The sequence below is a fragment of the Prauserella rugosa genome (assembly GCF_000719975.1).
Taxonomy (GTDB): domain Bacteria; phylum Actinomycetota; class Actinomycetes; order Mycobacteriales; family Pseudonocardiaceae; genus Prauserella; species Prauserella rugosa.
This window is the reverse complement of the sequence record NZ_JOIJ01000001.1, coordinates 1-226,236: the sequence shown is the minus strand read 5'-3', so window position 1 is coordinate 226,236 and position 226,236 is coordinate 1. Positions and strand designations below refer to the sequence as shown.

General features: G+C 70.4%; 217 protein-coding genes, 4 tRNA genes, 3 pseudogenes and 1 riboswitch (1 of these 225 only partly in view). Of the genes and pseudogenes, 132 read left to right on the top strand and 92 right to left on the bottom strand.

Translation table 11 applies throughout. The features are described from left to right. A protein-coding gene (locus tag IF64_RS0101145; protein WP_030530078.1) for a CaiB/BaiF CoA transferase family protein crosses the window boundary here: on the bottom strand, positions 1-740 show its 5' portion. It extends 466 nt beyond the left edge of the window; the window shows 740 of its 1,206 coding nt (coding positions 1-740); it begins with the start codon at positions 738-740; the stop codon falls past the left edge of the window. Next, positions 737-1,513 (bottom strand): IclR family transcriptional regulator, encoded by a 777-nt coding sequence (locus IF64_RS0101140; protein WP_036875499.1) that lies wholly within the window; start codon positions 1,511-1,513, stop codon positions 737-739. Before IF64_RS0101140 ends, IF64_RS0101145 begins: the two co-directional genes overlap by 4 nt. A gap of 257 nt (positions 1,514-1,770) precedes the next feature. Between IF64_RS0101140 and IF64_RS0101135 the strand changes: the two genes are divergently transcribed. From IF64_RS0101135 to IF64_RS0101125, 3 genes are read left to right on the top strand one after another with little or no spacing between them, the layout of a single operon-like run. Further along, positions 1,771-2,754 carry a Bug family tripartite tricarboxylate transporter substrate binding protein gene (locus tag IF64_RS0101135; RefSeq protein WP_030530076.1) on the top strand — a complete coding sequence of 328 codons (984 nt, stop codon included), beginning with the start codon at positions 1,771-1,773 and terminating at the stop codon, positions 2,752-2,754. After that, positions 2,751-3,323, top strand: coding sequence for a tripartite tricarboxylate transporter TctB family protein (locus tag IF64_RS0101130; RefSeq protein ID WP_169741912.1), 573 nt, complete (start codon positions 2,751-2,753; stop codon positions 3,321-3,323). Before IF64_RS0101135 ends, IF64_RS0101130 begins: the two co-directional genes overlap by 4 nt. After that, positions 3,324-4,829 (top strand): tripartite tricarboxylate transporter permease, encoded by a 1,506-nt coding sequence (locus tag IF64_RS0101125; protein WP_030530074.1) that lies wholly within the window; start codon positions 3,324-3,326, stop codon positions 4,827-4,829. A gap of 48 nt (positions 4,830-4,877) precedes the next feature. Here IF64_RS0101125 and IF64_RS0101120 read toward each other — a convergent pair whose 3' ends face one another. Both IF64_RS0101120 and IF64_RS0101115 read right to left on the bottom strand, forming a co-directional pair. Further along, positions 4,878-5,477 carry an AAA family ATPase gene (locus tag IF64_RS0101120; protein ID WP_246134817.1) on the bottom strand — a complete coding sequence of 200 codons (600 nt, stop codon included), beginning with the start codon at positions 5,475-5,477 and terminating at the stop codon, positions 4,878-4,880. Positions 5,478-5,551: 74 nt separating this feature from the next. Then, on the bottom strand, positions 5,552-6,094 hold the full coding sequence (locus IF64_RS0101115; protein WP_030530072.1) for a hypothetical protein: 543 nt from the start codon (positions 6,092-6,094) through the stop codon (positions 5,552-5,554). Positions 6,095-6,236: 142 nt separating this feature from the next. Here IF64_RS0101115 and IF64_RS0101110 point away from each other — a divergent pair, with 142 nt between their 5' ends. Next, a complete protein-coding gene (locus IF64_RS0101110) occupies positions 6,237-6,827 on the top strand; it encodes a dihydrofolate reductase family protein (protein ID WP_030530071.1) in 591 nt (196 codons plus the stop codon). Further along, positions 6,824-7,381 (top strand): HD domain-containing protein, encoded by a 558-nt coding sequence (locus tag IF64_RS0101105; RefSeq protein WP_030530070.1) that lies wholly within the window; start codon positions 6,824-6,826, stop codon positions 7,379-7,381. Before IF64_RS0101110 ends, IF64_RS0101105 begins: the two co-directional genes overlap by 4 nt. A gap of 197 nt (positions 7,382-7,578) precedes the next feature. On the opposite strand, the gene IF64_RS0101100 is transcribed toward IF64_RS0101105, so the two are convergent. Together IF64_RS0101100 and IF64_RS0101095 are read right to left on the bottom strand one after the other, a co-directional pair. Beyond that, entirely contained in the window at positions 7,579-8,289 is a 711-nt protein-coding gene (locus tag IF64_RS0101100) for a lytic polysaccharide monooxygenase auxiliary activity family 9 protein (RefSeq protein WP_048808636.1), read from the bottom strand. 142 nt (positions 8,290-8,431) lie between these two features. Further along, positions 8,432-8,507, bottom strand: a tRNA-Gly gene (locus tag IF64_RS0101095). 178 nt (positions 8,508-8,685) lie between these two features. On the opposite strand from IF64_RS0101095, the gene IF64_RS25855 reads away from it, so the two are divergent. The 11 genes and pseudogenes from IF64_RS25855 to IF64_RS0101040 all read left to right on the top strand — a co-directional run bounded on the left by IF64_RS25855 (position 8,686) and on the right by IF64_RS0101040 (position 20,558). Beyond that, positions 8,686-10,875: a sigma-70 family RNA polymerase sigma factor gene (locus tag IF64_RS25855; protein WP_051757358.1), complete on the top strand. Its 2,190-nt coding sequence runs from the start codon at positions 8,686-8,688 to the stop codon at positions 10,873-10,875. Positions 10,876-10,930: 55 nt separating this feature from the next. Beyond that, positions 10,931-11,371 carry a hypothetical protein gene (locus IF64_RS0101085; RefSeq protein WP_030530067.1) on the top strand — a complete coding sequence of 147 codons (441 nt, stop codon included), beginning with the start codon at positions 10,931-10,933 and terminating at the stop codon, positions 11,369-11,371. Between the two features lie 5 nt (positions 11,372-11,376). Next, positions 11,377-12,234, top strand: a complete 858-nt coding sequence (locus IF64_RS0101080) for an Fpg/Nei family DNA glycosylase (RefSeq protein WP_030530066.1) — start codon at positions 11,377-11,379, stop codon at positions 12,232-12,234. Positions 12,235-12,271: 37 nt separating this feature from the next. Continuing rightward, positions 12,272-12,940 carry a hypothetical protein gene (locus IF64_RS26950; protein ID WP_030530065.1) on the top strand — a complete coding sequence of 223 codons (669 nt, stop codon included), beginning with the start codon at positions 12,272-12,274 and terminating at the stop codon, positions 12,938-12,940. A gap of 111 nt (positions 12,941-13,051) precedes the next feature. Beyond that, a pseudogene (locus tag IF64_RS0101070) lies at positions 13,052-14,260 on the top strand (sensor histidine kinase); the annotation flags it as partial. Positions 14,261-15,032: 772 nt separating this feature from the next. Beyond that, positions 15,033-15,875, top strand: coding sequence for a S49 family peptidase (locus tag IF64_RS0101065; protein WP_030530063.1), 843 nt, complete (start codon positions 15,033-15,035; stop codon positions 15,873-15,875). Positions 15,876-15,927: 52 nt separating this feature from the next. Then, complete coding sequence (locus IF64_RS0101060) at positions 15,928-16,767, top strand: LytR/AlgR family response regulator transcription factor (RefSeq protein ID WP_145600560.1); 840 nt, start codon at positions 15,928-15,930, stop codon at positions 16,765-16,767. A gap of 6 nt (positions 16,768-16,773) precedes the next feature. Then, positions 16,774-17,262: a hypothetical protein gene (locus IF64_RS0101055; protein WP_030530061.1), complete on the top strand. Its 489-nt coding sequence runs from the start codon at positions 16,774-16,776 to the stop codon at positions 17,260-17,262. Between the two features lie 39 nt (positions 17,263-17,301). Continuing rightward, complete coding sequence (locus IF64_RS0101050; RefSeq protein ID WP_084705571.1) at positions 17,302-19,176, top strand: sodium/solute symporter; 1,875 nt, start codon at positions 17,302-17,304, stop codon at positions 19,174-19,176. A 78-nt stretch (positions 19,177-19,254) separates the two neighbouring features. Then, positions 19,255-19,617 (top strand): rhodanese-like domain-containing protein, encoded by a 363-nt coding sequence (locus tag IF64_RS0101045; RefSeq protein ID WP_030530059.1) that lies wholly within the window; start codon positions 19,255-19,257, stop codon positions 19,615-19,617. A gap of 5 nt (positions 19,618-19,622) precedes the next feature. Further along, entirely contained in the window at positions 19,623-20,558 is a 936-nt protein-coding gene (locus tag IF64_RS0101040) for a DUF4328 domain-containing protein (protein ID WP_030530058.1), read from the top strand. Positions 20,559-20,573: 15 nt separating this feature from the next. Here the strand turns inward: IF64_RS0101040 and IF64_RS0101035 are convergent, their stop codons facing one another. Then, the gene (locus tag IF64_RS0101035; protein ID WP_030530057.1) at positions 20,574-21,743 is read right to left on the bottom strand and encodes a cytochrome P450; all 1,170 of its coding nucleotides are present in this window, start codon (positions 21,741-21,743) and stop codon (positions 20,574-20,576) included. A 73-nt stretch (positions 21,744-21,816) separates the two neighbouring features. On the opposite strand from IF64_RS0101035, the gene IF64_RS0101030 reads away from it, so the two are divergent. The 4 genes from IF64_RS0101030 (at position 21,817) to IF64_RS0101015 (ending at position 24,589) form a co-directional block, all read left to right on the top strand. Further along, positions 21,817-22,686: a DUF5926 family protein gene (locus IF64_RS0101030; RefSeq protein WP_030530056.1), complete on the top strand. Its 870-nt coding sequence runs from the start codon at positions 21,817-21,819 to the stop codon at positions 22,684-22,686. After that, positions 22,686-23,045 (top strand): DUF952 domain-containing protein, encoded by a 360-nt coding sequence (locus IF64_RS0101025; RefSeq protein ID WP_030530055.1) that lies wholly within the window; start codon positions 22,686-22,688, stop codon positions 23,043-23,045. Before IF64_RS0101030 ends, IF64_RS0101025 begins: the two co-directional genes overlap by 1 nt. Before the next feature lie 144 nt (positions 23,046-23,189). Further along, positions 23,190-23,699: a SigE family RNA polymerase sigma factor gene (locus IF64_RS0101020; protein WP_036875484.1), complete on the top strand. Its 510-nt coding sequence runs from the start codon at positions 23,190-23,192 to the stop codon at positions 23,697-23,699. Further along, on the top strand, positions 23,696-24,589 hold the full coding sequence (locus IF64_RS0101015) for a hypothetical protein (RefSeq protein WP_051757357.1): 894 nt from the start codon (positions 23,696-23,698) through the stop codon (positions 24,587-24,589). Before IF64_RS0101020 ends, IF64_RS0101015 begins: the two co-directional genes overlap by 4 nt. A gap of 185 nt (positions 24,590-24,774) precedes the next feature. Here the strand turns inward: IF64_RS0101015 and IF64_RS0101010 are convergent, their stop codons facing one another. From IF64_RS0101010 to IF64_RS0100995, 4 genes are all read right to left on the bottom strand, one after another. Next, positions 24,775-25,323, bottom strand: a complete 549-nt coding sequence (locus IF64_RS0101010) for a ferritin (RefSeq protein WP_030530052.1) — start codon at positions 25,321-25,323, stop codon at positions 24,775-24,777. 206 nt (positions 25,324-25,529) lie between these two features. Continuing rightward, positions 25,530-26,726, bottom strand: coding sequence for an arginine deiminase (locus IF64_RS0101005; protein WP_425468485.1), 1,197 nt, complete (start codon positions 26,724-26,726; stop codon positions 25,530-25,532). 85 nt (positions 26,727-26,811) lie between these two features. Further along, positions 26,812-27,018 carry a hypothetical protein gene (locus IF64_RS25060; RefSeq protein ID WP_051757405.1) on the bottom strand — a complete coding sequence of 69 codons (207 nt, stop codon included), beginning with the start codon at positions 27,016-27,018 and terminating at the stop codon, positions 26,812-26,814. Between the two features lie 249 nt (positions 27,019-27,267). Next, entirely contained in the window at positions 27,268-28,113 is an 846-nt protein-coding gene (locus IF64_RS0100995; RefSeq protein WP_211252499.1) for a CPBP family intramembrane glutamic endopeptidase, read from the bottom strand. A 156-nt stretch (positions 28,114-28,269) separates the two neighbouring features. On the opposite strand from IF64_RS0100995, the gene IF64_RS0100990 reads away from it, so the two are divergent. After that, entirely contained in the window at positions 28,270-29,979 is a 1,710-nt protein-coding gene (locus tag IF64_RS0100990) for a BCCT family transporter (protein WP_425468456.1), read from the top strand. A gap of 121 nt (positions 29,980-30,100) precedes the next feature. Here IF64_RS0100990 and IF64_RS0100985 read toward each other — a convergent pair whose 3' ends face one another. Continuing rightward, on the bottom strand, positions 30,101-30,913 hold the full coding sequence (locus tag IF64_RS0100985; protein ID WP_030530048.1) for a DUF2470 domain-containing protein: 813 nt from the start codon (positions 30,911-30,913) through the stop codon (positions 30,101-30,103). 152 nt (positions 30,914-31,065) lie between these two features. Between IF64_RS0100985 and IF64_RS0100980 the strand changes: the two genes are divergently transcribed. Further along, on the top strand, positions 31,066-31,926 hold the full coding sequence (locus IF64_RS0100980) for a hypothetical protein (protein ID WP_048808645.1): 861 nt from the start codon (positions 31,066-31,068) through the stop codon (positions 31,924-31,926). Positions 31,927-31,973: 47 nt separating this feature from the next. Here IF64_RS0100980 and IF64_RS0100975 read toward each other — a convergent pair whose 3' ends face one another. After that, a complete protein-coding gene (locus IF64_RS0100975; RefSeq protein ID WP_030530046.1) occupies positions 31,974-32,576 on the bottom strand; it encodes a TMEM165/GDT1 family protein in 603 nt (200 codons plus the stop codon). A 250-nt stretch (positions 32,577-32,826) separates the two neighbouring features. On the opposite strand from IF64_RS0100975, the gene IF64_RS0100970 reads away from it, so the two are divergent. The 4 genes from IF64_RS0100970 (at position 32,827) to IF64_RS0100950 (ending at position 40,293) form a co-directional block, all read left to right on the top strand. Further along, on the top strand, positions 32,827-34,449 hold the full coding sequence (locus tag IF64_RS0100970) for a cytochrome ubiquinol oxidase subunit I (protein ID WP_084705570.1): 1,623 nt from the start codon (positions 32,827-32,829) through the stop codon (positions 34,447-34,449). Between the two features lie 242 nt (positions 34,450-34,691). Next, positions 34,692-35,714 carry a cytochrome d ubiquinol oxidase subunit II gene (cydB, locus tag IF64_RS0100960; protein WP_030530044.1) on the top strand — a complete coding sequence of 341 codons (1,023 nt, stop codon included), beginning with the start codon at positions 34,692-34,694 and terminating at the stop codon, positions 35,712-35,714. Continuing rightward, positions 35,711-39,136, top strand: coding sequence for a thiol reductant ABC exporter subunit CydD (gene cydD / locus IF64_RS0100955; protein ID WP_030530043.1), 3,426 nt, complete (start codon positions 35,711-35,713; stop codon positions 39,134-39,136). The genes cydB and cydD overlap by 4 nt, the downstream gene beginning before the upstream one ends. A 23-nt stretch (positions 39,137-39,159) precedes the next feature. Then, the gene (locus IF64_RS0100950) at positions 39,160-40,293 is read left to right on the top strand and encodes a GAF domain-containing sensor histidine kinase (RefSeq protein WP_030530042.1); all 1,134 of its coding nucleotides are present in this window, start codon (positions 39,160-39,162) and stop codon (positions 40,291-40,293) included. A gap of 40 nt (positions 40,294-40,333) precedes the next feature. Here the strand turns inward: IF64_RS0100950 and IF64_RS0100945 are convergent, their stop codons facing one another. After that, on the bottom strand, positions 40,334-40,825 hold the full coding sequence (locus tag IF64_RS0100945; RefSeq protein WP_048808647.1) for a MarR family winged helix-turn-helix transcriptional regulator: 492 nt from the start codon (positions 40,823-40,825) through the stop codon (positions 40,334-40,336). 144 nt (positions 40,826-40,969) lie between these two features. Between IF64_RS0100945 and IF64_RS0100940 the strand changes: the two genes are divergently transcribed. After that, complete coding sequence (locus IF64_RS0100940) at positions 40,970-42,478, top strand: FUSC family protein (protein WP_051757356.1); 1,509 nt, start codon at positions 40,970-40,972, stop codon at positions 42,476-42,478. Positions 42,479-42,617: 139 nt separating this feature from the next. Here IF64_RS0100940 and IF64_RS0100935 read toward each other — a convergent pair whose 3' ends face one another. After that, the gene (locus IF64_RS0100935) at positions 42,618-43,271 is read right to left on the bottom strand and encodes a response regulator (RefSeq protein ID WP_030530040.1); all 654 of its coding nucleotides are present in this window, start codon (positions 43,269-43,271) and stop codon (positions 42,618-42,620) included. 328 nt (positions 43,272-43,599) lie between these two features. Between IF64_RS0100935 and IF64_RS25850 the strand changes: the two genes are divergently transcribed. Further along, positions 43,600-44,229, top strand: coding sequence for a class F sortase (locus tag IF64_RS25850; RefSeq protein WP_051757355.1), 630 nt, complete (start codon positions 43,600-43,602; stop codon positions 44,227-44,229). 18 nt (positions 44,230-44,247) lie between these two features. Then, a complete protein-coding gene (locus IF64_RS0100925; RefSeq protein ID WP_030530038.1) occupies positions 44,248-44,970 on the top strand; it encodes a DUF427 domain-containing protein in 723 nt (240 codons plus the stop codon). 82 nt (positions 44,971-45,052) lie between these two features. Here the strand turns inward: IF64_RS0100925 and IF64_RS26945 are convergent, their stop codons facing one another. Together IF64_RS26945 and IF64_RS26375 are read right to left on the bottom strand one after the other, a co-directional pair. After that, positions 45,053-45,721, bottom strand: a complete 669-nt coding sequence (locus IF64_RS26945) for a hypothetical protein (protein WP_145600566.1) — start codon at positions 45,719-45,721, stop codon at positions 45,053-45,055. A 3-nt stretch (positions 45,722-45,724) separates the two neighbouring features. Beyond that, complete coding sequence (locus IF64_RS26375) at positions 45,725-46,222, bottom strand: DUF3558 family protein (protein ID WP_246134925.1); 498 nt, start codon at positions 46,220-46,222, stop codon at positions 45,725-45,727. A gap of 530 nt (positions 46,223-46,752) precedes the next feature. Between IF64_RS26375 and IF64_RS0100905 the strand changes: the two genes are divergently transcribed. Continuing rightward, positions 46,753-48,885, top strand: coding sequence for a coiled-coil domain-containing protein (locus IF64_RS0100905; protein WP_030530035.1), 2,133 nt, complete (start codon positions 46,753-46,755; stop codon positions 48,883-48,885). 4 nt (positions 48,886-48,889) lie between these two features. Next, positions 48,890-49,810: a hypothetical protein gene (locus IF64_RS0100900; RefSeq protein ID WP_036875475.1), complete on the top strand. Its 921-nt coding sequence runs from the start codon at positions 48,890-48,892 to the stop codon at positions 49,808-49,810. A 27-nt stretch (positions 49,811-49,837) separates the two neighbouring features. Here the strand turns inward: IF64_RS0100900 and IF64_RS28040 are convergent, their stop codons facing one another. After that, a complete protein-coding gene (locus IF64_RS28040) occupies positions 49,838-49,963 on the bottom strand; it encodes a hypothetical protein (protein WP_048808650.1) in 126 nt (41 codons plus the stop codon). A gap of 270 nt (positions 49,964-50,233) precedes the next feature. Then, positions 50,234-51,166, bottom strand: a complete 933-nt coding sequence (gene coaA / locus IF64_RS0100890; protein ID WP_030530033.1) for a type I pantothenate kinase — start codon at positions 51,164-51,166, stop codon at positions 50,234-50,236. A 168-nt stretch (positions 51,167-51,334) separates the two neighbouring features. Here coaA and IF64_RS0100885 point away from each other — a divergent pair, with 168 nt between their 5' ends. From IF64_RS0100885 to IF64_RS0100875, 3 genes are read left to right on the top strand one after another with little or no spacing between them, the layout of a single operon-like run. Beyond that, positions 51,335-51,931, top strand: a complete 597-nt coding sequence (locus IF64_RS0100885) for a YbaB/EbfC family nucleoid-associated protein (protein WP_246134819.1) — start codon at positions 51,335-51,337, stop codon at positions 51,929-51,931. A 30-nt stretch (positions 51,932-51,961) separates the two neighbouring features. Beyond that, complete coding sequence (locus IF64_RS0100880) at positions 51,962-52,708, top strand: type VII secretion target (RefSeq protein ID WP_030530031.1); 747 nt, start codon at positions 51,962-51,964, stop codon at positions 52,706-52,708. A 4-nt stretch (positions 52,709-52,712) separates the two neighbouring features. After that, complete coding sequence (locus IF64_RS0100875; RefSeq protein ID WP_030530030.1) at positions 52,713-53,642, top strand: hypothetical protein; 930 nt, start codon at positions 52,713-52,715, stop codon at positions 53,640-53,642. A gap of 4 nt (positions 53,643-53,646) precedes the next feature. Here the strand turns inward: IF64_RS0100875 and IF64_RS0100870 are convergent, their stop codons facing one another. The 3 genes from IF64_RS0100870 to IF64_RS0100860 all read right to left on the bottom strand — a co-directional run bounded on the left by IF64_RS0100870 (position 53,647) and on the right by IF64_RS0100860 (position 55,114). Next, positions 53,647-54,048 carry a VOC family protein gene (locus IF64_RS0100870; protein ID WP_030530029.1) on the bottom strand — a complete coding sequence of 134 codons (402 nt, stop codon included), beginning with the start codon at positions 54,046-54,048 and terminating at the stop codon, positions 53,647-53,649. Beyond that, positions 54,033-54,350, bottom strand: coding sequence for an ArsR/SmtB family transcription factor (locus IF64_RS0100865; protein WP_030530028.1), 318 nt, complete (start codon positions 54,348-54,350; stop codon positions 54,033-54,035). Before IF64_RS0100865 ends, IF64_RS0100870 begins: the two co-directional genes overlap by 16 nt. Positions 54,351-54,424: 74 nt before the next feature. Further along, on the bottom strand, positions 54,425-55,114 hold the full coding sequence (locus tag IF64_RS0100860) for a macro domain-containing protein (protein WP_425468457.1): 690 nt from the start codon (positions 55,112-55,114) through the stop codon (positions 54,425-54,427). A gap of 81 nt (positions 55,115-55,195) precedes the next feature. Between IF64_RS0100860 and pheA the strand changes: the two genes are divergently transcribed. From pheA to IF64_RS0100845, 3 genes are all read left to right on the top strand, one after another. Beyond that, on the top strand, positions 55,196-56,116 hold the full coding sequence (gene pheA / locus IF64_RS0100855) for a prephenate dehydratase (RefSeq protein WP_030530026.1): 921 nt from the start codon (positions 55,196-55,198) through the stop codon (positions 56,114-56,116). Next, the gene (locus tag IF64_RS0100850; protein WP_030530025.1) at positions 56,113-56,730 is read left to right on the top strand and encodes a histidine phosphatase family protein; all 618 of its coding nucleotides are present in this window, start codon (positions 56,113-56,115) and stop codon (positions 56,728-56,730) included. Before pheA ends, IF64_RS0100850 begins: the two co-directional genes overlap by 4 nt. Positions 56,731-56,887: 157 nt before the next feature. Then, on the top strand, positions 56,888-57,613 hold the full coding sequence (locus tag IF64_RS0100845) for a DUF4232 domain-containing protein (RefSeq protein ID WP_030530024.1): 726 nt from the start codon (positions 56,888-56,890) through the stop codon (positions 57,611-57,613). A 10-nt stretch (positions 57,614-57,623) separates the two neighbouring features. Here IF64_RS0100845 and IF64_RS0100840 read toward each other — a convergent pair whose 3' ends face one another. The 3 genes from IF64_RS0100840 to IF64_RS25050 all read right to left on the bottom strand — a co-directional run bounded on the left by IF64_RS0100840 (position 57,624) and on the right by IF64_RS25050 (position 60,653). Continuing rightward, positions 57,624-58,877 (bottom strand): MFS transporter, encoded by a 1,254-nt coding sequence (locus IF64_RS0100840; RefSeq protein ID WP_051757350.1) that lies wholly within the window; start codon positions 58,875-58,877, stop codon positions 57,624-57,626. Between the two features lie 186 nt (positions 58,878-59,063). Beyond that, positions 59,064-59,402: a metallopeptidase family protein gene (locus IF64_RS0100835; protein WP_425468486.1), complete on the bottom strand. Its 339-nt coding sequence runs from the start codon at positions 59,400-59,402 to the stop codon at positions 59,064-59,066. A 15-nt stretch (positions 59,403-59,417) separates the two neighbouring features. Next, complete coding sequence (locus IF64_RS25050; protein ID WP_051757349.1) at positions 59,418-60,653, bottom strand: septum formation family protein; 1,236 nt, start codon at positions 60,651-60,653, stop codon at positions 59,418-59,420. A gap of 189 nt (positions 60,654-60,842) precedes the next feature. Here IF64_RS25050 and IF64_RS0100825 point away from each other — a divergent pair, with 189 nt between their 5' ends. The 5 genes from IF64_RS0100825 to serS all read left to right on the top strand — a co-directional run bounded on the left by IF64_RS0100825 (position 60,843) and on the right by serS (position 65,476). Next, positions 60,843-61,382, top strand: a complete 540-nt coding sequence (locus IF64_RS0100825) for a hypothetical protein (RefSeq protein ID WP_051757402.1) — start codon at positions 60,843-60,845, stop codon at positions 61,380-61,382. 4 nt (positions 61,383-61,386) lie between these two features. Continuing rightward, positions 61,387-62,550, top strand: coding sequence for a glutathionylspermidine synthase family protein (locus IF64_RS0100820; RefSeq protein WP_030530019.1), 1,164 nt, complete (start codon positions 61,387-61,389; stop codon positions 62,548-62,550). 70 nt (positions 62,551-62,620) lie between these two features. Continuing rightward, on the top strand, positions 62,621-63,067 hold the full coding sequence (locus IF64_RS0100815) for a DUF350 domain-containing protein (RefSeq protein WP_030530018.1): 447 nt from the start codon (positions 62,621-62,623) through the stop codon (positions 63,065-63,067). 16 nt (positions 63,068-63,083) lie between these two features. Then, positions 63,084-63,989, top strand: coding sequence for a haloalkane dehalogenase (locus tag IF64_RS0100810; protein WP_030530017.1), 906 nt, complete (start codon positions 63,084-63,086; stop codon positions 63,987-63,989). A 218-nt stretch (positions 63,990-64,207) separates the two neighbouring features. Next, the gene (serS, locus tag IF64_RS0100805) at positions 64,208-65,476 is read left to right on the top strand and encodes a serine--tRNA ligase (RefSeq protein ID WP_030530016.1); all 1,269 of its coding nucleotides are present in this window, start codon (positions 64,208-64,210) and stop codon (positions 65,474-65,476) included. A gap of 77 nt (positions 65,477-65,553) precedes the next feature. Here serS and lhgO read toward each other — a convergent pair whose 3' ends face one another. Further along, positions 65,554-66,753 carry an L-2-hydroxyglutarate oxidase gene (gene lhgO / locus IF64_RS0100800; RefSeq protein WP_030530015.1) on the bottom strand — a complete coding sequence of 400 codons (1,200 nt, stop codon included), beginning with the start codon at positions 66,751-66,753 and terminating at the stop codon, positions 65,554-65,556. 147 nt (positions 66,754-66,900) lie between these two features. Here lhgO and IF64_RS0100795 point away from each other — a divergent pair, with 147 nt between their 5' ends. The 3 genes from IF64_RS0100795 (at position 66,901) to IF64_RS0100785 (ending at position 69,842) form a co-directional block, all read left to right on the top strand. Next, entirely contained in the window at positions 66,901-67,437 is a 537-nt protein-coding gene (locus IF64_RS0100795) for a hypothetical protein (RefSeq protein ID WP_030530014.1), read from the top strand. Between the two features lie 72 nt (positions 67,438-67,509). Next, a complete protein-coding gene (locus IF64_RS0100790) occupies positions 67,510-68,139 on the top strand; it encodes a DUF305 domain-containing protein (RefSeq protein ID WP_030530013.1) in 630 nt (209 codons plus the stop codon). 101 nt (positions 68,140-68,240) lie between these two features. Further along, a complete protein-coding gene (locus IF64_RS0100785) occupies positions 68,241-69,842 on the top strand; it encodes a hypothetical protein (RefSeq protein WP_036875472.1) in 1,602 nt (533 codons plus the stop codon). 9 nt (positions 69,843-69,851) lie between these two features. On the opposite strand, the gene IF64_RS0100780 is transcribed toward IF64_RS0100785, so the two are convergent. Next, a complete protein-coding gene (locus IF64_RS0100780; RefSeq protein ID WP_030530011.1) occupies positions 69,852-70,667 on the bottom strand; it encodes an HAD family hydrolase in 816 nt (271 codons plus the stop codon). A gap of 141 nt (positions 70,668-70,808) precedes the next feature. Between IF64_RS0100780 and IF64_RS0100775 the strand changes: the two genes are divergently transcribed. The 5 genes from IF64_RS0100775 (at position 70,809) to IF64_RS0100755 (ending at position 76,828) form a co-directional block, all read left to right on the top strand. Further along, entirely contained in the window at positions 70,809-71,702 is an 894-nt protein-coding gene (locus IF64_RS0100775) for an LLM class flavin-dependent oxidoreductase (protein ID WP_030530010.1), read from the top strand. Positions 71,703-72,067: 365 nt separating this feature from the next. Further along, the gene (glf, locus tag IF64_RS0100770; protein WP_030530009.1) at positions 72,068-73,297 is read left to right on the top strand and encodes a UDP-galactopyranose mutase; all 1,230 of its coding nucleotides are present in this window, start codon (positions 72,068-72,070) and stop codon (positions 73,295-73,297) included. Next, the gene (locus IF64_RS0100765; protein ID WP_084705568.1) at positions 73,290-73,913 is read left to right on the top strand and encodes a phosphatase PAP2 family protein; all 624 of its coding nucleotides are present in this window, start codon (positions 73,290-73,292) and stop codon (positions 73,911-73,913) included. Before glf ends, IF64_RS0100765 begins: the two co-directional genes overlap by 8 nt. Beyond that, positions 73,910-74,863 carry a decaprenyl-phosphate phosphoribosyltransferase gene (locus IF64_RS0100760; RefSeq protein ID WP_030530007.1) on the top strand — a complete coding sequence of 318 codons (954 nt, stop codon included), beginning with the start codon at positions 73,910-73,912 and terminating at the stop codon, positions 74,861-74,863. Before IF64_RS0100765 ends, IF64_RS0100760 begins: the two co-directional genes overlap by 4 nt. 12 nt (positions 74,864-74,875) lie before the next feature. Continuing rightward, the gene (locus tag IF64_RS0100755) at positions 74,876-76,828 is read left to right on the top strand and encodes an arabinofuranosyltransferase (protein ID WP_145600569.1); all 1,953 of its coding nucleotides are present in this window, start codon (positions 74,876-74,878) and stop codon (positions 76,826-76,828) included. A gap of 33 nt (positions 76,829-76,861) precedes the next feature. Here IF64_RS0100755 and IF64_RS0100750 read toward each other — a convergent pair whose 3' ends face one another. After that, positions 76,862-79,663 carry an arabinosyltransferase domain-containing protein gene (locus IF64_RS0100750; protein ID WP_036875471.1) on the bottom strand — a complete coding sequence of 934 codons (2,802 nt, stop codon included), beginning with the start codon at positions 79,661-79,663 and terminating at the stop codon, positions 76,862-76,864. A 159-nt stretch (positions 79,664-79,822) separates the two neighbouring features. On the opposite strand from IF64_RS0100750, the gene IF64_RS0100745 reads away from it, so the two are divergent. Then, the gene (locus tag IF64_RS0100745; protein WP_036875470.1) at positions 79,823-81,373 is read left to right on the top strand and encodes a glycosyltransferase family 87 protein; all 1,551 of its coding nucleotides are present in this window, start codon (positions 79,823-79,825) and stop codon (positions 81,371-81,373) included. Between the two features lie 61 nt (positions 81,374-81,434). Further along, positions 81,435-83,669 carry an ArnT family glycosyltransferase gene (locus IF64_RS0100740; RefSeq protein ID WP_145600571.1) on the top strand — a complete coding sequence of 745 codons (2,235 nt, stop codon included), beginning with the start codon at positions 81,435-81,437 and terminating at the stop codon, positions 83,667-83,669. 86 nt (positions 83,670-83,755) lie between these two features. Here IF64_RS0100740 and dprE2 read toward each other — a convergent pair whose 3' ends face one another. Together dprE2 and dprE1 are read right to left on the bottom strand one after the other, a co-directional pair. Further along, the gene (gene dprE2, locus IF64_RS0100735; protein ID WP_030530002.1) at positions 83,756-84,511 is read right to left on the bottom strand and encodes a decaprenylphospho-beta-D-erythro-pentofuranosid-2-ulose 2-reductase; all 756 of its coding nucleotides are present in this window, start codon (positions 84,509-84,511) and stop codon (positions 83,756-83,758) included. Beyond that, a complete protein-coding gene (dprE1, locus tag IF64_RS0100730; protein ID WP_048808659.1) occupies positions 84,508-85,956 on the bottom strand; it encodes a decaprenylphosphoryl-beta-D-ribose oxidase in 1,449 nt (482 codons plus the stop codon). Before dprE1 ends, dprE2 begins: the two co-directional genes overlap by 4 nt. A gap of 96 nt (positions 85,957-86,052) precedes the next feature. Here dprE1 and IF64_RS0100725 point away from each other — a divergent pair, with 96 nt between their 5' ends. Together IF64_RS0100725 and IF64_RS0100720 are read left to right on the top strand one after the other, a co-directional pair. Continuing rightward, a complete protein-coding gene (locus IF64_RS0100725) occupies positions 86,053-86,490 on the top strand; it encodes a GtrA family protein (RefSeq protein WP_030530000.1) in 438 nt (145 codons plus the stop codon). Positions 86,491-86,673: 183 nt separating this feature from the next. Continuing rightward, positions 86,674-88,548, top strand: coding sequence for a glycosyltransferase (locus IF64_RS0100720; protein ID WP_425468487.1), 1,875 nt, complete (start codon positions 86,674-86,676; stop codon positions 88,546-88,548). A 37-nt stretch (positions 88,549-88,585) separates the two neighbouring features. Here IF64_RS0100720 and IF64_RS0100715 read toward each other — a convergent pair whose 3' ends face one another. After that, the gene (locus IF64_RS0100715; protein ID WP_030529998.1) at positions 88,586-88,828 is read right to left on the bottom strand and encodes a hypothetical protein; all 243 of its coding nucleotides are present in this window, start codon (positions 88,826-88,828) and stop codon (positions 88,586-88,588) included. Positions 88,829-88,974: 146 nt separating this feature from the next. Here IF64_RS0100715 and IF64_RS0100710 point away from each other — a divergent pair, with 146 nt between their 5' ends. Continuing rightward, positions 88,975-89,751, top strand: coding sequence for an ESX secretion-associated protein EspG (locus IF64_RS0100710; protein WP_030529997.1), 777 nt, complete (start codon positions 88,975-88,977; stop codon positions 89,749-89,751). 122 nt (positions 89,752-89,873) lie between these two features. On the opposite strand, the gene IF64_RS0100705 is transcribed toward IF64_RS0100710, so the two are convergent. The 3 genes from IF64_RS0100705 to IF64_RS0100695 form a co-directional block, all read right to left on the bottom strand. Further along, positions 89,874-91,340: a GntP family permease gene (locus IF64_RS0100705; RefSeq protein WP_030529996.1), complete on the bottom strand. Its 1,467-nt coding sequence runs from the start codon at positions 91,338-91,340 to the stop codon at positions 89,874-89,876. A gap of 129 nt (positions 91,341-91,469) precedes the next feature. Further along, complete coding sequence (locus tag IF64_RS0100700; protein ID WP_030529995.1) at positions 91,470-92,408, bottom strand: sugar kinase; 939 nt, start codon at positions 92,406-92,408, stop codon at positions 91,470-91,472. Continuing rightward, positions 92,405-93,103: a bifunctional 4-hydroxy-2-oxoglutarate aldolase/2-dehydro-3-deoxy-phosphogluconate aldolase gene (locus IF64_RS0100695; RefSeq protein ID WP_084705595.1), complete on the bottom strand. Its 699-nt coding sequence runs from the start codon at positions 93,101-93,103 to the stop codon at positions 92,405-92,407. The genes IF64_RS0100700 and IF64_RS0100695 overlap by 4 nt, the downstream gene beginning before the upstream one ends. Positions 93,104-93,202: 99 nt before the next feature. On the opposite strand from IF64_RS0100695, the gene IF64_RS0100690 reads away from it, so the two are divergent. Beyond that, complete coding sequence (locus IF64_RS0100690; RefSeq protein WP_030529993.1) at positions 93,203-93,943, top strand: IclR family transcriptional regulator; 741 nt, start codon at positions 93,203-93,205, stop codon at positions 93,941-93,943. A gap of 43 nt (positions 93,944-93,986) precedes the next feature. Next, complete coding sequence (gene dgoD, locus IF64_RS0100685; RefSeq protein WP_030529992.1) at positions 93,987-95,132, top strand: galactonate dehydratase; 1,146 nt, start codon at positions 93,987-93,989, stop codon at positions 95,130-95,132. 117 nt (positions 95,133-95,249) lie between these two features. Here the strand turns inward: dgoD and glfT1 are convergent, their stop codons facing one another. The 3 genes from glfT1 to wzm are packed head-to-tail and all read right to left on the bottom strand — an operon-like array spanning position 95,250 to position 97,913. Then, entirely contained in the window at positions 95,250-96,149 is a 900-nt protein-coding gene (gene glfT1 / locus IF64_RS0100680; RefSeq protein ID WP_030529991.1) for a galactofuranosyltransferase GlfT1, read from the bottom strand. Between the two features lies 1 nt (position 96,150). Then, complete coding sequence (gene wzt, locus IF64_RS0100675) at positions 96,151-96,990, bottom strand: galactan export ABC transporter ATP-binding subunit Wzt/RfbE (RefSeq protein WP_051757346.1); 840 nt, start codon at positions 96,988-96,990, stop codon at positions 96,151-96,153. A 5-nt stretch (positions 96,991-96,995) separates the two neighbouring features. Beyond that, a complete protein-coding gene (gene wzm / locus IF64_RS0100670) occupies positions 96,996-97,913 on the bottom strand; it encodes a galactan export ABC transporter permease subunit Wzm/RfbD (protein WP_030529989.1) in 918 nt (305 codons plus the stop codon). 258 nt (positions 97,914-98,171) lie between these two features. Between wzm and IF64_RS0100665 the strand changes: the two genes are divergently transcribed. Beyond that, the gene (locus tag IF64_RS0100665) at positions 98,172-99,671 is read left to right on the top strand and encodes a hypothetical protein (protein WP_030529988.1); all 1,500 of its coding nucleotides are present in this window, start codon (positions 98,172-98,174) and stop codon (positions 99,669-99,671) included. A gap of 144 nt (positions 99,672-99,815) precedes the next feature. Here IF64_RS0100665 and IF64_RS0100660 read toward each other — a convergent pair whose 3' ends face one another. Beyond that, complete coding sequence (locus IF64_RS0100660) at positions 99,816-100,370, bottom strand: bacterial proteasome activator family protein (RefSeq protein WP_030529987.1); 555 nt, start codon at positions 100,368-100,370, stop codon at positions 99,816-99,818. 277 nt (positions 100,371-100,647) lie between these two features. Between IF64_RS0100660 and IF64_RS0100655 the strand changes: the two genes are divergently transcribed. Beyond that, the gene (locus tag IF64_RS0100655) at positions 100,648-101,847 is read left to right on the top strand and encodes a cysteine desulfurase-like protein (RefSeq protein ID WP_030529986.1); all 1,200 of its coding nucleotides are present in this window, start codon (positions 100,648-100,650) and stop codon (positions 101,845-101,847) included. Positions 101,848-101,898: 51 nt separating this feature from the next. On the opposite strand, the gene IF64_RS0100650 is transcribed toward IF64_RS0100655, so the two are convergent. Then, positions 101,899-102,873: an NAD(P)H-quinone oxidoreductase gene (locus IF64_RS0100650; RefSeq protein ID WP_030529985.1), complete on the bottom strand. Its 975-nt coding sequence runs from the start codon at positions 102,871-102,873 to the stop codon at positions 101,899-101,901. A 157-nt stretch (positions 102,874-103,030) separates the two neighbouring features. On the opposite strand from IF64_RS0100650, the gene IF64_RS0100645 reads away from it, so the two are divergent. The 3 genes from IF64_RS0100645 to IF64_RS0100635 all read left to right on the top strand — a co-directional run bounded on the left by IF64_RS0100645 (position 103,031) and on the right by IF64_RS0100635 (position 105,607). After that, the gene (locus tag IF64_RS0100645) at positions 103,031-104,536 is read left to right on the top strand and encodes a M28 family peptidase (RefSeq protein WP_030529984.1); all 1,506 of its coding nucleotides are present in this window, start codon (positions 103,031-103,033) and stop codon (positions 104,534-104,536) included. A 488-nt stretch (positions 104,537-105,024) separates the two neighbouring features. After that, entirely contained in the window at positions 105,025-105,501 is a 477-nt protein-coding gene (locus tag IF64_RS0100640) for a MarR family winged helix-turn-helix transcriptional regulator (protein WP_030529983.1), read from the top strand. 21 nt (positions 105,502-105,522) lie between these two features. Beyond that, a tRNA-Ser gene (locus IF64_RS0100635) sits at positions 105,523-105,607 on the top strand. 106 nt (positions 105,608-105,713) lie between these two features. On the opposite strand, the gene IF64_RS0100630 is transcribed toward IF64_RS0100635, so the two are convergent. Genes IF64_RS0100630 through IF64_RS0100620 form a run of 3 tightly spaced genes read right to left on the bottom strand, consistent with a single transcriptional unit; the run spans position 105,714 to position 107,301 of the window. Then, the gene (locus IF64_RS0100630; protein WP_030529982.1) at positions 105,714-106,220 is read right to left on the bottom strand and encodes a DinB family protein; all 507 of its coding nucleotides are present in this window, start codon (positions 106,218-106,220) and stop codon (positions 105,714-105,716) included. A gap of 48 nt (positions 106,221-106,268) precedes the next feature. After that, a complete protein-coding gene (locus IF64_RS0100625) occupies positions 106,269-106,886 on the bottom strand; it encodes an ImmA/IrrE family metallo-endopeptidase (RefSeq protein WP_048808665.1) in 618 nt (205 codons plus the stop codon). A 4-nt stretch (positions 106,887-106,890) separates the two neighbouring features. Further along, entirely contained in the window at positions 106,891-107,301 is a 411-nt protein-coding gene (locus tag IF64_RS0100620; protein WP_036875467.1) for a helix-turn-helix domain-containing protein, read from the bottom strand. 135 nt (positions 107,302-107,436) lie between these two features. On the opposite strand from IF64_RS0100620, the gene IF64_RS26940 reads away from it, so the two are divergent. Then, complete coding sequence (locus tag IF64_RS26940) at positions 107,437-108,048, top strand: DUF2188 domain-containing protein (protein ID WP_036875465.1); 612 nt, start codon at positions 107,437-107,439, stop codon at positions 108,046-108,048. After that, positions 108,045-109,205, top strand: a complete 1,161-nt coding sequence (locus IF64_RS0100610; protein ID WP_030529978.1) for a glycoside hydrolase family 3 N-terminal domain-containing protein — start codon at positions 108,045-108,047, stop codon at positions 109,203-109,205. The genes IF64_RS26940 and IF64_RS0100610 overlap by 4 nt, the downstream gene beginning before the upstream one ends. A gap of 24 nt (positions 109,206-109,229) precedes the next feature. Here the strand turns inward: IF64_RS0100610 and IF64_RS0100605 are convergent, their stop codons facing one another. Further along, positions 109,230-109,640, bottom strand: coding sequence for an SsgA family sporulation/cell division regulator (locus IF64_RS0100605; protein ID WP_030529977.1), 411 nt, complete (start codon positions 109,638-109,640; stop codon positions 109,230-109,232). A 293-nt stretch (positions 109,641-109,933) separates the two neighbouring features. On the opposite strand from IF64_RS0100605, the gene IF64_RS0100600 reads away from it, so the two are divergent. The 3 genes from IF64_RS0100600 (at position 109,934) to IF64_RS0100590 (ending at position 114,780) form a co-directional block, all read left to right on the top strand. Next, positions 109,934-111,073 (top strand): hypothetical protein, encoded by a 1,140-nt coding sequence (locus IF64_RS0100600; RefSeq protein WP_030529976.1) that lies wholly within the window; start codon positions 109,934-109,936, stop codon positions 111,071-111,073. Between the two features lie 249 nt (positions 111,074-111,322). Then, entirely contained in the window at positions 111,323-113,626 is a 2,304-nt protein-coding gene (locus tag IF64_RS0100595; protein ID WP_030529975.1) for a beta-glucosidase family protein, read from the top strand. Positions 113,627-113,772: 146 nt separating this feature from the next. Next, a complete protein-coding gene (locus IF64_RS0100590) occupies positions 113,773-114,780 on the top strand; it encodes a beta-ketoacyl-ACP synthase III (RefSeq protein WP_030529974.1) in 1,008 nt (335 codons plus the stop codon). A gap of 42 nt (positions 114,781-114,822) precedes the next feature. On the opposite strand, the gene IF64_RS0100585 is transcribed toward IF64_RS0100590, so the two are convergent. The 3 genes from IF64_RS0100585 to IF64_RS0100575 all read right to left on the bottom strand — a co-directional run bounded on the left by IF64_RS0100585 (position 114,823) and on the right by IF64_RS0100575 (position 117,747). Continuing rightward, on the bottom strand, positions 114,823-115,251 hold the full coding sequence (locus IF64_RS0100585) for an NUDIX hydrolase (protein WP_030529973.1): 429 nt from the start codon (positions 115,249-115,251) through the stop codon (positions 114,823-114,825). A 66-nt stretch (positions 115,252-115,317) separates the two neighbouring features. Continuing rightward, a complete protein-coding gene (gene gdhA, locus IF64_RS0100580; protein ID WP_030529972.1) occupies positions 115,318-116,661 on the bottom strand; it encodes an NADP-specific glutamate dehydrogenase in 1,344 nt (447 codons plus the stop codon). Positions 116,662-116,838: 177 nt separating this feature from the next. Beyond that, positions 116,839-117,747, bottom strand: a complete 909-nt coding sequence (locus IF64_RS0100575; protein WP_030529971.1) for an oxidoreductase — start codon at positions 117,745-117,747, stop codon at positions 116,839-116,841. A 96-nt stretch (positions 117,748-117,843) separates the two neighbouring features. Between IF64_RS0100575 and IF64_RS0100570 the strand changes: the two genes are divergently transcribed. Beyond that, complete coding sequence (locus tag IF64_RS0100570; RefSeq protein ID WP_030529970.1) at positions 117,844-118,515, top strand: helix-turn-helix domain-containing protein; 672 nt, start codon at positions 117,844-117,846, stop codon at positions 118,513-118,515. Here IF64_RS0100570 and IF64_RS0100565 read toward each other — a convergent pair. Genes IF64_RS0100565 through IF64_RS0100555 form a run of 3 tightly spaced genes read right to left on the bottom strand, consistent with a single transcriptional unit; the run spans position 118,512 to position 121,392 of the window. Further along, the gene (locus tag IF64_RS0100565; protein ID WP_246134821.1) at positions 118,512-120,095 is read right to left on the bottom strand and encodes an adenylate/guanylate cyclase domain-containing protein; all 1,584 of its coding nucleotides are present in this window, start codon (positions 120,093-120,095) and stop codon (positions 118,512-118,514) included. The genes IF64_RS0100570 and IF64_RS0100565 overlap by 4 nt on opposite strands. Before the next feature lie 44 nt (positions 120,096-120,139). Beyond that, on the bottom strand, positions 120,140-120,934 hold the full coding sequence (locus tag IF64_RS0100560) for a SigB/SigF/SigG family RNA polymerase sigma factor (RefSeq protein ID WP_030529968.1): 795 nt from the start codon (positions 120,932-120,934) through the stop codon (positions 120,140-120,142). Continuing rightward, on the bottom strand, positions 120,931-121,392 hold the full coding sequence (locus IF64_RS0100555) for an ATP-binding protein (protein WP_030529967.1): 462 nt from the start codon (positions 121,390-121,392) through the stop codon (positions 120,931-120,933). Before IF64_RS0100555 ends, IF64_RS0100560 begins: the two co-directional genes overlap by 4 nt. Before the next feature lie 248 nt (positions 121,393-121,640). Between IF64_RS0100555 and IF64_RS0100550 the strand changes: the two genes are divergently transcribed. Both IF64_RS0100550 and IF64_RS0100545 read left to right on the top strand, forming a co-directional pair. Then, a complete protein-coding gene (locus IF64_RS0100550; RefSeq protein ID WP_030529966.1) occupies positions 121,641-122,459 on the top strand; it encodes a sulfite exporter TauE/SafE family protein in 819 nt (272 codons plus the stop codon). Further along, on the top strand, positions 122,456-123,382 hold the full coding sequence (locus IF64_RS0100545) for a ketopantoate reductase family protein (RefSeq protein ID WP_145600575.1): 927 nt from the start codon (positions 122,456-122,458) through the stop codon (positions 123,380-123,382). The genes IF64_RS0100550 and IF64_RS0100545 overlap by 4 nt, the downstream gene beginning before the upstream one ends. Positions 123,383-123,459: 77 nt before the next feature. Here IF64_RS0100545 and hisC read toward each other — a convergent pair whose 3' ends face one another. After that, positions 123,460-124,545 (bottom strand): histidinol-phosphate transaminase, encoded by a 1,086-nt coding sequence (gene hisC, locus IF64_RS0100540; RefSeq protein WP_051757343.1) that lies wholly within the window; start codon positions 124,543-124,545, stop codon positions 123,460-123,462. Between the two features lie 173 nt (positions 124,546-124,718). On the opposite strand from hisC, the gene IF64_RS0100535 reads away from it, so the two are divergent. The 6 genes from IF64_RS0100535 to IF64_RS0100510 all read left to right on the top strand — a co-directional run bounded on the left by IF64_RS0100535 (position 124,719) and on the right by IF64_RS0100510 (position 130,200). After that, positions 124,719-125,219 carry a hypothetical protein gene (locus IF64_RS0100535; protein WP_030529963.1) on the top strand — a complete coding sequence of 167 codons (501 nt, stop codon included), beginning with the start codon at positions 124,719-124,721 and terminating at the stop codon, positions 125,217-125,219. Next, positions 125,216-126,703, top strand: coding sequence for a WXG100 family type VII secretion target (locus IF64_RS27595; RefSeq protein ID WP_030529962.1), 1,488 nt, complete (start codon positions 125,216-125,218; stop codon positions 126,701-126,703). The genes IF64_RS0100535 and IF64_RS27595 overlap by 4 nt, the downstream gene beginning before the upstream one ends. A gap of 6 nt (positions 126,704-126,709) precedes the next feature. After that, positions 126,710-127,468, top strand: coding sequence for an ESX secretion-associated protein EspG (locus IF64_RS0100525; RefSeq protein WP_030529961.1), 759 nt, complete (start codon positions 126,710-126,712; stop codon positions 127,466-127,468). A gap of 10 nt (positions 127,469-127,478) precedes the next feature. Further along, positions 127,479-129,518, top strand: coding sequence for an acetoacetate--CoA ligase (locus IF64_RS0100520; RefSeq protein ID WP_084705567.1), 2,040 nt, complete (start codon positions 127,479-127,481; stop codon positions 129,516-129,518). Positions 129,519-129,974: 456 nt separating this feature from the next. Continuing rightward, positions 129,975-130,064 (top strand) — tRNA-Ser (locus tag IF64_RS0100515). 63 nt (positions 130,065-130,127) lie between these two features. Beyond that, a tRNA-Arg gene (locus IF64_RS0100510) sits at positions 130,128-130,200 on the top strand. A gap of 180 nt (positions 130,201-130,380) precedes the next feature. Here IF64_RS0100510 and IF64_RS0100505 read toward each other — a convergent pair. Continuing rightward, on the bottom strand, positions 130,381-131,391 hold the full coding sequence (locus tag IF64_RS0100505; RefSeq protein WP_048808675.1) for a YdcF family protein: 1,011 nt from the start codon (positions 131,389-131,391) through the stop codon (positions 130,381-130,383). Then, positions 131,388-132,254 (bottom strand): phosphatase PAP2 family protein, encoded by an 867-nt coding sequence (locus IF64_RS0100500; protein ID WP_030529958.1) that lies wholly within the window; start codon positions 132,252-132,254, stop codon positions 131,388-131,390. The genes IF64_RS0100505 and IF64_RS0100500 overlap by 4 nt, the downstream gene beginning before the upstream one ends. Positions 132,255-132,351: 97 nt before the next feature. On the opposite strand from IF64_RS0100500, the gene IF64_RS0100495 reads away from it, so the two are divergent. The 3 genes from IF64_RS0100495 (at position 132,352) to IF64_RS0100485 (ending at position 135,195) form a co-directional block, all read left to right on the top strand. Next, the gene (locus IF64_RS0100495; protein WP_030529957.1) at positions 132,352-132,963 is read left to right on the top strand and encodes a class I SAM-dependent methyltransferase; all 612 of its coding nucleotides are present in this window, start codon (positions 132,352-132,354) and stop codon (positions 132,961-132,963) included. 134 nt (positions 132,964-133,097) lie between these two features. After that, positions 133,098-133,949: an SAM-dependent methyltransferase gene (locus tag IF64_RS0100490; RefSeq protein WP_030529956.1), complete on the top strand. Its 852-nt coding sequence runs from the start codon at positions 133,098-133,100 to the stop codon at positions 133,947-133,949. An 82-nt stretch (positions 133,950-134,031) separates the two neighbouring features. Beyond that, positions 134,032-135,195 carry an SGNH/GDSL hydrolase family protein gene (locus IF64_RS0100485; protein ID WP_030529955.1) on the top strand — a complete coding sequence of 388 codons (1,164 nt, stop codon included), beginning with the start codon at positions 134,032-134,034 and terminating at the stop codon, positions 135,193-135,195. A 21-nt stretch (positions 135,196-135,216) separates the two neighbouring features. Here IF64_RS0100485 and IF64_RS0100480 read toward each other — a convergent pair whose 3' ends face one another. Continuing rightward, a complete protein-coding gene (locus IF64_RS0100480) occupies positions 135,217-135,696 on the bottom strand; it encodes a GNAT family N-acetyltransferase (RefSeq protein WP_030529954.1) in 480 nt (159 codons plus the stop codon). Positions 135,697-135,849: 153 nt separating this feature from the next. On the opposite strand from IF64_RS0100480, the gene bla reads away from it, so the two are divergent. From bla to IF64_RS0100465, 3 genes are all read left to right on the top strand, one after another. Next, positions 135,850-136,794, top strand: coding sequence for a class A beta-lactamase (gene bla / locus IF64_RS0100475; RefSeq protein ID WP_084705566.1), 945 nt, complete (start codon positions 135,850-135,852; stop codon positions 136,792-136,794). Between the two features lie 66 nt (positions 136,795-136,860). Next, positions 136,861-138,351, top strand: a complete 1,491-nt coding sequence (locus tag IF64_RS0100470; RefSeq protein WP_030529952.1) for an aldehyde dehydrogenase family protein — start codon at positions 136,861-136,863, stop codon at positions 138,349-138,351. Positions 138,352-138,381: 30 nt separating this feature from the next. Next, the gene (locus IF64_RS0100465) at positions 138,382-139,266 is read left to right on the top strand and encodes an NAD(P)-dependent oxidoreductase (RefSeq protein ID WP_246134822.1); all 885 of its coding nucleotides are present in this window, start codon (positions 138,382-138,384) and stop codon (positions 139,264-139,266) included. 19 nt (positions 139,267-139,285) lie between these two features. On the opposite strand, the gene IF64_RS0100460 is transcribed toward IF64_RS0100465, so the two are convergent. The 8 genes from IF64_RS0100460 to IF64_RS0100425 all read right to left on the bottom strand — a co-directional run bounded on the left by IF64_RS0100460 (position 139,286) and on the right by IF64_RS0100425 (position 147,146). Beyond that, on the bottom strand, positions 139,286-139,849 hold the full coding sequence (locus tag IF64_RS0100460; RefSeq protein WP_030529950.1) for a GrpB family protein: 564 nt from the start codon (positions 139,847-139,849) through the stop codon (positions 139,286-139,288). 111 nt (positions 139,850-139,960) lie between these two features. Further along, positions 139,961-140,347 (bottom strand): GlcG/HbpS family heme-binding protein, encoded by a 387-nt coding sequence (locus IF64_RS0100455; RefSeq protein ID WP_036875544.1) that lies wholly within the window; start codon positions 140,345-140,347, stop codon positions 139,961-139,963. A 2-nt stretch (positions 140,348-140,349) separates the two neighbouring features. Further along, entirely contained in the window at positions 140,350-140,778 is a 429-nt protein-coding gene (locus IF64_RS0100450) for a glycerol dehydratase reactivase beta/small subunit family protein (RefSeq protein WP_246134823.1), read from the bottom strand. Continuing rightward, positions 140,775-142,682 carry a diol dehydratase reactivase subunit alpha gene (locus IF64_RS0100445; RefSeq protein ID WP_051757341.1) on the bottom strand — a complete coding sequence of 636 codons (1,908 nt, stop codon included), beginning with the start codon at positions 142,680-142,682 and terminating at the stop codon, positions 140,775-140,777. Before IF64_RS0100445 ends, IF64_RS0100450 begins: the two co-directional genes overlap by 4 nt. Beyond that, positions 142,679-143,269 carry a propanediol/glycerol family dehydratase medium subunit gene (locus IF64_RS0100440; RefSeq protein ID WP_030529946.1) on the bottom strand — a complete coding sequence of 197 codons (591 nt, stop codon included), beginning with the start codon at positions 143,267-143,269 and terminating at the stop codon, positions 142,679-142,681. The genes IF64_RS0100445 and IF64_RS0100440 overlap by 4 nt, the downstream gene beginning before the upstream one ends. Positions 143,270-143,290: 21 nt before the next feature. Then, positions 143,291-144,997: a propanediol/glycerol family dehydratase large subunit gene (locus IF64_RS0100435; protein WP_030529945.1), complete on the bottom strand. Its 1,707-nt coding sequence runs from the start codon at positions 144,995-144,997 to the stop codon at positions 143,291-143,293. A gap of 63 nt (positions 144,998-145,060) precedes the next feature. Beyond that, a complete protein-coding gene (locus tag IF64_RS0100430) occupies positions 145,061-145,498 on the bottom strand; it encodes a diol dehydratase small subunit (RefSeq protein WP_246134824.1) in 438 nt (145 codons plus the stop codon). 154 nt (positions 145,499-145,652) lie between these two features. Further along, positions 145,653-147,146, bottom strand: coding sequence for a helix-turn-helix domain-containing protein (locus tag IF64_RS0100425; protein WP_030529943.1), 1,494 nt, complete (start codon positions 147,144-147,146; stop codon positions 145,653-145,655). A 433-nt stretch (positions 147,147-147,579) separates the two neighbouring features. Between IF64_RS0100425 and exaC the strand changes: the two genes are divergently transcribed. Then, positions 147,580-149,103 (top strand): acetaldehyde dehydrogenase ExaC, encoded by a 1,524-nt coding sequence (gene exaC, locus IF64_RS0100420; RefSeq protein WP_030529942.1) that lies wholly within the window; start codon positions 147,580-147,582, stop codon positions 149,101-149,103. A 2-nt stretch (positions 149,104-149,105) separates the two neighbouring features. Then, positions 149,106-149,474 (top strand): DUF779 domain-containing protein, encoded by a 369-nt coding sequence (locus IF64_RS0100415; RefSeq protein ID WP_030529941.1) that lies wholly within the window; start codon positions 149,106-149,108, stop codon positions 149,472-149,474. A 57-nt stretch (positions 149,475-149,531) separates the two neighbouring features. Here IF64_RS0100415 and IF64_RS0100410 read toward each other — a convergent pair whose 3' ends face one another. Further along, on the bottom strand, positions 149,532-150,995 hold the full coding sequence (locus tag IF64_RS0100410; RefSeq protein WP_030529940.1) for an AAA-type ATPase lid domain-containing protein: 1,464 nt from the start codon (positions 150,993-150,995) through the stop codon (positions 149,532-149,534). Between the two features lie 180 nt (positions 150,996-151,175). Here IF64_RS0100410 and IF64_RS0100405 point away from each other — a divergent pair, with 180 nt between their 5' ends. From IF64_RS0100405 to IF64_RS0100390, 4 genes are read left to right on the top strand one after another with little or no spacing between them, the layout of a single operon-like run. Further along, positions 151,176-152,207 carry an amidohydrolase family protein gene (locus tag IF64_RS0100405; RefSeq protein ID WP_030529939.1) on the top strand — a complete coding sequence of 344 codons (1,032 nt, stop codon included), beginning with the start codon at positions 151,176-151,178 and terminating at the stop codon, positions 152,205-152,207. Beyond that, a complete protein-coding gene (locus IF64_RS0100400) occupies positions 152,207-152,932 on the top strand; it encodes an iron-sulfur cluster assembly protein (RefSeq protein WP_030529938.1) in 726 nt (241 codons plus the stop codon). The genes IF64_RS0100405 and IF64_RS0100400 overlap by 1 nt, the downstream gene beginning before the upstream one ends. Further along, the gene (locus tag IF64_RS0100395) at positions 152,929-153,954 is read left to right on the top strand and encodes an NAD(P)-dependent alcohol dehydrogenase (RefSeq protein ID WP_030529937.1); all 1,026 of its coding nucleotides are present in this window, start codon (positions 152,929-152,931) and stop codon (positions 153,952-153,954) included. The genes IF64_RS0100400 and IF64_RS0100395 overlap by 4 nt, the downstream gene beginning before the upstream one ends. A 15-nt stretch (positions 153,955-153,969) precedes the next feature. Continuing rightward, entirely contained in the window at positions 153,970-154,293 is a 324-nt protein-coding gene (locus IF64_RS0100390) for a putative quinol monooxygenase (protein WP_030529936.1), read from the top strand. A gap of 131 nt (positions 154,294-154,424) precedes the next feature. Here IF64_RS0100390 and IF64_RS0100385 read toward each other — a convergent pair whose 3' ends face one another. After that, a complete protein-coding gene (locus IF64_RS0100385; protein WP_030529935.1) occupies positions 154,425-155,270 on the bottom strand; it encodes an LLM class F420-dependent oxidoreductase in 846 nt (281 codons plus the stop codon). Between the two features lie 15 nt (positions 155,271-155,285). Here IF64_RS0100385 and IF64_RS0100380 point away from each other — a divergent pair, with 15 nt between their 5' ends. Beyond that, positions 155,286-156,911, top strand: coding sequence for a peptide chain release factor 3 (locus IF64_RS0100380; protein ID WP_048808684.1), 1,626 nt, complete (start codon positions 155,286-155,288; stop codon positions 156,909-156,911). 24 nt (positions 156,912-156,935) lie between these two features. Here IF64_RS0100380 and IF64_RS0100375 read toward each other — a convergent pair whose 3' ends face one another. Next, the gene (locus IF64_RS0100375; RefSeq protein ID WP_030529933.1) at positions 156,936-157,151 is read right to left on the bottom strand and encodes a hypothetical protein; all 216 of its coding nucleotides are present in this window, start codon (positions 157,149-157,151) and stop codon (positions 156,936-156,938) included. A gap of 403 nt (positions 157,152-157,554) precedes the next feature. On the opposite strand from IF64_RS0100375, the gene IF64_RS0100370 reads away from it, so the two are divergent. The 3 genes from IF64_RS0100370 to IF64_RS0100360 all read left to right on the top strand — a co-directional run bounded on the left by IF64_RS0100370 (position 157,555) and on the right by IF64_RS0100360 (position 161,652). Continuing rightward, positions 157,555-160,554 carry a sensor histidine kinase gene (locus tag IF64_RS0100370; RefSeq protein WP_030529932.1) on the top strand — a complete coding sequence of 1,000 codons (3,000 nt, stop codon included), beginning with the start codon at positions 157,555-157,557 and terminating at the stop codon, positions 160,552-160,554. Then, positions 160,551-160,940, top strand: a complete 390-nt coding sequence (locus IF64_RS0100365) for a roadblock/LC7 domain-containing protein (RefSeq protein WP_030529931.1) — start codon at positions 160,551-160,553, stop codon at positions 160,938-160,940. The genes IF64_RS0100370 and IF64_RS0100365 overlap by 4 nt, the downstream gene beginning before the upstream one ends. Before the next feature lie 118 nt (positions 160,941-161,058). Further along, positions 161,059-161,652 carry a GTP-binding protein gene (locus IF64_RS0100360; protein ID WP_030529930.1) on the top strand — a complete coding sequence of 198 codons (594 nt, stop codon included), beginning with the start codon at positions 161,059-161,061 and terminating at the stop codon, positions 161,650-161,652. 67 nt (positions 161,653-161,719) lie between these two features. Here IF64_RS0100360 and IF64_RS0100355 read toward each other — a convergent pair whose 3' ends face one another. From IF64_RS0100355 to IF64_RS0100345, 3 genes are read right to left on the bottom strand one after another with little or no spacing between them, the layout of a single operon-like run. Then, positions 161,720-163,012, bottom strand: a complete 1,293-nt coding sequence (locus tag IF64_RS0100355) for a (Fe-S)-binding protein (protein ID WP_036875460.1) — start codon at positions 163,010-163,012, stop codon at positions 161,720-161,722. Then, the gene (locus tag IF64_RS0100350; protein ID WP_084705564.1) at positions 163,009-164,202 is read right to left on the bottom strand and encodes an FAD-binding oxidoreductase; all 1,194 of its coding nucleotides are present in this window, start codon (positions 164,200-164,202) and stop codon (positions 163,009-163,011) included. The genes IF64_RS0100355 and IF64_RS0100350 overlap by 4 nt, the downstream gene beginning before the upstream one ends. Next, positions 164,199-165,650, bottom strand: a complete 1,452-nt coding sequence (locus IF64_RS0100345) for an FAD-binding oxidoreductase (protein ID WP_030529927.1) — start codon at positions 165,648-165,650, stop codon at positions 164,199-164,201. The genes IF64_RS0100350 and IF64_RS0100345 overlap by 4 nt, the downstream gene beginning before the upstream one ends. Before the next feature lie 231 nt (positions 165,651-165,881). On the opposite strand from IF64_RS0100345, the gene IF64_RS0100340 reads away from it, so the two are divergent. The 3 genes and pseudogenes from IF64_RS0100340 (at position 165,882) to IF64_RS26370 (ending at position 168,253) form a co-directional block, all read left to right on the top strand. Beyond that, positions 165,882-166,637 (top strand): hypothetical protein, encoded by a 756-nt coding sequence (locus IF64_RS0100340; protein ID WP_051757339.1) that lies wholly within the window; start codon positions 165,882-165,884, stop codon positions 166,635-166,637. A 40-nt stretch (positions 166,638-166,677) separates the two neighbouring features. Next, a pseudogene (gene ku / locus IF64_RS25035) lies at positions 166,678-167,496 on the top strand (non-homologous end joining protein Ku); the annotation flags it as partial. 487 nt (positions 167,497-167,983) lie between these two features. Next, the gene (locus IF64_RS26370; protein ID WP_036875458.1) at positions 167,984-168,253 is read left to right on the top strand and encodes a hypothetical protein; all 270 of its coding nucleotides are present in this window, start codon (positions 167,984-167,986) and stop codon (positions 168,251-168,253) included. A gap of 25 nt (positions 168,254-168,278) precedes the next feature. Here the strand turns inward: IF64_RS26370 and IF64_RS0100325 are convergent, their stop codons facing one another. The 3 genes from IF64_RS0100325 to IF64_RS0100315 form a co-directional block, all read right to left on the bottom strand. After that, entirely contained in the window at positions 168,279-168,488 is a 210-nt protein-coding gene (locus IF64_RS0100325; protein ID WP_030529923.1) for a hypothetical protein, read from the bottom strand. A gap of 180 nt (positions 168,489-168,668) precedes the next feature. Then, positions 168,669-169,565: a DUF998 domain-containing protein gene (locus IF64_RS0100320; protein WP_048808690.1), complete on the bottom strand. Its 897-nt coding sequence runs from the start codon at positions 169,563-169,565 to the stop codon at positions 168,669-168,671. A gap of 54 nt (positions 169,566-169,619) precedes the next feature. Continuing rightward, positions 169,620-170,417: a hypothetical protein gene (locus IF64_RS0100315; protein ID WP_030529921.1), complete on the bottom strand. Its 798-nt coding sequence runs from the start codon at positions 170,415-170,417 to the stop codon at positions 169,620-169,622. Positions 170,418-170,479: 62 nt separating this feature from the next. Here IF64_RS0100315 and IF64_RS0100310 point away from each other — a divergent pair, with 62 nt between their 5' ends. Beyond that, complete coding sequence (locus tag IF64_RS0100310; RefSeq protein WP_030529920.1) at positions 170,480-170,689, top strand: helix-turn-helix domain-containing protein; 210 nt, start codon at positions 170,480-170,482, stop codon at positions 170,687-170,689. Then, the gene (locus tag IF64_RS0100305) at positions 170,686-171,276 is read left to right on the top strand and encodes a Clp protease N-terminal domain-containing protein (protein ID WP_211252497.1); all 591 of its coding nucleotides are present in this window, start codon (positions 170,686-170,688) and stop codon (positions 171,274-171,276) included. Before IF64_RS0100310 ends, IF64_RS0100305 begins: the two co-directional genes overlap by 4 nt. Before the next feature lie 4 nt (positions 171,277-171,280). On the opposite strand, the gene yczE is transcribed toward IF64_RS0100305, so the two are convergent. The 3 genes from yczE to IF64_RS0100285 form a co-directional block, all read right to left on the bottom strand. Continuing rightward, entirely contained in the window at positions 171,281-171,913 is a 633-nt protein-coding gene (gene yczE / locus IF64_RS0100300; protein ID WP_030529918.1) for a membrane protein YczE, read from the bottom strand. Positions 171,914-172,451: 538 nt separating this feature from the next. Beyond that, entirely contained in the window at positions 172,452-173,414 is a 963-nt protein-coding gene (locus IF64_RS0100290) for a hypothetical protein (protein WP_157575494.1), read from the bottom strand. Positions 173,415-173,553: 139 nt separating this feature from the next. After that, a complete protein-coding gene (locus IF64_RS0100285) occupies positions 173,554-174,720 on the bottom strand; it encodes a pyridoxal phosphate-dependent aminotransferase (protein WP_030529916.1) in 1,167 nt (388 codons plus the stop codon). Positions 174,721-174,749: 29 nt separating this feature from the next. Here IF64_RS0100285 and IF64_RS0100280 point away from each other — a divergent pair, with 29 nt between their 5' ends. Continuing rightward, positions 174,750-176,036 (top strand): DUF445 domain-containing protein, encoded by a 1,287-nt coding sequence (locus tag IF64_RS0100280; RefSeq protein ID WP_030529915.1) that lies wholly within the window; start codon positions 174,750-174,752, stop codon positions 176,034-176,036. Between the two features lie 187 nt (positions 176,037-176,223). Here the strand turns inward: IF64_RS0100280 and IF64_RS0100275 are convergent, their stop codons facing one another. Continuing rightward, positions 176,224-176,811, bottom strand: coding sequence for a CGNR zinc finger domain-containing protein (locus IF64_RS0100275; RefSeq protein WP_030529914.1), 588 nt, complete (start codon positions 176,809-176,811; stop codon positions 176,224-176,226). A gap of 131 nt (positions 176,812-176,942) precedes the next feature. Between IF64_RS0100275 and IF64_RS0100270 the strand changes: the two genes are divergently transcribed. After that, positions 176,943-177,314: a VOC family protein gene (locus tag IF64_RS0100270; protein ID WP_030529913.1), complete on the top strand. Its 372-nt coding sequence runs from the start codon at positions 176,943-176,945 to the stop codon at positions 177,312-177,314. Between the two features lie 55 nt (positions 177,315-177,369). On the opposite strand, the gene IF64_RS0100265 is transcribed toward IF64_RS0100270, so the two are convergent. Further along, positions 177,370-178,065 carry a hypothetical protein gene (locus IF64_RS0100265; RefSeq protein WP_145600580.1) on the bottom strand — a complete coding sequence of 232 codons (696 nt, stop codon included), beginning with the start codon at positions 178,063-178,065 and terminating at the stop codon, positions 177,370-177,372. Between the two features lie 384 nt (positions 178,066-178,449). On the opposite strand from IF64_RS0100265, the gene IF64_RS0100260 reads away from it, so the two are divergent. The 6 genes from IF64_RS0100260 (at position 178,450) to IF64_RS0100235 (ending at position 182,059) form a co-directional block, all read left to right on the top strand. After that, positions 178,450-178,842, top strand: a complete 393-nt coding sequence (locus tag IF64_RS0100260) for a helix-turn-helix domain-containing protein (protein WP_051757395.1) — start codon at positions 178,450-178,452, stop codon at positions 178,840-178,842. Positions 178,843-178,848: 6 nt separating this feature from the next. Further along, the gene (locus IF64_RS0100255; RefSeq protein ID WP_051757336.1) at positions 178,849-179,592 is read left to right on the top strand and encodes a hypothetical protein; all 744 of its coding nucleotides are present in this window, start codon (positions 178,849-178,851) and stop codon (positions 179,590-179,592) included. 110 nt (positions 179,593-179,702) lie between these two features. After that, on the top strand, positions 179,703-179,999 hold the full coding sequence (locus IF64_RS0100250) for a DUF2516 family protein (RefSeq protein WP_030529909.1): 297 nt from the start codon (positions 179,703-179,705) through the stop codon (positions 179,997-179,999). A 43-nt stretch (positions 180,000-180,042) separates the two neighbouring features. Continuing rightward, complete coding sequence (locus IF64_RS0100245) at positions 180,043-180,582, top strand: YbaK/EbsC family protein (protein ID WP_030529908.1); 540 nt, start codon at positions 180,043-180,045, stop codon at positions 180,580-180,582. A 21-nt stretch (positions 180,583-180,603) separates the two neighbouring features. Continuing rightward, positions 180,604-181,044, top strand: a complete 441-nt coding sequence (locus IF64_RS0100240; protein WP_030529907.1) for an SRPBCC family protein — start codon at positions 180,604-180,606, stop codon at positions 181,042-181,044. Between the two features lies 1 nt (position 181,045). Next, a complete protein-coding gene (locus IF64_RS0100235) occupies positions 181,046-182,059 on the top strand; it encodes an NADP-dependent oxidoreductase (protein WP_030529906.1) in 1,014 nt (337 codons plus the stop codon). A gap of 122 nt (positions 182,060-182,181) precedes the next feature. Here the strand turns inward: IF64_RS0100235 and IF64_RS0100230 are convergent, their stop codons facing one another. Then, positions 182,182-183,126 carry a methionyl-tRNA formyltransferase gene (locus IF64_RS0100230; RefSeq protein ID WP_030529905.1) on the bottom strand — a complete coding sequence of 315 codons (945 nt, stop codon included), beginning with the start codon at positions 183,124-183,126 and terminating at the stop codon, positions 182,182-182,184. 168 nt (positions 183,127-183,294) lie between these two features. On the opposite strand from IF64_RS0100230, the gene IF64_RS0100225 reads away from it, so the two are divergent. Continuing rightward, entirely contained in the window at positions 183,295-184,617 is a 1,323-nt protein-coding gene (locus IF64_RS0100225; RefSeq protein ID WP_030529904.1) for a lysine N(6)-hydroxylase/L-ornithine N(5)-oxygenase family protein, read from the top strand. Positions 184,618-184,633: 16 nt separating this feature from the next. Next, a complete protein-coding gene (locus IF64_RS0100220) occupies positions 184,634-184,825 on the top strand; it encodes an MbtH family protein (RefSeq protein ID WP_030529903.1) in 192 nt (63 codons plus the stop codon). Here IF64_RS0100220 and IF64_RS0100215 read toward each other — a convergent pair. Both IF64_RS0100215 and IF64_RS0100210 read right to left on the bottom strand, forming a co-directional pair. Further along, positions 184,822-185,136, bottom strand: coding sequence for a DMT family transporter (locus tag IF64_RS0100215; protein ID WP_030529902.1), 315 nt, complete (start codon positions 185,134-185,136; stop codon positions 184,822-184,824). The two genes, IF64_RS0100220 and IF64_RS0100215, sit on opposite strands and share 4 nt — an antisense overlap. A gap of 11 nt (positions 185,137-185,147) precedes the next feature. Beyond that, a riboswitch (guanidine-III (ykkC-III) riboswitch) is annotated at positions 185,148-185,215 on the bottom strand. After that, positions 185,211-185,846 carry a hypothetical protein gene (locus IF64_RS0100210; RefSeq protein WP_030529901.1) on the bottom strand — a complete coding sequence of 212 codons (636 nt, stop codon included), beginning with the start codon at positions 185,844-185,846 and terminating at the stop codon, positions 185,211-185,213. (Overlaps the previous riboswitch by 5 nt.) Positions 185,847-186,275: 429 nt before the next feature. Here IF64_RS0100210 and IF64_RS0100205 point away from each other — a divergent pair, with 429 nt between their 5' ends. The 3 genes from IF64_RS0100205 to IF64_RS0100195 are packed head-to-tail and all read left to right on the top strand — an operon-like array spanning position 186,276 to position 189,375. After that, the gene (locus IF64_RS0100205) at positions 186,276-187,421 is read left to right on the top strand and encodes a FecCD family ABC transporter permease (RefSeq protein WP_084705562.1); all 1,146 of its coding nucleotides are present in this window, start codon (positions 186,276-186,278) and stop codon (positions 187,419-187,421) included. After that, on the top strand, positions 187,418-188,515 hold the full coding sequence (locus tag IF64_RS0100200) for a FecCD family ABC transporter permease (RefSeq protein WP_030529899.1): 1,098 nt from the start codon (positions 187,418-187,420) through the stop codon (positions 188,513-188,515). Before IF64_RS0100205 ends, IF64_RS0100200 begins: the two co-directional genes overlap by 4 nt. Beyond that, positions 188,512-189,375 (top strand): ABC transporter ATP-binding protein, encoded by an 864-nt coding sequence (locus tag IF64_RS0100195; protein ID WP_211252496.1) that lies wholly within the window; start codon positions 188,512-188,514, stop codon positions 189,373-189,375. Before IF64_RS0100200 ends, IF64_RS0100195 begins: the two co-directional genes overlap by 4 nt. On the opposite strand, the gene purU is transcribed toward IF64_RS0100195, so the two are convergent. The 7 genes from purU to IF64_RS0100160 all read right to left on the bottom strand — a co-directional run bounded on the left by purU (position 189,328) and on the right by IF64_RS0100160 (position 194,922). Then, positions 189,328-190,197, bottom strand: a complete 870-nt coding sequence (gene purU / locus IF64_RS0100190) for a formyltetrahydrofolate deformylase (protein WP_030529897.1) — start codon at positions 190,195-190,197, stop codon at positions 189,328-189,330. The genes IF64_RS0100195 and purU overlap by 48 nt on opposite strands. A gap of 35 nt (positions 190,198-190,232) precedes the next feature. Beyond that, positions 190,233-190,886: a maleylpyruvate isomerase family mycothiol-dependent enzyme gene (locus IF64_RS0100185; RefSeq protein WP_345968957.1), complete on the bottom strand. Its 654-nt coding sequence runs from the start codon at positions 190,884-190,886 to the stop codon at positions 190,233-190,235. Beyond that, positions 190,822-191,577, bottom strand: coding sequence for a DedA family protein (locus IF64_RS25835; RefSeq protein ID WP_051757335.1), 756 nt, complete (start codon positions 191,575-191,577; stop codon positions 190,822-190,824). Before IF64_RS25835 ends, IF64_RS0100185 begins: the two co-directional genes overlap by 65 nt. Continuing rightward, on the bottom strand, positions 191,570-192,310 hold the full coding sequence (locus IF64_RS0100175) for a lysophospholipid acyltransferase family protein (RefSeq protein WP_048808700.1): 741 nt from the start codon (positions 192,308-192,310) through the stop codon (positions 191,570-191,572). The genes IF64_RS25835 and IF64_RS0100175 overlap by 8 nt, the downstream gene beginning before the upstream one ends. An 83-nt stretch (positions 192,311-192,393) precedes the next feature. Further along, a complete protein-coding gene (locus IF64_RS25830; RefSeq protein ID WP_051757334.1) occupies positions 192,394-193,326 on the bottom strand; it encodes a GNAT family N-acetyltransferase in 933 nt (310 codons plus the stop codon). A 322-nt stretch (positions 193,327-193,648) separates the two neighbouring features. Further along, positions 193,649-194,455, bottom strand: a complete 807-nt coding sequence (locus tag IF64_RS0100165; protein WP_030529893.1) for a hypothetical protein — start codon at positions 194,453-194,455, stop codon at positions 193,649-193,651. Further along, positions 194,437-194,922 (bottom strand): DUF2505 domain-containing protein, encoded by a 486-nt coding sequence (locus tag IF64_RS0100160; protein ID WP_030529892.1) that lies wholly within the window; start codon positions 194,920-194,922, stop codon positions 194,437-194,439. Before IF64_RS0100160 ends, IF64_RS0100165 begins: the two co-directional genes overlap by 19 nt. Positions 194,923-194,947: 25 nt before the next feature. Between IF64_RS0100160 and IF64_RS0100155 the strand changes: the two genes are divergently transcribed. Continuing rightward, positions 194,948-195,997, top strand: coding sequence for a UDP-N-acetylmuramate dehydrogenase (locus IF64_RS0100155; protein ID WP_030529891.1), 1,050 nt, complete (start codon positions 194,948-194,950; stop codon positions 195,995-195,997). Positions 195,998-196,103: 106 nt separating this feature from the next. Here the strand turns inward: IF64_RS0100155 and IF64_RS0100150 are convergent, their stop codons facing one another. Then, positions 196,104-196,835, bottom strand: a complete 732-nt coding sequence (locus IF64_RS0100150; protein ID WP_030529890.1) for an SDR family oxidoreductase — start codon at positions 196,833-196,835, stop codon at positions 196,104-196,106. Positions 196,836-196,949: 114 nt separating this feature from the next. On the opposite strand from IF64_RS0100150, the gene IF64_RS0100145 reads away from it, so the two are divergent. Next, a complete protein-coding gene (locus IF64_RS0100145) occupies positions 196,950-198,125 on the top strand; it encodes a L,D-transpeptidase (RefSeq protein ID WP_030529889.1) in 1,176 nt (391 codons plus the stop codon). Between the two features lie 252 nt (positions 198,126-198,377). Here IF64_RS0100145 and IF64_RS0100135 read toward each other — a convergent pair whose 3' ends face one another. Continuing rightward, entirely contained in the window at positions 198,378-199,361 is a 984-nt protein-coding gene (locus IF64_RS0100135) for a TerC/Alx family metal homeostasis membrane protein (RefSeq protein ID WP_030529888.1), read from the bottom strand. A gap of 334 nt (positions 199,362-199,695) precedes the next feature. Between IF64_RS0100135 and IF64_RS0100130 the strand changes: the two genes are divergently transcribed. The 15 genes from IF64_RS0100130 to IF64_RS0100055 all read left to right on the top strand — a co-directional run bounded on the left by IF64_RS0100130 (position 199,696) and on the right by IF64_RS0100055 (position 215,054). Further along, entirely contained in the window at positions 199,696-200,535 is an 840-nt protein-coding gene (locus IF64_RS0100130) for an alpha/beta fold hydrolase (RefSeq protein WP_030529887.1), read from the top strand. Beyond that, positions 200,532-201,830 carry a D-inositol-3-phosphate glycosyltransferase gene (mshA, locus tag IF64_RS0100125; protein WP_030529886.1) on the top strand — a complete coding sequence of 433 codons (1,299 nt, stop codon included), beginning with the start codon at positions 200,532-200,534 and terminating at the stop codon, positions 201,828-201,830. The genes IF64_RS0100130 and mshA overlap by 4 nt, the downstream gene beginning before the upstream one ends. Further along, positions 201,827-202,363, top strand: a complete 537-nt coding sequence (locus IF64_RS0100120; protein ID WP_030529885.1) for a type III secretion system chaperone family protein — start codon at positions 201,827-201,829, stop codon at positions 202,361-202,363. The genes mshA and IF64_RS0100120 overlap by 4 nt, the downstream gene beginning before the upstream one ends. Before the next feature lie 678 nt (positions 202,364-203,041). Further along, on the top strand, positions 203,042-203,791 hold the full coding sequence (locus IF64_RS0100115; RefSeq protein ID WP_030529884.1) for a phosphoglyceromutase: 750 nt from the start codon (positions 203,042-203,044) through the stop codon (positions 203,789-203,791). A gap of 278 nt (positions 203,792-204,069) precedes the next feature. Beyond that, positions 204,070-205,425, top strand: coding sequence for a sensor histidine kinase (locus IF64_RS0100110; RefSeq protein ID WP_169741910.1), 1,356 nt, complete (start codon positions 204,070-204,072; stop codon positions 205,423-205,425). Continuing rightward, the gene (locus IF64_RS0100105; protein ID WP_030529882.1) at positions 205,422-206,114 is read left to right on the top strand and encodes a response regulator transcription factor; all 693 of its coding nucleotides are present in this window, start codon (positions 205,422-205,424) and stop codon (positions 206,112-206,114) included. Before IF64_RS0100110 ends, IF64_RS0100105 begins: the two co-directional genes overlap by 4 nt. A gap of 27 nt (positions 206,115-206,141) precedes the next feature. Beyond that, on the top strand, positions 206,142-207,110 hold the full coding sequence (locus tag IF64_RS0100100; RefSeq protein ID WP_030529881.1) for a Ppx/GppA family phosphatase: 969 nt from the start codon (positions 206,142-206,144) through the stop codon (positions 207,108-207,110). A 55-nt stretch (positions 207,111-207,165) separates the two neighbouring features. After that, the gene (locus IF64_RS26920; RefSeq protein ID WP_157575493.1) at positions 207,166-209,028 is read left to right on the top strand and encodes a hypothetical protein; all 1,863 of its coding nucleotides are present in this window, start codon (positions 207,166-207,168) and stop codon (positions 209,026-209,028) included. A gap of 3 nt (positions 209,029-209,031) precedes the next feature. Continuing rightward, the gene (locus tag IF64_RS0100090; RefSeq protein WP_030529879.1) at positions 209,032-209,817 is read left to right on the top strand and encodes a sugar phosphate isomerase/epimerase family protein; all 786 of its coding nucleotides are present in this window, start codon (positions 209,032-209,034) and stop codon (positions 209,815-209,817) included. 526 nt (positions 209,818-210,343) lie between these two features. Next, on the top strand, positions 210,344-211,165 hold the full coding sequence (locus IF64_RS0100080) for a thioesterase family protein (protein ID WP_030529878.1): 822 nt from the start codon (positions 210,344-210,346) through the stop codon (positions 211,163-211,165). Between the two features lie 78 nt (positions 211,166-211,243). Next, a complete protein-coding gene (proC, locus tag IF64_RS0100075; RefSeq protein ID WP_030529877.1) occupies positions 211,244-212,050 on the top strand; it encodes a pyrroline-5-carboxylate reductase in 807 nt (268 codons plus the stop codon). A 147-nt stretch (positions 212,051-212,197) separates the two neighbouring features. Next, a complete protein-coding gene (locus IF64_RS0100070; protein ID WP_030529876.1) occupies positions 212,198-212,413 on the top strand; it encodes a helix-turn-helix domain-containing protein in 216 nt (71 codons plus the stop codon). 143 nt (positions 212,414-212,556) lie between these two features. Then, entirely contained in the window at positions 212,557-212,658 is a 102-nt protein-coding gene (locus IF64_RS26355; RefSeq protein ID WP_005453035.1) for a 30S ribosomal protein bS22, read from the top strand. A gap of 344 nt (positions 212,659-213,002) precedes the next feature. After that, a complete protein-coding gene (locus tag IF64_RS0100060; protein ID WP_030529875.1) occupies positions 213,003-214,052 on the top strand; it encodes an NAD-dependent epimerase/dehydratase family protein in 1,050 nt (349 codons plus the stop codon). Positions 214,053-214,061: 9 nt separating this feature from the next. Then, positions 214,062-215,054 carry a lysophospholipid acyltransferase family protein gene (locus IF64_RS0100055; RefSeq protein WP_030529874.1) on the top strand — a complete coding sequence of 331 codons (993 nt, stop codon included), beginning with the start codon at positions 214,062-214,064 and terminating at the stop codon, positions 215,052-215,054. Positions 215,055-215,126: 72 nt separating this feature from the next. Here IF64_RS0100055 and IF64_RS0100050 read toward each other — a convergent pair whose 3' ends face one another. The 3 genes from IF64_RS0100050 to IF64_RS0100040 all read right to left on the bottom strand — a co-directional run bounded on the left by IF64_RS0100050 (position 215,127) and on the right by IF64_RS0100040 (position 218,260). Further along, positions 215,127-216,101 (bottom strand): HAD family hydrolase, encoded by a 975-nt coding sequence (locus IF64_RS0100050; RefSeq protein ID WP_048808708.1) that lies wholly within the window; start codon positions 216,099-216,101, stop codon positions 215,127-215,129. 80 nt (positions 216,102-216,181) lie between these two features. Further along, positions 216,182-217,507 (bottom strand): DUF5667 domain-containing protein, encoded by a 1,326-nt coding sequence (locus IF64_RS25820; RefSeq protein WP_051757332.1) that lies wholly within the window; start codon positions 217,505-217,507, stop codon positions 216,182-216,184. A gap of 93 nt (positions 217,508-217,600) precedes the next feature. Next, a complete protein-coding gene (locus tag IF64_RS0100040; RefSeq protein ID WP_030529871.1) occupies positions 217,601-218,260 on the bottom strand; it encodes a sigma-70 family RNA polymerase sigma factor in 660 nt (219 codons plus the stop codon). A 214-nt stretch (positions 218,261-218,474) separates the two neighbouring features. On the opposite strand from IF64_RS0100040, the gene IF64_RS0100035 reads away from it, so the two are divergent. After that, positions 218,475-220,094, top strand: coding sequence for an AMP-binding protein (locus IF64_RS0100035; RefSeq protein WP_030529870.1), 1,620 nt, complete (start codon positions 218,475-218,477; stop codon positions 220,092-220,094). Between the two features lie 31 nt (positions 220,095-220,125). On the opposite strand, the gene IF64_RS0100030 is transcribed toward IF64_RS0100035, so the two are convergent. Further along, positions 220,126-220,359, bottom strand: a complete 234-nt coding sequence (locus IF64_RS0100030; RefSeq protein ID WP_030529869.1) for a glutaredoxin family protein — start codon at positions 220,357-220,359, stop codon at positions 220,126-220,128. A gap of 23 nt (positions 220,360-220,382) precedes the next feature. Continuing rightward, positions 220,383-220,754, bottom strand: a complete 372-nt coding sequence (locus IF64_RS0100025; protein WP_030529868.1) for an arsenate reductase family protein — start codon at positions 220,752-220,754, stop codon at positions 220,383-220,385. A gap of 675 nt (positions 220,755-221,429) precedes the next feature. Between IF64_RS0100025 and IF64_RS0100020 the strand changes: the two are divergent. The 4 genes and pseudogenes from IF64_RS0100020 to IF64_RS0100005 all read left to right on the top strand — a co-directional run. Then, positions 221,430-222,173: pseudogene (locus IF64_RS0100020) on the top strand (redox-sensing transcriptional repressor Rex); the annotation flags it as partial. Continuing rightward, entirely contained in the window at positions 222,170-223,510 is a 1,341-nt protein-coding gene (locus IF64_RS0100015) for a glutamyl-tRNA reductase (protein WP_030529866.1), read from the top strand. The pseudogene IF64_RS0100020 and the gene IF64_RS0100015, both read left to right, overlap by 4 nt. Then, positions 223,507-224,448, top strand: coding sequence for a hydroxymethylbilane synthase (hemC, locus tag IF64_RS0100010; protein WP_030529865.1), 942 nt, complete (start codon positions 223,507-223,509; stop codon positions 224,446-224,448). Before IF64_RS0100015 ends, hemC begins: the two co-directional genes overlap by 4 nt. Positions 224,449-224,571: 123 nt before the next feature. Beyond that, positions 224,572-226,104 (top strand): bifunctional uroporphyrinogen-III C-methyltransferase/uroporphyrinogen-III synthase, encoded by a 1,533-nt coding sequence (locus IF64_RS0100005; protein ID WP_030529864.1) that lies wholly within the window; start codon positions 224,572-224,574, stop codon positions 226,102-226,104. Positions 226,105-226,236: the final 132 nt, after the last annotated feature.

The following is a 226,236-nucleotide window of genomic DNA, read 5'->3' as shown; positions in this document are numbered from 1 at the left end:
CCGTCGGCGGTGCGGAACGTGCCCGACGGTGCCGCCGTGGCGTTCTCGTTGCCCATGGCCTGTGGTTGCACGCCGGCGATGAGGTAGTTCGACATCGCCCAGCCCATCGCCGTCATCGCCGTGTCCATCATGGACAGATCCAGACAGGTGCCCTCGCCGGTACGTGCGGCGTGGGACAACGCGGCACACACGGCGAACGCGGCGGCCATGCCGCCGAGCGTGTCGGAGATCGGATAGCCGGCCCGCAACGGCGCCGTGTCGGGGGTTCCGGTGGCGCTCATCATCCCCGACAGGCCCTGGATGATCTGGTCGTAGGCGGGCCGGTCGGCCATCGGCCCTCGCTGGCCGAACCCGGAGATGGCGCAGTAGACGAGGCGCGGGTTGAGCTCGCTCAGCCGTTCCCAGTCGAATCCGAGCCTGGCGAGCACGCCTGGCCGGAAGTTCTCGAGCACCACCGAGCTGTTTTGCACCAGGTCGGCGAAGATCTGTTTGCCCCGGTCGGTCTTCAGGTTCAGCGTCAGCGAACGTTTGCCGCCGTTCTGGGCCAGGAACGAGGTGCCCAGGTGCGCCTTGTTCAGGTCGGGGTCCGCACCGAGCTGGCGGGCGAGGTCCCCGCTTCCTGGCGTCTCGATCTTGACGACGTCGGCGCCGAAGAGGCCGAGTTGATAGCTGGCGTACGGCCCGGCGAGCACGTTCGTCAGATCCAGTACCCGAATGCCGTCCAGTAGTCCGCCGGTCACGCCGCCCCTCCGAGGCCGATGTCCGAGATCCGTCGCGCCGCGTCCTGCACCGCGGCGCTGAAGTCCGCCACCGCGTCGTCGGTGAAGCGTGGGGTGGGGCCGCCGAGCGCGAGCGCGCCGATCACCACGTCGTCTCCGGTCACGATCGGCGCTGCGACGCCGGACGCGCCGACCTCACGTTCGCCGTGGCTGACCGCGTATCCCGCGCGCCGTGCCTCGTCGACCTCCTCGCGCAGCTCGGTGACGGTTCTGCCGCGCGGGTCGGCTGCCGCGACGGCCGCGAGGGTCTCGTCGTCGGCGCCGTCGAGGAGCACCTTGCTGGCGGCACCGCCCCACAGCGGGAGTTCGTCGCCGACCCGCACGATGTGCCGGAGGTTGCGTGTCCCCTCCTGCTGTTCGATGCAGATGCGGTGCGAGCCGGAGCGCACGTACAGATTCACCGTCTCGCCGCAGGTGTCCGACAACTCCCGCATGACCCGCCGGGCCTCCTCCGGCGCCCGCCAGGTGGCCTGCGCGAGGTTGGCCCACCGCAACAGTCCCGGTCCGGCCGAAATCCGTCCTTGCTCGTCCGGCCAGAGCAGGCCACGCTGCTGCAGTGTGTCGACGAGGCGAAGCACCGTGGTCTTGGCCAGTCCGCTGGCCTGGGTCAGTTCGCGCACACTCCACGTGGCGCGGTCCTCGGTGAACAGGGCGAGCAGGTCCAGTGCGCGCACCACGCTGCGGACCGGCGAGGCAGCCCCGGAATCGGGCGAGGTGCCGTCGGTGGTGGGCACGCGAAATCAACTCCCGCACGGACGTTGTCGCGGACGTGGTCGATCTCTATAGTAACGCACGATCCGCAGAGTGGTTCTGAAAGTCCATCTAATGGACCCCGCCACGCTGGTGAAGGATCGCCGTGTGCACCGCCCGCGCCCCACCTCGTCTGGGGGTGCCGCACGGCTGCCGCGCCCGACGACGTACGCGAAGGAGCACCATGAGCGCGAGCGACTCGCCAGAGAGCGCGAGCCCGGGGCGACCACCGAAGCGAGCGATGAGGCCGGTGGCGCGGGTCGTCGCCATCGCCGCGACCGTCGCGCTCGTCGGCGTCGCCGTGGTCGATGTCATCAGCAGTGCCGAGGCCGGTTCCGGACCGCGCGACCGCCTGCACATCACCGTTCCCGCCGCTCCCGGCGGCGGATGGGACAGTGTCGGCAGGGAGATCCAGTCCGTTGTGGACAGCGAGGGCCTCGCGAAGACGACGGAGGTGCTGAACGTTCCCGGAGCGGGCGGTGCCATCGGACTCGCCCGCGTGGTCAACCAGGCCGGACGCGGCGACACGCTGATGATGACCGGCACGGTCATGATGGGCTCGATCGCCGCCACCGGAACCCCGCGCAACCTCACCGACGTCACCCCCATCGCGCGGCTCGCCGATGACTACGGCGTCGTGGTCGTGCCCGCCGACTCGCCGATCCGGACCCTGGACGACCTGCTCGAGAAATGGCGCACGGACCCCCGTTCGGTCGCGGTCGGCGGTGGTTCGGTCGGCGGCACCGACCACCTGCTCGCGGGCATGCTGATGGACGCGTCCGGAGCCGATCCCGGCGGGCTGAACTACATCCCGTACGCGGGCGGTGGTGAGGCGGTCGCCGGTCTGCTCAACGGCAGCCTCGATGTCGGCGTCTCGGGATACGACGAGTTCGCCGCCCAGATCGAGAGTGGCGAGGTGCGGGCGCTCGGCCTCTCGGCGGCCGAACCCGTCGACGGCATCGACATTCCGACCTTCCGCCAGCAGAACGTCGACGTGGAGCTGGCCAACTGGCGCGGCGTCGTCGCCCCGCCCGGGTTGTCCGACGACCAACGCGCGGCGCTGGAGGAGGTCCTCGAACAGGTACACGGCACGCGCCAGTGGCAGGACACCCTCGAGACCCAGGAATGGCAGGACACCTTCCTCACCGGAGAGCCGTTCGAACGGTTCGTGGAGAAGGAGACCGCCCGCATCACCGAGATCAGCAAGGAGCTGGGGCTGGCATGACGACCACAACGACTCCACGGTCGCCGGTGGGCGGCCGGAAAGCCCGCGGTGAGCTGATCGTCGCGGGAACCGTGGCGGTCATCGCCGTCGTCGTGCTCGTCCGCACGGCGGCCATGGACGTCCCCGACAACGGGTCCTTCCTCGGTCCGCAGTTCTTTCCGTACGTGGTGGGCGCCCTGCTGCTGGTGCTGAGCGCGCTGCTCGTCGTGCAGCACCTCCGCCGCGCACCCGCCACCGAGACGGCCGGCACCGAGTCGGCCGACGACGAACCTGCCGACGACGGAAAGGGTGCCGCCGGTGAGTCCGAATCGGACACACCACCCGCCATCGACTGGAAACCCTTCGGGTTGGTGGCCGCGACGCTGGTGCTGCACGTCGTGTTGCTCGAACCGCTGGGGTGGCTGATCGCCGGAGCCGGATTGTTCTTCGGCATCTCCTACGCGCTCGGCGGCCGCAACGTGTTGCGTGACCTCGGTGTCGCGTTCGTGATGTCGGCGGTGGCGCAGTTGGCGTTCTCGGCGGGGCTGGGCATGGCGCTGCCCGCGGGGATCCTCGGGGCGGTGGTCTGAGTGGAGACGTTGTCACTGCTCGCCAACGGGTTCGCCGAGGCGCTCACCCCGGAGAACCTGCTGTGGTGTCTGATCGGTGTCGTGCTGGGCACCGCCGTCGGCGTGCTTCCCGGTCTCGGCACGGCCATGGCCGTCGCGTTGCTGGTGCCGCTGACGTTCACGTTGGAGCCCACCGGCGCGTTCATCATGTTCGCCGGTGTCTACTTCGGAGGCCAGTTCGGCGGTGCGACGACCGCGATCCTGCTGAACACCCCCGGGCAGAGTTCCTCGATGGTCACGGCGTTCGAGGGCTATCCGATGGCCAAGAGCGGCCGCGCACCGCAAGCCCTCGCGGCCGCGGTGATCGGCTCGTTCATCGCCAGCATCATCGCGGTGACACTGGTGGTGTTCTTCTCGCCGGTGATGGTCGATTTGGCGGTCAGCTTCGGTCCGGCCGACTTCTTCGCGCTGGCGATCTTCGCGTTCGTGGCGACGGCCGCGATCGTCGCGGGCAACAAGCTCCGCGGCCTCACCTCGTTGGGGCTCGGCCTCACGATCGCGCTCGTCGGCATCGACGAGCAGTCCGGTGCGGTCCGGTTCACCTTCGGTTCCCCGCAACTACTCGACGGCATCAGCATCGTCGTGGTGACCGTCGGAATCCTCGCCATCGGCGAGGTGCTGTACGTCGCCTCGACGGCGGGCAGGACGCCGGCCACGCAGACGATCAAACCGGGCAGGCCGTGGATGTCACGGCGTGACTGGGGCCGGTCGTGGCGGCCGTGGCTGCGCGGCACCGCGCTCGGCATGCCGTTCGGCGTGATTCCGGCGGGCGGGTCGGAGATCCCGACCTTCCTGTCCTACGGTGCCGAACGCGGTCTCGCGCGGCGCCGCGGTGACAGCGAGTTCGGCAAGGGCGCCATCGAAGGCGTCGCCGGGCCGGAGGCCGCCAACAACGCCACGACGGCGACCTCGCTGGTCCCGCTGCTCGGCCTCGGCCTTCCGACGTCGGCGACCGCCGCGATCATGCTCGGTGCGTTCCAGCAGTACGGCATGCAGCCGGGACCGCTGCTGTTCACCGAGGAATCCGACCTCATCTGGGCGCTGCTGGCGAGCCTGTTCATCGGCAGCGTGATCCTGCTGCTGATCAACCTGCCGTTCGCCCCCATCTGGGCCAAGCTGCTGCGCATCCCGCGCAACTACCTGTACGCGGGGATCGTCGTGTTCGCCACGCTCGGGGTGTACACGGCGAAGAGCTCGGTGGTCGACGTCGTGCTGCTCTACGCGGTCGGCGCGCTCGGATTCCTCCTGCGCCGCTACGGTTTCCCGATCGCGCCGGTGCTGATCGGGGTGATCCTCGGACCGCTCGCCGAGACCGAACTGCGCCGCGCCATGGCGATCAGTCAGGGCGATGTCGGCGTGCTGTTCTCCAGCCCGATCGCGTTGGTGCTGTACGGCCTGCTCGTGGTCGCGCTGATCGTGCCGCCCGCGGTGAAGCTCGCGCGCAAGCGCCAGACCGTCGGCAGCTGACCGCCGTCCGGGGAGCCGTCCGGTGTGGACGGTCCCCCGGACGGCCGGTCACCGCCGCTGCCTGCGTAGTCGCAACCGCAGGCCGCCTGCGGTGTCGGCACGTTCGACGACGGTGGTGGTGTGCCATCCGCGCAGCCCGGACTCCAACGCGGCGCGAACCCTCGGCAGGCGCCGGACGTGCCGGGCGAACGAACCCTTCCGCACCACGCGCCCGCGAGCGCGCTGCCCCGCGGCGGCCTTGTCGGGCGGGCACTCCACCCACAGGAAGTGCCGTCGTCGCCCGCTGAGCGCACCCAGTGTCGTCAACCAGACGCGGGTCGGCGCGCCGGTCGCCGGGTCGTGCACCACCACGACTCCGCTCGCGCGCAGCACGACGACGCTGACGTACAACCGATGCGCCGCATGCACCAACGGGCGGTAGTAGGCGTAGGGAACGGCCGCGGGCAACAGGTTCCGGAACCGGCAGCGCGTGGTGTCCGAATCGAGCACGACGAGCTCGGTGTCCGATTTGGCGTGACGCAACAGGGTGCTTTTGCCCGAACCCGGCAATCCGGCCACGACTACCAGGGCTCTCGGTTCGACCGCCATCCGCAGTTCGTGCGGACGGCGGCCGGGATGGTCGAAGGTTTCGGGGAACCCGGCGTTCACGAGTTCCGCACCGTACAGGCCACAGATGAAAAGGCGGTTCCCGTTTTACCGGCGGTGGTGGTACCGCCGCGTTCTCAGCGATGCGGCTGGTACGGCGCCGGTGGCGGATACGGCTGGTGGGAGTTCTGCGGCTGGTGCGGCTGCGAGGGCTGGGAGTGGCCGGGCTGCGGCGGATACTGCGGTGCGGCGTGGGCGTAGGCCTGCTGCTGCGGCGGGGTTCCGTTCTCCTTGCGTGCCTTGTGGACGGTCGCGGGGGTCAGGCCCGCGGCGGCCTCGTCGGCGGTCACGCGCTTCTTGCGGGTGAAGGCACCGACGGCCCAGAACGACGACCCGACGATCATGGCCACGCCGCCGCCGGTGATCAGCCAACCGGTGAGCGTGTTGTCGTCGGCCTGCTCCTCCAGGCCGCGCTCGGCGGTGACCTCGCCGTTCTTGGTCTCCTCACACACCTCGCCCGCCTCCATGGCCTGCGAACCGCACATGACCTCGTCGTCGTTGAGCGAGAAGATGCCGAGCACGATCATGCCGACGCCGACGATCGCGCACCCGACGGCCTGGATGCGTTCCTTGATCAGTCGCGCGTTGAGCAGCCGTGCACCTCGCGTGTCGGCGTCCATGGATGTCCTCCCTCGGTCGATGCCGTGCGCGCATTGTGCGGAGGGCGGTAGGCAAGTGAGGTGGTGTTTCGGTGGTGCGCCGGTGGTTGCCCTCGCACTAGGCTGACTCCGCCGGTCGCATCGCTCACCGTGGGAGCCGTACATGGGTAAGGTCGCCTGGGGATTCACCTGCTCGCTCGACGGCTTCATCGCAGGCCCCGGACACGACATGAGCTGGATGTCCACCGCCGAACCGCTCGCCGAAGGGACCGTCGAACGCATGGCCGGCGACGTCGCGGTGATCATCTCCGGACGTGCCGGGTACGACGCGGCGAAGGCGCAGCACGACGAACGGGACGAGCTGACCTCCGAGGCCTACGGCGGCGCGTGGTCGGGCACGGAGTTCGTGCTGACCCACCGGCCGGACGAGCTCGCCGACGACCCCACCGTGACGGCCATGGACTGCGACGTCGTCGAAGCCGTCCGCCGGGCCAAGGAGATCGCGGGCGAGCGGGACGTGCAGATCATCAGCGCCGACATCGCAAGGCAGGCGCTGGAACACGACCTCGTCGACGAGCTGCAGGTGTTCGTCGCACCGGTGTTCCTCGGCGACGGTGTCCGTATCTTCGACGTTCCGGGTGGGCGGCGGATCGACTGGGAACTCGTCGAGATCCACGAGGACAGTCCCCGCAGCTTCGGCCGGATCTACCGTCCGAAACGTACGGCGGCAGGTGGAGGTTCTCGCAGCTCATGAGTGGTGAGTCGATCGCGGCGTTCGGGTACGAACTCGGCGTGCTCAAGCGCATCCGCAGGGCCGGGTGGTGGCAGGCGGGCGTGCGGGATCCCGAGTCGGTGGCCGAGCACTCGATGCGTGTGGCGCAGCTCGCGGGACTGCTCGCCGCGGAGGAGGGCGCGAATCCCGAACGGGCGGCGTACCTCGCGCTGTGGCACGACACGCAGGAGACGCGCACCGGCGATCTGCCCCACTCGGCGAAACCCTATGTCGACAAACCCGATCCGCGGCGGATCACCGCCGACCAGACGGCCGCGTTGCCGGAGGCGGCCCGGGACAGCGTGCGCGGCGCCGTCGACGAGTACGAGGCGGCCTCGACACCCGAATCGCGGTGTGCCCGCGACGCGGACAAGCTCGAGATGCTGCTGCAGGCGGTCGAGTACCGCGACGTCGGCGTCGCCGGGGTCGGCGAATGGATCGACAGCGCCAGGCGGAGCCTGGTCACCGACACCGCCCGCCGCGTCGCCGACGTCGCCACGTCCATGACGTCGCTGGCCTGGCGCGCGGGAAACTGAGTAGTTCTACCCGGCCGGTACGCGTGGTTTTCCCGACGCCGCGGCGGCGCCGGTGCGGCATCGTATGAGACACGGTCACGGAGGCAGCCGGAAACGGCAGGCGCTCGGCGGCCGTGCACGGAGGGGAGCCGCGAGGGGGAGAAGAGGGGGAGACCGGCGGAGGCCCCGTGTCCGAGCGACGGGGCCTCCGTTTCTGGTCAGGAGAACTCGACGTCCGAGCACGCGTAGAACGCGTTGGCCGTGTCGGCGACGTCCCACACCGCGAACACCACGTGGTGACCGCTCTTGCCCTCCGGAAGTGTCCCCTCGTGCGTCACCGTGAACGGAGGGCGCTGGCCCTCGAGGTCCACCGTCAGGAACGGTTCGGCCTCCAGCTGGTCACGCGTGATCGGTTCGCTCGGATCCCAGCCGTCCTTGGTGACGAAGTACCGGAACGTGGTGGTCGCATGCGCGGCCGTGAGCTCCCACGTGAACTCGTAGTCCGTACCGGCCGGCAGTGGTGTCGTCGGCCAGTCCTTCGCCGGATCGTCCAACTGCGCGAACTGCTCGTTGCCGCCCGCGCAGAGAGTGCCGTCGGCGGGACCGGCCTCGGGAAAGCCCTTCGGGCCCTCGACGCTCTGCGGTTCGTACTGAATGGGGCCGCACTCGGTCACAGCGCCCTCGCTGCAGTGCAGCTGCCTGCTCGTCGGATTCTGGGTGTAGCCGTGTGCGGATGCGGTGCCGGTCAGCGCGAACGGTGCCGCGAGCGGGATCAGGGCGGCCGCAGCGACCGCCGCCCGGCGGCGCCGGACTCCGGAACGGCCATCGGAACGGCCGCGGGAACGCACATCGGACCCGGCATCGGACCCGGAACCGGACCGGGCGTCGGACGGGATATCGGAACGGACATCGGACCGGATATCGGACACGTTCTTCTCCTCTCCCAGGGGACGAGGAGATTGTCCGCGTCGCGGACACAGGCGTAGACCACCGAACAGCCGCATCCACCCTCGCCCGCATGGGGGAGATGCAACGAGGGCCCCGCGCCGGTAGCGCGAGGCCCTCGTGGTGTGGAGCGGACGACGGGACTCGAACCCGCGACCCTCACCTTGGCAAGGTGATGCGCTACCAGCTGCGCTACGTCCGCATTCAGTTGTCCGTGGAAGCCGTGTTCCTCGGTACGGGTCAGAAGTTTACACGTTGGCGTCAGGCGCCCGGCACAGGGGTGACGCACCAGCGGAGTCTCCGTATCGTGTTCAACATTCAACTGGTGTCTGCTGCCGGGGCGAGGGGCCGGAGGCAGGCCGAAGGGGGTGGCTGGCTGAATGGAGCGAACGGCGCCTGCGACCGACGAGGTCGAACTGCTCGAACGGCTACGTCAGGGGGAGGACGAGGCGTTCGGCGAACTGTTCGAGCTGCATGTCGCGTCGGTCAGGAGGCTCGCGCGTGGCATCGCGCGCGACGCGTCGGAGGCCGAGGACGTCACGGCGGAGACGTTCTTCCGGGTGCTCCAGGCCGTGCGGCGCGGAAACGGCCCCCGCGACAACGTGCGCGCATACCTGTTGACGGTCGCCCGCCGGGTCACCTGGGAGTGGCACGGCGCCAAGCGCGACGTCCCGGTCAGTGACGACGAACTGACCACCAGGGCCGGTGCGGGCGCCGACGCCCAGAGCTCCACCGCCGAGGCCACGTTGATCACGCGCGCCTTCTCGAGCCTGCCCGAGCGGTGGCGGACCGTGCTGTGGCAGACCGAGGTCGAAGGCGTACAGCCCGCCAACGTTGCACCCGAGTTCGGCCTCAGCCCCAACGCGACCGCCGCACTCGCCCGCCGCGCACGCATCGGCCTGCGCGCGGCGTACTTGCAGGCGCACCTGTCGACGGGGCGCAGCGCGAACGGCTGCCGCACGATCGTCGAGAAGCTCGGCGGATACACCGCGGGCAGCGTCACCGGCGCCGAAGCGCGCAAGGTGCGTGCCCACCTGTCCTCGTGCGCATCGTGCCGCGCCACCCACGACGAACTGATGGACGTCTGTTCCACCCTCCGGTCGCACGCCGGCATCCTCGTCCTGCTCGTGCCCGCGGCCGGCCTCGTGGCCACGTCCGGCGGAGCGACCGGAGGAGCGGCGGCCGCGTCGGCGTCTTCTGTTTCGTCGCTGTCTTCTTCGTCGGTGTCTTCCGTGTCTTCGGCGAGCGGGGCTTCGGTCTCCTCGGTGGGCGGGATGGCGGCGCTCGGCGCGCACGTCAAGGTCGGCCTCGCCGTCGCGTCGACGGTCGCGGTGGGCGCCGCGGGCATCGTGGCGGTCGGCCATCTCGACGGTGGCGACACCCGGCGGGCCATCGGACTGCACGGAAGCCCGGGCCCGGAACTGAACATCGTCGACGAGCCCGTCCACGGCCGCGACCACGTGCCGGGCGACGGCCGCCGGCCCGCTCCGCCGGTCGTCGAACACAACGGAGATCGCGGCGACACCGGCGCAGGGCGTGCAGCGGCCGACGATCGGCCGCGGGACGCCCGCGGTCCGCTGGCCGACACCGAGTACGTCGTCCCGCCCTCGCCCGCGGAACGGTCCGCCGAACGACTGGCCGGCGAGGCCGCCGAACAGCCGCAACCCCGGAATCCGGCTCCCGAACAGCCAGCCGGTCCCGAAGGTGCGGCTCGCTCCAACGGCTCTGGCTCCAATGGCTCTGGCCCCGACGGTGCTGGCTCCGACGGCGCTGGGGGTTCCGGAGACGCGCCCGCACCACGGGCCGGAGGGCCCGCACCGCGTGAGGGCGGGCCGGTGGCCGACGAGGGCGGCACCTCGCAGGGGCCCGCCGCGGAAGGCAGGGCGTGCGGAATCCCGTCGGCGGCCGCACCCGAGTGTCCCGCTGCAGCGGGGTCGGACGGCACCCCGCCCGGCCAGGTCCGCGCGGCCCGCACCCAGCAGCCGGAAGGGAACGCCGCAGGGAACACCGACGACTCCGCGGCCGAGCCCGGCACGGACGCGCGGAGCCGGAAGGCCGCCGCCGATACGCACGCCGACACAAACACCGGCACAAACGCCGACACCGCCGAAGCCGCCGAAGATGCAGCAGGCGAGGCCCGCATGTACCGCGCCGATCCGGCACCGGGTGACGCGAAACTCTTCAAGCGCGATGCCGCGAACGATTCGGCAGGCGACGTGGAGCCGAAGGTCGCACCGCGATCGGAACCCCACGCCCGATCGGTGCTGCCGGAGCAGCGCACCGAGACACAGCGCACCGAGACACAGCGCACCGGGACACAGCGCACCGAGACACAGCGCACCGAGACACAGCGCACCGAGACACAGCGCACCGAGACACAGCGCACCGAGACACAGCCGGAACCGAAATCCGTCCCGGACGCGCGATCGGAGGAACCGGACGTGCCCGGCGCGCTCCGCGAGGCCTCCCGTGAGCCGGTCGACGACGTGGCCGAAAGCCGCGCCGAGCTGCTGAAGCTCAAGCTCCACCAAGGTCGTAAACCGGCCGCCGCCCACTTCCGCGGAGAGTGACGATCCCGGTAACGTCTGCTACTGACAGGTACGGCGGAGCCCGTGGAGGAACGTGATGGACCGGCTGGCCCGGGGAAACGACGGCCGGGAATGGGTCATCCGCGCCCAGATGGAATGGCGTCAGCCCGCGACGGCGGACGACTTCGAGCACGACGCCGCGGCCAACTACACGCCGGGCATCATCATGGCCGTCGTCGCGGTCGTACTGGCGTTCGTCCTGTTCGTCTCCACGCCCGACCGGTTGGTCATCCCGGACTGGGTACCCCTGGGCGTGTTGCTGATCGCGCTGTTCTTCCCGCTGCGCTGGGTACTGCGCAGGCCGTGGACCGTCGTCGCCGAGACCGACGGTGACCCGTCGGGCGTGCACCCTTCGGAACGGTGGGTCGGCACCGTGCGCGGCGTGTTCAACGTCAACGGCGAGCTGAAGCAGATCGCCAAGTCCATCGCTCGTCACGACCTGCCGGACTTCGAGGGTCCGCTGCACCCGGTGGAGTAGCGGCCGTGCCCGAGTTACCGGAGGTCGAAGCGCTCGCGCACCATCTGCGCGAGCACGCGGTCGGCCGCACGGTGACCCGGATCGACATCGCGTCGCTGAGCGTGCTGAAGACCGTCACCCCGGCGTGGACGGAACTGCACGGCAGGGAGGTGACGGGCGCGGGCAGGCACGGCAAGTACCTCGACCTCGAATGTTCCGGCCTGCACCTGATCGTTCACCTGGCCCGTGCGGGCTGGTTGCGCTGGGCCGACGAGCTCTCACCCAAGCCGCCGCGGCCCGGCGGTAAGAACCCGCTCGCCCTGCGCACGCACCTGTCCGGGGGCGTCGGATTCGACCTCACCGAAGCGGGGACGAAAAAGGGACTCGCCGCGTGGATCGTCGCCGAGCCCTCCGACGTGCCGGGTATCGCGGCTCTCGGACCCGACGCGCTCGAACTCGACCGCGACCGGCTCGGCGACCTGCTGGCCGGTGAGACCCGGCGCCTCAAGACCGTGCTGACCGACCAGAAGACGATCGCCGGCATCGGCAACGCCTACTCCGACGAGATCATGCACACCGCCCGGCTGTCTCCGTACGCGACGCCCGCGCGGCTCGTCGGGGAGGACGTCGACGCGCTGTTCGAAGCGACCCGTGACGTGCTCACCTCCGCCGTCGAACGCTCGGTCGGTCAGGACGCCGCGCGGCTCAAGGGGGAGAAACGCTCCGGTCTCCGCGTGCACGGGCGCACGGGACTGCCGTGTCCGGTGTGCGGCGACACGGTGCGCGAGGTGTCCTTCGCCGACAAGGCGTTCCAGTACTGCGCCACGTGTCAGACCGGAGGGAAACCGCTCGCCGACCGGCGGCTGTCGCGCCTGGTCAAGTGAGCGAAGCGAACACAGGTGATCCGACGAGGGGGAACGGATGGGGACGACGGAACGGAGACGACGTCGCAGCGGAGCGGTCGCGATCGTGGCCGCGACCGCGGTCGTACTGCTCACCGCGTGCGGGGGTCAGGTGGCGGGTACCGCCGAACCGCAATCCGGTGATTCACCGCCCGCGCCCACGGCCACCACGACCACCGCGACCACCACGCCCGCCGGCGGAACCGCGGACGGTTCGGCCGGCGACCAGCCGCCCGACGAGGAGACGCCGGCCGGCGAGGGGTCGCCCGCCACCACGGACGTCACCAGCTCGAAGGACCTGCGGGACGTCGACGACTCGACCGACATCGACCCGTGTTCACTGATGCCGATGGACGTGCTCAAACGCGGGGGCGAGTTCACCCGGCCCGAACACAAGGCCGGCAGCTGCTTCAGCTCCGAACCCTCGCTCGGCGTGCAGGTCGCGATCGAGTTCTCCGAGGAATCCTTGCCGGACGTGATCGAACGTTCCGGTCTGCAGCTCGGCAACATTCACGGCCGCGCGGCCGCCGAGTACGACATGACCAGCCAGGACCTGGGCTGTCAGGTGATCATGGAGATGAACCCCGACGAGGTGGTCCGGGTGCTCTTCGACGGCACGGGTCAGCAGGACTGTGCCTACGCGGCGAGCGTCGCCACCGCGGTGGAGACGAAGCTGTCGCAGGGCTGACGACATCGCACCGTCCCGGGCGGGCACGAGCTCGGGCGATGACGGTCGGTGGTGAAACAGATACGCGAAGTACGCCCGCGGGCCTTGCCAGGGCCAGCCCGACCCTCCAGCATTGACGCCGTGTCCGAGCAGCTGACCATGCAGATCGTGCCGTGGGGATTCGCGGCGATCCTCCTGGTCGTTCTCGTCATCGTCCTGCTGAAACGGCGCAAGCCGACCAGCGCCATCGACGACGCGGTGCTCGAGGCCGTCTACGTCATGTCGAAGGCTCCGCTCGAACTGCGCGAAGGTCTCGACCAGGCCGCGGCCGACAAACTGACCAGCAGGCTGTTGCAGCTGCTCAAGAGCATCGCGGTCGGCATCACCGACGGTGAGGGCACGTTGTTGTCGTGGGACGGTGAGGCCAACGACCACTACGTCGACCTGGTCGACACCATCGGCACGTGCATCCGCAAGCACCGGCGTGAGGTCGTCTCGCACGACAAGATGCCGTGCAACCACCGCGGGACGTGCCGGATGCGCACCGCGGTGCTCGTCCCGCTGATCGTCGAGGGCGAGACCGAGGCGGTGCTCATCGTCGTCGGCAAGACCAAGGGCAAGCGCATCGTGCAGATGGCCGACGCGGTCGCCCGGTTCGTCGGCACCCAGCTCGAGGCGGCCCGTCTCGAGGACACCAAGCACCAGTTGCACCAGGCCGAGATCAAGGCGCTGCGGGCGCAGATCTCGCCGCACTTCGTCTACAACGCGCTCAACACGATCTCCTCGTTGATCCGCACCGATCCGGAGGAAGCGCGCGAGCTGCTGCAGGACTTCGCCGACTTCACGCGGTACTGCTTCCGCACCGAGGGCACGTTCACCACGTTGTCGGACGAGCTGCGCAACATCGACCGCTACCTGACCATCGAGAGCGCCCGCTACGGCGGCCGACTCGGCGTACGGCTGAAAATCGCCCCCGAGGTGCAGTCCGTCGTCGTGCCGTTCCTGTTGATCCAGCCGCTCGTCGAGAACGCGGTCAAGCACGGCATCGCGAACAAGCCGGGAGGCGGCACGGTCACCGTCACCGCGCAGGACTACGGCACCGAGGCCGAGATCAGCGTCGAGGACGACGGGGTGGGCATGGACCCGAAGCTGCTCGACGGCATGCGCGACTCCCGCACCAGCGCGCACATCGGGCTGACCGGCATCAACCGCCGCATGAGCCAGGTGTTCGGCAACCGCTACTCGCTCATCGTCGAGACCGCACCGGGCGCGGGCATGAAGGTGTCGATGCGGGTGCCGAAATTCGTCCGCGGCGTGCGACCCGACATGCTCAAGTTCGCCGCGGAGGGCTCCGGCGACTCGGAGACCGCTGCCGCGACCTCGGAATCCGCAGGCCCGGACACCACTGGGCAGGCCCCTGCCGGCCAGACGAGCGCCGGACAGGCGGGTGCGGGACAGCCCTCGCTTCCGCCCGCCGCTTCCCCCGCCGACGGAGCCGCCGGTGCCGCAGCGGCCGAAGCGCCGCCCGTCCCGCCGCACGCCCCGTCGCATCCTCCGGCTCACCCCGGAGCCCCGTCGTCGGCGCCGGCCGCTGCGCAGTCCGGCACGCCGGGTCCGCGGTCCGCACCGGGGATGTCGCCGGAGCAGCGGCCGGGAACCCGGAAGGGCTATTCGACGAACCCGTCCCGGCAGCCGGTCGCGAAACAGGCCTCCGAGGCGAAACAGGCCGCGCACGCGGCGCAGGCCGCCGCGGCGGGCGGCGCGACCCCGGTGGTCGCACAACCGACCAGGCAGCACGGGCCGGCCGCCGGCCCCGGGGACGTCAACACCGCCGCCCCGCACCCGAGCGCACAGCCGCCCGGTTCCGGCCAGTCCACGGGTGGCCAGCCGACGTCCCGGCGGCAGGGCCGCGACGACCGCCAGGGCAGGCAGGGCCCACGACCCACCGGGACCACCCGCCGTTCCTGATCCGGCCAGCCGCTGACCCGCCCCAGATCCGGCACCCGAACCGATGCCGGGAGGCGCCGCGCGGTGGAACGCGACGGAGTGACAGGTGGCGCCGGCGGTGCGGTTTCCGCGACACCGAGTGCGTCATCGCCGCTACGGTGGGCGTATGGGAAAGACCAGTCTGGCGGGTCGGATTCCCGTCGTCGGTGAGCGCCTCGAGCGCAAGGACAAGGACGTCGTCGCGGTCGTCAAACTGCACGGGGTCATCACGCCGCAGGCCTCGCCGATCGGCAGGGGTGTGCTCAACCTCGCGTCCGTCGAATCGGCATTGACCAGGGCGTTCGGCCACCACCGGTTGCAGGCCGTCGCGTTGCAGATCAACTCGCCGGGCGGGGCGCCCACCCAGTCGGGACTGATCGCCGAACGCATCCGTCAGCTCGCCGACGAGAAGAACGTGCCGGTGCTCGCGTTCTGCGAGGACGTCGCCGCGTCCGGGGGTTACTGGCTGGCGTGTGCGGCCGACGAGATCATCGCCCACCGCACGTCCCAGGTCGGCTCCATCGGTGTGATCAGCGGTGGCTTCGGTTTCGAAGGGCTCATCTCGCGCCTCGGCATCGAACGACGACTGCACACGGCGGGGGAGAACAAGGCGCGGCTCGACCCGTTCAGCCCCGAGAAGCCGGAGGACGTCGAATGGCTCAAGGGCGTCCACTCCGACCTGCACGGACTGTTCACCGAATGGGTGCGCGAGCGGCGCGGTGAGCGGCTCGACACGTCGCAGGACCTGTTCACCGGTGACATCTGGCTGGGTACGCGGGCGGTCGAGCTGGGCCTGGTCGACCGCGTGGGCAACCTGCGCGACGTCGTCCACGAACGGTTCCCCGACGCCGAGTTGATCGTCGCCGAACCGAAGAAGCCCCTGGCGGCCAAACTCGGCCTCGGCGGCCCGATGTCGGCCCTCTTGACCGCCGTCGAACATCGCGCTGCGTGGTCACGTTTCGGGTTGTGACACCGAGTTTCGCCCGTCGCGGTGTAGACAGTCCGGTGCTTCGCGCGGCAGTATTGCGCTCACTGTGAGTGCTCGTGATGACAACCGAAAGCTCCTCGTCCTGGCGGTTGACGATGAGCTGCCCGGCCTTGACCAGCTTCGGCACTGCCTCGAGTCGAACGACGCCGTCGGCAGAGTGATCCCGGCCGTCGACGCGTCCGAGGCGCTGCGGCTGCTGGGATCCGCGGACGAGGACATCAACCGGCGCAAGGCCGCCGGGCTTCCCCCGGTCGATGCGGTGTTCGCCGACATCAACATGCCCGGCCTGTCCGGCATGGAGATGTCGCGCGTGTTCGCCTCGCTCAACCCGGCTCCGGTGCTGGTGTTCGTCACCGGCTATGCGAGCGAGGCCGTCGACGCCTTCGACCTGGGCGCGGTCGACTACGTGCTCAAACCCGCGCGGCAGGAGCGCATCGACAAGGCCATCGGCCGGGTGCTCGACAAGCTGGACACGCAGACCGGCCGCGTCGGCGCCGAACCGGTCTCGGCCGAGGAGCCCGCGAAGAGCGACGAAGAGGTCATCCCCGTCGAGCTGGGCGGCACGACGAAGCTGATCCCGCGTTCGTCGGTGCGGTGGGTCGAGGCGCAGGGTGACTACGCCCGGCTGTACACCACCGAGGGCAGTCACCTCGTGCGCATCCCGCTGGCTCAACTCGAGGAGCGCTGGGGATCGGCAGGCTTCGTGCGTATCCACCGGTCGTACCTCGTCGCGTTGCCGCTGATCACCGAGCTGCGCATGGCGCAGGGCGGCTACCAGGTCGTGCTGGGCGACGACGAGAAGGTCCTGCCGGTGTCGCGGCGGCACACCCGAGCTCTCAAGGACAAGCTGGTCGGCTCGTCGCGAGCCGGGTGACGCGCGGTGGGCGACTCCACCGAACGGCCGGACGGCATCCGCGAACCGGATCCGACCCTCGGGAAACCGGCGCGGCCCGCACCGCCGCCGATGGTGCAGCGCTCGCCGGAACCGCGTTCGTCCGAAGCGCGGCCGCCCCGGATCCGTCGGCAACGGGTGGTGCTGGCCGAACCCAGCCGGGCGTCCAACAGCCTGCGCGCCAGGGTGGAGCTCGAGCAGCAGACCAGCTGGGGCGAGTTGCTCATCAAGGACCTGATCAAGGTGCAGCTGCGCACCGGAGTGTTGTTGGCCCTGCTCGTGGTGCTGGTTCTCGGCGCGCTGCCCGTGCTCTTCTTCGCGGCGCCGTCCCTGGCGGAGGCGCGGCTGGCCGGCATCCCCCTGCCCTGGCTGCTGTTCGGCGTCGCGCCTTTCCCCCTCATGTTCGGGGTGGGACTGTGGTACAACCGGCTTGCCGAGCGGCACGAGCGGGACTTCGTCAACATGATCGAGAACTAGTCCGACGAGCCGACAGGAGGCTCCCCGAGGAAGGCGTCCGTGCAGGTGAACCCGTGGGCCGTGACCAGCATCGCGCTGGTCGTGGTGGTGACGTTCTACCTCGGGCACCGCACGTCGCGGTTCGCGCGCAGCACCCATGACTTCCTCGTGGCCCGCCGGACCGTCCGGTCGAGGCGCAACGCCGCAGCCATCGCGGGCGAGTACATCTCCGCCGCGTCGTTCCTCGGCGTCGCGGGACTCGTCCTCAAGGAGGGAGCCGACGCGCTGTGGTACCCGATCGGGTTCACCGCCGGTTTTCTCGCGTTGATGTTGTTCGTCGCAGGTCCGCTGCGCCGGTCGGGGGCGTACACGCTGCCCGACTTCATGGAGGCCCGCCTGTCGTCGACGGGCCTGCGCACCGTGTCGACGTGGTTCGTCGTGTTCATCGGCTTGCTGTACCTGTTGCCGCAGCTGCAGGGTGCGGGCATGGCGTTGGCCGAGATCATGCCCACCCCGGCGTGGGCCGGTTCGGTGCTGGTCACCGTCGTCATCGCCTACAACGTCATCGGTGGCGGCATGCGTGCCATCACCGTGGTGCAGGCGTTCCAGTACTGGTTCAAGCTGTTCGCCATTGCGGCGCCGACGTTCGTGCTGTTCGCGGTGTTCGCGACCGGCGGTGCCGGTGGTTCCGGCTCGGGCGGAGCGCTGGGCGATCCCGCGCCGCCGACGTTCACCGGCCAGACGCAGGTGTCCGTCGAGACGGACGTGACCCTCGGGGTCGCCGAACCGACCCGCGTGCGCGTGGGCGATGCGGAGTGGACGACGTGGCAGCCCGGTACGGACCATGCGGTCGAGGCACCCGCCACGTTGACGTTCCCCGCCGGTGCTCCGGTGCCGACCGTTGACCCGGCCAAGTCGGCCAACACCGACTGGCTGCTGCCCAGTCCAGACCTGGACGGCCTGCTGTCGACGTACTCCCTGCTGCTGGCACTGTTCCTCGGCACGATGGGCCTGCCGCACGTGCTCGCGCGGTTCTACACCAACCCCGACGGCAAGGCCGCCCGGCGCACCACCGTCCAGGTGCTGTTGCTGCTCGGGCTGTTCTACCTGTTCCCCGTGATGCTGGGCATGCTGTCGCGGATGTTCGTCCCGGAGCTGCTCGTCACCGGCGACACCGACGCCGCCGTGCTGGCGCTGCCGACCGGCATGATCCCGGGCCTCGGCGGGCAGATCCTGGCGGCGCTGCTCGCCGCGGGCGCGTTCGCGGCCTTCCTGTCGACCGCGTCCGGCCTGGTCTCGAGCGTGTCGGGCGTGATCGCCACCGACCTGCTGTCGGGCAAGGTGCGCGACTACCGGCTGTCCAGCCTCGTCGTGGCCCTCGTCGCGGTGGCGCTGGCCGTGCTGTTGCCGATCGAGGACCTGACGCTGAGTGTCGGCATGTCGTTCGCGCTCGCCGCGTCGACGTTCGCGCCGCTGCTGGTGCTGGGCGTGTGGTGGCGCAGGCTGACGTGGCTCGGTGCGATGGTCGGCATGTGCGCCGGTGGTGGCCTGGTGCTGGCTGCCGTCGTGGCCAACGTCGTCAGTGCGCACACCGGCGGGTGGGCACCGTGGGTGCTGCAACAGCCCGCGATCGTGACCGTCCCGACGGCGTTCCTGCTGACGATTGTGGTCAGCCTGGCGACCGCCGATCGGATTCCCGACGACGTGGGCGCCGTCATGCTCCGCCTGCACGCCCCCGATCCGCTGGGCTTCATGCGCGACCGTGCCGTGCAGCGCTTCGGCCGCGCCGAGGACCGCGCGCAGGGCGGATCGGCGCAGGGCGGATCGGGGCAGGGCGGATCGGGGCAGGGCACGGTCAGGCCGGCTGGTCAGCCGGGGGCGACCGGTGCGACCTCCTCGGCGACCCGCACCAGCCCCGGCCGGCACCGCAAGTAGCGCCCGGGCCCGGCCGCGGGGAGGGCGAAATCTGCACGCGGCTCGCTCCTACCGTGACGTCACGGCGCTCGTGCGACGATGGGAGACGTGGTGAACCCTGCCGAGATTCCGACGACGTCCGTGTCCGAGCTGCCCACCGAGGGTGCCGTGCTGCTCGACGTCCGTGAGGCCGACGAGTGGGCCGCGGGGCACGCACCCGGAGCGGTGCACATCCCGCTGGGCGACCTGCCCGCGAGCACCGACCAGCTGGCCGAACTGCCCGACGACCGGCCCGTGTACGTCATCTGCCGCACGGGCGGCCGGTCGGCGCGCGCCACGATGTGGCTGAACTCGGCGGGTCTGGTGGAGGCCGTCAACGTGGCGGGCGGCATGAAGTCGTGGCAGACCGAGGGCAGGCCCCTCGAGTGCGATCACGACGGTGCCGAGCCCGAGGTGCTGTAGCGGCGATGCATCCGGGTAGGCACGGCAACGGACAGTCGGGCAGACCGCCGGCGCGACACCACGTGCGGTGGATCGCGACGGTGCCGCCCGGCGTCGGTGGTGCGCGCCCGCGTCCCCGGCGAAGGCCGTACACCGGCCCGCCGCGCTATCCGTTCACGCCCCGGTGGGGGTTTCCGAACCTGGTGTGGCGCCCCTCGACGGCCGTGCCGGGCACGTCGACGGGTGGCATGCAACCGGCGCAACGCCTCCGCGCGACCGGCCGTAACGCCGGCGCTCTGCTGATCACCCTCGCCGTGCTGGCGGGGATCGCGGCGTTGTCCGAGGTGTGGCGGTACGTGCTGCTGTTGCAGAGTCGGACCTCGGCGCTGAGCCCTGGCGTGGTCGGCACGTCGGACGCGTTCGTGTTGACGTTCGCGCTGATGACCCCGTTGATGGCGCTGCTGGCCGTGGGCGTGACGCTGTGGTGGCTGCTGGTCGCCAGGACGGTCGCCGCCGAACAGGCCGGGCAGGAGGTGCCGCGTCCGGCCTGGCAGGTGTTCGTGGGCACGCTCGTGCCCGGGGTGAACGTGCTGCTCGCCGGGCCGATCGTCGCCGAACTGGAGCACGCCGCCCTGCGCAGGCCCGCCGATCAGCGGCCCCGGCCCTCGCGGCTGGTGCTCGGCTGGTGGGCGACGCTGGCGGCCAACGTGGTGCTCGCCGTGCTCACCGTGGTGTGGCGGCTGCGCGACGGCGTCCAAGCCGACGCCGACGGGGTCGTGCTCAGCGCCCTGACCGACGCGACCGCCGCCGGGCTGGCCGTCGTCACCGCGGTGTTCGTCCGCCGCATCACCCGGCTGCTCTCACCCATCGACGCCGAGGCCGCGCACCTGCGCCGCGTCGTCAAGGTGACCGGCGCGCCGCCGCCCGAGCGCCGCCCGCGCCCGACCACGTCGGTCCGCTGAACGCCGTTCCGGCCCTCAACCCGCGGTCACGGGAAAGGTGCGCAGGCCGCGGATCACGAACTCGTCCCGCCGGGTGGGTTCCCGCGTGCAGCGCAGGGTGGGCAGCTGGGTGACGAGCGCGTCGAGCGCTGCGGCGATCTCGATCCGGGCCAGCGGGGCGCCGAGGCAGTAGTGGACCCCGCCGCCGAAGCCGAGGTGCGGGTTCTTCTCCCGGGTGATGTCGAGGGTGTCCGGCTCGTCGAACACCTCCGGATCGCGGGCGGCGGCACCGAGCAGCGCGGCGATCTTCGACCCGCGCGGCACCGGGTGGCCCGCGATCTCGACATCCTCGGTGGCGGTGCGTTCGAACAGTTGCAGCGGCGAGTCGAACCGGATCAGTTCCTCGGTCGCCGAGGCGGCCAGCGTGGGGTCGGCCACCAGCAGGTCCCACTGGTCCCGGTGTTCGAGCAGGGCACGTACGCCGTTACCGATGACGTTGACGGTCGCTTCGTGTCCCGCCATCAGCAGCAGCACGGCAGTGGCGACGACCTCGTCACCGGTCAGGTCGCTGCCCGCGAGGTGGCTGAGCAGATCGTCGCGGGGGTCGGCGGTGCGGTGGTCGACCAGCTCGCGCAGGTAGCCCGCGAACGCCTCGGCCGCCTGTTCGGCCTCGATCCGTTTGTCGTCCGGCAGGCCGTACTCGTACATCTTGACGATCGCGTTGCTCCACGCCACCAGCTGCGGACCGGCGTCCTCGGGCACCCCGAGCAGCTCGGCGATCACCGCGACCGGCAGCGGCTGCGCGACGTGCTCCAGCAGGTCGGCCTCACCGTCGGTGGCGATCGCGGTGGCCAGTGAATCGACCATCCGCCCGGCCAGCGCCCGCACGGTGGGCCGAAGCCGTTCCACGTGACCGCGCGCGAACGCCGACGAGACGAGCCTGCGCAGCCGCGTGTGGGCAGGCGGTTCGTTCTCGAGCAGCGAGTTGCGGTGCAGCATGTTGAACGAGGCGAACTGCTCGAGCGGCGTCGCGTCGGACCAGATGCGCCCGAGCGAACGGTGCCGCAGCACGGCCGAGGCGGCCTCGTGCGAGACCGCCACCGCGAGGCCGAGGCCGTCGTGCCGGTGGACGGCGCCCTGGGCGCGCAGGCGCGCGAACGCGGGGTACGGATCGGCGAGGAAGGCGGGATCAGCGGGATCGAACACCCACCGACGGTAACCGGCGCCGGGGTCGAGTAGCGTTTTCCGCCAGGCGAATCACGACCGGGAGGACAGCGCTGTGGGCAAGGCCGCGCGGAAGAAGGAGCGCAAGCAGAAGGTCCGCGACGTTTTCGTCGGGCGCCCGTTCGAGGGCCTCGCGGCGGAACCGGAGCTCATCGCGATGCGCGAGTTCGTCCCGTCCGGCACGGCGCGGCTGTCGCTCGCGGGGGACAACGCCGACCGGAAGGTGACCATCGCGTCGGTCCTGCCGATGGCCGCGGCCGCGTTCGTCCGCGCCGACGGGGAGGTGTTCGTCGGCCTCCAGGTGCAGACCCGCTCCGGCGACATCAGCCGTGACCTCGGCCGGGCCCTGACCTGGGCGCTCGAAGCCGAGCCGGGCGCGGTGCTCTCGGTCCCCGACACCACGAGCCCCTCGCAGCCCGGCGAGCGGCTGCAGGACCTGCTCGACGTCGACGCTCCGCTGGAGGTCGAGGTGCACGAGGACTTCTCGTGGTGGCTGCCCGACGACGAGGACGAGCCCTCCGGCGAGGTCGCCATGTCGCTGCAGCGCGCCAACGACGCGATCATGCCCACCGAACGGCTCAGCCCCGGCGCCTACTGGGTGCTGGCAGGCGAGAAGGCGCACCTGCGGTGGGTGTGGCCCGCCGAGGAGAACCGCCTGATGCAAGCGCTTGCGCGGCTGTCCGCGGCCGGCACGCTGACGCTGGGCGACGAGACGAAGTTCGCCGGTTCGTTCCGCGCCCACGGGTTGCTCGTGCCGGTGTGGGACCTCGACCCCGAGGCGCACGCGCGCGAGTGGGCCGAGCCTGCCAAGCAGCTCGGCGAGCGTCTCGAGGAGGCGTTCGCCTCGCTCGACGACACGCCGCTCGACGCGGCCGAACGCCGCGCCCGCGACGGTCTGATCGGCCGGCAGTTCACGCTGCGCTGATGATCCTGCACATCTGCCCGGAAGCCGACTGGGCGGCGGTGCCGCCCGGCGGCGAGTACAAGCCGGCCTCGTTGGACGATGCGGGCTTCGTGCACTGTTCGGATTTCGGCACCGTGCAGTTCCCCGCCGAACGCGTCTTCGGCGGCCGGGACGACCTGCTGCTCCTGGTGATCGACCCGGGCAGGCTCGAAGTCCCCGTGCGCTGGGAGCCCGCCGACCCGCCGGAGCCGGGAGCACCGTGGTTCCCGCACGTGTACGGGCCGATCCCCACCTCCGCCGTCGTGCGCGAGTGTCCCTTCCCGCCCGCGGCGGACGGCACCTTCCGTCTGCCCGAGCAGCTGCACGAATTCACCGGTTGACCCGCGGCCGGGCGACGTCGCCGCCCTGGCCACTCGATAGGGTCCACGTCGCTCGATAGGGTCAAGGCGTCGCCGTGGTGTGCGGCACGCTCGGGATGTCGAATTCCGGGCCGAGGGGAGTACCGGGCAGCGAGGAGGACGTTCGTGTCGGGCGACCTCGCGGGCTTCGGCGAGTTCGTCGAGGCGAATCTGCCGGGACTGCTGCGCTACGGACACGCCCTGACCGGCAACCAGCACGACGCCGCCGACCTGGTGCAGACCGTGCTGGAGAAAATCGGTTCGCGCTGGCCGAGCGTGCAGCGCAAGGCCGCCGACCCGGCCGCGTACGTGCGCCGATCCATGGCCAACGCCCACATCAGCCGGTGGCGCAAACACCGCAGGGAAAGCCTCGTCGCCGACCTCCCGGAGAGCGGCGCGGCCACGCCTGCCGACCCGTTCGAGCACGAGCCGCTGTGGCAGGCGCTGAAAGATCTGCCGCCGAGGCAACGCGCGGTCATCGTCCTGCGTTATTACGAAGAACTGTCCGAAGCCGAGATCGCCGCATCACTGGGCGTGTCGACCGGGACGGTGAAGAGCCAGGCCAGCAAGGCGATCGCGACACTGCGGGGGAAACTGACCGGCGGACCGGAGCCAGAGGGGAGGGCGGTGAGATGAGCGAGCACGGCGACGACCGGGACGAGCAGGTGGTCGGTGACGAGCTGCGCCGCCTGTTCCACAGCGACCGGCTCCCTTCCGGCGGCGGACCGGACCCCGAGGTCATCGTGGCCGGCGCGCGTCGTCGCCGGCGCCGCAGGGCCGCGCTCAGCGCGAGCGCCGGAGTCTTCGTCGTGGTCGGTGCCATCTCGGCGGGCGTCGCATTGACCGGGCTCGGCGGGCCGGAGGGCGGCCGCGGCGACACCATCGCGGCCGACCGCAGCGACACGTCCGCGGCGCCACGCCCGACCGGGACCGCACCACCGGCGTCGTCGTCACCCGGCGACGCGGAGTCCGCGCCGGGCCTGCCCGAACCACCCGTGGACGGAGAGCCGTCGGCGCCCCCGTCGACGGTGACGTCACCGCCGCCGATGACGAGCGACTCCGGCACCCCCGCCGCGCCGTCGAGCTCCGACGAGAGCATCGTGACGCAACCGTTGGACGCGCCCGCCTCCCCGGTGCTCACCCACACCGGCAAGTACCCGCTGCGCCTCGGCATGGGCTATGCCGCCGCCGTCGAGACGGGCGCCATGGACGACGGCACGGGACCGCCGGAGCAGGGCTCGTGCAAGTCGTACGCCGTGTCCGATCCGGCGATCTCGCGCGTCGCGATCCGCGGCGGCCAGGGCATCGTGCGGTTCCAGGCCGACACGGCGCGCACACCGGACGGGATCCGGGTCGGGTCGTCGATGGAGGAACTCCGCGCGGCCTATCCCGACCTCGAGCAGGCCGGTGAGAACTCCTACGTGAAGCAGAACCCGGACTCCTCGTCGCGCTACGTCTTCGGAATCGCGAACGGCAGTGTGGCCACCCTGCGGCTGACCGTTCCCAGCCCTGCCGCGACCTGCTGACCGAAGCCGACGAGGCGCGGCGGTACTCATCGCCACCGGGAAACTCGTTGCGGCGGTACTCACGGGGGCCGCGTGGAACCGAGGTAAGCCATTCCTACATTCTTCGCCCGCAGCGAAAAGGGCCGGCACCTCGGTGAGAGGTACCGGCCCTTTTCGGTTCTAGAACGCTGCCACGCCCGTGGGAATCAGATCTTGCCGCCTGCGACCTCGGGCATGTCGTCGTCGCCCTCGTCGTCCTGCAGGTGCTTGTGCACGAAGCGCTCGACCTCGAACAGGTTGCCGTCGGCGCGCTCGAACACGTTCACCAACGTGCTCATCGTCGCGACCTCCTCCACCTGCTCCTTCAGGAACCACTGCATGAACTGCTCACCGAGGAAGTCGTCCTCGGCGCGCGCGGCCTTCGTCAGCGTCTTGATGTCGCTGGTGACCTCCTTCTCCTGCTCGAGGGCCAGCTCGGCCAGCTCCTTGGCGTTGGAGAAGTCGTTGCGCACCTCGCCGGTGCTCGGGATGGTCACGTGGTGGTCGGTGTCCATCATGTACTGGACGATCGCCATCGCGTGGTTGCGCTCCTCGAGGGCCTGCGCGTAGAAGAACTTCGCCAGCTCGGGAAGGTCCTCGTTGTCGTACCAGACCGCGAGCGCGGTGTACTGCTGCGAGGCGTTGAACTCGTTGTGGACCTGACCCTGCAGCAATTCGTAGAACTTGGAACGGGGGTTCGTCTTCGTGGTGGGCATACATTCAATGTACGCCTCTCGATCCACATTTTTCCACCCGGGGTCTGGTGATCCGGAGCGCATTTCTCTACAATTCATTAGCCAAGGTTGAGCTAAATAAATTAAGCCTCACCTAAGTTATCGCGAATTACTTAGGTGAGGCTTAATTATGTGTCGCATGATCGTTTGTCGCCTATTCGGGGAAGTCGTGACCCTGCGCCATCGGATCAGTGCGTTGCGGGCAGGGGATCTCGCGCGATCGGGCAGGACATGCAGCGCGGCCCACCGCGGCCCGAGCCGAGCTCCGACCCCGCGATGGCGAGCACCTCGATACCGGCTTCCTCGAGTCTGGCGTTGGTCTCGACGTTGCGTTCGTAGCCGACGACGACGTCCGGCGCCAGTGCGAGTGTGTTGTTGCCGTCGTCCCACTGTTCGCGTTCTGCGGTGACGGGGTCGAGGCCGGTGTCGATGACGTGCAGGCGGTCGATGCCCATGGCCTCGGCCGCGGCGTCGAGGAACGGCGAGGGCCCGTCGACCCGCAGTGTGCCGTCGTCGCCGGGCCGCATGGGGTAGGCGACGAGCGAGTCACGCGCGAGCGGATACATCACGACGGCGTCCGGGCCGATCATCGTGCACACCGTGTCCAGGTGCATCGTCGCGCGGTTCTGCGCGATGGGCACGGCGAGGACGGTGTGTGCGAGACCGTCGGCGAACACGGACCTGGCCAGCGATTCGGCGCCCGCCGCGGTGGTCCGTTCCCCGACGCCGACCGCGAGTACGCCGGGAGCCAGCAGGAGCACGTCACCACCTTCGACGGGCGCCGAGTGCGCGCCGTACGCGCGGGACGCCGCGCGGAACCGCGGGTGGTAGGCGTAGGCGATGTCCAGCAGTTCGGTCTCGCGGCGCCGTGCCGGCATGGCCAGCGACGAAATCGCCACCCGATCGCCGATCCAGGCCGAGGAGTCGCGGGTGAACAGCAGGTTCGGCAGCGGATCGACGACGAAGTCGTGCGCGTGATGCATCCTGCGCACCAGCGACGCGCCCTCGGACGCCGGCAGCTCCTCGAACGTCATGCCCGACATGAGGGTCTCGCGCAGCGTGTCGGCGTCCAGGCCGCTCAGGTGCGAACGCAGTGCGTCCGCCAACTCGGTGCCGAGGCGCCGTTCGTCCACCGCGGCGTGTACTCCCGCCGCGTGTGCCCGAGGGTCGCTCAGTGCCTCGCCGAGGACGTCGGCCAGCAGCAGTACCTCGACCCCTCGGCCCGCGAGGACCTCGGCGAACGCGTCGTGCTCCTCCTGCGCGCGGCCCACCCAGGGGATCGAGTCGAAGAGCAGCTGGTCGTTGTTGCGCGGGGTGAGCCTCGTGAGCTCGCCCCCCGGCCGATGCAGCAGGACCGACCGCAGCGGGCCGACCTCGCTGTCCACTCCCGGCGTGATCGTGTCCGTGACCGGGCCGGTGATCGTGTTCACTGTGTTCGTCACGGACGTGAGCGTAGTGATCGAGGGCCGGTTATCCGACCGCTTCGAGCTGCCGGGTGCGCGGGGCCCGCTCCGGATACGGTCCCCAGCCGTACTCGGCGACCACCGACGGCACGGTGGTGAACACCCAGTTCTCGACGCCACCGCCCATGATCTCGGCATACCGTTCCGCGGCCTCCCGGTTGGCGAACCGGATCTGCTGGTCGCGCAGTGAACGATGCGTGATCTTGCAGGCCATCTCGATCCCCTCCATCACGGATTCCTCCGTTTGCACTGGTCCATCCCCTCGCGGGCACTCGAGCTCCCGTGTGCCTCCGATGGCCGCCCTGCCCGGCCGCCGGAGCTTCCCCGCACATCGCCGGAAGCTGTCGTACCCACGTCGTACTGTCGTCGTCTCGGCTGCTCCACCTAGTAGAACACATGTTCGATCACCGCTGCAAACGTCCTGGTGGAGGCCGTTCGGGCGCAGGAGGGTCAGGGCAACCAGTCAGGGCAACCAGGAGACGTGGTCGCGAAGCAGCGCGTACCCCACGAACGCGAAGACGTCGAGCAGGGTGTGCGCGGCGATCAGCGGCCACAGCCTGCCGGTGCGCTGCCATACGCGACCGAAGACCAGGCCCATGACGACGTTGCCAAGGAACCCGCCGAAGCCCTGGTAGAGGTGATAGGTCCCGCGCAGGACAGCGGAGATGATCAAGCTCGTATTCTCACTGAGCCCCAGCTGTCTCAATCGGGTGATCAGGTACCCAACCACGAGTACCTCCTCCGCGAAGCCGTTGCCGAACGCGGAGAGGGTCAGGGTGATCGGCCGCCACCAGGTCTCGTCGAGCGTGGACGGCTGCACCGCGAGGTTCATGCCCAGCTGCCATGCGGCGAGGTAGAACAGCAGTCCCGGGATGCCGATCAGCGCCGTGAGGCCGATCGCGGTGGGCAGGTCGGTCCGCTTGGGCCTGCGCGGGAGTCCGACTTCTGCGAGTTTCGTGCCGCCGCGCCAGAGCAGGTACAGACCGAGCGCACCCCAGGCCACAAGCTGCAGCGCCCCGAGCAGCTGCCGCAGAAGATCGATTGCCTCGATCGTGGCCTGGGGTGCGTTGATCGCCACCTGTTGACTACTAAGTGTGCTGGGTCGGAGTAGTGCGTCCAGCAGTGAGAGCAGTGCGCGGGCTCCGGACAAACCGAGTGTGACCGTAAACACGATCAGCACTTCGATGGTCAACGCCCGCCGTCGACGCGGCTCGTCGAGGTCGGAGAAGACGGGAGATGGCGCCGGCGAGGAGGGAGTAAACCACCTGCGTAGCCAGCGGTTCGAACGCTCATGGGAACCCGGTGACACCGGGGCACGCTAACGCCTTGTGGTGATCGAATGGCCGTCCGGGTGAAACGGGAATCATCACGATCGCACTAACAAAGCGGACTGTTACGGCCAAACCGCCCGAACGGCCTATTAGGGTGCAGCGGTTGTCAAGAATCGATGAAGGAGGAGAGCCTCGTGGCGGAAACGTCAGAAGCTGAGGCCGCGCCACCCGCATCGCCGGAGCAGACATCGTCTGGTCACAAGGGCATAGCGCCGAGGGTCTTCTGGCCGTCGGCGATCATTGTCGTGGGCTTCGTCCTGATCTCTGTGATCTTCTCCGAGCAGGTCGGAGAAGTCGTCAGCAGCATCCAGGATGCTGTGATTGGCACGTTCAGCTGGTACTACCTGCTGCTGGTGTCGATCTTCGTGATCTTCTCGGTCTGGATCGGGGTCAGTCACTTCGGTGACATCAAGCTGGGGCCGGACGACGAGGAGCCCGAGTTCGGGCTGCTCTCGTGGTTCTCGATGTTGTTCGCGGCCGGTATGGGTATCGGCCTGGTGTTCTGGGGGGTGGCGGAGCCGCTCAACCATTTCGCCGGTATCCCGAGCCGGGCCACCGGGATCGAGGAGGGCACCGAACAGGGTGCCCACGACTCGATCCTCCAGGCGTTGCTGCACTGGGGTCTGCACCCGTGGGCGATCTACGTGGTGGTCGGTGTGGCAGTCGCCTACGCCATCCACCGGAAGAAGCGCCCGGTGTCGATCAGGTGGGCGCTCGAAGGTGTGCTGGGACGCAAGGTCAAGGGCTGGATCGGCGACGTCATCGACATCGCCGCCATCTGCGGCACGCTCTTCGGTGTGGCCACGTCGCTGGGTCTCGGTGTCATGCAGGTGGCAGCCGGCCTGAGCTTCATGGACGTCATCCAGGAGCCGGACAACCTGACCTACGTGATCCTCATCGGTGCGATCACGACGGCAGCGGTGGCGTCCGTGGTCACGGGCCTGAAGAAGGGCATCAAGTACCTGTCGAACATCAACATCGGCCTCGCCGCCGCGTTGATGCTCTTCGTACTGATCGCGGGTCCGACGCTGTTCATCTTCCGCGAGGTCGTCGCCAACCTGGGCGACTACCTGCAGAACCTGCTGCAGATGAGCTTCAACACCACGGCGTACTCGGGTGAAGACGGTACGGAGTGGCAGGGCAACTGGACGACGTACTACTGGGCATGGTGGATCTCGTGGGCACCCTTCGTCGGTGTGTTCATCGCGCGGATCTCGCGTGGCCGCACGGTGCGCCAGTTCGTCGCCGGTGTGCTGCTCGTTCCCACGCTGGTGGCCCTGTTGTGGTTCAGCGTCTTCGGCGGTACGGCCGTCTACCGGGAGCTGTTCGGCCAGGGCGGCCTGATCGGCACCGACGAGACGGGTGCGGCGACGGTCGACACGAACAACTCGTTGTTCGCACTGATCGACGGTCTGCCGGGCGGTTCGGTGGTCATCGTCGGCGCGATCATCCTGATCGTGCTGTTCTTCGTGACCTCGTCGGACTCCGGTTCGCTGGTGGTCGACATGCTCGCCTCCGGTGGCGACCCGAACCCGCCGACCTGGAGCCGCGTGTTCTGGGGTGTGCTCGAGGGTGCGGTGGCCGTTGCGTTGCTGCTGCCTGGCGAGGGCGAGAGCCTGTCGACGTTGCAGTTGGTCGCGATCCTCATCGCGTTGCCGTTCAGTGTCGTGATGATCGGTATGTGCATCTCGATCTGGCGCGAGTTCAGCGCCGAACGCAAGGCGTCGTTGCGCGCGCAGCGACGCGTGCAGCGTGAGGAGCTCACCGACCACGTGACGAACAACCTCGTGGACGCGGGCATCGTCGAGGACCCGGACAACGGGAGCGGCAAGGTCAAGGCCTGACGCGCTCGGCGTGACACGCGACGAGAACGGCGCCCTGGGAAGCTTCCCGGGGCGCCGTTCTCGTGTTCCCGGCCGGTGCCGGACGAGCCGGTGCCTGCGTCCGGTGCAGGCGTCCGGCGTTTCAGTGCTCGGAGTGGCGGAACGGGCAGCCGACGAGGCTCCGGAGGGCGAGGCCGAGCTTGCGGGGGCAGTCGACGGGCTGGTCGAACCCGAGTCGCACGTCGTGGTCGCCTGCGGGGCCCTCGACGCGCAGGCGCAGCCCGTAGCGGTCGATGCCGAGCGGGCGGATGGCCCCGCCGCGCAGCTGGCCCGGCAGATGCCGCGACAGTGCGAGGACGACGTCGGGGTGGGCGTGTTCGAGGTGGCGCAGCCAGTCGGTCTCCTGCGTGCAGAAGGGATCGGCCGTGGCCGCGCTGAAGCTCTGCGTGCTGACCGAATGGGTGCCCTCCGAGTCGGCGAGCACGAACGAGGCGGGCACCAGGTCGAGCATCGTGAGTCCGTGGTCGAGGTCGAGGAGCCGTTCGTCGGGACGCTGTTCGGCGATGGTGACGGCGCGGGTTCGCGCGGCCCGGCGGTCGAGCGGACGCAGCCAGCCCGTCAGCCACAGGAGCCCGCGCACGGGTTCGCGCAGCGCGACCGGCGCCTCGTCGGTGATCTCGAGCGTGATGGCCAGTTCACAGCCGGTGTCGGGGCCGGCTGCCTGGCCCTGGCCTGCGTGGGACCGGTCGCGGGTCGCCGTGACCAGGGGGTCGTCGTCGCGCAGCAGGATGCTCGCGCGGCCGCCCGCGTGCACGTGGTGCAGCACGGGCTCGGTCCGCAGGCCCGACGAGGGTTCGCGGTCGACGGCGGGCATCAGCACCGCGGGGCCTCCGCGGGTGGCGATGGTCTTGGCGCGTTCTGCGGGACGCGGCGTCTGGGGACGTGTACGAGTCACCACTCACCTCCAACTAAGGTGAGGCTAACCTATCGATCAGTTCGAGGGAAGAGTCATGACGCCTGGTGAGCGGGGGCGCGGAGGGTTGCGTCGTCGGCCCGATATTCATCCCGAATGTGGGCGCTATTAGCGTGTGAGGGGTGTCAAGCGCTGTGGAACTCACGCCCCCCGGCCCTCGCGGAGTCCCTCCGCTGTTCGCTCGGCTCGTCGACGACTCGGCGCTCTTTCCGCCCAGCGACGCGGCCATGCCGGAGGCCCTGAAGGCACACTTCGCCAGCCGCGGTGGCGACAAGGCGGGCGTGCTGGGAGTGTTCCTGTGCCAGGCGTCGCGACTGCCTGAGCTGATCACGGAACTCATCAAGATCAAGCCCGCCGAACCGCTGCCGCTGTCGTTGATCATCGACACGGGTCTTGGCGGGGTGCCGAAGGCGATCTCGATCGTCGAGTCCCGGAGCGAACTGCTCGCGCTGAAGATGGTCGAGATGCCGGCGCCCTCGGACGTCGACGAGATGTGGCTCGAGCGGGTGTCGGAGTTCGTGCCCGAGGACGTCGTGCGCGTGGTGGAGCCGCGGCGGGGCGTCGGCTGGCTCGACGGCGTGCAGAAGGTGATCGAGCACGGCAGCAGGCCGAAGATCCGCTGCGGTGGGCCGTCGCCGGAGAACTTCCCCGCGGTCGACGAGGTCGCCGACTTCCTGTCGGTGGTCGCCGGGTCGACGGGTGCCACGTTCAAGGCCACGAACAGCCTCCACCGCGCCGTGCGGCACACCGCCGACGACGGGATCGAGCACCACGGTTTCCTCAACCTGATCGTGGCGACGGCGCGGTGCCTGTCGGGTGGCGACGTGCGGGCTGCGCTCGCGGAGACCGATTCCGCCGTGCTCGCCGAGGAGGCACGTGCACTGTCGGACGAGGCCGCGAAGGCGGTGCGGACGATGTTCGCCTCGTACGCGTGCGACGAGTTCGACCGGCCGGTCGGCGACCTGATCGAGCTGGGGCTGCTGTCCTCGGAGTGACCGCCCCGCGTGTGGTGTGAGGCCGCGGTGGCGCGTGCGGCGGGCGCTCAGGCCAGTGCGGCGGCTCCGAAGGCGTAGGCCGCGAAGCCCGCGAACAGGAAGCCGGCCGCGCGCTGGAGCAGGTGCGGCCGGATGCGGTCGCGCAGCTTGCCGCCCACGAACACGGCGAGCGCGGTGACGGCGGCGATGGCGGCGAGCGAGCCGAGTCCGACGGCGATGGGCTGGCCGTAGCGCGCGGCCAGGCCGGCCATCATGAGCTGGGAGGCATCGCCCCACTCGGCCGCGAAGATCATGCCGAAGCAGGCCGCGGCGCCGCTGAGGAACGTGGTCTGGGCCGGGCCGCTGCGCATCGCGTCCTTCCCGCTCTCCTCGGGCTTGCTGAAACCTGCGCGCAGCAGCAGGGCGGCGCCGATGCCGAACATGATTCCCGCGATGACCGACACGACCTGTTCGGGAAGCAGGGTCAGTGCGCTGCCGAATGCGACCGCGACGGTCGTGTGCACGGCGAATGCGGCGGCCACACCGGTCCACACGGCGCCCTTTCGGTAACGCGTGGTGAGCACCAATGTGGAAATAGTGGTCTTGTCCGGCAGCTCGGCTACGAAGACCAGCGCAAACGCCGTGAAGAAGGCGGCAAGCACAGAAGACATCTAAACGTTTCACCCCTTGGTCGCTTCAACGATAAAGGGGGATCGCGGAAAATCAAGGGAATCGGATTCTCGAATCGGCGGTTTCGCTGCCTCGGAAACGTCGTGATTACTGCGTCTCACAATTTTTTTCGGCGCGCCGAAATGTGGGTGTGACGAGGGGTGGGGCCTGCGGGGACGGGACCTAGGTCCCGGTGAGGTCGGGACCGCGGGACCTGTCGGGTGCGTGCACGCGCGGAGCACAGTCGGGAGCGTGGAAGTACTGGAGCTCGCGCGGTGGCAGTTCGGGATCACGACCGTCTACCACTTCCTCATGGTGCCGCTGACGATCGGCCTGGCCGTGCTGGTGGCCGGCATGCAGACGGCGTGGGTGCGCACCGGCAACGAGCGCTACCTGAAGATGACCAAGTTCTGGGGCAAGCTCCTGCTGGTCAACTTCGCGATGGGCGTGGTGACCGGCATCGTGCAGGAGTTCCAGTTCGGGATGAACTGGAGCGAGTACTCCCGGTTCGTGGGCGACGTCTTCGGTGCACCGCTGGCGATGGAGGGGCTCGTCGCGTTCTTCGTCGAGTCGGTGTTCCTCGGCCTGTGGATCTTCGGGTGGGACCGGTTGCCGAAGCGGGTCCACCTGGCATGTGCGTGGGCGTTCTCGCTGGCGACGGTGGCGTCGGCGTACTTCATCCTGGCGGCCAACTCGTGGATGCAGCACCCGGTGGGTGCCGAGTTCGTCGACGGAAAGCCGACGATGACGTCGATCTGGGCCGTGTTGACGAACAACACGGCGATGGCGGCGATTCCGCACACCGTGGCTGGCTGTTTCGCGGTGGCCGCGGTGTTCGTGGTGGGGATCGCGGCGTGGCGGTTGTGGCGCAAGCGCGGTGAGCACGACGAGCACCGCGCGGTGTGGCGTTCGTCGGTGAAGCTGGGGGCGTGGACGGGTGTCGTGGCGTTCGCCGTGCTCGTGGTGAGCGGTGATTTCCAGGGCAAGCTGATGTTCCAGCAGCAGCCGATGAAGATGGCCGCCGCGGAGGCGCTGTGCGAGACCGAACAGCCCGCGAGTTTCTCGATCATCGCGGTGGGCGACGTGGCCGACGCCGACTGCGAGAGCGTGAAGACCTTCACCGTGCCCGCTCTGCTGTCGTTCCTGGCGGAGGGCGACTTCTCGTCCGAGGTCAAGGGCGTGCAGGACCTGGTGGGTGAGTACCAGGACAAGTACGGCTCGCACTACCCGGACGACCCGGCACTCGGCGAGCTGGCGGGCAAGCCGGTGGACTACGTGCCGAACCTGCCGGTGACCTACTGGGGTTTCCGGATCATGATCGGCTTCGGTGCGCTGTCGACGTTGATCGGCGTGGCGACGCTGTGGCTGACGCGCGGCGGCCGGATTCCGGGCGGCCGCTGGTTCCCGTGGATGGCGCTGGGCAGCATCGCGTTGCCGTACCTCGCGAACAGCGCGGGCTGGATCTTCACGGAGATGGGCAGGCAGCCGTTCGTGGTCGTGCCGAACCCGGACCCCAGCGGCGTCGACGGGGTGTGGATGTACACCGCGATGGCCGTGTCGAGGGTGTCCGAGGGGGAGGTGTGGCTGTCCCTGGTCTCGCTGACCCTGCTGTACGTGGTGCTCGGCGTGGTCGAGGTGTTCCTGATGGCCAAGTACGTGCGCGGTGGCATCGAGAGCGTGATGCCCGCGAAGGTCGCCTCCCGCCTCGGAACCGGGGGCGACGGGGGTGGTTCGGGTTCGGCCGGCGGTTCGGGCGGCTCGGATCTGCGTGGCGGTTCGGAGGGTTCCCGTGGCCCCCGTGGCTCCGAGGACGGCCGGGACTCCAAGGACACCGAGGACACCGAGGACGACGAGCCGCTGTCGTTCGCCTACTAGCCGCCCGCACGACCCCCATGCCGACCGAACACCTGCCGTCCGCCGTCCGAGGAGATGCCGTGATCGCGATTTCCGGTGGATACGCCCCCACCCTCTCCGGGGGGCGACCCCGACTCCAGCCTATCGCCACGAGGGGTTTTCCCAAGGGTTGTGCAGCAAGTTGTGGACAACTCCTGCTGTTGTGCACAACTGGCTGGGGAAAACAGGTTTCACCTGAAACATCCTCGAGGAGCGTGGTCTGAGTGGAACTCGAGGTCGTCTGGTTCGTCGTCATCGCGTTCCTGTGGCTGGGTTACCTGTTCCTCGAGGGGTTCGACTTCGGGGTGGGGATGTTGCTGCCGGTTCTCGGCCGGGACGACACCGAGCGGCGCGTCATGATCAACACCATCGGGCCCGTCTGGGACGGCAACGAGGTCTGGATCATCGTCGCGGGCGGCGCGACGTTCGCCGCGTTCCCCGCCTGGTACGCGGGGTTGTTCTCCGCCGCCTACCTGCCGCTGCTGTTCGTGCTGCTCGCACTCATCGGACGCGGGGTCGCGTTCGAGTACCGCGGCAAGGTCGAGTCCGACCGCTGGCGCCGCGCCTGGGACAAGGTCATCGTCATCGGTTCGACCGTGCCGCCCATCGGCATCGGCTTCATCATCGCCTCCACGGTCCTCGGCCTCCCGCTCGACGCCGACGGCAACCGGGTCGGCTCGGCGTTCGCGGCCTTCCGCTGGGACACGCTGCTCGGGGCGCTCGCCGTCACGGGCTTCTCCCTGCTGCACGGGGCCGTGTTCATCGCGCTCAAGACCGACGGCGACATCCGCCGCCGCGCACGCCGGCTCGCCACCGCCATCCTTCCCGTCGCGATCCTGCCCGTCGCCGCGTTCGCGGTCCTCGTGCAGGTCCGCCACGGATCCGACTGGACCTACGCCTCGCTCGCCGTGACCGTCGCCGCCGCGCTCGTCGCCTGGTGGCGCATCGGCGCCGGACGTGAGGGGCAGGCCTTCGCCGCACTCGGCGTCGCCATCACCGGCACCGTCGTCACCCTGTTCGGCGCCCTGTTCCCGGACGTCCTTCCCTCCACACTGGACGCCGCCAACTCGTTGACCGTCCACAACGCCTCGTCCGGCGACTACACCCTCACCGTCATGACCTGGGTGGCCGCGTTCGGCACCCCGGCCGTGCTCGTCTACCAGGGCTGGACCTACTGGGTGTTCCGCAAACGCATCAAGACCTCCCACATCCCCGCCCCGCACACCGCACAGCAGGTGTCCTCATGAGCCGTCCCACCCGCGACACCCTTTCCGCTACCGGCACCGGCGCCGAACCGTCCACACCGGACACGTCGGTCCGGTCGCGGGTGGGACACGGCCCGCTCGGCGCGCTACCGGCACTGTCCCCGGCGGCGCGCCGAGCGTTGGCCGCATCCGGTGTCCTCGCGCTCCTCGACGCCGCATGCCTGGTCGCGCAGGCGTTCCTGCTCGCCTCCGTGCTCGCCGACGTCGTCACTGCGGGAGGAGCCGGACACACCGGCGACCTCACGTCCCGGATCGGCCTGCTCCTGGCCACCGTCGCCGGCCGCGCCGTGCTGGCGTGGGCGATCCGCGTCGTCGCCGCCCGCGCAGCCGCGGGCGCCAAGGAGGAGCTCCGCGCCCACGTCCTCGACCACGCGCTGCGCCTCGGCCCCGAATGGATCGCCCGCCGCGGCCCGGGCCGGCTCACCGCACTCACCACCACCGGCCTCGACGCGCTCGACGCCTACTTCACCCGCTACCTGCCCGCGCTCGTCACCGCCGCCGTCGTACCCCTCGCCGCCGGCGCGGCCGTGTTCGTCGCCGACTGGCCGTCGGCCCTGCTCATCGCCGTCACCCTGCCGCTGCTCCCACTGTTCGGTGCGCTCATCGGCTCCTACACACGCGACCGCGTCGCCGAGGCGAGCGACTCCATCGCCCGGCTGTCGGCCCACGTACTCGAACTCGTGCGCGCCCTGCCCGTACTCGCCGCGTTCCGCCGTGCCGATGCGCAGGCCGACACCGTCCGCCGCGTCTCCGACCGCCACCGCCGCGCCACCCTCGGCACCCTGCGCGTCGCGTTCAGCTCGGCGCTGGCCCTCGAACTCGCCGCCACCCTCTCGGTCGCACTCGTCGCCGTCGTCATCGGCGTGCGGCTCGTCCACGGCGAGCTGCCCCTCGCCATCGGACTCGGCGTGCTCCTGCTCGCCCCCGAATGCTTCGCCCCGCTGCGCGCCGTCGGCACCGCCTTCCACGCCAGCACCGACGGCGTCGAAGCCGTCCGCAGGGTCACCGACGTCCTGGACGAACCCGCACCGTCCGACGGATCGCTGCCCCCGCGCCGCGGCGACGTCCGCGTCCGCGACCTGCGCGTCCACCGCCGCGGCCGCGACGCCCCCGACGGCGAGACGTTCACCGCGCGACCGGGCGAGACCGTCTGGCTGCGTTCGCCCAGCGGCGCGGGCAAGAGCACCATCCTCGCCGTCCTCCTCGGCTTCGTGCGCCCCGACGCGGGCGACGTCGCCATCGCCGGCATCCCCCTCACCGACCTCGACGCCGACGCGTGGCGCGAGTGCATCGGCTGGGTCCCGCAGTCACCGGCATTCACCGGAGGTACCGCGGCCGACGAGATCGCACTGGCCGCCCCCACGCTCGACCCGGCCGGCACCCACGACCTGCTGCACCGCCTGCGGCTCGACCGACTCGCCGACCGGCCCGTCACCACGCTGTCGGTCGGCCAGCGCCAGCGCCTCGCCGTCGCCAGGGCCCTTGCGCGCGTGCGCGCGGGCGCGTGGCTGCTGCTGCTCGACGAACCCACCGCGCACCTCGACGCCGCCAACGCCCGCCGTGTCCACGAGCTGATCGACGAGGCGGCACGCGCAGGGTGCACCGTCATCGTGGCCGCCCACGACCGCGCAGCACTCGGAACCACAGCCGCACCCCGAACCACAGCCGCACCCCGAACCGGAGACGCACCCCGAACCGGAGACGCCGATCCGGCTGCGACCCCCGCTCCCGAGCGCGACCCCGAGGACGAGCCGACCACCGGCTCGACCCGTCTCCTCGCGCTGCGCCGGCTCGTCGACCGGCGCTTCCTCGGTGGCGTCGCGCTCGGCGCGGGATCGCTCGTCGCAGGGGTCGCGCTGACGGCCACGTCCGGCTGGCTCATCGCCCGCGCCTCGCAACAACCGCCGATCCTCATGCTCACCGTCGCCGTCGTCGGCGTGCGCACCTTCGGCCTGGCCAGAGCCGCGCTGAACTACGCCGAACGCCTCGTCACCCACGACGCCGCGTTCCGCATCGCCGCGAGCCTGCGCGTGCGGCTGTGGCGCGGGCTTGTCGCCAGGGGGCCGGCCGCGGCCCTGCGGCACGGCGCCGAGCACCGTCGCCTCGTCGGCGACATCGACACCGTCCGCGATCTGCTGCCCCGGGTGCTCACGCCGCCCCTCGTCGTGGGCGTCGTCCTGGTCGCCGCCTGCACGGCCGTGACCCTCGTGCTGCCCGAGGCGGGACTGGCGCTCGCCGTGGCGGTCGGGGTCGCCGCGGTCGCCGCCCCGTGGGCCGCACTCGTCGTGGAACGCCGCGCCACGACCGCGCTCGCCGACGGCAGACGCAGGCTCGACGAACGGGTACTGGCGCTGTTCGACACCGCGGCCGAACTGGTGGCGGTCGGCGCCCACCGCCGCAGGCGCAGCGAACTCGCGCGCCTCGACACGCGGCTCGCCGCCGCCGCACGCAGACAGGCCTGGGGAGACGGCGCCGCCGACGCCGTGATCGTCGCCGCCACCGGCGCAGCCGCCGTCGCGGGCGCCTGGCTGGGCGCACGTGCCGTCGAGGCGGGGACGCTGGCTCCCGTCGCCGCGCCCGTCGTCGCCCTGGTGCCACTGGCACTGGCCGAGGTGCTCGCGCTGCTCCCGCCCGTCGCCCAGCACTGGGACACCCTCCGCGACGCCCGCGCCCGCCTTGCCGCCGCCGAGCACGCCACGGGAACGGCCACCGACACCGCTCGCGTGGTGCACGCGGAATCCGCGGCGCGGCGGCCTGCGCACCACCCGGGCCACGTGTCCGTGCGCGACGCGGACATCGCCTGGCCCTCCAGTTCCGGACCGGTGCTGCGGGAGGTCGACCTCGACATCCCGCGCGGCTCGTACGTCGCCGTCGTCGGACCGTCGGGTGCGGGCAAGTCCACGCTGCTCGCCGCGCTGCTGGGATTCCTGCGGCCGGTGCGCGGCGAGGCGGACGTGCCCGCGCGCGTCGCGTGGGCTCCGCAGGACCCGCAGCTGGTCTCGACGACCGTGGCCGAGAACCTGCGCCTGGCCGATCCGCACGCCACCGACGCCGAACTCGCCGATGCCCTCCGCACCGCGCACGTGGACCTCGACCCGCACACGATGCTCGACTCCGCGGGCGCCGGCCTGTCCGGAGGGCAGGCGCAACGGGTGGCGCTGGCCAGGGCCCTGCTCGCTGCGCCGGAGGCCGACCTCGTGCTGCTCGACGAGCCCACCGCGCACCTCGACGCACCCACCGCCGACCGCGTCCTGACCGGCCTGCGCGGCGCGCTCGAGGGCAGGACGGTCGTGCACGTCACCCACCGCCCGGCCGAGGTCGACGGCGCCGACCTGGTGCTCGAGGTCGACCAAGGGCGGGTGCGCACGCGAGCCGCGACACGTCCACGGGCCCTCGCGACGTGAGGAGCCGTACCGTCGGAAGCCTGATGGAACCGAACGTCGCCGCGCGGGCCCTGTCCGCAGCCACCGAGATCACGACGACCGTGCTGTCCGGGGACGACCCCGACGCCGTGTTGCCCATGGTCGTGCGGCACGCCGTGCAGATCGCCGACGCCGACCTCGGGCTGCTCATGGTGCGCGACGAGGACGGCAGCGTCACCGTCGAAGCCGCCTACGGCGCCGATACCGCCGGGCTCATCGGTCTGGTGCTGCCCGCCGAATCGGCGGCGGGCAGGGTCGCGGGCGGTGCCGAGCCGGTGTTCGCCGACGACGTCACCAGCGATCCCCGCACGTCGCAGTTCGTGCCCACCGAACTCGCCGGATACGGACCGTTCGCCGCCGCGCCGTTCGGCACCGGAGGCAAACGCCTCGGCGTGCTCACCGCGTACCGCGCGCCGCATCGCGCACCGTTCGACACCGGAACCGGCGACCTGCTCACCGCGTTCGCGGGACAGGCCGGGGTCGTGCTCGCCCTGGCCGACGGTGCCGACGCGCGCCACCGGCTGACCCTCTACCAGGAGCGCGAACGCATCGCCCGCGAACTCCACGACGTCGTCGTGCAGCGGCTGTACGCGGCGGGTATGCAGCTCGACCGGGTGCATCGCAGGCTGCACCGGCGGTTCGCGCGCACCGAACGCGACCGGCTCGGCGAGGCCATCGAACAGCTCGACCAGACGATCGAGGAGATCCGCGGCACCGTGCGGGAACTGCGTTCGCCCGAACCGGTGCCCGAGACGCCCGATGCCAGCGACCTCGCCGAGTCGGCCCGCTCCGAGGTGCGTATCGCCGGGGAGCTCCTCGGCTATCCGCCCACCCTGGAACTGTCGGGCGAACTGGCGGGGATCCCCGGCGAACGCGGCGACCACATCCGCGCAGCCCTCCGCGAGGCACTGTCCAATGTGGTGCGTCACTCGGGGGCGAGTGAGGTGCGGGTGACGCTCGAACGCGACGACCGCGAGGTCCGGCTGCGTGTGCGCGACAACGGATGCGGCGTTCCCGCCGACGTCGCCCGGCGCGGCCTGCGGCACCTCGCCGAACGCGCCGACGCCGCGGGCGGGCGGTTCGACGTCAACTCCTCCCCGAGCATGGGCACGATGGTCGCCCTCGAGATCCCCCTCTAGGGAGCTCACGGGGCTGCGCTTCGGGAAACCGGCGTCGCCGTCAGCTCGCGCGGTGTTCGGCGGTCGCCAGGGCCGTGGACAACAGGTTCGCCAGGTGTGCACGCTGCCGATCGGTGAGGTCGGCGAGCACGGCCCGCTCCGCGTCGATCTGCTTCGGCAACAGTGTGTCCACAGTGGAACGACCGTGTTCGGTGAGCCGGATGTGCGTGACCCTGCGGTCGCGGTTGCTGCGCTCACGCACGACGAGTCCGAGGTCGGTCAGCCGTTCGAGACGTTTCGTGACGGCGGCGCCCGACGACAGCTCCTCGCGCGAGATGCGACTCGGTGTCATGGTGTCGCCGCCGCGGCGCACCGCGCACAGCAGGTCGAACTCCGGCCGGTTGAGCCCCGATTCGGCCAGTACCTCCTCGGTGGCCTTGCGCACGAGTGAGGCGAGCCGGAGCACTCGGCCGACCACGGAGATCGGTTCGGTGTCCAGGTCGGGGCGCACGTCGCGCCACTGGCCGATGATCGTGTCGACAAGGTCACTCATCGCGGGGCTCCTCGTTGGGCCGATACCTCTTACTATTTTACTAGTGAAGTAGTTTTCGCGAGTGAGGAGGGCATCACGGCTGCCACGAGGAACGTCCGGTCCGCACTCTCGCCGCGGGGCTGGACGGCGATCCGGCCCGCCGACGTGATCTGGCCGTCGGCCGTGCGCGGCGCGATCGGGGCGAACGCCGTGCTCGTTGCGGTCGTCCTGCTCGGCCAGCCGCAGCTCGCGCCCGCTGCCGCGTTCGGTGGCATGACCGCGGTCCACGCCCGGTTCGAACCGTTCGCCGTCCGCGGCCGCATGCTCGCGGGGATCGGCGCGGGCATGGTGCTCGCGGTGGGCGCGGGCGCCGTGGCCTCGGCGGCACACTGGCCGATTCCCGCGGTCGTCGTGCTCCTCGCGGTAGTGGCCGCGCTGGCCAAGCTGCTCACCGACGCCGTCGGCTCCGGACCTCCCGGCGGGCTCATCTTCGTGTTCGCCACGGGCACGGTGGCGATGCTGCCGACGAACTGGAGCGGTGTCGGGGCGCAGCTCGCGCTCGCCGGGACGGGTGCGGCCGCCGGCTGGCTCGTCGCCATGTGGGGACGGCTCGTCGACCCGCTCGGCCCGATCCGCACGGCGGTCGCGAGGGCACTCGACGCCGTGCTCGCAGCCCGCGCGTCCGACGACCTCCACCCGGCACTCGAGGCCGTGGACACCGCGTGGCGCGCCATCGCGACACTGCCCGCCGACCGCGACGTCAGCGGACTCTGCGATCTGCTCGCCGACGCCGAGTCCGCCCTCGCCGACCCCGACCGCGACGTCGACGCTCTTCGGGACCACGCCCGGCGGCTGCGATCGTGGGCGTGGACGCCTGCTGCGCGCAGGCGTCGGGCAGCACTCGCCACGGCAGGCACGCACCGGGAACGCCGGGCACGCATCCTCCCCGCGTGGGGCACGCTCGTCCGCCGGGCCGCCCACCCAGGCTCACCCGCGCTCACGGCCGCGGCGCGCGTCGGACTCGGCGTGCTCGTCGCCGGCATCGTCGCCGCGGCACTCGACCTGGGTCACGCGTACTGGGCGATGGTCGCGGCCGCCGCGGTGTTGCAGTCGACCAACGTGCGCCACACCGTGCAGCGCACCGTTCAGCGCGCCGTCGGCACCGTGGTGGGCGGTGTCCTCGGTGCCGCGCTGCTGCTCGCCGACCTGCCGCAGCCGGCGATGCTCGGGTGCATCGTGCTCGCGCTGCTCGGTGCCGAGTACTGCGTGCTGCGCAACTACGGCATCGCGATCGTGTTCCTCACCCCGCTGACGTTGCTGTTGGCCTCCCTGCTGGTACCCGCCGACGCCGGAACGCTGGTCGCCGACCGGGTCGTCGACACCGTGCTCGGCTCGCTCGTGGGATTCGTCGCCGCGCTGGCCGTTCCGGGACACCGGTACGTGACGGCGGTACGCACGGCCGTGGCGTCGGCCGAGGTGGCCAACGCCGAGTTGATGGCGCGGCTCGCGTCCGGTCGCGGTATCGCGGCCGCGCGGGCCGAGGCGCGTGCCGCACTGACGACTCTGCGCAGGGCACGCGACGTGGTGCACGGCGAACTCGTCGGCACGGCGCTCGCGGAACGCGCGTCGGACATCGAACGGCACGGCCACCACCTCCTCCGCAGAAGCGCGTGAGCCGTTCGGCCTTCGCGCCGCAACACGGGCCCCGGAGAACGCAACACGGGATCCTGGGGCCGCAACACGGCCTCCCGGGGGTGCAACACGGGCCCCCGGGGGTGCAACACGGGCCCCGGAGGACGCAACACGGCTTCGCTCAGCGGGGGTGGTTCGAGTTCGCCGTGTGGCGGGCTACCCACGCGGCGGCCTGGGTACGGCGTTGCATACCGAGCTTGCCGAGCAGCGAGGTGACGTAGTTCTTCACGGTCTTCTCGGCGAGGAACAGGCGCTGCGCGATCTCGCGGTTCGACAGTCCCTGTCCGATGAGTTCGAGGACGCTGCGTTCGCGTTCGGACAGTCCGGCCAGCCGGTCGGCCTCGGCGTCGCCGCGCATGGTGTCGAGCAGCCTGGCGGTGGTCACCGGGTCGAGCAGCGACCGGCCCGCCCCGACCTCGCGCACGGCATGGACGACGTCCTGCCCGCGGACCTGCTTCAGCAGATACCCCGACGCGCCCGCGCGGATGGCACCCACCATCGCCTCCTCGTGCTCGAAGGCGGTGAGCACGAGGCAGTACGGCGGGCTGCTCAGCGCACGCAGCTGCCTGCACAGTTCGACGCCGTCACTCTCCGAACCGCCGAGCCGCATGTCGACGACGGCCACGTCCGGTTCGACGTGCATGGCGACGGCCAGTGCCTCGTCGGCGCTGCTCGCCTCGGCGACGACCGTGATGTCGGGTTCGTCGCCGAGCAAATCGCGCAGTCCGCGGCGCACGACCTCGTGGTCGTCGACGAGCAGCACCTCGATGGCCATGGTTCGAGATTACGTCCTCCTGAGCGGTGGCCTGGCGGTTCGGCCCGCTAGTCCCAGCTGTGCTCACGGCGCCACCGGTGAGAAAGCACCCGAACACCGCGCGTCACGGTCGGCGGTTTCCCGCCCGAAAGGCGTAACGCGGATGTCCGCTGCGCCCGATACGCGCAGGTGTGGGGCGCGGTGTCGCCGCGCCGCCGGTGGGAGGAACGCCGCCGCGGAAGAACGCCGCCCCTTCCCCAGAACGACCATTCCAGAACGACCGTCCGAGAAAGGCTGTGAGCGTGACGATGTCGCGTCGCCGCACGTGCCCGATGTCCGGTGATCGGGCGTGATCGGCCGCGCGCGGAACTGGTCCGCGCGGCGGAAGGCCCGTGCCGCGTCCCTGGTGGCCGCGGCCGTCCTGCTCGTCGCGTTGGCGTCGGTGATCGCGTTGCCCGGATCGACGTCGCAGTCCGATCCCGCCGCGGGTGCCGCCTCGACCGTGCCGGTGGCAGCCGCGGCGACGGTGGGCCGCGAGCACGCGGCTCCGGCACGGGCCGCGGACGTGCGAGTCGAGGCGCCTGCGATCGGCCTGCGCACCGGCGTACTGGTCGACCTGGGACTGCGCGGGAGCGGTGAGCCCGACGTGCCCCGCGACCCCGCGATCGCAGGCCGCTACGTCAACGGACCGCGGCCCGGCGAGCCGGGACCTGCCGTCGTCGCGGCTCGCGTCTCCGGCGACGAGGGCGTGTTCGCGCGGCTCGACGAGCTGCGGCCCGGTGAGGTGGTGACCGCGTGGACCGCACGCGGGACACGCACCGAGTTCGTCGTCGACGAGGCCGAGCGGTACGGCCACGGGGACTTCCCGGCCCGGCGCGTGCACGGGGACACGGAGGGCCCGCAGCTGCGGCTCATCGCGTGTGCCGACGCCGAGGATCGGCGCGGTGGCGGGGTGATCGTCTACGCGCGGGAGCGGTGACCGGCGTACCGTCGAGTCATGCTGGGTGAGCAGCCGCGCACGGAGGAAAGCGCCAAGCGGGTCCGGGTCGTGTTCGCGGGAACCGTCGTCGCCGACACGGCCCGGCCGCTGCTGGTGTGGGAGAACCCGTACTACCCGGCCTACTACCTTCCGCGGGAGGACGTGCGCACCGAGCTGTTCGTCCCGAGTGGACGGACGCGTGCTTCGCAGCTCGGCGAGGGAGCGCTGTCGACGCTGCGTGCCGGCGGCCGCGAGGCGGTCGACGCCGTCGTCGAGTACCCCGAAGCCCCGTTGGCCGGCTACGTCCGCCTCGACTGGCCCGCGATGGACCAGTGGTTCGAGGAGGACGAGCAGGTGTACACGCATCCCCGCGATCCGCACAAGCGGGTCGACATCCTGCCGAGCTCGCGCCACGTGCGGATCGACGTCGACGGCGAACCGGTCGCCGAGTCCCGTCACCCGTGGCTGCTGTTCGAGACCGGCCTGCCGACGCGCTACTACCTGCCCGCGCCGCACGTGCGGCTCGACCGGCTGACGCCCAGCGACACCGTCACGCACTGTCCGTACAAGGGCGAGGCCGAATACTGGTCCGTGGGCGAGCACATCGACGTGGCGTGGTCGTACCGGCATCCGCTGCCGGAGAGTCAGCGGATCGCCGGGCTGATCTGTTTCGCCGACGAACGCGTCGACGTCCGCGTGGACGGCGTGTTGCAGGCCCGGCCGCAGACCCCGTGGTCGTAGGCGGGCCGCCACTCACGTCGAAGTTCGTTCAGCACGGCCTTGGCGACGTCGTCGCTCACGGCACGATTACCTGGCTTGTGCATCAACGGGAGAGCTTCGGTGCCTGTGCCAGGAAATCGTGCAGGAAACGGAGACGGTGCTCGATGTCGTCCAGTTCCAGCGGTCCGGTCCGCCAGGTGAGCACCGAGTCGCCCACGATCCGGATTGGATTGTCTTTAGACCTGCCGTCCGACATCAGCCAGGACCGAAGATCGCCGGTGACCACGGCCGAGGCGAAATCGGGATCGTCCGTGGAGATGGTGTATTGCTCATCGAAGTCCGTATCACCGGTTTCCAGTCCCCGCAGGCCCAGTTTTCGGGCGAGCTTTCCGATCGGTCCCCGTTTCTCGATGTCGATGTTCGGTACCTTTTTGCCAAGGCTGACTGACACGATCTGGAACCGGCGGCGTTTGGTGACCTCGTCGCCCGCGCGGTCGTTCTCCTTCATGTTGGCGCTGTACTCGAACACTTCGAGAGGGCGATCGCGCCATGTGCCGCGGAACACGTGCTCTGCCTTGTCCCACTTCCCCCAGTCGAAGGGGTCTCCCGTATATTTCCTGGACAAAGAGATGTCGGTTGGGGCGTATTGCCAACCGAGCTTGTTGGCGAGCTTGTCGTATTCGCTCTTGGTCTTTCTCTTCTGGCTCCACTGGAAGTAGAGGTATCCGCCTATCACCAATGGCGACACGACATACCAGAACCAGTCAGGCATTCGTCACCCCGGAAGTCCGTTCAGCACGGCCTTGGCGACGTCGTCGCTCACGGCACATGCGTCCTTGGCCGTCTCGTCGGTGTGATCGCTGTTGCCGATGACCGAGAACTGTTGCTGCTCGTCGTCCTCGGAGAGCTTCACGCTCACACCGCACGACGTCTCGCCCATGCCCTCCAAACGGATGGCGGACACGCCGTCGAGGTCGACCTCTTCGTCGGTCTCCATCTGCGTCATGGCCTGACCGCGGATGACGTTGGCCCCCGCGAATCCGTCGACCGCGCGGAAATCGCACTGGAATCCGTCGGGTGTGACCTCCACATCGGAGACTCCGAGCGCCTGTGCGGCCTTGTCCTCTGTCAGCAGTGTGCAGGCGTCGTTCCCGTTGGGAAGGCTCTTTGTTGTGCCTGATGAGGACTCATCGCTACAGGACGTCAGGAAGAAAATCCCTGCGAGTAGGAGGACGACAGGTGTTGCGAACTTTTGACGATGTGATTTTGTCAATTTTCTTCCTGTCAATTTATCTTCTAAATGGATCGAAATTGTCGAAGTACTCTTCCTTCGTACATTGCAGTTATGCGCATAGTTTCAACGTCTTGCGCAAGTTCTTGCGTGTAGTTCGCGTAGTCGCGAAGTTCCAGGGGGTCTACTTCGTAACCCCCGCCTGCCGTCCCCACGGTGATCCCCCTCAAAGTGCGAGTAAACCAGGTAAAAAGTATTCCACGGGGCCACGGAACGCAACCATCTAAGTCCAAGGAGTGTTGCTACATCGCTCCGGTTCCCTGTAGTAGTCGACATGCAGGAACGGAGGGCCACCGTGACCGGCTGTGGGGGCCAGGTTTCCGGCAGGCGGCTTCGTGTGCACTCCAACGGGCCCGGCGCCGAGCCGTACTTCATCGCCGCCACCGCTCCTCGCATTACCGCCGCGCCACGATCGGGGACACGGGACACGGCGATCTCACACCCTCGAAGGACATTCCCCCCGGTAGAGCCGCGACAACGGTTGGATGACCGGAGGCGCGAAGGGGGATGAGATGGCGAACTGGCGGCACGAGGCTGCCGAGGCGGTCGGCACGGAGACCGCCCACACCGGGGGAACGGCACGGGTCGACGGCGACACGTGGCAGGACCTGGGCGCGGCGCGCACGACCGACGACGGCCTGGCCGTGGACCTGCGCGGCACGAGCGTGGGCACACTGCTCGACGTGCGCCTCGCCGGCGCCGAGGGTCCGCGCGGCGGTGCCGCCGTTCCGGTCGGCGCGCGACTGCGCCACGGCGTCCTGTGGCTCGACGATCCCGGTCCGGTGCCGCCCGAATGCGATCGCGTATGGGCACGCATCGACGCCGCCGACCATCGCGCCGCCCTGCTCGCCGACCTCGGTTTCGCCCCGCTCGCCGACCGGCTCGCCGCGGGCAAACCCGACCGCGCCCACGGTGATCCCCAGCGCGCGTGCTTCCTGCCCGGCGTGCGGCTGATCTGGGGAGCGCCGGGCACGGGCAAGACGACCCTGCTGACCCGCGCGGCCACCGAACTCGCCGAGGCGGGCCACCGCGTCCTGCTGCTCAGCCGCGCAGAACAGACCCTGCCCGTCACCGTGGATGCGGCCAGGGCGTCGGTGCAGCAACAACTCGTCGACATCGCGGGTGCCGGGCAGCGGCTCGCCGAACTGCGCAGGCTCCTGGCCGACTTCGATCCGTCGGCGTTCGCGGCCGTCCAACGGCGCATCGACGACCAGGACCGCGCCGACGCGCTCGAGGCGAAACTCGTCGAGGCGCAGCGGGTGTACGACGTCGCGGCCGCCGACCTCGCGCAGGCCCGCCAGGAGCTGCGCCGCGCGCGTGACGAGTGGGAGCAGGCCGAGGACGGCAGGCGCAGGCTCACCGAATCCCGCGCGCTGTCGGCCAAACTCGCCGACGTCGACGCCGAACTGGCGCGACTGCACCTGAAGGTCGAACGGCGGCGCTACCGCGGCCGTTCGCGCGACCGCACATCGCTCTACCGCATGGAACGGGAACGGGACGCGCTGCGCCAACGTGTGGAGACGGCGACCGACGCGGCGATCAGCGCCGAACGTGCGTCGGCATTGGACACCGCACTCTCCGACGCCCACCACTGGCTCGACGAGGCTGCGCGCGACGAGTCCGAGGCCTATACCCGCGTCGAATCCCTGCACGCCAAGATCGCCCAGCTGCGCTCGGCGAAACCGAGCGAGCAGGACCTGCGCTTCCACGCCGACTGCCTCGACCGCGGACTGCCCGAACTGCAGGACGAGTACGACGAACTCGCCCGGCTGTCCGACGAACAGGCCGCACGCAGGGGGCAGCTCGAGGAACGGTTGTGGTGGCTCGGCGAACGCGCTCGCGCGGACCGGGACGAGCGGCTCGTGCACACCGATCGTCTGCCGCACGGCGACGTGGGCGAGGCGTTCGACGTCGTCCTCGTCGACGACGCGGGCACCAGGTCCGCGGCGGAGGTGCTCGCCGCCGTCGGACTCGCCAAGCACACGGCCGTCATCGCCGGGGACGCCGGATCGCCGCAGCCCTGGGTCGTCCCGTCCCTGCGCGACGATGCCGCCGTGCGCCGCTGGTGTGGCGCGACCGTGCTGGCCCACTGCGGAATCCGCACCGAGGCCGACGCACGCAGCCACCCCGGGTGCTACGTGCTCACCACTCCGCCGCGCCGAATCTCCCTCGACGCGACCCGTGGCGGGCGCGGTGCTGAGGGGACCACTGACGGGGACGGGGTGATCGTGCTCGACACCGGGGGAGAGGCCGTCCGCCACGAGGACATCGTCGCGTCGCTGCCGCGCGGCACAGCGATCATCGCTCCACATCGGACCGCCGCGGCGACCTGGTCGGCCGCGGCGCGGCAGCGCCTCGACCTCGCGGTGGGCACCGCGCGCACGATGCACGGGGCCGAGTTCGACGCGGTGCTCGTCGACCTGGTCTCCGACGACTGGCGCGTGCGCACGCGGGCGTTCGCATCGGCGACCACCCGTGCCCGGTGCACGCTGTACCTGCTCGCCGACGCGGCGGCACTCGCGGAGGCCGATCCCGGCACGCCGCTCGGCCGCGTGCGGGCCGCGCAGGCCGACGTGCGGCCCGTCGGGCGGATCGGCGTACCCGCACCGCGCGCTACCGCGGAAACCGGAGTCATGACACCATGATCGGATGCGTCGAGTCGGTGACCCTGCCCAGGTGGCGGCGGTACTCGACACCCTGAACCGGCTGCTCGACGCGGGCACTCAGGCCGACGTCGCGCGGCTCGCGCGGCTCGCGGTCGACCGGCTCACCGACGGGCCGGAGGGGCTCGCCGGAGTCGACGAGGCCCTGCTGGACCGCGCCATCGCGTTGTACGCGCGCGCGTGCGCGGCGCACCCGCCCGACCGGATCGAACTGGCCGACTGGGTGCTGGCGATGTCGTTCGGCGACCCGCCCGTCACGGTGCCGTTGCACGCCTTCGCCGAAGCGCTCGGTGACACCGGCATGGAACACATCCGGTCCACTGTGGATGCCACGCTCGCGGTGTCCACACCGGAATCGGCCGTCAAGGGGGAGCATGCGATCGCCGAACGGCTCGCCGAGGAGATCGCGGAGATCACCGGTGACGTCGACCGGCTGGTTGCCGCCTGGTCGAAGCTCCTTCCCGACGTCGAGATCAGCCTCAAGATCGTCCGGGCGTTGCGTGCGGCGGGCAGGCACTCCGAGGCCATCGCCCACGCGGCGCGCGCCAGAGGTGCCGACCCGTCCCGCATCTCCGAGCTCCTGGCCGCGGGCCACGACGACGAGGCGTGGACGCTCACGCGGCAGCTGCCCGCCGAGTCGGCGCACCTGGTCGTCGACGTCTATCGCAGGCACGTCGACGGCCTCATCGCCGGACGCGACACCAGGAATCCCGCCGTGAACTACGCCAGGGCCGCGGTGGCCCTGCGCCGGCTGCGGACCCTGCACCGCGACGCAGGCACCAGGGACGAGTTCACCGCCTACCTCGCCGGGTTGGTGGCCGAGCACGGCCGCAAGACCCGCCTCATGGACGAGATCCGCAAGGCCCGCGTCGCACTGCCGAAACCCCCACGCCAGCTGCGGCCCTGAGCCGCGCGCCCGCCACGGTGCGGGCTGTCACCGCATGGGCTCCTGCGCCCGCCGCGACTCGTCGACGTCGAGCACGAATGCGCCGCACGCCATCGCCAGCAGCACGAGCATGCCGAGAATCGCGCCGATCCAGGTAACGATGTCCGAGAGCACGATGGTGGTCCTTCCCCCTCGCAGGTGGTTCGTCGTACGCCACCAAGAATCGCCCGCTGGGACTGGACCGAACCATCGGCCGACCGGCTGGTCTCCTCGCCCGATCATCCGCCGAAAGCACGAGAACGATCGCGCTCCGCGGTCGGTGGAACAGCTGGGCGGCATGTGGGTGAATCGCCCGCGTTCACGCCTGTGCCTGGGCCTGTGCCTGCGTCTGCGCCTGGCAGATGGACGCACCCGGGTCGGGGCAACGTGGCCGGCCGGTGCGAGTCAGAGCTTGCGCAGCCGGACCCGGTTGATCGAGTGGTCGCTGTCCTTGCGCAACACGAGCGTCGCCCGTGGACGCGTGGGCCGGATGTTCTCGACCAGGTTCGGCTCGTTGATCGTCTTCCACAGGTGCTGGGCCTCGAAGCGCGCATCCTCGTCCGAGAGCCCGGCGAAGTGGTGGAAGTGCGAGTTCGGGTCGGCGAAGGCCGTGTGCCGCAGTTCGAGGAACCGCTCGATGTACCACCGCTCGATGTCGGCGGTGTGGGCGTCCACGTAGATCGAGAAGTCGAACAGGTCCGACACCGTGAGGCTCGGCCCCGGCTGCAGCACGTTCAGACCTTCGACGATGAGGATGTCCGGCCGCTGCACCACCTGCTCCTGTCCGGGCAGGATGTCGTAGGCCAGGTGGGAGTAGACCGGCGCGTACACCTCGTCGGCCCCGGACTTGACCTCGGTGACGAACCGCAGCAGCGCGCGGCGGTCGTAGCTTTCCGGGAAACCCTTGCGGTGCATGATGCCTCGGCGCACCAGTTCGGCCCGCGGGTACAGGAAGCCGTCCGTGGTCACCAGGTCCACCCGCGGGTGGTCGGGCCAGCGGGCGAGCAGCGTGCGCAGGATGCGGGCGGTGGTCGACTTGCCGACCGCGACACTGCCCGCGATGCCGATGACGAACGGAACCTTCGTGCCACGCGTGTCCTCGCCGAGGAACGTCGTGGAGGCTTCGTAGAGCTGCTGCCGCGCGGCCACCTGGAGGTTGATCAGCCGGGACAGCGGCAGGTACACCTCCGCCACCTCGGTGAGATCGATCTGCTCGCCGAGACCTCTGAGCTTGACCAGTTCCTCAGCCGTCAACGGAAGCGGCGTGGAGCGCCGGAGCTCCCGCCACTGGTCACGCTGTAATTCGACATATGGGCTCAGCTCACGGACCCGTGGCATTCGCTCACTCCTTGCCCGTCGGTGGGCCGGCGATCCCGCGACTTCGTAACGCAGTTCTTACGGTAAGCCGTAGCGGCCGAAAACGGACTGTGACGTTGTGCACCCGTGTGCGCGCGAATGCTGTTAGTTTCGCTTCGACCGCACTACCAGGGAGACGAGGCGATTCCGGTGTCCCGTTCGACGTCCGATCCGATGCCCGATCCGACCAAGCTGGCCGACGATCTGAAGGCGTGGGCGCAGGGTCTGCAACAGCAGGCCGAGCGCTACGGCGAGCTGCAGAGCAAACTCGACGCGACGTCGGTGACCCGCACGTCGCCGGACGGCACGGTGCGGGTGACCGTCGACTCGAAGGGCGTGCCGACGGAGCTGACGATCACCGAGCGCGGCCAGGGCGCGCCTGTGCGGGAACTGTCGGCCGCGCTGATGGCGACGATGCGCCAGGCACAGGCCCAGCTGCGCGACACCGTGGCCGCGTTGACCGCCGAGACGGTCGGCGACGACGGGCCGGGCACCGACATCGTCGCCGGTTACCGAGAGCAGTTCCCCGACCCGGTCGAAGGCGCTATCGGCGCCGACGGGGCCGAGGGCACTGACGGCACCGATGGCGGGACCCACGACATCGGCGCGCTCGAGGACGAGACGGCCGACTACGGCGGTGCGGAACCGCACGACTCGCCGACGCGTCCGACCTTCCGACCCGCGCGCGACGACCGCCGCGAGGACGACGACACCGACGACGACTTCGGCGGTTCGATCTTCCGCTGATCGAGCAGCTGTCCGGGAAGGGGAGACCGCATGGCACCGCCGGGATCGGGACTGTCGGGGTTCTGCACCGACACCGACCAGATGCGCACGCACGCCGCGACCATCGCCGGGAAGGCGGAGTCGGTGGGCACGGCAGCCGAGGCCGCCGCGCACGTGGCCGATCTGAACGACGCCTACGGGCTGATCTGCTTCCAGATGGGCCTGCCGATGATCCTGAAGATGCCGCAGGAGCGCTGCGCCCAGATGGTCAAGGAAGCCCAGCAGGAACTGCAGCGCCTCGAGAAGTCGATCACGGCGGCGGCCAAGCGGTACGACGAGCAGGAGCAGGAACTGCTCGAGCGGTTGCGCAAGATCCTCGAACAGCTCGGCGGATCGGGCGAGTTCGACGGGCCCAGCGGGGGCGGCGGTCCGGTGCCCATGCCGACCCCGGTGCCGCCGCCGGGTGCTCCGCAACCCGTGCCGATGCCCACGCCGACCCAGCCGCCCGGCACGCCGCAGCCGGTTCCGATGCCCACGCCGGATCCGCCGGACGGAGGCGGCGTGCCGCCGTATCCGCCGACACCGCAACCGGATCCTCAGCCTGCTCCTCAGCCGGCACCCATGCCCACGCCCCAGCCGTACCCGGCGCCGCAGCCCGCCCCGATGCCGACGCCGGAGCCACCGGACGGCGGCGTGCCGCCCGCGCCGATGCCGCAACCGGCGCCCCAGCCGTACCCGCAGCCGTATCCCCAGCCTGCGCCCATGCCGAACCCGACCGAACCGCCGCAGGAGGTGTGAGGCGATGTCGTCACCTCTCGTCGGAGACGATCCGTCGTCGGACAACCCGCTCGTCGACTCGGGCACCGACGCCCGCAACGAGTACGACGTGCTCGACAACCCGGTCAACGCGATCGGCGGTATCGCGGTACTGGCGGGTGCCGGCAACCCGGCGTCCCTGGTGCTCGGCGCCGCGACCGGCCAGTTCGACAACATGACCGGCGACACCGTGGGCGAAGCCGGGTACAACCTGTCGAAGGGCACGGCGGTCCAGACCGTGTGGGACACCGTCAACCAGATCAACGACGGCGACTGGGCCTCGGCCGTCACCAGTGGGCTGTCGGTCGGTGTCGACGTCGTCGGTGCGGCGATGGACCCCATCGGTGCGGTCGCGGGTCAGCTGCTCGGATGGATGCTCGAGCACGTCGAGCCGTTGCGGTTGGTCCTGCACCAGCTCACCGGTGAGCCGAACATGGTCGAGGCGTACGGGCGGACGTGGCAGAACGTCGGCAACTCACTGGCCGGCGATCAGGCCGCGATCGTGGAGGCGTTCGGCCAGGAGACCACCGAGTGGTCCGGCGAGGCCAAAATGGCCTACGTCGGCAAGCTGGCCCAGGCCCTGACGACCATGAACGCGGCCGCGTCGGCCTCGTTCGCCCTCGAGAGCGCGTCGATGCAGATGGCGCAGGTCGTGGGTGCCGTCCGCACGCTGGTGCGGGACGTGCTGGCCGACCTGGCAGGTGGGTTGGTGAGTGCCGCGATCCAGGCCGCCACGGTCGTACTCGCGCCGAACGCGGTCCGGACGATCCTTCAGCGCATCGGTTCCGCGGCGCTGAAGATCGCCGAGGGGATCGCCGACCTGGGCGTCACCATCACGAGGCTGTTGGCACTGGTGGTCGAGCTGATGCAGTCGCTGGACGAGGTGACGCAGGCCTACCGGACCACCGCGACCTGAGTCCTCACGCCGGTTCCGGTGCCTCGGTGGCGATCTGAATGAGGTTGCCGCACGTGTCGTCGAGGACGGCCGTGGTCACCGGGCCCATCGCGACCGGGCCCTGGGTGAAGGTCACGCCGGCCGCGGTGAGGCGTTCGTACTCGGCGTGGACGTCGTCGACGGCGAACTGGGTGGCCGGGATGCCGTCGGCGACCAGCGCATCGCGGTACGGCTTCACCGCGGGGTGACCGGCGGGCTCGAGCAACAGTTCCGTGCCGCCGGGGTTCTCCGGGGACACGACGGTCAGCCAGCGGGCGCCACCGCCCATGTCCACGTCGTGTTTGGTGCGAAAGCCCAGCACGTCGGTGTAGAAGCGGTGGGCCTTCTCCTGGTCGTCGACGAAGACGCTGGTCAGGTGGATCCGCATCGCGGAGTCTCCTTCTCGGGTGGTGTGGGCCAGCGGTCGGCGATGGCCCGCAGTGGGGTGGTGTCGAGATGGTGGAACTTGTAGCGCCCTTCGCGCCGGGTCTCGACCAGCCCGGCGCTCTCGAGGACGTCGAGGTGCTGCGAGATCGCCTGCCGCGACGAACCGAGTCCGTGCTTGGACGTGAGCCGTCCGCAGAGTTCGAACAGCGTCTGCCCGTTCTGCTCGGACAGCTCGTCGAGAATGATCCGCCGGGTCGCATCGGCGAGTGCCTTGTACAGCTCCGCCCGGTCGGCATCGGCCATACGGCGATGATAGGCAAGCACGCACTTGCCTGTCAACGTTCGGGAGTGCCGACGACAGCTACGTCAGGGGTTGCTCAGTCGAAGACTTCGTCCCAGGCGGCGGCGACCTGGTGGGCGCAGGTCTCCGGGGCCACGCCGCCGACGCCGGTGCCGAGGCCGGGCATCGCGATGGTGGCGATGACGTCGCGCAGGGCGTACGTGCCGTCGGCCGTCTCGACCGTGCCCGTCGACCACAGGGTGAACACGGCCTTCGCGGCGAGGTAGGGGTGCACCGTGTCGGGCGGCAGCTGCTCGCCCGGTTCACGCATCGTCGGTGCGCTGATCAGCCATGCCGGTGCGGGCTCGCCGGTCGGCACGACGAGCGCCTCGCCGACCGGAAGTTCCCCGCCGTGCGAGGCCAGGACCGCACTGCGCACCCGCTGCTCGAGTTCGGGGAAGGCCTTGGCGTACAGGGCGTCGATGCCGCCGCGCATCCACCCGTAGGAGTTGGCCGGGCTCACGAGCGCCTGCGCCTCGATGTCGAGCACCGATCCCTGATGGACCCGCACCGGGCCCGACACCTTCTCCGGCACCGTCTCCCACGCGAGCGCCAGCGGTTCGTCGATCGCGCACAGCACGAGTTCCGGAGTGGCGCGGCTGCGGTGGTCGGCACCGGGCCCGTCGACGCCCGGCCGGGGGACGTCCGGCCCGTCGGTCTCCGGCTCTGTACCGGTCATGTCAGCCACGCCATTCCACGTCATATGGGTGCCTGATTCGGCGGTCACGTCTACAGCATGGCAAACGGGCGCAAGTCGCGTAACGGGCTGTGGGAGTGAACATCTTCGCCATCGCCTAGCCTTTCGGTCGTGGTACGCATCGCGTTCTTCGGCCCGCAGGGAACGTTCACCGAACAGGCGGCAAGAGTTCTCGCAGGCGGCGAGGAGTTGTTCCCGGTCGAGACGATCCCGGCAGCCTTCGAGGCGGTCCGCAGTGGAGCCGCCGACGGCGCCTGCGTGCCCGTCGAGAACTCCGTCGAAGGCCCCGTCACGGCGACGCTCGACAGTGCCGTCGACGGTGATCCGCTCGTCGCCGTCGCCGAGGCGCTCCTGCCGATCCGGTTCACCGTGCTGGTCGGCGCCGACCGCGACCCCGTCGCCGACCCGCCGCGGACGGTTGCCAGCCATCCGCATGCGCTCGCCCAGGTGCGTGGCTGGCTCGGTGAGCACCTGCCCGGCGCCGAACAGCTCGTCGCCTCGTCCACGGCGGCCGCGGCCGTCGGGGTGCTCGACGGCGAGTACGACGCCGCCGTGGTCGCCCCGGTCGCCGCCGAGCACTATCCGCTGAAGACGTTCGCCACCGACGTCGCCGACCTGGCCGACGCCCGCACCCGCTTCCTGCTGCTGCGCACCCCCGGCACGCTGCCCGAGCCGACCGGTGCCGACCGCACGTCGATCGTCGTCGCAGCAGCCAACCGCACCGGATCGCTGGCCGGCTTGCTCACCGAACTCGCGATGCGCGGCATCAACCTCACGCGCCTGGACGCACGGCCGGTGAAGGGCGACTACGGGACCTACCGGTTCTTCATCGACTTCGAGGGCCACGTGACCGAGCCGCGGATCGCGGACGCGTTGGCGGCCATGCGCAGGCGGTCGATGTCCGTGCGGTTCCTCGGCTCCCATCCGCGCGCCGACGGGGTGACGGCCACGATCGAACCGGGTGCGGGTAACGACGACTTCGTCGCCGCCGACGCCTGGGTGGAGGCCGTCCGGAAGGGAGAACTCGCGTGAGGCTGTACCTCGTGCGGCACGCTCAGAGCGAAGCGAACGTCCGCAAGATCCTCGACACCGCCCTGCCCGGCCCGCCGCTGACCGAACTGGGCAGGCAACAGGCCGAGGCTCTGGTGGAGACCTTCGCCGACGAGCCGATCGCCGCGGTGTACGCCTCGCGCGCGTTGCGTGCCCGGCAGACCGCCGGGCCGCTGGCGGCCGCGCGGTCGGCCGACGTGCAGGTGCTCGACGGGGTGCACGAGGTCGACGTCGGCGACCTCGAAGGGCGCGGTGACCAGGAGGCGATCGAGACCTACGGCAAGGTCGTCCACCAGTGGACCCAGGGCGCGCTCGAGGTCCCGTTGCCCGGCGGCGAGAGCGGTCACGACGTCCGCACTCGATACGTCACCGCCGTCGACCGGCTGCGGGAGCGGCACGACGGCACCGACGAGGCGGTGGTGCTCGTCAGCCACGGTGGCGCGATCCGGCTCGGTGCGGAGTGGCTGGCCCCCAACGTCACGGCTGAGATCGCCGACACGGGTTTGTTGCCGAACACCGCCTACGTGCGGCTCGACGCCCGTCCCGACGGTGGCTGGCGCTGCTCCGAGTGGGCGGGAATCCGCGTCCAGGACTGACGGCGAACCAGGCACGTCTCTCGGTGGCACCGCCGGACGTGCACCCGAACGGTCAATCTTTGTCGCACTATCGGCCTATTCCGGACAACGTCCACGCAACCGGCCGCGTGTCCGCAACGTCTTCCGGGTAGCCGACATTCGGCAAGGGAGGCGCGTGATGAACAAGATTGGTGAAACCGCTTCGCGTACATCGATCGCCGTCGCGGGAACGGCGATTCTGGCCATGATTCTCACGGGTTGTGGTGACGCCAGTAGTGGCGCCGCTCAGAACGACCCCGATGCCGATCCCGCCACGACATCCGCTCCGTCGCAGCAGTCCGGGCAGCAGTCCGAGCAGTCCGAGTCGGGCAACGCGCCCGGCAAGGGCGACGGTGCAGGCGACGCACCCAAGCAAGCCGTCCCGGCGCCCCAGCAGTCCGAAGGCGGCTCGGGCAGCGGCTCCGGCGGCGCAGGGAAGACGGACCTGTGCCGGGCGGCCGACCTCGAACTGTCGCTCGGCCGCGGCGAGGGGACCGCGGGCACCCAGTACCGTCCGCTGCGGTTCACGAACGTCAGCGACTCGGCGTGCGTGCTGCACGGATTCCCCGGCGTCTCGTACGTCGCGGGCGACGACGGGCACCAGGTGGGCCCAGCCGCGTACCGCACGGGCGGCAAGGGTGAGCCCGTGACGGTGCAACCGGGCCAGGTCGCGCACGCGCCCGTCGGGTTCGTGCGCGTGCAGAACTACGACCCGGCCGACTGCAAGCCGACCCCGGTGCGCGGACTTCGGGTCTATCCGCCTCAGGAGACCAACTCGATGTTCGTGCCTGCCGAGGGCACGGGCTGTGCGGCGAACCCGGAGGGTCAGCAGTTGACCGTGGCCACCATCCAGCCGGGACGCTGACGAGGCCGGCTCACGCCTGCTTCGCCAGCCTGCGGGCCAGCGACGCCGCCGCGACGAGCGCGACCACCGCCAGTGCCACCTGGCACGCACCGGAGAAGGCGAAGGTCGCGCTCGTCGTGCCCAGCAGGGTGGTCAACCAGCCGCCGAGCAGGGCGCCGACGGGAAGCATGCCCCACACCACCGTCCGCCAGACGCCGAGGACCCGGCCGAGCAGTTCCTCGGGCACGAGGCGGTAGCGGACGGTCGCGAACAGCACGTTGGCCACGACCACGGCGGCGGCGAACACGCCGAACAGCACCGCGGAGACGACCGGATTGCCGGACACGCCCATGGCCAGGAACGCCACCCCGCTGGTGCCCATCCCACCGGCGAGGACGTAGCGCGCGCGGAACCGGTCGACCAGGCGGGAGGCCACGGCTGCGCCCGCCAGTCCGCCGACTCCGCCGACGAGCCCGAACACGCCGAACGCGGCCTCGGTCAGTTCGAGGTCCTCCAGCGCGTACAACACGAGCTGGGCCTGCGCGAGTTCGGAGGTGAGCGCGAGCCCGCCCGCCGCGATCACGAGCCGCCACATGGTCGGGTTGGCGAACAGCCACCGCATGCCGTCGACGAGGTCGGTGCGCAGCGTCGCGTTCGGCCGTTCGTCCGAGGCAGGGCGTTCGGGACGGAAACTGCCCGCGAGCGCCACCATCAGTGCCGCGCCGATCGAGAACGACGCCGACGTCAGCAGGAACGGGAACGCGGCGAACACCGCGAACGTGAGGCTGCCGAGCGGTCCGCCCGCGAATGTCTGGCCGACGATCTCGGTGGCCTGCAGCTTGCTGCTGGCGCTCGACAGTCCGCTCCGGTCGACCACCGAGGGGACGAGCACGTTGGCCGCGCTGTCGGCGACGACCTCGGCCACGCCGACGACCAGCGCGCCGACGTAGACCATCCAGATCGACGCCGATCCGGTCAGCACGAGGACCGCCATGCCGCCGATCGCCGCGGCTCGCGCGGTGTTGGCGAGCACGATCGCCTTGCGGCGGTCGACGCGGTCGAGCAGTGCGCCGGCGAGGACGGCCAGCAGCAGCCAGGGCAGGAACTGGGCCGCCGAGAGCCCGGCGATCAGTACGGGGTCGCGCGTGACGGTCGCGGCCAGCAGCGGGAAGGCGACCTTGGCGATGCCGTCGCCCAGGTTGGCGGCCGCGTTGGCGCCGAGCAACAACGGCAGTCCCCGTCGGGTTCGCGCGGGCGAAGCGGTGGTCGAGGAGTCGTGCGCCATCGATTAGAGCAGAGCGTGTCCGCACGCTCGCCGCCAGTAATAAGACCCGAACGGGCTAGTGTTTTGTCCGATACTACCGACCTCGGTCGTGGTCCGGACAGCTCATCGACAGCCGATGTCGACAAAGCGATCACTGTGTCACGAGCGTCAGGCCCGACTCGCAGCCCCAGCTCTCAGCCCCAATTCTCAGCCCCAGCCGAGTTCGTGCAGGCGGGCGTCGTCGATGCCGAAGTGGTGGGCGATCTCGTGCACGACGGTGATCTTTACTTCCTCGACGACGTCGTCCTCCGAATCGCACATCGCGAGGATCGGCTGCCGGTAGATCGAGATCCGGTCCGGCAGCACTCCGCCGTAGTCGTGACCACGGTCGGTCAGGGCCACGCCGTGGTACAGGCCCAGGATGTCGGGCTCGTGCTCGTCGTGTTCCTCGACGAGCACCACGACGTTGTCCATCGCCTTGGCGAACTCGGCCGGCAGCTGGTCGAGCGCCGACGAGACGAGTTCCTCGAATCGCGGCAGCGACATGTCGACCGCCACCCGTCAGCCTCCGTTCCCGGTGATGTCGCCCGGCTCGGGGATCAGGCCGCCATCGGTGTCGTCACCGTCCGCTCCGTCCGCGCCGCCTTCGTCCCCGTCGGCGCCACCGTCACCGCTGTTGCCACCTTTGCCGCCCTCGCCGCTGTTGCCACCGTTGCCGTTGCCGTTGCCGCCGCTGTTTCCGCCGTCGCCGTTGTTGCCGCCGTCGCCGTTGTTGCTGCCGCCTTCGGTGCCGCCCTTGTCGCTGCCGTCGGAGGAGCCTTCACCGCCGGTCTGGGGCTTGCCTTCGGCGTCCTTGGACACGCTGCCGCGCACGGGCGCGAGGCCGCTGTTGTCCTTCAACAGCGCGCCGACCTTGCAGTTGACGAGCTTCGAACCGGCCTGCCAGCTCTCCTTGGTGCGGTTGTCCCACGTGGTGATCAACCCCTGCTTGCGCAGGTCGGTGTCCCCGGCGTAGTCGCGGACGAGGCGGTTGCACCGCTTGTCGAGGAACTCGTTCTGCTGCTTGGGCGAGGGGAACGCCTCGAACTCCTTGCCCAGGTCGACGACCGCGATCATCTCGTAGGAGTGCTCCTCGGCGCAGTCGACGGGGCCGGTCGGGGACTTGTCGGCGATGCCGAGGCAGGTGCCCTCGGCCCAGACGTCCGACTGGTCGACCTCGCGCACGGGCTGGTCGAGCGCCTGCAGCGAGCCGTCGGCCGCGGTGCGCTGCAGACCGCAGTGCAGCCGCCGGTCGCCCTGCTGCCACTGGTGGTCGTCCGGTTGCAGCACGCCGATGCTCAGCTTGCCCTCGGGGTCGAGCGGGCCGTCGAGGTACTCGCGTGCCGACTGGCCGCAGCGCTGCATCGTCATGGTGCGCCACGTTTCGTCGTCGGGGCGCTGCGCGCCGCGCGGGTACTGGTCGGAGATGTCGACCGCGTCGATCACCTCGAACAGGTGCGGTTCGGTGCAGTCGACGGTGCGGATGTCGGCGGCGTCGGCGGCCTGCCACGTCAGGCACGTGCCGGGAGGTGAGCTGAACGCCTCGTACCGCGCCGCGGCGGCTGCCTCGGCGCGCGCCTGCGTGCGCTCCTCCTCCGTTTCGAAGCCCCACCCGAGCAACCACGACAGGGACATGGCCGCGAGGGCGCCCACGAACACGCCCGCGACGAGTACGCGGGTGCGCCGTGCCGACTTTCGTCGGGCCGGGCGTTCTTCGGGTGACCGGCCAGGTGGGAACCGGCGAGGCTCTTCGGACATCAACTCTCATGATGCCTGATGCGCGCTCGTGACAACCTCGCGCGCGCGAGTCGATAGGGTTGGGTCAACCCCGTGTGAGTGACGGGGGTTCAACGTGTGGAGCCTTCCAGGATGAGCGACGAGAACAACACGGCCGGCGGTTCCTCCGGCTCCGGGCAGGGCGAGCCGCCGAACCCGAACCAGGGCACGATGCGGTTCCAGGACCCCTCGTCGACGACCCCGAGGGAGCCGACGCTCGCCGAGCAGCGCGCCCGCCAGCAGGCGCTCGCCGAGGAGCGCGAACGTGCGGAGCAGGCCGAACGGGCCAGGATCGCCGCGGAGCAGAAGTCCGACAGCAGGCGCAAGGTGTTCATCGGCGCCGGTGTCGGTCTCGGACTGGTGGGGCTCGTCGCGGGCTGGTACCTCGTCGCCAAGCCGGAGGAGGTCACGGCCACCTGCACCACGGCCGATGGCACGGTCGTCGAGAACGACGAGTACTGCGACCCCGAGTACGCCCAGCAGCACGGTGGATATCCCGGCGCGGGCGGGTTCGTGTTCCTCCCGATGCCGGGCGGCGGCTTCCAGCAGTACCGCTACAACTACGGCGGCACCGGCGTCCCTGGCCAGAAGGTGCAGGGCGGCTCGTTCACCAAGCCCGACGGGGCGAACATCACGACCAAGTCCGGCAAGACCGTGCAGCGCGGCGGATTCGGCGTCAGCGGCGGCAGCTTCGGCAAGAGCGGAGCCTGAACCCGTGCAGCGATCCACCAGTGCGCCGCGCCCCGACTGGCAGCGCACCGTCGAAGAGCAGGGTCTCGTCTTCGGCACCCCCGCCCGCTACGGCGACGGCAAGGCGCGTCCGTACTGGGACGAGTCGGTGCACTACGTCATCCCCATGGACGAGGTGCTGGCCCTCGAGGCCGACGTCGAACTGCTGCACTCCATGTGCCTGGAAGCGGTCGACCACGTGATCACCGCCGAGCGCTACGCCGAGTTCGGCCTGCCCGAGTGGGTGTGGCCGCACATCGCCGAGTCGTGGAAACGGCGTGATCCGCACCTGTACGGCCGGTTCGACCTGCGCTACGACGGCCGCGGGCCCGCCAAGCTGCTCGAGTACAACGCCGACACGCCGAGTTCGCTGCTCGAGGCGGCGATCCTGCAGTGGCACTGGAAGACGACGGTGTTCCCCGACGACGACCAGTGGAACTCGCTGCACGAACAGCTCGTCGAGCGCTGGCAGCACATCGGCGGGCTGTTGCCGTCGAAGGAGGTGCACTTCACGTGGTCGGCCGCCGACACCAGCGGCGAGGACCACATCACCACCACCTACCTGCAGGAGACGGCGGCCGAGGCCGGGCTCGACACCGTGGCGCTCGTGATCGAGGAGATCGGCTGGGACCCGGTGCTCAAGCGGTTCGTCGACCTCGAAGAGGCGCCGATGTCGACGGTCGTGAAGAACTACCCGTGGGAGTGGGTCATCGAGGAGGAGTTCGGCCGGTACGCCGCCGAGTCCTCGCCGCAGACGCTGTGGGTCGAACCCCAGTGGAAGATGCTGCTGTCCAACAAGGCCCTGCTCGGCATCCTGTGGGAGAACTACCCCGGGCATCCGAACCTGCTGCCCGCCTTCAACGACCAGCCAGGACTGCTCACCGAGTACGTGCGCAAGCCGAAGCTTGGCAGGGAGGGCGCGAACGTGCAGATCGTCGCGCCCGGGTACGAGACCGAGACCGGTGGTGTCTACGGCCGGGAGGGCTACACGTACCAGGCGTTCGACCCACTGCCCGAGTTCGACGGCTTCCGGCCCGCACTGGGTGCGTGGATCGTCGGCGACAACGCCGCGGGCCTGGGCATCCGCGAAACGGCGGGGCTCGTCACCGATGACGGCGCCGCCTTCGTCCCGCACCGCATTCCGGAGTAGACCGCGCGCCGGCGGTTTCCCGTTCCACCCCTTCCGAACCGACTGACGAACGACTGAAGGAGACACCGACGTGCTTCTCGCTCTGCCTGAGGACTTCGGCGGCCAGCTCGCCTGGGGGATCGGCGCGATCGCGCTGTACGCGATCGTCGGCCTGTTGCTGATGTTCGCGGGCTTCTACGCGATCGACTTCACCACGCCGGGCAAGCTGTCCGAACTCGTGCGCCGCGGTCTTCCGAACGCCGTGATCATCACCTCGTCCGGGCTGCTGTCGATGGCGTTCATCGTCGTCGTGGCGATCTGGGCCTCGACCGGCGACCTGGCCGAGGGACTGATCACGTCGCTGGTGTTCGGCTTCGCGGGCATCGTCGTGCAGGTCGCGGCCGTGCGGGCGCTGGAGTTCGCCACGCGGATCGACGTGCGCTCGACGATCGAGAGCGAGAAGTTCGCTCCAGCGAGCCTGGTCGTGGCATCGGCGCATCTGGCGCTCGGTCTCGTGGTGGCCGTCGCCATCTCGTAGGGGATACGGTGGCCGCGTGCGGCTACTGCGGACTCCAGAAGATCGTTTCGAGAACCTTCCCGGCTTCGACGTCCCCCAGCGTTACGCGGAGATCGACAGTCCGGAGGACGGCATCATCCGGATCGGCTACGTCGAGGTCGGTCCCGCCGACGGGCCGGTGGTGCTGCTCCTGCACGGCGAGCCGAGCTGGTCGTACCTGTATCGCAAGATGCTGCCGGTGCTGGCGGACGCGGGGATTCGTGCGATCGCTCCCGACCTGGTCGGCTTCGGCAGGTCGGACAAGCCGGCCGACGTCGCCGACCACACGTACGCCGCCCACGTCGAGTGGATGCGCGCGTTCGCGTTCGACGCGCTCGAGCTGCGCGACGTCACGATGGTCGGGCAGGACTGGGGCGGTCTCCTCGGGCTGCGGCTCGTGGCCGAGCATCCGGACCGGTTCGCGGGCGTCGTGCCGGCCAACACGGGCCTGCCGACCGGCGACGAGGGCATGCCGGACGTGTGGTGGTCGTTCCACGACGCCGTGCAGAACGCGCAGGTGCTCGACATCGCGCGGTTCGTCCAGTCCGGTTGCCGCACCACGTTGAGCGAGGGGGAGCGCGAGGCCTACGACGCGCCGTTCCCCAACGAGATGTACAAGGCCGGTCCGCGCGCGATGCCCGGTCTCGTGCCGACGACCCCGGACGACCCGGCGACGGAGGCCAACCGCGCGGCGCGGGCGACCCTGGGCAAGCTGACCATCCCGATGCTGGTCGCCTTCTCCGACGGCGATCCGATCACCGCGGGCATGCGCCCGGTGCTGGAACGCCTGCCCGGTGCGGAGGGCCGGCAGCACCCCACGATCACGGGTGCCGGCCACTTCCTCCAGGAGGACGGCGCCGAGCAACTGGCCACGGAGATCGCAACGTTCACCCGCTCCCTGTAAGAACACCCGTGTTGCGGGTCGCGGGCCCCGTGTTGCGCCCTCGGGAACCCGTGTTGCGCTCCCAAGGGGCCGTGTTGCGCTCCCAGGGTCGCGTGTTGCGCTCCCAGGAGCGCGTGTTGCGGGTTGCGGGTGCGGGTGTTCCCGAGTGGTGACGCGGTCGCCGCTCGGGGCCGTGCCTCGGCGGAGCGTCGCCGGAAGGGCCGTCTACCCTCAGGGACGTGATTGACCTCAGGACTCTGCGCGAAGACCCGGATGTGGTGCGTGCCTCGCAGCGCGCCCGCGGCGAAGACCAGAGCGTCGTGGACCGGTTGCTGTCCCTCGACGCCGAGCGCAGGTCCGCGATCGCGAGCGCCGACCAGCTGCGCGCCGAGCAGAAGCAACTCGGCAAGCAGATCGGCAAGGCCTCCGGCGACGAGCGTGAGGCACTGCTCGCGCGCGGCAAGGAACTCGCGGCGAAGGTCAAGGACGCCGAGGCCGAACAGGTCCGGACCGGTGACGAGTTCGAGCAGCTCCACCGCGCCGTTCCCAACATCGTGCTGGACGGGGTTCCCGCGGGTGGCGAGGACGACTTCGAGGTGCTCAAGCACGTCGGCACGCCCCGCGAGTTCGACTTCACCCCGCGCGACCATCTCGACATCGGCGAGCGCCTCGGTGCGATCGACATGGAACGGGGCGCCAAGGTCTCGGGCGCGCGGTTCTACTTCCTGACCGGTGTGGGCGCGCAGCTGCAGCTGGCGCTGCTGAACATGGCGGCCGCGCAGGCGGGGGCGACCGGGTTCCAGCTGATGATCCCGCCGGTGCTCGTGCGTCCCGAGGTCATGGCGGGCACCGGGTTCCTCGGCGCCCACTCGTCGGAGATCTACCGGCTCGAGGAGGACGACATGTACCTCGTCGGGACGTCGGAGGTCCCGCTCGCCGGTTACCACTCCGACGAGATCATCGACCTGAACGCGGGCTCGAAGCGGTACGCGGGCTGGTCGACCTGTTTCCGCAGGGAAGCCGGTTCCTACGGCAAGGACACGCGCGGCATCATCCGCGTGCACCAGTTCGACAAGATCGAGATGTTCGTCTTCTGCAAGCCCGAGGACGCCGAGGCCGAGCACGAGAAGCTGCTGGCGTTCGAGGAGGAGATGCTCGCGAAGATCGAGGTCCCGTACCGCGTGATCGACACGGCTGCCGGCGACCTCGGCACGAGCGCCGCGCGCAAGTACGACTGCGAGGCGTGGATCCCGACGCAGGAGGCCTACCGCGAGCTCACGTCGACGTCGAACTGCACGACGTTCCAGGCGCGCAGGCTCGGTGTGCGGTACCGCGACGCAGGCGGCAAGCCGCAGACGGCGGCCACCCTCAACGGCACGCTCGCCACGACGCGCTGGCTCGTGGCGATCCTCGAGAACCACCAGCTCGCCGACGGGTCGGTGCGCGTTCCCGAGGCGATGCGCCCGTTCCTCGGCGGCCGCGAGGTGCTGGCCCCGGCCGGGGACTGATCCCCGCAGGCGGAGACGGCGTTCCGGCCGCGGATCTCGCAGCCTCGGACCGCGCAGCCTCGGACCTCGCAGGAGTGTCAGCGCGGGAGTGTCTCGTCGGCGATGTGCCTGGCGATCTCCAGCGCGCTCGTGGCCGCGGGTGACGGGGCGTTGAGCACGTGGATCTGTCCCGGTGCGCGTTCGATGAGGAAGTCGTCGACGAGCGATCCGTCGGGCAGCAGCGCCTGCGCACGTACGCCGGATCCGTGCGCGACGATGTCGTCGACGCCGATCGCCGGGACCAGTCGCGCGAGGCTGCGGGCGAACCGGCGGCGGGACAACGAGCGTCGCACCTCGTCGAATCCGACCGGATACGCATACCGCCGCGCCAGGCGCCACGCGCCGGGGAACCGGGCGACGTCGACGAGGTCGCGCACCGAGACGTCACGCCAGCGGTAGCCCTCCCTGCGCAGTGCCAGCACGGCGTTCGGTCCGGCGTGGACACTGCCGTCCAGCATCCGCGTCAGGTGCACGCCGAGGAACGGCAACGACGGATCGGGCACCGGGTAGATCAGCCCGCGCACCAGGTCGCGCCTGTCCGGCTTCAGTTCGTAGTACTCCCCGCGGAACGGCACGATGCGCGCCCGCGGCCGCAGGCCGGCGAGCTCGGCCACCCGGTCGGCGTGCAGCCCGCCGCAGTTGACGAGCACGTCGCCGCGCACCACCTCCGTGCCCGTGGCGGATTCCGTGACGACCTCGACGCCTTCGCCGGGGGTGGGACGGATCGCCGTCGCCCGCGTCCCGGTGCGCAGCTCGGCGCCCGCCTTCGCCGACACGCGCGCCAACGCCTCGCACACGGCGGGAAAGTCGATGATTCCGGTGGATTCGACGCGCAGAGCCTCCACACAGGACACATTCGGTTCGTACTCCCGTGCCTCGGCGGGGCCGATCAGCCGCGCGGGAACGCCGTTGGCCTGCGCCCGCTCGGCGAGTGTCCGCAGCGGCCCGCGTTCGGCGGCGTCGGTGGCCACCACGAGTTTGCCGCACACCTGCGCCGGCACGCCGTGTTCCTCGGCGAACGCGATGATCGAACGGTTGCCCGCCACCGACATCCGTGCCTTGTGCGATCCGGGTTTGTAGTACAGCCCGGCGTGGACGACGTTCGAGTTGTGTCCCGTTTGGTGCCTCGCCCAGTGGGACTCCTTCTCCAGCACCGTGACGTCGGCGCCGCGTCCGGTCAGTTCGTGTGCCACGGCCAGTCCGAGAATCCCGCCGCCGATCACGACCACTCGCTGCATGACGCAGCACCGTAACGCGCCGGGCACGGACAGCGGCGTGCTACTCGCCGGACGGTTGCCGCCGTCCCGGTAGCATCGCCTGCGATGGTGTGCGCGCGGCGGAACCGGCCGGACAGAGCCCGGCCGCACGGGACCCGGTGCAGGAAAATGCTCCTGCTCGCGGCGCTGCTGTTCGGCCTCATCGGCATGCACCACCTGCTCGCCAACCCGGTGGATCCCGGCGGCTCGCACGCCGGTGGCGGCGTGGCAGCCGAGGCGGCGGTCGCCGGTCACCACGGTGACCAGCAGGTCCACGCGTTCGGCTCGCACCACGCGCCACCGTCGCCCGATCCGCAGTCCGGCGAGCCCGTAGACCCCGGAGCGTCCGGCGTTTCCGGCGATACCGGGTCTTCCGGGTCTTCCGGGGCCTCGGGGTTTTTCGAGCCCTCCGGGTCTTCGGAGTCTTCCGGGCACGATCGGCACGGCCACGACGGCCACCACGGCGACCACCTCGGACACCTGTGCCTGGCCGTGCTCGTGGCTGCCGGAATGGCCGTGTTGGGGTGGCGCATGGCGGGCCGCCGCTGGTATCCCGCACCGCCTCGCGCGAAGGCGGCGCCGCCGGCCACCCGCCGGATCCGCTCGCTGCCCGTGCCCTCAGGCCCAGGCAGTTTCTCCTACTCCCTCTGCGTGCTGCGGCTGTGATCGACCGGGGTCTTCCACGGCCCCGCCATCACGCATGTCGACCTACAGCTCGTACGGAAGGAAAACCCGATCATGCCCAAGTCCTTGGTTAGTGCTGCGCTCGTCGTGGCCGCCGGTGCTCTCGTCGTGGGCGGTTGCAGCGCCCCGGAATCGGAACCCGGGGCTCAGGAAACCACTGAACAGTCGCAGGCGGCGCAGCAGTTCAACGACGCCGATGTCGCGTTCGCGCGCGAGATGATCGTGCACCACGAGGGTGCGCTGACCATGGCCCGACTCGTCGACGGCCGCACTCGCACCCCGGAGATCGTCGACCTCGCCGGCCGGATCGAACGTGCGCAGCAGCCCGAGATCGACACGATGAACAAGCTGCTCGCCGAATGGGGCGAGGCCGGCGGAGACGAGGCCGAAGGAGACGAACACTCCGAGCACGGCGGGCACGGAGAGCACGGCGGAGATTCCGGGCACGCCGAGATGCCCGGAATGGGTCAGGAGGAGATGGCTGCACTCGAACGATCCGAGGGCGGGAAGTTCGACCAGCGGTTCCTGCGCCAGATGATCGCGCACCACGAGGGAGCGGTCGAGATGTCGGAGCAGGTGCTGGCCGAAGGGCGATCGCCGGAGACGCGCACACTGGCGCGCGAGATCATCGACGCGCAGCGGGCCGAGATCGCCGAGATGCGGGCCCTGCTGAAGCAGAGCTAAGCCGGCCTGTCACGCCGCCCGGGTGTCCGATGGGTACCCACCGGACACCCGGGTCGGCTGGGCTCGGTACGTTGCTTGCGGCTCCGGGCGGGGGTGATGGGGTGTTCGCCGTGATCGCGGTGATCGCGCTGTGGGTGTGTGTCGCGGTGCTGCTCGTGGTGGGCTGGCGCCGGTTCGCCGACCATCGCGGCTGGCGGGTCGCGGTGCTGTTCGGTGCGTTGCTCGTGGCGACGGTGCACCAGCTCGCCTACGGCACGGTGCCCGACGAGGCCCACATCGGATTCCGCTACGCCCGCAACATCGCCGACGGGTACGGCGCCGTGTTCAACCCTGGCGAGTACGTCGAGGGCTACACCGACTTCGCCTGGATCGTGCTGCTGGCGCTCGTGCGCGCGATCACGGGCGCGGATGTCGAGACCGTCGCCGTCGTCGTGGGCGTCGCGGGCGTGCTCGCCTCGGTGCTCGTCGTGTACGCGCTCACGGGGCGGATCCTCGACCGGAGCAACCCGTCGTTCGCCGTCGCCGCGGCCGTCGTCACGGCGGGTGTCGGATCGCTGGCCGCCTACGGCCCGTCCGGGCTCTCGACGTCGCTGTTCGTCCTGCTGATCCTCGCGCTGGCCTACGCACTGGTGAGCGGGCACATCGTGCTGGCGGGTGTCGTCGCCGCGCTGGCCGTGATGACCCGGCTCGACGGGCTTCTCGTCGCGCTGGTCGCCGGTGGGTGGCTGGTGGTCGTCGCGATCGGCAGGCGCGCCCCGGCCTCGGCGCCCGCGGTGTACCTGCTCGGCGCGGCGGTCCCGCTCGTGCCGTGGTTCGCGTGGCGGATGACCTACTACGGCGAACTCGTGCCCGCCGCGGTCGTCGCGAGTGCCGTGCGCGGCAGCGACTCGGTGGCAGGCCGTCTCGAGGCGGGCTGGACCTACTTCGTCGACTTCGCCCTGACCTACCAGGCGTTCCTGCTCGTCGCCGCGGTGACGATCGGGGTGCTCAGTTATCGGCGTGGACCGGGTGCGCGCCACGTGTGGTTACTGCTGGCGCTCGCGATCGCCGAGGTGGCCTACGTCGTCGCGATCGGCGGAGGGATCCTGCCCGCGTGGGGCCAGCTGGCGCCCGTGCCGGTGCTGCTGACGGTCGCCTCCGCGAGCGGGTTCGCCCTCGCCGCGGCCGGGGTGACCCGCACCGGGACGTCGGCGGCGGGGCGCGGGGTCGCGCTCGTGGCCGTGGCCCTCAGCGGTCTGTCCCTGGCGTTGAGCATCACGCGGATGCTGCCGGGCATGCACGAGCTGAGGACCGTCAACAGCGAACTCACCGACATCGGCCAGTGGCTGGGTGCGCGGTTGCCCGCCGGCACGGCCGTGAGTGCACTGCCCGCCGGTGCGCTGGCCGACGCGGCGGGCTCCGGGCTGTACATCGTCGACCCGAGCGGCACCACCGACGAGCACCTCGCGCGTCACCCCGGCGACCACGCCTACGTCGTCGGCACGCGCATGCCGTCGGTGGTCGTGGACGCCGCGGGCGGCTACCTGCCCGAACGCACGTGCCGGATCCGCTCCGAGTACGCGGGCCCCTACGAGGTGGTTCCGTTCCGCAGGGCCGGCGACGGACCACCGCGGTGGGTGGAGCTCTACCTGCACCGCCCGCAGGCAGCGCAGCTCACCGACACCCTCGCCGCCGATCCCCGGTTCGTGGCCGAGCCCTGTTGAGGGCAGCGGTCAGAACCAGCGTTCGAGTACCTGGGCCACGCCGTCCTCGTGGTGTGGTGCGGTGACCTCGTCGGCGACGTCGAGCACCGTCGGGTGGGCGTTGGCCACCGCGACGCCGTGGCCGGCCCAGCGCAGCATCTCCACGTCGTTGGGCATGTCACCGAACGCGATCGTGGCCTCGGAGGTCAGGCCGTACCGTTCGGCGACCGCGGAGATCCCCGTGGCCTTCGTGACCCCGTGGGCGGCCAGTTCGATGAGTCCGCCGCCGGTGGAGAAGGTGATGTCGACGTGGGAGTCCAGCACCTCGCGGGCCGCCTTCGCCATCGCCGCCGACGTCATCTTCGGGTGGCTCACCAGCAGTTTCACCGCGGCGTGGCCGAGCACCTCGGCGCGCGGAGCGTGCGTTCCCTCGCCGTCGCCCCACGGATTGTGGTAGCCGGTCTCGATCACGAAGTTGCGCAGGTCGTCGTCGAGGGCGTGCGTGCCGACCCGTTCGGCACCCAGGTGACAGCCGGGCAGCACGTGGTCGAGCGCGTCGGCGACGGTCGCCAGCTGCGCCGGATCCATCAGCCCGTGCACGTCGACGATCCGGTCGGCGCCGATGTCGTACAGCACCGCGCCGTTGGCGCACACGGCGTAGCCGTCCAGGCCCGCCTGTTCGGCCACCTGCGGGATCCACCGCGGCGGACGCCCGGATACGAGCACCACCGGCACGCCCGAGGTCACCGCGCTGTCGACGACGTCGACCGTGCGCGGGCTCAGGTCGGTGGGCGTCGACAGCAGCGTGCCGTCGACGTCGGATGCGATGAGGCTCGGTTTCTCCACGTCTCCAGTGTCCCAGAGCTGCGACGATCGCCCGGCGTGTTCCGTGTGACACCGGGGAGAACGGCAGAAGACGACACGCCGGCCGGTCGTGGGCGTGGCCGTGGGCGACAGCGGCGGCGCGCACCGATAGCGTGTGGCGCCGTGCGCGTTGGCATTGTGATCCTTCCCGAGGACCGCTGGTGGGCGGCCGAGCCGAAATGGCGGGCCGCGGAGGAGTACGGCTTCGACCACGCCTGGACCTACGACCACCTGGGCTGGCGGAACCTGGTCGACGGGCCGTGGTTCGGGGCGGTGCCGACGTTGTCGGCCGCGGCGATGGTCACGTCCCACATCCGCCTCGGCACGTTCGTGACCTCACCGAACTTCCGTCATCCGCTGCCGTTGATGCGTGAGGCGATCACCCTGGACGACCTGGCTGACGGGCGGCTCCTGCTCGGCATCGGCGCGGGCGGCACGGGGTACGACACCACCGTGTTCGGGGAGCCCGAGCTGACCGCCCGCCGACGGGCCGACCGCTTCGTCGAGTTCACGACGGTCCTGGACGGGCTGCTGCGTGAGGACGGTCACGACCACGCGGGCGAGTACTACACCGTGCAGGGCGCCAGGAACCTGCCGGGAGCGGTGCAGCACCCGCGTCCGCCGTTCGTCCTCGCCGCCAACGGGCCGCGCATGATCCGCTTTGCGGCGCGCAGCGGTGACGCCTGGCTGACCACGGGGCGAAACTCCGAGGAACTCGAGGAATGGTGGAAGGGCGTGGCCGAGTCGTCGGCGCGCTTCGACGAGGCGCTCGCCGCCGAGGAACGCGACCCCGCCACCGTCGACAGGTACCTGAGCCTCGACGCCGCGCCCGTGTACTCGCTGACCAGCAAGGACGCGTTCGCCGAGGCCGCAGGGCGGGCAGGGGAACTCGGGTTCACCGACGTCGTCGCCCACTGGCCCCGCAGCGGCACGCCCTACCAGGGGCGGGAGGTCGTCCTGGAGGAGGTCGTGGACGAGGTGCTGCCGACGCTGCAGAACCGGCCCGCCGCCGAGTGACGCACACGGCCCACCGAGCGCCACTCTCCGTGGTTTTGGCTGCGAATGGAGCGCCGAGAACTGCTCTGAACGGGTGATGTTCTCGCGGCGGACTACTCGTTCGGGTGAGGGGTGGAACCGCCTGCGTGGGTCCGTGCGTCGGTCCTGGCACGAGCGGGGAACACGAGCTCGGGACCGGGGCACACGGTCCGGGCGTGTGGTCATCGGCGGGGGTGCCGAAGCGCAGGCCCCCGTGTGGCGAGGTGGTGTCGGAAGGCGTGCGGGCGGTGCGGCGCCCCGCGCAGTGGCGGGGAACGCCATGAAAGGAAAGACACCGCAGGGCCTCGCCGCACGGGGGTCGTAGCGCGTCGGTAGCCTTTTGCACCGTGAGCGCGCTTACCGAAACTCCCAGCAACGGAAATGCCGGTTTCGACGGATATGACCTCGTCGTCGTCGGCTCCGGCTTCTTCGGCCTGACCGTGGCCGAACGAGTGGCCAGCCAGCTCGACAAACGCGTCCTCGTGCTCGAGCGCAGGCACCATATCGGCGGCAACGCCTACTCCGAGCCGGAACCCGAGACCGGGATCGAGGTGCACACCTACGGCGCCCACCTGTTCCACACGTCGAACAAGCGCGTGTGGGACTACGTCAACCAGTTCACCGACTTCACGGATTACCAACACCGCGTCTTCGGCAAGTACCAGGGCCAGGTGTATCCGCTGCCGATGAACCTGGCCTTGATCAATCAGTTCTTCGGCAAGTCGCATTCCCCGGACGAAGCGCGCGAACTCATCGCGGAGCAGGCGAGCGAAATCGACACCAAGGATGCGCAGAACTTCGAGGAAAAGGCGATCTCGCTGATCGGCCGCCCGTTGTACGAGGCGTTCTTCCGCGGTTACACGGCCAAGCAGTGGCAGACCGACCCGAAGGAACTGCCCGCGGCCAACATCACCCGCCTTCCGGTGCGCTACACGTTCAACAACCGGTACTTCAACGACACCTACGAGGGTCTGCCGGTCGACGGCTACACCGCGTGGCTCGAGAAGATGGCCGAGCACCCCAACATCGAGGTCCGCCTGAACGTCGACTACTTCGACGTCCGCGACCAGATCCCCGAGGGCACGCCGACCGTCTACACCGGCCCGCTCGACCTGTACTTCGGTTACTCCGAGGGCCGTCTCGGCTGGCGCACGCTCGACTTCGACACCGAGGTCGTGCCCACCGGCGACTACCAGGGCACCTCGGTCATGAACTACAACGACGAGGACGTGCCCTACACCCGGATCCACGAGTTCCGGCACTTCCACCCCGAGCGCGAGGACCGCTACCCCAAGGACAAGACGGTCATCGTGCGTGAGTACTCGCGGTTCGCCAAGGAGGACGACGAGCCGTACTACCCGATCAACACGCCCGACGACCGCGAGAAGCTCGAGCGCTACCGCGAACTCGCCAAGACCGAGGCCAAGCAGCGGAACGTGCTCTTCGGCGGGCGGCTCGGCACCTACAAGTACCTCGACATGCACATGGCCATCGGGTCGGCGCTGTCGATGTTCGACAACAAGATCGCGCCGCATCTGACCGACGGCGCCCCCTTGGACGGTTCGATCGATGCTTGAGAAGGACCCCGCGGTGACCGGCACCGTCGACGCGACCGACGCCGCCCGCGTCGAGGGCGTGCTCGACAACACCACCGCAGCGCCTGCCGACACGCCCGCCGCCCCGCCCTCCGGTGAGGTGGCGGTGCTGGCGGCCGTGCAGGAGCGCATCACCAACCCGACGACGGTGAAGATCGCGCGCGGCATGTCCCACTTCGGTGAGCACAGCGCCGGGTGGTTCGCGCTCGCGCTGGTCGGCGCGGGGGCCGACAAGCGGCGGCGGAAGGACTGGCTGACCGCGGCCGCGGGCATCGTGGGCGCGCACGCCGCCTCGATCGCCGTCAAGCGGGTCGTGCGCAGGCCGCGTCCGCAGCACCCGAGCGTGCAGGTCGGCGTCGGCACGCCCAGCAAGCTCAGCTTCCCGTCGTCGCACGCCACGTCGACGACCGCGGCGGCCGTGCTGTATTCCGGGCTGACCGGGCGGAACGTCGTGCCGGTGCTGGTGCCGCCGATGCTGGCGTCCCGGCTCGTGCTCGGCGTGCACTACCCGTCGGACGTGCTCGCGGGCGCCGCGCTCGGCGGCGCTGTCGGCGGGCTGCTGCGTCGCAAGCTGAACCGAAAGCGGAGCTCACGATGAGCGAGACCACCCACGAGGCCGAGGCAGGCGAGACGAGCGTGTCGAGCGAACAGACGGCCGGCCAGGCTGCCGGCGGCGGAAACCTCGTGACCGGACTGCTGAAGACGGCGAGGCCGCGGCAGTGGGTCAAGAACGTCCTGGTGCTGGCCGCGCCGTTCACGGCGGGCGAGATCGCCACGGGCGGCGTGCTGCTGGAGGCGCTCGTCGCGTTCGCGGCGTTCTCCCTCGTCGCGTCGGCGGTCTACCTGGTCAACGACGCCATCGACGTCGAGGCCGACCGTGCCCACCCGACGAAGTGCAAGCGGCCCATCGCGGCGGGCATCGTGCCCGTCCCGGCCGCCTACGCGGCGTCGGCGGTGTTCTTCCTCGCCGGCTGCGCGCTGAGCCTGCTGGCCTCGTGGCAGCTGCTGGTGGTGCTGGTCGTCTACATGGCGGTGCAGCTCGGCTACTGCTTCGGGCTCAAGCACCAGCCGGTCGTCGACCTCGCGATCGTCGGGTCCGGCTTCCTCATGCGCGTGATCGCGGGCGGTGTCGCCACGGGCATCTCGCTGTCCCAGTGGTTCCTGCTGGTGACCGCGTTCGGCTCGTTGTTCATGGTCGCCGGCAAGCGGTACGCCGAGGTCATGCTCTTCGAGCGCACGGGCGCGAAGATCCGCTCGTCGCTGAAGAAGTACTCGGCCAGCTACCTGCGGTTCGTGTGGGCCACGTCCGCGGCGATCCTGATCATGTCGTACTCGCTGTGGGCGTTCGAGCAGCAGCAGGCGCTGCAGGAGGGCATGGCCTGGAGCGTCATCTCCCTGGTGCCGTTCGTGGTGGCCGTGCTGCGCTACGCCGTCGACGTCGACAGCGGCAACGCGGGCGAGCCCGAGGAGATCGCGCTCCACGACCGCGTGCTCCAGGTGCTCGGCGGGGCCTGGGTGGTCCTGCTCGTCCTCGGTTTCTACCTGTAAGCCGGGGCGCGCGTGAGCTCGACGATGGACGACACCGCCGTGCCGCCCGCAGCTGAGACGAGGGAGCCGCGCGCGCCGTTGCCCGGTCCGGGCCGGACCGCCGTCGAACTGCTCGTCGCCGTCGTCGGCGCACTCGTCGTCAGCCTGGCGATCCAGTTCGTCGTCGGACGGGCCCCGAACCTGGTGCCCGACACCTACGTGCCCAACGCCGCGCTGACGCTGCTGGGCACGGCACTCGTCGTCGGCCTGCTCGGCGGGCTCGTGGTGCGCCGCGTGCGCACGGCGCCCGGCTGGGTGCGGTTCGCAGGCGCCACGGGTGGCCTCGCCGCGCTGTCGACCCTCACGCTCGCCCTGCCGCTGCTGTCGACCCGCTTCTACCTCGGCGGCACGACGGGCGACAACGAGTTCCGCCTGCGCTACCTGGAACGCATGGCCTCCGGCGCGGGCCTGACCGACTTCAACTACGAGGGCCTGCCGCCGTTCTACCCCGCAGGCTGGTTCTGGCTCGGCGGCCGGTTCGCCAACCTCTTCGGTCTCCAGGGCTGGGAGGCCTACAAGCCGTTCTCGATCGCGACGATCGCCGTCGTCTCGGCCGTGACGTTCGTGCTGTGGCGACTCGTCGTCCGCGGCCGCACGGCCGTCGTGGCGAGCCTGGCCACGCTCCTGATGGGCCTGCACGTGCCGGGCGTCGGCGAACCGTACGCGTGGCCGACCACGGCGTGGCTGCTGCCCGTGCTGGTCCTGACGTGGACGTGCCTGCGCGAGCGCGACAGCGCCAGGTGGCCCCTCGTCCTGGCCGGCGTGCACCTCGGCGTGTGCGCGATGACCTACACGCTGCACCTGGCGTTCGGCGCCATGGTCGTCGTGGTGATGGCGGTGCTGGCCGGGGTGCTGGCGGTGCGCGGAGGGGTCCCGCGCGGCGAGGTCGTCCGCGGGCTCGTCGGCAGGGTGGCGATCGTCGCCGCCGTGTCGGCCGTGCTGATGCTCGTGGTGTGGGCGCCGTACCTGTTCGGCGGCGGACTCGGCGCGAAGAACGTCGCCGCCCAGTACCTGCCGGAGAACAGCGTCTACTTCCCGACGCCGTTCTCCCCGAGCGGGCCGATCGGCCTGCTGTGCCTCACGGGCCTGGTGTGGGCGGTCGTGCGCGTGCGCGCGAGCCGGATCGCGGTCGTCGCGCTGATCACCGTCGGCTCGGTCTACCTCTGGTACGTGCTGTCGATGCTGGCGCTGGCGTTCGACACGACGTTGCTGGCGTTCCGGTTCAACGTCACCGTCAACGTCACGCTCGCCGTGACCGGGACGTTCGCGGCCGTCGACACGTTGAGCTGGGCGCTGCGCCGCTGGCACGTGTGGCGGCGGCAGATCACCGCCGTCGTCGTGGTGGTGGCTATCGGCCTGAGCGTCGGCGTGCTGCAGGACAGCATGCGGGGACCGATGTCGGGCGGCATCGAGCACGCGCTGACCGACTACTACGACAACGGCAGGACGCCCGAGAGCCGCGACCACGACCCCGAGGAGGAAGAGGACGAGGGGATCTGGAGCGGCAGGTTGCTCGCGGCGATCGACGAGCTCGGCACGGGGGTGCCCGAACAGGAGACCGTGCTGTCCGAACAGCACCACATGCTCGTCTTCCGGCCGTTCTGGTTGTTCCACGACCACCGGCCGCACTACACGAACCCGTTGTCGCGGCACGCCGAACGGGCCGCCCAGATCGACGAGTGGGCCGAGTCGTCGAACCCGGAGCAGCTGTACCGGCGCATGCATTCGGGCCCGTTCGAGGCGCCGACCGTGGTGGTGCTCAAGAAGGGCGAGGAAGGCAACTACTTCTACACGGTCAAGTACGACACCTTCCCGCGGAAGGTCGCCGCACTCGGCCGCAAGGTGACCTTCGAGCCGTCGCTGTTCGACTCCCCGCGGTTCGACACCCGCGAGGTGGGCCCGTACCTGGTGGTGGCGGTCCGCTGATCCTCGGTCCGGGAGGGCGCGGGCTCGCCCGGGTCAGTCCGGATAGTCGAGGCGGAAGATGCTGATCGGTTCGGCGAGTTTGTCCCCGCGCAGGTAGGTGGGCACCGGGGTCTCGGTGGCCAGCTGCATCAACGGCACGTACGGACCACCCGCGCTGCCCACGTACGACACGCTCCCGATCGCACGGATGCTCGGCCCCGAGGCGAATCGGTACCGCACCGGCTCGACGACTCCGCCCGCCACCGACGGCGCGTGGCGGCACGGCAGCGTGAACGCACCGACCCAGTCCAGGATCACCGGCTGCGACGCAGGCACCAGCTGCCGCGACGGGACGACCTCCGGCAGTCGCGGCGCGCCCACGGCGGCCGTGCCGTCCCCGGCTCGTTCGTCCACAACGGACACCCGCAGGCGCGTCGCGTCGGCGGGATCCAGGCGCACGTCCCGCCAGTCCTCGTCGAGTTCGACGTCCTCCACGTGCAGCACGCGGCCGGAGTCGTCGGCGAACTCCACCGTCATCGACACCGCACCCGCACCGCGGGCGGGCACCACGACCGGCGGCGAGTCGGGCGAGGCGGCCTCGGCGGGCAGGCGGTACCACGACGTCGTCACCCTGCCCGCGCCTCCGGTGCTGTGCCAGACGGGGGCGCCGGCGGTGCCGTACGGCCGGGCGAGTCCGTCGCGCGGGAACTGTCCGTTCTCGGCGAATCCGTCCATCGTGGCCGGTCCGGTCGCGGGCAGGACTCCCTTGCCGATGTCGGGTTCGGCCTGGAGCCAGCGTTCGATGCCGCACGGATCGCCGGACAGGGCGGCCAGATTCGCCGCACCCGTCGTGTAGGTCGCCGATCGCGGGACCATCGCGTAGGCCATCGTCCCGACCTCCACGACCACGACGCCGAAGGCGACGACGGGCACGAACCACGCCGGGCTCCGCAGCCACCGCCACGCACCCACCAGCCCCGCGACCGCGAGGGCGATACCGGCCACCAGTGCGAGGTCGGCCGCGTCGATGTTCGCGACACCGGGCGGGACGTCGGCCCACTTCACGTTGAGTCCGCCGAGGAACCACCAGCGCAGGGGCGCGCCCAGCCCGATCCACACGGCGACGGCGAGTCCGGCGCAGGCCAGGGAGCGTTGCCAGGCGCGGGGCAGTGCGCCGCGCGCGATCGTGTGGACCGCGGCCGCCACCAGCAGCGTGCCGATACCGCCGAGGGCGCCGAAGTGGTGGGTGTACTTGGTGGGGGTCAGCGCGAGCGCGCCGAAGTACAGCACCGACGCGATCAGGAGCCTGCGGGTCGGCGTCAGCGCGAGTTTCGGCGTGTGCCGCGCGACGAGGAGTACCGCCAGCACCGCCATACCGAACCACAGCAACAGCACGGGCATCCGGCGGTTCAGCCCGCCCTGCGACTGGTCGAACAGCCACTCGTACCGCTTGCCCTCGCCGAAGATCCCGTAGCTGGGCCCGATGTCGGTGCGCACCTCGGTGGCGTGCAGCACCGCGTCGAGTGGCTGGCCGTGGAACATCAACAGCAGGACCGACGCGCCCGCGCCCAGCAGGACCGCGACGGCACGCATCCCGTGTGCCCGCAATGCCGGCCACGCGGCGGGAAGCGCGACGAGCAGCTGGAAGGCCACCGCGACGCCGGTCGGCGTGACCGTGGTCGTCGCACCGGCCGCCACGACCGCCCCGGCCAGCAGCGACAGTCTGCGCAGCGCGATGCCACGTTCGACCAGTGCCGCCGTGACGAGGGAACCGAACAGCACCCACGGTTCCGGCCGCAGGCCGATTCCGAACTGGACGGTCCACAGCAGGAACACACCTGCGGCCGTCCAGCGCGCCAGGGTCAGCCTGCCCTTGGCCAGCCTGGGCAGGAGCAGCCGGTCGATCAGCCACCACGAGGCCAGGCACAGCAGCAGCGAAGGAAGCCGCATCCACAACGTCGTCGTGCTGATCTCCGCCCACGGCCGGTACAGCTCGTAGAACCAGCTGAACGGTGCCTCGGGGGCGTTGAACCAACGCATGTAGTTGCCGACGAAGCCGGTGTGCTCGGCCGACAGGATCATCGTGACGATGTAGCCGTCGTCCACCGTGGACGCACCGATCACCGTCCACCCGGCCAGCGCGCCGAGCACCACGGCATCGGGCAGTCGTGGCCGCGCCCAGCCCCGCGGCAGCAGGCGCACGCGACGGCGGCCGGTCCCGGCGTCCTCGGCTTCGCGGCGGCGCAGGGCGAACAGCATGCCCACGAGACTCGCCAGCGCGACGAGGCCGGCGGCGATCTTCAGCGCGCCGGGACTCGAGGCGTAGCGCGTGTCCGGGGTGACGTCGACGTGCAGGTCCGCGGCCTGGGTCGCGTCGGTGAACAGCCCGTTGACCACGGGCCGTTCGGACGAGGCGCCCACGCGCGCGCCGTCGGCGTGGACGACGGTGCCGTGTTCGCCTGCGGTGATGCTCCAGCGGCACGACTCGCCGCGCGGCGCCGACGCCAGCTCGCGGTCGCCGAGCGAGACCGTGATCCGCCCGTCGGCGACCGCGACGGTGACGCCGTCGGGCGCGGGCTGCTCACCGCCGGGGCCGGTGGTCGAGACGAGCACCCCGTCGGCGAGGCCGGCCGCGTCGGCACACGTGAACGTGATGTCGAGGTGCTCCGGCGCGTACGGCAACAGGGGCAGCGCCCGGTCGTGCGGGGCGCCGTCCGGCCACGCGTAGGTCACGGGCTCGTGGTTCACCGGGGCGAGGACGAACAGGACCGCGGCGAGAGCCGACAACAGTCCCAAAACGGCCACGAGAGGGCGTCGGGCCGTGCGACGGCTGGACGCGGTCGCGGTGGCTGCCACGCCGGAAACTCTAGATACTCGCGATGTAGCTCCGAGTGAAGGCCCTCGGCGTGTACGCGTCCCGGCCGCAAAACAGGGGAGTAACCCGATGCGCCTGCCAGGATGAACGCCGACTGCGCCGAACGGTGTCAGCGAAGGTCCTACCGCGGAAGTACGGCCATGCCACCAACAATGCGCACCGCCGGGATCGTCGTCGCGTCCGCGGCGGCCGGACTGCTCGCCTTCCTCCTGACGAGGACGAGCCTGACCGACGACGCCTACATCACCCTGACCTACGCCAGGAACCTCGCCGTCCACGGCGAATGGGGGATCATCCCCGACGCCGCGGCCAACTCGGCGACCTCGCCGCTGAACGTGCTGCTGCTCGCGCTCGCCACGCTGCTCACCCGGCTCGTGGGCGACGCGCAGCCGATCCTCGCGCTGGGCGTGGTCACGGTCGCCGCCACGGCCGCGCTCGGGTGGGCGTGGGCGCGGATGGCGGCGCGGCTGCGGTTCGGCACACCCGTGGCACTGCTCGGCGTCGCGGTCGTGGTGACGAATCCGTTCGTGCTGTCGGCGATCGGCCTCGAGGTGCTGCTGGTGCCCGCCGTGCTGGCGTGGCTGGCGGCCGCGACCGTGGAACGCCGTCCCGTCGTGTTCGGCGTCGCCGCCGGGGTGGCGATCCTCGTCCGGCTGGACCTGATCGTCTTCGTGCTCGTGATGGTCGCCGTCGCCGGCGCGCGAGCCCTGGGCCGAGGCTGGTGGCGGGCGCTCGTCGCGATGATCGCCGTCGCGCTGCCCTGGTACCTGCTGAGCTGGCTGACCTTCGGTTCGGCGGTGCCGGACACGCTCGTGATCAAACAGTCGCAGGACGGACTGTTCGACCCGTGGACCTACGCCAGCGGGCTCGGCCTGTACCTCCGCTCGGCCGACGTCGCCGTGCTGGCCTCGCTCGTGCCCGCGGCCCTCGGCGTGGTCGCGCTGCTCGTCGCGGTCGTCGTCCGGCTCACCGTGACCCGCAGGCCCGCGCTGGGTGCGGCGGCGGGGCTGGGCGCGGGTGGTGTCGCGTACTTCCTCGTCTACACCGCACTCGGCGTCGGGCCGTATCACTGGTACTACGCGCCGCCGCTGACGTCGCTGGCGATGTGCGGGGTGCTGGCCGCGGGTGCCTGGTGGGGCCTGCGACGCGCACACCCGGAGCAGCAGGAGGACGGGGCGGGGCAGCAGGAGGACCGTACGGATCGCCGGCCGGCAGGGGCGACCGGCGCGGCCGCCGTGATGGCCGTGATGGCCGTCGTGGTCGCGGCCACCGTGGTGGTCGAGGTGGGCAGGGGCGTGCCGTGGCGCTCGCCGGTCATCTTCGGGAACTGGGCCAGCGCCGAGGACTACGCGCGGGTGGGCGAGGAGATCGGCCGCATCGTCGGCGACGACGTCGTGCGGTCCCCGGGGGAGATCGGCACGTTGGCCTACTTCTGCGAATGCCGCATCGTCGATCCGTTCTCCGACCGCGGGCGCATTCCGGAACTTCTCGACGAGCGACTGGCCGATTCCGGGACGGTCGGAAAAGCTCTCCTCGAATTCAACTATCTGTGGTTCGACCGTGATCGTGAGCCGCTGACTCCGAGGTATCGCATCCTCTACGACCGTGGACTCGGTCACGGTCCGAATACGTGGAACGTACATTCCGACGCAAAGGGCACGGGCCACTTCCGACTCGTCCGCATCATGTGACGCACCGGTTCCGTTCTCGCGCGGACCCGGTAGCTTGTCCGTGGTCGAACGGGTAGGAGCGATGACGACGACACACGATGCGGACGCGCCCATGACCGCGCAGGACGACGGCGAGGCGGCCACCGGCGCCGGCGCCGCGACGAGCCCTGCGACCGATCCCGACGCTTCGCAGCCGCCCGAAACGGCGGAGTCGTCGGCCGTGCCCGATGCGCCGAGGGGACGTCTGCAGCGGCTGCGCCGCGGCCGCGACCCCATCGCCTGGCTGCTGGGCGCGGGCGCCGCCCTGGTCGCGTGCGTGTTCGTCGTCGTCGACCTGGCGTGGAACCAGGGGGCGTTCATCGCCCCGCTCGACGACGTCTACATCCACCTGCAGTACGGCAAGCAGCTCGGCAGCGGTGAGCTGTTCCGCTTCAACCCGGGCGATCCGATCAGCACCGGCGCCAGCAGCATGCTGTACACGGTGGTGCTCGCGATCGGCCACCTCGTCGGGTTCAGCGGCAACGGACTGCTGGGCTACGCGGTCGTGGTCGGCATCGTCTGCACCGCGTTCGCGACCGGCCTGACCTACCACCTCGGACGGGTGCTCGTCGGCAGGGCGACCGGCGTGTGGGCCGGTGTGCTCACCGCGGTGTCGGGTCCGCTGATGTGGGGCGCGGCCAGCGGCATGGAGGTCGGCCTCACCGCATTGTTGGCCACCGGCATGGTCTACCTGTTCGTCCGCGAACGCCCCGACCGCCGGTTCCGCTGGACGCCCGTCGTGGGTGTGGCGCTGGCGTTGGTGCGCCCCGAGGGCATGGTCCTGGCGCTGGCGCTGAGCGGTGCGATGGTGTGGACGACGCTGTCGGGCAGGCGCCGCGGAGAGGGGTTGCGGCCGCGCGCTACGGCGTGGACGCTGCTGCCGCTGCTTGCTCCGATCTGCCAGTACCTCTTCTACCGGGTCGCCACGGGCACGTTCACGGCCAACGGCGTGCAGTCGAAGTCGTTGATGTCCGACCGGCCGCAGTTCTACATCGGCGACTTCGTCAACCGCGCCATGGACAACCTGCGCGGCGCCGTCGGCTTCTTCAACGGCCTGTCCGGGCAGAACTACGCGTTCCCCGGCATGCTCGTCGTCTTCGTCCTCGGCCTGGCCTACGTGCTGGTCAAGCACCGCAGGTGGCGGGCGCTGGTGATCGCGCTCGTGGTCGCCTTCGCCGGGATCGTCGCATCGGTGTCGACCCTGTCGACGGCCCTGATCCACGAACTGCGCTACTTCCAGCCGTTCCTGCCCGTGTACATCCTGTTCACGGTGATCGGGCTGTACGCACTGTCCCGGCTGGTGGCGCGGGGCCGGTTCCGCCAGGCGGCGCTGCACCTGTTGCCGACCGTCGCGTTGCTGTTCTCGCTCGTGGCGCTGCCCCAGTGGGCGTGGCGGTTCGGCTGGGAGGCGGCGACCATCCGCGACACGAACGTCTCGGTCGCCGCGTGGATCCGCGGGAACCTGCCGCCGGACGCCGTGGTCGGGGTGAAGGACGTCGGCGCGGTCGCCTACTACAGCGGGCACAAGGTCGTCGACACGATCGGCCTGACGTCCAACGGCTTCGCCGAGGCCAGCAACCACGGGCCCGGCGCGCTGTACGAGAAGTTGCGGGCGATGCCGCCGGGCGAACGTCCCGACTACTTCGCCGTCTACGAGCAGTGGCCTGGCGCGTCGATGCACTCGTTCGTCGACACCGGAGTGTTCGTCGCCGAACCGGAGATGACGTTCGACCTCAACGTGCCGCGCGACAGCTCCGGGTGGAGCATCGTGCCGTTCGACGAGATGAACGTGTACCGGGCCGACTGGCGGCTCGCGGGCACGGGCGACCGGGCGCCGGTGGACGGCGACGTGCGCGACCACGTCGACGTCGGCTCGCTCGACTCCGAGACCGAGCACGGCTACGAGGCCGACATGGAACAGCCCGGCGTGCAGCCCTACACCGACCTGCGGCGCCAGGACGGGATCATCGACAGCAGCAGGTACATCCTCGGTGGCGAGACGTTCCGGATCGGCAATCTGCGCCCTGGTCAGGACGCGACGCTGACGAGCCGCACGATGGTCAACGGTATCGAGCAGTTCGTACGCGTGCGGGTCGACGGGCAGGAGGTCGGCGTGTGGAACCTCGGCCCGAACCGTGAGTCGTGGGAGACCCGCTCGTTCGACATCCCCGGCCGCTACCTCGACTCGGCGGACGCCGAGATCACCCTCGAACCGGTCCGGCCCCTGCTCAGCCCGTACCCGGAGTACACGAGCTACGGCTACTGGGTCACCCAGTAGAGCGCCAGTAAAAGCCCCCGAGGGCCCCATGGTTGCGTTCAACGCAACCATGGGGCCCTCGGGGGCTTCGTGATGCCGGGGACGGCTCAGATCGGGAGCTTGCGGAAGATCGGGCGTGGGACGTGCCGCAGCGCCGACATGACCCAGCGGAACGTGCCGGGGGCCCACACGAGGTCCTTGCCGCTGCGAGCCGCGTTCACGGCGATGTCGGCGACCGAGTCGGCGGTCTGCTCGAGCGGGGCCTTGTCCATGCCCTCGGTCATCTTCGTGCGCACCTGGCCGGGGCGCACGACCGTCACGTGGACGCCGTACGGGGCAAGCGCCTCGCCGAGACCCAGGTAGAAGCCGTCGAAGCCGGCCTTGGTGGAGCCGTAGACGAAGTTGGACCTGCGGACGCGCTCGCCGGCCACCGACGACAGGGCGATCACCGAACCGTGCCCCTGCTGCTTGAGCCGCTCGGCCAGCGCGACGCCCACCGACACCGGAGCGGTGTAGTTGACGGTCGCCATCTCGACGGCCTGCGCGTGGTCCTGCCACGCCTCCTCGGCGTCCCCGAGCAGGCCGAAGGCCACCACCGTCACGTCGACGTCGCCGTCGGAGAACGCCTTGTCGATCACCATCGGGTGCGAGTCGGTGTCCGTGGCGTCGAAGTCGATCGTCTGCACCTCGGCGCCCTTGTCGCGCAGGCGCTGCGCGGCGTCGTCGAGCCGCGGCGACGGACGCCCCGCGAGCAGCACGCGCATCGGACGGTCGGCGAGGTACTTCTCGGCGATCGCGAGACCGATGTCCGAGGTCCCGCCGAGCAGCAGCAGCGACTGGGGGTTGCCCACCGCGTCGATCACAGTTCCAGCCTCCTGGCCATGTCGGAGATGAAGATGCCGTACGGGTCGACGGAGTGGCGGACCTTCTTCCACTCGTCGATGCGCGGGTACATGCGGTGGAACGTCTCCGCGGTGGTCCGCGAGTCCTTGGCGGTGTACAGCCTGCCGCCGATGTCGAGCACCATCTCGTCGAGCTCGGCGCACAGCCGCGACAGGCCCGGCTTGATCGGGAAGTCGAGGCACACCATCCAGCCGGGGTGCGGGAACGACAGCGGTGCCCGGTTGCCCTCGCCCATGCGCTTGAACACGTTCAGCGCCGAGTAGTGGCCCGAGTGCGCGACCTTCTCGACGATCCGGCGCAGCCCCTCGTTCGCCCCGAGTGGGGTGCTGAACTGGTACTGCAGGAAGCCGTTGCTGCCGTAGCCGCGGTTCCACTCTCCGACCAGGTCGAGCATGTGGTAGAAGGCCGTGATGTTCTGGATCGAGCCGCGGCCCTGCTTCGGCGTGGACCGGTAGTAGAACTCACCGATCGCGCTGAGCGTCAGCTTGTTCATCAGGCCGTTCGGGAACACGTCCGGCACGGTCAGCAGCTGCGGGGCCGAGAACTTCAGCGGCTCGGCGCGCAGTTTCGGCGGGAGCTCGTCGAGCTTGGCCAGCGAACCACGGGCGAACGCACCGCGGCCGAGCTTGCGGCCCGTGGAGATCGTGTCGAACCACACCGACGAGTACGTGTAGTTCTCGTCGGAGCCGTCGCTGATCAGCTCGAGCGTGCCGTCGAGGTCGTCGGTGCGGTCGTTGTCGACGATGAAGTACGCGGTCTCGGTGCGCGTCATGCGGATCCGCGCGCGGACGATGATGCCCGTGAGGCCGATCCCGGCGACCGTGGCCCAGAACAGGTCGGACTCCGGGCCGTCCGGGGTCAGGGTGCGGACGCGGCCGTCGGCGGTCACGAGATCCATCGACAGCACGTGGTTGCCGAAGCTGCCCGCGCTGTGGTGGTTCTTGCCGTGGATGTCGTTGGCGATCGCGCCGCCGATGGTCACCTGCCGCGTACCGGGCAGTACCGGCACCCACAGTCCGTAGGGCAGCGCCGCCTTCATGAGGGCGTCGAGGCTGACGCCGGCGTCCACGTCGACCACGGCGGTGTCCGGGTCGATCGAGTGGATGCGGTTCAGCGCGGTCATGTCGACGACGAGACCGCCCGCGTTCTGGGCCGGATCGCCGTACGAGCGGCCGAGCCCGCGCGCGATGACCCCGCGCTCACCGGCCTGCGCGACCGCGCGTGCGATGACTTCGGCGTCGGGTGTGGTCAGAACGTTCGCCGTGGTCGGCGATGTCCTGCCCCAGCCGGACAGGGTGCGCCGTTCGATGTGTCGTTCGGGAGTCGGTGCGCTCACTCGAGTCAGGGTAACCACTTCGAGATAAGGGCTGTCTCCGGACTCACAATGTCCGATCCCTACACTCATTGCGGGCAACACCTGAATCCGGATACGGCAGCATCAGCCGCTGCGGGAACGCAGGCGGGATAGTACGAGGGTGCAAAGGATGCAGCGGTGACAACGATGGAATCTTCCGCAGGCGAGGTCGCGAAGCCGGCGTCGCCAGGCCTCGTCGCGCAGATCATGCGGTTCGTCCTGATCGGCGGGTTCTGCGCCCTCGTCGACTCCGGCCTGTACGTGTTGTTGTTGCAGGCGGGCACCTGGGTGCATTTGGCGAAGGCGATCAGTTTCATCGCCGGAACCACCACCGCCTATTTCCTTAACCGCCGCTTCACATTCACGGGCGCACAAAAGGGCGGCGCCGGCCAGCTCGGCGGGTTCGCCGCGCTTTACACGACCACGTTCTTCGTGAACGTCGGAACGAACGCCCTCATGCTCGCGACCCTGCCTGCCGACTTCACCTGGCGCGTGGCGTCGGCATGGATCATCGCTCAGGGCACGGCCACGGCCATCAATTTCGTGATGTTGAAATGGGTCGTGTTCCGCGAAGCCCGCGACTGAACCGCCGCAAGCCTCATGCGGACCGCCCACGAGGGGCCTGTACCTTACTGGCGTTCGCGCAATGGGGTGAATCCGTCGAAGCCGGCGGACCCGCCGTTTTGATCACGCAGTCCGGTGGCCAGCACTACTTGGAGGACGCCACTCATGTCCGGTGAAGCAACAGTGACCGAGGCTGGGAACCAGATGGCCGGCGAGCTGCTGCAGGCCCACACCCCGGAATCGGGGCGTCTGCTGGCCCAGCGCAGCCTGTTCGAGGGCCCGTCGGCGATCGTCAGCAAGGACCTGTACTTCGAGGTCTCCGAGGGTGTCGCCACCAGGGACCGCGAGTCGCTGACGCTCGAACCGTCCGCCAAGGCCACTGGCAACACCTACTTCGGCCGGTTCCCCGCGTCGTACTGGCAGCGCTGGACGACCGTGCGTTCGGTGACCGTCGAGGCCGTCGTCAGCGGTTCGGGACGGCTGGCCGTGCGTGCCTCCGACGTCGACGGCCAGCCCCGCACCATCGCCGCCCGTGCGGTGACCGACGTGGTGCAGCGGACCGTGACCCTCGAGGCGAAGCTCGACAAGTTCCTCGACGGCGGCGCCCTGTGGCTCGACCTGGAGACCGACGCGCTCGAGCGGCTGACCGTCTCGCAGGTGCGCTGGACCGTCGAAGCGCCGGAGACCGTGCGGCCGACCGCGGTGACCATCTGCACGATGAACCGCGCCGACGACTGCCTTTCCAACCTGCGCACCCTCGCCGACTCGCTGCCCGCCCTCGAGACGCTCGACGCCATCTACGTCGCCGACCAGGGCACCGACACGGTCGACTCGCGGGACGGTTTCGCCGACGTCGCCGCGGCGCTCGGCGACAAGCTCAAGTACATCAAGCAGCCCAACCTCGGGGGTGCGGGCGGCTTCACCCGCGGCCTCTACGAGGTGGCGGGCGTGTCGGCGGCCGAGCACGCCAACGTGCTGTTCATGGACGACGACGTGCTGCTCGAGCCGGACATCGTCATCCGGATGACGGCGTTCTCCAACAAGGCCGCCAACCCGATGATCGTCGGCGGCCAGATGCTCAACCTGCTGCACCCGAACCAGCTGCACGTCGGTGCGGAGTACGCCGCACTGAACGCGCTGCAGCCCGGCCTGCCCGTCCCGCACAGTCTCGAGACCGCCGACCTGCTCGGCGTCGACCCGAAGACCGGCAAGAAGAACCGCCAGGAGCGCCGCCTCGACGCCGGCTACAACGGCTGGTGGTCGTGCCTGATCCCGTCCGAGGTCGTGCAGAAGATCGGCTACCCGATGCCGTTCTTCTTCCAGTGGGACGACGCCGAGTACAGCTACCGCGCCCGCGGCGCCGGGTTCCCGACGGTGACGCTGCCCGGTGCCGGCGTGTGGCACGCCGACTTCCACTGGAAGGACTGGGACGAGTGGCACCGCTACTTCAACCTGCGTAACTCGATCATCACCGCGGCGCTGCACAGCCCGTTCGACCTGAACCTGCTCTCGCGGGTGCTCATGGCCCAGGTGGTGCGCTACCTGCTCGGCATGCAGTACGGCCTCACCGCCACGCTGATCAAGGCTGTCGAGGACTTCCTCGAGGGCCCGGAGATCCTGCACGACGGCGGGGTCGCCGCCATGAAGGAGATCCGCGAGATCCGCGCCCAGTACCCGGAGACCAAGCGGCACGACCCCACCGACGTGCCCGGCATCCCGTCCAACGACATCGTCATCAACAACACGGCGCCGCGGCCGAGCCTGCAGCGCGCCATCCTCGTCAAGCGCATCCTCGACCGGCTGCGGGGCAAGCACCGCTTCGGCATGGGCGCCATTCCGGCCGACGAGGCGCACTGGTGGCACGTGTCGCTGTTCAAGACCGCCGTGGTCACCGACGCCTCGCAGGAGGGCGTGCGCGTCCGCTCCTACGACAAGGACCGCATGATGGAGCTGGCCAAGCGGGCCGTGCAGGTCATCAGCAGGCTCCGCAAGGAAGGCCACGCCGTGCAGGCGCAGTACAAGCGCGCCATGCCCGAGCTCACCAGCCGCGAGAACTGGAAGCGGCTGTACGAACTCTGACGTGGTGAGGTCTTCGGCCTGCGGCTGCGCCCACGCGTCAGCGCAGGCCGAAGACCTTGCCCGACCGCTGCAGATCGTCGACGTACGCCGCCGCGACATGGGCGAAATTGATCTGCAGAATGCGGTCGTCCGGATCGCGGATGCTCTGCACCGAACCGTGGTCCAGGTACAGATTCAGTTGTTTCGTCACGTCGTCGACCACATCCGCGTGCAGCGGGAACACCAGCGGTTCTCCGCCACTCACCAGATGCAGGACGAGCGCGGGTTTCGAATCGGCCATGTCCCAACCTGACCACCGGGCGCCACCGAGCGGCAAGCCGGTTCGCTGACAGCGGATCGGCGAGTCCGCGATCCCCGGACTCGCCCCGGCGCGCGAGTTCAGGCTGCTAACGTTCTGCCCGCAGACGACACGGAACCGGGGGAGAGATGGCGCGTTCGTTCTCACTGTCGCTCGTGGCAGTGGACATCCTGCTCGAGCAACTCAAGCTCGGAAGGTCGCCGTTCCCGTTCGAGATCCCGCACGTCGGCACCACCCACACCCAACGCGCGCAGGTGCGCGAAGCGGTCCTGCGCGACCTCGAAGGCCGCGGCCTCGCCCGCGGCGGCCGTCTCGACCCCGACACCGAGACCGCCTTCCAGGCCTTCGTGCGCGCGCCGCTCGTCGTGACCCTCGCGGGCACGCTCGACGACGACGAGGAGCTGTACGCCCGCGCGGTCTCCGACCGGCAGGCCGGCCTGCTCGTGCGCCAGGACGGCAACATGCTCGTCTTCGAGGAAGTCCGCGCCACCAACTTCGTCGCCGAACTCGTCGACGTCCTGCCGCTCACCAAGCCGGCCCCCGGCCAGTCCATCACCGTGCCCGTGCCCTCCCGCGCGCCGCGGCCCAGTGGAGGGGACGGTGGATACGACCCGTTCCGCGGTGTTCAAGCCCCACGCTCGGGACACAACTCCACTCAGGAACGAGCCGTCGCCCGGCTCTTCGAGAAGCCCATGAAGCGCCTCGGGTTCTTCACCGCCTTCGTGCCCGGCGACGAGGGCAGACCGACCAAGCTCGACCCGCTCATGTGGTTCGACAACGAGGACGGCCGCTACCTCGGCTCCCAACGCTCCGCCGAGGACGGCCAGGCGTGGGCCACGTACGCACCCGCCGACAACGCGCGCCTGGTCACGCACCTCTACACCCAGCTCGAGCCGTACCTGTAGCCGCGTGGCCCGGCGGTGCGATCCGCGCACCGCCGAGCCACGCGTCGCAAGCCGGCTACGTGCTGGCGCCAGGTCGCGTCTGACATCCCCGCTCGCGACGGCAGAGGATCATCAGACACGACCTAGGCGAAGATGTTCAGCACCAGCACGAGGCCGAATCCGATGACGCCGATCAAGGTCTCCAGCACCGTCCACGTCTTGAGCGTGGTCTTGACGTCCATGCCCAGGTAGCGGCCGACGAGCCAGAACCCGGAGTCGTTGACGTGCGAGAGCACGGTGGCGCCACAGGCGAGCGTGATCACCAGCAGGGCCCGGTACAACGGCGTCACGCCTTCGGTCGCGGCGAGGGTCGGCGCGATGAGGCCGGCTGTGGTGGTGAGTGCGACCGTGGCCGAACCCTGGGCCACCCGCAGTCCCGTGGAGATCAGGAACGCCGCGAGGATGAGCGGGATGCCGAGGTCCTTGAGCGTTTCGGCCAGGGCCTGGCCGATGCCGCTGACGTAGAGCACCTCACCGAACATCCCACCCGCGCCGGTGATCAGGATGATCGCGCAGACCGGCGCGAGGGCTCCGTTGACGATGTTCTCCACCGAGGCGCGGGAACGCCCGCGGCCGAGCACCACGAGGCTGACGAGCGCCGTGACGAGCAGCGCGATCGGGGTTGCGCCGAGCACCCGCAGTGCCTGCACCCAGGTCGCGTCGGCGTCGACGACGCCTGCGGTGCCGAGGGTGTTCAGGCCGGTGTCGAGGAAGATCAACACCATCGGCAGCAGGAGGATCGCGATGACCGTGCGGAACCGCGGGTAGGGCAGTTCCCCGGTTGCCGGGCCTCCACCAGCCGAGTCTCCGCCGGCCGAGTTCCCGCCGCTCGGGCCTCCGTCGGCCGAGTCTCCGCCGGTGCCGGAGTTGGTTCCCGGCGCACCGGGGAGGGAGAGGGCGGGCACGGCCAGGTCCACGCGGCGGCCGATCATCTTGCCGCCGACGTAGCCCGCGAGGTACCAGGTCGGCACCGCGATCACCAGGCCGACGAGCAGCACGAGGCCCATGTCGGCGTCGAGGAACTCGGCGGCCGAGACCGGGCCGGGATGCGGCGGGACGAAGGCGTGCATCACGGCGAATGCGCCGAGCGGCGGCAGCGCGTAGAGCAGCACCGAACCGCCGAAGCGGGTGGCGACGCTGAAGATGATCGGGACGAACACCACGAACGCGGCGTCGAGGAAGATCGGGAACCCGAAGAACAGGGCGGCGACGCCGAGAGCCAGCGGGGCCCGTTTCTCCCCGAACCGGTTGACCAGCGAGTTGGCCAGTACGTCCGCGCCTCCGGTGACTTCCAGTAGGCGGCCGATCATGGCGCCGAGGCCGACCAGCAGGCCGACTTCGGCAAGGGTGCTGCCGAAACCGTCCATCAACGTGTCGACGAGCTCGTTGAGCGGAATCCGGGTGGCCACCGCGGTCAGCACGCTGACCAGCACGAGTGCGATGAGCGCGTGCACCCGGAACTTGATGATCAGCAACAGCAGCAGTGCGACGGCTCCGGCTGCGATCGCCAGCAGCGGGCCCACTCCGTAGGCCGGCGTTATCTCTTCCATGGGTTTCCTTTTCTCAACACTGAGTTGTTTCGTGCGCCCGGGGTTCGGCGATTGCGCTGTCGGTGACGGATTCGGTCGTGGTGGTCGGCTGTCCTACTCGGACTCGAGCGTGCAGGTCGGCGCGGTCGGTCAGCGGGTGACGTCGCCGTCGCCGGCTGCGAGCTCACTGCGGTCGGGGAGGCCTTCCCAGTCGCCGGTGACCGCGACGGTCAGTGCTCCGGCCATGGCCGCGTCGTCCAGTTGCTGCCGTACGGGCTCACCGCGGAGCCGGGCGGCCAGGTATGCGGCGGCGAAGGAATCACCCGCGCCCACCGGGTCGACGACGGTGGTGGGCCGCGGCGGAACCGTGACGATCTCCCCATCGACGAGGGCCACCGCGCCGTCCCCGCCGAGTTTGATCACGACCTCGCGTGGTCCGAGCGCGGCCAGGGCGCGGGCGAGCTGCGCCGGGTCGGAGCCGTCCACGAGCAGTCGCGCCTCGTCCTCGGTGGCGAACACGACGGTGGCTGCCGACGTCAGACGGCGCAGTGCCGCGGTGGCCTCGTCGGGGGTCCACAGCGCGCGGCGGTAGTTGAGGTCGAAGGAGATCGGCACGCCGGCGTCGCGGGCCGTCTCGGCCGCGGCGAACGCGGCTTCGCGGGCGGACTCGCTCAGTGCTGGCGTGATGCCGGTCAGGTGGAGGACGCCGGCCCGCCGGACGGCGGTCTCGTCGACGTCGGCCGGGCGCAGCCGGGACCCGGCGGAACCGGTGCGGTAGTAGGAGACGCGGGTCCGCGTTCCGGTCCGCCGCTCCTTGACCATGAGCGCGGTCGGCGCGTGTTCGTCGGTCAGCACGTGCTCTGCGGGCAGCTGCTGACCGGCCAGGGTCATCCGGATGAGCCTGCCGAACTCGTCGTCGCCGACGCGCCCGATCCACGTGGCCCGGCCGCCCAGGCGGGCCACGCCGATCGCGACGGTCGCTTCGGCACCGGCGACGCCGAGGGACAGGTTCGGCGCATGCCGCAGCGGTCCGACGATGGGCGAGGTGAGCACGGCCATTGCCTCGCCGAGGGTGACGAGCCCGCTCATGCGGCGGCCTCGGTTTCGGCCAGGAACGTGTGGGCGCGCCTGCGCAGCTCGCCCAGGTCGCCGCCGTCGAGGGCGTCGCCCAGCAGCGGACTGCCGATGCCGAGTCCGCACGCCCCGGCCTCGAGGAAGGGCCGCACGAGATCCAATGTCACCCCGCCGGTGGGCAGCAGGTCGATGTCGTCGAGCGGGGCACGGAGTTCGCGGATGTAGCCGGGACCGCCCAGGCTCGCCGGGAAGATCTTGACGGCCGTCGCGCCGAGTTTCGTGGCGGCGGTGACCTCGCTGGCGGTGAACGCACCGGGAAAGTAGCCGAGGCCGCGCGCGTGCACCCGGGCCGCCACGTCGGAGTCGGTGTCGGGGGCGACGACGAACTCCGCGCCTGCCTCGGCGGCCCGGTCCACGTGCTCCGGTGTGCGGACCGTGCCCACGCCCACCTTGGCGGACGTGCCGTGCCGCTCCACGGCGCCGCGGACGGCGTCGAGCGCGCCGGGGGTGTTCATCGTGATCTCCAGACAGCGCACGCCGGCGTCGACGAGCGTGTCCACGACCGCGTCGACGTGCTCGCCGGAGCGTCCGCGCAGGATCGCGACGATCCGCGTACTCCGCAGGGCGTCGCCGAGCAGCGCCGCGCTGTCGGGAGTGCCGCCGGCGGCACTGCCTTCGGAGGCCCCGCTCTGCGGGGTCGTCGAGCTCATCGCCATACCTCCGGGGAGTCCTTGAATTGCAATATATGCAAACACCTTGTAAATTCTGCATCAGTCTGTACGCTGCGCGGTCGAAGGTCAAGGAGTGGGATGTCGACAACGGTTGCCAAGGCGGTGCTCGTGCTGCACCAGCTGGCCGACGGTCCGCGGTCGCTGTCCGCGCTCGCCGAGGCCGTGGGCGTGCACTCGTCCACGGCGTTGCGCATGATTCAGCCGCTGCTCGCCGACGGGCTGATCGCACGCGGTGGTGACGGCAAGTACCGCCTCGGCCTGCGGCTCGCCGAGCTCGGCCAGCAGGCGCTCGACAACGTGGATCTGCACGGCGCGGCACACGGCCACCTGCTGGAACTGGCCGAGGACGTCGGCGCGACCGTGCACCTGGCGCAGCTCATCGACGATGCGATCGTCTACGTCGACAAGATCGAACACCGGGCGACGATGCGGATGTGGTCGCGTATCGGCCGGGCCGTACCGCTGCACACGTCGTCGGTGAGCAAAGCGATCCTCGCCGGCCTCGAGCCCGAGCTGCGCGACCGGCTGATCGCCCGGTGCGGATTCGAATGGCACACCGACGAGACCATCACGACCCGCGAGGCGTTGCTCGCCGAGCTGCGCGTGACGGCCGACCGTGGCTACGCCACCGACCTGGGCGAGTTCGAACCGCTCGTGCACTGCATCGGCATCCCCGTGCCCCAGTCGTCCGGCGTCGATGCGGCCGTCTCGATCACCACGATCCAGGCGTCCCCCGACGTCGACGCGCTCCGCGGGCTGGTTCCCCGGCTCGCCACCGCGGCGAAGGCCATCGCCGCCGACCTAGGCCACCGCGGCTGACCTCGGCCGCCCCCTACCCGGCACCGAACAGGAGACATCGCCCGTGAAGATCACCAGCATCAAGACGTACCTGATCGAGCCTCGCTGGCTGTTCCTGCGAGTGGAGACCGATGACGGCATCGTCGGCTGGGGAGAACCGGTCGTCGAGGGCCGCGCGCACACCGTCGCGGCAGCGGTCGACGAGATGTCGGACTACCTGATCGGCGCCGACCCCACGCGCATCGAGGATCACTGGCAGGTGCTGACGAAGGGCGGCTTCTACCGGGGCGGGCCGATCCTGTCCAGCGCGGTGGCCGGCATCGACCAGGCGTTGTGGGACATCCGCGGCAAGTCGCTCGGTGTGCCGGTGCACGAGCTGCTGGGCGGGGCGGTGCGCGACACGATGCGGATCTACTGCTGGATCGGCGGTGACGAGCCCACCGAGGTGGGTGAGGAGGCCGCCAGGCAGGTCGAGGCCGGTCTGACCGCGGTGAAGATGAACGCCACCGGACGGATGCGGCCGCTGGAGACGACCGCGCAGATCCAGGCAGCCGTCGACCGCGTCGCGGCGGTGCGCGAGGTCATGGGCCCGGACCGCGACGTCGCCGTCGACTTCCACGGCCGGATCTCGCCCGCCGTGGCACGGGTTCTGTGCCGGGAACTGGAACCGTTGCAGCCGATGTTCGTCGAGGAACCGGTGGTGCCGGAGCTGTCGGCGGACATCGGAAAGATCTGCGCGTCGACGACCATCCCCATCGCCACGGGTGAGCGGCTGTTCTCGCGGTGGGACTTCCGGGACGTCCTGCCGCAGGGCGTCGCCGTGGTTCAGCCGGACCTCTCGCACGCGGGCGGCATCTCCGAGTGCCGGCGGATCGCGGCGTTCGCCGAGGCCTACGGCGTCGCGCTCGCGCCGCATTGCCCGCTCGGCCCGGTGGCACTCGCGGCCAGTCTGCAAGTCGACTTCGCCAGCCCGAACGCGCTCATCCAGGAGACGAGCCTGGGTATTCACTACAACCAGGGCTCGGACCTGTTGGACTACCTGGCCGACCCGGCGGTGTTCGCGTTCGCCGACGGCTACGTCCAGCGACCGACCGCGCCGGGCCTTGGCGTCGAGATCGACGAGGCGGCCGTCGAGAAGGCCGCGGAGACCGGGCACCGGTGGCGCTCCCCGATCTGGCGCCACGAGGACGGCGGCTTCGCCGAGTGGTGACCGGCGCTGCCGGCCCGGCCACCACCCCTCAACGGCACGCTGCCGCGGGACTGTGTTCGATGCGCCCAAGGGCCCCTTGGTTGCGCTGAATGCCACCAAGGGGCCCTTGGGGGCCGCTCAGTAGCGGTAGAAGTGTTCCCTGCGGCCCTGGCGGACGAGCTTCAGCCACTCCACGAACGCCTTCGGGTTCCGCTTCACGCCCACGAAGTACAGGCCGAACCGGATGACCTCCAGCGCGCCGATCTTCCGCATTCCCGGCTGGGACAACAGGAAACCGCGGTTGCGGTAGGTGTAGTAGCGCTTGACCTCGTTCTCCGGGTCCTGCGCGTGGAACCGGCCACCCAGCATCGGCTTGAACTCGTCCGAGCCGTTCGGATGCAGGTACGACGTGCGCAGCGACGTGCCGAACGGCAGTCCCGAACGCACCAGGCGCCGGTGCAACTCCACCTCGTCGCCCCGGAAGAACAACCGCAGATCCGGCACTCCCGTCACCTCGAGCGTCGAGGCCCGGAACAGTGCACCGTTCATCAACGACGCGATGCCGGGCAGGAAATCCTCACCCAGCTCGTCCGACGAGCGCTTCCACGTCAGCCCGCGCCGCAGCGGGAACGCCAACTTCTCCGGCTCGTCGATGTTCACCACCGTCGGCGAGATCTCGGCCAGCCCGCGCCGCTCGGCCTCGGCCAGCAGTGTCTCCAGCACGTGCTCGTCGGCGGGCCTGCCGTCGTCGTCGGCCAGCCACACCCACTCGGCGCCCAGAGCCAGTGCGTGCAGCATGCCGAGCGCGAACCCGCCCGCGCCCCCCAGGTTGCGGTACGACGGCAGATACGTCACCGGCCGCGAGTACGCCTCGACGACGTCCCGCGCCGACTCCTCGTCCGGACCGTTGTCCACGACGATCAGGTGATCCACCGGCCGCGACTGCGACTCGATGACCTTCAACGACTCGGCCAGCAGATCGCGGCGGTTGCGCGTGACGACGACACCGGCGACCGCGCCTTCGGGGAGCGCCTGCATGTCAGCCGCCGTTCGCCTGGCCGGCCGGCGCCGCGGCGGCGGCGTCGTCGGGGTTGGCCTGGCCGAGGCGTTCGAGCACCTCGCGGCTGACGTTCTGGAACGGGTCCCTGCCCTTGTAGCCGGTCAGCACCTCGCGCAGGCGGCCGTGCTGGCGCACCCTGCCCTCGTCCATCCACATGGCCTGGTCGCACAGCTCCAGCAGCAGCTCGTCGGAGTGGCTGGCGAACACGAGGATTCCCGAGCGCTTCACCAGGTCCTTGAGCCGGTCGCGGGCCTTGTTCATGAAGGACGCGTCGACCGCGCCGAGGCCCTCGTCGAGGATGAGGATCTCGGGGTCGATCGAGGTGACCACGCCCAGCGCAAGGCGCACGCGCATACCCGTGGAGTAGGTGCGCAGCGGCATCGCGAGGTAGTCGCCGAGCTCGGTGAACTCGGCGATGTCGTCGATGCGCTTCTCCATCTCCTTGCGGCTTTTGCCGAGGAAGAGGCCGCGGACGATGATGTTCTCGAATCCGGAGGTCTCCGGGTCCATGCCGACGCCCAGGTCGAACACGGGCGCGACCTTGCCGGTGACCCGCGCCGATCCGCGCGTGGGTTCGTAGATGCCCGACAGCAGGCGCAGCAGCGTGGACTTGCCCGCGCCGTTGTGGCCCACGAGCGCGAGCCGGTCGCCCTCGCGCAGCTGCAGGTTCACGTCCTGCAGTGCCTCGATGATCGGGACCTTCGAGTCCGAACCGATCTTGCCGCCGACCTTGCCGAGGACCCGCTTCTTCATCGACCGCGTCTTGGCGTCGAAGATCGGGAAGTCCACGTAGGCGTTGCGGACGTCAATGCTGACCATTGGTGTCACACCCAATACGAGACACGGGCACGGTAGTTACGCATGACCACGAGCGCGAGGGCCCAGCCGACGATCGTGATGCCGATGGCCACCAGCCAGCTGGCGCCGTCGATGTGCTGGCCGATCAGTGGCGCACGCACGATCTGCACGAAATGGTAGAGCGGGTTCAGCTCGATGATCGGCAGTGCCCAGGACACGCCCTCCCGGCCGCCGCCCGCGTACAGCTGGTCGATCGGCCAGACGATCGGGGTCAGGTAGAACAGCAGCTGGATCAGCGAGTTGATCAGCTGCGGGATGTCGCGATACCGGGTCGAGATGACGCCGAGCATCAGCGTGACCCAGCCCGCGTTCAGCGCCAGGATCACGAAGCCGGGCACAGCCGACAGGATCGTCCAGTCGATACCCGGGTGGCACAGGCCGTGTCCCGTGGTGCAGGCGTCCTCCTGCACCGCGTACTGCTGGGACAGCGCGGGGAAGAAGATCGCCACGATGATCACGTAGACGATCACGTTGTGCGCGGCCATCAACGTCTGCCGCCACACCGTGCGCAGCGCGTAGATCGTCAGCGGCGCGGGCATCTGCTTGATCAGACCCTCGTTGGAGATGAAGGTCTGCATGCCCTCGGTGATGCAGCCGCTGATGAAGCCCCACACGATGAACCCGGTGACGATGTAGGGCAGGAAGGTCGAGATCGGCAGGCCGAACAGCTGCGAGTACAGCAGGCCGAGGCCGAGGGCGATGACGCCCTGCGTGATCGTCAACCAGAACGGGCCGATCACCGAGCGGCGGTACCGCTGCTTGATGTCCTGCCACCCGAGGTGACCCCACAGTTCGCGCTGGCGCAGGCCCGTGCGGATGTCGTCGAACGCGCGCTTCCAGGACCGGCTGCCGGGAACGGGCGCGGTGTCGGTGTCGGCGTTCATCGGTGACTTCGTCCCTGGGCTGTCGCCTGATCCGCCTTCGCGTGAATCAGTGGCCTTCGAAGTGCTTGTGGCATGCACGGGATATGAGGGTACTGCTGCCGCGATCGGTCGAACGCGCGCGTCGGGTTCCGGGGCGCGCGTGTCGCCCGTCCGAGTGGCGAAAGGCCCGAAATGCCTGGTCAGCGTAGCTCGTCGAGGCCGGCCCGCGGGGTGATGGGAGTGCGTGGGAGACGGCCGGGACGCTGGTAGTTTGCGCCCGTGAGTCGATTGGTCGGAACCGCACTGGGCCTGCTGGTCGTCTTCGCGTTCGGCACGTGGTTGGCGTGGTCGTACATCACCGACGCGACACTGCTCGACCTGCGCTACGCCACGAACCTCGCCGACGGGCACGGGCTGGTGTTCAACGCGGCCGACCACAGCCCCATCGAGGGGTTCACCAGCTTCGCCTGGACGCTGTGGAACGCGCTGTTCGCCGTGTTCGGCGCCGACCCGGTGCTGGTGGCGAAGGTGACCGGCGTGGTGGCGGGCCTGGCGACGTTGACGCTGCTGATGCGCGCGGTCGACGGTTCGGCAGCCGTCGTGGCCGGCTGTGCCTACGTGCTGTTCCTGCCGACGTTCTTCCACCTCACCGGCGGTCTCGAGACGGCGGTGGTGGCACTCGTCGTGCTGCGGATGGCCGTGCTGGGCATGCGGGTCGTCGAGGAACGGCACGTCCCGGACATCGAACCGCCCCTGTTGCTGCTGCTGGCCGCGACGCTGCGTCCGGAGGCGCTGCTGGCGGTGTTGCCGGCGTTCGTCGTGTGGTTCCGCTCGCGGCGGTTCTCCGGCGGGGCCCGCGCGGGCATCACGGCCGCGATCGTGCTGGCGCTCGCCTGCCTGGTGTGGACGGTGCTGCAGTACGGGCACCTCGTGCCGAAGCCGGTGTCCGACCTGTTCGGCGGGATCGCCTTCGACGCGGAGTGGCTCGGCGCGACGCTGCTGGTGTTCGCCCCGCTGGTGCTGCTCACCGCGGCCCTGATGACGTGGCCGGAGCTGCGCCGCGTCGGCGCGTTCTTCTGCGTGACGGTGATCGCCGGCGGACTGCCGTACGCGCTGGGCGGCGCGGTCGACGGCGACGACCTGCACCGGTACGCCTTCACCGTCTTCCCCGTGCTGTGCCTGGCCGCAGGGGTCGCGGTCTCGGCTATGACGGGGGTGCGGTTCGTGCAGGCGGGGGTCGGCATCGTGGTGGTCGGTTGGGTCGCCGTCACCGGTGCCCTGTCCCCGGACCTGGCCTCGACCGCGAACACGGGGGTCGACCTGAGCCGCACCCACGAGGCGATCGGCAGGGGACTGTCGGAGGCCGACGTCGAGGCGGGCGCGCGGACGGTCGCAGTCGCCGACCCCGGGGTGATCCCGTACTACAGCGGCTGGCGGGCGATCGACTACAGCGGCAGGAACGACGCGCTGATCGCCGACGGCACGCGACCGGACTCGGTGGTGCGCTCGCAGCAGCCGTCGGTGATCGTGGTGCCGTCGCCGGACGGGAACATCCCCGAGGACGTGCACGGCCTCGACGTGCCGGTCGCGGTGGCCGGCTACTCGCAGATCGGGCCGTTCCAGGCCAGGGACGGCAGCTGGCAGTTCGTGTTCGTCCGCCCGCAGTGGGCGCAACAGGTCGAGGTGACCGTGCGTGCGGCCGTCGCCCGCGGCGAGCAGCGGTACGGCGACGACTACGCGGTCACGATCAACCGCTGGCTCGACAGCCTCAAACGCTGAGTCAACCGCTGACTCGCACGCTGATTCGAACGCTGACCCCGCGGCCATCGGCCCGGCCGTCCCACCGACGACGAACGCCCCGCCCGCGAGCCGATCGCGGGCGGGGCGTTCGTGGACGTGCTGTGCGGGCGCGCCCTACAGGCCCTACAGGTACTGGCCGGGGTTGCCGATCCCCGAGTGGCCGCCTTCGCCAGCGCCCTGCGGAAGTCCGCGGCGCATCTGCTCGAGCTGTGCGCGTGCGGCCATCTGCTGGGCGAACAGCGCCGTCTGGATGCCGTGGAAGAGCCCTTCGAGCCAGCCGACGAGCTGCGCCTGCGCGACCCGGAGCTCGGCGTCGGACGGCGTGCGGTCCTCGGTGAACGGCTCGACCAGACGCGTCAGCTCCTGCCGCAGGTCGGGGGCCAGTGCCTCCTCGAGCTCCTTGATCGACGTCTGGTGGATCTCCCTGAGCCGGTCCCTGCTCGCGTCGTCGAGCGGTGCGGCACGCACCTCCTCGAGGAGTTGCTTGATCATGGTGCCGATGCGCATGACCTTCGCGGGCTCCTCGACCATGTCGCCCACGGACTCGCCTGCGGCCTCTTCCGACTCGCCCTGCGGGTTCAGCCGCGCTGCACCGACCGGCGAACCGTCCGGCCCGACCACCATGACGTGCTGATCGTCGGCGGGGGCCGCCGAGTACGGGGTGTTCGACTCCGTCATAGCTCCATCCTGGCTCACTGCGTGCGTTCTCGGGTCGTGCTCTCTGGGGTTCTGCTGTGTGCTGCTGCTCCGATTTCCGAGCGTAATCGTCCCCGGCGGGTGCGCGGAGTCCACCTGGGGATATGCGAGCGTCTTCGTCGGTTGGCCCGGTTCGCCCGATTTTCGCGCCGGTCGGTCGATCACCCTGTGTGGATGCCTCCTGCCCGGTCGGGTGACCCCGTACGCAGGACCGGAGACCCGGCTGCGCGGCGAAAACCCGGCTCCGTACCTTGTTCGCATGGCGTTTGACGTCGCTCGGATCCGTGGGTTGTTCCCCGCGCTGGGTGACGGTTGGATTCACTTCGACGGTGGAACCGGAATGCTCGTCCCTGAACAGGTCGCGTCGGCCGTTTCGACGGCGATGCGGGCTCCGGTGTCCGGACCGGGCGGAGCGTTTCCGGCCTCACAGCGTGCGGAGAGCATCGTGGCCGCGGCTCGCCGGGCAGTGGCTGACCTCGTGGGAGGAGAGCCCGAGGGCGTGGTCCTCGGGCCGAGTGCGTCCGTGCTCATCGCGCAGCTGGCCGACACCCTCTCGACCCGCTGGACACTCGGCGACGAGGTCGTCGTGTCGCGGCTCGACGAGGAGGCCAACATCGCGCCGTGGGTGCGGGCGATGAACCGCGTCGGCGGCAACGTGCGCTGGGGCGAGATCGACATCGAGAACTGCGAGCTGCCCGCGTGGCAGTACCGCGAACTCGTCGGCAGGCGGACCAAGGCCGTCGCGGTGACGGCCGCGTCCGGTGCCGTCGGCACGCGGCCCGATCTGGGCCCGATCACGGCCGCCGCCGAGCAGGCCGGTGCGTTGATGGTCGTCGACGCGACGTACGCGGCGCCGTTCCTGCCGCTCGACGTCGCGACGCTCGGTGCGGACGTGATCGTGCTGTCGGCCCAGACGTGGGGCGGGCCCGCGATGGGCGCGCTCGTGTTCCGCGACCCCGCGCTCATCGAACGGCTGCCCGCCGTGGCCCTCGAGCAGGAGGCGCGCGGACCCGAACGACTCGAGGTCGGCCCGCACGCCTATCCGCTGCTGGCGGGACTGATCGCGTCGGTGGACTACCTCGCAGGCCTCGACGACGCGGCGACCGGCACCAGGCGCGAGCGGCTGCTCACCTCGCTCGGCTCGGCCAAGTCGTACCAGTCGGGGCTGCTGGACCAGTTGCGCGCCGATCTGCGGTCGCTGCCGCACGTGACGGTGCTCGGCGACGCCGTCCGGCGCATCCCCGCGTTGGCGTTCTACGTCGAAGGGCGCAAGGCCTCCGACGTCGCCGACTACCTGGCCAGGCAGGGCCTGTGTGCGTTCGCCGACAGCGGCACGTCGGGCCTGTTCGAGGCGCTCGGGATCGGCGAGGTCGGCGGCGCCGTGCGGATCGGCCTGGCGCACTACTCGAACACCTTCGAAGCCGGACAGCTCGTGCGGGTGCTGGCCGAACTCGCCTGAGCCCGGCCGGCACCCGCACGGCGGCTACATCGTGGGTTCTACGTCGCGGGCCTACTTCGCGGTCAGCACGATCTTGCCGAACACGCCGCTCTCGTCGAGCGCGCGATGCGCCTGCGCGGCGTCGGCAAGGGGGAGTACCTGGTCGATCACCGGCAGCACGGTGCCCTGGTCGAGCAGCGGCCACAGCCGGGCGCGGACGTCGGCGACGATCTCGGCCTTGCTCTCCAGCGACCGCGAACGCAGTGCCGTCGCCGACACCGTGCCGCGCTTGCCCAGCAGCTTGGCGATGTTGAGTTCGCCCTTCACGCCGCCCTGCATGCCGATGATGACGAGGTGGCCGCCGTCCTTGAGTACGTCGATGTTGCGGTCGAGGTACTTCGCACCGATGTTGTCGAGCACGACGTCGGCGCCACCCGTGGCCGCGGTGAGTTCGGCGACGAAGTCCTGCTCGCGGTAGTTCACGGTGATGTCGGCGCCGAGCTGGCGGCAGCGTTCGAGCCGCTCGTCCGAGCCCGCGGTGACGGCGACCGTCGCGCCGAGGGCCTTGCCGACCTGGATGGCGTGCGTGCCGATGCCGCCCGCCCCGCCGTGCACCAGCAGAACGTCCCCTTCGGACAGTCCGGCGTGCATCACGAGGTTCGACCACACCGTGCACGCCACCTCGGGAAGACCGGCGGCGGAGATCAGTTCGACCTCGCTCGGCAGCGGCAGCAGCTGGCCCGCGGGCACGGCCACCTTCTCGGCGTAGCCACCGCCTGCCAGCAGGGCGCACACCTCGTCGCCGACCTTCCACTCGGTGACGCCCTCGCCGAGCTGCGTGATCGTCCCCGAACACTCCAGGCCGAGGATCTCGCTCGCGCCGGGCGGAGGCGGATAGTTGCCCATCCGCTGCATCACGTCCGCCCGGTTGACGGCCGTCGCCGCGACGTCGAGGAGCACCTCGCCGGGCGCGGGTTCCGGATCGGGGACCTCGGTCAGTTCGAGATTCTCTGGTGGGCCTGGTTCCCGGAGCATGATCGCGCGCATACCGCGACTGTATGTCACCTCGCCGACACCTCGCGCCCGTTGCTGCGCTCCGCGGCCGGCCTCGGGCTGCGGGCGGGTGGCTTTCCTACGAACGGACCTTGACGTACCGGATAACTCGCACAAAAGTGACGCCGCAAAGCGATGAAGGGGACTCAGAATGTCATTCCACAGACGGAATTTCCGGGCCGCCGCCGCGATCGCGGCCTGTGCGGGCCTGGTGCTGAGCGGTTCCGCCACCGCGGCCGCCGCGCAGACCGTGCCCTCCGGTGAGCTCGGCGACTCGATCGAACGCAGCGCCCTGCAGCGGCACCTGATCGCGATGCAGCGCATCGCCGACGCGCACGACGGGAACCGGGTCGCCGGGTCCGTCGGGCACGAGACGTCGGCCGAGTACGTCGCCCAGCGCCTCGAGGAGAAGGGCTTCGAGATCACGCGCCAGGAGTTCCCCTTCACCTACACCGAGACCCTCGCCGAGAAGCTGACCGTCGGCGGTGAGGACGTTCCCGTCACGGTCATGTCGTACAGCAAGTCGACCGAGGAGGGCGGGCTGACCGCTCCGCTGGCCGCCGTCGAGTCCGACGACACCCCCGGTTGCGAGGCCGAGGACTACGGCGACGTGACCGGCAAGATCGCGCTCGTCGAACGCGGCGAGTGCGACTTCGCGCAGAAGCAGGCCGCGGCCGCCGACGCGGGCGCCGTCGCCGCGCTGATCTACAACAACGAGCCGGGCGAGCTCAACGGCACCCTCGGCGACGCCGAGAGCGCGCGCATCCCGACCGGCGGCGTCGCCCAGGAGGACGCGCAGAAGCTGATCGACGCCGACGGCGAGGACATCACCGTCGAGCTGCGTGAGCTCCAGGAGGAGCGCACCACCTACAACCTCATCGCCGAGACGACGACCGGCCGCGACGACAACGTCGTGATGGCCGGTGCGCACATCGACAGCGTGGTGGACGGCCCCGGCATCAACGACAACGCCACCGGTGCGGTCGGCCTGCTCGAGACCGCGCTGCAGATGGGCGGCTCGCCCGACATCAACAACAAGGTGCGCTTCGCGTGGTGGGGCGCCGAGGAGTTCGGTCTCGTCGGCTCCACGCACTACGTCAACTCGCTGTCGGCCGACGAGCAGCTCGACATCGCGCTGTACCTGAACTTCGACATGATCGGCTCGCCGAACGCCGGCTACTTCACCCACGACGGCACCTACCCCGACAGCGGCCTTCCCTACGGCTCGAACGCCATCACCGAGGCGTTCACCGAGTCGATGGCGGGTCGCGACATCGAGGTCGAGGCCGAACCGGTCAACGGGCGTTCGGACTACGCCGAGTTCGCCGCCTACGGCATCCCGATCGGCGGCGTCTACACCGGCGCCGAGGGGAAGAAGACCGAGGAGCAGGCCGAGAAGTGGGGCGGTGAGGCCGGTGTCGCCTACGACTCCTGCTACCACACGCCGTGCGACAACCTGGGCAACGTCGACTACGACGCCCTCGCCGTCAACGGCCAGGGCCTGGCCGACGTCATCGACGGCTACGCCATGAGCACCGAGGACGTCAACGGCATCGCACCGCAGGAGGCCAAGGACAGGGCGGCCGTGGCCGAGCAGCGTTCCGCGCAGCAGCGCGCGGCCGTGGCCACCGCCGACTCCGAGGCACTCGCCCGGTGACCGCGGCGGGCGTGCCGGGCACCCGGCACGCCCGAGTCGTGCACCCGTGACAGCAGCGGCGCCCGCCTCCCGAACGGGAAGCGGGCGCCGCCTGCGTGTGCGGCCTGAATCGGTGGCGGGGGCAGGACGGGCCTGGGCGCGACGCGTCCGCCGCGCCCAGGCGATGTGCGAGTGTGCGTTGTCTACGGGCCGGGCGGATGCGGCGCCGGTGACCTCCGGTGGCTCGCCGCCGCCGCGCGGAAGGGCCGCGTCACGGGCGGACCGACCGCGGGAACACGGCGAGGGGTGCCTCCGGATTCGGCGTCGCGCGCCGCCGGCCGATGTGCGATCTTCTGGACACTGCACCACCTGACCTCTCCCGGGCGGAGCCGACGGGCTGCTCCTCGGGTGGAGGCGTTCGGCCCTGCCGGCTTCCTCCGTACCCCCAGCGTGCTCCTGCGGCAGGAGCCGCACAAGCCGGGCTCGCCCGTCCGTTCTACTCTCCGTTCATGGCTGCGGACCCCGGTGAGACACCCTGGCTCACGGACACGGAGATGACCGCGTGGCGGCCGTACGTCGTCTCGACGCTGCGGCTGCGGCAGCGACTGCATCGCGAACTCGTGGAGGCCCACGACGTCTCGCTGATCGACTACGAGGTGCTCGCCGCGTTGTCGTCCACACCGGACGGCTCGATGCGGATGACCGAGCTGGCGGACATGCTGGGGTCGACCAAGAGCAGACTCTCGCACCAGATCGCCCGGATGGAACGGGCCGGGTACGTCCGCAGGGGAAAGGACCCCGACGACAAGCGCGGCGTGACCGCCGAACTCACCGACGAGGGCCAGGAACTGTTGCAGGCGGTCGCGCCCACGCACGTGCGCGGGGTGCGGGCGCATCTGATCGATCTGTTGACCGAGGACGAGCACGTCACTCTCGGTTCGGTGTTCTCCCGGGTGTCCGCACACCTGACCGAGCTCGAGGACTGAAGCGTTACCCTGAGCCCGCGAGGAAGCGTGGCAGAGCGGCCGAATGCACTCGACTTGAAATCGAGCGTGGGGCAACCCACCGGGGGTTCAAATCCCCCCGCTTCCGCAGCTGTGCTCAGGTGAAGCGCCGGGTCGGACATCGCGTCCGGCCCGGCGCTTCGCGTGCCCGGCTTCGTTTCGCGTGCGGCCCGGCGTTTCGCGGCCCACGGGCGTCACACGCCGGTCGTGCCGTCGATGCGTTCCCTGAGCAGGTCGGCGTGACCGTCGTGTCTCGCGTACTCGGCGATCATGTGCGTGTAGATCCAGCGCAGGCTCACGTCCATGCCGTGGAAAGGGGCCGTGTCGTCGAGGGAACGTCCTCGGCAGTTGCGTGTGGACACGGCGATCTCCGCCCGCCACGCCGCCATCGCCTGCTCGGCCGACACGTCGTCGCGCAGCGCGAAACCCTCGTCGTGCTCGCGTTCGCCCGTCGCCGGGTACACGGCGGGCACCTGCTCGCCGGTGAGCGTGCGGCGGAACCAGGTCCGCTCCACCTCGGTCATGTGCTGCACCAGGCCGAGGAGGGTCAGGGTCGACGGCGGCGCCGCCGCGGTGCGCAGCTGCTGTTCGGTGAGACCGTCGCACTTCAGTGCCAGCGTCTCCCGGTAGAAGTCCAGCCACGCCGCCAGGGTCGTCGCCTCGTCCGCGGTCGTCGGCGGGCGGAGTCGTTCGATGGGCATGGCCGAAGCCTGGCACGCCCCACCGACGGTTTCCGCCTACGTTCGCGGTCACGGCGAGGCCGCCTGGGTCCGTGGTGCGAACGTGGTGGCCGCGGCCAGCCGTGGCCGCTTCGCTCGGTACCGGCTGGCGATCGTGCGTGCCCCGGTCGCGTTCAGGCGCCACCTGGCCATGGGCCTGCTGACCACGAACCGCCTCGCCACCGTCGCGTCGCTCCATCCGCGCAGTGCCGCGACCCGTGCGGCGTCCTTCGGGATCAGCAGTTCCCCCGCCAGTTCGTCCGCTTCGCGCTCGGCGGTGGCCGACGCGGAGCCACACATCCGGCCGTCGGTGACGAGCAGGCCGAACTCGTGCTCGAGCAGGACGTGGGCCATCTCGTGCGCCACCGTCGCGCGCCTGCGCCGGGGATCGTGGACGTGGTTCTCGACGATCGCCCTGGCGCTGCCGACGGCGACCAGTGCGCCGGAGAAGGAATCCGCCGCAGGGCCGGTGAAATGCCGTACCGCCGCGCGGGGCATCGCCGGGTCCGAGAGGTCGTGGACCGGGATTCCGTACAGCTCGGCGAGCGCGTACGGGTCGAGTGGATCGAGGGCGTCCAGGTGGAGCTCGCCGCGCACCTGGAGGGCGAGCCGCCCCGCATGGGCCTTGAATCCGCGACGCAGGGTCATCGCCTCAGCTCCCGCCGTCCGCTGCCGCGGTGCCGTTCCTCCCGATGCGCCGCATGGTGGCGCCGACGATCTCGAGCAGGTACTCCTTGTCCGCCTCGGCGAGGTCGTCGCGGGCGCGCAGCAGCATCGCCAACTGGGTTTCGAGCGCCGGTTCCGGCACACCGCCCGCCGCGCCGCCCGAGTCGGTGCGGCCGGGTTCGTCCGGCTGGACCGCGAACTCCTCGGCAGGCGTGCCGAGCCACTGCACGAGCGCGATGAACCCGTCGAGATCCGGTCGTTGCCCGTTGCCCATCCGGCTCAGCAGCGACGGGCTCACCCCCGCCTCCTCGGCCAGTTGGCGCCACGACAGGTGGCGCGCTCTGCGCTGGGCGTCGAGCGCGCCGTACAGCCGCGGCAGATCGATGCGACCGGTCATGTCGGCTCCTTCGGGCAGGGTGTCGGCGGAGCAAGCGTGGCAGGAATCCGGCCGGGATGACTAGCGTCGAATCGCAGTACTGCGATACTGTTGCAGAACTGAAACACACGCGGAGACGAGGGTGGGGGAACGGAGATGAGTGCTGCCAGCGGTGTCGACGGTGCCGGTGACGGCGGTGAGGTCCGGGGTGTCGGGGGTGTTGCGGGTGACAGCAGTGCCCGGGGCGACCAGGGCTATGACGGGGTTGACGGCGCTGCCGGCGGTGCCGGCGGTGCCGGCGACCACGGCGCTGACGGTGTCCGGTTCGGACGGGCGACCGTGTTCGGCGTGCGCTTCCGGCTCTCACCCGACTCTCTGACCTGGCTGGTGACCCGGGACGACGTCGTGCTGTCCCGGCACGTCCGCAAACGTGACGCCGAGCGGGTGGCTGCCGCCCACGCGCGCGGACGTCGGCCGAGCACGCTCGTGATCGAGCGGATGGACGGCACGTGCCAGAGCGTGCGCAGCTACGGGCACGGTTCGGCGCAGCAGCACGCGGACGGGGCCGGGTCGCCCGGGCGCGAGCGCGCCCACGGGTGTCGCCGGCACGTCGCGAACTCGCCGTTCGTGACGGCGCGGTTCGGGCGCCGGGACGGTGTCGACGTGGCGGTGCGGCCGCGCTGTGCGGGTGGTGCATCACGTCCGTCACGTCACCGCACCGCCGAGACGCGCGCCGCGGCCGAACGCCGTACCGTGGAGACACGATGAGGAAGCGTTTGTTGTTCGCGGCCATGAGCGGTCTGCTCGTCGCGGGATGCGGTTCGTCCGGCACCGAGACCCAGAATGCCCCGAGTCCGGGCTCGGCGACGTCGGAGGCGCCGTCGTCCTCGGTCGCGCCGTCGGCCCAGTCGTCCGCGCAGAAGCCGGACTCCGGTGCGACGTGTCCGGCCGCAGCCGACATGTCGCCGCGCGAGAAGGTCGCCCAGCTGGTCGTCGTCGGTGTCGAGACCGGCGCCGAGGAGACCCAGCAGATCGTCAGGGACGAGCAGATCGGTGGACTGTTCGTGGGCGGCAACGCCACGGACCTGTTCACGTCGGGCGCCTTGAAGTCCGTGCAGGACGTGGCCGACGTCCCGGTGTCGATCGCCATCGACGACGAGGGCGGCCGGGTGCAGCGGCTCGACGAGCTGGTGGGCGACATGCCCAGCGCCCGCGAGATGGCGCAGACGATGTCCCCGCAGGAGGTGCGGCAGCTGGCCGTCGAGCGGGGCCGCGAGATGCGCGAGCGCGGCGTCACCGTCGACTACGCCCCCGACGTCGACCTCACCGACGAGCCCGCCAGCGAGGCCATCGGCGACCGCTCCTTCAGCACCGATCCGGCCACCGCGCGCGAATACGCCAAGGCCTTCGGCGACGGCCTGCAGGAGGCGGGCATCAAGCCGGTCATCAAGCACTTCCCCGGACACGGCAACGCCAGCGGCGACTCCCACGTGGGCGACGTGACGACACCGCCGCTGTCGGAACTGCGCAACCACGACCTCAAGCCGTACGAGCGCATCGGCGAGTACGGCGACGTGGGCGTCATGGTCGGCCACCTCACCGTGCCCGGTCTGACTGAGGACCAGCCCGCGTCGATCTCGCCTGCCGCCTACAAGCTGCTGCGTGACGACTACTCGTTCAACGGCCCGGTCGTCACCGACGACCTGGGTGCGATGAAGGCGATCACCGACCGGCACTCGCTCCCCGACGCGGTGCTGCTCGCCCTGAAGGCGGGCGCCGACCAGGCGTTGTGGTCGTCCGGCGGGAACGTGGCACCGGTGCTGGACCGCCTCGAGAAGGCCGTGCGCGACGGCGAGCTCTCGCAGGAGCGGGTCGACACCTCGCTCACGCGCGTGCTGCGGGCCAAGGACGCGTGCGGCGCCTGACCGTCGGGTTCGGAAACCGCGGGCTCAGAACTGCGCGGTGGTCAGCTCGCTGATCAGCGCGTCCAGGTCCAACCGCTCGGCCTCGGTGCCGCACGGGACGATCGCCGTGGTGGCGTCGGCGAACCGCTGCACCTCGGCAGTCTCGAGCTCCACCACGGCGTAGCCGTCCGGCGACTCCAGTTCGAGCACGAGGAACTCGTCGTCGGTGGACAGGTCCGGGCGCAGCCGGACGTCCCCGATTCCCGCCGGCTCGGTCAGCCCGGTCAACAGCAGCTCACGGGAGAAGTCCCACTCGACCCACTCGCTCGCGTCGACCCGAAACGCGAGCGACACGGTGAACGGGTCGTCCGCGCGGTACATCAGGCGAGCGAGCACCGGCGTGCTGCAGCCGTTGAGGTACACGAACTGGCTCTGGTGTACGGCGTCGTTACGCACTGCACACTCCCGTCTCTCCGGTGCCGCCGGTGCGGCGGCCTTCACTCGTGAGACTTCTGATTCGCCACACTGTGATGCATCTTCGCGCGGAAAACTGGGCGACTTCGCCCGATTGGGGCATTCAATGACCCGCCGTATGCGGGGCTTCACTCCATCGAGTCGTTCTGGTTGTGAATTCGGGATGCCGCCGTGACATGGGGACGCGGGCGCGCGTTAATGACAGGAATCCTTGAGGGCCGCCGCACGACTGGGGTGTTGGGTGCGGGGCCCGGCCGAACACTCCTGGAGGGCTGATGGCGCCGACGGCCCCGCGTCCCACACCGCACCAGGACGCCCTGCTCGACCGCACGGGGATCATCAGTGCCTCGTCCCGGGGTTCGACCGTTCCGCCCCGTCCGGGCATCAATCGTTCCGGCGCGGCCGGGTTCATGGCGTTCGTGCTCATGGTGCTGGCTGGAGTGACCGGACTGTCCGAGGTCGACGGTGGGGGCGGAGCCTCGACGCTCATCGCGGGTGACGACGTCAGTTCGCAGGCTCCTGTTCCGGACGTCGCGCCGCCGGGCGGATCGCGCCCCGATTCCCCGTCGGACGGGCAGGAGCGGCCGCGGCAGCCGTCCGGCGACGTCGCAGGGCCACCGGCACCCGTGGCGCCCGCGCCGTCGGTGCCGCAGGAGGTTCCGACTGTGGACACGCCCGAGCCGGTGACGTCGCCGCCGGCGCCGGCCGGCCCGGTGCGTGCCGTCGCCGCAGAGGCCGACGTGGCAGAGGCGAACGCCGCGGCGGAGGGTGCCGAGTCGGCACTGGGCGGTGCTGCCCGGAGTGGCGGGGTTTCCCGCGCCGGTGTTGCCTCACCGCCGCGCTCGCCTGCCGATGCCGCCGACCGCGTGCGCACCGACGTCGAGGCGGCCACGGACGCCGCGATGCGCGACCTGCGCCACCGGCTGCGCACCACGCTGCTGCAGCAGCAACCGGCGATGGTGACCGAACGTGCCGCGCAGCCGCACCGGCCCGAGGTGGAGGTCCGCCACGCGCCGCAGCCTCCCGCGGACGTCCGGGACGCGCACCGCGACGCCCATCGGCACGTCGACGTCGAGTCGCACCACCGGCAGGTTCCGCAGCAGGGCACGGCGCCCGTGCCGAGGTCGTCGTTCCACGAGGAGTCCGAATCCTCCGAGGCACCGGAATCGCATGCACCGGAATCTCCCGCCCCGGAAGCCCACGCTCCCGAAACTCCGGCGCCTGAAACCCACGCTCCCGAAACCCACGTGCCTCAGGCGATGCGGGAATTCGAGGACCGGGCGCAGGAATTCGGCGACCATGGCGATGGCGGTGCCGAGCACGGACTCGAGGGCCGATTCGAAGGCCGGCTCGACGACGGTCACGACCCGTCGGTACCCGGCGGCGGGTTCGGCCCGTATCTCGCCACGCGCTGAACCCGTCCCGCGACGCCCGCGTCGGTTCCGACCTCCGTGGCAGACGCACCGAGCCCGCCCGCAGCCGCACCGTGGTCGTGGCGCTGCACACAGTAACGACTCGCGACCTCGTTCGTCGCCCCGCCGCGCAATCGTTTTCGCCTCTGCGGCGGCCTTCACGCCGCGGTCACGGCGCGCGAACGGCCCTGGTCACCCGGTGACCGTTATGTGAAACTGTCTCGCATTCGGCTCCTACCGGAAGGCAAGCTCGTGCGTCGTAGCCTGCGTACCGTTCTGGCTCCCGCTGTCACGTCGTTGCTGTTGGCGACGACCGTCGTCACCGGCAGCGCTGCTCCCGCCGCCGCGGAGACCCCGGACTGCCCGTGGGTCGATTCGGACGCCCCGGTGGAACAGAGAGTGCAGCAGCTGCTGTCACGCATGACGCTCGACGAGAAGCTCGACATGGTGCACGGGGCGGCCGCGCCCTTGCAGTTCGTCGGCCCGACCTACGCGGGCGCGATCTCCGAGATTCCGCGGCTGTGCATTCCGCAGCTGGGGCTGACGGACGGCCCCGCGGGGGTGGGCAACGGCCACACCGGCGTCACCCAGCTGCCGTCGCCGATGGCGCTCGCCGCGTCGTGGGACGACGATCTCGCGACCCGGTACGGCGCCACGATCGGCAAGGAGAGCCGCGGGAAGGGCGCCGACGTCGCGCTCGCCCCCACGGTCGACCTGCTGCGCGATCCACGTGCCGGTCGGTCCTTCGAGACGTTGGGCGAGGATCCGCACCTGACCGGCGAGCTGGCCTCGGCGCAGGTGCGGGGCATTCAGGGTGAGGGTGTGCTGGCCCAGGCCAAGCACATCGCCGCCTACAACCAGGAGACGCTGCGGAACCTGCCTGCCAACGACGCGAAGGTGGACCAGCGTACCCTGCAGGAGGTCTATCTCTCGCCGGTGCAGGACGTCGTCGACGCCGGGGTCGCGTCGGTGATGTGCAGTTACAACCGCCTCAACGGGGTCCACGCCTGCAACAACAGCTACCTGCTGAACCAGGTCCTGAAAGGACAGTTCGGTTTCGAGGGGTTCGTGACCTCGGACTGGTTCGCCACCCAGGCCAGCCACGCCGCTGCCAACGCGGGCATGGACCTGCAGATGCCGGGCGGCTGCCACTACGGTCCTCGGCTGCGCAAGGGCATCAACAGCGGTGCCGTGACCACGGCCACGCTCGACGGGATGGTCAGCCGCATCCTGCGCCCGATGTTCCAGTTCGGTCTGTTCGAACGCGACGGTGGCGGTTCGCCCGATGACGTGGTGACCAACCCGGACCACGCCGAGCTCGCCAGGCAGGTGGCCCAGCAGGGCATGACACTGCTGAAGAACGACGACGAGCTGCTGCCGCTCGGCGAGGGCACCGGATCCGTCGCGGTCATCGGGGACGCCGCGGGCAAGGACGTCATCGGCTCCGGCGGCGGCAGCCCGCACGTGATCGCGCCGCGGATCGTCACACCGTTCGAGGGCATCGCCGACCGTGCCGAACAAGCCGGCGCCGATGTCGCCTTCGACGACGGCGGGAACGCCGCCAAGGTCGCCGCCGATGCCGACGTCGCCGTCGTCGCGGTGAGCAAATGGTCCACCGAGTCGAAAGACAACGACGACATCGCACTGTCCGATCAGGACACCAAGCTGATCGAGAGGACGGCCGAGTCGAACCCGAACACGATCGTCGTGCTCAACACCGCGGGTCCGGTGGAGATGCCGTGGATCGACGACGTCGCGGGTGTCCTCGCCGCCTGGTATCCGGGGCAGGAGTACGGCACCGCGCTCGCGTCCGTCCTTTTCGGAGACAGCGAGCCGGGTGGCAGGTTGCCGGCCACGTTCCCGGTCTCGCAGGCCGACATGCCGACGGCCGATCACGAACGGTTCCCCGGCGGTTCCTACGACGAGGGGCTCGGCGTCGGATATCGCTGGTACGACCGAGAGGGCATCGAGCCGCAGTTCCCGTTCGGTTTCGGGCTGTCGTACACCACGTTCGCGTACTCGGACGTGCAGGTGCGCGGTGACGGTGCTGCGGGGACGACGGTGAGCGCCGAGGTCACGAACACCGGTGACCGAGCCGGATCCGAGGTCGCCCAGCTGTACGTGACGCATCCGGAGTCCGACCGGGAACCGCCGAAGCGGCTCGAGGGTTTCCAGCGGGTCGCGTTGGAACCGGGGGAGAGCAGGCGGGTGGAGTTCGAGCTCGACGACCGCTCGCTGGCGCACTGGGACACCGACGGCGAGCAGTGGGTGCGCAGCGCCGGTGACTACCCGGTGGCGGTCGGCGGGTCGTCGCGGGACCTGCCGCTCGAGTCCGAGGTCTCGGTGGCCGAGACGACGCCCGTCTCCGAGCCGACACCCCCGCCGCCGCCCCATGCGCCGGAGGGCGACGACCCCGCGTTGACCAAGGCGGGCAACGTCCTGCGGTGCCCGGCCGAGAGCCTGTACTCGGCGGTACTCGGAGGGATCTCCCTCTTCGGTCTCCCGCCGGGCAAGCAGGCCGAGGAGACGCCGGACAACCCGACCGCCGACGGCTGATCCGTCGCCGGGTCGAGCGGCTCGGGGAGATATAGGTCACAAGCGGTGCCTCTACCGAAAAGTAGCCCATAGTTGTTTTGTCCGGGGTTTCGCGCGCGATGCCTCGAGGGGGAGCGAACCGGGCGTCTTCATGGGGAGTTATCGCAGTGGCCACACGATCGACGGCGGTGTTGGCCGGGCTCGGCGGTTGGCTGCCACCACGGGTGGTCGACAACGCCGAGCTGACCGCCAGGCTCGACACGTCCGACGAGTGGATCCGGACGCGTACGGGCATCCGTGAGCGGCGCGTCGTCGACGCCGGGATGTCTACAGTGGACATGTCGGTCGAGGCGGGTGGCCGCGCGTTGCGGTCCGCGGGTCTCGAACGGGTCGACGCCGTCGTGCTCGCCACGGCCACGCCCGACCAGCCGTGCCCGGCCAGTGCGCCGCAGGTCGCCAGCAGGCTGGGGCAGCGGGACGCGGCGGCGTTCGACGTCAACGCGGTGTGCAGCGGGTTCGTCTACGCCCTGGCCACGGCGGCCGGACTCATCGCCGCGGGGGTCGCCCGGGACGTGCTCGTCGTCGGAGCCGACGCGTTCACCACCCTCCTCGATCCCGGCGACCGGGGAACCGTGCCGATCTTCGGGGACGGCGCGGGCGCCGCGGTGCTGCGCGAGGGCCGGGACGGCGAGGCCGGTGCGATCGGACCGTTCGACCTGCACAGCGACGGCGAGCACGCCGAGCTGCTCGTCGTACCCGCGGGCGGTTCGCGGCAGAAGGAACCCGAGCAGCCGAGCGATCGCTACCTGCGGATGGAGGGTCAGGCCGTGTTCCGCCACGCGACGACCCGCATGGCCGAGTCGTCGCGCGCCGTGCTCGACGGACTCGGCTGGACCGTCGGCGAGGTCGACCGGTTCGTCGGTCACCAGGCGAACATCCGCATCCTCAACACGGTCGCCAAACAACTGGGGCTGCCCGCCGACAGCCTCGTGGTGAACATCGAACGCACGGGCAACACGAGTGCGGCGTCGATCCCGCTCGCGCTCGTCGACGGCGTCCGCGACGGCAGCCTCCGGCCGGGGGACCGGGTGCTGCTCGCCGCGTTCGGAGCCGGATTCACCTGGGGAGCCACGGGACTGCGGTGGCCGGACGTGCCGGTCGAGGCGGTGCGGTGAGACGGCGAGGTGCGACAGGCAGTCCTCGCCGCTCCCACGGCGTCACGACCGGTCACGATTGCTGTCTCCGGACAGCATCGTGAACCAGCGGCCGATCGAGTGCTTGTAGCCGTCCGGCATGTGTAGGTCCGCGGCCTCTGCCGGGGAGAACAAGCCGATGTCGTTGTGCTCGTGCGAGGCAACGGGATCCCCGCAGTCGTCCGGATGGCACCCGTACGTCACGACGAACACGCTCCTGTCGACCGCCGCGATGTGGTAGATCCACGAGTCCAGGATCGGCCCGGCCCGAACCCTCCACCCGGTCTCCTCGGCCACCTCGCGAACGAGGCATTCCTCAGGGGATTCGCCTCGTTCGATACGTCCGCCCGGGAGTTCCCATTCCGACCGTTCGTTGCGCAGGAGTAGCACTCTGCCGTCCCGGACAGCGACTCCCTTCACCGATACGGGGAAGCTCGCGGGAGTGGCCGTCATCGGAGCATCCTTCGGGCGCTGACCTGGTTGCGCAAGGGTCGCACGTCGTTGCCGTCGTGGATGCGGTCAGATGAGCCCGAGGCGGAGCATGGCATCCGCGACGTTGGTGAAGCCGCTGATGTTGGCACCGGCAACGTAGTTGCCGGGCATCCCGTACTGTTCAGCGGTGGCATGGCATCGGGCGTGGATGTCCTTCATGATCTCCTGGAGCCGTCTTTCGGTGAAATCGAAGCTCCAGCTGTCCCGAGACGCATTCTGTTGCATCTCGAGTGCTGACGTCGCCACACCGGCCGCATTGGCAGCCTTCCCGGGGCCGAATGCGACCCCCGCCTCGTGAAACATGCGGACCGCATCCGGGGTGGTCGGCATGTTTGCGCCCTCCCCGACCGCGATGCAGCCGTTGGCGATCAAATTAGCGGCGTCGACACTGGTGAGTTCGTTCTGCGTTGCGGAAGGGAGCGCGACGTGGCACGGAACTTCCCAGACACTGCGCTGCGGGACAAACTTCGCGCTTGGCCGGGTTTCAACGTAGTCGCTGATGCGCGTTCGCTCGACCTCCTTGAGTTGTTTGACCAGCTGCACGTCGATGCCCTGCTCGTCGTAGACGTAACCGGACGAGTCCGAGCACGCCACGACCGTGCCGCCAAGTTGGTGCACCTTCTCCATGGCGTAGATGGCGACGTTTCCCGAGCCGGATACGACGACCTGCGTGCCATCGAAGGAACGCCCCTTCGCCGTCAGCATCTCTTGGACAAAGAACACGCACCCATAGCCGGTCGCCTCCGTACGGACGCGGGCGCCGCCGAAGGAGAGATGCTTGCCCGTCAGTACGCCCGACTCGTATCGGTTGGTGATCCGCTTGTACTGGCCGAAAAGGTAGCCGATCTCTCTGCTTCCGACCCCGATGTCGCCGGCAGGCACATCGACGTATTCCCCAATGTGTCGGTGCAACTCGGTCATGAAGCTTTGGCAAAACCGCATGACTTCGCTGTCGGAGCGCCCCTTTGGGTCGAAGTCGGCGCCGCCCTTGCCGCCGCCGATGGGCAAGCCGGTCAGTGCGTTCTTGAAGATCTGCTCGAATCCGAGAAACTTCACCGTGCCCTGATAGACCGACGGGTGAAAACGCAGTCCGCCCTTGTAGGGGCCCAAAGCGCTGTTGAATTCCACCCGGAACCCACGATTGATCTGGACCTCGCCGTTGTCGTCTTCCCATGGAACGCGGAAGATGACCTGGCGTTCGGGCTCGCAGATGCGTTCGATAATTTTCTGGTTCGCGTAGTCGGGATTCTCGTCGATGGCCGGTCCGATACTTTCCAGGACCTCACGCACAGCTTGGTGGAACTCGGTTTCGCCCGGGTTGCGGTCCACCACGTTTGCGTAGACTTGTTCGAGGCGATCATGAAGCGCCAAACCGACTCCTTCCTCCGGCAGTACGGGATCGGCACCCCGACGGCTGCGATGTCGAGCTCCCACTTCACCTGGAGAAAGCCCGCCAATCAATATGACACGGGACACGCCGGACCAGTGGTGGCGGCGCAGCACCTTTCCGGAGCGGACTCCGGCCGGGGACGGCGAGCTGCAGGCCTGTTAGCAGACGGCGTCGAGGAGGGCCTGCTCGTCGTCGGTCAGCTCGAGTGCGGCCGCCGCGACGTTCTGCTCCAGGTGCGCCGGGCTGCCGGTGCCCGGGATGGCGAGCACGTGCCCACCGCGGCCGAGCGACCAGGCCAGCCGGACCTGCGCCGCCGTCGCCCCGTGGGCCTTCGCGACGGACGCGAGCTCGGCCCGCCCCGTCTCCGGCTGGTCCTGGCCGGGGAACGCGCCCGCGACGGCGAAGAACGGCACGAACGCGATGCCGAGCTCGCCGCACCGGTCCACGATGGCGTCGTCCGCGCGATCGGTGAGCCCGTAGCGGTTCTGCACACAGACGATCGGTGCGATCGACCGCGCCTCGTCGAGCTGGTCCGACGTCACGTTCGACACGCCGAGCTCACGCACCAACCCGGCCTCGCGCAGCTCGGCGAGCGCGCCCAGATGGTCGGCGAGCGAGCCTGATTCCTTGTCCATGCCGCCGCCCCAACGCAGGTTGACCACGTCCATGTGGTCGCGGCCGAGCTGACGGATGTTCTCCTCGACCTGGGCGCGCAGCCGCTCGGGCCGGGCGTACTCGAGGTGCCCGTCGCGGTTCATCTCCGGGCCGACCTTCGTCGTCAGCACGAGCTCGTCCGGGTAGGGCTGCAGGGCGGTGCTGATCAGTTCGTTCGCCGAGCGGGTCGGCAGCACGTAGAACGCCGCGGTGTCGATGTGGTTCACGCCGAGTTCGACGGCCCTGCGCAGCACGGCGATCGCGTCCTGGCGCGGACGCGGCTTCGGGTCCCACGGCATGCCGGCCAGGCGCATGGCGCCGAAGCCGAGCCGGTTGACGGTCATGTCGCCGAGTCGCCAGGTGCCCGCGGCGTCGGCGGTCGGTGTGGTGGTGTGGATGTCGGTGATAGCCATGCCGCCACCGTGCTGCCGCCGCGAGGTGGTTGTCCGCGAATGGCAACAAGCTGCCAACCCGGGCGCATCGGCCCGACTGCGCGCACAATCGGACGTATGACCACGGGTGAGGTGCGGACCGGCGATCCGGTGACGATCGTGCGCGGCGAGCAGGAGCTGTACCGCCGCCTCGGGCATCTGTTCCTCACCGCCACCGACCTGGCGTGCGTCGCCAACGACCTCGCGTTGTGGGTGGCCGACAGCCGGGCCGCCGAACTCGACGCCGTCGCGACGCGCCGGGCCGGCCGCGCCCGCATCCGCAAGATCTACCCGACGGGACTGCTGCTCGACGCGGTGTCGGCACAGGAGCTTGTGCGCCGCCGCGACCGGCACAAGGCGCAGATCCGCATCAGCTCCGACGAGCTGAGCGAGACGGTGATCGTCGACGGGAAGGTCGCGATCCTCGCAGGCGACGTCACCGACGGCGTGCGCAGCTACAGCGTCATCACCCAGCCCGAGACGGTGCACGGCGTGGTGTCGCTGTTCGAGACGGTGTGGCGCACGGGCGTCGACCTCGACGTCTACGACGCGCAGGTCGCCGAGATCCGCCGCCTCGCCCCGGCCGTGCTGGACCTGCTCGGCCAGGGCGCGAAGGACGAGTCCGCGGCGCGCCAACTCGGGCTGAGCGTGCGCACCTACCGGCGCCGGGTCGGTGAGCTCATGGCGGCGCTCGGTGCGTCGTCCCGCTTCCAGGCCGGGGTCCGCGCCCGCGAACTCGGTCTCGTCTAGGACTCGTCCGGATCTGCCGCATCGGATTCGGCCGCGTCGACCTGAGCGGCCGGCGTCTGAACAGCCGGCGCGTGTGTCGACGCGACCTGAGCGGGGGACGGCGTGGTGGACCACGTCTCCGTGGGCTCGCTGCGTCCGCGCAGCCGGTACGTCTCGTGGCGGTGCCACACGGCGCGTTCGGCCTCGCCCGCCGCGTCGAGTGCCGCCCCGCTGGCGAGGATGCGCCCCTCGGCGTGCTTGGCGTGTTCGGTGAGCCGGGCCGCCTCGTTCACCGCGTCGCCGATGACCGTGTACTCGAACCGGGTGGCCGTGCCCAGCTGTCCCGCGAACGCGGGCCCGGTGGCGACGCCGATGCCCAGGTCGAGCTCGCCGGAGGTGGTGACGGCGTCGCGGATGGCGCGCGCCGTGCGCAGCGCGGCCGTGGCCGGGTCGGCGTGGCGGGTGGGCGCGCCGAAGATGCACAGCGCGGCATCACCCTGGAACTTGTTGACCAGCCCGCCGTGCGTGCTCACCGCGTCGACCACCACGGAGAACAGGCCGTTCAGCTTGCGCGCCACGTCGTCGGGCGCCAGTTCGGACGCGAGCCGGGTCGAGTCGACGACGTCGACGAACAGCGCCGTCACCACGCGGACGTCCCCGGACATCGACGCGCCGTGCTCAAGGGCGTGCCGCACCACGTCGTCGCCGACGTGCCTGCCGAACAGGTCCCGCAGCCGCTCCTGTTCACGCAGCCCCGAGGTGAGGTCGTTGACCGAGGCCTGCAGCATGCCGATCTCGCTGGCGTCGTCGACGCCGACCGTCAGGTCGCGCCTGCCCCGCGCGATGTCGTCGAGCGCGTCCCGCAGCCGGTGCAGCGGCGCCGCCACCGACCGGGCCAGCAGGAACGTGGCCAGCGCGCCGAGCGCCAGTCCGAGAACAGCCAGCATGATCAGGCTGTAGCTCGGGTCGCCGCCGATGTGCGGCGGCGACACCAGAATCAGCACGCCGAGCATCGGGGTGGCGCCCACCAGCATCCAGGTCACGACCAGCCGGGACAGGACCGTCGTCGTCAGCGAGTTGCGCCGCGGCAGCGACCGCAACGCCACGGCCAGCACCGGCCTGGCGACCCATTCGCTCGCCAGGTAGTTGAGCCCGACGGTCGCCATGCCGCCGAGCAGGATCGCCAGCGCCACGCCGAGGGCGTCGAACCACGTGCCGAACACCGCGGTGAGCGTGCCGACCACGACGATGCCGCCGCTCCACAGCGTTCCGCTCACCTTCGTCAGGTCGATCGGCAGCCGCAGCGCGCGGCGGGCCTCCTCGCGGGTCGGCGTACGGCCGAGGACGAACCACACGGCCGTGCGCCGCTGCAGGTACACCACCCACGACGTGCCGATCAGCACCGCCAGGAGGACGTACCCGGCCGCGACGACCGCGACGATCCACTCGTCGCCGTCCGCGCCCGCGGGCACTCCCTGCAGCAACAGCACCAGGAAGACGACACCCGCGCCGAAGAAGCTCGAGAAGAACCCGAGCGCGGCGAGGCCGAGACTGGTGCGCAGAACGGGGCGCAGCCGTTCGGGGAGCCGGGGTCGGGGCACGACGTGATCGTAGGCGCGCCGGGCGCGCGGCAGGAAGGCGCGGCTCAGGCCTCGTCGGACAGGCCGGAGCGCAGCTTGGCCAGCGTGCGCGCCAACAGCCGCGAGACGTGCATCTGCGAGATGCCGACCTGCTCGGCGATCTGGGTCTGCGTGAGGTTGTGGACGAAGCGCAGCGCGAGGATCTTGCGTTCGCGCTCCGGCAGCTGTCTCACGAGCGGCTGAAGGGTCTCGTGGTTCTCCACCCCTTCGAGCGCCGTGTCCTCCTCTCCCAGCGTGTCGCCGAGCGCCAGGTTCTCGACCTCTCCGGAGAGCACCTCGTCCAGCGACATCGAGTGGTAGGCGTTGCCCGCGTCGAGCCCCTCGAACACCGCCTCCTGCGAGATGCCGAGGTGCTCGGCGATCTCGCTCGGCGTCGGCGCGCGCCCGAGGCGCTGCGACAGCTGGGTGCTCGCGCTGTTGATGGACAGGTGCAATTCCTTGAGCCTGCGCGGCACCCGGATGACCCAGCCGGTGTCCCGGAAATGTCTCCGCACCTCGCCCATGACGGTCGGCACCGCGAACGAGAGGAAGTCCGAACCGCGCCGGGGGTCGAACCGGTCGACGGCGTTGATCAATCCGACACGCGCCACCTGCACGAGGTCTTCCTTGGCCACACCCCGCCCCGAGAATCGCTGCGCGATGTGCTCGGCCAGCGGGAGGTGCCCGCGCACGAGTTCCTCCCGCAGTTCGGCACGCCGGGGATCGCTCTCCTCCAGCGTCACCAGTTCGTCGAACAGCGGGGTCAGGTGCTCGTAGTCCTCGGAGGAACCACGCGATCCGCGTCTGGTGGATTCGGTCACGTAAGCGTCGGCTTTCGTTTCGTCAGTTCGACGTGGACCTGGCCGTGGGGGCCGTCGGCGCCGTCGCGGCCCTCGGAGTCGAGCCACGTGTTGGCCGTGTCCGCGAGCGTCGTCAGCACCTTCCAGCCGAACGAGGCCGTGCTGGGCGCCTCCTGCTCGGCGGAGGCGACGGTCCCGTGGAACCGCAGCTCGCCGTCGTCGATGACGAAACGGCAGGTCATCGTCGAGCCGGCCACCGCGCGGGTGATCAACGTGGAGCATGCCTCGTCCACGGCGAGCCGCAGGTCGGCGATGGCGTCCAGGTCGAAATCGGCGCGTACCGCGACGTTGGCGGCGATCGATCGGACGATGGGCAGATGAGTCAGGTTGGCGCCGAGCCGGACCTCGACGTCGTCTTCGCCGAGCTCACCGGGTTGCGCTCCGGTGTGCCGCGGTCCTGTCGACTCTGTCTCTGTCACTTTCACCTCAGTGGGGACGGGCCGGTAAGGGCCGTGGGCGTCTTTCCTCGATGATGACCGGTGACCGTGACCGTGTGGTGCCCACTTCTACCTCCTTGCCGTCGCACGCGCATCCCGCCGGAAGGGGCGGGCAGTCCGGGGCACGGGGTAACCGGTGATCTCGCGACCGAAACGTTGATCGGTGAGCCTGGCCACGCCTGCCCGTCCGGGAGCCGCGGAGATCGTCGGGCGAGGCATATCGTCACCGCGTGGTGTGGTGGCATGCGATTGTGATCGTGGTGGCCGGCGTGTGGGCCGGGATGATCAACGCGGTCGTCGGGTCGGGCACGTTGGTGACGTTCCCGGTGCTGGTGGCCCTCGGGTATCCGCCGGTGACGGCGACGACCTCGAACGCGATCGGCCTCGCGCCCGGCAGTGTGTCCGGCGCGATCGGCTACCGCCACGAGCTGGGCGGGCAGGCCCGCACCCTGGCCTCGTTCCTGCCTGCCTCGATCCTGGGCGCGGTCGTCGGCACGATCCTGCTGTTGTCGCTGCCGGCGAACGCGTTCGAGATGATCGTGCCGGTGCTGATCGTGCTGGCCCTGGTGCTGGTGCTGATCCAGCCGAAGGTCTCGGCCTGGGTGGCTCGCCGCCGTAACCGCAACCAGCTGCACCCCGGCGGCGGCGACGGCGGTGCGGACGGCGGGGCCGCGGCGGGACGCAGCGCCAAGAGCGCGGTACTGCTGATCACGCTGATCTTCCTGACCGGCATCTACGGCGGCTACTTCACCGCGGCCCAGGGCGTGATGCTCATGGCGATCATGGGCATCCTGATGACCGAGCCGCTGCAGACACTCAACGGCATCAAGAACGTGCTCGCCGCCGCGGTCAACATCGTCGCCGGCCTGGTCTACGCCTTCAGCGCGCCCATCAGCTGGCCCGTGGTCGGGCTGCTGGCCGTCGGCTCGGTGGTCGGTGGCCAGCTCGGCGCCAAGATCGGCAGGAAGCTCTCGCCGCGTCTCCTGCGCGCCGCCATCGTCGTCATCGGCCTCGCCGCTGTCATCCAGCTCATCGCCTCGCACTGGTGAGCACGCCACCGCAGGCACCGATGGACAGGGACACGCGCGCCGAGACGGTCGCGGTCGTCGGGATGGGCGCCGTCGGTACGGCACTGGCCGGTGCGCTCGCCGCGGCCGGGCACGACGTCGTCGCCTGCGGACGCCGGCCCCTCGATCGCATCGAGGTCACCGATGGCACCGGAGCGGACGCGGTCACCAGCACCTACCCCGTGCGGTGGGTCGCGACGCCCGACGACGTGGGAGCCGCGGCGCTGACCGTCCTCGCCACGAAGATCCACGACACCCCGGCCGTCGCCGACTGGCTGGCGGCACTGACCGCGCACGGAGGGCACGTGGTCGCCGCGCAGAACGGCGTCGACCACGTGGAGCGGATCGGCCCGCTGGTCACGGCCGAGGTCGTGCCCGCGCTGGTCTACACGAACGTCGAACGCACCGGGCTCGGCGCCGTCCGCACCCGCAGGACCGATCGCGACCTCGTGGTGCCGGACACCGCGTCGGCCGAACCGGCCGTGGCGTTGCTCGAGGGCACGCGGCTGGCCGTGGAGCGCTCGGCCGACTTCCGGACCGCAGCCTGGCGCAAGATGCTGACCAACGTCTCGGCCAACCCGATCACCGCGCTCACCGGACGCCGCGTCGAGGTGCTGACCGAGCAGCCGGTGGCGGAGCTGGCGATGCGCGTGCTGCGCGAGGCGGTCGCCGTCGGCCGTGCCGAGGGTGCACACCTCGACGATGCGGACGCTCGCGAGGTCCTCGCGTGGTTGCAAGCGCTTGCGCCCGGCAGTACGACGTCCATGCTGCAGGACCGCGAGGCGGGCAGGCCGCTCGAGCACGACGGACTCACCGCCACGGTCGTGCGTCTCGGCGACCGGCACGGGATCGACGTCGCCGCCAACCGCTCCCTGCTCGCCCTCCTGTCCGCCGTCTCGCCGTAGGAAGGAGCTCCCGAGGGCCCTTTGGTTGCGTTCAACGCAACCAAAGGGCCCTCGGGAGGTTTCGGCTCCGACGCTGCTCAGCGGAACGCGCGGGCCGCGGCCAGGAACAGGTCGTTCTCCTCGGGGGCGCTGATGGTCACGCGGACGCCGTCCCCGGCGAACCCGCGCACGACGACCTTGTGCTCCAGAGCGTGTTCGGTGAATTCGAGGGTGCGCTCGCCGAGCGGCAGCCAGACGAAGTTGGCCTGCGTCTCGGGCACCTCGAACCCGGCGTCGCGGAGGCCGTCGGCCACGCGCGTGCGCTCGGCGACGATGGCCGAACACCGCTCGAGCAGCTCGTCGGACGCGTCGAGCGAGGCGATGGCGGCCCGCTGGGCGAGCGCGTTGGTGCTGAACGGCACGTAGACCTTGCGCAGCGCGGTGATCACGTCGGCAGGGCCGACGCCGTAGCCCACGCGCAGGCCCGCGAGTCCGTATGCCTTGGAGAAGGTGCGCAGGACCAGCACGTTCGGATAGCGGCGGCCCAGTTCGATGCCGTCCGGCACGTCGGGGTCGGCGACGAACTCGCGGTACGCCTCGTCGAGGACGACCAGCACGTTCGGTGGCACGGCGTCGAGGAACCGGGTGAGCGCTTCGCGGCGCACGACCGTTCCGGTGGGGTTGTTCGGATTGCACACGAACACCAGGCGCGTGGCCGGCGTGATGGCGGCGAGCATGGCGTCCAGGTCGTGGGCGTGTGTCTCGTCGAGGGGTACGGGCACGGCCGCGGCGTTGGCGATCTGGGTGGCGATCGGATAGGCCTCGAACGAGCGCCACGCGTACACGACCTCCTCGCCGGGCGCGCACATCGCCTGCACCAGCTGCTGGCACAGCGCCACGGAGCCGCATCCGACGGTGATCCGCTCGGTCGGCACGTCGAGTTCGGCCGAGAGCCGTTCGGTCAGCGCCGTCGACACCATGTCGGGGTAGCGGTTCACCTCGGCTGCGGCGTCGGCGATCGCCTGCGCCACGCTCGGCAGGGGCCCGTGCGGCGTCTCGTTGCTGGCCAGCTTCACCGCGCCGGGCACCGTCCTGCCTGCGACGTAGGCGGGCAGACTCGCCAGGTCGGCCCTGGTGTGAAGCTCCGCCTGCTGATTCGCTGGGGACTGAGGTGTGCTGGACACGGTGACGGCTCCCTGGTCTGTGTTCCGCGGTTCTGAGTTCGGCGGTTCTGTCACCTCAACGTAACCCGAGGCCACGCCGCACGAACCGAGGATGGCAATACGGGTGAACCGCTCGCCCGTTTCGCACGTCCGAGTTACTGTTCGCCACACCGACCACCGATCAGGGGAACATCGTGACGGAATCCAGCATCGCGGGCGGTGGCCCTGCGGCGCCCGCGCCACCACAGGCGCCGTCCCTGCCCGCCCACGAGTTCGCGGAGGGCGCCGCGGGACGGCTGGCGCCGGTGGCCGAGGACCTGCGACAGGTACGCGACCAGGTCGACCGCGGTGAGCTGTGGTTCGACGAGGAGTCCGCGCACGAACTGCTCGGGGAGCTGCTCCGGCTGCAGGGTCAGGTGCACCAGCTCATCGCGGAGGCGGGCGACAACATCGACCAGCCGCTGCGCTTCGGTGACAACTTCGTGGGCGAGACCCTGGCTCGGCGTCTGAAGGGCGCCGTCGACGGCGACGACAACGCGGCGCTGCCCGTGCTCAAGGGCTACGCCGAGCAGCTGGACCAGCTCGTCGGCATCATTCGCACCGCCTCGGGCCTGATCACCACGACCGACGAGGACGTGAGGGACGCGCTCTACGGCATCGGCGTCGACCCCGGTGACACAGGGAGGTTCGCATGAGCGTCATGCGTTGTCTGCCGTACCCGTGGCCCCCACACGAGCCGGAGGAGCCGCCGCCCGGTCAGGAGGCGCTCGACTCCGACTTCGATTGGTCGGTGTGCACGCATCCGGAGCTCTACCGCATGGCCACGACCGGGGTCGACAGCGAGACCGCCGACGAGGTCGCCCGCAAGTGGGGCCACCTGGGCGGCAGGCTGCAGGAGATCGGCGAGGGCCTGCAGGCGGCGCTGCGCAAGGCGTCCGAGGGCTGGCGAGGCGGCGGCGCCGAACAGGCCAAGGAGAAGGTCGACCGGCTGTCGCAGTGGACGGAGCAGACCTCCCGCGACAGCCACGGCGTGGCCAACGCGGTCAGGGCGCAGGCACATCTGGCCAGGTGGGCGAAGAACGCCATGCCAGAACCGCTGCAGCTCAGCCCGTTGCCGCTGCCCTTGCCATCGCCACCGCCATCGCCTCTGCCATCGCCTCTGCCGGATCCTCGGCCGCTGCGTGCCGACAGCGGCTCCGTGGGCGGCCCCGTGGCTGGTTCAGTGGCTGGCTCTGTGGCTGGCTCTGTGGCTGGGGACTCCGGTGGCCTGGTGGCGCTGGGCGGTGACGACAACGACAACAACGACGCCAACGACGCCAACGGTGGCCGCGGCAGTGGTGGCAGCAGCGGCAGTGGCGGCAGTGGCGGAGGCCGGTTCGGCAGCACCATCGACGTGCTCGGCGACGGCTCGACCCGTTCGACCGGGGGCAGGCGCGGCGACGAGGGCCTGTCGTCCCTCGGCGGGCGGCAGGGCGGCGGATCCGCGGGAGGCGGTGGGTCCTCCGACGGCGGCGGTGGAGGCGGCGGATTCTCCGACGCCGGCCTGCTGCCCAGCGACCCCGACACCGCGCGCGAGCGCCAGCGTGAACTGCACCGCCGCGCGGCGGAGGTGATGCGGACCTACCAGCTCGAATCGGGCAACGTCTTCCGCGGCGTGCCTCAGTTCGTGATGCCAGGGGAGGGCCTCAAGGACGACGGCGGCGGCCGGGAGCGGGGCCGCGACCCCGAACCGCCGCCCCCGGAGCACGAGGGCACCGACCCGTCCGGCGGCGGAAGGCCGGACCACGCGGGCGGATTCGGCGGCATGACCCCGGGCGTCGTGGCGGCCCCGCTGGCCGCGGGCGCCGCGGCGGGCATGGCCGCGGGCCACACCGCGGCTCCCGGAATGGCCACCGGTGCCGGGGCGACCGGGTCGGCGCCGGGCGGTGCGACGGCCGCGGTGTCGGGCGGCGGTGGGCAGGCCGGTTCCTCGGCGGCGGCCGCGGCCGGTGGCCGTGCTGGAGCGGCCCCGGTCGGCGGCATGATGGGCGGTGCCGCGGGCGCGCGCCCCGGCGGCGACGAGGAGAACGAACACAGCTCGCCGTCGTATCTGCAGGAGGAGGACGACGTGTGGGGTATGCCGACCGGGCCGATCGCGCCACCGGTGATCGGTGAACGCGACTGGCGCGGGAACGAGTGACGCCGGGTGCGCGACGAGAGCTCCGGGTGGATCACGCTCCACCCGGGCGAGTTCTACCTGTTGTGGCGGCAGCTCGGCCTCGGTGACCCGCCCGCGGTGCTGGACGTGCCTGCGGTCGGCAGGACGGCCGAGTACCGCGAACGGCTCGTCGCGATGGCGGACGAGTCGCTGGCCGGCCGCGGCCTCGGCACCGTGTCGAACCCCGATCCCGACCTCGCCGAACTGCTGCACACGCTCGCCGCACCGGACATCGGCGTCGACCTGACCGCGGTCGGCCCCGACGTCGCGTTCCGCGCCTACGGCGCGATCACCGGCCACGGAGTCGTCACGGCGGGCACCTCGGGTGCGGAGGTACTGCTCGGTCCGGTGCTGCGCGGCGAGTTGATCCCGCGCATGTTCGAGGCGCTGCCCTCGCTGGAGGCCGGACCGGGTGCGCCCGCCAACGTCGGTTACGCCGACTACCGCAGGGCGTGCCGGGCGGGCGAACGGGACGGGGCGAGCGGGTTCCTGGACTCGCTGCGCGCGGCGGGCGTGCGGTCGTCGGAGGCCGCGACGTTCCTGCGCGCGGTCGAGGGCAGGCGTTCCGGTGGCTACGTCGGCGCCACGTCCGCGGTCCGCGGGCGCACGCCGAGCACGGTGAACTGGGTCGACACCGAACAGGGCAGGTACGTGCTGCGCAGGGTGGGCGACTGGGTCGCCGTCACGCCTGCGGACATGGCGAGATTGCGCTCCATGACGGAGGAAATGGTCACCGATCTCGCCTAAGGTCTCGGGCATGAGCAGTACCCAGGACAGCGGCGTCGAGAACGCCGCAGGCGACGGTGGCGCGAAGCAGGATCAGGGCGGAAGGACCGAGGCGGAAGTCCTGTGGCGGCCGTCGCAGGAGCGGGTCGAGGCCACGCGGATCGCCGACTTCCGGCGCTGGCTCGCCGACGAGCGCGGGGTGACCACGAAGGACTACGCGCAGCTGTGGGAGTTCTCGACGTCGCAGTTGGGGGACTTCTGGTCGGCCGTCGTCGAATACCTCGGTGTGCGCTGGCACGACGAGCCCGGCCGGGTGCTGTCCGGACTGGAGATGCCGGGTGCGACGTGGTTCGCGGGCGGCACGCTGAACTACGCCGAGCACGCACTCACCGGTGGTGTGGCGGGCGCGCCGAAGGCCGACGACGACGTCGCGGTGGTGTTCGCGCGCGAGGACGGCCTCGAAACGCAGCTGACGTTCGGGCAGTTGCGCGCGCAGGTGGCCGCCGCGCGGTCGGCATTGCGGGAACTGGGCGTCGGCAAGGGTGACCGCGTGGTGGCGCTGGCCCCGAACTGCCCGCAGACGCTCGTGGCGTTCCTCGCCGCGGCGAGTCTCGGCGCCATCTGGTCGTCGTGTTCGCCGGACTTCGGAGTGCGCGCGGTCGCCGACCGGTTCACGCAGATCGAGCCGAAGGTGCTGATCGCGGTCAACGGCTACCGGTACAACGGCAGGTCGTTCGACATCCGGCCCACGATCGACGAGTTGCGCGGCGCGCTGCCCGGGCTCGGCGCCACGGTGCTCGTCGACTACGAGGGCGGCGGCCGCATGGCCTCCACACTCGACTGGGACGAGCTGCTCGCCGAGCACGCAGGCGCGGAGCTGGCTTTCGACCCGGTCGAGTTCGACCATCCGCTGTGGATCCTCTACTCGTCGGGCACGACCGGCCTGCCGAAGGGCATCGTGCAGGGCCACGGCGGTATCACGGTCGAACACCTCAAGGCGCTGGCGCTGCAGCAGGACCTGGGGCCGGGGGAGCGCTTCTTCTGGTTCACCACGACCGGCTGGATGATGTGGAACTTCCTCGTCTCCGGCCTGCTGGTGGGCTCGACGATCGTGCTCTACGACGGCAGCCCCGGCCATCCGGACCTCGGGGCGCTGTGGCGGCTGGCCGAGAAACACCGGGTCACGGTGTTCGGCACGTCGGCGCCGTTCGTGCAGAGCTGCCTGAAGGCGCACCTCAAGCCGGGCGAGGACCTGGATCTGTCGGCGCTGCGGGCCATCGGCTCGACGGGCGCGCCGCTGTCGGTGGAGGGATTCCGGTGGATCGCCGAGGCGATCGGGCCGGAGGTCCAGATCTGTTCGGTGTCGGGAGGTACCGACCTGTGCACGGCGTTCGTGGGCTCGGCGCCGGACGTGCCGGTGTGGCTCGGTGAGCTGTCGTGCCGGTGTCTGGGCGCCGCGGCGCACGCCTACGACGACGGCGGCCGCGCCGTCGTGGAGGAGGTGGGCGAGTTGGTGCTCACGAAGCCGATGCCGTCGATGCCGGTGATGTTCTGGAACGACCCGGACGGCACCCGCCTGCGCGAGGCCTACTTCGAGGACTTCCCCGGCGTGTGGCGGCACGGTGACTGGATCAAGATCACGAAGCGGGGCTCGGCGATCATCTACGGGCGCAGCGACTCGACGCTGAACCGTGGCGGTGTGCGAATGGGCACGGCGGAGTTCTACCGCGTCGTCGAGGGCTACGACGCGGTGCTGGACTCGCTGGTGATCGACACGTCGGCGGCAGGCGAGGAGGGAGAGCTGGTGTGCTTCCTCGTGCTGGCCGAGGGCGTCGAGCTGGCCGATCTCGAACCGGATCTGCGCAAGGAGCTGCGCGGGGCGCTGTCGCCGAGGCACGTGCCCGACCGGTTCGTGGTGGTCGAGGCGGTGCCGAGGACGCTCAACGGCAAGAAGTGCGAGGTGCCGGTGAAGAAGATCCTCTCGGGCACCGACCCGGACCGAGCCGTCTCCCGTGACGCCCTGGCCAACCCGGACGCCCTGACAGCCTTCGTGGAGTACGCAAACCCCTGACACCCGTGCACCCGGCGTGGCGCGCCCGTGTTGCGGGCCCGAGGGCCCGTGTTGCGAGCCCGGGAAGCCGTGTTGCGCTCCCGAGGGCGCGTGTTGCGGATCCAGGGGCGCGTGTTGCGGGTTGGCGGGCCCGTGTTGCGGCTTCAGGGACGCGTGTTGCCTCTCCGCGGGCCCGTGTTGCGGCTTCCGGGGCTCGCCTTCGGCCAGGCCAGGCGTGGCGCTCCGGTGGTCGCGGCTACGGACCGGTGCCCGTCGGCTGTGGCGCTCGGAGGCTGGGCGTTGGCGCCGAGGGTCGGCCTCGGGCATGGCTGTCGCGCGTTGGCGGGCTGCCCCGTCGCAGGCCGAATCACGCGGCTCACCGGCGGGGTGACGGGAGGATGCGCCCGAAAGGGGGGTGGCTGGAGTGGGGATCGGAGGTGTGCGTACACTATGACGGCAGTGGTCGCGACCGACCCGGGAGGCTTCGCCTAGTCCGGTCTATGGCGCCGCACTGCTAATGCGGTTGGGAGTAACCCTCCCTCGCGGGTTCAAATCCCGCAGCCTCCGCTGACACTCGGTTCACCCCGAGCGTCGGGCCCGGCAAGCCGTCGGGTACAATTGAACACTGATGCGCCTGTAGCTCAACGGATAGAGCATCTGACTACGGATCAGAAGGTTTGGGGTTCGAATCCCTACAGGCGCGCAGAAACCCCCAGGTCACAGGCCTGGGGGTCTTTCTTTGTGCCCTACGGCTCCAGCGGGCGGTGCACATCAGGATCATCGCCCCTGCCCCGGGTCGCCCCTCCGCCGCGACATCGACCCCAACGCCGCGACATCGACCCAACCCTGCCGGCGGCAGTGGTGCAGTCCGCGGCCGCGAGCGCTAGAACGCGCGCAGTACCTGCGAGGCCACGATCAGCCCGCAGATCAGCCCGTTGAAGACGCGATGTTCGAGCAGTACCGCGACGAACTCGCGGACGAGGGCGCCGGACCAGAAGTACCAGGCCGTGCGGGCACCGACGACCTGCCCGTCGACCTTCGCCCGCCGGGCCAGCAGCGCGGCCCGCAGAACGTGGAAGTTGTTGGTGACGATCACGCACCGGTAGTCCGCCACGTGCTCCCGCATGATCTCCGCGCTGAACCGCAGGTTCTCCCACGTCGTGCGCGAGCGGTCCTCCACGAGCACCCGGTCGGCGGGGACACCGCGGTCCACCAGGTAGTCCCGCATGGCATGCGCCTCGGGCAGGTCCTCGTCCGCGCCCTGGCCGCCCGAGGTGACGAGCATCGGGTCCCTGCCTTCCGTCCGCTGCGCGTCGAAGACCTCGCGTCCCCTGTCCAACCTGCTCGCCAGCAGCGGTGGCACGCGGGTGCCGTCCAGCAGTCCCGCGCCCAGGACGACGACGAAGTCGACGGCCCGGCGCGACCGGATTCGCCCGTAGACCACCGAGTACACCAGGAAGCACACGAACAGGAACGAGATGTAGAACAGCACGCCGTTGATCGCCGACGCCGTGACGGTCAACGGTTTCCAGTCGATCAGCCCGACGACGATCTGCGCAGGCACGTACGCGACGATGCCGATCCCGGACAGCAACGCCAGCATGTTGGCGAGCCGCCGTCCCTCGCGGCGCAGCATCGTGACGCCGCTGAGGATCAGGAACACGCCCAGGGCCAGTACGGCCAGCGGCATCATGAGGACCGCGATGGCGAACAGGATCCCGGCCGTGCGTTCGGAGGCCGTGCCGATCACCAGCGCGAGCGCCATGGCCAGGAACGCCAGCGTCAGCACGAGGAAGACGCCGTTCCGTAGCCTTCGCCGGTCGCGCAGGAAGCTGATGACGAACAGCACCGCGAACAAGGCCGCGGGCGCGAACGCCACCGGGTGAACGCTCACCGGATCTCCACCCTGCGCCATGTCGCGAGGAACACCAGCGCCGCGAAGATCGAACCGAAGGACGCCAGCGAATGCGCCGACAGGTACAGCACCCACGTGTTCTCGGTGATCGTCTCGTGGAGTCCGAATCGGACGATGGGTACGACGAGGAGGATCATGCTCAGCACCAGCGTGGCCACGCCCACGGCAGCGGTGAAGCCGACGATGACCGAACGGGCGATGCGGCTGCGTCCCTCGTGGCGTTGCACCAACCCGCGCCGGGCCAGCCACCACGACGCCGCGCACGCCACGCCCAGTGCGATGCCGTCGGCGGCGAGGGTGTCCGACAACCGGTGCCATTTCGCGGTGACCGTGTAGGCGCCGATGCCGACGGCCCACGAGAGCACCAGGAACAGCGCCACGCCGCGCCACCGGTAGGGCACGACGATCAGCACCGCGAAAAGCACCGTCATCGCGATCGTGGTGTGCCCGCTGGGGAGGCTGTTGTGTGCGTAGTCGCCCGTCACCGGCACGAGTTCCGGACGCGGCAGCACCCATCGCTTCAGTACCTGCGTGATCACCTGCCCGGCGACGATCACGCCCACACCCGCCACGGCGAGGTCGAGACGGCGGCGCAGCAGCGCGATGACGGCGACCACGACGACGGCGACAGCCAGGGAGTACACGGTGATCTCGGCGAGGCCGTCGTCGGCCGCGGTGCGGTCCTGGGCGCCCGCCTGGTCGGCGCCCCGCAGCGCGGCGTTCTCCAGTCGCTGTCCGGTCGGCGTCAACACGGCGAGGAGGTACACGGCCGCAGCGGCGACGAAGCCCGCCACGCCGACGAGCTGCCAACGGCGCACGAGCCTGCCCGGTATGTCGTCCATCGAGGCGGATTAGACCACACGGAGCAGTCAGCCGGCCGCACCCCGATGGCCCGGCCCTGGCGGGTCGGGGACGGCCTCGTGGCTGGAGAATGGGGTCGTGGCCGAAACAAGTCGTTGGATGCAGAAGGTGGCCGCGGATCCCGGCCATTCCGACTGGTACGTCGAGCGGATGCGGGGTCTCGCGCGTGCCGGTGAGGACCTTGCCGGTGAGGCGCGGCTGGTGGACGCGATGGCCCCGCGCGGCGCGCGCATCCTCGACGCCGGATGCGGGCCCGGCCGGGTCGGGGCGGCCCTGGCCGCGGCGGGTCACGAGGTCGTGGGCGTGGACGTCGACCCGGTGCTGATCGCCGCCGCCGAGGAGGACCACCCCGGGCCGCGCTGGCTGGTCGGCGACCTCGCCGACGTGGACCTCGCGGCCGCGGGCGTCGCCACGTCGTTCGACCTGATCGTCTGCGCAGGCAACGTGATGCCGTTCCTGGCGCCGAGCACGCGCGGTGCCGTCCTGAAACGCTTCCGCGAGTGGCTGGCGCCGGACGGCCGCGCCGCCGTCGGATTCGGAACCGACCGCGGCTACCCCGCCGACGAGTTCTTCGCCGACGTCGCAGCTGCCGGACTGCGCACCGACCACGCCCTCGCCACCTGGGACCTCAAACCCTTCGAGTCGAGCTCCGACTTCCTCGTCGCGATCCTCAGCCACGACCGCACGTGACCGGCAGCTCGTCCTGCGGGCGGCAGAATGATCTCGATGTCCACTCGCCGGTCACAGGGGCGGCGGAGTGGGCTACCCTGCGTTGCAAGGTCCCCGTCGTCGTGAACGCATCTGGGTAGCGAGGTCAGTCTGAGATGTCCGCTTCAGCCGAGTCCGAGTCCGAGTCCGTGTCGCCCAGCGTGAAGACGATCGACACGACGGTGCCGAGCATCGCCCGCGCCTACGACTACGCCATCGGCGGCAAGACCAACTACGAGGTCGACCGCGAGCTGATCCACCGCATGGACGAGGCCGTGCCCGAGGTGCGCGAGATCGCGATCAGCAACCGCATGTTCCTCATCCGCGCCGCCCGGTTCCTGGCTGTCCGCGCCGGCATCGACCAGTTCCTCGACTGCGGCTCGGGCCTTCCCACGGCCGAGAACACCCACCAGGTCGTGCAGCGCCTCAACAACGAGGCCCGCGTCGTCTACGTCGACAACGACCCGGTGGTGCTCGCCCACGGCCGCGCGATCCTCGAGGAGAACGAGAACACGCGGTTCCTCGACGCCGACATCTTCCGCCCCGAGCAGGTCCTCGACGACGCGATGGTCCGCGACTTCCTCGACTTCTCCCGCCCGCTCGGACTGCTCCAGGTCGCGACGCTGCACCACCACGACGCCGAGTTCGGCCTGCCGCCCGTGGACGTGATGCGCGCCTACATCGACGCCCTCCCTTCGGGCTCGTACGTGGCCTTCACCCACTTCCTCGACCCCGAGAACGAACACACCGAGACCGCCATGCGCGTGCAGGAGATCATGCGCGGCGCGGGCGGCACCGGCCGCGGATACTGGCGCAAGCGCTCCGAGATCCTCGAGATGCTCGAAGGTCTCGACCTCGTCGAACCCGGCCTCGTCATCAACGACGAATGGTGGCCGGACGGCCCTCCGCTCGACGGCCACTCGTCCGCGGCGCAGTGCATCGCCGCCGCCGTCGGCCGCAAGCCGTAACCGAACCGCCCACTCGCGCCGATCCCGCACGTGTCGCGGAAAATCCCGTGCCCGTCGGCCGCTCGCATGCCAAGGTGGGTTCATGACGTCCTCGCCGGTTCTTCGCACGCCCATCACCGAGGATCTCCTGGCAGGCGCGGTGGACGTCGAGCACACCGACCGCGGCCTCCTTCCGCACCGCCTTCCCTCCTGGACGCGCGCCCAGTGGTTCGACGGGCAGGGCCCCGGAGCGCAACTGGCCATGGCCGAGGCCCAGCCTGCGGGGGTGCGCCTGGCGTTTCGCACCGCCGCGACCGTCGTCGAACTCGACGCCGTGCGCACGACCGTCGCCTACGTCGGAGTGCCCGCGCGCCCCGACGGCAGCTACGACCTGCTCGTCGACGGGCGCCCCTTCGCCGCGGCGACCTCCACCGGCGGCGATCGGATCCACGTCGACATGACGACCGGCGAGGCGGACGTCGAGACGGGGCCGGCCGGCACCATGACGTTCACGGGACTTCCGGACTCCACAAAGGACGTCGAGATCTGGTTGCCGTACAACGAGAGAATCGAACTCGTCGAACTGCGCACCGATGCCCCCGTCGAACCGGCGCACCGCGACGGCCGCGTGTGGGTGCATCACGGAAGCTCCATCAGCCAGGGATCCAACGCCGCGGGACCCGCCGACACGTGGGCGGCCACCGCCGCTCGCGCCGCCGGGGTCGAACTCGTCAACCTCGGCTTCAGCGGCAGCATGATGCTCGACCCGTTCGTCGCGCGCACCCTCCGCGACACCCCGGCCGACGTGCTGAGCCTCGAGGTCGGCATCAACCTGGTCAACAGCGACGCCATGCGCGTGCGCACGTTCACGCCTGCGCTGCACGGATTCCTCGACACCGTCCGCGACGGCCACCCGGATACGCCGCTGACGCTCGTGTCCCCGCTGTACTGCCCGATCCACGAGGACACGCCGGGTCCGGGGGCGTTCGACGTCGAGGCACTCCGCGAGGGTGTCGTCCGGTTCGCCGCGGCCGGCGATCCGGCCGACGTGCGCGCCGGAAAGCTGACCCTGCGGGTGATCCGCGACCAGCTCCGCGATCTCGTCGACCGGCGGGCCGATCCGAATCTGTTCCTTGTGGACGGTCTCGACCTCTACGGCGAGTCCGACCACGCCGAGTTCCCGTTGCCGGACGCGCTGCATCCGGGGGCGGAGTCCCACCGGATCATCGGGCAACGCTTCGCCGACCGCGTTCTGAGTGGACGGTGAACCGCCGGATTAGGGGGACGGTCAGAAACCGATGAACATGATGTGCAGGCCCACCCGGCCCTTCACCGGGTGGTCGAACGCGCCGGGAACCGTGCCGATGATGCGGAAGCCGAGCCGTTCGTAGAGCTTCACCGCCGAGGTGTTCGTCTCCACGACCGCGTTGAACTGCATACCCGAGAATCCCTGCTCGCGGGCCCAGTCGAGTGCGTACCGCACCATGGCCTCGCCGACGCCCTGACCCCGCGCCGCGCTCGAGACCATGAAACTCGCCGTCGCGATGTGGCTGCCCCGTGCGGGCCGGTTCGCGTCCATGTGCGCGGTGCCCGTGATCTCCCCGGCGTCGTTGACGGCGACGACCGTGTGCCCGTCGACCCAGAAGTCGTAGGCCTGCTCGGAGGTGAGACCGGGGTCGACGGCGAAGGTGTCCTCGGCCTGAATCACGTCCCGGACGATCGGCCACACGGATGGCCAGTCGGAGTCTGCGAACCTGCGAATCTGCACGTCGGCCACGCTACCCGCGCCCGCCCGGCGCCCGCGTCGTGATTTTCGCCGCCACCCCGCGACGTCCGCACCCGGCGCCATCCGCGGAGCAGCCACGCGACCGGGAGCGTGTCGCCGAGGACCACCCTTGCCGGTGACTGGCACGCTGGCGACGTGTTGGACCACCACTGGACCCGTCGTGGAGTACTGCTGGCGGCCGCGGCCGGCGCGCTCGCCGCGTGCACGCCCGACACCGAGCGCGACCCTGGGGACGGGGACGAGGCCGGAGCAGGTGGCCAGGGCGCGGGGGTGCCGTCGCGGCTGCCGGACGGACCGGACGTCGCGGGTGAGCTGGCCGCCGTCGAACAGCGCTTCGGTGGCCGCCTCGGGGTCTACGCGGTGGACACCGGCAGCGGCGCGCTCGTGCAGCATCGCCAGCGGGAACGGTTCCTGATGGCCTCCACGGCGAAGCTGCCGATCGTGGCGGCCACGCTGGGCCGCGGGGTGCCGCTCGACCGGTCCGTGCCCGTGCGCCAGGAGGACGTCCTCGAGTACGCGCCCGTCACCCAGGAGCGCGCGGGCGGTGTGATGACCGTGGCCGAGCTGTGCGAGGCCGCGATGACCCGCAGCGACAACACCGCGGCGAACCTCCTCACCGCCCAGGTCGGCGGCCCCGCCGAGGTGACCGGCTTCCTGCGGGAGAAGGGCGATCGGGTGACCCGGCTCGACCGGTGGGAGCCCGAGCTCAACGTGCGTGACACGCGCCTCGACACCACCACCCCGGCGGCGATGGCCGACCTGACGCGCCGGCTGCTGTTCGACGGCGGCCTCGACCGCGCGGCACGCGAGCAGCTGACGGGCTGGCTCAGGGGCAACACCACCGGGGACGACCGCATCCGGGCCGGACTGCCACCCGCGTGGCAGGTCGGCGACAAGACCGGAACGGGCGCTCACGGCGAGATCAACGACGTGGCCGTCGCCTGGCCTCCGGACCGTGCGCCGGTGGTCGTCGCCGTCTACACCTCGCCGCGTGGTGCACGCGCGACCGAGGAGGCAGGCGCAACGGCGCTGGTCGAGGCCGCCCGCGCGGTGGCGGGGGCGTTCGGCGGCCGGCGGTAGCGGCGCAGCCCTCCGGCCGGGGCCGCCCACGTGTGGAGGCCGAGCCGCGTGGGGTAGTCGGACGCCATGACAGGGACGGTTTCCGAGCAACGCACCCAGCACAGCGCCTACGACGGATTCGACACGATGCCCATCGCCGGACGCTGGCGTTCCGGCGGAGGCGACGAGACCAGGACCGACACCGATCCGTGGAGCGGCGACACCCTGGTGGAGATCGCCCAGGCCGACAGCGCCGACGTCGACGAGGCGTACCGGTCGGCGCAACGGGCCCAGCGCGACTGGGCCGCGGCACCGCCCGCCGACCGGGCCGCGGTGCTGCGCAGGGCCGCGGCGATCGTCGACGAGCGGGAGGCCGAGATCGTCGACTGGATCGTCCACGAGACCGGCGGCACGCGCGCCAAGGCCGAACTGGAACGCGGCCTGGTGCGTGCCGGTCTGCACGAGGCCGCGAGCATGCCGCACCACGTCGAGGGCTCGATCCTGCCGTCGGACGTGCCGGGCAAGGAAAGCCGCGTCTACCGCGAGCCGGTGGGCGTGGTCGGGGTGATCAGCCCGTGGAACTTCCCGATGCAGCTGTCGAACCGCTCGGTCGCGCCGGCGTTGGCGGTCGGCAACGGTGTCGTCCTCAAACCCGCGGGCGACACGCCGGTCACCGGCGGCACGCTGCTCGCGAAGATCCTCGAGGAGGCCGGCCTGCCCGACGGACTGCTCAACGTCGTCGTCGGACCGGGCGGGGAGATCGGCGACGCGCTCGTCACCCATCCCGCCGCGCGGGTCGTGTCGTTCACCGGGTCGACGCCGGTGGGCGAGGACATCGCGGCGAAGGCCGGAGTCACGAAGCTGGCGTTGGAGCTCGGCGGCAATGGCCCGCTGGTGGTGCTCGACGATGCCGACCTCGATCGGGCGGTCGACGCCGCCGTGTTCGGGTCGTTCTTCCACGCGGGCCAGATCTGCATGATCGCCAACCGGATCATCGTCGACTCGGCGGCGCACGACGAGTTCGTCGACCGGTTCGTCGAACGGGTACGCGGCCTGACCGTCGGCGACCCGTCCGATCCGGGGACCGACATCGGCCCGGTGATCAACACGAGCCAGCGCGACGGGATCCTCGACAAGGTCGCACGCGCCGAGCGCGACGGTGCGCAGCGGCTGCTCGGCGGCGAGCCCGGCGGTCCGGCCGGACTGGCGCTGCCGCCCCACGTGCTGCTCGGCGAACCGGACGTCGCGACCGCACGCGAGGAGGTGTTCGGGCCGGTGATCACCGTGATCCGCGCCCGGGACGAGCAAGACGCGCTGCGCATCGCCAACGACACGGAATACGGGCTGTCCAGCGCCGTGTTCACCCGTGATGTCGAACGTGGAGTGCGGTTCGCGCGCCGCGTCGACGCAGGCATGACGCACGTCAACGACTCTCCGGTCAACGATGACGCGAACACGGCGTTCGGTGGGGAGAAGGCCTCCGGGATCGGTCGATTCGGTGGCCGATGGGCGGTCGAGGAGTTCACGACCGATCATTGGGTGAGCGTGCAGCACGAGACACGGCGGTACCCGATCTGAGCGGGGCCGCCGACGGCGGAAGGACGAACCGTGGCCGAGTCCAATCGTGAGATCAGCAGCGTCGCGTTCCTGGGCGCCGGCGGCTTGATGGGCCAGCCCATGGCGCGCAACCTGGCCGGCGCCGGTTTCGAGGTGCGGGCCTGGAATCGCAGCCGCGACAAGATGGAACCGCTCGCCGACGAGGGCGTGACGCTCTGCGACGACCAGCGCGAGGCGGTCGAGGGTGCCGACGCCGTGGTCACCATGCTGGCCGACGCCGACGTGATCCTCGAGACCCTCGACGACACGCTGTCCCACGCGGCTGAGGACGCGGTGTGGGTGCAGACCAGCACCGTCGGCATCGACGGCACCCAGCGGCTCGCGGACCTGGCCGGCGAGGCGGGTGTCGCCTTCGTCGACGCGCCCGTGCTCGGCACCAAGGCGCCGGCCGAGAACGGTGAACTCGTCGTGCTCGCCTCCGGCCCCGAGGAGGTGCGTGCCGCGGTCGAGCCCCTGTTCGAGGCGATCGGGAAGAAGACCCTCTGGGTCGGTGAGGCCGGGGCCGGCAGCAGGCTCAAGCTTGTCGCCAACGCCTGGGTGTCGTCGGTGGTCGAGGCGACCGCGGAGACCATCGCGCTGGCCGAGGGGCTCGGCGTCGACCCGAAGCAGTTCCTCGACGCGGTCTCGGGTGGTGCGCTCGACCTGCCGTACCTGCAGGCCAAGGGCACGTCGATGATCGAGCGCAAGTTCGAGCCCGCGATGAAGCTGGCGCTCGCGGCCAAGGACACGCGCCTGATCGACGAGGCAGCCGCCGACCACGACCTCGACCTGCCGATGCTGCGCACGATCCGCCACCGGTTCGCCGAGGGCGCCCGTGAACACGGTGACGAGGACATGGCCGCGACCTACCTAACGAGCACTCCGAAGGCGGGGTGACCCGCGGGGCTCGGCCGTGTCAGGGCTCGACCCAGCCCGCGCGGCCGAGGATGTCCCAGATCACCGGGCCTTTCGCCTCGGCGTAGTAGTTCATGTCGTCCCACTCGCGCCGGGCGAGCTCGCGCTTGGTGGCCGCATAGCGGTCGCGGTCGTCGGGGTGGGTGCGCAGGTGCTCGCGCAGCACCAGGTACCGGCGCGTCTCGACGTCGTCGGGCGCGTAGCAGTGCAGGTTCACCGGCTCGTCCGGATCGCCTGCCCGCAGCGCGCGGTGACCCGGTTCGGTGACGCGCAGCTCGTATCCCGCGGCCTCGAGGTCGGGCAGGTAGGCGGGCTCGTCGTCCGGATCGTCGATGCCCACGACGATGTCGACCACCGGTTTGGCCGCGAGCCCCGGCACCGACGTCGATCCGATGTGCTCGATCAACCGCGCGCGCTCACCCAGGACCTTCCGCAGCTGGGCGGCCCTGCGCTCGAAACGCCGCGGCCATTCCGGGTCGTAGTCGACGATCTGCACCCGCGTCGGCTGTGGACCGTGCACGAGCATCGCCGCCAGCCGCTCGTCGTCGAGGGGTTTCCGCGTCACGTCGGCGCACGGTAGTGGGGCGCGCAGGCGGGAACAACCGACGACCGGACGACGAGCAGCAACGCCGGTCCCTCACGTCAGTCCCTCACGCCAGTCCGTCCCGGCAGTTCGTCACGGCAGGGCGGCGACTCCGGCCTCGGCGACCTCGGTGTCCTGTTCGACGCTGCCCGCGCTCACGCCGACGGCGCCGATGACCTCACCGTCGCGCGTCAACGGGATGCCGCCACCGAAGATGATCAGACCGCCGTTCGTGCCCTCGATGCCGTACAGCGGTGCGCCGGGTTTGGCCGCCTCGCCGAGCTGGGCCGTCGTCATCTTCAACAGCGCGGCGGTGCGCGCCTTGCGCGTAGCGATGTCGATGCTTGCGAGGATCGCCCCGTCCTGGCGGGCGAACGCCACCAGGTGGGCACCGGCGTCGACGACGGCGACGTTCATCGGCTGTCCGATCTCGACGGCCTTCGCGAGCGCGGCGTCGAGCACCGTCCGGGCCTCGTCCATGGTCAGCTGTGCGGCCACGATTCCTCCATCCGTTCTCCGGTCGTCCCGGGTCGCTGTTTGAACGGCAGCCCGACCACCAGCCGGGCCGCGTTGTGCCCGCACCAGCGGGCCTGCGTGAGATCGGCCGTCAGCACCGGTGACGCGGCGGGCCGTTTCGCGTGGTGCACGCACACCGCGGCGGCGTCCACCCCGATGCCGACCCCCAACGTCGAGGCCTGCGCCGCCGCGAAGGCCATGGCGACCGCCCCCGCCTGCGCCGGTCGGCTCTCGGCGGTCGCGGGCTCGCTCGTCTCGAGGAGGACCGGCACGCCCTCCTCCTCGAGGCCGGCGCACAGGTCCCGCATGACCGTCCCCGGCTCGCCGAGGTGGCGCAGCACGACGGCCGGTGGCTGCCTGCGTGCCCGCTCCGCGCGGCGGTCGGCCACGCTCACCGCGGGCCCGCCGCGTGCTCGGCGACCAGCCCCGTGGCCACGGCGTTGCGCGGGCCCTGCGAGCCGCGCACGTTTCCCGTTCCGCAGACGATGCCCGAACCCGCGACCGCCTCGGCGATGAGGTCCGGGATCTCGAAGTCCAGTGCCGATCCGCCCAGCACGACGACGAAACCGATCTCGCGCAGATTTCCGCCCGGTGCGACGCGCTCCAGTGCCCGGACCGCGTTGACGACGAACACCTTGTGTTTGGCCGACCTGCGCACCTGCCGGATCTTCTCGAGCGAATGGCGGGTGGGGATCGGGCGCATCCCCTCCTCGCCCAGGACGACGACGCGGGCGAACGCGTCCGCGGGCAGCGGTTCGTCGAAGAACCGCGCCGTGCCGTCCTCCATGCGCACGTGGAAGAAACTCTCCGATTTGGCCAGTGGATGACGTTTGATGTCCTCGGCCAGCTCCCGGTTCTCGAGGCCGAGTTCGGAGTCGATCAGCTTCGTCACCAGGTCGCCCGCCCCGGCCAGGTGCACCGACGTCACGTCGCCGCCGGGCATCGCCAGCGCCGCGTCGGTCGACCCTCCGCCGAGGTCGAGGATCGCCACGGGCCGTTCGGTGCCCGGGGTGGTCAGCGCGCCGAGCACGGCCATGTCCGCCTCGACGCCGCCGACCACGACGTCCGTGCCGAGCGCCGCGCGGATCTGCTCGGCGAGCGCCTCCATCGGGCCCCTGCTCGTGCGCACCATGGCCGCGAGCGCGACCGCGTTCTCCAGCGCGAACTCGCCCGCCAGCGCTCCGGTCACGTGCTGTGGGACGAAGGTGTCGACGGCCAGGATGTCCTGGATCCGCACGTCCTGCCCACCGGTTCGCGCGTCAGGGGCGTCATGGGCGTCAGGGGAGTCATGGGTATCGGGCGCGTCGGCCAGCGTCTCGGTCATCGCGTCGCGCACCGCCGCGAGCATGCCGCCGACGTGCGTGCCCGACTCCCCGGTGGCATCCGACAGCGGCGCCACGCGCCGCAGCGTCGCCATGATCTCCTCGGCGCCCGCGTCGACGCCCACCGACAGCGTCGAGTGCTCGCCGATGAGCGTGAGCGTTCCCGCGGGGATGCGCCGGTCGGCAATGTCGCCGTGCGGGGTGCGTACCACGACCGCCGACCGGTTGCCCACGAGCGCCCGCGCGACGGGGGCGACCATCCGCGTCTGCTCAGGGGTGAGTTCGAACAGCGTCGCGATGCCGTAGCTGTTGGACAGCGTCCGCACCGTGCGCCCCGGCTCGGCGACCTCGACGGCCGCGGGCATGCCGAGCGGGACCTTCTCGACGAGCGTCACCTCGTCCACCACGGGAATCGGCGTGCTCAGGCGGTTCACGATCAGGTTGGCGTCGTCGGCGCGGACCACGGCACCGGTGACCGCCACCCCGCGCGCGACGGCGGCGTCGATCCCGGCGGCGGCGTCCTCGAAGTCGACCCCGGCCCCGACGACGCAGACCACCGGCTCACCCGGAGGGCAGTCGGCCAGCTCCGCGAACGCGACCGTCGTGCCGACGCCGAGACCCGCTCCGCCCGGGGTGTCCGGGTTGTGCCCGATCATCGTCGACTCGGTGATGATCGTTTCGGTGATCGTCTCCATTGCCAGGCCGCTGATCACCGGCGTGGCCTCGTTGACCAGCACGGTGGCAAGCTCGTCGGCAGAGCGGCCCGCCGCTGACAGCGCCTCGTGGACGACCTTCACCACGCCGGGCACGTTCTCGGCCGTGCCCTTCACCCCCGACGTCGGAGCCAGGGCTCCGCCCAGGTAGCGCGGGCCGTCCACGCCGAGCTCGGCCACACACGCCTCGGTCGTGGAGTTCCCGATGTCGACGCCGACGACGAGCGTGGCGGTGTCGCCGCGCGCCGTTCTCCCGGCCGTCATCCAGCGTCGGCGAGGCGGATCCGCACGTCCAGTTCGACCGGCGCCGCCCCGGGGGTCACGAACTCGGTCTCCTTGATGTGCAGCAGCGCCGCCTTGGCCTGCCACCGCGGCCGGGCCATGTAGTCGTTGCGCGCGGGGACCGGTTCCGGCGACTCGCCCTTGGCATAGCGTGCCGCGTTGCGGCCGACCTTGCGGAACGTCTCGGGGTCCAGCAGCGGCGCCTGCGGGAAGAGCTCCAGATTGGACAGTCGGACGAGGTCCTTCTGGTGGATCATGGTGGTGCCGCGCGAGAGCACCCCCACGCCGATCCCCGAACCGGAAAGCCGTGCCGCCGCGTGGGCGATGACGGCGAGGTCCGCTCCGCCGCGGTAGCGGATCACCCGCGCGCCGACGCCCTGTTCCTCGATGCCGGCCAGCAGCTCGCGAAGTACCTCGGCGTGGGGAATGTCGACGATCGTCCTGGTGAAGAAGTCCCCGAACGCGGGCGAGAGCCCGATGACCACCTCGTCCGGGCGGGTTCCCACCGTGGCCTCGCCACGTTCCACGGCGTCGAGCACCCGCTCGGATCGCGTCTCCGTCTTCGTCATGACGTCGCTGTCCCTTCTGCGTCAGCCGACTTCGGTCTCGGGGTTGCTCGCGCTGACGACGTGGCGCAGGCGTTTCATCTCTTCCCAGCGCTCGCCCGCGGGGCGGTAACCGGTGCCGGGACCGGCGTAGTCGTTGGCGTCGTTGACCGCGGACAGGGTCTCCAGCTCCGGAGTCAGGATCGCCGACGTGTGCAGCAGGTCGCCGGACACCCGGTGCCGCAGCACGGCCAGCAGGGTGCGGGCCATGTCGTTGTATCCGGACGCCTCGAGCGCCTTGATCACGTCGAGGCCGGTGATCCCGCGGTCCATCACCGACTGGGCCGCCTTGAGGTCCTCGAGCACGTCGCGCATCGGCAGGTCCTGGCTGCCGTGGGCGTACGTGACGGCCTCGACCTCCTTGTCGGTGATCGTGGGCAGTCCGAGCTGGGCGAACACGGCCTGCAACGCCTTCGCCGCACGGCTGCGCGCGGCGAGCAGTTCGGGCTCCGGTACGTGCCGCAACGCGCCGTCGACCTGGAGGTCGCGCTGGATGGTGTTCCAGTCGTCGTAGTCCGTCGAGTCCACATTGGATCCGGCGAACATGTTGTCGTAGTTCGGCACGGCCGAGTATCCGGAACAGACGAAGTCGGTGCCGGGCAGCAACTGCGGCAGCAGGCGCGCGGTGCGGCGCATGTCGGAGTGCGAGAACGACTGGTCGTTGCCCGAGGCGCACTCCAGGTCCGCGGTGCTGGCGATCAGGTTCTCCGCGAGCACCGCGCGAATGCCGGCCGGGACCGCGCCGGGGACGCCGATACAGCTGATCGACCCGTTCTGCAGCCCCTGCACACCGGCGCCCTTGGCCACCAGGATGCAGCGGATCTCCAGGTACAGCATGGACTTGCCCTCGGCGTTGCCCATCTGCACCTCGGAGCCGGTACCCGAGGTGAAGCGCATCTTGATGCCGCGGGAGGCGTAGGCCGAGGCCAGGAAGGCCTTCGACCACGGCGTGTCGTCGCCGTCGCAGAACACCGGCTCGGTGCCGTACACCGAGATCGTCTCGGCGTACGCGGTGATGCCCCGCATGCCGAGTTCGAGTTCGGTGGCCTCCTCCAGTGCGCACTGCGTGAGCACGCCCGGGGTGCCCGCGAGCGAGCCGACCTGCAACGCGATGGCCACCAGCGGTGCGTAGCGCACGACGCCGAGCGTCGTCTCGAGCTCCCGGAATCCGCGCAGCGACGCCTCGGCCGCCTCGGCGGCGACCTGCACGGGGTTGTCCCTGGCGCTGGTCGAGTGCGCCTGGTTGGCCGGGGTGCGCCGGGCACGCATCTTCTGCAGTGCCTGCATCATCTCGACGACGTTCATCGTCTTGACGACCTCGAGCAGCGCGGCGGGGGTGAGGCCACCCGCGACCTCGACGACCTCCGAACGGGACACCGCCGGGTCGACGAGCATGCGCGCCACCTCGACCGGTTCGAGCGTCATCGCCTGTTCGGTGGTGTCCACGTCGATCGCGTGGTCGGCGATGAACTGGTCGAGGAAGTCGAACTCGGCGCGCGGCTTGCCGTCCATCTCGACGATCACGCCGTCGGCCACGCGCACGCTCGGCGTCGGGTCGTACGGGCTGTCCATCGCGACCATGCCGACCTCGGGCCATTCCTCCACGAATCCGTCGAGGTTGACCGGCCTGGCTTCGAGGGCCTCCGTGCGCTTGGACGTCGGAGTCGATACCGGAAGCGGTTCCGCGGTCATTGTCGGATCTCCTTGGTGTGCGGGACCGGTCGTCGGCCGGGACTCCGCGCCCCGGCCTGCCGGTCAGGCGGGGTCGGCGAGGATGTCGCGCCGCTGGTAGACGTCTGCGGCCTCGCGCACCAGCTGGGCGCACAGGGTCGCCGAGAACTCGTTCTCGAGCCGGTCGGCGATGTCGGTGAGCTGCTGTTTCGTCGACGCGTTCGGGCGAAGGGAGTTGTAGATCGACAGCACGAGCTCGTCGGGCAGCGCCGTGAGCTCGGCGGCGCGGCGGAAGTTGCGGGCGAGCTGGGTGCGTCCGACCCGCTCGGCGATCTGTGCCTGCAGCCGGAGGGTGTCGGGAGAGATGCGGAGGTCGTCCGGAGCGACCTCACCGGACAGGACGGCCTGCATGGTCAGGTCGTCGATCGGCTTGCCCGTCGGAGTGCGGAGCAGCTCCGGCCGGTGTGCCGCGAGTGGGTAGTCGCGGTCCGGGTCGAGTTCCACCTGCTCGGGAAGCGTCACCGCCACCACCTGCCTTCGTCGTCGAAGTCGGTATCGGGGGTTGAACCTAGGGGCGCGTGCGTTGCAGCGACGTTGCACGCGGCGCTGCGGCGCCCGCCGTGGGGCTCGCTGTTCGGTTGGGCCGTGCGGTTGTGGACCTCGCCGGGCGCCGCGGTCAGGCGCCGTCCTCGTCGGTGAGCCAGGCCAGCCGGGCGTCCACGACGGGCCGGCGGGGATCGCCCTCCGGCAGCACGTGGCTGAGCCGTTCGAACACCTCGAGGTCGTCGTGTCCCGGCTCGTTCTCGGACAGCGCCCACAGCGCGTTCACGTCGCCGCTGTCCAGCACTGCCTTGCGCAGGGCGGCGATCTGCTGATCACGTTCGGCGCGGATGGTCGGCGATTCGGAGCGGGGCAACAGCGGCGCGGTGGCCGTGGTCGCGGCCGTCGCGACGTCACCGGAGGCCAGTGCGTCGCGCACCCGCAGCACGTCGGCCTCGACGTCGGCCGCCAGGCGGTACGGCTTCGCGCGCAGCGCGTCGCCGAGTTCGCCGCGCAGCCGGTGCACCTCGGCGCGCACGGTGGTGGGGTTCCCGTCGTCGCCGTAGAGGTGCAGCGCGAGCTGGTCTGCGGTCAGCCCGTCCGGGTGCAGGGCCAGCAACGCCAGGATCTCGGCGCGGCGCAGCGTCAGGGGAACGGCACGTCCGTCGAGCGTGGCCTCGGGCGCCGAGCCGAGCAGGGACAGTCGCAACGTCGGCCGCCGCACCTGGCCGGAGCGGCGCGGGAACCGGAGCAGATAGCCGCCCGCCAGCGGTTCCAGCCGGGCTTCGCGCCCGCCGACGTCGATCCGGTCCGTCCCGGTCGCCACGTCGATGCGGTGCGGGAAGCCGCCGAGCGGGTTGGCGGCGATGACCCTGCCGGACGGGGTGATCAGCGCGCCCGACTCGCCGCCCAGTCGTTCGAGGTGCCGCATGTTCGTGGCGCGCATCCACTCGTCCTGCTGTTCCATCCGCATGCGCAGGTGGTTCTCGGCCACCTGCGCCGTGGCGTTGACCAGCGACACCATCGCAGGATGGAGGGTCTCGAGCCTGCCGCTGATGTCGATGGCACCCAGCAGCCGCCCGGTGTCCGGGTCGTGGATCGGCGCGGCGGCGCACGTCCACGAGTGGTACGTGCGGACGAGGTGTTCGGCCGAGTAGATCTGCACCGGTGCGTCCACCGCGATGGCGGTTCCCATCGCGTTGGTGCCGATCGCCTGTTCGGACCAGCGGGTCCCTTCGCGGAGTCCGACGTGGTCGGCGAGGTTGCACAGAGTGGAAGGGCCTTCGCGCCACAGGATGGTGCCGTCGGCGTCGGTGACGATCGTGATGTGCTGCGACTCGTCGGCGATGCTCACCAGCAGTTCCCGCAGCGGGTCGAGCACCGCGTGCAGCGGATGGCCCTCCCGCACCTCGGACAGCTCGTCCGAGCCGTACACCTCCGGCGGTTGGTAGCCGTCGGGGTCGACCTGGGCGGCGAGCGAACGTTGCCACGACTCCGAGATGACGGCACGTGGGGCGGCGTACGGTTTGTCCCCGCTGAGGGTCGCGTCCCGGATCCCCTTCAGCACGCGTTGCTGTCGCAGGGGATCGGACGCCGTGAGGAGGGCGTCTCGGGCGGGTTCGACGGTCATGGGCACTCCGCGGCTACGGTGACGGGCTGCGCTGCTGGCTGGTCGTGGTGACTGGTCTGCTCGCTGCTGATTCGCTCTTCCGGGTCGGTTTTCCGGGTCGTTCACTCTGCTGTTCGTTCTGGTGCCGGCTCTTCCGGCCTCGCTGATTCCCGGGTCTTCTCGTGTGCTGCCGGTCCGGTGAAACCCGCAGGTCGTGACCGGACGTTCTCCGAGCATGCCCCGCCCTCGCGGTCGAGGGCAAGGAAACGGCTGCGAGTGGACCGTTCGATGCGCGGGCTTACGCCGAGCAGGTGGCGTGCCACGTGGCGTGGCCGCGTTGCAACGGGCCTGCAACGTCGCCGCACCTAGCGTCCGGCGCCACAAGTTGACCGCCACAAGGTGACGCAGTGTCCCTTCGGGCAGATGTCCCTTCGAGCAGAGAGGCTCACATCGGATGACCACGTATGCCGCACCGGGGCAGGCAGGAAGCGTCGTCGCGTTCGAGTCGCGGTACGACCACTACATCGGCGGCGAGTACGTTCCGCCTGCCAAGGGCCAGTACTTCGAGAATCCGACGCCGGTCACGGGCGCGGTGTTCACCGAGATCGCCCGGGGCACGGCCGAGGACATCGACAAGGCCGTTGCCGCGGCGACCGGCGCCGCCGACGCGTGGGGCCGCACCTCGCCTGCCGAGCGTGCGACCCTGCTGAACAGGATCGCCGACCGGATGGAGGCGAACCTCGAGGCCATCGCCGTGGCCGAGAGCTGGGAGAACGGCAAGCCGGTGCGCGAGACACTCGCCGCCGACATCCCGCTGGCCATCGACCACTTCCGGTACTTCGCGGGCGCGATCCGCGCGCAGGAGGGCTCGATCTCGCAGATCGACGCCGACACCGTCGCCTACCACTTCCACGAACCGCTCGGTGTGGTCGGCCAGATCATCCCGTGGAACTTCCCGATCCTCATGGCCACGTGGAAGCTGGCCCCGGCACTGGCCGCGGGCAACTGCGTGGTGCTCAAGCCCGCGGAGCAGACGCCCGCGTCGATCCACGTCCTCCTGTCGTTCATCGCCGACCTGTTGCCCGCCGGCGTGGTGAACATCGTCAACGGGTTCGGTGTCGAAGCGGGCAAGCCGCTGGCCCAGCACCCCGGGATCCGCAAGGTCGCCTTCACCGGTGAGACCACGACGGGCCGGCTGATCATGCAGTACGCCAGCGAGAACATCATCCCGGTGACGCTCGAGCTGGGCGGCAAGAGCCCGAACATCTTCTTCTCGGATGTCGCCGCCGCCAACGACGCCTTCTACGACAAGGCGCAGGAGGGCTTCGCGATGTTCGCCCTCAACCAGGGCGAGGTGTGCACGTGCCCGTCGCGTGCGCTGGTGCAGTCGTCGATCTACGAGCGGTTCGTCACCGACGGTGTGGCCCGGGTTGAGCAGATCAAGCAGGGCAACCCGCTCGACACCGACACGATGATCGGCGCCCAGGCCTCGAACGATCAGTTCGAGAAGATCCTGTCCTACATCGACATCGGCAAGCAGGAGGGCGCGAAGGTCCTCACCGGTGGCGAGAAAGCCGACCTCGGCGGCGAGCTGTCCGGTGGTTACTACATCAAGCCGACCGTGTTCGCCGGCGACAACAAGATGCGGATCTTCCAGGAGGAGATCTTCGGTCCGGTGGTGTCGGTGGCCTCGTTCGACGACTACGACGACGCGATCAAGACCGCGAACGACACGCTCTACGGTCTCGGCGCAGGCGTCTGGTCGCGGGACGGCAACACCGCCTTCCGCGCAGGCCGCGACATCCAGGCGGGTCGCGTGTGGACGAACTGCTACCACGCCTACCCGGCACACGCCGCCTTCGGCGGGTACAAGCAGTCCGGCATCGGCAGGGAGAACCACCGGATGATGCTCGACCACTACCAGCAGACGAAGAACCTGCTCGTGTCGTACTCGCCCGACGCGCAGGGATTCTTCTGACGATGAGCAGGGTGGATCTCACCGAGGCCGCGGCGGATCTGCTGCGGCGACTGGCCGACGTGCACGGGCCGTTGATGTTCCACCAGTCCGGTGGATGCTGCGACGGCAGCGCTCCGATGTGCTATCCGGCCGGTGAGTTCCGCACCGGAGAAGCGGACGTGCACCTCGGCGACCTCGACGTCGCCGGGGTGCACGACCCCGTTCCGGTGTGGATGTCGCGTTCGCAGTTCGAGTACTGGAAGCACACGCACCTCACGATCGACGTCGTGAAGGGCCGGGGCAGTGGGTTCTCCCTCGAAGCCCCGGAGGGGGTGCGGTTCCTGATTCGCTCGCGCCTGCTGACCGACGAGGAGCTGCAGACCCTGGCCTGACGGGCCGGCCCGCGCGAGGGTGCCCGGGCTGCGCACGCAGTCCGGGTAGCGCTGCGTTCAGGACGTGGGCGTGCGGCCGGGCACGTTGATCCGGTACTGCCGGATCTTGCGGTAGATCGTCGCCCTGCCGAGGCCGAGTTCGTGCGCCGCGTCCGCGACGGTGGTGCCGGGCTCGATCAGGCAGCGGACGATCTCGTCGCGCTCGACGGCCTGCAGCCTGCTGAGCGGATGGCCGGGGCCGGTGAACACCTCGGGCGCGAGGTGGTGCAGGTCGATCCGGTCGGCCTTCGCCGCGGCCTCGCGCAGCACGCGGCGGAGTTGGCGGACGTTACCCGGCCAGTCGAACGCCGTCAGGGCGCGCGCGGCCGCGGGGGTCAGCTCGACCTCGCGACCGCGGGCCTGGGCGGCGAAGTGCTTGGCGAGCGGCACGATGTCGTCCGGACGGAAGCGCAGCGCCGGAACGTCGATCACGACGTCGACCAGGGGACGCAGTTCCTCGGGCAGGTCGTCGGCGGATGCGGTGGTCACCACGTACGGCTGCAGGTCGTCGTGGGCACGGACCCGTCCGAACAGGGCTGCGAGTTCGCTCGTGGCCCACGCGGGAAGCCGGTCGACGCCCGAGACGATCACGCAGGTGCTGTCCTTACCCAGCTCGGGAACCCAGAGCTCCAGCCAGGGTTCGACGTCCTCGGGCGCCGGAGGGCGGGCGCTCAGCACCCGTTCGGTGCGCAGTTCGCGGCGTGCCAGCGAGGCGAGCGCGGTCTTGCCCGTGCCGGGTTCGCCCGCCACGGCGACGGCCAGACCGCGGCGGAACGCCGACCGTGCCTCGGAGAAGGCGTTGCGCCACCCCGGTGTCAGCAGCTCCGACTCCGGGGAGCGGGTGCGGTCGGCATACACCCGGAACACCTCGCCGTGCGGCGCAGGCTGTGCGGTTCTGCCCGCACCCCTGGCCAGCATCAACGCCGACGTGCTCGCCGCGGCCGACTGTGCGAGCGCCAACAGCAGTTCGGGTGCCGAGTCCGACCAGGTCGTCAGGTTCACGCTGCCCGCGATCGCGCCGCCGGGGTCGACGACGGGGGCGGCCGCGCACGTGTATCCGCGCAGCCCGGTGCAGTAGTGCTCCTCGGCGCGGACCAGCGACGGCGCCCGGTCGGCCAGTGCGAGGCCGAGTCCGTTGGTGCCGACGTTGCGTTCGGAGAAGTAGAAACCCGGTGCGAGGTGGACCCGGTCGAGCGAGCGGTCGATCGCGGGGTCCTCGGTCAGCCTGCTGAGCACCAGGCCGTCGGCGTCGGTGATCATCATGCTCACGGGTTCGTTCGCCAGGGTGCTCTGCAGGCCCCGCAACACTTCCGAACCGCATTCGTACAGCAGTGATCCGGTGTCGACCGATCCTGTGAACACGGGCCGCATCTCGTCGGTGGTCAGGCCGTAGCGTGCGCTTCGCCGCCAGGATGCGCGCAGCCGGGGCCGCGGGCCCGGAGACCGCGGATCGGCGGGAAACGCGCGATCGTCGAGATTCATCCGAGCCTCCCTCACGCGTCGCCTGCGCTGCCGGTGGGCGGTAGTTCACCACAGCATGCACCGCGAAGCACCGGTTCGGGTGTCTCAAAGTGAGACACTCACCTGATTCCCGGTGGCCTTTCGGTGCTCGTAGCGTTCCGCCCCACGCGGGCAACGACGCCACGTACGGGAGGATTTCTCATGTACACCAAGGACGGCGAGAACTACTTCATCGTCGATGCGCACATCGCGTTGTGGGACGCCCGTCCCGAGAATCAGCGCAACATTCACGGGAAACAGTTCATCGACTGCTTCTACGACTACCACCGAAACCTCAGTCCGGAATCCGAGGTGTGGCCCTACGAGGACTACCTCTACCAGGGCGGGGAAAGGTTGATGCGCGATCTGTTCACCGACGGCTACGTGGACCACGCCATCTTCCAGCCCGCGTTGCTGAGCGCGTTCTACACCAACGGGTTCGGGCAGACGGAGGAGGCGTTCGCGCTCGCGCAGCAGCATCCGGACAAACTGACCTACAACCACTGCTGGGACCCGCGGTTCGAACAGGCGGGCCTCGACCAGCTCACCCGCGACGCCGAACGGTTCGGGCTCAAGGGGATCAAGCTCTACACCGCCGAATGGCAGGGCGATTCGCGCGGTTACAAGCTCGACGATCCGTGGTCGATGCGGTATCTCGAACGGTGCCAGGAACTGGGCATCCGCAACATTCACATCCACAAGGGCCCGACGATCCGCCCGCTCGACCGCGATGCGTTCGACGTCGCCGACGTCGACAAGGTGGCCACCGATTTCCCGGACCTCAACTTCGTCGTCGAACACTGTGGTCTGCCGAGGCTCGAGGATTTCTGCTGGATCGCCACGCAGGAACCGAACGTGCACGCGGGTCTGGCCGTGGCGATGCCGTTCATCCACACCCGTCCGCGCTACTTCGCGCAGATCATCGGCGAACTGTTGTACTGGCTCGACGAGGACCGCATCCAGTTCTCCAGCGATTACGCGATCTGGACACCGAAATGGCTCGTGGAGAAGTTCGTCGACTTCCAGTTCCCCGAGGACATGACGGAGTACGGCGAGCTCACCACGGCGCAGAAACGGAAGATCCTGGGGCTCAACGCGGCCCGCATGTACGACCTCGACGTGCCCGAGTGGGCGGTACCGCCCGCCGACGAGGACGCCACCGAGGGCAAGACGGAATCCGTGGCGGTGGGCTGATGAGGACCACCGACGAGCTGCTGGAGAAGGCGCGGCAGGCACTCGGCAGGGTCATCGACCCCGAGCTGGACGAGCCGATCACCGACCTCGGATTCGTGCGGTCGATGGACCTGGTCGACGGTGAACTGGTGGTGCACCTGAGGCTGCCGACGTCGTTCTGCGCGCCCAACTTCGCCTACCTGATGGCCTCGGACGCCAAGGACGTGCTCACCGAGCTCGGCACCCGGGTGACGGTGCTGCTCGACGACCACCACGACTCCGAGCTGATCAACCGCGGGCTGGCCGCCGACGCCGGTTACCGGGGCACGTTCGGTCCCGAGGCCGACGAGGACCTGGAGCAGCTGCGGCGCACGTTCCAGCGCAAGGCGCACACGGCGGCGATGGAGCGGGTGCTCGTCCGGTACCTGCGTGCCCACGACGAGCTCGCCGAGGAGCAGTTGCACGCCGTGGTGCTCGGCGACCTGCCCGGCGACGACGCCACGCGTGCGCTGGTGCGCAGACGGCAGGCGATCGGACTGCCGACCGGACGGCACGAGCCCGTGCTCGTCGACGACGCCGGTGAGCCGTACCCACCGGAGGAGGTTCCGCTGCGGTTGCGGCTCGCGCGGTCCGTGCGCGTCTCGATCGACGGCAACGCCCACTTCTGCCGGGGCCTGCTGCGTACCCGTTATCCCGATTCGGCAGCCGACCAGGCGCCCCGAGCATTCCAGGAGAAGGTGTCATGAAGGCGATCCAGGTGGTCGGCTACCACGAGAAGTTGCAGCTCACCGAGGTTCCCGCGCCCGAACCGGCCGGTCCGTTCGACGTCGTCGTGAAGATCGGCGGCGCCGGGGTGTGCCGCACCGACATCCACATCCTCGAGGGGCAGTGGGCCGAGAAGTCCGGGGTCACGTTGCCTTACACGATCGGGCACGAGAACGCGGGCTGGGTGCACGCGGTGGGCGGTGCGGTCACGAACGTGGCCGAGGGTGACAAGGTGATCGTGCATCCACTGGTCACGTGCGGGCTGTGCCGGGCGTGCCGGTTCGGTGACGACGTGCACTGCGAGCAGAGCCTGTTCCCCGGTATCGACACCCACGGCGGCTACGCGGAATACCTGAAGACGTCGGCGCGCAGCGTGGTGCGCATCGACGAGGCGCTCGAACCCGCCGACGTGGCGGCGCTGGCCGATGCCGGGCTGACCGCCTACCACGCCGCGGCGAAGGCCTCCCGCAGGTTGCGGCCCGGCGACCGGTGTCTGGTCATCGGCGCGGGCGGGCTCGGTCACATCGGGATCCAGGCGCTCAAGGCGTTGACCGCCGCGGAGCTGATCGTCGTGGACCGCAACTCCGATGCGGTGAAACTCGCCCTGACGATCGGCGCCGACCACGGCGTCGTCGCCGACGGCACGCACGTCGAGCAGGTCCTCGACCTCACGGGCGGCCACGGCGCCGAGGTGGTCGTCGATTTCGTGGGCGAGGGCGGTGCGACCTCGGAGGGAGTGCGGATGCTGCGCCGAGCGGGCGACTATCACGTCGTCGGCTACGGGGAGAACATCGACGTGCCGACGATCGACATCATCTCGACGGAGATCAACTTCATCGGCAACCTCGTCGGCTCCTACAACGATCTGTGCGAGTTGATGACACTGGCCGCACAAGGCAAGGTGCGGTTGCACACCAGCAAGTACCCGCTGGAACGGTTCCAGGACGCGATCGACGACCTGGAGGCCGGCCGGGTCCGCGGCCGTGCCATCCTCACGCCCTGATCCAGGAGGAAGCGAATGATCTTCATTACCGCGAAGTTCCGCGTGAAGCCCGAACACGCCGACCGCTGGCCCGAGATCGCGAAGGCGTTCACGCACGCGACCAGGGCCGAACCGGGCTGCCTGTGGTTCGAGTGGTCGCGCAGCCTCGACGACCCCAACGAGTACGTGCTGGTCGAGGCGTTCCGGGACGGTGACGCGGGTGGCGAGCACGTCAACTCGGCCCACTTCAAGGCCGCCCAGCAGACGTTGCCGCCCTACCTGCAGGAGACTCCGCGGGTCGTCAACACCACGGTCGACCAGGACGACTGGTCGGAACTGGGCGAGATGGCGGTGAAGTAGTCACCCGGTCCCGGCGGAGCCGGGCAGTCAGGAGGCCCGCCGCCCCCGACGGCGGCGGGCCTCTTCTCCGGTGGCCACAACCCACCGGATATGAGGAATACCCCTCGCGCGGGTTCGAAAACCGGCCGCCGTCAGCGCCGGGACAGCGTCTCGGCGAGACGATGCAGGTAGTCGGCGACCTCCGGTTCGCCTCGATCGGGCAGGCCGAACAGGGTCTCGGTGACGCCCGCGGCCGACCACTCGTCGAGCTGTTCCAGGTTCGGTTTGCCGGCCAGCGCGACGACCTGCGGCACGCCGGATCGCCCCGCCGCCTGCCACGCTCGGTGCAGGCCCGCCACCTTGGCCTCGATGTCGTCCTCGGTCGGCGTGGTGATCCAGCCCTGGCCGCTGCGGGCGATCCAGTCGAACGTCCGGTCGGTGCCCGCGGCGCCCACCAGGACCGGGACGTCGGCATCGATCGGTTTCGGCCAGGCCCAGCTCGGGCCGAAGCGCACGAACTCCCCGTCGTAGGCGGCCTCGTCCTGTGTCCACAGGGTGCGCATCGCCTCGACGTACTCGCGCAGCACGGTCCGCCGTTTCGCGGGCGGCACGCCGTGGTCGGCGAGTTCGTCGGTGTTCCAGCCGAAGCCCACGCCGAGGGTGACGCGCCCGCCGGAGAGGTGGTCGAGCGAGGCGATCGTCTTGGCGAGCGCGATGGGATCGTGTTCCACCGGCAGGGCCACCGCGGTGCCCAGCCGGATGTGCGAGGTCACCGCCGCTGCCGTCGCGAGCGCCACCCACGGGTCGAGCGTGCGCAGGTAGCGGTCGTCGGGCAGGGACGCGTCGCCGGTCGTCGGATGGGCGGCGTCGCGGCGGATCGGGATGTGCGTGTGCTCGGGGACGTAGAACGAGGTGAACCCAGCCTCCTCGGCCAGCCGGGCGGCGGTGGCGGGCGGGATGCCGCGGTCGCTGGTGAACAGCACGATGCCGTGACGCATGCCGACGAGTAGAACATGTTCTCGATCCGGGTGTCACCCGCCGGACGAGTAGCCTGGAGGATCGTGTCCACCCTCCACGAGGCGCAGCGCAGGCGATCCTTCGCTGTCATCAGCCACCCCGACGCCGGTAAGTCCACGCTGACCGAGGCTCTCGCGCTGCACGCGCGGGTGATCTCCGAAGCGGGCGCCGTCCACGGCAAGGGCGGCAGGCAGGGCGTCGTGTCCGACTGGATGGCCATGGAGCAGGCGCGTGGCATCTCGATCACGTCCGCCGCGCTGCAGTTCGAGTACCGCGACTGCGTCATCAACCTGCTGGACACGCCCGGCCACGCGGACTTCTCCGAGGACACCTACCGCGTGCTGTCGGCCGTCGACTCGGCGGTGATGCTGCTGGATGCCGCCAAGGGTCTCGAGCCGCAGACACTCAAGCTGTTCGACGTCTGCCGGCACCGCGGCATCCCGGTGCTGACGTTCATCAACAAGTGGGACCGCCCCGGTCGTGAGGCTCTCGAGCTGTGCGACGAACTCGTCGAACGGATCGGACTGCAGCCCATGCCGCTGACCTGGCCGGTCGGCGCGCCCGGCCACTTCCAGGGCGTGCTGGACGTGCCGACGGGGGAGTTCGTCCGCTATTCGCGTACCGCAGGCGGCGCCAAGGCCGCCCCGGAGGAGCATCTGCCGCCCGAGCAGGCCGAGGCTGAGGTCGGCGAGGACTGGACGACGGCGCAGGAGGAGTACGACCTGCTCCTGCAGTCCGGCGGCGAGTTCGACGAGGCGAAGTTCCACGACGCGAGCGCCACGCCGGTGCTCTTCGGTGCCGCGGTGCTGAACTTCGGCGTGCGGCACCTGCTCGACCTCGTCGTCGATCTGGCGCCCCGGCCCACGCCGCGGGAGGACGTCGACGGGGCACCGCGCCCGCTGGACGCCGAGTTCTCCGCGTTCGTGTTCAAGGTGCAGACCGGTATGGACCGCGCGCATCGCGACCAGGTGGCGTTCGCCCGCGTGTGCTCGGGGATGTTCGAACGCGGCATGGTCGTCACCAACGCCACGACGAAACGCCCGTTCGCCACCAAGTACGTGCAGCAGGTGTTCGGCCAGAAACGCTCCACTGTGGACACCGCGTATCCGGGTGACGTGATCGGTCTCGTCAACGCCACGGCCCTGCGTGTGGGCGACACGCTGTACGCGGGCAAACCCGCGGTGCGCTTCCCCGGACTGCCGCAGTTCGCACCCGCGCACTTCGCCGTCGCGACACCGGCCGACCTGAGCAAGGCCAAACAGTTCCGCAAGGGTATCGACCAGCTGGGTGCCGAGGGCGTCGTCCAGCTGCTGACCTCCGACCTGCGCGGCGACGGCGCGCCGGTGCTCGCCGCCGTCGGGCCGATGCAGTTCGAGGTGGCGACCCACCGCATGGAGCACGAGTTCAACGCGCCCGTGAAGCTCGACCGGCTGCCCTACAGCGCGGTGCGCAAGCTCGGTGACTCGTCCCAGCGGGCCCTCGTCGACGCCGGCAGGCGCAGCGAGGTCCTCGACCGCGCGGACGGCACCGAACTCGCCGTGTTCGAGGACGAGATGTCCCTGCGCATCCTGCTGCGCGCGCATCCGGAACTGGAGCTCGAACCGCTCGTCGCCGAGGGCTGAAGCCGGGCTGGTACGGCTCGCGCGTCAGTCGTCGGTGGCGCGTACGGCGACGTACAGGCAGAGGACCGCGGCGATCGCCAGCAACACCGCCAGCGCGATCGGCCACCACACCGACATGGAGTCGGCGAGGAACAGCTGAAGCGTCGCCGTCACGGCGAACGCGAGTGCGAGCAGCAGGAACAGCACCCGTTCGAGGAGCAGGTGTCGTGGCCAGTGATCGCTGATCTGACGTCTGAGCATCGCTCGTCTCCTGAGAAGCTGCCTTTCGGTAGAGGGGATCCTCGTAGCGCGTATCGCGGCGTCACTCGAGTTGGTTACGCCGGGGCGGTGCGACGTTCGTCGTCCTCTGTTCGGCGCATGACGTTGATCACGTCACGTGATGGTGGCTCTACTCGTTCGAGACAGAAAAGTGCTGCTTGTCCGCTTGGGTTATGCCGAGAGTGTTGATCCGGTCGAGTTGAGAGCGTTGACTCACCCGACCGGGCTGCATAGCCTCCGCTACTGCGTAGTAGGGCAGACACGACGTGGTGGCGTCCTGACAGACGCACAAGCGGGGGCGGGGGCCCTGGGCAGTCATCCGGCGTCGATGAAAGGGCCTTGAGGCGTGGCCACCAAGCCTTCCAGGCGTTCACTCCGCGGACGTGTGCTTGCCGCGGCGCTGATCCCGAGCGTGGCGCTGCTGTTGGTTGGTGTAGTCCTCTCGGGTTATCTCATCTACGACGCCGCCAAGGGGCGTGACTTCGTCGTCCGCGTACACGACGCCGCCCAGCCCGGCGTCGAGTTCTTCGGCGCGATCCGTGAGGAACGCCGCCTCACCCTCGAAGCGGTCGCAGGTTCGCGGGTCGCCGACGAACTCGCCCAGCAACGCGCCGAGACCGACGCCGCGACGCGCGGACTGATGAGCCACGTCGACGGGATGGTCGACGGCGCGTCCGAGCAGATCCGCAAAGACATCCGGCAGCTGCGCGAACTGCTCGAATCGCTCACCCTGTTCCGCCAGCAGGTCGACAACGGCGCCAGCACCCCTGGTGGTGGTCCGGACCTGCAGGAGGCCTACGACCTCTACAACCGGATCATCGACACGGTGGCCTCCGGCCTCACCGGTGTCGCCCGGCTGACCCCCGACGCCGAGACGTCGTACCTGCGGGTCACGTCGATGCCGCTGTTCAACGCCGCCGACGGGATGGCCCGTGCCGACGCGCTCGCCGCCGCGGCACACGTCTCGGGTGGCCTCAGCGACGAGGAGTTCGAGACCTACGCCGGCGAGGTCGGCGCCTACCGGTCGCAGCTCGCGCGGGCCTCGATGATCCCGTCGGTGCGGGAGAAGTACGAGCAGCTTCGCGCCAGTGACGCGTGGCGCGTCGTCGGCCGGGTCGAGGACTCCTTCCTCGGCGGCGGCTCGCAGCAGGTGCCCGTTCCGCCCGACCGCTGGCACGCCGCGGCGAGCGAGGTCGGCGGGACCCTGATGTCGCTCTACATCGAGCAGAGCACCAACGCCACCGACGAGGGCGTCGCACGCGCCGACCGCACGTTGACCGGTGCGATCATCGCGGGCGTCGTCGCACTCGTGGTCGGGCTCGTGCTGATCTTCTTCGCGTGGCGGCTGGCCTCGTGGCTGGTCAGGCGGCTTGTCCGGCTGAGGGAGGAGACCCTCGACCTCGCCGATCACCGCCTGCCCGAACTGGTGGCGCGTGTGCGCAAGGGCGAGAACGTCGACGTGGTCGACCTCGAGTCGAGCGACCACGGCCAGGACGAGATCGGCCAGGTGGCGGACGCGTTCGCCAAGGCCCAGCGGACCGCGGTCGCCGCGGCGATCGAGGAGTCCCGGGTTCGGGAGGGCACCAGGACGGTGTTCCTCAACATCGCCCACCGCAGCCAGGTTCTCGTGCACCGCCAGCTCAAGGCCCTCGACGATGCCGAACGAGGTCTGGACGACCCGAAGCAGCTCGAGATGCTCTTCCGGCTGGACCACCTCGCGACCCGGTCCCGCCGCAACGCCGAGAACCTGATCATCCTCGGCGGGGAACAGCCGGGTAGGCGGTGGCGCAACCCGGTGTCGGTCGCCGACCTGGTGCGCGGCGCGACCGCCGAGATCGAGCACTACCGGCGCATCGACATCGCCGGGTTGCCCGACGTCGCGGTGATCGGTCCCGCGGTCGGCGACATCGTCCACCTGCTGGCCGAACTGTTCGACAACGCGACGTCGTTCTCCCCGCCGGACTCCCGGGTACTCGTGCGCGGCGAGGCGGCCGAGGGACGCGGCGTGATCCTCGAGATCGAGGACCAGGGCCTCGGCATCGAGGAGGAGGACGCCGAGCGGCTGAACACGCTTCTCGCCGAGCCCCCGGACTTCAGTTTCATGGCGCTGTCGGACGAGCCGCGGCTGGGCCTGTTCGTCGTGGCCCGGCTCGCGGCACGGCACGGCATCCAGGTGCGTCTGCGGGAGGCCATCCACGGCGGCACCCGTGCGGTTGTCCGGCTGGGACCGGAGCTGCTCGGCACCGGTTCCGGATACCTGCCCGCGGTGGCACCGCCCGCCCAGGGCACCGGCGAGCAGCCTGCGGTCCCGGCTTCGCATGTTTCCGGCAGCGACGACGTCGGCTGGCCCACGGCCGAGCCCGCTGACCCCGAGCCCACTGACCCTGAGCCCACCGACCCTGAGCCCACCGACCCTGAGCCCACCGACCCTGAGCCCACCGACCCTGAGGCCTCCGCCGGGGCTGCCGAGCCCGCCGATCCTGCGAAGTCCGCCGGACCTGCGGACTCCGCCTGGCCTACGGAGTCGGCGGGCGAGTCCGTTCCGGGGCAGGCGCCGACGGCCCAGGCGGGTGCGGAGTCGTCCGAACGGTCTCCCGTCGAGCGTGAGCGGCGCCCGTCGCCGTCGCCGCGGGACACCTCGCCCGGCACGCGCCGACGGGCCGCCTCGGTCAGTGAGGCGCTGTCGGACGCCGAGGGGGAGACGGAGACTGCGAGCGCATCGCCCGGTCCCGGTGGCTGGTTCGGCACCGCACGAACGGCGCAGCCAGACCAGGGTTCGCCGGAGGCGTTGCCCAGGCGACGTCCGCGTGCTCCCGAGCAGTCCGGCGCCGACCGGTCCGGTGGCGGCGGATCGCCCGCGCGGGGCGAGTCGGCGCGCGGGGAGTTGGCGCGTGGGGAGTCTGCGCGTGGCGAACGGGGCGCGGGTGAACGCGCGTCGGACGAGACGCGGACCGGCGCCGAGCGTGGCCGGGACTCGCGGCGTGAACGTCCGGTGCCGGCACCGCGGCCGGGCCGTACGCCTCAGCCGGAATCACCGCCGCGACCGCGCAGGCCCGCTCAGCCGCCCGCCTCGACCCAGGCTCAGACCCAGGCCGCGCAGCCGGGGCAGTCCGGGCAGGTGAGCGCGGCCGGCGGACAGGGGCGACCGCCGTTGCCGCGGAGGCGCAAGCAGGAGAACTTGGCGCCCCAGCTGCGGCAGGCGCCCCCGGAGACTCCCGAACCGGCGCCGGGCGGGATCGCGGACGGACGAGAGTTGGATGCGGAGGCGGCGCGGAGCCGCTTCGCGGGCTTCCAGCGGGGTACGCAACGTGCCCGGCAGGACCAGGGGAATCGAGAAGGCCGTGACGGCAACGGCTTTGTCGCCGGTGGGGAAGGACCACGATGACGAACAGGGGCAGTGAGCTCGGTTGGTTGCTCGACGATCTGGTGCAGCAGGTCGCGGGGGCGGACAGGGCGGTGGTGCTGTCGGCCGACGGGTTGCTGATGGGCAATTCCAGCAACATGGCGGCCGAGGAGGCCGAACACCTGTCCGCGATCGCGTCCGGGTTCCAGAGTCTGGCCCGCGGCACGGGACGGCAGTTCGGTGGCGGCGGGGTGCGGCAGACGCTCGTGGAGATGGACCACGCGTTCCTGTTCGTCACCGCGGCGGGCAGTGGCGCGTGCCTGGCCTTGTTGACGGCATCCGACGCGGACATGGGCATGGTCGCCTACTCGATGAACATGATGGTGAAGCGCGTCGGGGCGGTGTTGAGCGCGGCGCCGCGGACGTGAACGGCCCTCGTAACGTCCGGGTCGTCGTGTGCGTGGTTGGATCTGCTGCGAAGATGTGCATCCCCGGTAGGGGTGGATCAGCGGACTCGGACACGACACGTATCGCAGGCGGTTTTCGATGACACCCGGACATCTCGAACCCGGCAGCGGGGAGGCCACGGCCGCGAAGCTGCTGATCGCCGGTGGTTTCGGCGTCGGCAAGACGACCCTGGTCGGTTCGGTCAGCGAGGTCCCGCCGCTGCGGACCGAGGAGGCGATCACCGAGGCGTCCTCCGGTGTCGACGACCTGACGGGAGTCGAGAGCAAGGTCAGCACCACGGTGGCCCTCGACTTCGGCCGCATCACGATCAGCCCGGAACTGATCCTCTACCTGTTCGGCACGCCGGGGCAGGACCGTTTCTGGTTCATGTGGGATGAGCTGGCCGAGGGTGCGATCGGCGCGGTCGTGCTGGCCGATCCGCGACGACTCGAGGCGTGCTTTCCCGCGGTCGACTTCTTCGAACGTCGCGGCGTTCCGTTCATCGTCGGTGTCAACTGCTTCGACGGTGCCCACCGGTACACGGCCGACGAGGTGCGTGACGCGCTGGACATCGCGCCGACCGTGCCGTTGATGCTCTGCGATGCGCGGGAACGGGCGTCGGCGAAGGAAGTGCTCATCACGTTGGTCGAGCACGTCATGCACCAGTACGACCTGGCGCATTCGGCGCGCTGAGCCACGCGTCCCGTGATCGGGTGCGGACCGGCCCCGGGTCCGGGTTCCGGAACTCATGGCGCCTGAGTCACCGGGGTGCCGGCGTCCTCCCCGGTGTCGTGCCCCGGATCGAGGCGTCGAGCAGCTGCACGGGGTGCATCATCGGTACGTCGTCGAGGTAGCGTCGCATCTGCAGCAGGCAGCCGGGGTTTGCGGTGACCAGCAGGTCCGGGTTCACCGAGCGCACGTTGTCGGCCTTGCGCTTGCCGAGTTCCTCCGCCGGTTCGGGCTGCACCATGTTGTAGATCCCTGCCGAGCCGCAACACAGTTCCGCTTCCGGCAGGTCGACGAGCCGAAGGCCGGGGATCGTGCGCAACACCGACCGCGGCTGTTCGCGGATGCCCTGTGCATGGCCTAGGTGGCAGGCGTCGTGATAAGCGACGGTGGCGTCGACAGGGTGCCGTTCGGCCTGTGGTTCGAGCTCGGCCAGTACTTCGCTGACGTCGCGCACCTTGGCGCTGAACGCCTGCGCTCGCTCTGTCCATTCCGGATCGTCGGCGAGGAGGTGTCCGTACTCCTTCATAGACGATCCACAACCCGCCACGTTCACGACGATGTCGTCGACGGGCAGCTTCTCGAACGTCGCGATCGTCTGTTTGGCGCGTTCGCGCGCGTGTGTTTCGCGTCCGGCGTGCAGGCCGAGCGCCCCACAACATCCCTGGTCGCGCGGGGTCAGCACCTCACAGCCCTCCGCGGCGAGTACCCGTTGCGTGGCGGTGTTGACCTCGTGGAAGAACACGTCCTGCACACATCCGGACAGCAGGGCGACACGTCTGCGCACGGGGCCGTCCGGCCGCACCCTGCGGGGGAGGGAGGCGAACGCCGAGGACAGCCGCACCTCCGGCATGAGCGACTGGGCGGCCCGCAGCCGTGGCGGTAGCACGCGCTCGGCGAGCTTCGCCAGGCCGGTCTTCTGGTACAGCGCCCCCGCCACCGCGGCGGCGCGCAACCGCCTGCGATAGGGGAACAGGGCGAAGATTCCGTTCCGGAACCACCGGTCGGACCGGGGCCTCGGCACGTTCCGCTCGATCTGCGGACGGGTCGCCTCCAGCAGCCGGTCGTACTGGACACCCGAGGGGCACGAGGTCACACAGGCCATGCAGCCGAGGCAGGCGTCGATGTGTTCGGTGAAGGCACCTTCCAATTCGATCTCACCGCGCTCGGCGAGATCCATGAGGTAGATGCGCCCGCGCGGGGAGTCCATTTCCTCGCCCCACAGTTGATACGTGGGGCAGGTCGGCAAGCAGAATCCACAGTGGACGCATTCGTTGAGCAGCTCGCGCGACGGCGGGTGCGTAGCGTCGAAACTCGATTCCGTCACGAGTGCTCCTCCTGGGTCGTTCGGTCGGTCGTGGCGGTGTCGTGGGCGGAGACCGCGGCGGGCGCGCCCGTTGTGGATGCGGTGGTTGTGGGTGCGGTTGGCGCCGAGGGCTCGAACCATGTCTCGAATCGGCCGTCGCACAGGCGTCGGGCCGGGTCGAGTTCGTGTTTGAGCGCTCGGACGACGCTCAACGCTGACGGGTGCCTGCCCCACGCCCGTCGCTGCTCCTGCCGGGTGCGCGTCACGGAGGTTCCGCCCGCTGCCGTGACGACGTCGTGCACCTCGTCGATGCGGGAAGCGGGCACGGCGGCCGTCGCCACGCCCGTCGCCAGGCCGGCGACCACCGCGGAGTCGCAGGCGTCGAGGACCGTCGGCAGGCGGCTCGGCCGGCAGCCGATGCGCACGTCGGCCCGGTCGACGAGCTCGGCGTGACGTTCCCACTCGGTCGCGGCTTCGTCCTCGGATAGGACGGTGCCGCCGATCAGGTCGGCCAGCTCGGCCGCCCGTGCACTCGTGCCCGCGTCCGTTCCCTCGATCCGTGCGAGCAGGGCTCCGTCCGCCCACTCCAGGCTCACCGGCTCCAGCGCCGAGGCCATGAGAGTCCGCGCGTGCTGTGTCCCCTCCTCGAGCGTGCAGGTGAGCCGCACGGTGCGTTCCGCAGGCGGAACGGGGTGCAGACGGAGCACGACCTCCGCGAGGAGTCCGAACGCGCCGTACGAGCCGTGGAGGAGTTTGGCCAGGTCGTAGCCGGCCACGTTCTTGATGACGTGACCGCCCGTGCGGGCGACCGTCGCGTCGGGCAGGACGACCGTCGCGCCGATCACGAGATCGCGTAGGGAGCCGAAACCGAGCGCGAGCGGTCCGGAGTCGGCCGTGGCGACGAGCCCTCCGACCGTGGCACCGCGCCGCACGCGTGCGGCGTCGAACGCGATGCGTTGACCGTGCTGGGCGACCTCCGCTTGGAGATCGGCCATCCGCGTTCCCGCGCGGACGGCGATCGTCATGTCTGCCGGGTTGTAGGCGAGAACCCCCGTCAGCGCGGTCGTGCCGACCACGGTGTCGGTGGGACGGGGCGCCCCAGCCCAGCCGTGTGCGCTGTCCGCGCCGCTGATCCGTACCGTGCCGTGGGTTTCGGCCATGGCTTCGCACGCCGAGTGAAGGTCGGTCGGCGACAACGATGTGGTCGTCATAGGCGTTCGATCACCCCGGCCTCTTCGAGTGGATGCGGTCGATACCGGCCCGGCTGTTCGCCGCACAACCGTGGGGTCGGTAGAAGCTTGCCCGGATTGCAGAGCCGATACGGGTCGAACGCGGAGCGGACCCGGTCCATGGTCGCCAGGTCGTCCTCGCCGAACATGCGCGGCATCGAGCAGGCCTTGTCGGTTCCGATGCCGTGCTCTCCGGACAGCGAACCACCCAGCTCGACACACAGCTCCGCGATGTCGGTGGACAGCTGCTCGGCTCGTTCGAGCTCGCCCGCGTCCTCGTTGAACAGCACCAGCGGGTGCAGGTTTCCGTCGCCCGCGTGGAAGACGTTCGCCACGCGCAGCCCCGCGTCTCTGCCCATGCCCTCGATCCGGCCCAGTACCTCGGCGAGACGTGTCCGCGGGACGACCCCGTCCTGCACGATGTAGTCCGGGCTGATGCGGCCAACGGCTGCGAAAGCGGCCTTGCGGCCCTTCCAGATCTTGGCTCGCTCCTCGGCCGTCTCCGCGATGTGGAGTCGGGTGCAGCCGTGCCGTTCGCAGATCTGGCGCACCCGATCGAACTGGGCGCCGCACTCTGCCTCCGGTCCGTCGAGTTCGACGACCAGCGCGGCCGGGGTCGACAGGGTGTATCCGGCCGCCACGGCCTTCTCGGCCGCCTGGATCGCGAGGTTGTCCATCATCTCGACGGCGGCAGGGATGATGCCGGCGGCGACGAGGTCGCTGACCACCTCACCGGCGTCCGTGACGGAAGGGAAGTCGGCCAGCAGCGTGCGCACCGTCTCGGGGACGCGCAACAGTCGCACCGTGATGTCGCAGACGATGCCGAGGGTGCCCTCTGACCCGATGAACACCCCCCGCAGGTCGGGGCCGAGCTGTTCGCCGGTGTCCTCGCCGAGGGTGACGATCTCTCCGTCGGGCAGCACCACCGTCATCGACAGCACGTGGTTGGTGGTGAAGCCGTACTTGAGGCAGTGCGCACCACCGGAGTTCTCGGCGACGTTGCCGCCGATGGTGCACACCTGCTGGCTGGAAGGATCCGGTGCGTAGTACAGCCCGTGCACCGCCGCGGCCTTGGTGATGTCGAGGTTCGTCACGCCCGGCTGGAGCACCGCGCGGTGGTCCAGCGGGTCGATCTCCAGGACGCTGCGCATGCGCTGCAGGGAGATGACGACCCCCTCGGCGACCGGCATCGCGCCTCCGGACAGGCCCGTGCCCGCACCGCGTGCGACGAACGGCACCCCGTGCTCGTGGCAGGCGCGCACCGCAGCAGCCACGCCTGCGGTGTCGCACGGGAGCACGACCAACGAGGGTGTCTGGCGAAACCCGGTCAATCCGTCGCACTCGTAACTGCGCAGCTGCACCGGATCGGAGACGACGTTCTCCGCTCCGACGGCGCTGACGAGCGCATCCTGCGCTGCGGGGTCGAGCATCGTCGCTCCCCTTCCACGATCGTCACGGTCGATGTGATTTCACACTGTGGAAGCTGAATACCGTTAAGAGAAACATTACTGCCGCCCGGTCCGTGGTCGTCAACCCCGAAGCAGGTGGCGTGAAGGCGTGTGAAACAGCGTGGCGTCCGTGGACGCCGGGTGGCATGTGCTCCTTTCTACTCCGTCGTCGTTCCGTTGACAAGGGTGCTGTGTCGTCGTTACGTTGACGGCGTGGACAGGTACGAGGGCATCCGGAAGACGGTCGAGCGGGTGGTGGGCACCGCGCATGACGCGGCTGCCCGCGATGACGTTGGCGATGGTGACGGTGACGGCAATGCCGGTGGTCGCGGTAGCGACGCCGGCGCCGACGGTGCGGATCGGGTCGACGTCGGCGAACTCCTCGGCGCGCTCGAGTCCCTGCGGGCGGTACGGGAGGAACTCGCCGCATGGGAACCGGAGCTCATCGCGGCGGCCCGGCGCCGAGGCGTGAGCTGGGGCGAACTCGCACCGGTCCTCGGGGTCGCGAGCCGTCAGGCGGCGGAAAGGAGGTATCTGAGGCTGCGGAAGGCCGAGGGTGAGGGAGGCACGACGGCCGACGGACGCGTGCAGGCCGAACGTGACCGGCGCGCCGCCGAACGGGCCGTGCGGCACTGGGCGCAGGCCAACTCCGAGCTGGTGCGCAAACTCGCCGCGATGGTCAGTGCCGCAGGCGGACACGGCATCGACGACATCGCCTCCGCCGACGGCGTACACCCCGACGGCGGTGCCGAGCGCGGGGCAGATGTCGACGAAGCGGCACGGCACCACATCGATGTCGTCTACCACCGGCTGGGCGGTGCCGACGCCGCCGATCTGCTGCCTCCCTTGGTGGCCGCGGCACCCCATCTGCGTGTGTCGCATCCCGACCTCGCCGAGCAGGTCGAGCACCTCGACGCGCAGGCGCAACAGGTGCGTGACGAAGCGCTCGATCGCCGAGTCGGGCGGTGATCGGTGTCGATGAACTGCGAAAACGCGTACCGTTCCCGGTATGCGCGTCATGTGGAAGGGTGCGGTGTCCTTCGGACTCGTGACGATTCCGATCCATCTGTACGCAGCGACCGAGAGCAAGAACGTCACGCTGCGGCAGGTGCACGAGGCCGACGGCGGACGTATTCAGTACAAGCGGGTGTGCACGGTGGACGGCGAGGAAGTGCCGTACGCCGACATCGCGAAGGGCTACGAGCTTTCGGACGGCGGCATGGTCGTGCTGACCGACAAGGAACTGTCCGAGCTGCCCATCTCGACCTCGCGATCGATCGACGTGCAGGAGTTCGTCCCGCTCGAGGCCATCGATCCGATCTACTACGACAAGAGCTACTACCTCGAACCGCAGAAGGCCGCCGTCAAGCCGTACGTACTGCTGCGGGACGCCCTCCACAAATCAGGACAGGTCGCGATCACGAAGGTCGCCATCCGGCAGCGGGAATCGCTCGCCGTGCTGCGGGTGGTCTCCGACGTCATGGTGCTCACGACCATGCTCTGGCCCGACGAGGTGCGAGAAGCCGACTTCCCGTTCCTCAGGGAGGACCAGCCGGACGTGCGCTCGCAGGAGATGTCGATGGCGGCCTCGCTCATCGACTCCCTCTCCGACAGTGTCTTCGAGCCGGAGAAGTACCAGGACAGCTACCGCGAAGCTCTGCTGCAGCTCATCGAGTCGAAGGTCGAGGGCAAGGACACCACCCCGGCGCCTGCGGCCAAGGCCGAAACCGAGGTCACCGACCTGATGTCGGCGTTGCAGGCCAGTGTGTCGGCAGCGAAGGAGGCGCGCGGAGCGGGCGGCGACGAAGACTCGGACGGCTCACGGAAGACGTCCCGAAGCTCCGGCGACACCGACGAGGAGTCGGACTCGTCCGAGAACGGTTCCTCGAAGGGTGGTTCCTCCAGCCGCTCGACGCCGAAGTCGACCGCGTCGAAGTCGACGGGAACGAAGCCGACGGGAACGAAGTCGACGGCCGGCAAATCCACGAAGACCACGAAGTCGTCGAAGTCGGGGAGCTCGACGTCGAAGGCCAAGTCCAGTGGTTCGATGTCGGGGTCGTCCTCGAGTCGCAGCAAATCCGGCGGTACGAAGTCGGACGGGGCGAAGTCGGGAAGCTCGTCGAAGTCGAGTGGTTCGACGTCGGGCACGTCGCGGAGCGGTTCGGCGAAGTCCACGCGCAAGTCGGCGTAGGACCGCCTCCTACCGCTCCCGTCACCGCAGGTCGGAGCGGGGACGACGACGGTCGGGTCACCCGCGCCGACACGCAGGGCGTGTCGGGCGAAGTGCCACGGACGGGTGGTGGTACCAAGGATTCATGACCTGCTCGAGCTGTGAGACCGGCATCGACCACTGCCATGGGACGCTGGTGGAACACGCCTCCGGCGTCGTGGAATGCACCGACGCGGGCTGCGTGAGCTTCGGCATCGAGCGCCACCTGCTCGTCATCGAATGCGACGAGGTCGTCGGAGGCTGCGGGTGTGGGCAGCCGTCCGGCGCGCTGGATCCCGACGCGGCCGCCATCTACGCCGCCGACCCCGATGGGGCCGACGAGGCGATGTCCCAGCAGCTGCTGCGGGCGTCCTAGGACTGCACGTCCGGCTGGGCGTGCGTCACTGGTCGCGCTGGGCGGGCACGGCGGTCCGGCCCTCTTCGGGCTCCAGGCCGAGTGCTTCCAGCAGCATGGCGCAGTCGTCGGCGTCCTTCGCAGCGGACGCGATGGCACGCACGGCCCGGCGGCGCTGATCGGCGTCCGGCTCGTCCACGCGCGGGAGCGACGGCTGCGGGTTCTGGGTCGGAGCGGTCGGGCTGTGTGCGTTCACGGTTCACTCCCCGAAATCGTGTCACGGCTGCGTGCTGCAGCTACCCGTTAAACGCACGAGTCACACGTTGTGTTTCCGATTCGGCCGGAAAATGTGCTGTGGGCAACTGCGGTCCGAAATGGACTGTGCCGACGGTGCCACTCCGCGTGGATCAGGTAGCCGTGCGTAGGTGCTGTCGTCTCAGTCCTGCCCCGCGTTACCCGAGCATCCGCAGTGGGCGTAGCTGTGCCCGTAACAATGGGCGTAGCGCTGGTCGAAGCTGCCGGCGTGGCTCGCGTCGTAACCGTGTGCCGGAGCGCTTTCCGTGCCCGTGGCCCGCTCCAGGCCCTGCGTTTTCAGGGGCCGCGTTTCCAGGCCCTGCGTTGCCGGGAAGTCGCCGGTCGCCGACGTCGACGCGTGCGCCGACCGCATGGCGGCCACGAGAAGTGTCGCGAGCAGGCAGAAATCCACGATGAAAACGATTCGTTGTGTGAAACCCACGGGCAACGATTCGGCGAGTGGTCCGAATACGGGCCATGCGGCGAGAGCGTCGGCGACATAACTGACACCGAACAGGGCGAGACTGACGATCGCGATCCGCAGCAACCACGTCAGTACGATCGCGATCCGGCGCAGCGCCTGCGTCGCACGGACGACGTCCACCAGTGACAAGGCGATCGCGGGCAGGCTCGCGAAGGCCACGACGCTGGCGTACTGGTGGATCCGGCCGCTGATCGGATCGATGTCCGGGCTGAACGTCGCCGGGAACAGGGCCGCGGTCGCGAGGCCGGTCGACGTCGCGTACACGAGCGTCGACGTCGTGCGCGTCATCGGCAGTCCCGCCGACATGACTGCACCACGCAGGGCGATCACGCCCACGGCGACCGACAGCAGGCTCGCCTCGAGCATGCCACTGCCCCGGTCGGTGAACGCGTAGCGGCTGAGTGGGTCGGTCAGTGGGTCGAACGAGCTCACCGCGTGCAGGATCACCAGGTTGAACAGCGCCCAGGCGAGGCCGGCACTTGCGGCTATCGTCCACGCACGGGTGCGCGCGAGATCCGCGGAATGCACCCTGGCGTGCGACTGTGAGCCCGACATACGTGTATTTCAACGCATCGGACACACGCGTGTGTTCCGGGTAAAACCCTGAATTCACCCTGATCGGACGGTGAAGTCGACCACGATCATCGCCTGGTCGTCGTGGACCTTGGCGCGTGGCCACCGGGTGCGGGCCCGGTCGGCGCGCTCCGCCGCGCGCACGGTGTCGAGCACGGCGGCCGGACCCGACGCTCGGCTCAGTTCGCGGACGCCCGCCCAGTCGAACAGGTGGTACTCGTCGACCCCGATCGATACGCCGTCGGTGGCCAGAAGCACGGTGTCCACGTCGTCGCGTGTCCAGTGTGCCCGGACCGCCTGTGCCGCCGCGGAGGGATCTGCTTCGGCCACCCAGAACCCGCCGTCGCGGTTGCGGAGCCGGGTCACCGCGTCGAGGGTCGGCAGCGCACCGCGGGCGCGCAGAGATGCCAATCGGTCATCGGTGACGGCCTGGATCCCGAACGTGCCGAACGCGACCACGGGACTGTCGGCCAGGACGAGCGCTTCGACGACGTCGGCGTCCCATCGGAGGAGCGAGACCGTGCTCGACGGACTGGCGCCGGGGGTGAGGTTTTCAGTGTCGGCCACGTCCGCGATGGCGGAAGTGAGCACGGTGGCCAGGTCCGCCTGTGGCTGAACGGTGAGCGCCTGCCGTAGCCGAGCGGCCAGGTGCTCGGCGTACCAGCCGCCACTCGGCAGTCCCGGCCGCTGTTCGGTAGCCCCGTCGAGCACGGCCACGGCGCCCGTACGCGGGTGGCCGGACACCGGGTCGACCACGACGACCCGGTCCTCGGTGGGGCGCGGTTCGCCGTTCAGCGCGACGCCCGCTCGCTCGGCGATGTCGATCCTCGGCACGTCACCCACGGTAGTTGTCAACTAGTGTTGACACCTCCCTCGTGTCAACCTAGATTGACATCATGGCGAACGCGACCGAACTGGCGACCCAGGCAGGCGACAGCGACCCGCGCACGGGTCTGCGCGCTGTTGCGGCCCTGCGGAGCCTGCTCGAACGGCTCGAAGCCGTGCAGGTGCGCAGCGCCCGCGCGAACGGCTGGTCCTGGCAGGAGATCGCCGACGAACTCGGAGTCAGCAGGCAAGCGGTCCACAAGAAGCACGGGAGGCGATGACCATGTTCGAACGTTTCACCAAGGATGCCCGCGCCGTGGTCGAACAGGCAGTGAGCGAGGCCGAGGCCAGCGGCGCCGCACGCGTGGACACGCTGCACCTGCTCACGGCCGTCGTCGACGCCGGACACGCGGAGGAGGGCACCGGCGCCCTCGGCCTGCTCGCCGCGGTGGACGTGGCGCCTGCCGACATCGCCGGCCGTGTGGTCGAACTGCGTCGGCATGGAGGGCTGAGCAACGTCGACCGGCGGGCGCTGCGGGACGTCGGCATTGACGTCGACGCGATCGTCGCCCGCGTCGAGGAGCGGCACGGCGAGGGTGCGATGGCGGAACCGACGCCGGCGACGGGCGGCATCCGCGGACGTCGCAGGCGCATCCGTTGGCACATGCCGTTCGGTGACGGCGCGAAGCGCGTGCTCCAGGCAAGTCTCCGGCAGGCCCGCGACGTGCGGGACAACTACATCGGAAGCGAACACGTTCTGCCTGCGCTCGCCGCGGTTCCGGGGCCTGCCGCGGATGTCCTCACCGACGCAGGCGCGACGCCGGAACGGCTCCGGCGTGCGCTACTGCAGCGCAGGCTTGCCGCGTGAGCGCTCACGAACGCGGGCGCCACACCACCCACGGCAGGAACAACTGGGTCAGCGGGCCGATCGACACGGCGAACAGGATCGTTCCGAGGCCCGCCGTGCCCCCGAGCAGCCATCCGGTCGCCAGCACGCACACCTCGATCAGCGTCCGCACCAGCCGCACCGACAGCCCAGTGCGCGCCGTCAACCCGGTGAACAACCCGTCCCGCGGTCCCGGCCCGAGGCGGGCACCGACGTACAACGCCGTCGCGAACCCGTTGAGGACGATCCCGCCGAGCAGGAGCGGAATCTGCGTCGCCAGGTGCTCCTGCACGGGAAGCAGCAGGCGGACGACGTCGACCGAGACGGCGATCAGCACGACGTTCGCGATCGTGCCGATCCCCGGACGTTGCCGCAGCGGAATCCAGAGCAGCAGCACGGTCACCGCCGTCACGACGGTCACGGTGCCGAACGTCAGACCCGTCCGGTGCATGAGTCCTTCGTGGAGCACGTCCCACGGGTTCAGGCCCAGCAACGACCGCGACATCATCGCCATGCTCGTGCCGAACAGCAGCAATCCGACGACCAGCTGGATCAGCCTGCGCGCGGGATCGCGGCGCACGGTGACCGGATGAAGTTCCACCTGAGCCGTACTCGCCACGTCTCCACTATCGGGCGGGCAGCGCCGCGGGTCCACGGCCAATCACCACCCGAAATGGACCGCCCCGCACGGGAAGCGGTCGACATGAAGAAGCCGGTGCGCTGGATGCCGGGGGTGCCGTCACTCCAGAGAAACGGCGGGACATCCAGCGCACCGGCTTCGCGTGCCACGCGGGCACGTTCGCCACCGGCCGTGTTCCGGCATCGCCCCTCGCCATGCCGGTCGGGCCGGCGGCTCAGGTGCGCAGCGTCGGCGTCGTCGCGCTCGGCGCGGTGAGGGCGACGACGCGGCGCGCACCCGGACACGGCTCCGGCGCCGCGGGGGCAACGCGGCGCCGGAACCCGGACCCGTCCCGGCCAGGCGCGGTCGGCCGAACGGGAAGTCGTCGATACATGCGGATTACCCCGAAGAACAGACGTGTACGCACTGCGACCGCCGAGTGGATCGGTGCGTGCGGGAACGTCAGATGCCAGCAGTGGGAAAGGCGGATGCTGACGCCGTCACCGGACACACGTGCCCTGGTGACGGAGGGGTGTCGTCAGTCCGGTGCGGTCGGCGGAAGGCCGAGATGCGCCGTCGCGGCGTCGACGTCGGAGGCCTCGACGGTGCCGGCGGGCAGGAGGACGTGGACGGCGGGCGTGCCGGGCAGGATGCCCTGGCCGCCGCGTCCGTGGGAGTGGTCGTGCACGCCGCCCGTGGCCGACGTGGTCGGTACCGGCGGGGGCGGCGGTGTCGGAGCAGGCGAGTCCTGCTGGTTCTGGGCGCTCACGTGATCGCGCGGCTGGGGCCGCGGCGGCGGTGGCGGCTGGTCGTTCGGCGCCCGGTCGGCCTGCGCGGCACCGGGCTCCGAGCGCGGCGACTCGGCCAGGTCGGCGGGCGCGGTGGGCGGAGGCGACGTGGGCGCCGCGTCCGCGTGCGTGGAGGCGGGCGAGGGAGACGGCGCGGACGGTGCGTCGGCGGGCGGGTCGGCCGGAGCGGGGACGTCCGGGGTGGCCGGACGCAGGGGAGTGGTCACCGTGTCGACCGTGTCGGTGACGGTGCCGACCGTTCCGCCGACCGTACGGCCGAGCTGGTGGACACCGGTGGTCACCACGTGGTCGACGGTGTCGGTGACCCGGCCGACGAGACCCCGAGGCGGCTGCGGTTGCGCGGACGCCGCGTCACCGGTCGCCTCGTTCGGGACGGCTGCGGTGTCGGTGCCGCGGGCGCCGAGGGTGTCGGTCACCGTGCCGGTCAGTCCGCTGACGAGCCCGGACTCTTCGGCGGGAGCCGTTCCGTCGCCACCACTACCGCCGTCACCGCCGTCACCAGCCTGCGCCGGAGCATCGGCCACGGCCTCGGCAACGGCGCCGGAAGCGGCTTCGGGAGAGCTCGGGCCGGACGTCGCGTCGTCGGCGGCCGCGATTCCACCCGCCAGCAGCCAGCCCATCAGGGCGAATCCGGCGACGGCGAATGCGCGCGCGACGAACACGGAGGCACGCATGCCACCCGTACTCCGCATCGCACACTCCCGCGGTTCGCTGCTCCCTGATCGGACCGGCCGGTCCCGACCGGCGGCATCGTCGCAGGTCCGGCCGCGATCTTTCTAGCACCGCGGCGGGTTGTTCCGCCGATCGCGGGTCATCATGCGCCCGAACGTCTCAGCCGTGACGTAGCTGGTGAAGGCGCTGCACGGCTTCGTCGAGCACCTCGTCCCGCTTGCAGAACGCGAACCGCAGTACGTGATTCCACTCGTCCGGGTGGTCGGCGAACACCTTGACGGGGACGGCGGCCACGCCGGCGAGTTCAGGCAGTCGCCAGGCGAGATCGCCCGCGTCGGTGAACCCCAACGGGCGTACGTCGGCGCACACGAAGTACGTGCCCGCACTCGGCCACACCGTGAAACCCGCGTCGGTCAGCCCCTTGGCCAGGCGGTCGCGTTTCGCGGCCAGCGAGGTGCGCAGCTGCTCCACCCAGTCCAGTTCGTGGTCGAGTGCGTGCGCGACGGCGGGCTGGAACGGGCCGCCGGAGACGAACGTCAGGAACTGCTTCGTGGTCTTCACCGCCGCGACGAGATCGGGCGGCGCGCACACCCAGCCGATCTTCCAGCCGGTGCAGTTGAACGTCTTGCCCGCGCTCGAGATCGACACCGTGCGCGAGCGCATCCCCGGGAACGTGGCCAGGGGTGCGTGCTCGTGGTCGTCGAAGGTCAGGTGCTCGTACACCTCGTCCTGCACCGCGACCAGGTCGTGCTCGACACAGAGCTCGGCGATGGCAGCCAGCTCGTCGTGGGTGAACACCGTGCCGGTCGGGTTGTGTGGCGAGTTGACCAGCACCGCCCTGGTGCGGGGCGTGACCGCGGCCCGCAGGGCGTCGATGTCCAGCGCGAACCGTGTGCCGTCGGAGACCAGCGGCACCGTGCGCCGCTCGGCGCCGGCCATGGCGATGGCGGCGGCGTAGGAGTCGTAGTACGGCTCGATCGCGATGACCTCGTCGCCCCGGTCGGCCAGGGCGAGCAGGGACGCCGCGATCGCCTCCGTGGCGCCGGCGGTGACCAGTACCTCCGTGTCGGGGTCGTACTCGAGTCCGTAGCGCGTGCGGTGCCTGGCGACGGCCTGCCGCAGCTCGGGGCGGCCGGGACCGGGCGGATACTGGTTCGCACCGCCGTACAGAGCGTCGCGGGCCGCGTCGAGCATGCCGGCGGGACCGTCGGTGTCCGGGAAGCCCTGGCCGAGGTTCACCGCGCCCGTGCGCGTCGCCAACGCCGTCATCTCGGCGAAGACGGTCGAGGTGAACGGCTGAAGGCGGGGGACGAGAGGTTCACGCACGAGGCATCATCCTCACGGACAATGGGGGTGTGGAGCAACCGAGTGACAGCGTGACCTCCGGCGCCCTGGCCCGTGACGAGGCCAAACGGCAGAGCCTGCGCCGGATGAAGCGGGTGTCGGCCGCGTTCCTGCTGGGAGCGGCGGCCGTGTTCCTGCTCGCCAGGTGGGCCGAGAGCGAAGGGTGGCCTGCCTGGGTGGGTTACGTCCGCGCCGCGGCCGAAGCCGGCATGATCGGTGGCCTCGCCGACTGGTTCGCCGTCACGGCGCTGTTCCGCCATCCGCTGGGGATCCGCATCCCGCACACGGCGATCATCCCGAACAAGAAGGACGTGCTGGGCAACAGCCTCGGCGACTTCGTCGGCACCAACTTCCTGTCCGAACCGGTCGTGCGCGACAAGCTGCAGCGCCTCGACGTGTCCCGGCGCACCGGCGAGTGGTTGACGGCGGACGGCAACGCCGAGCGGGTCACGTCGGAACTGGCGTCGGTCGTGCGGGGGGCGGTGACCGTGCTGCGCGACGAGGACGTGCAGGCGGTTCTCGAACAGGCCGTCGTGCGCAGGGTCGTCGACCGCGAATGGGGGCCGCCGCTCGGCAAGCTCCTCGAACAGGTGCTGCTCGACGGCGCGCACTACCGGTTCGTCGACCTCATGTGTGACCGCGCGTACGAGTGGGTGCGGACCAACCACGCCACGGTGATGCGGGTCGTCTCGGAACGGGCGCCGTCCTGGTCACCGCGGTTCGTCGACGCGATGCTCGCCGACAAGGTCTACGGCGAGGTGCTGACGTTCGCCTGGGCCGTCAAGACCGACGTCAACCACCCGATGCGGCTCGCGTTGGACCGCTTCGCCGGCGAGTTCGCCCAGGACCTGCAGAAGGACCCGGAGACGATGGCGCGGGCGGACGCGGTCAAGCAGCAGCTCGTGGAGCACCCCGAGGTGCAGAAGCTCATCGGCTCGGCGTGGGCGACGGCGAAGGACATGCTGCTCACGGCTGCGGAGGACCCGTCGAGCGAGTTGCGCACCCGGGTCCGGGAGGGACTGGGCACCCTGGGCGAGCGGTTGCAGGCCGATACGGAACTGGCGCGCAAGGTAGACGGCTGGGTGGAGAGCACCGCTGCGTACGTGGTGCGGCACTACTCGCGGGAGATCACGACGATCATCACCGACACGGTCGAGCGGTGGGACGCCGAGGAGACCTCGCGCAAGGTCGAACTGCAGGTCGGCCGCGACCTCCAGTTCATCCGGATCAACGGCACGGTCGTCGGCGCGCTCGCCGGCCTGGTCATCTACACCGTCGCGGAGCTGCTCTTCGGCTGATCGGGATCGTCGGGGCGGTGCGGGCGGTGCTCGCCGGTGGCTGTGCGTGAGCGCCCGCTCGGCCGCGTGGCGGTGTCGAGACTGGTCCGATCCACCGACGGTGTGGCCTACGCCACCCGCCCGGGGGAGGTTGTCCACAGTAGGTGCAGTTGTCCACGTAGTTATCCACAGGTTGAGGCGGTTGTGGTCAACCGTGTGTGGACTCTGCGTCATCGCTCGCGCTGGTCCGTTGACGGAACGTGCGCGCCTTGACGCGGTTGCCGCAGACGCTCATGGAGCACCAGGTCCGCGACCGGTTGCGGGACTCGTCGTAGAACGCCCACAGGCAGTCGTCGGCGGGGCAGATCTTCACCCGCTGCCACGTGCCGAGGACGGCAAGGCGCAGTGCGGCCGTGTAGACGGCGCCGACCGCGGTGTCGGCGACCAGGTGCGGGTCGGCTCGGGTCACGACGTCGATCGAGATGCCCACGGGAATGCGCAGTGGACCGCTCCCGGGTTCGTCTCTCCCGGGCTCGCCGTCCTCGGATCCAGCCTGCCCGGATCGGCCGTCCTCGGATCCAGCCTGCCCGGGCTGGCCGTCCTCGGATCGGGCCGGCTCGCCGACCGCCGCGCGTAGCGCCCGGCGTGCCTGCGCCGCCTCGTCGAGTGGATCGGGGGTCAGGTTCCGCTGGTGTGCCCACGCGTGCCAGTCGGCGGTGGACCGCAGAACGTCCGTCCCCTCGTCGATGTTCACCGTGTTCAGGAAGTCGAGCACGAGTGTCACGTCCGCATCCACGTCACCAGTGTATGAGAAACGGTGGTTGTATCCGGCCCGGGTAACCGGCATACTCCTGTCAGCGGTTATGGAGCGAATTGTGAGGCCGGCTCCGGGAACCGGTCGCGAGAAGCGGAACGAGGAGGTGCCTGATGAGTACGTCGTTGTCGCTCGGTTGTGTCGCGTTGGACTGTCCTGATCCCTATCGCCTGGCCGGGTTCTACGGGCGCCTGCTCGGATGGGAGGTGCGGAGCGGGGACACGCCGGCGGACGACTGGGTGACGCTGGTGAACCCGGACGGCGGCGCCGACCTGTCGTTCCAACGGGACCCGGAGTACCGCCCGTCGACATGGCCGTCCAACGAGCTGCCGCAGAGGGCACACCTGGACTTCGATGTCTCCGATCTGGACGCCGAACACGAACGCGTGCTCGCACTCGGCGCGCGACTGCTGGACGACGGTCCGGAGACGTTCCGGGTCTATGCGGACCCGGACGGCCATCCGTTCCGCCTGTGCGCCTGCTGAGACCTCAACTCAACTTGAGTGGATCGTGGGGCTGTTCGGTGCGGTCGCGTGGTGATCAGGCGTGTGGTGCCGCGTGGCCGCAGGTGCATCGCCGGAAGGAGAGCACGTACAACCGGTAGTAGTCGTCGGGAACGAAGACGAGCCGGTTGTACTGGCGGTGCAGGTCGTAGCCGAGTTCGTGGGCGATGCCGGTGTAGGCCATCACGTCCGGAAAACGGAAGTGCGACGCGAAGATGCGCACCTTCTCGGAACCGTCGAACTGGCCGATGTAGACGGACATGCGCTGATCGAGTGTCGGCCCGGCGGTTCTGTAGTAGAGGAAACACGCGGCGATGAGGCCCCCGAAGAACGTGAGCATCACCGACGCTCCCAGCAAGGCGCCTAGTGCGCTGCCGTCGCCGTCGGACGAGCCGGGCCCGCCGAAGAAACGCTCACGGGGAGACATGATCGCTACGGGTACGACCACCGCGATCGGGACCAGGAAGGCGCAGAGGGCGAGGCCCAGTCCGATCGCCCATCGCCGGAACGAGCGGAATCCCGGTGTGCGCATGGCAGGTGGGACGGTGTCGCGGAGCGATCCGATCGGCATGCGGCTCAGCAGTACGGCGGACTTCTCGGGGGCGCTGCCGAAGGCGCGTACGACCTCCGCGCCGAGGCTGTGGGCCAGCGCGGTGATCTCGACGGGAGGGATGTGTGCCTGGCGAGCGTCGATCCACGTGAACGGCTTCGCCTGCAGGCTGTGCGCCACCATGGCGTGGAGGCGAGCGTAGGGAGTGTTCACTGCGGTGTCCGTTCGCCGGGGCCTTCGGTGGGTGTCGCCTATCCTGCCTGGTAGGGCGCGGGTTCCGGGTGCGTGCGGTCTGCGTGGCCGTCGCTCATGACCCCCTCCTCGTGTCCCCGCGCGGGTGCGCGCTCCCCCGGGATGCCGCACGGGACTATAGCGCCCGAAATGTGCCGGTGGTCGCCGCTTCAGCGGCAGCACCGGACTGGTTGCGAGTGCTCCGCATCACACGCGAAGGGTGCAAGCAGAGTGCTTGCAACTGCTAGCACCTGTCGGTATCGTCGAGGGTGTCGCAAGGAGGTGGCAGGTGTGACGGACGAGTCGGGCCAGGCCCACGGTGACGAGTCCGGCCCGATGGACAAGGTCGCCGACATCGGCAGGGACATCGGTTCGTACATCCGTCAGCAACGCAGCAGCGCCAAGATCTCCCTGCGACAGCTGTCCAAATTGGCCGGTGTTTCCAACCCGTATCTGAGCCAGATCGAGCGCGGGGTTCGCAAGCCCAGCGCGGAGATTCTGCAGCAGATCGCCAAAGGGTTGCGAATCTCGGCGGAGGCGCTGTACGTGCAGGCCGGGATCCTCGACCTGCCCGACGGCGGCCCGGTGCCGGACGCGATCCGCGCCGACACCGAACTGTCGGAGCGCCAGAAGACGGTTCTGCTCGACGTCTACGAGTCGTTCCGCAGGCAGAACCGCGAAGCAGAAACGCCCGGAACCGAATCCGACGAACCGCACGCCGAGGAGTGAGCCGAGATGGCTACCCAGAACGCCAGCAACACCAGCAGCAACACCGCCAGCAACAACACCGCCACGTCCGAGAGCAAGACGGCCGTCGACCAGATCAAGACCCCGCTGCTCGCCGCGCTCGGCGCGGGCAACCTTGCGGGCCAGGCCGTCAGCGACGCGCTGACCAAGGCCCGCAGCCGCTACTCCGAGAGCAGCGAGACCTTCCGGAAGGGCGTCGAGGACGCCAAGAAGAACGTCGAGGAGCTTCCCTCGGAGCTCAGCGGCCTGGCGGGCAAGCTCGAGCCGGCCGAGCTGCGCAAGCTGCTCGACGAGTACACCGACGCCGCGCTGAAGCTGTACCACCGGCTCGCCGAGTCCGGCGAGGAGGCGTGGGACAAGCTGCTCGCCCAGCCGCAGGTCAAGAAGGCCACCGAGCAGCTCGGTGAGACCTTCCAGACCGTGCAGGTGCGCGTGGACTCGGCGACCACCGACGTCCGCAAGGGCATCGACGACGTCGTCTCCAAGGTGACCTCGACCGTCCGCGGCGCGGGCGACGAGGCGGGCCAGGTCGTCACCGCGACCGCCGAGAAGATCACCGACACCGCCGAGAAGGCCGAGGGGACCGTCCAGGACGCCACCGCGGCCAAGCCGAAGACCTCGTCGGCGGCGAAGTCGTCGACCGGCAAGTCGACCACGACCCGCCGCACCACGACCGGCGCCGCGGCCAAGAAGACCTCCGGCGGCTCGGGCACCACCAAGTCCGACAAGTGAGCTGAGGCGCCGAGACAGGCGCCCGCCAGACGTTCGCCGGTTCAGGCTCCGGTCGTCCGCCGACGACCGGAGCCTGAACCATGTCCGGACTCTGACGTAGGGTGGGCGACGTGCCGTACCTCGCGTATTGGATCGTGTTCGTCATCGACTGGGCAGGCACGCTCGCCGGCCTGGTGGCCTTCGTGCATGCGTTGATGCAGCGTTCCGACGCCTACACCGCCGCCGACCGGCACACCAAGCCCATGTGGCTCGGCATCACCGGTGGCGCCACGCTGGCCATGCTGCTGTTCAGCTTCTACGGCCCCGGCATGATCTTCTGGCTGGCCGGCATCGTCGCGGCGCTGGTCTACATCGTGGACGTGCGCCCCAAGCTCATCGAGGTCCAGCGCGGCGGTTCCGCCTGGTGACGCTCCCGGGCCCGGTGCGGCCGGCGTGTCCTACGGTGGCTGCGTGAACGACTGGAACATCGCGGGGACGCTGACGGTCCTGCCCGCCGTGGAGCGCCCCGACCTCATGGCCGAACCCGTGGCCGGCGCACTCGAGTCCGTCAAGGCCCCAGTGGGCATCGCGGAGATCGACCCCGACCTGGCCGACACCGCGGCGTTCTGCGAGGCCTATTCGTCGCCGCTCGAGGCGTCGGCCAACTGTGTCGTCGTCGCAGGCAAACGCGCGGGCGAACTGCGCTACGCCGCCGCGCTGGTGCTGGCGACCACGCGTGCCGACGTCAACAACGTCATCCGCAAACGCATGGACGTGCGCAAGGTGTCCTTTGCGCCCATGGACGAGGCCGTCGAGCTGACGGGTATGGCCTACGGCGGCATCACCCCGGTCGGTCTGCCCGCGGACTGGCCGATCCTCGTCGACTCCGCGGTGGCGCAGGCACCCGAGTTGGTCATCGGCAGCGGCATCCGCGGCAGCAAACTCCTCGTCACCGGCGAGGCGCTCGCGGCGCTGCCGGGTGCGCAGGTCGTCGACGGGCTCGCCAAGTAACCCGATCACTAGGAGAACAGCATGGGACAGGTCACCGCGACCGCCGAGCGGACCATCGCCGCTCCCGCCGACACGGTCCGCGCGTTGGTCGCCGACTACACCGACACCCGCCCGAAGATCCTCACCGAGGCCTACCGCGACTACGCCGTGACCGAAGGTGGCACGGGTGCGGGCACGGTCGCGCGGTGGAAGCTGCAGGCCACGTCGAAGCGGGTGCGCGACGTCGTCGCCACCGTCACCGAGCCGAAACCGGGCACGATCGTCGAGACCGACGCCAACTCGAGCATGGTCACCACCTGGACCGTCACCGAGGCCGGCGACGGCTCGACCGTGCGGATCGAGACCACGTGGCAAGGCGCGGGTGGCATCGGCGGTTTCTTCGAGAAGACGTTCGCCCCCGGCGGGCTCAAGCGCATCTACGACGGCGTGCTCGACAATCTGGAGAAGGTGGCCAAGGCCTGACATGACCGACACTTCCGATTCCGCGGTGGAGATCCGGCTCGCGTCGCGTCCGCACGGCGAGCCGACCCTGGAGAACTTCGACATCGTCGACGTCGACGTGCCCCGGCCGGGGCCGGGACAGGCGCTCGTGCGCAACACCTGGCTGTCGGTCGACCCGTACATGCGTGGCCGCATGAGCTCGGCCAAGTCGTACGCGGCGCCGTACGAGGTCGGCGAGGTGATGACCGGCGGCGCGATCGGCGAGGTCGTCGAGTCGAACGCCGACGGCCTGGCGCCCGGCGACACCGTGCTGCACCAGCTGGGCTGGCGCACCCACGCACTCGTCGACGCCGACAGCGCCACGAAGATCGACCCGCAGGCCGCTCCGGTCTCGACCTATCTCGGCGTGCTCGGGATGACGGGCCTGACCGCGTACGCGGGCCTGTTCGACGTGGCGCAGTTCCGCGAGGGCGATGCCGTGTTCGTCTCGGCCGCGGCAGGAGCCGTCGGCTCGGTCGTCGGCCAGCTGGCCAAGCTGCGCGGCGCGTCGCGGGTGATCGGCAGCGCCGGTTCGGCCGACAAGGTGCGGCAGCTGACCGAGGAGTTCGGCTTCGACGCCGCGTTCAACTACAAGGACGGGCCTGTCGCTGAGCAACTGCGGGACGCAGCCGGTGAGGGCATCGACGTCTACTTCGACAACGTCGGCGGTGACCACCTCGAGGCCGCGATCGGCTCGATGAATCTGGGCGGACGGATCGCGATCTGCGGCATGATCTCGCAGTACAACGCGACCGAACCGCAGCCCGGCCCGCGCAACCTCGTGCAGTTCATCGCCAAGCGACTCACGATGCGCGGTTTCCTCGTCGGCGACCACTTCGACGCGCGGCCCCGGTTCATCGAGGAGGTCGCACCGCTCGTGGCCGACGGGTCGATCGCCTACCGCGAGACCGTCGTCGACGGCATCCGCAACGCACCCCAGGCGTTCCTCGACCTGCTCGCCGGTTCCAACACCGGCAAAATGCTGGTCCGCCTCTGAAGCTCCCGAGGGCCCCATGGTTGCGTTCAACGCAACCATGGGGCCCTCGGGGGCTTGAAGCTGGTCGTCTCCGGCGCGTCCGGAGGGTGGGGACGCGCCGGAGACGCGTTCGGCTCACCCGCTCACGGGTGGGACGTCAGATATCCGCCCATGGTGCGGAAGAAATCGGTGCCCACGTACTCGGTGCCGTCCTCGGTGCGTACGCGGTCGATGCGCAGTCCGTGGTTGCGGCCGAAGCGTGCGTCGGCGCCCGCGACGATCACGACGCCCTTGCCCTCGGGGTAGAAGATCCGGCCGGGCGTTCCGCCGTACCTGCCGTCCGACACCGACGCCTCGATGATCCGGATCCGTTCGCCCCTGTAGTAGGTGTAGGCGTTCGGGTACGGGTCGGCGAGCGCGCGGACGAACCGGTCCAGATCCTCGGCGGGCCAGGTCCAGTCGATCCGGCTGTCCTCGAGGGAACGCTTGTGGAAGAAGCTGGCCTTGGAACGGTCCTGCGGTTTCCAGTCGGTGCGACCGTTCGCGATGAACTCGAGCGCCTCGGCCACGAGCGGTTCGATGAGGTCCACGGTGGCGTGCACCAGGTCGATCGCGGTGTCCCGCGGGCCGACCGGCACCGATTTCTGGCCGACGATCGGGCCTGCGTCGAGTTCGGCGTTCATCATGTGCGCGGTGACGCCGACCTCGGACTCACCGCCTATCAACGCCCAGATGATGGGGGAGAAGCCCGCGTACGCAGGCAACAGCGAGTCGTGCACGTTGAGCGTGCCGTGGGTGGGCAGTTCGAAGATCTCCGGCGGAAGCCACGTGCGCCAGTTGTTCGCGACGATCAGGTCGGGCTCGACCTCGCGGAGCTTGTTGACGAGTTCGTCGTCGGGACGCTGCGCGAGGACGGCCTCGATGCCGTTGTCCCTGGCGAGGTCTTCGACGGAGTCGGCGAGGATCCGTTCGTAGGCGTGGTCGGATTTCGGGTGCGTGACGACCATCGCCACCTCGTGCTCCGAATCGAGCAGCGCACGCAGGGTGCGATGCCCCCACGTCTGGTACCCGAACATGACGACCCGCATCGGTCCTCCGTAACGTCGCGTGCGAAACGCGGCCCAGTGAAGCAAGGCTTGCCTAATCTGACAAGCCTTCTCGGCGGAGTCGAGGATCACCCTCGGAAGGTCTAACTGAGGCCCACCTTAGTTAGGTTAGGGTAGCCTCCGTCTGGCTGACTAGGCGATGGGACACGTATGGCACAGGGACTCGCAGGCGACACCCCGGTGTACGACCTGGTGGGTGTCGGTTTCGGGCCGTCCAACCTCGCGCTCGCGATCGCCGTGGCCGAGCACAATCGCGCCGCGGACGTCGAGCCGGTGACGGCGCATTTCCTCGAGCGGCAGGAGTCGTTCGGCTGGCACCGCGGGATGCTGATCGACGACGCCACGATGCAGGTGTCGTTCCTGAAGGACCTCGTCACGCTGCGGAACCCCACCAGCGGGTTCAGTTTCCTGGCCTACCTGCACGACCGGGGCAGGCTCGTGGACTTCGTCAACCACAAGACGTTGTTCCCCCTGCGCGCCGAGTTCCACGACTACTTCGAGTGGGCCGCCGCGCAGGTCGACGACATGGTGTCCTACGGAGCCGACGTCGTCGGGCTCGAGCCCGTGTTCGACGCGGGGGAGATCGCCTACGTCGACGTGCGATCGGCATCCGGCGAGGTGTACCGCGCCCGCAACGTCGTGCTCGCGACCGGACTGGTGCCGCGCGTGCCCGAGGGCGTCGAGCTGTCGGAGCGCATCTGGCACAACAGTCAGCTGCTGCACCGCATCCGGGAGACGCCTTCCGATGCCGCGCGGTTCGTCGTCGTGGGCGCGGGTCAGAGTGCCGCCGAGGTGACGGCGCACCTGCACTCGACGTTCACCGATGCCGAGGTGTGCTCGGTGTTCTCGCGGTTCGGCTACAGCCCTTCCGACGACAGCGGATTCGCCAACCGCATTTTCGACCCCGACGCGGTCGACGAGTTCTACGGCGCACCGCAGGACGTCAAGGACCGGCTGATGGACTACCACGCCAACACCAACTACTCGGTGGTCGACCTGGAACTCATCGACGACCTGTACCGGCGGCTGTACCGCGAGCGCGTGCTCGGGCGCGAGCGGTTGCGGTTCTTCCACGCCTCACGCGCTACCGACGTGGTCGAGACCTCCGGAGGGGTGCAGGCCACCGTGGAATCGCTGAGCACGGGGGAGAAAACCGTGCTCGACGCCGACGTCGTCGTGTACGCCACCGGATACCGGTCGGCCGACATCGACGCCCAGCTCGGTGCGCTCGCCCCGTACGTGGGCAGGGACACGACGGGCAGGCCCCGCATCGAACGCGACTACCGCGTGCACGCGCCGGGCGAGTTGTCGGCCGGGATCTACCTCCAGGGCGGGGCGACCGAACACACGCACGGCATCACCTCGTCGCTGCTGTCGAACAACGCGATCCGTTCCGGGGAGATCCTCGACTCGGTGCTGCAGCGCCGAAGCGGACGTGTGTTGCCGACATTCGTCACGAGTGGACAGTCCTGAAAGGCTGGAAAGAACCATGAATCCGTTCGAGGACAACGAGGGCCGGTTCTACGTGCTCGTCAACGACGAGGACCAGCATTCGCTCTGGCCGTCCTTTGTGGATGTGCCGGCCGGATGGCGCGTGGTGTTCGGTGAGGACTCCCGGCAGGCGTGTCTGTCCTACATCGACACCCATTGGACCGACCTCCGGCCGGCGAGCATCCGCTAGCTGACCGTTTTCAGGCCGATGACGCAGCCGATGATGCCGGCGAGAAACACGACCTTCAGCACCGACGCGGCCTCGTCGCCGGTGAGCATCGCGTAGCCCGCCGTGCCGACCGCGCCGATCGCGACCCACACGGCGTAGGCGGTGCCGGTCGGCAGATCACGCATCGCGTAGGCCAGTCCGCCCATGCTCAGCGCGAGTCCCACGACGAAGACGAGCGACGGCCACAGCCTGGTGAATCCCGCCGCCTTGCCGAGGGCAGTGGCCCACACGGCCTCGAACAGCCCGGACAGGATCAACACGAGCCACGACATGACAACCCCTTTCCGTGGCCGTCTTGTCGCGCGTCCGGGTACGGCTCCCTCGTCCGGGAACCCGAATGCCGGGTTCACGACCATATTCGCACGTCGAAGGCGGTGAGGGCAGCGAGCCCGATCACCATGGTGCTCGACACCACAGCTGTCACCAGGCGGCCGCGCGGCCCGGAGACGATGCGGCCGAGCGCCGAACCCGCACACGCCAGCGCCAGCTGCCAGCTCGCCGACGCCGCGAAGTAGGTGACCGTCGTCGGGTTCAGGCCGGTGAGCGCCAGGAGTGCCACGTAGGCACGCCCGGGACTCGATGGGATACCGCGTGCCGGCGGGGTGCCGTGTGTCGGCGGGGCGTCACGCGTCGACAGGCTGCTGTGCACTGGTGCGGCCGGACGCGTGTTCGCCTGCCGCCGGTGCCGGGTGACCGCCGAGCCCGCGATCAGGCCGGTGATTGCGACCAGCACCACCGCGGACGTCCAGCGCAGCGGCGTCGCCACGGGTTCCAGGACGTCGGCCACGGCGCGACCGCCGAGCACGGCGTATCCGCCGTCCGCGGTCGCGACGCCGAGAGCCGCCGCCATCGCGACGTCGCGGCGGCTGCGGGCCGCGAGCGTGACCAGGTACGCGCCGACCGCGCCGACGGGGATCGCGATGCCGTATCCCGCGGCGAGGCCGGCCAATAGTGCTCCGCCCACGGCGGAACCGCCGGTCATCGCCGCGTGGCGGTCGACCTTCCGACGTACTGCCGCTGTCGCTGCACCACGACCCCGCGCGCGGCCGGGACCCCGACGGCGGGGACTCCGCGGCGCTCGGGGAGTGCGCGGTCGATGGATGGCGGACGGAATGTGGGTGGCCAGGTCATGCGCGCACTTTGGGCCGGCTCGGCTGTCCGGCGCAATGTATTTCCGCGGCGCCGCCACCGGTTGCGGGCCCTCGGATCCACAACACGGGCCCTTGGATCCACCACACGACACCCTGAGTCCGCAACACGGGCCCCTGAATCGGCAACACGCGCTCCCCGATGCGCAACACGGGCCCCCGAAGGCGCAACACGCGTCCCTGAGTGCGCAACACGGGGCCCGGGCGCTCTGCGTGGGGACGCACACATCGTGGGCGATCACCCGATTGGTTAGCCTCACCTTATGTCCCCGACCGTCAGTGCGGCCGACCCCGAGCCGTCTCCGTCCGAGGCCGGCTCCCGGACCGACTCGGCACCCGGCTCCGCACCCGGCACCGCACCCGACTCGGCAGCCGGCACCGCATCCGGCTCCGGGGCCCGGTCGGGGGCGGGCGCCACCGTGGTGCGCGGCGTGGGACTCGCGGTCGCGCTCGGCGCACTCGCACTGCTCGCCCTGGCCAGCGTGTGGCTGGGCTCCAAGGACATCGCGTTCCTGCACACGTGGGACGTGCTGTGGCACCACGACGGCTCCGACGACGCCGTCGTCATCCACGAGTACCGAATCCCGCGCACGATCCTGGCCATGCTGGTCGGCGCGAGCCTCGGGCTGGCGGGGGCGCTCATGCAGGCGTTGACCCGTAACCCGCTCGCCGACCCCGGCCTGCTCGGCATCACCATGGGCGCCTCCACCGGTGTCGCACTGGCCCTGACCTGGTTCGGCATCACCAGCGTCCTCGGCTACGTGTGGCTCGCCTTCGCGGGCGCCGCCGTGGCCAGCGTCGTCGTCTACGCGCTCGGCAGCGCCGGATCGGCCCGAGCCACGCCCGAACGTCTCGTCGTCGCGGGTGCCGCCGTCACGGCCGTCCTGTTCGCCGTCAACAGCGGCCTCATGCTCACCGCCCCCGACGCGTTCGAGGAGTTCCGGCGCTGGCAGGTCGGCTCGCTGTCCGGCCGCTACTACGACGTGCTCGTGCCCGTGCTGCCGTTCATCGCCGTCGGCATCGTGGCCGCACTGCTGCTCGTGCGGCCCCTCAACGCCCTGGCCATGGGCGACGACCTCGGCCGCGCGCTGGGCGCCCATCCCGACCGCATCCGCGTCGCCGGCGCCGTGGCCATCACGTTGCTGTGCGGCGCGGCCACGGCGGCCGTCGGCCCCATCGGATTCGTCGGCCTGGCCGTGCCGCACGTGGCCCGGTTCATCGCCGGACCCGACCAACGGTGGGTGCTGCCGTACTCGCTGGTGCTGGCTCCCACCCTGCTCGTCGGGGCCGACCTGGTGGGCCGGATCATCGCCCCGCCCGCCGAGATCCAGGTCGGCATCGTCACCGCCGTCCTCGGTGTTCCGGTGTTCCTCGCCCTGTGCCGCAAGCGAAAGCTGGCCTCCCTGTGACCCCCGCGAACACCTCCGCGAGGACCTCCGCGAACGCACCGGGTGTGGACGCGCCCGTGACCGGCCGGGTCGTGCGCGTGGGCGGGCTGTCGGTGCGCGTCGCGCCACGCACCCTCGCCGTGGCGCTCACCGCGGCGGTGCTGATCGCCCTCGTCATGGTCGTGACCCTCACCGCGGGCGAGTACTCGCTCAGCCTCGGTCAGGTGCTGGCCTCACTGGCCGGCGTGGGGGACGAGACCGGCGATTTCGTCGTCTACACGCTCATGCTGCCGCGGTTGCTCGTCGCGGTGCTCGTCGGTGCGATGCTCGGCGTCAGCGGCGCGATCCTGCAGACGGTGACCCGCAACTCGCTGGGCAGCCCCGACGTCATCGGCTTCACCAGTGGTGCGGCCACCGGGGCGCTCGTGGTGATCACCGTGGTCGGCGGCACGATGCTGCAGGTCTCGCTCGGTGCGCTGGCCGGCGGGATCACGGCCGCGCTGCTCATCTACGTGCTCGCCTACCACCGCGGCGTGAGCGGGCTGCGGTTCGTGCTGATGGGCATCGGCGTGAACGCACTCGCCGTGGCCGCCAACGCGTTCCTCATCACCCGGGCCAGCCTCCACGACGCGCTCACCGCGCAGGCGTGGCTCGTGGGCAGCGTCAACTCCCGCGGCTGGGAACACGTCGTCGCGGCCGCCGTCACGTTCGCCGTGCTGCTGCCCGTCGCGCTGTCGCGTGCGCGGTCGCTGTCGATGATGGAACTAGGCGACGAGACCGCCGGTGCGCTCGGCGTGCACACCGGCCGCGACCGCACCGTGCTCATCGGCGTGAGCGTGCTGCTGGCGGCGTTCGCGGTCGCCGCGGCAGGGCCGATCTCGTTCGTCGCGCTGGCCGCACCGCAGCTCGCGCGCAGGCTCACCCGCTCGTCCGCGCCCGGCCTGGTGACGACGGCGCTGGTCGGTGCGCTGCTGCTCTCGGCGGGCGATCTGGTGGTGCAACAACTCTTCCCCGCCGCGCAGCTGCCCGTCGGCACGGCGACCGGATGCGTCGGCGGGCTGTACCTGATCTGGTTGCTGGCGTCCGAATGGCGCGGAAAGGGCAGATACGCATGACGAGGCTGCGCGCCGACGACCTCACGCTCACCTACGAACAGTCCACCGTGGCTACCGGGCTGTCGGTCGAGATCCCCGACGGCTCGTTCACCGTGATCATCGGGCCCAACGCGTGCGGTAAGTCGACCCTGCTCAAGGCCCTCGCCAGGATGCTCAAACCGCAGGCCGGAGTGGTGCAGCTCGACGGCAAGGCGATCACCTCGCAGCGGTCGAAGGACGTGGCCAAGCGGCTCGGCCTGCTCCCGCAGTCGTCCACGGCGCCCGGCGGCATCACGGTCGGCGACCTCGTCGCCCGCGGCCGGTACCCGCACCAGAGCGTGCTCCGCCAGTGGTCGGCAGAGGACGAGGCCGTCGTCGCCGAGTCGATGCGGCTGACGGGCGTGGCCGGACTGGCCGAGCGGGTCGTCGACGAACTGTCCGGCGGGCAGCGGCAACGCGTGTGGCTGGCGATGGTGCTGGCCCAGCGCACACCGATCCTGCTGCTCGACGAACCGACGACCTTCCTCGACATCGCCCACCAGATCGAGGTGCTCGACCTGTGCGCCGATCTGCACGCGGGCGGCGAGCACACCCTCGTGGCCGTGCTGCACGACCTCAACCAGGCGTGCCGCTACGCCACGAACCTCGTCGTCATGCGCCCCGGCGGTACGGTCGCGGCGCAGGGGGATCCGTCGCGGATCGTCACCGCCGAGCTCGTCGAGGACGTGTTCGGCCTGCGCTGCCGGGTCGTCGACGACCCCGAGACCGGCACCCCGATGATCGTTCCCGCGGCACGGCAGAAAAGAGCACGGCGCGGTTCGGGCGAGGGCGGCTCAGAAGACCATGGTCCGGTTGCCGTGCACGAGGACGCGGCCCTCTAGGTGCCACCGCAGGCCGCGGGAGAGCGTCACCTTCTCCACGTCGCGGCCCTTGCGCACCATGTCGTCCACCGAGTCGGTGTGGTCCACGCGTAGCACGTCCTGCTCGATGATCGGACCCGCGTCGAGGTCGGCGGTCACGTAGTGGCACGTCGCGCCGACGAGCTTCACCCCGCGCGCCGCGGCCTGGTGGTACGGCCGCGCACCGACGAACGACGGCAGGAAGCTGTGGTGGATGTTGATCGCGCGGCCCGCCCACGCCTCGCACAACTCCGGAGGCAGGATCTGCATGAACCGCGCCAGCACCACGGCGTGCGGGTCGTGCTCGGCGACCAGCTTCGCCACCTGCGCGAACGCCTCGGCCTTCTCCTCCGGGTCCTTGCCGAAGGGCACGTGGTGGAACGGAATCCCGTGCGCCCGCGTGATGTCGGCGAGGTTGTCGTGGTTGCCGATCACGGCGGGCACGTCGACGTCCAGCTCGCCGGATGCGACGCGGCCGAGCAGGTCGTACAGGCAGTGCCCCTCCTTCGACACGAGGATCACCACACGCCTGCGTTCGGCGCTGTCGAAGATCTTCCAGTTCGCCTCCGCACCCAGCGAGCGGGCGATGCCGGCGAACCGCGCGCGCAGCTCGTCGATCTCGAGCGGGATGGATTCGGCCGTCACCACCTGGCGCGTGAAGAACCACCCCGTGTCCGGGTCGGTGTGGTAGGCCGAGTCGGTGATCCACCCGCCCAGTTCGGCCAGGAACGAGGAGATGCGGGCGACGATCCCCGTGCGGTCGGGGCAGCCGAAGGTGATGACGTACTTACGCGTGTCGGGCACGGCTTCCCATTATCGCCCGTCGACGTCGGCGCTGGTCAGGGGGTCTCCAGCACGTCGAGCAACGTCTGCTCGCCGGTGATCGACACGTTCGCCGGCCTGCGCCAGAGCCGCTTGTACACCGCGTCGGCGTCGCCGCTGAGCGTCACGTCGGGCTCGGCGGGGCCACCCAGCGTGGGCCGCTCGCCCGGCGTGAGCGTCAACGACCACAACGTGCGCGCGTCCTCGGCGTGCACGAGAACGGTTCCCGCGGCCTCGACCGCCGACCAGTCGGCCGTGCGCCGGTGGAGGATCATCGACAGTGCCTCGTCGGCGCCGTCGGTGGCGAACGCGGTGTCGAACGTCGTCGGTTCAGCACCCGCGGCCAGTTCGACGTCGATCCGGTGGATCGCCGCCTCGTGGGCCTGCCGCCGCGCCCAGGAGCCGAGATTCGCCTCGTAGAAGCCGAACGGCACCTGTGCGGGCGTGTCCGCGCCACGGTCGAACGCCGCGCGCAGCTCCTTCCTCCGCTCGTCCCACCACGGCAGCAGCTCGTCCCACTCCTTCGGCGCGCGTTCGCCGCGTGTCTCGGTGCCGTGCGGGTCGGCGATGCACGCCAGTACCCAGGAATGCACCGCGGCGAGATGCCTAACGAGACGTCCGACTGTCCAGTTCGGACACGTGGGCACCGTCGCCTCCGGGCCCGCCGTCAGCGCCGCCTTCCTCAGTGCCTCCGTGTGTTCGTCGAACGCCGTCAGATGCTCCGGGTAGGTCAGGGTCCCGTTGGTGTCGTCGTGCATGGCGCGACGCTATCCGCCTGCCGATCTCGATGGAAGCCATCAGCACCAGACCCAGCGTGAACGCCACGAGCAGTCCCGCGACCGGGTCGCCTGCGAAACTCGCCGCCCCCAGCACGCCGATGAGCACCGAGTACACCGACCACACCGTGGTGCCGACGATGTCCAGCAGCGCGAACCTGCCGAACGGGTACCGCAGGCTGCCGGTCGCCAGCGCCGAGGCGACGCGGCCACCCGGCACGTAACGCCCCGCGATGATCAGCACCACGGCGTGCCGGTGGAGCTTGTCCGAGGCCCACGCGAAGTTCCGTCTGCCGCGTTCGTGCCGCAGCATCCGTGCGATGCCCCGCGGTCCGAACGTCCGCCCCAGCCAGTGGCCGCCGCAGTCGCCCGCCCAGGCTCCGACCGCGCCCACGACGGTGAGCAGCACGAGCCCGCCGATGTCACCGTGCCCGAGCAGCACCGCCATCGTGATCACGGTCGTCTCGCTCGGCATGAACGGCAGCAACGCGTCCAGGCCCGCCACCGCGAACACCAGCAGCCACAACCACGGTTCGTCGAGGTGGCTCTGCAGCACGGCGGTGATGTCGTGCAGGACGTCAAACATGCGCGGCCTCGCCGTGGACGGCCCGTTCGGCGTGAAGGGCGAGGGTGCGCCGATCGGCCGTCGGCGGCAGCGGGGCGTGGGTGTCGACCCGCACGGTGAGCTCGCGGGCCCGCAGCACCCGGCCCAGCGAGGCAGCCAGGCCGTCGTCGCCGACGAACGCGGCCACCGTGGACGGTTCACCCCGTTGCAGGTAGGTGAGCGTGACCGGGCGGACCGGCGCGCCCGCGTCGACGGCGGCCTGGAACACCGCCCGCCGGAACCGTCCTCCCGGCCGGCCGCACCACGTCGTCGCCTCGGGGAAGGCCGCCACCGACTCGCCCGCACGCAGCCGGGCGGCGACCGCGTCGACGGCGCCGGGAAGCCCACGCAGCGACCAACGGTCGAGCAGCAGCGTTCCGGCGCGCCTGGCCCACGGGCCGACGAACGGCCACCCGGCGACCTCGCGTTTGGCCAGGAACGTCACGGGTTCGACCGCGAGCAGCGCCACGATGTCGAGCCACGAGACGTGGTTGGCCACGACCAGCGTCCCGGTGCCGTGGGCGTTCCCCGGTCGGCTGTGCTCGAGGCTGCCGGTGTCGTGCCTGCGGTGGTCGAGGGTGATGCCGAGTGCGCCGAGTACCGCCTGCGCCTTCGCGCGCAGGCGGGCGTGGTCGGTGCCGGCCGGTTCGTTGGTGGTCGCCGGTTCGTTGGTCAGAGCCTTCGCGAGCGCCGCGGTTCGCCGCACGGTCTCCATGGTCGGCACCGCCGGCAACCGGTGCGTGACGCAACGGGGAGTGCACGGTGAACTCGCCCGCCACGGATGGTTGCCCTCGGCACTCACCGGTCGTCTCCGAGCAGATAGCGCAGGTAGCGCTCGTCGACGCGGTCCAGTGGCAGCAGCACGTAGAAGTCGGCGACGTCGAACGCCGGGTCGTGGGCGGGCGGTCCGCACACCCAGGCGCTGAGGCGGAGGTATCCGCGCAGCAGCGGGGGTAGGTCGGTGTAGCGCGGGTGCTCCACGCGCCCGATCGGCAGCCAGGGCCGATGCGGGCGGACCCGGTACTCGGCGGGCGAGGCGTGCCGGGTCGAGGCCAGGTGCCACGCCGTGGCCGCGGCGTGACCACCGTCGGCGAGCCGCACCGACGCGCAACCGCCCAGGTATCGATGTCCGGACAGCAGCGTGTACCGCGCGAGCGCCGACCACATGAGCGTGATGACCGACCCGTTGCGGTGCGCCGGGTCCACACACGACCGTCCCGCCTCGACGAGGTCGCCGGCGAGGGGCGCGAGGTTGGCGAGGTCGAACTCGCCCGCGGAGTAGGCGACGTCGGAGCGGTGCGGCGGCAGGATCCGATACGTGCCGACGACCGCACCGCTCGGTTCGTGGGTCACGACGAGGTGATCGCACACGTCGTCGAACCGGTCGGTGTCGAGCGGCGCGCCGTCGAGTGGAGAGGTGTCGAGTGGAGACGTGTCGAGTGGAGCGGCCGGTGTGCCGTGTTGCGCCTCTGGGGTCCCGTGTTGCGCTTCTGGGGGCCCGTGTTGTGCTTCCAGGGGCCCGTGTTGCGGGTTCGGGGTCGCGTGTTGCGTCGTCGGGACGTTGTGTTGCGGCTTCGGGACGTTGGGCGTGTCGGCATGGTGGGTGAGGTCGGCGCCCAGCTCGTCACGGAAGACGGCGGTGCGGAGTCGTTGCGCGGCGTGGATCTCGTCGCGGGTGTCGGCGATGCGGGCCGTGTAGGTCCGCGTCGCTGCGGTCGACAACACGGGCATGGCGGTCTCCGTTCCTCAGAGGGGTACGAGGTGGAGAAAAGCACCGCCGGCGTGGCGCTGACCAGGCGTGACGTGCGATATCAGGGACAACTCGGGGCGGTCCCCGACCCCACAGGTGGGGCTAGCCCCACCATCGCTCGTCACCTCTTCCGAGAGCCCGGTCCCTACGGTCGACTCCCGAGGAACGCAACACGCGCACCTGGGGACGCAACACGCGCACCTGAGGGCGCAACACGCGCACCCGGAGGCGCAACACGGGCACCTGGGGACGCAACACGGCTCCCCGAAGGCGCAACACGCGCACCTGGGGACGCAACACGGGTCAGGTTGGGGCTACTGAGCTCCAGGGGACCGTCAGCTCGCCGAGTCGCCAACGGGCGGGGCGGCCCAGCACCGGCCAACCGGACGCCGCCAGCAGTCGCACCGTCTCCGTCCACCGCGCCCGCGGGCCGTAGGCCGAGAACGGCGCCGCCGTCGCCCAGCACGCGTCCATCCGCGACAACAGGGCGTGGATCCGTTCGCCCGGAACGTTGCGGTGGATCAACGCCTTCGGCAGCCGTTCGGCCACAGTGGACGGACGGTCCAGTGTGGACGGACGACACGAGAGGGTCAGCGAAACCGGGCCGTCGTGGGACACCGTCGCCCAGGAACAGATCCGTCCGATCTCGTCGCACGTGCCCTCCACCAGCAGGCCGCCGGGAGTGATGCGCTCGAGCATCGAGAGCCACGATGGTTCGACGTCCGCCTCGGCGTACTGGCGCAGCACGTTGAACGCGCGCACCACCGCCGGGCGCGTCCCGGCGAGCTCGAAACCGCCGCGCCGGAACTCCAGCACCGGCGGTGCAGCCACGGCCGCGCCCGCGGCGACGCGCTCCGGATCCAGTTCCAGTCCCAGCACGCGGACGTCGGCGCATGTCGCGCGCAGGCGCGTGGCCAGCTCGACGGTCGTCACGGGGGACGCGCCGTATCCGAGGTCGACGACCAACGGTGAGGACTCCGAACGCAACGCCCTGCGCACGGCGAGATCGGCGACCATCCAGCGGTCGATCCGCCGCAGCCGGTTCGGATTCGTGGTGCCGCGCGTGGGCGAACCGACCGGCTTGGCCGGGTTCAGCGGCGCGCGAGCCACGACGTCGTGAACTCGGCCTCCCGCTCGAGCAGTGTCGTGACCTGCTCGGCGATCAGCCCCTCGAGCTTGCCGCCCACCAGCGGGATCCGCACCGTCACCTCGCCGCGGGTCACCTGTCGGGCGCCGTCGCCGTCCTCCTCGATCGACACGGTGCCGGTGATCTGCCCCGGAACGCCGTCGACCTGCGCGCGGATGCTGCCGGTCCCTCCGGAGAACGTGTGCTCCCTGCGCACCACCAGGTCGCCCGAGACGAACTTCTGGGCCACCGAGGGCAACTTGTCGGCAGGGACGCCCTGCACGAGCGTGTACCGGACCTGGTCGCCGTCCACCTCGTGGGATTCCAGTGCGGCGTTCGGGCCGCCGATCTCGGCCAGCCGCGCCCGCAACGCGGCATCGTCGGACTGGGCGGCGACGACGTCGGCCACGGAGGCGGGGAACGTCGCCCGGTGCTCGATACGGGAAGCCATGTGCAGGACAGTACCGTTGCGGGTTGTGAGCACTGTCGAAACGCCCACCTCCCACGACCTGCGCGCGTACACCACGCTGCGGCTCGGCGGTCCCGCGCGCCGCTTCGTCGAGGCGCGGACGGCTGCCGAGCTGGCCGAGACCGTCGGCGAACTCGACGCGGCAGGCGAGCCGGTGCTGCTGCTCGGCGGCGGGTCGAACCTCGTCGTCGCCGACGCCGGGTTCGACGGGGTGGTGGTCCGCATCGCCAACACCGGCTGGGACGGCTCCACGGTGTCGGCGGGCCAGGACTGGGACGCCTACGTCGCCGCGACCGTCGCCGAAGGGCTGGGCGGGCTCGAATGCCTGTCCGGCATCCCCGGCTCGGCGGGCGCGACCCCGATCCAGAACGTCGGTGCCTACGGCTGTGAGATCAGCGAGGTGCTGCACTCGGTGGAGCTGTACGACCGTGGGACGGGGCAGATCCGCACCATCCCGGCCGACGAGCTCGGCTTCGCCTACCGCACGAGCGTGCTCAAGGGCACCGACCAGGGCGTCGTGCTGTCGGTGCGGTTCAGCCTCAACGAGGACGGACTGTCGGCACCCATCCGTTACGCCGAACTGGCGCGTGCACTCGGGGTGGAGGTCGGAGAGCGGGTGCCCGCAGCGCAGGCGCGCGACGCGGTGCTGCAACTGCGCAGGCGCAAGGGCATGGTGCTCGACGCCGCCGACCACGACACGTGGAGCGCGGGCTCGTTCTTCACGAATCCGATCGTGCCGGACGAGCAGGTCGGCGACGTGCTCGCGCGGATCGGCGACGTCGTGGGTGCCGACGTCGCGGTGCCGCAGTACCCGGCAGACGGCGGTGTGAAGCTCTCGGCCGCGTGGCTGATCGAACGTGCCGGATTCGGCAAGGGACATCAGGGGCCGGGCGGCAGGGTGTCGCTGTCGACCAAGCACACGCTCGCGCTCACCAACCGGGGAGGCGCCAGCACGGAGGACCTGCTCGAGCTGGCCCGTGAGGTCGCGGGTGGCGTACGCGAGGTGTTCGGCGTGCAGCTGCGGCCCGAGCCGCTGCTCATCGGCTGCCGCCTCTGACCCCCGGCCAAGTCGTGAAACCGCGAGGCCGCGACGGTGGCGGGTGCCGCGTCGGGTGCCATCGAGGTCACCGTGGTGGCACCCGACGCGACACCCGCCCCACCGGCTACTCGCGGTGGAAGCGGCTGCCGTTGAGCTGGGCGCGTGGCTTCATGACGATCTGGTCGAGGTTCACGTGCGACGGCCGGGTCGCGGCGAAGGTGATCACGTCGGCGACGTCGTCGGCGGTCAGCGGCTCGTAGCCCTGGTAGACCTTCGCCGCCCGGTCGGTGTCGCCGTCGAACCGGTTGACCGAGAACTCGGTCTCGACCGCGCCGGGCACGATCTCGGTGATGCGAACCGGGTCGCCCAGGTGCTCCGAGCGCAGCGTGCGGTGCAGCGCCGACTGCGCGTGCTTGGCCGACGTGTAGCCCGAACCGCCGTCGTACACCTCGTGTCCTGCGATCGACGTCACCGTGATGACGTGGCCGTCCCCCGAGGCGACCAGCTTCGGCAGCAACGCCTTCGTGACCCGCATCGTGCCGAGGACGTTGGTCTCCCACATCCACCGCCAGTGCTCTTCGTCGGCGGCGTCGACGCGTTCCAGGCCTTTCGCACCGCCGGCGTTGTTCACGAGCACGTGGCACTCGGAGATCCGGTCGGTGAAGGAGGCAACGGAATCGGCGTCCGTGACGTCAAGAGAAAGGGCGGTGCCGGACGTCTCCTCGGCGAGTGCCTCGATCCGATCGAGCCTGCGGGCACCGAGAACGACGTGGAATCCGGCCTGGGCGAGCGACCTGGCGGTGGCTGCGCCGATTCCGGCGCTGGCGCCTGTGATGACTGCGGTTCTCATGCTCATGCCCGCATGTTGCCAGGTAATGTTGGAGTGCTGACGGGGGATCCGGTGGGGTCAGGGAGGTACGAACACGTGAATTTCCGGCATAACGTCCGGCTTGGCGGGGGAATCGCACGGATGGTCGAGCGCCGTAGTCTTCTGAAGGCGGCTGCCATCGCGGCGCCCGCGGGTGTGCTGGCCGCGTGTTCCGGTGACGACGCCGCCGACGGTGCGGGCGGCAGCGGCGGGGACGGCGGCGGCCAGGAGTCTCGTCCGGTCGCCTCGATCACGGCCGACCCGAAGCCCGACGCGACCGACGTCGACGTCACCTCGCCCGTGAAACTGACGGTCGCCGAGGGCACGTTCGACGACGTCAAGGTCACCAACGAGGACGGCAAGACCGTCGAGGGGTCGCTGAACGAGGACAAGACCGAATGGGTCAGCGGCGAACCCCTCGGCTACGGCCGCAAGTACACCTACGCCGCGTCGGCGACCGGCTCCGACGGCAAGAAGACCTCCTTCGACGGCACCTTCGGCACGGTCCAGCCCGCGTCGGTGGTCCGCGCCACGCTGTACCCGGGCGACGACGCCGAGGTGGGCGTCGGCCAGCCGATCACCGTCAAGTTCGAGGCCCCGGTGAGCGACCGTGCCGCCGCACAGCGCGCGCTGTCGGTGGAGACGTCGACGGAGGTCGAGGGCGCGTGGGCGTGGCTGAACGACCAGCAGGTCGACTGGCGCCCCCGCGAGTACTGGCCCGCGCACACCGAGGTCACGGTCACCGCGAAGCTCTACGGCGTGAACTACGGCGGCGGGGCGTACGGCAAGGCCGACGTGTCGACCTCGTTCCGGATCGGCCGTAACCAGGTCGTCAAGGTGCACACGCCCGAGCACCGGATGCGCGTCTACCGCGACGGCAAGGAAGTCGCCAACTATCCGTGCAGCAACGGTGAGGACGCCGATCCGAACCTGAACACGCCGAACGGCACGGTCATCGTCATGACCAAGGAGCCGACGTCGATCTTCGACAACGAGCAGTACGGCTACACCGACGTCAAGAAGACGTGGTGCTGCCGCATCTCCAACCACGGCGAGTACATCCACGAGAACGAGGAGAACGCCGCCAACATCGGCAAGGCGAACACCTCGCACGGCTGTGTCAACCTGTTCGCCGCCGACGCGAAGGCCTACTTCGACTCGGCCATGCTGGGCGATCCGGTGGAGGTCACCGGTTCCAAGGCGGACTTCCCGACCACGTCGGACGTCATGGACTGGCTGCTCGACTGGGAGACGTGGAAGTCCAAGTCGGCCCTGTGACCGGTCCGGTGGTCAGGCGCAGGCCGCCACGGACAGCACGGCCCCGGTGGGCGCTGCGGGAGCGCCCACCGGGGCCGGTTCGTGTAGAGGGGGCCGCCGGTCAGTCCTTGTGCCCGACGTGGTGGTTGTCCTTGTCGCGGACCTCGATGAGCGACCCCGCGGTGATGATGGCCGCGAGCACGACGATCGCGATGATCAGGATCTCGAGAAACATGGTCGACTCCTCGGCGCTGAGGGCCTGACCACCTCAGTCTACGCCTGGGAGCGGGCTGCTTCCTGCTCTTCCCTGCGGCGCGAGACCCGGAGGCTCAGGACCGTCACCACGGTCAGCACGACGACGATCGTCAGCAGCGACACCGGCGTGGGCACGGTCGGCACCGCGGGCCACACGGTGTGCGCCCAGTGCAGCACCAGCTTCACGCCGATGAACGCCAGGATGAGCGCGAGGCCGTGGTTGAGGTACACCAGCTTGGCCAGCACCGCCTGGAGCACGAAGTACAGCGCCCGCAGGCCCAGCAGCGCGAACGCGTTGGTCGCGAACACCAGGTACGGGTCCTCGGTGATGCCGTACACGGCGGGCACCGAGTCGACGGCGAACACGATGTCGGTGGCGAACACGGCGACCACGACGATCGCCAGCGGCGTCAGCGCACGCTTGCCCGCCTCGCGAACGGTCATCTTCGTGCCGCGGTAGTCGTCGGTGACCGGCATGATGCGGCGCATCAGCTTCACCGAGCGCATCTCGGAGGGGTCCTTCTCGTCCTGGTGGCCCTTCAGTGCCTCGAGCAGGATCTTCACCGCCGAGACGAACAGGATCAGGCCGAACACCAGGAACGCCCACGTGCCCGCCTTGAGCATGGCCGCACCGAGCGCGATGAAGATGCCGCGCAGCACCAGCGCGCCGACGATGCCGTAGAGCAGCACGCGCTGCTGCACCGCGGCCGGCACGGCGAAGCCGGTGAGGATGAGCATGAAGACGAACAGGTTGTCCACCGACAGCGACTTCTCGACGACGAAGCCGGTGACGAACTCGGTGGCCTCCGCGCCGCTGAACGCGAGCCACACGTAGACGGCGAACACGAACGGCAACGCCAGGTAGAACACCGACCACCCGACGGCCTCCTTCATGGAGACCTCGTGCGGCTTACGGGTGATGACGAAGTCGCCGACGAGCAAGCCGACGAGCACGGCGATGCTGATGGCCCACAGGCCGGGCGAACCCACAAAGACCTCCACGAACGCATGTCGAAACGTTCGAGGTCTCCTTCACCCGGCTCGGCCGGGCGGCCTGCCGAGAACGCGATCGGTGCGTTCGTACTGACCGGCAAGGCCCAGGGCGGAAGTACTCCCCTCGAACAGCAAGTGTCCGACACTCCGCGCGCGTGCGCCAGCCCGGGTCGGGTGAACGGGGAGCGAATCTCGTCACGTCCTGGGCGTTACGCCTGGTCAGGGGTGGATTCGCCGGAATTGTCGGTGGGGGTTCGTAGCCCGGCGGTGCAGGCGACGCGGCCCCAGTCGCTCGCCGTCGGAGGCCATCGGCCCCGCTCCGCCGGAGTGAGAGACTGCCGGGGTGCGAACCGAGGTCAGAGGTGCAGACGGGGTCCGGATCGGCGTACGCGTGGAAGGCGTGCACGGGGAGCCGGCGAGCCCGGCGCCGGTGATCGTGTTCGTCCACGGCTGGGCGCAGTCGGCTGACGCATGGGAGCTGCAGCTGTCCGATCCGCGACTGGCCGAGCACTTCCGCCTCGTCGCGATGGACCTGCGCGGCCACGGTCGTTCCGACGTGCCCGGCGCGGACGCGTACGGCGACTCCCGCGTGTGGGCCGACGACCTCGCCGCCGTGCTCGAGCTGGCAGGCGCTCCGGCGGTCGTCGTCGGCTGGTCGTACGGCGGCCTCGTGGTCACCGACTACGTGCGGGTCCACGGCACCGCGAACCTCGCAGGCATCGTCTACGCCGGGGCCATCACCGAACTGGGCCGCGACCAACCGGGTGGTGTCGTCGGCCCGGCGATGCGCAACGCCCTGCCCGATGCGCTCTCCGCCGACGACGAGGTCGCCCGGCCCGCGGTCCGCAGGCTGTGCGGCGGCATGACGGTGGGCTCCGGCGGTGAGGCGTTCGTTGACGACATCCTCGCCGTGCCCGCCCACGTCCGTGCAGGGCTGTTCCGCAGGACGGTGTCCTCGGCCGGCGTCCTCGGCGGCATCGACGTGCCCACGCTCGTCGTCCACGGCGAACGGGACGCCGTTGTCGACATCACGGCAGCCGAGTACGTGGCAGGGAAGATTCCGGGGGCCCGCACGCGTTGGTTGCCTGGGGTGGGCCATCTTCCTTTCGCAGAGGAAGTCCGAACCTTCGACGAGGAGCTGGCGGCCTTCACCCGCGACGCGTACAGAAAGGTGAACCGGTGACGATCTCCTGGTACCGGCCGGCCGCAGTGACGCAGCAGCCGCGCCGGGTGGCGGTGCTGTCCGTACACACCTCACCGTTGGAACAACCGGGCACCGGTGACGCGGGCGGGATGAACGTCTACATCGCGCAGACGGCCCAGGAGATGGCCAGACGCGGCGTCGAGGTGGAGGTGTTCACCCGCGCGACCGCCTCGGATCAGCCTCCGGTGGTCGAACTGGCGCCCGGTGTGCTGGTGCGTCACGTTCCCGCAGGCCCGTTCGAACCGCTGTCGCGTTCGGAGCTGCCCGCCCAGCTGTGTGCGTTCACCAACGGCGTGCTGCGGACCGAGGCGTTCCACGAACCGGGGTACTACGACCTGATCCACTCGCACTACTGGCTCTCGGGCCAGGTGGGCTGGCTGGCGCGGAACCGTTGGGGCGTGCCGCTGGTGCACACGGCGCACACGCTCGCGAAGGTGAAGAACGCCGCGCTCGCCGAGGGCGACACCCCCGAGCCGCGTACCCGCGTGATCGGTGAACAGCAGGTGGTCGACGAGGCGGACCAGCTGATCGTCAACACCGGCGTCGAGGCGGACCAGCTGGTCGAGCTGTACGGCGCCGATCCGCGCGCGGTGCGGACCGTGTCACCGGGTGTGGACCTCGAGCGTTTCCGCCCCGGTTCGCAGGATGAGGCCCGTGACCGGCTCGGCCTGTCGCGCGACGCGGTGGTGCTGGCGTTCGCGGGCCGTATCCAGCCGTTGAAGGCGCCGGACGTGTTGTTGCGTGCCGCGGCGGAACTGGTGCGAACCAGGCCGGAACTGCGCAGCAGGCTCGTCGTCCTGGTCGCGGGTGGGCCGTCGGGAAGCGGTCTCGACCAGCCGGAGTCGTTGAAGGCGCTGGCGGTGTCGCTGGGTATCGACGATCTGACGCGGTTCCTTCCACCGCAGGCGGGCGACGGCCTGGTGACGGTGTACCGCGCGGCGGACGTGGTGGCGGTGCCGAGCCACAACGAGTCGTTCGGCCTGGTGGCGTTGGAGGCGCAGGCGTGCGGCACCCCGGTGGTGGCGGCGTCGGTCGGCGGCCTGCCGGTGGCGGTCGACCACGGCGTGTCGGGTCTGCTGGTCGGGTCGCACCGCGCGCCGGAGTGGGCCGAGGCGTTGGCGGAGGCGGCGTTGCGGCGCCGCGGTGAGTTGGCTGACGGTGCGGTGCGGCATGCGCGCCGGTTCTCGTGGCAGCGCACGACGGACGCGTTGCTGGGAAGCTATGCCGATGCGCGCGGCGCGTTCCGCCGCGCGGCGTTGGAGGTGGCGGTGTGAGTTCGTCGGATGCCGTGGCCCGCGCGGATGAGACGGTGCGCGCGGCGCTGGACGCTGCGGAGGTGCCGTACGACCGGCGCGGTGCGGGTGTCTACTTCGTGACCCTGCCCGGGACGAAGAAGTTGCAGACGAACGCGTGGTTGGTGGTGCGGGAGCATTCGCTGGCCGTGGAGGCGTTCGTGTGCAGGCGGCCGGACGAGGCGCACGAGGACGTCTACCGGTTCCTGCTGCGGCGGAACGCGAAGCTCTACGGCGTGGCGTACACGTTGGACTCTGCGGGCGACATCTATCTGGTGGGCCGGTTCGGGTTGGGCACGGTGTCGGCCGAGGAGATCGACAAGCTGCTCGGGCAGGTGCTGGAGACGGCCGACGGGGATTTCAACACGTTGTTGGAGTTGGGGTTCGCGAGTTCGATCCGCAGGGAGTGGGACTGGCGGGTCAGCCGCGGCGAGTCGCTGGCGAACCTGCAGGCGTTCAAGCATCTGGTGGAGCCGAGTGGCGACCACGAGCCGGGCGCTCTGACGGACGACTAGCCGCTCTTTTCGCCGCCGGGGTGCCGACCGTGATGTCGCCGCCCCTGGTGCAGACCTTGAGCGAAGCGAGCGGTAAGCGGTGCTGGTGGGTACGGGATCGTGCCCGGTGCCGGGGGTGAGGAGCTCGCGCCGTGGGGGTTGCAGGGGGCTCGGCCCCCTGGGCTCAGCGAGGAGACCGCGAGAGGCGAGCGTGTTCGGTGAGCACACTGCTCCCAAGCGGTCGACGGGGCGGCTCGAGGGAGGGGGGAGTCGCGAACTCGAGCCGCCCCGTGGACCTTCCCGCCCGTGTGGACCCGGTGACGAGGGGGATGCCAACGGGGCCGGCGGGTCGCAGCTCGGCAGGGGGGAGACGAGCTGCGATCTGTTCCCGCGTGGGTCGGCCCGGGGAGTGCGTGGTTTCCGGGCCGCGCGGGTTCAGTGTCAACTTGTCAGACTCGGCACTGTAATCACAAGACTACTCGCTACTCTATTCGAGTGAATTTAGTGGCTGCGTTGAACACACTGCGGTCTTGTTAACGTTATTGACACGAAGGTGTACGCCCCGATCGAGAGTTAGGGGCGTTTTCACTCTGCGTTGGCGACACTCTGTGTAGAGCGCGCGCGAGCGCGCGAACGCGAGGTAGCGCAGTGGCGGAGGTCGCGCCAGTCGATCCGGTCTCCTCTGGCAGGCTGAGTACTATGGCCGAACTTGGGACTCTCGTGCTGCTGCGACACGGGCAGAGCACATGGAACGCGGAAAACCTGTTCACCGGCTGGGTCGACGTCGCGCTCTCGGACCAGGGGGAACAGGAGGCACGGCGCGGCGGCGAGCTGCTCGCCGAGGCCGGCCTGCTGCCGGACGTGGTGCACACGTCGTTGCTGCGCAGGGCCATCTCGACGGCCAACATCGCGCTCGACGCCGCCGACCGGCACTGGATCGACGTGCGGCGCAGCTGGCGGCTCAACGAGCGTCACTACGGCGCGCTGCAGGGAAAGAACAAGAAGGAGATCGCCGACGAGTTCGGCGAGGAACAGTTCATGCTGTGGCGTCGCTCGTACGACACGCCGCCGCCGGAGATCGAGCCCGGCAGCGAGTTCAGCCAGGACGCCGACGCGCGCTACCAGGGCATCGACGGTGAGCTGCCGCTGACCGAATGCCTGAAGGACGTGGTCGAGCGGCTGCTGCCGTACTGGGAGCAGTCCATCGTCCCGGATCTGCGCGCGGGCCGGACCGTGCTGGTGGCCGCGCACGGCAACTCGTTGCGTGCGCTGGTCAAGCACCTGGACGGGATCTCCGAGGCCGACATCGCCGGTCTGAACATCCCGACGGGCATCCCGCTGCGCTACGACCTCGACGCCGACCTCAAGCCCACCAACCCGGGCGGCACCTACCTGGACCCGGAGACGGCGGAGAAGGCCGCGGCCGCGGTCGCCAACCAGGGTCGCTGACCCGGCATTCCCGAAACTCCGCGGGCCCGCACTCGACTCGAGTGCGGGCCCGCGCGTGTTTGCCCTGGCGGACGCCCCGGATTCCCACGCGGTGCTCTGGCTCGCTCGTCCGACGATCGGTGGGTTCCGGCAACTCGTTCGGGCGATGTCTCACGGGGGCTTGGGCGTACTCCAGGTGAACTGGATCTTGCCTGGTAGCGAACACGTGGCCCAGGAGTGTCAGGCCGGTCACGGGACGGCCGCCAAGCCTAGGACAACGCCCCTCCCGGGTGCTTACGATGCGAAGCGTGACGGCGTCCGGATCGGTCCTGCTGGCCACTGCCGCTCTGGTGGTCGGCATCGCTGTCGGTTTCTTCTTCTTCCGCACCCGAGGCAGGGACACGCCTCCGCCGGTCGGCCCGACCACCGCGGAACTGCTTCTGCGCTCGGTGCGTTCGTCGGAGACCGGCGTGGTGCTGCTCAATCGTTTCGGCGACCTGGTGCTGAGCAACGCCCGTGCCGAGGAACTCGGCCTGCTGCGGGTCGGCCAGGTCGACTCCCGCGTGCGCACCGCCGCACTGCGGATCGTGGAGGAGGGCGGGCCGGCCCAGGTCGACATCTCCCCCGAGGAGGTGCGAGGCAGGCAGCCCGAGGCCGTCGCCGCGCACCTGCGCGGGCTCGGTGACGGCTTCACGATCGTCGAGGCCGTCGACCACTCCGAGGCCGCCCGGCTGGAGGCGACGCGCCGGGACTTCGTCGCCAACGTCAGCCACGAGCTCAAGACCCCGGTGGGCGCCATCGCCCTGCTCGCCGAGGCCGTGCTCGACGCCGACGACACCGACGAGGCCCGCCGGTTCAGCGAGAAGATCCTGCGCGAGTCCACCCGTCTCGGCAAGCTCGTCACCGAGCTGATCGCACTGTCCAGGCTCCAGGGTGCGGAGCGTCTGCCCGAGCTGACCGTCGTGGAGGTCGACGACGTCGTCACCGAGGCCCTGTCCCGCACCAAGCTCGCCGCGGAGACCGCGGAGATCACGGTGACGACCGACGGCCCGAGCGGTCTGCGCGTCGACGGTGACCGCACGTTGCTGGTCACCGCGCTGTCGAACCTGCTCGAGAACGCGATCGCCTACTCGCCGCAGGGCAGTCCGGTGTCGATCAGCAGGCGGATCACCGACGGCCACGTCGAACTCGCCGTCACCGATCGCGGCATCGGCATCGCGCTCGACGAACAGCAGCGCGTGTTCGAGCGCTTCTACCGCGCCGACAAGGCGCGGTCGCGCGCCACCGGCGGCACCGGTCTGGGCCTGGCGATCGTCAAGCACGTCGCGGCCAACCACGGCGGCGAGGTGCGGCTCTGGAGCAGGCCGGGCGTCGGGTCCACCTTCACCGTGCGCATCCCCGCCGGCGGCACCGCCGAGGGTGACGAGAGCCCAGCCGCCGACACCGCCGACACCACAGCCACCGGCACCACAGCCACCGCCGGCACCACAGCCGAGACCTCGGACACCGCCGCCGACGCGACGGTGTCCACCCAGGCGCAGGAGCCGGCAGCGGCGCCGGCGTCCGAGACCTCGGATCAGGGGCAGAACACACCCGAGCAGCCCCTGGTCTCCAGCGTGCGGGAACGCACCGAACCGGGAGGAACAACGCAGTGACCAGGGTTCTGATCGTCGAGGACGAGGAGTCGTTCGCCGACCCGATGGCCTTCCTTCTCCGCAAGGAGGGGTTCACGGCCGCGCTCGCGACGACCGGCCAGCAGGCGCTCGAGGAGTTCGACCGCAACGGTGCCGACATCGTGCTGCTCGACCTGATGCTGCCGGGCATGAGCGGCACCGACGTCTGCAAGCAGCTGCGGGCCCGCTCGTCGGTTCCGGTGATCATGGTGACGGCGCGCGACAGCGAGATCGACAAGGTCGTGGGCCTCGAACTGGGCGCCGACGACTACATCACCAAGCCGTACGCCGCGCGGGAGCTGATCGCCCGCATTCGCGCGGTGCTGCGCCGCGGCGGCGAGGCGGCCGCGGCCGAACCGGAGGCGGCGCCGCTGGTGCTGTCGGCGGGACCGGTGCGGATGGACGTCGAGCGGCACGTGGTGACCGTCGACGGGGAGGACATCTCGCTGCCGCTCAAGGAGTTCGACCTGCTCGAGTACCTGCTGCGCAACGTCGGCCGGGTGCTGACCCGCAGCCAGCTGATCGACCGCGTGTGGGGCGCCGACTACGTCGGTGACACCAAGACCCTCGACGTGCACGTCAAGCGGCTGCGTTCGAAGCTCGAACCGGACCCCGGCCAGCCGCAACACCTGGTTACGGTGCGTGGGCTCGGTTACAAGTTCGAGGCGTGATCCGCGGGCCCGGTACCGTGGACACCCGTGCGCCTAGGGGTTCTTGACGTCGGTTCCAACACCGTCCACCTGCTCGTCGTGGACGCGCACCGTGGTGGGCATCCGACGCCCATGCACTCCGAGAAGACGGTGCTCAGGCTGGCCGAACAGCTGAACTCCCGCGGCGAGCTGACGAAACGGGGCATCTCGACCCTGGTCGACGCGGTCGAGTCGGCGAAGGAGTCCGCGCAGCGGCGCGGCTGCGAGGACGTCATGGCGTTCGCCACGTCGGCCGTGCGCGAGGCGACGAACACCGAGGAGGTGCTCGCGACCGTCGCGGAGCGGACCGGTGTGGACCTGCACGTGCTGACCGGCGCCGACGAGGCGAAGTTGACGTTCCTCGCCGCGCGCCGCTGGTACGGCTGGTCGGCGGGCAGGCTGCTGGTCCTCGACATCGGGGGCGGTTCGCTCGAGGTGGCGATGGGCATCGACGAGCGCCCCGACCTCGCCGAGTCGCTGCCGCTCGGTGCGGGCCGCATCACGCGCACCCGGTTCTCCGACGATCCGCCGAAGCGCTCCGAGATCGTCGCCACGACGGCGTGGTTGGACGACGAGCTGTCCGGTCTGGCCAAGCGCATCCGTAAGCTGGGTGAACCGGATCGGGTGGTTGCGACGTCGAAGACCTTCCGGTCGCTGGCCCGGTTGACGGGTGCGGCACCGTCGTCGGCGGGCCCGAGGGTGCTGCGCACCCTCACCGCCACCGGACTTCGGCAGCTCATCTCGTTCATCACCCGGATGTCCTCGGGTGATGTCGCCGAACTGGAGGGGGTCGGCGCCAGCAGGGCACACCAACTGGTGGGCGGCGCGCTCGTCGCGGAGGCGACGATGCGTGCGTTGTCGCTCGAGCGGTTGGAGATCTGCCCGTGGGCTCTGCGTGAAGGTGTGATTCTGCGCAGGCTGGACCTTTCCAACGGCGAAGACCAGACTGCGTTGATGACCGGGCGGGGCCGGGGATGAGACGCGTTCGGGTCACACTGGACGTACACAACTGGCGACGGGCACGGTGGAAGGGATGACTCGAGACAGCGACGGCGAGCGGCAGCAGAAGACAGTTGCCGAACTGCTCGCCCAACACGGCGGACAGACCGGTGGCGGGACTCCCCGTCGTCGGCGACGTCGCGCTGCCGACGAAACCGGTGAGCAGCCGAGCATCACCGACACGGCTCCGCAGGCCATCATCGAACGGGTGCGCGGCGAGAGCGCCTCGGGTGAGCAGCCGCAGGCGGGAGGGCGCCCGGCCAACGGGGCCGCCCCCGTGAACGGTGCTTCTCCGGCGAACGGCACGCCGCCTGCCGGTGGGCCGCCGCAGCCGAACGGGGCACCCCAGAACGGAGCACCACAGCCCGGCCCGCCGAACCCCCAGGCGGGCGGACCGCCGCAGCCTGGCCGGCCACCACAGCCCCCGGCGCAACAACCCTCGTCGCAACAGCCCCCGGCGCAGCCCCCGCGTGGTCCGCAGCAGAACTCCGGCGGGTTTCCCGCGCCGCCCGCGCGTGGCGGCGCGCCCCAGCAGTCCGGGCCGCACGCCGTGCCGCCCGCGGAGGCAGGCCAGGGCGCGCCCCAGGCCCCCGCGCCCCAGCAGTCCTCCGGCGGGTTCTTCTTCTCGCCGCAGAACGAGGGTGACGAGGCGCAAGCCCCGGAGGGTCCCGCGGCGTCGCAGTCCGGCGCGGCACCACCACCCCAGCCGCCCGCAGCCCAGTCGCCTGCGCCCCAGCCGCCGGCACCGCCGCTGCGCAGGCGACGTCCGTGGCGCGGCAGACCCGCGCCCGCCCCTGAGCCCGAATCGCACACCGAGCAGATTCCCGCCGTCTCCGACGACCCCGACGCGGGAACGGCCACGGCTGCGCCGGTCGCGGCGTCCGGTCCGGTCCGGTCGGACGAGCCGCCTGCGGGTCTGGCCAACTGGCGGCGCAAGCGGCGTCAGGCCCAGGCGCGCGAACAGCAGCAAGCCGAACAGGACACCGAGGTCGGCATCACCCCGGTCGTGCCGTCCGCCCCCGCCAACGCCGCGGCACTCGGTGCGGCCGCGTCGGCGCCCGCCGACGACACCGCCGCGGCGCCGCAGGACTCCACGGCACAGGGATCAACGGCGCAGGGATCAACGCCGCAGGCGGGGCAGGCGGCCGAGCAGGCCGACGAAGGTCCCGCCACCGGCTTCTTCGTGCCGAACTTCGACGACGATGACGACGACCAGGACGCGGCGCAGGATGCGCAGGTGTCGGGTCCCGGCATCGGCGGTGCCCTGGGTTCCGGCGCTCCGGCCGCGGGCGGGTACGACCAGGCCTACGACGCCGAGTACCCCTACGACGAGGCCTACGACCAGGGCTACGGCGACTACCCCCACGCCGGCTATCCCGACAGCGACTACGCCGACGCCGACTACCCCGAGTCCGACTACCCCGAGTACGGCGAGTACGCGGGTTACGACGACACCGCCTACGCCGAGCCCGGGTACGACGACGATTACGAGCGCGGTTACGAGGGTGACTACGACGCGGCCGAGGACGACCGTTACGCCTACGACGACCGCTACGCCTACGCGGGCGAGTACGACGAGGACGACGAACGTCCGGCCGCCGGGGTCACCGACGAGGTCGACGAGGAGGAGCCCTCGCCTGCGAAGCAGTGGCTCGCACTGGCCGGGCAGCTCGCGTTGGGCGTCGCAGGCGGAGCGGCGGTGTGGCTCGGGTTCAACTGGCTCTGGGGCCAGCTGCCCGCGGCCGCGCTCATCGCCGCGCTGATCGTCACCGTCGGCCTCGTGCTGATCGTGCGTAAGGTCCGCCGCGCCGACGACCTGCAGACCACCGTGCTGGCGCTGCTCGTCGGACTCGTCGTGACGGTGTCCCCTGCCGCGCTGCTGTTGGTGACGAAGTAGCGCGTGATCCAGGTCGGACTCTCCACCGCGTCGGTATGGCCGCTGCGTGCCCGTTCCGGCTTCGAGATGGCGGCCTCGCTGGGCTTCGACGGCGTGGAGGTGATGGTCTGGGCCGATCCCGAGAGCCAGGACGTCACCGCCGTCCGCAGGCGCAGTCGTGAGACCGGGATGCCGGTGCTCGCGTTGCACGCGCCGTGTCTGCTGATCACCCAGCGCGTGTGGTCTCCCGATCCGGTGGTGCGGCTGCGCCGCTCGGTCGAGGCTGCGGTCGACCTGGGCGCGCCGACCGTCGTGGTGCACCCGCCGTTCCGCTGGCAACGTCGCTACGCGGCAGGCTTCGCCGACCTCGTGGCCGAACTCGAGGCCTCGAGCGGGGTGCACATCGCCGTCGAGAACATGTTCCCCGTGCGCACGCCGCGCGGGCGGACCGTGTCGGCGTTCCGGCCGTCGGTCGACCCGACCGACGTCGGCCACGCCCACTACACCCTCGACCTGTCGCACACCGCCACCGCGGGCATGGACGCGCTCGCCCTCGCCGAGCGGATGGGGGAGCGGCTCACGCACGTCCACATGGGAGACGGCACCGGGCTGGCCAAGGACGAGCATCTGCTGCCGGGCCGCGGCACGCAGCCGTGCGCCGAACTACTGGAGAAGCTGGCCGGCACCGGCTTCGGCGAGCGTGGCGGACAGGTCGTGCTCGAGGTCAACACCCGCAGCGCCCGGACCGAGTCGGAGCGGGCGAAGATGCTCAGCGAGGCGCTGCTGTTCACCCGGCTGCACCTCGGTTGAGGGGGCGGTTGAGGGGGCGGTCGAGGGGAGCTCCCTTATCCGCGTCCCGGCGATCGGCCGTCGAACTCGGGCCGCCTCATGATCGCGCTGTGGTGCGAACCACTCACGTGCCGTGACGAGCGGCGTAGCGGATTTTCAAGATCAATTTCCCCTCGGGTGGTGTGATCCACCGGTCGGGGAGCCGTATCGTTCCTTGTGTGGAGCCGCTGCGTTCACTCGACCCGATCGCCGACCGGCGTGGCGTGAACACATTGGTCGAATCGGGTGTCCGCCACGCGAACGGTGGGCAACACCCGCTTCCGCTGCCTATTCTGCGCGAGCACGGCCGCAGACAAGGGGGTGCGCGCGCCGGCCGCGTTGCGTCCCGGTTCGTGCCACTCTGCAGGCAGGTGGGAGAAGGGGTGACCGTGCGCGTCGACGTTCCGCCCGGTGCGAAGTGGGTCCAGTCCTGCGATCGGTCGCGTGCCGTGAAGTCGGGATCGTCGCGCGGTGCCGATCGGCTTCCACGGCCGTTGGCCAGCCGTTCGTGAGCGCCCCGGAGAGCGCCGCATTCGGGTCCGCGTGTGCCGTCCGTTCCCTCGGGGACGGGACGTTCACCGCCGACCTGCGGCAGGAATGGTCCATCGGCAACCATCCGCACGGCGGTTTCCTGCTCGCCCTGCTCGCGAGGGCCGCGTTGACGGCGGTGCGGGAAGCCGGCGAACCCGCGATCGACCCGTTGGTGGTGAGCGCGGAGTTCCTGCGCCCGCCCGCGATCGGCCCGGTGCTGTTGCGTACCGATGTCCGCAAGGTCGGCAGGCGCGCGACCGTCGTGGCGGTGACGTTGGAACAGCGCGGGCGCAGCTGTGTCGAGGCGAGGGTGACGGCCGGCAGGCTTCCGGTGCGCAAGCCGGACTGGCACGACGCCCCCTCAGCGCCGGTCGAACCACCGGCGGGCACCGTGCCGCTCGACGGCAACGACCTCGAAGGGGTCTTCCACCTCGCGCAAGGTTGTGAGGTACGGATCGACCCGGCCACGGCGGGATATCTCTCCGGCCGCACGGGCGACCCGCCGCGGCTGCGGCTGTGGGCCCGTCCGCGGAACGGCGTCGCCGATCCGTACTTCGCGCTGCTCGCAGGGGACATCAACCCGCCGGTGGTGTTCAACCTCGGCCGTGCCGGATGGGCGCCGACCGCTCAGTTGACGGCGTTGGTGCGCACCCGGCCGGCGCCCGGATGGCTGCGGGTACACGTCGAGAGCCGGTCGGTCCACGAGGGCTGGTTCGACTCCGACGCACTCGTCGTGGACGCCCAGGGCCGCATCGTCTGCCAGGCCCGCCAACTCGCCCTGGCCCCCGCCGCGCGGTGACGTGCTCGGGGTAGCGGGCGCCACCGACGTCACGTGGCGGCGTTCGAGCCGGGGTGGGCAGGCGCCTAACCTGAAGTCATGACTGTCGCTGTGCTTGGTGCCGGAAAGATCGGCGAGGCGTTGTTGTCCGGGTTGCTCCACGCCGGATACGCCCCGGAGGACCTGCTGTTCACGGAGCGGCACCCGGAGCGCGCCGCCGAACTGACCGAGCGCTACGGCGTCGCGGGGGTCGAGGTCGCCGATGCGGCCAAGCGCGCCGACGTGCTCGTCGTCGCCGTCAAGCCGCAGGACATCGACCCGGTGCTCGACGAGCTGTCGGGCCTCGTCGGCCCCTGCTCGCTGGTCGTGTCGATGTGTGCGGGCCTGCCGACGTCGTTGTTCGAACGCAGGCTCCCCGAGGGCACGCCGGTCGTTCGCGTCATGCCGAACACGCCCATGCTTGTCGGCGCCGCCATGAGCGCCGTCTCACCGGGCAAGCACGCCACTGATGAGCAGCTGCGCACGGTCGAGGAGCTGCTGTCGTCGGTCGGCAAGGTGATCGTGCTGCCCGAGTCGCAGCAGGACGCCGTCACCGCGCTGTCCGGGTCGGGCCCGGCGTACTTCTTCTACCTCGTCGAGGCGATGATCGACGCCGGCATCCTGCTCGGCCTGCCGCGGGCCGTGGCGCAGCAGCTGATCGTCCAGGCCGCCGTGGGCGCGGGCAAGATGCTCGACGAGGGCGGCCAGCACCCGGTCATGCTCCGCGAGAATGTCACCTCACCGGGGGGCACGACCATCAACGGCATCCGCGAGCTCGAGAAGCACGGCGTGCGTGCGGCCCTGCTCGACGCCATCGAATCGGCTCGTGATCGCTCCATCGAGCTAGGCAAGGTCCACGAGGAGTAACCCACTCGCCCGGGCGATCGCCTCGACGGCCGTCGCATTCGCCACACCCGTCCCGCTACCCTCGCTAATAGCACGTACGTGTCGAAGTCACACGGAGGGGAAGCCGCGTGGCGGGACACGTGCCCGAAAAGGGACACGGTGAGACCTATGCCGGCGAAGAACAACGAGGATCTGCCAGGACCACGGCAGGTCCAGTTTCTGACGGTCGCCGAGGTGGCGTCGCTGATGCGCGTCTCCAAGATGACCGTCTACCGCCTCGTGCATTCGGGAGAGCTGCCGGCCGTTCGCGTCGGCAAGTCCTTCCGGGTGCCGGAGAAGGCGGTGCACGACTATCTCGACAACGCCTACTTCGACGTCGGTTGAGGAGACCGGCTCGAGAGCCCGCGCCGAGCCCCGGGTAACCTGGTAGGCCGTGCGCGTGGTCGCCTCATGCACGCCGCTGGCAAAGCGGCCGTGCCGGTGGCGCCCGCGCATCCTCACGATCTATCGGGTTAAGGAGTTCGCCAGTGGGCTCGGTCATCAAGAAGCGCCGCAAGCGTATGTCCAAGAAGAAGCACCGCAAGCTTCTCCGCCGCACGCGCGTTCAGCGTCGCAAGCAGGGCAAGTAAGCCCCGGACTCCACGCCCGCGTGCCCGCCGGTATCTCCCGGCGGGGCGCGCGGCGCGGGCCCGCACTCTCTTTCGCCTGCCGCACCTTTCCCGCGTGTCCATTCCGCCGGAGTCGGGTGACGGCCAGCCCCCATCTCGGGCGACGACACCTGGTCGACCTCGTTAACGTCCTGTAAGCGGTGGCCGGAGCGGATCACACCCGGCGTACGATCGGTGTCCAGCACAGTCTCGTCATCGGCCGACAGGCGTCGCCGGTGACGACAGCTGCTGACCGCAGCAGCTGCCAGCACTGACGACACCCGTCGCGTTCCACAGCGCGAACAACCGCCTACCCAGGGGGTTCGATGCCGCCCGTGCCTTACGCGCAGCCCAACATCGTTTTCGTGACCGGCGTCGCCGGTGAGCTGGGCAGCAGGCTGCTCGCGCGGCTGGGCAACAATCCCGATCTCGAACGCGTCATCGGCGTCGACACCGCACCGCCCCGTCCGGAGATCCTGCGTCGAGCAGGCCACGCGGAGTTCGTCCGCGCCGACATCCGCAACCCGCTGATCGCCAAGATCATCAGCTCGGCCAAGGTCGACACGGTGGTCCACGCGTCCACGCACGCCCACCCCGCGGGCCCCAGCAGGCGTGGTGCGGTCAAAGAGGTCAACGTCATCGGCACGATGCGCCTGCTCGCCGCGTGCCAGAAGTCGCCGCTCGTGCGCAAGCTCGTCGTCAAGTCCTCGGCTGCCGTCTACGGGGCGGGCGCGCGTTCGCCCGCCGTGTTCGGGGAGGACGCCGAGCTCGGGCCCACCTCGCCGTCCGGCTACGCGAAGGACGCCGTCGAGATGGAGGGCTACGTGCGCGGGCTGTCGCGGCGGCGGCCCGACATCACCGTCACCATGGGCCGGTTCGCCAACATCGTCGGTCCCGACGTCGACACCGTGCTCACCCGGTACTTCGCGCTTCCGGTGGTGCCGACGGTGCTCGGGTTCGACTCGCGGCTGCAGATGCTGCACTCCTCCGACGCGCTCGCGGCGCTGGAGATCGCCACGCTCGAGGACAAGCCCGGCGTGTACAACATCGCCGCCGACGGCGTCCTGACGCTCACCCAGGCCATCCGCAGGGCGGGCAGGATCGAACTGCCCCTGCCGCGCAGCATGCTGCCGTCCGTGGGGACCGTGCTGCGCAGCGCGCGCATCGTCGACTTCTCGGCCGACCAGGTCAGCCTGCTGAACTTCGGGCGGGTCGTCGACACCACCCGGCTCAAGAAGGACTTCGGCTACACCCCGCGGTGGAGCACCCGCGACGCGTTCGACGACTACCTCACCGGGCGGGGTATCCGTCCGGTCGGTGGCGAGCGTGTGGCTGAGGCGCTGGCCACGGCGGGCGGCAAGCGGTCACGGGAGTGAGGGGACAGCATGGACGGTGGATCGTCGGCCCAGGTCATCAGACTGCACCGGCACGCGGCCGGTGCCTCGCGCGCCGAGGCGTGTCCCGACGACGGTGACGCCTCCGTGGTCGAGCTGCCCCGCCAGGACGCCGAGGGAACCGACTCCGCGCAGGAACTGACCGGCCGGGACGACGTGCTCGACCGCCTCCTGACGTTCCTGCGCAACCGCATCACCGGCGAGTACCCCGTCGACGAGTTCGGGTTCGACCCCGAACTGACCGACACGGTCGTGCTGCCCCCGCTGCGGCTGCTGTACGAGAAGTGGTTCCGCGTCACCACGCTCGGCGTGGAGAACCTGCCCGTCGACGGCGGCGCCCTGCTGGTCGGCAACCACTCGGGCGTGCTGCCGATCGACTCGGTGATGACCGCGTTCGCCGTCCACGAGGAGCACCCGCGACAGCGGCACCTGCGCATGCTCGGTGCCGACCTGCTGTTCAAGACGCCGTTCCTCGGGACGCTGGCGCGCAAGTCGGGACAGACGCTGGCCTGCAACCCCGACGCCGAACGCCTGCTGCGGGCCGGCGAGCTGGTGGGCGTGTGGCCGGAGGGGTTCAAGGGCGTCGGCAAGCCGTTCTCGGCGCGCTACAAGCTGCAGCGCTTCGGCCGCGGCGGGTTCGCGTCGGCGGCGATGCGGGCGCAGGTGCCGATCATCCCCGTCGCGATCGTGGGTGCCGAGGAGATCTACCCGAAGATCGGGGACATCAAGCCGTTGGCGCGGCTGCTCGGACTGCCGTACTTCCCGGTGACGCCGTTCTTCCCGTTGCTCGGCCCGCTCGGAGCGATTCCGCTGCCGACGAAGTGGACGATCGAGTTCGGCGAACCGATCCTCACCGACGGCTACGAGGCCGACGCGGTCGACGATCCGATGCGCATGTTCACGCTCAACGACCAGGTACGCGAGAGCATCCAGCAGATGCTGTATCGCCACCTGGCCAAACGCCGCAACGTCTTCCAGGGCTGACGCGCCGGCCCAATGCGCCCAAGGGCCCCATGGCTGCGTTGAACGCGACCATAGGGCCCTTGGGGGACTGCGTCAGACGCGGCGGCGGTAGGCGACCGCGCCCGCGACGGCGCCGGCGACCGCGCCCGCACCGAGCACCGAGGGGACGCCGATCCTCGCCGCTTTCCGGCCGGTGCGGAAATCGCGGATCTCCCAGCCGCGCGCCCGAGCCGTGTCACGCAGGTCGGCGTCCGGATTGATCGCCACCGCCGTGCCGACGACCGACAGCATCGGCACGTCGTTCTGCGAGTCGGAGTACGCCGTGCACCGTCGCAGGTTCAGACCTTCCCGCGCGGCGAGCGCGCGCACCGCGTGTGCCTTCGCCCGCCCGTGCAGCAGATCGCCGACGAGCCGTCCCGTGTAGACACCGTCGATGCTCTCGGCCACCGTGCCCAGCGCGCCGGTCAGTCCGAGCCTGCGGGCGATGATCGCCGCCAGCTCGACCGGCGTCGCGGTGACGAGCCAGACGCGCTGGCCGGCGTCCAGGTGCATCTGCGCCAGCGCCCGCGTGCCCGCCCAGATCTTGTCGGCCATGAGCTCGTCGTAGATCTCCTCGCCGACCTCGGTCAGCTGCTCGACGGTGGCCCCGGCGACGAACGAAAGGCCCTGTTCGCGGATCCCGTCGACGTTGCCTTCCTTGCCGCCCACGCGGAACCGCAGCTGCTGCCACGCGAACCCGGCGAGGTCGGAGGCCGTGAAGTACTTGCGCGCGGCCAGTCCGCGGGCGAAGTGGAAGATCGACGCGCCGACCATCATCGTGTTGTCGACGTCGAAGAACGCCGCGGCCGTCAGGTCCGGCGGTGCGGGAGGGGGCGGCGGTTCGTCGCCGTCCGGGGTCTGCGGGCTCGACTCCGGCGTGATGCCAGCCGGGTCGGTCTCCTTGGCGGCTTCAGCGGCCTCGGCCGCTTCGGCTTCCATGGCCACGGCGGCGTCGGCCGAGGCCTCACCTGCCAGGGCAGCGAGCCGTTCGCGTTCCTGTCCCTTACTGCGGGCCCGCCACAGCGCCACGCACACCGCCTCCACGGTCGAGTTCGGCCTTCACCTGGCTGTGCACTGAAGTAGTCAGGATAACGGGTGGAGGCGACGCCTCAGTCGGCGCTCACCCCGGGCGATCCGGTCAATCCGTTCAGCAACGATCCCAGGGTCACCGGCTCGTCGCGGTCGCGTCCGCCGTCGGGCAGCCGGGGGCCGGTCTCGGGTGCCGGAACGTCGGCTGCCGGGCGTGGTGCGGACGGCGGCTCGGGCGGCCGCCAGCGCGGTGTCGGCTCGGGCGCCGGTTCGGATGCCGCGTCGTGCGCGGGGCCGCCGGCAAGGGTGACGGCATCGCGCGCGGCGTCGTCGGCTTCGAACGCCGGACCGCCGGTGCCGCGGTCGCCGGGATCGCGTGCGTCCTTCCCGGTTCCGGAATCGGCGGCGGGTGCCCGTTCGCGTGGTGGGGTGGTGGGCCCGGTCGCGGTGACCGGAGCCTCGCAGGACCCGGCCGCGGGTAGCACCCCGAGTTCGTCGCGGTCGCCCGAGGTGATGCGCGTGCACGACATCCGCTCGCCGAGCGCGGCCGTCCTGCTCTCGACGCGCCACAGCAGATCGCGCGCCTCGTCCGGCAACGCCGCCACCCGCACGCCCTGCGACTCGGCCCAGTCGCGCAGCCGGTCGAGCCCACTGCCGTCGGTGGACGTCGCGAGCTCGGTGAGCGTGCTGACGGCCGCATGCGTGTGCCCGGTGAAGTCGTCGAATCCCTCGGTGTAGGCGTCGTCGTCGAGCGATCCCGCCGACGCGAGCGCCGTCAGCTCGCCCAGGCGGTCGGAGGCGTAGTCCAGGTGCCGGTAGGCGCGGTCCTCGTCGTCGAAGGTCAGCCCGAGCGCGGCGCTCTCGCCGAGCTGTTTCAACCCGTACAGCGCATCGCCCGGCGCGGCGTCGTTCGCGGTCAGCAGGGCCGCCGCGCCGGTGCCGAGCAGTACGGCGATCCCCGCCGCCACGACGGGCATCCGCGTGCGCCGGGGGCGTTCCGGCCGTGTGGTGGGGCGCTGTGTGGTGGGGTGCTGTGTGGTGGGCTGCTGTGTGGTGGTGGGTTCGCCGGTTCCGGGGAACGGGACGGGCGGGTCGTGCGGGGCCGGTTCGGGCGGCGTGCGGTCGGCGGTGGGCCACACTCGGTCGGCGATCCGCACGCGGGCCGAGGGCGACGGCGTGCCGTCCTGTTCGGTGTCCCTGCCGAGCTCACGCAGGGCCTCGACGACGGCGAGTTCACCCGCGAACTCCGGGTCGTGGCCGGTATCGACCGCGCGGGCGAACCGTTCGTGTTCCCTGCGTTCGGCGAGGGTCGGCCGGCCCCGGCGCGGGTCGCGCGCGCGGAGCCGGTGAGTTCGTGGAGGCTCCACGATGGCAACGCCTCCCGGCCTGCCGGCTGGTACCGGCACGACGTGTCCAGATCCTTTGCCTGCACAACGATGTCGGCGTCGCCGCGGTTACGCCGGGTCCGCCCTGTGGGTGGCGTACGTTACAGCGTGTGCTCAGCGCAGGGTGTCGGGAAGGAGCTTGGCGAGCCTGCGGATGGCCCGGTGCTGCAACGCCTTCACCGCACCTTCGCCCCGCTGCATGATCTGCGCGGTCTCGGCCACCGAGTAGCCCTGGATGAAGCGCAGGATGATGCATTCGCGCTGGTCCTCGCCCAGGTCGGCGATGCAGCGCACGAGTTCGTCGCCCGTGTCCCTGCTGATGATCTGCTGTTCGGGACCCGGGGTTCCGGCCGCACCCGCGATGGCGGTCCCCGACGTCACGGGGTCGGACACCTCGTCGGTGACGACCTCCAGGCGGAACCGGCTCGACTTGACGTGGTCGAGCACCAGGTTGCGGGCGATCGTGGTGAACCACGCGCCGACGTCCCGGCCCTGGTAACTGATCGAGGTGATCCGCCGCAGCGCCCGGAGGAACGTCTCACTGGTGACGTCCTCCGCGAGGTGGCGGTCACCCACTCGGAGGAGGACATAGCGGTAGACGCCGTCGACGTAGCGGTCGTAGAGACGGCCGAACGCGCAGCGGTCGCCGCCCTGGGCGGCCCGGACCAGATCCCAGCCCTCGGCTGTCGGATCGGCCTCCGCCGGCTCGGGATCGGGTACGACTCGGAGTGGAACGCGTGCTGGACCAGCAGCAACAGCGATTGGCAGGCTCATCGTGTTGCACCTCCTCCGGGGCCGTTCCCGGACGTATCCGTGATCGGAGTGATCACCGCCACTACGTCGGTACGGGAGCATACGCGTTGCTACCGCCCGGTAGGTAGTGGTGTCGGCGTTGTAATAAGACAGACGCCTGCGAATCCCGGTCATGACGGCAGGTCTCCCGCGGCAGGTACGGGCACACTGTGCGAGGGGAGAGGAGACCCGGCAGATGACGACTGACACATCGGGCCCGGCCGCGGGCAACGTCGCCGACCTGGTCACCACCGCGGCGCGCGTCTGCGGGGACCAGGACGGTGTGCTCGATCCGTCCGCGGGGGTGTCGCTGACCTGGGCACAGACCGATCGGGCCGTCGACGCCTTCGCCCGTCGCCTCCTGCGGGCAGGGGTCGAGCCGGGGGACCGCGTGGCGCTGCGGCTGCCGACCTCCGCCGAGTTCGCGGTGGGCCTGTTCGCGACGCTGCGGATCGGGGCCGTCGCGGTGCCGCTGTCGCCGTCCGCACCCGACGCCGAGACGTGCACGCTCGTCACGTCCAGTGGCGCACGGGTGATCATCGCGCACGGCGCACCCGAGGGCTCGTCGGTGCAGGCCCTGCTGCCGCGCGTCGACGGCGAGGTCCCGCAGGCCGACGGTGACCCCGCCGATCCCGCCGACCCCGCCGACCCCGGCACCGAGGGCGACACCGAGGACCCTGCCGATCCCGCCGACCCTGCCGCCAGCACTGCCGAGCCGGTCCCGCCCCGCGCGGGCGGCGAGGACCTCGCGGCGATCTTCTACACCTCCGGTACGAGCGGTCCGGCGCGCGGCGTGCTGTTGTCACATCGTGCGCTGCTGGCCAACGTCGAGCAGTTCTCCGCCGTGCTGCCGCCCGCCGACGACCGGGACCGCGCACTGGTCGCCGTTCCGCTGCACCACATCTACGGCCTCGGCCCCGGCCTGCTGACGTCGACGGCCCGCACCGCCGCGGTCGTCCTCTCGCAGCGGTTCGACGCCCGCGACACCCTGCACGCGTGCCGCACGCACGCGATCACGGTCGTCGTCGGCGTGCCCGCGATGTACACCGACCTGGCGGCCCGCAGTTCCGAGGAGCTCGCCGAGGCGCTGTCCACCGTGCGGCTGTTCCTGTCGGGTGCCGCGCCGCTGCATCCCCGCGTCCTGACGACGATCTCGGAGGCGACGGGCACGCCGGTCTACGAGGGGTACGGACTCACCGAGGCCGCACCGGTGGTGACGTCCACACTCGTCGGCGGCTACGCGAAGGCCGGTTCGGTGGGCAAACCGCTGCCGGGTGTCGAACTGCGCCTCGTCGACAGCGACGGGTCGGCGGCCCACGTTCCCCTCGACCCGGCCGACCCCGACGACGCCTTCGGCGACGACATCGGCCTCACCGGACTCGTGGCCGTCCGAGGGGCCAACCTGTTCAGCGGCTACTGGCCGGACGGTGACCACGGTCCCGACGCCGACGGCTGGTACCGCACCGGAGACGTCGGCTACCTCGACGCCGACGGCGATCTGCACCTGGTGGACCGTGCCAACGACCTGATCATCGTCAACGGGTTCAACGTCTACCCGCGCGAGGTCGAGGACGTGATCCTGACGCTGCCCGAGGTCGCCGAGGTGGCGGTCGTCGGCGCCCTCGACGAACGCACCGGGGAGACCGTGCGCGCGTTCGTGCGGCCCACGCCGGGGGCGTCGCTGTCGGCCCAGCAGGTCATCGACGTGTGCGAGCAACGACTGGCCCGCTACAAGGTGCCCTCGTCGGTGGAGTTCGCCGACGAGCTGCCCCACACGTCCGTGGGCAAACTCCGCAGGGTGCAGCTCCGCCCGTGACCCCGGTGCCACCGGCTGCAGCTCAGCCGGGTCAGCTCAGCGCGGCGCGAAGGCGGTCCTCCTCGACGGACCAGTAGCCGTGTTCGTCGCCGTCAACCAGCAGTACGGGCACGCGGTCCCCGTACTCGGCGCGGTCCTCGGGATCGGCGTCGACGTCCACCGCCGACCACGTCGCGCCGAGCTCCCCGCAGATCCGCGCGACCTCGGCCTCGGCGACCTCGCACGCGTGGCAACCCGCGCGCGTCATGACGGTGACGTGGTGCATGCCCCCGATCCTCCCAGCCGGCGTCAGCCCCGGGACATCGCCTCGAGCACGGCCTCGTCGGTGCGTGCGACCACCGCGGTGCCGTCGTCGGCGGTGATGATGGGGCGCTGGATCAGCTTGGGATGCTCGGCCAGCGCCGCGATCCACCGGTCCCTGCCTGAGGCGTCGCGTGGCCACTCGGTGCGGTCCTTGAGGTTGAGCTCCTTCGCGACCTGCTCCTGGGTGCGCGTGATGTCCCAGGGTTCGAGGCCGAGGCGGTCGAGAACGTCGCGCAGCTCGGCCTCGGTGGGGACGTCGTCGAGGTACTTGCGAACGGTGTAGTCCGCTCCTTCGGCGTCCAGCAGGCCGAGGGCGCTGCGGCACTTCGAGCACGCCGGGTTGATCCAGATCTCCATCGTTCACCTTGTCCGTCGGGGCTGTCGCGTGGCCGTCCTGAGCTGACTCGCTGTCAGAAAATTCCAGGTTGTGGCGCAGGTCAACGCGCTTACCAGCTACTTTGTGCACGCGTTCACAAATGAACTACCGTGTTCACACCCGGCGGGCGCGTGCATCGAACACGGTCGGCGCCCGTGCGGTCAAGGGTTTGACTCGAATTCGGTGACGGGAGTCCGAGCGTGATGGCACAGCGGGGCAGGCGGAACCTCGCCTCCTCCGTGCGCGGCCTCGCCCGCTCGCGCAAGGCCGCCAAGGACGCTCCCAAGGATCCGGCCAAGGACGCAGGCACCGCAGCTGGCGCCGACGACACCGACTCGACCGCCGAGTCCGCGAACCAGGCCGACGCCACCACCGAACCGGCCCCGAAGAAGCCCGCGAGGACGCGCAGGACCTCCGGCCCCACGAAGGCCGCCGCGGCCCAGAAGGACGCCAAGGACGCGAAAGCGGCCAAGGCGCCCGACGGTGTTCCGGCGAAGAACGACGCTGCGAACGGCGCCGCGAAGAACGGCGCGCCGAAGAACGGTTCGGCGGGCAACGGTTCGGCGGGCAACGGTTCGGCGGGCAACGGTTCGGCCAAGAGTTCATCCACGCGAAGCGGGCAGGCGAGGAACGGGAAGAAACCCGAGGCGCTCGAGGACAACACGCCCACCACGGAGCTGCCCGCCGTCACCGACGGCGAGGCGCCCGCTAAGGCGATCCCGGAGGCGGCCGTCGGACGCATGGCGGTCTACCTGCGCGTGCTGTCGAGCATGCAGGAACAGGGCGGCACGACCGTCTCGAGCGAGGAGCTCTCTGCGGCCGCGGGTGTGAATTCCGCCAAACTGCGCAAGGACCTGTCCTACATCGGTTCGTACGGCACGCGGGGCGTCGGCTACGAGGTCGAGGTGCTGATCGGCCAGATCGAACGCACTCTGGGGTTGAACAAGCAACAACGCGTCGCCGTGGTGGGAATCGGTAACCTCGGACATGCGTTGGCCAATTACGGCGGATTCCCCGGACGCGGATTCCCTGTCGAGGCGCTTTTCGACATCGATCCGGATCTGATCGGGGTTCCGGTGGGCGGACTGCCCGTCTCGCACCTCGACGACATCCCCGAGGTGTGTGCCGAGCGGGAGATCTCCATCGGGGTCATCGCGACACCGCCGACCGCGGCACAGACGGTGTGCGACAGGCTCGTCGCAGGCGGAGTGCAGTGCATTCTGAACTTCGCGCCGGTCGTGCTGCAGGTCCCGGAACACATCGAGGTTCGGAAGGTGGATCTGGCTGTCGAGCTGCAGATCCTCTCCTTCCACGTGGCGCGAAGGGCGGACAGCACGGTGAACGGCCAAGCGGCTGGGACGGAAGAGAAGGACGCGGAGGACACGGTGGTGTCGTCATGAGCATCCTCGCGCTCGGACTGTCCCACCGGACGGCGGACCTGACCACGCTCGAGCGGGTGTCCATCCCCGCTCCCGAGGTGCCGAAGATCCTGCACGAACTGCAGCAGGCCGACCACGTCTCCGAGGTCATGGCCGTCTCGACGTGCAACCGCATCGAGGTCTACGCCGTGGTGGAGACGTTCCACGGTGGTCTGGGCGACATCTCGTCGGTGCTCGCGCGCCAGGCGGGCATGGCGCCGGACGAGCTGTACGACAACTTCTACGTCCACTACGCGGGCGCGGCCGTGGAGCACCTGTTCAACGTCGCCTCCGGCCTCGACTCGATGGTCGTGGGCGAGACCCAGATCCTGGGCCAGGTGCGTGCGGCCTACGCCACCGCGCGGGAGGCGGGCACCGTCGGCCGGACGTTGCACGAGCTGGTGCAGACGACGTTGCGGGTCGGCAAGCGCGTGCACAGCGAGACGGGCCTGGACCAGCTGGGCGCCTCCGTGGTGTCGGCGGCGCTGGCCGAGGCCGAGGACGCGGGCGGCAGCCTCGAGGGCAAGCGTGCGCTCGTGGTGGGTGCGGGTTCGATGGGCGCGCTCGCGGCGTCGCACCTGCGTAAGGCGGGCATCGCGAACGTCGTCGTGGCCAACCGCACGCAGGCGAACGCCGAACGGCTCGCCGCGTCCGTGACCGAGCAGGGAGTGCCGGCCACCGCCGTGCCGCTCGCGGAACTGACCGACGCCGTGTCGGGTGCCGACGTGGCGTTCGTGTGCACGGGCGCGAAGGGTTCGGTGCTCGCGTCGCGGCACGTCGCGCCGCGGACCACGCCGCTCGTCGTGGCCGACCTCGGCCTGCCGCGCGACGTCGAGCCCGAGGTCGGCGACATCGACGGGGTGCACCTCGTCGACCTCGACACGGTGCGCAGGCGGATGAACTTCTCCGGCAGCGGCACCACCGAGAAGCAGACCGCCAAGGCCGCGGGCATCGTCCTCGACGAGGTGCGTGCCTACCTGGCCGGACAGCGCAGCGCGGCCGTCACGCCGACGGTGACGGCGTTGCGCAAGCGGGCGGCCGAGGTCGTCGACGCCGAGCTGCTCAGGCTCGACCGGCGGCTGCCCGAGATCGACGCCGACGTCCGCGAGGAGGTCGGCCGCACGGTCAAACGTGTCGTGGACAAGCTCCTGCACGCCCCGACCGTGCGCGTGAAGCAACTCGCGGCCGAGACCAGCGACACCGACTACGCGACCGCGCTGCGTGAGCTGTTCGAGCTCGACCCGCAGGCGCCGAAGACGGTGTCGAGCCCCTCGGTCCCCATGACCCCCACCGACCAGATCGACGGTGAAACTCCGTGACACAGAGCCCGATCCGTATCGGCACCCGCGGCAGCAAGCTGGCCGTGGCGCAGACGCAGACCATCGCGAACATGCTCACCGAGGCGGGCCAGGAGGTCGAGATCGTCACGGTCTCGACCCCGGGTGACCGCTCCAGCGCGCCCATCGCGGAGATCGGGGTCGGCGTGTTCACGTCGGCGCTGCGCGAGGCGTTGCTGGCCGGCGACATCGACGTCGCGATCCACTCGTACAAGGACCTGCCGACCGCACCCGAGCCCGGCCTCGTGCTGGCCGCCGTCCCGCCGAGGGAGGACCCGCGCGACGCGTTGATCGCCCGCGACGGCCTGACCCTCGGTGAGCTCCCGCCGGGGGCGAAGGTCGGCACCGGTTCGCCGCGCCGGATCAGCCAGTTGAAGGCGCTCGGGCTCGGTTTGACCGTGGTGCCGATTCGCGGCAACATCGACACCCGCATCGGCAAGGTGACGTCCGGCGAACTGGACGCGGTGGTGCTGGCACGGGCGGGCCTGGCCCGCGTCGGCCGGGCCGGCGAGATCACCGAGACACTCGATCCGCTTCAGATGCTGCCCGCTCCCGCGCAGGGGGCGCTGGCGGTGGAGACGCGGGTGGAAGACGTCGCGAGCGAACGACGTCTTCGGTCCATTGTGGACGACGAAGTGACCAGGGTCGCCGTGCGGGCCGAGCGCGCCATGCTGGCCGCGCTCGAGGCCGGATGCAGCGCACCCGTCGGAGCGCTGGCCGATGTCGTGGAGGACCTGGACAGCGAGGGCAAGGTCGTCGACCGTCTCTCGCTGCGCGGCGTCGCCGCCACCGGAGTCGAAGGGGACTCCGTGCGGATCCTCCGTGCCTCCGCCGTCGCCGAGACGAAGGACGCCGACGAACTGGGCCGTGGGCTGGCCGCCGAGCTGCTCGAACTCGGCGCGGGCGCACTGTCGTCCTGATCACCGGCGTCGACGAACCGGGCGTTCGCGTTCGGCCGTCGGCGGGAACCCGGACAAGCGCACTGTAAGTACGAACGGGCCGCATGCCTCGGTGCGGCCGCTGCTAGAGGAGAAACGAAGCACATGACCCCCGCAACCAAGACCACGGGGCGCGTCGCCTTCGTGGGCTCGGGCCCGGGCGACGCCGGCCTGCTCACGGTCCGCGCCCAGGAGCTGCTGGCCAAGGCCGACGTCGTCGTCACCGACCCGGACGTGCCTTCGGGCGCACTGGCCTACGCCCGCGAGGAGGCCGAGGTCCGTCCCGCGGTCGGTGAGCCGGGGGACGTCGCCAAGGACCTGGCCGCCGAGGCCGAGTCGGGCCGCGTCGTGCTGCGTCTGGTCGCCGGTGACCCGCTGACCCAGCCCGCCGTCGTCGCCGAGGTGCAGGCGGTGTCGAAGACCGAGGTCGTGTTCGACGTCGTGCCCGGTGTCGCACCGAGCACCGCCGTTCCCGCCTACGCGGGCCTTCCCCTCGGTGGCACGCACACCGAGGTGGACCTGCACCACGACGTCGACTGGAAGGGCGTCGCCCAGGCGCAGGGCCCGATCGTGCTGCACGGCACGTCGAGCCACCTGGCCGAGGCCGCCTCGCAGCTGATCGACAACGGTGTCGCGGCGGACACGCCCGTGGCCGTCACGTCGAACGGCACGATCAACACCCAGCGCACGGTGGAGACCACGCTGGGCTCGCTCGGCGCCGACGCCGGTGAGCTCGCCGGCGCGCTGATCGTCACCGTCGGTTCGATCGTCGCCGATCGCAAGCAGCTCTCGTGGTGGGAGTCCCGCGCGCTGTACGGCTGGAAGGTGCTGGTGCCGCGCACCAAGGACCAGGCGGGCGACATGGCCGAGCGGCTGCGCAGCCACGGCGCGACCTCGCACGAGGTGCCGACGATCTCGGTGGAGCCGCCGCGCAGCCCCGCGCAGATGGAGCGCGCGGTGAAGGGCCTGGTCGACGGACGCTTCCAGTGGATCGTGTTCACCTCGGCCAACGCGGTGAAGGCCGTCTGGGAGAAGTTCATCGAGTTCGGCCTCGACGCCCGCGCGTTCTCGGGCGTGAAGATCGCCTGCGTCGGCGAGGCCACGGCCGAGAAGGTGCGCTCGTTCGGCATCCAGCCGGAGCTGGTGCCCGAGGGCGAGCAGTCGAGCGAGGGCCTGCTCAAGGAGTTCCCGCCGTACGACGACGTGCTCGACCCGGTGAACCGCGTGCTGCTGCCGCGTGCCGACATCGCCACCGAGACGCTGTCGGCGGGCCTGACCGACGCCGGCTGGGAGGTCGACGACGTCACGGCGTACCGCACCGTGCGCGCCGCGCCGCCGCCCGCCGAGACCCGCGAGATGATCAAGACGGGCGGGTTCGACGCCGTGTGCTTCACGTCGTCGTCCACCGTGCGGAACCTGGTCGGTATCGCGGGCAAGCCGCACGCGCGCACCCTCGTGGCGTGCATCGGCCCGAAGACGGCCGAGACGGCGACGGAGTTCGGCCTGCGCGTCGACGTGCAGCCCGAGACGCCCAACGCCGTGGTGCTCGTCGACGCGCTCGCCGCCCACGCGGCGAAGCTGCGCGCCGAGGGTGCCCTGCCTCCGCCGAAGAAGGCCAAGCGCACGCGCCGCTCCTGAGCCCGGAAACAGCGTGACGCCCCGCCGCACCCGGGCGGTTTCTAGCGATCCCCGCAACACCCTGTTCTTCAGGGAGTTGCGGGGATCGTGTCGTTTGAGGAGTTGAAGGAAGCTTTCTTCGTAGCGCTGGAC

Excerpts from the sequence above, each read along its gene's own strand:
- IF64_RS0101135 (WP_030530076.1), top strand. The coding sequence starts at position 1,771 with ATGAGGCCGGTGGCGCGGGTCGTCGCCATCGCCGCGACCGTCGCGCTC.
- IF64_RS0101130 (WP_169741912.1), top strand. The coding sequence starts at position 2,751 with ATGACGACCACAACGACTCCACGGTCGCCGGTGGGCGGCCGGAAAGCC.
- IF64_RS0101115 (WP_030530072.1), bottom strand. The coding sequence starts at position 6,094 with ATGGACGCCGACACGCGAGGTGCACGGCTGCTCAACGCGCGACTGATC.
- IF64_RS0101110 (WP_030530071.1), top strand. The coding sequence starts at position 6,237 with ATGGGTAAGGTCGCCTGGGGATTCACCTGCTCGCTCGACGGCTTCATC.
- IF64_RS0101105 (WP_030530070.1), top strand. The coding sequence starts at position 6,824 with ATGAGTGGTGAGTCGATCGCGGCGTTCGGGTACGAACTCGGCGTGCTC.
- IF64_RS25855 (WP_051757358.1), top strand. The coding sequence starts at position 8,686 with ATGGAGCGAACGGCGCCTGCGACCGACGAGGTCGAACTGCTCGAACGG.
- IF64_RS0101085 (WP_030530067.1), top strand. The coding sequence starts at position 10,931 with ATGGACCGGCTGGCCCGGGGAAACGACGGCCGGGAATGGGTCATCCGC.
- IF64_RS26950 (WP_030530065.1), top strand. The coding sequence starts at position 12,272 with ATGGGGACGACGGAACGGAGACGACGTCGCAGCGGAGCGGTCGCGATC.
- IF64_RS0101065 (WP_030530063.1), top strand. The coding sequence starts at position 15,033 with ATGGGAAAGACCAGTCTGGCGGGTCGGATTCCCGTCGTCGGTGAGCGC.
- IF64_RS0101045 (WP_030530059.1), top strand. The coding sequence starts at position 19,255 with ATGGGAGACGTGGTGAACCCTGCCGAGATTCCGACGACGTCCGTGTCC.
- IF64_RS0101040 (WP_030530058.1), top strand. The coding sequence starts at position 19,623 with ATGCATCCGGGTAGGCACGGCAACGGACAGTCGGGCAGACCGCCGGCG.
- IF64_RS0101025 (WP_030530055.1), top strand. The coding sequence starts at position 22,686 with ATGATCCTGCACATCTGCCCGGAAGCCGACTGGGCGGCGGTGCCGCCC.
- IF64_RS0101015 (WP_051757357.1), top strand. The coding sequence starts at position 23,696 with ATGAGCGAGCACGGCGACGACCGGGACGAGCAGGTGGTCGGTGACGAG.
- IF64_RS0101010 (WP_030530052.1), bottom strand. The coding sequence starts at position 25,323 with ATGCCCACCACGAAGACGAACCCCCGTTCCAAGTTCTACGAATTGCTG.
- IF64_RS25060 (WP_051757405.1), bottom strand. The coding sequence starts at position 27,018 with ATGGCCTGCAAGATCACGCATCGTTCACTGCGCGACCAGCAGATCCGG.
- IF64_RS0100975 (WP_030530046.1), bottom strand. The coding sequence starts at position 32,576 with ATGTCTTCTGTGCTTGCCGCCTTCTTCACGGCGTTTGCGCTGGTCTTC.
- cydD (WP_030530043.1), top strand. The coding sequence starts at position 35,711 with ATGAGCCGTCCCACCCGCGACACCCTTTCCGCTACCGGCACCGGCGCC.
- IF64_RS0100950 (WP_030530042.1), top strand. The coding sequence starts at position 39,160 with ATGGAACCGAACGTCGCCGCGCGGGCCCTGTCCGCAGCCACCGAGATC.
- IF64_RS0100945 (WP_048808647.1), bottom strand. The coding sequence starts at position 40,825 with ATGAGTGACCTTGTCGACACGATCATCGGCCAGTGGCGCGACGTGCGC.
- IF64_RS0100935 (WP_030530040.1), bottom strand. The coding sequence starts at position 43,271 with ATGGCCATCGAGGTGCTGCTCGTCGACGACCACGAGGTCGTGCGCCGC.
- IF64_RS0100925 (WP_030530038.1), top strand. The coding sequence starts at position 44,248 with ATGCTGGGTGAGCAGCCGCGCACGGAGGAAAGCGCCAAGCGGGTCCGG.
- IF64_RS26945 (WP_145600566.1), bottom strand. The coding sequence starts at position 45,721 with ATGCCTGACTGGTTCTGGTATGTCGTGTCGCCATTGGTGATAGGCGGA.
- IF64_RS0100905 (WP_030530035.1), top strand. The coding sequence starts at position 46,753 with ATGGCGAACTGGCGGCACGAGGCTGCCGAGGCGGTCGGCACGGAGACC.
- IF64_RS0100900 (WP_036875475.1), top strand. The coding sequence starts at position 48,890 with ATGCGTCGAGTCGGTGACCCTGCCCAGGTGGCGGCGGTACTCGACACC.
- coaA (WP_030530033.1), bottom strand. The coding sequence starts at position 51,166 with ATGCCACGGGTCCGTGAGCTGAGCCCATATGTCGAATTACAGCGTGAC.
- IF64_RS0100880 (WP_030530031.1), top strand. The coding sequence starts at position 51,962 with ATGGCACCGCCGGGATCGGGACTGTCGGGGTTCTGCACCGACACCGAC.
- IF64_RS0100875 (WP_030530030.1), top strand. The coding sequence starts at position 52,713 with ATGTCGTCACCTCTCGTCGGAGACGATCCGTCGTCGGACAACCCGCTC.
- IF64_RS0100870 (WP_030530029.1), bottom strand. The coding sequence starts at position 54,048 with ATGCGGATCCACCTGACCAGCGTCTTCGTCGACGACCAGGAGAAGGCC.
- IF64_RS0100865 (WP_030530028.1), bottom strand. The coding sequence starts at position 54,350 with ATGGCCGATGCCGACCGGGCGGAGCTGTACAAGGCACTCGCCGATGCG.
- IF64_RS0100845 (WP_030530024.1), top strand. The coding sequence starts at position 56,888 with ATGAACAAGATTGGTGAAACCGCTTCGCGTACATCGATCGCCGTCGCG.
- IF64_RS0100840 (WP_051757350.1), bottom strand. The coding sequence starts at position 58,877 with ATGGCGCACGACTCCTCGACCACCGCTTCGCCCGCGCGAACCCGACGG.
- IF64_RS0100835 (WP_425468486.1), bottom strand. The coding sequence starts at position 59,402 with ATGTCGCTGCCGCGATTCGAGGAACTCGTCTCGTCGGCGCTCGACCAG.
- IF64_RS25050 (WP_051757349.1), bottom strand. The coding sequence starts at position 60,653 with ATGTCCGAAGAGCCTCGCCGGTTCCCACCTGGCCGGTCACCCGAAGAA.
- IF64_RS0100825 (WP_051757402.1), top strand. The coding sequence starts at position 60,843 with ATGCGGTTCCAGGACCCCTCGTCGACGACCCCGAGGGAGCCGACGCTC.
- lhgO (WP_030530015.1), bottom strand. The coding sequence starts at position 66,753 with ATGCAGCGAGTGGTCGTGATCGGCGGCGGGATTCTCGGACTGGCCGTG.
- IF64_RS0100795 (WP_030530014.1), top strand. The coding sequence starts at position 66,901 with ATGCTCCTGCTCGCGGCGCTGCTGTTCGGCCTCATCGGCATGCACCAC.
- IF64_RS0100790 (WP_030530013.1), top strand. The coding sequence starts at position 67,510 with ATGCCCAAGTCCTTGGTTAGTGCTGCGCTCGTCGTGGCCGCCGGTGCT.
- IF64_RS0100765 (WP_084705568.1), top strand. The coding sequence starts at position 73,290 with ATGCTTGAGAAGGACCCCGCGGTGACCGGCACCGTCGACGCGACCGAC.
- IF64_RS0100760 (WP_030530007.1), top strand. The coding sequence starts at position 73,910 with ATGAGCGAGACCACCCACGAGGCCGAGGCAGGCGAGACGAGCGTGTCG.
- IF64_RS0100745 (WP_036875470.1), top strand. The coding sequence starts at position 79,823 with ATGCCACCAACAATGCGCACCGCCGGGATCGTCGTCGCGTCCGCGGCG.
- IF64_RS0100740 (WP_145600571.1), top strand. The coding sequence starts at position 81,435 with ATGACGACGACACACGATGCGGACGCGCCCATGACCGCGCAGGACGAC.
- dprE1 (WP_048808659.1), bottom strand. The coding sequence starts at position 85,956 with ATGAGTGTAGGGATCGGACATTGTGAGTCCGGAGACAGCCCTTATCTC.
- IF64_RS0100725 (WP_030530000.1), top strand. The coding sequence starts at position 86,053 with ATGGAATCTTCCGCAGGCGAGGTCGCGAAGCCGGCGTCGCCAGGCCTC.
- IF64_RS0100720 (WP_425468487.1), top strand. The coding sequence starts at position 86,674 with ATGGCCGGCGAGCTGCTGCAGGCCCACACCCCGGAATCGGGGCGTCTG.
- IF64_RS0100715 (WP_030529998.1), bottom strand. The coding sequence starts at position 88,828 with ATGGCCGATTCGAAACCCGCGCTCGTCCTGCATCTGGTGAGTGGCGGA.
- IF64_RS0100710 (WP_030529997.1), top strand. The coding sequence starts at position 88,975 with ATGGCGCGTTCGTTCTCACTGTCGCTCGTGGCAGTGGACATCCTGCTC.
- IF64_RS0100705 (WP_030529996.1), bottom strand. The coding sequence starts at position 91,340 with ATGGAAGAGATAACGCCGGCCTACGGAGTGGGCCCGCTGCTGGCGATC.
- IF64_RS0100700 (WP_030529995.1), bottom strand. The coding sequence starts at position 92,408 with ATGAGCGGGCTCGTCACCCTCGGCGAGGCAATGGCCGTGCTCACCTCG.
- IF64_RS0100695 (WP_084705595.1), bottom strand. The coding sequence starts at position 93,103 with ATGAGCTCGACGACCCCGCAGAGCGGGGCCTCCGAAGGCAGTGCCGCC.
- IF64_RS0100690 (WP_030529993.1), top strand. The coding sequence starts at position 93,203 with ATGTCGACAACGGTTGCCAAGGCGGTGCTCGTGCTGCACCAGCTGGCC.
- glfT1 (WP_030529991.1), bottom strand. The coding sequence starts at position 96,149 with ATGCAGGCGCTCCCCGAAGGCGCGGTCGCCGGTGTCGTCGTCACGCGC.
- wzt (WP_051757346.1), bottom strand. The coding sequence starts at position 96,990 with ATGGTCAGCATTGACGTCCGCAACGCCTACGTGGACTTCCCGATCTTC.
- wzm (WP_030529989.1), bottom strand. The coding sequence starts at position 97,913 with ATGAACGCCGACACCGACACCGCGCCCGTTCCCGGCAGCCGGTCCTGG.
- IF64_RS0100660 (WP_030529987.1), bottom strand. The coding sequence starts at position 100,370 with ATGACGGAGTCGAACACCCCGTACTCGGCGGCCCCCGCCGACGATCAG.
- IF64_RS0100655 (WP_030529986.1), top strand. The coding sequence starts at position 100,648 with ATGGCGTTTGACGTCGCTCGGATCCGTGGGTTGTTCCCCGCGCTGGGT.
- IF64_RS0100650 (WP_030529985.1), bottom strand. The coding sequence starts at position 102,873 with ATGCGCGCGATCATGCTCCGGGAACCAGGCCCACCAGAGAATCTCGAA.
- IF64_RS0100645 (WP_030529984.1), top strand. The coding sequence starts at position 103,031 with ATGTCATTCCACAGACGGAATTTCCGGGCCGCCGCCGCGATCGCGGCC.
- IF64_RS0100640 (WP_030529983.1), top strand. The coding sequence starts at position 105,025 with ATGGCTGCGGACCCCGGTGAGACACCCTGGCTCACGGACACGGAGATG.
- IF64_RS0100630 (WP_030529982.1), bottom strand. The coding sequence starts at position 106,220 with ATGCCCATCGAACGACTCCGCCCGCCGACGACCGCGGACGAGGCGACG.
- IF64_RS0100625 (WP_048808665.1), bottom strand. The coding sequence starts at position 106,886 with ATGACCCTGCGTCGCGGATTCAAGGCCCATGCGGGGCGGCTCGCCCTC.
- IF64_RS0100620 (WP_036875467.1), bottom strand. The coding sequence starts at position 107,301 with ATGACCGGTCGCATCGATCTGCCGCGGCTGTACGGCGCGCTCGACGCC.
- IF64_RS26940 (WP_036875465.1), top strand. The coding sequence starts at position 107,437 with ATGAGTGCTGCCAGCGGTGTCGACGGTGCCGGTGACGGCGGTGAGGTC.
- IF64_RS0100610 (WP_030529978.1), top strand. The coding sequence starts at position 108,045 with ATGAGGAAGCGTTTGTTGTTCGCGGCCATGAGCGGTCTGCTCGTCGCG.
- IF64_RS0100600 (WP_030529976.1), top strand. The coding sequence starts at position 109,934 with ATGGCGCCGACGGCCCCGCGTCCCACACCGCACCAGGACGCCCTGCTC.
- IF64_RS0100585 (WP_030529973.1), bottom strand. The coding sequence starts at position 115,251 with ATGACGGCCACTCCCGCGAGCTTCCCCGTATCGGTGAAGGGAGTCGCT.
- IF64_RS0100575 (WP_030529971.1), bottom strand. The coding sequence starts at position 117,747 with ATGGCTATCACCGACATCCACACCACCACACCGACCGCCGACGCCGCG.
- IF64_RS0100570 (WP_030529970.1), top strand. The coding sequence starts at position 117,844 with ATGACCACGGGTGAGGTGCGGACCGGCGATCCGGTGACGATCGTGCGC.
- IF64_RS27595 (WP_030529962.1), top strand. The coding sequence starts at position 125,216 with ATGAGCGTCATGCGTTGTCTGCCGTACCCGTGGCCCCCACACGAGCCG.
- IF64_RS0100520 (WP_084705567.1), top strand. The coding sequence starts at position 127,479 with ATGAGCAGTACCCAGGACAGCGGCGTCGAGAACGCCGCAGGCGACGGT.
- IF64_RS0100500 (WP_030529958.1), bottom strand. The coding sequence starts at position 132,254 with ATGGACGACATACCGGGCAGGCTCGTGCGCCGTTGGCAGCTCGTCGGC.
- IF64_RS0100490 (WP_030529956.1), top strand. The coding sequence starts at position 133,098 with ATGTCCGCTTCAGCCGAGTCCGAGTCCGAGTCCGTGTCGCCCAGCGTG.
- IF64_RS0100485 (WP_030529955.1), top strand. The coding sequence starts at position 134,032 with ATGACGTCCTCGCCGGTTCTTCGCACGCCCATCACCGAGGATCTCCTG.
- IF64_RS0100470 (WP_030529952.1), top strand. The coding sequence starts at position 136,861 with ATGACAGGGACGGTTTCCGAGCAACGCACCCAGCACAGCGCCTACGAC.
- IF64_RS0100455 (WP_036875544.1), bottom strand. The coding sequence starts at position 140,347 with ATGGACGAGGCCCGGACGGTGCTCGACGCCGCGCTCGCGAAGGCCGTC.
- IF64_RS0100445 (WP_051757341.1), bottom strand. The coding sequence starts at position 142,682 with ATGACGGCCGGGAGAACGGCGCGCGGCGACACCGCCACGCTCGTCGTC.
- IF64_RS0100440 (WP_030529946.1), bottom strand. The coding sequence starts at position 143,269 with ATGACGAAGACGGAGACGCGATCCGAGCGGGTGCTCGACGCCGTGGAA.
- IF64_RS0100435 (WP_030529945.1), bottom strand. The coding sequence starts at position 144,997 with ATGACCGCGGAACCGCTTCCGGTATCGACTCCGACGTCCAAGCGCACG.
- IF64_RS0100425 (WP_030529943.1), bottom strand. The coding sequence starts at position 147,146 with ATGACCGTCGAACCCGCCCGAGACGCCCTCCTCACGGCGTCCGATCCC.
- exaC (WP_030529942.1), top strand. The coding sequence starts at position 147,580 with ATGACCACGTATGCCGCACCGGGGCAGGCAGGAAGCGTCGTCGCGTTC.
- IF64_RS0100415 (WP_030529941.1), top strand. The coding sequence starts at position 149,106 with ATGAGCAGGGTGGATCTCACCGAGGCCGCGGCGGATCTGCTGCGGCGA.
- IF64_RS0100410 (WP_030529940.1), bottom strand. The coding sequence starts at position 150,995 with ATGAATCTCGACGATCGCGCGTTTCCCGCCGATCCGCGGTCTCCGGGC.
- IF64_RS0100405 (WP_030529939.1), top strand. The coding sequence starts at position 151,176 with ATGTACACCAAGGACGGCGAGAACTACTTCATCGTCGATGCGCACATC.
- IF64_RS0100400 (WP_030529938.1), top strand. The coding sequence starts at position 152,207 with ATGAGGACCACCGACGAGCTGCTGGAGAAGGCGCGGCAGGCACTCGGC.
- IF64_RS0100395 (WP_030529937.1), top strand. The coding sequence starts at position 152,929 with ATGAAGGCGATCCAGGTGGTCGGCTACCACGAGAAGTTGCAGCTCACC.
- IF64_RS0100390 (WP_030529936.1), top strand. The coding sequence starts at position 153,970 with ATGATCTTCATTACCGCGAAGTTCCGCGTGAAGCCCGAACACGCCGAC.
- IF64_RS0100385 (WP_030529935.1), bottom strand. The coding sequence starts at position 155,270 with ATGCGTCACGGCATCGTGCTGTTCACCAGCGACCGCGGCATCCCGCCC.
- IF64_RS0100380 (WP_048808684.1), top strand. The coding sequence starts at position 155,286 with ATGTTCTCGATCCGGGTGTCACCCGCCGGACGAGTAGCCTGGAGGATC.
- IF64_RS0100375 (WP_030529933.1), bottom strand. The coding sequence starts at position 157,151 with ATGCTCAGACGTCAGATCAGCGATCACTGGCCACGACACCTGCTCCTC.
- IF64_RS0100365 (WP_030529931.1), top strand. The coding sequence starts at position 160,551 with ATGACGAACAGGGGCAGTGAGCTCGGTTGGTTGCTCGACGATCTGGTG.
- IF64_RS0100360 (WP_030529930.1), top strand. The coding sequence starts at position 161,059 with ATGACACCCGGACATCTCGAACCCGGCAGCGGGGAGGCCACGGCCGCG.
- IF64_RS0100350 (WP_084705564.1), bottom strand. The coding sequence starts at position 164,202 with ATGACGACCACATCGTTGTCGCCGACCGACCTTCACTCGGCGTGCGAA.
- IF64_RS0100345 (WP_030529927.1), bottom strand. The coding sequence starts at position 165,650 with ATGCTCGACCCCGCAGCGCAGGATGCGCTCGTCAGCGCCGTCGGAGCG.
- IF64_RS26370 (WP_036875458.1), top strand. The coding sequence starts at position 167,984 with ATGACCTGCTCGAGCTGTGAGACCGGCATCGACCACTGCCATGGGACG.
- IF64_RS0100320 (WP_048808690.1), bottom strand. The coding sequence starts at position 169,565 with ATGTCGGGCTCACAGTCGCACGCCAGGGTGCATTCCGCGGATCTCGCG.
- IF64_RS0100310 (WP_030529920.1), top strand. The coding sequence starts at position 170,480 with ATGGCGAACGCGACCGAACTGGCGACCCAGGCAGGCGACAGCGACCCG.
- IF64_RS0100305 (WP_211252497.1), top strand. The coding sequence starts at position 170,686 with ATGACCATGTTCGAACGTTTCACCAAGGATGCCCGCGCCGTGGTCGAA.
- IF64_RS0100290 (WP_157575494.1), bottom strand. The coding sequence starts at position 173,414 with ATGCGGAGTACGGGTGGCATGCGTGCCTCCGTGTTCGTCGCGCGCGCA.
- IF64_RS0100270 (WP_030529913.1), top strand. The coding sequence starts at position 176,943 with ATGAGTACGTCGTTGTCGCTCGGTTGTGTCGCGTTGGACTGTCCTGAT.
- IF64_RS0100265 (WP_145600580.1), bottom strand. The coding sequence starts at position 178,065 with ATGGTGGCGCACAGCCTGCAGGCGAAGCCGTTCACGTGGATCGACGCT.
- IF64_RS0100260 (WP_051757395.1), top strand. The coding sequence starts at position 178,450 with ATGGACAAGGTCGCCGACATCGGCAGGGACATCGGTTCGTACATCCGT.
- IF64_RS0100255 (WP_051757336.1), top strand. The coding sequence starts at position 178,849 with ATGGCTACCCAGAACGCCAGCAACACCAGCAGCAACACCGCCAGCAAC.
- IF64_RS0100240 (WP_030529907.1), top strand. The coding sequence starts at position 180,604 with ATGGGACAGGTCACCGCGACCGCCGAGCGGACCATCGCCGCTCCCGCC.
- IF64_RS0100235 (WP_030529906.1), top strand. The coding sequence starts at position 181,046 with ATGACCGACACTTCCGATTCCGCGGTGGAGATCCGGCTCGCGTCGCGT.
- IF64_RS0100230 (WP_030529905.1), bottom strand. The coding sequence starts at position 183,126 with ATGCGGGTCGTCATGTTCGGGTACCAGACGTGGGGGCATCGCACCCTG.
- IF64_RS0100225 (WP_030529904.1), top strand. The coding sequence starts at position 183,295 with ATGGCACAGGGACTCGCAGGCGACACCCCGGTGTACGACCTGGTGGGT.
- IF64_RS0100220 (WP_030529903.1), top strand. The coding sequence starts at position 184,634 with ATGAATCCGTTCGAGGACAACGAGGGCCGGTTCTACGTGCTCGTCAAC.
- IF64_RS0100215 (WP_030529902.1), bottom strand. The coding sequence starts at position 185,136 with ATGTCGTGGCTCGTGTTGATCCTGTCCGGGCTGTTCGAGGCCGTGTGG.
- IF64_RS0100210 (WP_030529901.1), bottom strand. The coding sequence starts at position 185,846 with ATGACCGGCGGTTCCGCCGTGGGCGGAGCACTATTGGCCGGCCTCGCC.
- IF64_RS0100205 (WP_084705562.1), top strand. The coding sequence starts at position 186,276 with ATGTCCCCGACCGTCAGTGCGGCCGACCCCGAGCCGTCTCCGTCCGAG.
- IF64_RS0100195 (WP_211252496.1), top strand. The coding sequence starts at position 188,512 with ATGACGAGGCTGCGCGCCGACGACCTCACGCTCACCTACGAACAGTCC.
- IF64_RS25835 (WP_051757335.1), bottom strand. The coding sequence starts at position 191,577 with ATGTTTGACGTCCTGCACGACATCACCGCCGTGCTGCAGAGCCACCTC.
- IF64_RS0100175 (WP_048808700.1), bottom strand. The coding sequence starts at position 192,310 with ATGGAGACCGTGCGGCGAACCGCGGCGCTCGCGAAGGCTCTGACCAAC.
- IF64_RS25830 (WP_051757334.1), bottom strand. The coding sequence starts at position 193,326 with ATGCCCGTGTTGTCGACCGCAGCGACGCGGACCTACACGGCCCGCATC.
- IF64_RS0100160 (WP_030529892.1), bottom strand. The coding sequence starts at position 194,922 with ATGGCTTCCCGTATCGAGCACCGGGCGACGTTCCCCGCCTCCGTGGCC.
- IF64_RS0100150 (WP_030529890.1), bottom strand. The coding sequence starts at position 196,835 with ATGAGCATGAGAACCGCAGTCATCACAGGCGCCAGCGCCGGAATCGGC.
- IF64_RS0100145 (WP_030529889.1), top strand. The coding sequence starts at position 196,950 with ATGGTCGAGCGCCGTAGTCTTCTGAAGGCGGCTGCCATCGCGGCGCCC.
- IF64_RS0100115 (WP_030529884.1), top strand. The coding sequence starts at position 203,042 with ATGGCCGAACTTGGGACTCTCGTGCTGCTGCGACACGGGCAGAGCACA.
- IF64_RS0100110 (WP_169741910.1), top strand. The coding sequence starts at position 204,070 with ATGCGAAGCGTGACGGCGTCCGGATCGGTCCTGCTGGCCACTGCCGCT.
- IF64_RS26920 (WP_157575493.1), top strand. The coding sequence starts at position 207,166 with ATGACTCGAGACAGCGACGGCGAGCGGCAGCAGAAGACAGTTGCCGAA.
- proC (WP_030529877.1), top strand. The coding sequence starts at position 211,244 with ATGACTGTCGCTGTGCTTGGTGCCGGAAAGATCGGCGAGGCGTTGTTG.
- IF64_RS0100070 (WP_030529876.1), top strand. The coding sequence starts at position 212,198 with ATGCCGGCGAAGAACAACGAGGATCTGCCAGGACCACGGCAGGTCCAG.
- IF64_RS0100060 (WP_030529875.1), top strand. The coding sequence starts at position 213,003 with ATGCCGCCCGTGCCTTACGCGCAGCCCAACATCGTTTTCGTGACCGGC.
- IF64_RS0100055 (WP_030529874.1), top strand. The coding sequence starts at position 214,062 with ATGGACGGTGGATCGTCGGCCCAGGTCATCAGACTGCACCGGCACGCG.
- IF64_RS0100040 (WP_030529871.1), bottom strand. The coding sequence starts at position 218,260 with ATGAGCCTGCCAATCGCTGTTGCTGCTGGTCCAGCACGCGTTCCACTC.
- IF64_RS0100035 (WP_030529870.1), top strand. The coding sequence starts at position 218,475 with ATGACGACTGACACATCGGGCCCGGCCGCGGGCAACGTCGCCGACCTG.
- IF64_RS0100030 (WP_030529869.1), bottom strand. The coding sequence starts at position 220,359 with ATGCACCACGTCACCGTCATGACGCGCGCGGGTTGCCACGCGTGCGAG.
- IF64_RS0100025 (WP_030529868.1), bottom strand. The coding sequence starts at position 220,754 with ATGGAGATCTGGATCAACCCGGCGTGCTCGAAGTGCCGCAGCGCCCTC.
- IF64_RS0100015 (WP_030529866.1), top strand. The coding sequence starts at position 222,170 with ATGAGCATCCTCGCGCTCGGACTGTCCCACCGGACGGCGGACCTGACC.
- IF64_RS0100005 (WP_030529864.1), top strand. The coding sequence starts at position 224,572 with ATGACCCCCGCAACCAAGACCACGGGGCGCGTCGCCTTCGTGGGCTCG.